The following is a 230,686-nucleotide window of genomic DNA, read 5'->3' on the forward strand; positions in this document are numbered from 1 at the left end:
AGTCCAACGCCATTTGCCCGGCAGCCTGGCCCTGGGCCGATGGAGTGAAGTGCGCCTGGACATCCGCCACGACCTGCCCCAGCCATTGGAAATCGAGATTTTCGATCACGTGCCCAATGGCCTGGACTTCGAACAACTGCCTGTTTCAGCACAACTACAACCCGGCCAGCTCACCCAGCTCGGCTACCGCGTCCGCCCGCTCAAGCGCGGGCACTTCACCTTCGAACATTGCGAAATCAACCTGCCCAGCCCAATGGGCCTGTGGAGCGATAAACGCCTGATCGACGCGCTCGACAGCACCCGCGTCTACCCGGACTTCGCCCGTCTGTACGACGGCGAACTGCTGGCGGTGGACAACTGGCTCAGCCAGCTCGGCATCCGCCAGCGGCAACGCCGCGGCCAAGGCCAGGAGTTCCATCAATTGCGCGAATTCCGCGAAGGCGACAGCCTGCGCCAGATCGACTGGAAAGCCACCGCCCGCCACCGCACGCCCATCGCCCGGGAATACGAAGACGAACGCGATCAGCAAATCATCTTCATGCTCGACTGCGGCCGGCGCATGCGCAGCCAGGACGGCGAGTTGTCGCATTTCGACCACGCCCTCAACGCCTGCCTGCTGCTCAGCTACACCGCCCTGCGCCAGGGCGATGCGGTGGGCCTGAGCACTTTTGCCAGCGAACAGCCGCGCTACCTCGCCCCGGTCAAGGGCACCGATCAACTCAACGTGTTGCTCAACAGCGTCTACGACCTGGACAGCAGCCAACACCCCGCCGACTACCAGGCCGCCGTCACCCAACTGCTCGCCCGGCAGAAACGCCGGGCTCTGGTAGTGCTGGTGACCAACCTGCGGGACGAGGACGACGAAGAACTGCTGGCCGCCGTCAAACGCCTGGGCCAACGCCATCGCGTGCTGGTGGCAAGCCTGCGCGAAGAAGCCCTCGACCGCCTGCGCCAAGCGCCGGTGCACACCGTGTCTGACGCGCTGGCTTATTGCGGGACGGTGGAATATTTGAGTGCGCGGGCGACGTTGCATGAACGGTTGAGTGCCCATGGGATGGCGGTGTTGCAAGCTCGGCCCGGGGAGTTGGGGGCCGAGCTGGTGACGTTGTATCTGGGGTGGAAGAAGGGTGGGAATTTATAGGCAACAGACGGTTCAGTCGCCATAAAAAACAAAGCACTGTCCCGGTAGCCGTTGCCCAAAGCCAATGGAAGTGATCGAACATAACGTCAGATCTTACTCAAGACACTGCCAGAAATTGGGGGAGACGGGGAAATCTCTCTGAATAAGGGCATCAAGAATTGCAACGCAAACGAATAGTCTCGCACCGTGTTGGTTGAAACAGTCCACCTCAACGGACTGCTCCCCCGCTCCATTACCAAAAGTTCTCCCAACGGCGGATCAAACACCAGGTTCTCGGACTCACTCCCCCGCACGTATTTAAGACAGACCTGGGCATCCGGAGCACCCGCTAAAAAACTGTCGCCGTATTCCAGCTCTATCGTGATCTCGACGGGAGCGGATAGAGTGAGATGCGCATGGGGCCATTCTACAAAATGCCCCCCCACCAAAAGATTGAAGTGCCGAGGCCAAAAATTTTCGCTATTGACCGTTATCACCAGACTGGCTGATTCCCAACCAAACTCCCCTCGCACAGACGCACTGAGCGTGCAATCGCCGCTCCTTGGCGGTATCACAAAGGTAATCTGAGCCTTGCCCTGCGCATCCGTAACAACCGGTTCCAGCACGACACCTTTGAAAAACCAGTGCACCCGCACCCCTTCGACCAATTCACCGGTAGTGGCACTGACCACCACGGCCTCGGCGGTGATCTCTTCTCCCGGCTCACCTTCAAGCCTATCGCTGGTCAGGCTTTCAATCACACAGGGCTCGTTCACATAGTAATCGAACGTCACAACTTCGCTGCCCCCGGCGGAGCGGGCCGTCACACTGCCCGACCCGGCTGCCGTTGCGATGAAACTGATACGAGCCACGCCATAAAAGTTCGTCGTTGTGGCGGCAGACTCCATCGTTTCATCGGTGCCTTCCCATGACACCGGGACCCTTCTGGCCGGCTGTCCCGTCAAAGCACTGATCAAGGTAACTTCAAACGACAAGGTTTCGCCCCAGTCGGCGACCTTTCCTTCCTGACTGCTGCTCGCCAGGACCTCCGTCGGCTCTTGGCTCCCCAGGGAAAAAGCATTCAACGGCGAACGCGCCAACAAGCGCGAGGCCGATAGCTGCAAGTAGAACGCGGCGTCGGTCTGCCCACTGGAGAGGAAAACTGACAGCTCATCCTTGTCGTCCCAAGACCGCTCTATCCCCAAGCCCACCGGCTCGAACATCAATCCCGTCTCCAACTCGTGGGCGCCGCTCATCCCCAGCACCAGCCTTTGGTCGAGCAACGGACTGCCTTCAGGAACGCTGAGCGTCAATTCCGTTCTGTCCGGCAGACGAGGGAAGAATGTCTGATCCCCCCAAGGCCGTTCGCTTTTCGAAAAACTTCGCACCTTCAGGTCAAGCCAAGGATCTTCCTCATGGGCGTAAACGTTAAACGTGTGCTTGATCTCGCTCCCGTCATAAGGATTGCGCACCAACGCCTCGACCTCATGGTCTCCCCCCGACGATGGCTGATAGTTGTGTTGGGCAATGCCGTCCGCCGCGCTCAGGGAGGATTCGCCATCGTCCCAAACCACGCTGACACCGCTCGCTGGTTTGCCAGTGAATCCCGATACGTAGCGCAGGGCCAACCGCGCGCTTTCGTCGTTACTCAACACTGGATCAAACGCGACCTCATAAGGCGTATCGAGCCTGACCAGGTTGTGGCCCAGGTTCATCTCCAGAGCCGAGGGTTGGGCTAGCTCGCCAACGCCCAGGAGATTGATCGTCCAGCGATGCTGCGCGGCAATGCTCGCGCTGGTGAAATCGCAGTGAAAGCGCACGCCGCCAGCTGTCATGGCGGCAGGCTCCGACAACGGTGGGTTGATGATCCAGTCCGAGGGCAAGCTGGGCTCCACGGTGGTTTCGAGCAATAACCCATGCAAACCGCCTAGGTTATTCAGGGGTACGACCGTCAGGTCGTGGGTCGTGCCGATGCAGGGGTACAACGTGACATCGGCGTCCCAGTTTTGGGGCACCTGGTCGAAGAACAACTGGACCTCGGCACTCAAGTCGTCCGGAAGCAAACGAAACGCCAGGTCCAGCGCCTCCATATCGTCCGATATCACATGCAAATCAAACACGCCGCTGGTTTCTGCCACCGAAGCTTCGACGCTCCATTGCGCGCCAGCTTCGGTAATGGGAATCGGAATTTCCATATCGGCAATGACTATCGACTCTGCACTGGCCAAATCTTGCCAACGCAGGGAAACCTCTTTGCCGATCAGAGAACTATCGGCCTCGACCTTCAGATGCAATTGATACGTCTGCCCCATCCGGCAAACCACACCCGCGCCCACCCGCTCGACCGCAACTTCATCGAGCATGAAACTCGCCGTGCTCCATGCACTGGTCGGCAATGTCTCGATCGCAAACTCCTGCTCCAGCGCTGACTCGCCCTCTTTGGGATTGACCCGTGCCACCAGGGTGTAATCACCGTCTGTCGTAGGTCGATCGACCACGCTGGCCCAGCCGCTCGCGCCGGTATAGGTGCGCTGTATTCCTACAGAGGTTTCCCACTCCACCGGCACATCCGCGAGGGGCTCTTCACTTCGGTCCACCACTTGCAACATGCACCAGACGTAGTCTTGCTCATCCACCACCGGCACCCGGTTGGCTTCGCGGACGTCACCGATCTGGAGTTCAAGACCGTGGCGGGCCAACAACATGTGGTTTCGTACCGAAGGCTCCTCCAAGTCGGCGCTGACAAGGCGCAATTGGAACTCCTCGTTCTTCCCTTCTGCGGAAACCAGAGTCCAGAATAATGAAGTTTCGATAGGCACTTCATGTTTAAAGTCAGGCGAGACCGTGACGCCCATCAACGCAGGGTCGCTACCGTCATACTCCAGCCAGACATCGCCCCCGAGCAAAGGGCTGTCGTGGGGAAATATCACCTCGATTTCATACGTTGCGCCACGCTCAGGTCGGCCAGGCTCTTTACCCCAAGGAAGTGGGGTGTCCCTATCGGGGAACTTGACCAGCACAGCCTTCAAGGGATCTTCGTCATGGGCTCGCACCGTGAATGCGTGCGCTGCATGACCTCCGGCATGGAAGAGACTGTCAACGCGGGCCTCTATCTCATGCGTGCCCCCGATAGTGGGAGCGAACACGAATTCGGCGTAGCCGGCGGCATTGGTTTGGCTGATACCAAGCTCCTCCTCACCCAACATCCAGGACACCGGATGATTTTGCATGGCCCCGCCGAGGTAATACGATTTCACATAAACGCCAATCGTGACCGACTGATCATGCTCGATCACTGGTTGGTGGGCCGGTTCCCTAGCACTTTCTACCAGTAACCGATGGTGCCCCAGCGACACGGCAATCTCATAACGATCAGCGTGGTATTTGCTGTAAATCGATAGGTTGAACTGCAGCGTGTCATTACTGGTGGGCGTCGGACAGTCGGCCAGCCACACCTCGTCGATCGATTGGGTTTCATCCCAGTCTGGGTCCAAGACCACCATTTCCTCAGGGTTGTCCAGGCTCCACAGCAACACTTCGGTTCCAGCCCATGGGCTATCCGCCGCGAGCTCGAAGGATATTGGGTGGCTTCTATCGCCCGTCGCACCGTGACAAAGGTAAAGGGTGGGGTTGCCATTGACAGCGTGCACCTCGCCATCGTTGACGATGTGTGTGAGTTCAAGCGGTTCAAGTTCAAGGTGGAAATCGATCCGGGCGATGATGAGATCCGTGCTTTGTGTGGCCGTGGTATCACTCTTTATTTCAAATTCGAACTGGTCGCCTTGATCGACATCAAACTGTACCAGCGAGGTGCAGCGTGTCAGCTCCAGTGCCAGAGGTTCGCTATCGCCCACACGGCTGCCCGTCGGCGGCAGGGAGATTTCCAGGCAGTCCTCTGTGTCGATCCGACGTAGAGAAAAAGTACCGGCGGCATCGCCACGGTTTCCGTAGAGAAAGCTCAGTGTGTATTGCGCACCCGTCGCTTGCGTTGCAGGGGCACATACCTGTTGACGCAATGATGTCCCTTTCCAGAGAGAACAATAATAGATGCTCTGCCCCTCCCATTGGCCCAATTTCCTAGCAGGGGGATTGCCGAAGTTCCAATGCGCAGACGTCTCAAAATGCCCATTGAGGCAAATATTGGTCCGGGTGTTGATGGGTTCCTGGCTCATTTTTCACCTCTTGCGCGGGCGGTGTAGTCTTTCACGTACGTTTGGACTCGGCTGGAAAAGGCCGGCCCGCCCGTTTTGGCGGTGTACCGGATCTTCACGATGACATCAGTGAGGGCCTGCAACTGTTGTTCCGCCCGTGGTTGGTCTGCCCATGGGAAGGCCAGCGTCCATCGAGACACGGCCCCGGTGTTTTCAAAGGGGTTGCGCAACCCCTCCTCGGGTCTCAACGCAGCCATGCCGAAATCATCCACTCCGATGGAAATGGCCATGTGTTCACCGCTGCTAACGTTCAACAGTACGTCGGGGGGGGCAATCACGACGTCGTCTTCATAGAAATATTGCAACGACTGAAGCGAGGGATTGATGGCCGTCGCGCTGCTGACCTGTGTCAGCGTTGCACAGACATTTTCATGGGGACCGAGCAACGTCGGCAGGGTGACGTCCACCGCGCTGATCTGGCGGCAATAGTGGTTGTGATAATCACGGTCATACAGCAACTGAGACAGGCTGAAATTCAACACGCCGCTTTCGCGCAACTGTGCCAGTGCGCCGGCCCAATCATCAGCGTCGTCTTGATCGTAATCGTCGAACAATTGGCGCAGAGACACGGTTTTGACCAATTCGAGGCGTCGCTCGTAGCGCAACAGATAATCGGCTTCCATACGGAGCAAATCGAGCCGTAGCGCATCCCCGGCGGTCAAGCCGTAATGATTGTCCAGCCAGGCATCGGTGCGTATGTGGGAAAGGCCAAACTCCGCCGTCTCCAGCTGCAAGGCTGTTTGCGCGCTGAGGCACAAACTGACGACTTGATCATAGGCCTGATAATGGAACGTCTTGCATCGCCCCAGGTACCAGCGATACAACTCGACACTTGTAGTCCGGGTAAGCAGGAAGTCATAGAGCACCTGGGTCTGGGTATTGGTTTTTAGGATGTACTCCAGATTGGCTTGCGCCGCCGCGACCGCATGTTCCTGGGCGATGATATTGTCATCGATCATCACCAGCTCAGAGGCCGCCTGATCTCGCGCCAGGGCCCATTCTTCACGTCGCCGCCGGTAGCTTTCCGAGGTTGCATCCTTCTCGGCGTCGCTGCGCACCACGTCGGCCCCGATTTGAAACCCAAAAGCTACGGCTCTGGGAAGGCTGCCAAGCTGATGCCCGCCGTTGGCCAGGCCGAACACGTTGGGAAAAGCATCGATGACTGCCGCAGCCATGTGGAAACCCGTGCTTACCGCCGATAATGCCTTGGCGGAATCGAGGTCCGACATAACCTTGTATTCCGCACTGGAAATATTATCCAGATGCAGCTTCGCGTAGTGGGCGCGGCGCTGTTCCGTGATCGCGCGGCTGCTGTGCAACGCCGCCAGGCTGGCCCTTAGCTGAGCGAGGTTTTCCTCTTGCATGGCTACGGTGAAATCGCCCAGTTCGGTCAGGTGGCGTTGCTGCAACAATTCCAGGTCAACGCGGTCTTGCTGTTCCAACAAGCGCATCACTTGATTACCGCACTCTTGCAGATATTGCGTGGCCCGCATGGCCGCATCGAACAACACCCGCCAACGGAATGCTGCCACACGCAAAGGCCCGCCAATGGGCCTGACCGGACCAACACCTCCTGCCGCAAGATGACCGAGCAGATCGGAAGGATTGATCGTGCTGAACAGCTCGACAGACATCGGCCGGCCATCGATGGTCAGGTTATTGCGCAGGTTGTACATGCGTTGGGCCGGCAGGTCATAAAGCTGCAAGACTCGCTGGCTCACCGGCAAGCGGAAGCGCTCCGTACCGATCAAACCGTAGTCCTCGAAGAAGCGGGTCTTGACCGGTAGCCACCCTCGCTCCACCGTCACCTCGCGTTCAAACGCCTTGAGCGCGGCACTGTCTTGCAGCTCCTCGACCAGTTCATCCAAAGTGGCCGGCGTCCATTGGCTGAGAATGCGTGCATGCGGTGGTTCGCCCATCAGATTTTTCGCACGCAAATACTGCAGCTTCGCCGCAACCAGGCTGTCACGCGTCAACTGCCGGTACAGCCAGTCCCCCCAGGCCAGCAGGTTATCGACGTAGTCCAGATAGATCAGCATCTGATAATGCCGCGGAGTGGAATAGGCAATCGCATCCGGATCAGTCGGGCCGTTCGCTTCGCATCCCACCCCGGTTTCGTCGCTGTCCACACTCAATGGTCGGCAACGCCAATAGCGCCGTTTCGGGTCCGCCAAGCGACCGCCCGAAGCAGCGGGGGCCTGGGGATCGAATATGAAATGCAACCATTGCTGGCCTTCGACGAAACGGTCCTCATCCTTGAGCCGTGTCGCCACCAGATGAGGCAAATGAAAGAACAGTTCCCAGAAAAACAACCCATTGGCACCGTCGAACGGCCCGTTGGGCTCGTCTCCTCCGGGTATGGGCGGCTCATCCGGGAACTGGGTGTCCCAATCCAGCACTGCATCGATGGAGACATTGGAACGGGTCACCAACTCTGCGCCGATCAGCGTGTTCAGGCGTACATACTCAAGCGTCAGTTCCGGATCGGTGAGATGCAGGAACTGCGCGCCCCTAAGGTTAGTCTTGAGCACCTCAGGAAGAGGGGGCTCAGCGGGAGCGCCGTTCATGCTCAGCTCAAAGGTCTTTGAGCCCTCGCCCTCCGCTTCCACGGTAATGGTTGCCTTCACATTATCGAAATTGGTGTGTTGCACACAAAGCCAATCAAAAGACCAACCGCCATTCGTGGAGGCGTTCTTTTTTTGCGGAAGCGGGTCGTCTGCTGAGGTATCGCACACCGTTAACGTGAAGTCCTTGGATCCTCCCGTCCCACCCAAGGCCAGCAAAGGGAAGTGCCCTTGTATATAGAGGTGCTGATTGTTATCCGGCATCTGTTTCACAAACGCTTTAAGCGTCATTTTTTGCATCAGGGGGGTCGCATCCGATGAAACGCTTTCGGTCAGGCTGGGAAAGTCCGCCGGCGCGATCCGTTGCTGAAGTGTCTGAGGCTTCAAAAAGCGGACCATGGCCAGATAGTCCATGATCGGATTCTCATCGGGCACTTTTCGAAACAGCGCATCGCGGGTCTCATAGATTTCCACCGGATTAGCTTGTGATTCCTCCAAGCCTTCCATCGCATTGGTCAAATGCACCGCCAGCCGGCCCTTGGGGTACAGCGGGTCGTCGTCATCTCGCAACATCACCGCAATCAGCCGAAAGTTGACGCTGATGTCTTTATCCCATTGCGAAAGATGCAACTGGATGGGCGGCGACCATTGCCCGCCCAAGTTGATGAAGGACACCTTCAGTTCCAACTCATAGGGTTTTTGCAGCTGGTTACCGTCGAACAACGCCGGTCGCCACTCGGCCCAGACCAGGCACAAGCGCCCCCCCCAAAAGACCAGACGGCTGTCGAGGACTTGCACATCGGACTGAATGTCTACCGGTTTCCACTCACTCCAGGCAGCCGGGTTTATTGCCTTGGTGTCCTCCTCCAGCTGGACATCGGCCTTACGCCATAGGTAGCGATACGGGGCTATTCGCTCCCGGCCGACAAAGTAATAATCGGCACTGCGAGCATCGTGTCCATCGACATAACCATTGAGCACGTCGATATTGCATACGTCTTCGAAGGCGCGCAGGTACTGCTGAATGCCCAGTTGCACCGAGTCGGTGGTCAGGCGCGTCTGGTTGAGGTTGTTCTCAAGGGCCTTGAACAAGCTGGTCTTGCGAATACGCGCATAAGGGGTGATGTAATCCTCGGGCATACACTTGAGCAGCTGGCTCGCGGCCCATAGCGGGTATTGGCTGGCGATGTCCCAGTCTTTTAGGTCTTTGCGGTCGAATTCCCGGTTGATGTAGCCCGGTTCGAGCTTTTGATACACCGCATGTATGTATTGTTGAAAACAACTGGCCGCTTCGGCGACCTTGGAGGTCTTGACCTGATGGTTGTCCAAGGGGTCGGTACGCAGCCACTCCAGCAAGTCGTCTGCTGTTGTAATTCCCCCCGGAATATCTTTATTGGCTTCCTTGTCATCAATAGCCTTGATGCCTAAAGCAAATTCGATCAACGCGTCGCGACGCAACGCGGTAGCCCGGGTGACATTTTGCGTTGCCATATTCGTCTCCTAATAGATCGGCGTCGCTATTGTCGGGACGCCCACCGCAGTCGTTGATCGAACGTTGGTTCACTCTTTGAAATCGATGGGCAGGAACGGCAACCCAGCACCCCCGAGTTCGTAGTGAACCGTGGGGGCAACTGTCGCCGCTTCCAAGCTGGTAAACGTCACCTCTGTCAGCCCTTGCGCATTGGTTGAAACGTAGATGGGCAGCCCAGTCACTGGGGGGAGTCGCCACGTTACTGGTGCATTGACAATCGGGTTGCCCCGTCTATCGAGCAGTTGCGCTCGCAACGTCACGTCATTGCCGATTTTTTCTTCGGTGATGAGGAAGTCAGTTTCCACAATGTGAAATTCGATGCTGGCCGAGTCGTGCACCAAATTGATAATGACCCCCGGCTGTGGCTCGCGAGCATCGAGTCGATAGCTGATGACATCGCGCCCCATCGCAGTACCGGCACGCACGGTGACCCTGACTAGACCGTGCTCATTGGTCGTGGCGATCGGGGGCTCGACGGAGCACAGCTTGGCGCTAAAGTAGACATTGACGTTGCGCTGCGCCTCTCCTCCCTTGGTCACCGTGACGGTCAATTCCGTCGTTTGTCCGCTGTTGGCAACCAGCTCGGTGGGGCCTTCGATTGAACAGTCGACCGTCACCTCGTCGTTCACGGCGTCGATACCGTACAACGGCGATGACCGTTTTGGATCAGCCAGGACGGCCGCGACTTGCTCGGCCACGGTTTGATACGCCTCGAACCTTGCATCGGGGACCAGTGTGCCGAGCTTCAGCGTGGTCAAGGCATCGAGCGTGCTCTCAAGGCTGAACGCTCGTAGGCGCGTAAACAGATCGAAGTGCTCAAGATTGCGAATGTAGCCTTGCTTGGGGTTGACCCGAGCAGCGCAGGCGCGCACCTCTTCGACGCTCCAATCAAACAACTCGGCGAGTAATTGGGCGGTATGCTCCTGTACCAAACTGAGCCCGTGATTCGCCAAGTTATCAGGCAACTTGTTGACGAGCTCCAGATAGCTGAGCAACTGCGATTCGTCGGTCTGACTGAGCGCCACGGCTCGGTTGTAAACCGTCAAGTAATACAGCGCACTTGGCAGGAAGGGGCTGGTCCCGGGAACGTTTCCAACACCGTCGCCGATGTTCAGGTACAAGGCCAGAAACTCGGGACTCAACTTCAGCCTTTTCGCAACTTCACTGCGTTGTGCGAAGCCATCGAGCATACCGAGGAACGGATCGCCCGGCACATCCTCCTCTCGCGTAAATATCGCCGACGGATCGACTGTCGTGGTGCGACCCCAAATGTATGAAAGTACCCTGTGCACCGTTCCGCCCGACCAACTGAGTACCTGCAGGACCAAGGCCGATGCTAAACCGCTAAAGACGGCCAGGCCTTCCCGAACCACTGCCTGTTGGCCGGCACGACTGCTCAGTAACACGCCCAGGATTTTCTCGACGGTCTGCTGATTGCCCTGGCCGATCAGTTGACCGACAACCAACTCAACCTGCTCCCGCGCATAGGCTTCGTACGGCGACTCGTCGGTTTCGACCCTGTGGATAACCAGTCCATCCAGATCAGCCAGCCCCAGCAGGTAATTTGTCCATTGCCGCCCGTTGGACAACGGCACAACACCGGCCATGTGCAGCGCCGCCTCGGTAAACAGGGACGCCGAAAGCTGCGCACGGACCTGTTCGAAGAGGCGGCTCTGCACCTGCGAAGGCTCGGACGGATGGGGCACCGGCCTGACATGCTCTAGCGCCCAGGCTTCGTCCAGCTCACTGTCGGCACACCAACGGATCCATCCCTCCAAACGCTGGATCTGCGTCAGCGTATCCGGTGACTGCGACTGGGCATCTGTGTTGATGTATGGCTGTCCAGCCAGCGCACCATGCCAACTGTCGCCGCCCAGCAGATCCAGTACTTGCGCCGCCAAACTCGGAGCGACGCCCAATATCTGCGGCAGCCTCGCCATGCGGTAGAAGCTTGAAATTACAGCGAGGCTACGCTTGAGCCCGCCATGGGCGTGTTCAATCAACGGCGCCAGCGTGAGATAGGTCGCCAGGTCGATATTCAAGCCGCTGCAAATACGCACGACCGTGAAGGCGTCAGCTTCGTCGACCGGTACCAACTCGAACGTACTGTCGTCCAACACCAAGGGAGGGATCGCCAAGGTGTCCGGGTTGAACACCCGGTCAAATTGCGACAGCTCGGAACCGCGTCCGTAAATCGAAACGGCGTCCAGGACGGCTGCAAACTCTTCAGCCGTGCAGTGATAGCGTTCCCGTAACCGCTGAAACAGCCCCATGGCCAGAACCGTGTTGGATGTCATCCAATAGCTGGGCGCCGAGGTGTCTCTAGACGTAGGGTCTATCTCCGCGCGGATAATCGCACTGAGCAATGCATCGGTTTCGTGGCTGGGCAACTGCGTTGCGTTGTCCAAGCGGATTTTGCGATTGAGGCGATCGACCCTGTCCTCCGAGTAGTTGTGAATAAAATTGAATGGCTCGCTTGCGCCGTAGTTAATGCTCATTGTGTTCGCCGGCCCGTCATTGACGAACACCGAGCCTGCATGTCCAGGCGTCACCAGGTCATCTTCCCGTATCACATGCTCAGATACGGTTGTGGCGAACAACTCAACCGATAACAGAGCTTCCAATGCCGATTGATTGAGTTTGGTCCTTTGGTTGAAAAAATAAGCCTGGTTCAGATTCAGCGGTTCAAGACCCAGCAGCCCGAAATTGGCTTTATAGAACGCCTCCTTTTCATCGTTGGTGTCGTTGTCGTTTGGGAAATGGCGATCTTCCGTCAGGATCTCTCGCAAGCCAGGATTAAGTCGGGCAGATTGAATCAGCGCATTATCGGCTGTCGCTCCCCAAGGCAACTCTTCCCGCAGGAAATAAGGTGACACCGGATCACACATCTCCACGACCGTCCCCACGGACATGCCCAGATCCCGGGCAAACTCGTCCAGTGATGTCCAGGGGTGGTGATAGGGCAGTCCGTTAGGGTAGCGACGCTCGCTCAGCGCCCTGTCGATATCAGTGCTCTGCCCCAGGGAGTCCTTGATCGATGCTTCCAGCACCCCGCTGACCACTTCCACGGATGACACAACACCATGGACGGCCACCGGATCGATGCTCATACGGCCGAGGTCGACCCGTCGGGTGTAGAGGGGGTAAGCCTTTTCGGTAGGCCTAAAGCGTTGTTCAGACCAGTGTTTGAGCCATACCGTATAAGCCACCGGAGAATGGATGGCTTCGATCGCATCCCACGGGCACCTGGCGCCAAATTTTGGCTTGAAGACATCCGCATAGGTCGGCCCGTCGACCAATGCCAAGAGCCCCTGGCGCAAGTGCGCGGGTAGTGGTTCGTCAAGAACCAATTGGCTTTCGATGAAGCGGCGCAGCACCCAAGTAGCCAAACCGTTGAGACGCAGTGAGATGGCTTGGGCGTCTTCAATGTCAAGCTCATACTCGCTCACGAGCCCCATGATGCCTTTACGCGCCAGCGCACAAATTGATCCGCCGTCGTCAAGATACTGGTCAAGCGCAGCCAATTGTCGAGTGTTCTGCTCATCGGCCAGCGGTGCATAAAAACTCTTGGCAATGTCTACCGGTGAAGCCTTCATCGTAGTGCTTCCTTTCGATGGGGTACGAAAACCCTCCAGACCTTTTTCGGTGGTCTTGTAAGGGCTATTTGAAGGTCAAAGAGACGGCGCATCTACTGTCAGGTCTGACAGTAGATGCGCCTTATCACGACTAACCGATGTCCGGCGCGTCCTTGGCCTTCTCGACACGTAAGCTATCGCCCCAATCCGAATCGTCCTGCCGGGCCTTGAACCAATGAGGGCCGATGTTCAGCGTCACGGTAGGCGAAGCTGTCCATCGACTGTCGGTAACGGGAAGGTCTGCGACGACAATCTCATGGCTGTCATACCAGTGGGACAACTCAATGGTCTTGCCGGAGTCCCCCTCGCCTTCGAACAGCGGCGCACCCGCAAACCAGTGCCCGGCCGGCGGTGCCGTAAAGAGGGGTGCTTGGGAAAGCAACCGCACCGAATGCCCCTCGCTCCAACCGGAGTCATACCCGTCGCACTCCTGCCTTACGACCCAGCTATGCTGGCCGGCCGGTTTGTCGGCTTGCACCTGGAGCGACCAGGTGCGGTTCGCTTGCACCTGTGTGCGACCCAGCGGAGGATCGAGCGCATCGCTCCATGCCACCACGACCCAGTCGCCGGTAAAACCGAACCCGGAAATCGTCACCGTCGCGCCGGTGTGTTGTTGCAACGCTGGCGACTCGATCACAGGGATTGCCGGCACGGTGATGAACTCTCGGTCGAGGAAATCTGATTCCACCTCGCTGGCGCCAAAAATTTGCTTGGCGCGTAGGACATGCTTGCCCACTGGCAATGGGGACTTCACGTTGTACGCCCAGTAGCCGTTGTGACTCGCGGCGCTTGCCATCCCCAAATAGCAGCCGTCGAGCCACAACTCGACCTTTGCCGTATCGAGTTCGGATGCCTTTCGGGCATACCCATCGATAACAGAGCCTCGCGGCGCGTTGCCGCCGGGCTCGGGATGTTCGATGGTGGGTGGAAACAGGATCACCGTAAAGCCAACTTGCTGACTGCGAGGGGGGGACGGTAATAGGTTGTATTCCTGAACGGCTATCACCTGGCACGTACCAAATGGAAGATCCTGCGAGATAGTGACTGACCATTCGTTCGCTTCTACGGATGCCTGGCCTAGTTGCACCTCCGACACCGCGTCAAGCACGCGCATGATCGCCCCGGGCACCCCGCCGGTGCCGTGAACGACAGGGTTGTGGTCCACCTCCACATCGATGGGAGCCGTGATGACCGGCGTCAAGACGGCTACGTTGAAGCGCCTCTCGACCGGAACGGAGGTTTGCAGGTTAATGGTCTGCGTCACGCTGACCAGATAAGCGCCGGGCATGAAGGCCTCTGGCCGGGTGAAGGTCCAGTCTGTACCGTCAACGATCGCCGGATAGGGCGAATCGGGATCATCTTCAAAGCTGAGATTCACTTGCGCACCGGCCAGGCACGTACCGGAGAAGTTCGGTTCCAGACCGTTATCTCCCACATTTACCACGGGTGGCGGAGCAGGAAGGACCAAGGTAACTTCGACAGTCGGGAGCGATGGCACGCCCTTGAACACTTGACGGGCTTCAATTCCATAGCTCCCCGGAGGCCACGCAGCCGTTGGCGTATAGCTCCAGTTGACTCCATTGACACGGATTTCAGGGATCTCAGGCGTCACAGGTCCCGCGACGTGCAGCTCGATGTACGTAATATTGCTGTCCCAAGTTCTGCCGGTGCCGGAAAACACCGGCTTGCGATCCTGGCCGGGTTGAACATATAGCGTCGGTATCGGAACGGGGATCGTGACCGGCACGATGTCAGCCCAATCAGAATAAATCCGGCCGCCCGCCCCATCGGTAATACTTTGCCGGATGTGCATCCGGTAACTTTCGGGGGGTTGGTCGCGCCAATCGATCTGCCACGCACCCGAGGCTACGTCAGTATTATCCTGCGGTGTACCGTTACCCTGAATATGTAGGTCTACTCTGGCACCGTTGTACCCGGTGCCCGAAAAGCTAACCGTATTTTCGCTGGAGTAGTCCACTTGTATATCGGTCAGTTTTGGTGGCTTTATCTTGAATGCGACTGGATTGCTACGGTCCGATATATCAACTGAATCTTTTTTTAAGCTGACTACCAGTGACTCGCCTCCAGGCGTCACCCTAACCTCACAGCTCCATGCATCTGCTGTTACTCGGCCGTTCCCGACCTCCGTACTTTCATCACCCAGGTAACGATAAGCATGGATAAAGGTGCCTGGGACTCCACCGGTGCCTGACAAAGTAAAAGTCGTATTCTGGGGAACATCCCGATCTGGGCCTGTGATTACAGGAGTCCTGGCCCGAACATTCACAATGTGCCTTGGATGTAATTGCGACCCCACAGAGCCCATTTTTTGCTGAGCGCTGAGTTCATTGGTGCCCCAATTTAATGGCTGATTCAACTCACCAGACCAAGCTCCGCCTTGTACGTTTAAACCACCGCTGATCTCACCCCCGTCGGTGTAGCGCCTAATATAGACTTGCGCGCCGTCTGCACCACTACCGGAGAAACGGGGCGTTAAGGTGTTCACTATCGAACCATTGGCTGGGACGTCGATCACTGGTGGGGCAAAGCGGACTGCTACTACTGTATCCACCGACCAATCGGACCAGCGTCCAGCAATGTATTGGCTGCAAGTAATCCTGAACGAATCATTTAACGCAATCGGCTGGATCAGAGTCGTATCCCACCATCCATCACCCTTAACTGTTGCCTCATGGGCAATCGCACCTCCATTCGCCTGATGAATCCGGACCCTCTTCCCTATCACGCCCTGACCTTCAAGAGTAAAGCACGGTAAGACTTCTTGACCCTTTTGCGGCTTATGTATGGATGGTATTGGGCGAACATAATTTACTGTCGATTCGTTGTAAGCTGACGGATCGCCGCCCGCAGTATCGAAAGTATATCCAAACCCAATGACAACCGACGTAGACGTTGCCGCAATGCGCCCACCTCCATAGATGTTGTGCCATAAACCATCTTGCCGTGCATTGTCATTGGTAATTTCTGTCGGCCCCCAAGAGCCTTGGGCCTCGAAATACAACCTAATATTACCCTCGTGCCGGCCATTATTGCTAACCTTGTACGCTTCTGAGTAGCACTCCACAAAAAGACCTTCAGGGTCCCATATATACCGGACCCTAAGTTCAGCCGTCATACCACCATATCCCACCCCTATCACAACCGTATCCGATAAGGAGTTCGGCTCATCAGCGCCTTCCGACTCACTACGCACATTCGAATCGTTGAAAACTCCCTCGCCAACAACTGCGGGCCCATCGTCGTTAGAGAATGCCTCTGAAGTTTTCTCAGGGTCATGTTGTTCGGTATCGTCATCAATAACCATTTTTCATGCCTCTAGAAGCCTTATCGGATGGCGTATTCACTTCAGGAACAAATGAGAATTATCTAAGTGCTATGGAACGGTGGGCCTCGTTTTTTAACACCTGTCAAACCTGACAGTGCGGATGAACGGTCGCATCGCGCCATCCTTCTCATCGACTACACCACCTTGCGCAACGGACTACACATCCGCCAGAATCCGCCGGCTTGTGCGCCTTGGCCTTGCCCCGTAACGTGATTCGCGTCGCTGACCTCTCAGCGATCGGGTTTAGTCGCTCGGCTATGAAAAACGGTGTGCACAAGCGTCATCCAGTCGGGCCAAAGTCCTGCACTTGATGGTGGCTGTTCGCAGGGCGCCCTCGGGCGCGCCGGGCTTCGTTTTTCCACCGGTCGACTAACCTGCGTCCAGCCGCCACCCCTCGTTTAGTCGCGAAACGGGTGGCAGCCCCAATTACGGAAAAACGTTCATGATCAAACCGACCCCAAATCCCCCAAAATCCGCTCCCCGCAAAACCGTCGACGAGCAAAAACTCGACAAAGCCGCGAAAAAAGCCCTCGATCACTACCTGAAACCCAACCCCACCCAACCAGCCAAAAATCAACGACAACTGGACTGTTTCATCGTCGCCCCCGACGCCGACCCGGAAGGCTTGCTGGTACACAGCTACGAAACCTTCTGCTCGGTGAGCACGCTGATTCTGGATTTATCGGAAGAACTGGAAGGCGCCCCGCGCAACCTGGCGTTGGCGATTCATCAGATGGGCGAGATGGGAGTGTTGTTGCTGGAGAAGTTGTTGGATGGCGAGGCGAAGGTGCTGCGCTGATAGCAACGCGATACATCGGGCGATGAAGTCCCCGTGGCGAGGGAGCTTGCTCCCGCTGGACGCGAAGCGTCCCATGCGGTGTGTCAGTTGATAACCAGGGGGCTGCTACGCACCCCAGCGGGAGCAAGCTCCCTCGCCACGGGGTTATCGCAACGCGGTAGGGCTCACGCCGATTCTGGTAGCTGATAGAAGCTGAAGTACTGCCGCAATGCGCTCACCAGTTGTCCGTATTCAGGCGGTGCCCACTGCAGGCTGAAGCCCGCGTCGAAATGTTGCGGTGTCACGTCCTCGCGGCACCACAGGCAATGGGCTTTCAAACGGATCTGCTGCTGCGGTCCTTCCTCGGCGGGCAGTTTCAGGCGCAGGTCGAAATCCGCACCGACCATCAAGGGCAAATGGCTGATGAGCATCAGGCCGTTTTCCGAAACGTTGCCCAAAAAACCAATGGGTTTGCCGTTTATGCCGTTGAACACCTCAAGGAAATACGCCAGCTGATGTCGTGCAATCTGCCGCTCTTTGTACATGTCTTGTATCACTTTTTGAGTAGCCGATAACCCGGCCAATCCAGTGCTTCGGAACGGGCTCATCCCTGCCCGCTCTCCCCGACCCCGATGCCAGACACCCTCATACTGGCTGGCCAAATGCTACCGGTGACAGGTGACGCTTCGAAATTAGAGTTCTGGCTCTAGCCACGTTTTGTACAACTATAGTCCAAGCGCGAGCATCGGCCAGCCGGATTCGATACCAGTCATCGGTCGACAACTGGCTCGCGGAAGGGTTTCGAATAAATCAAATTCAGAACGACGTGGGACGGATCGCCGAGGCGCTGCGGGTGGGGTAATGACCGAGGCTCTGCAGGGTTTCGAGCCGTGCGCGGGCGCGGTAGGCGTACTCGCTGTTGGGGTATTGGGTGAGGATGAACTGGTAGGTTTGCGCCGCGTCGACGTAGAGCTTCTGCCGCTCCAGGCACTGGCCGCGCATCATCGAGACTTCCGGCTGCATGTAGCGACGGGCACGGCTGGCGCGGTCGACTTTGGACAGCTCGAGCATCACCTGCTCGCAGTTGCCCCGCTCATAGGCCTTGTAGGCCAGGTTCATGTGGTGGTTCATCGACCAACGGGTGCAGCCCGTGATACTCAGGGCCAGGGCAATAAAAAGCACGAATCGCATGGGGAGGTTCTCCTGTCTTGAGCTCTGTATCGACCTGGCGGGGAAAATCTTCAGCACGAAAAACCTCCACGGTGAACACGTGTGTGGCGAGGGAGCTTGCTCCCGCTGGGCTGCAGAGCAGCCCCGGATTTTTGCGGTCGCTACGCAACCGAGCGGGAGCAAGCTCCCTCGCCACAAGAGCGATGTTCGGCTTAAGCAGTTAAAGGCGCAAAAATTTTCAGGAATGTTCATTTCGAAAAAGAAACGAATAAGTAGTGCATATGAACAATGACTACACCCAAAGACCATAGTAGCCTTCGCTGGCGCTTGAACTTGAGGAGTCTTGCATGTCCGTCCGTCGCACCAAAATCGTCGCTACCCTTGGCCCGGCCAGTAACTCGCCGGAAGTTCTCGAACAGCTGATTCTGGCTGGCCTGGACGTTGCCCGTCTGAACTTCTCCCACGGCACCCCCGACGAGCACAAGGCTCGCGCCAAGCTGGTGCGTGACCTGGCCGCCAAGCACGGCCGTTTCGTTGCCCTGCTGGGCGACTTGCAAGGCCCGAAGATCCGTATCGCCAAATTCGCCAACAAGCGCATCGAGCTGAAGATCGGTGACAAATTCACCTTCTCCACCAGCCACCCGCTGACCGAAGGCAACCAGCAGGTAGTCGGCATCGACTACCCGGACCTGGTCAAGGATTGCGGCGTGGGCGACGAACTGCTGCTCGACGACGGTCGCGTGGTGATGCGCGTCGAAACCGCCACCGCCACTGAACTGAACTGCGTCGTGACCATCGGTGGCCCGCTGTCGGACCACAAAGGCATCAACCGTCGCGGCGGCGGCCTGACGGCACCGGCCCTGACCGATAAAGACAAGGCCGACATCAAGCTGGCCGCGGAAATGGAAGTCGACTACCTCGCCGTGTCCTTCCCCCGTGACGCAGCAGACATGGAATACGCCCGTCAACTGCGCGACGAAGCCGGCGGCACCGCCTGGCTGGTGGCCAAGATCGAACGCGCCGAAGCCGTGGCCGACGACGAGACGCTGGACGGCCTGATCAAGGCGTCCGACGCCGTGATGGTGGCCCGTGGCGACCTGGGCGTGGAGATCGGCGACGCCGAGCTGGTGGGCATCCAGAAGAAGATCATCCTGCACGCACGCCGCCACAACAAAGCGGTGATCGTCGCGACCCAGATGATGGAGTCGATGATCCAGAACCCGATGCCGACCCGCGCCGAAGTGTCCGACGTAGCCAACGCCGTGCTGGACTACACCGACGCGGTGATGCTGTCGGCCGAAAGCGCCGCCGGCCTCTACCCGCTCGAAGCGGTGCAGGCCATGGCGCGTATCTGCATCGGCGCCGAGAAGCACCCGACCGGCAAGACCTCCAGCCACCGCATCGGCAAGGAATTCACCCGCTGCGACGAAAGCATCGCCCTGGCGACCATGTACACGGCCAACCACTTCCCGGGCGTCAAGGCGATCATCGCCCTCACCGAGAGTGGCTACACGCCGCTGATCATGTCGCGTATCCGCTCCTCGGTGCCGATATACGCCTTCACCCCGCACCGCGAAGCCCAGGCGCGCGCCGCGATGTTCCGTGGTGTGTACACCATTCCGTTCGACCCGGCTTCGCTGGAGCCGCACGAAGTCAGCCAGAAAGCCATCGACGAACTGACCAAACGCGGCGTCGTGGAAAAAGGCGACTGGGTCATCCTGACCAAGGGCGACAGCTACCACACCACCGGCGGCACCAACGGGATGAAGATCCTGCACGTTGGCGACCCGATGGTTTGATGATCGGTTGCTGAACACAAAAAGCCCCGCCATGTGAATGGCGGGGCTTTTTTGGTTTTTGCTTTTGGACATTGGGTGTCTGGACGGGCGCTATCGCGAGCAGGCTCGCTCCCACAGGGGTTCTGTGCGCGCCGCGAATCCTATGTGGGAGCGAGCTTGCTCGCGATGGCGATCGGTCAGACGCCGCCATCGTCACGGGTAAGAAACACATCCGCCAACAACTGATTCCTCGGCAAACCCGCCAGGTACAAGCGCTTGGCAAACGCCTCGACCCAGCCAGGATGGCCGCAAACCAGCGCCTGGGTCTGGCGCGACGCCAGGCGCATCTTCGCGAGCGCCGCTGGCGCCTCGGCTGCGGTCAACAGTTCAATGCTCAGGTTTGAGTGCTTGGCCGCCAATGCCGCCAGGGGTTTGTCCAGATAATGCCCGGCGGCATCACGGGCCACATGAATAAGCCGAATCGTACCCTGATGCTGCTGGCGCAACGCTTCGCGCAAGATGCCGAACAGCGGCCCCAGGCCGGTGCCGGACGCCAGCAGCCACAGCGGTTTTTCATGCCAGTCGGGATCGTAATGCAACGCGCCGCCACGCAGTTCACCGAGGCGGATCGGGTCGCCGCTGATCAGGCGCCGAGCGGCGCCGATGAATTGACCGGGGACGTGGCAATCGAGGTGAAATTCCAGGAAGCGATCCTCTTCGGGCAGGCTCGCCAATGAGTAGGGTCGTGCGATGTCGCCAGCCCACAGCACCAGGTGTTGTCCGGCGCGATAGCGCAGCGGTCGCTCCGGGGTAATGCGCAGGCGCAGCACGTCGGAGCCCAGCCAATCCACCGCCGCCACTTTGGCGGCTTGGCCGTCGCTTTGTGGGTCGAAGGTGTGGATTTGCACGTCCTCCACCACCTGGCATTGGCACGCCAGTCGCCAGCCTTGATCACGCTGCGCCGGGGCCAGGGCATCGGGGCGACTGTCGCGCACGTCGCCGCTCAGGCATTGCACCAGGCACGCATGGCAACTGCCGGCGCGGCAACTGTAGGGCACGGCCACGCCTGCCTGGTTCAACGCATCCAGCAGGTTACTGCCCGCCGCCACCGACCATTGCCGGCCGGCGACTTTCAACTCAGGCATCGACGTTCTCCCAGGCGGCGGCACAACGGTTGCGGCCGTCTCGCTTGGCACGGTACAAGGCCTGGTCGGCGCGCTGCAAGGCGCTGTCCAGGTCATCGCCCATTTCCAGCATCGTCATGCCCACAGACAGGCTGAGAGTGCCCACCCGCAGGTCGGTCAATTCCACTTGGGTGAACGCCAGCCGCAAGCGCTCGCAACAGGCCGTCAGGCGCGCGGGGTCGCAGGCGGGCAGCAACATTACGAATTCTTCGCCACCGTAGCGGGCCAATACGTCGCCTTCACGCAGGCACGCCGTGGCGACACCGGCAAACGCCTGGAGCACCTGGTCGCCCGCCGCATGGCCGTGTAAATCGTTGATGCGCTTGAAATGGTCCAGGTCGATCAAGGCCAGGCCATGGGCGACGCCGGGCCTGAGGGTATTGAGTTCGCGACTCGCCAGGCGCAGGAAATGCCGGCGATTGAACAGGCCGGTCAGTTCGTCGGTGGCGACCAGGTCTTCGAGCTGGCGCATCATCCCGCGCAGGGTGTCCTGGTGCGCCTGCAAGGCAAACCGGCGCTGGCGCATGCGTTGGCGCGAGGTCTGGACATAGCGGGCATACAACACCAGCCACACCAGCACGATGAACAGCACGGACACTTGCAGACCGGCCAGCGTTGGATCGGGCAGCCGAAAGAAGTAACCGTCCCACAGCGTGATGCCGGTAAAGCTGATGAACACCAGCGTGGCGCAGCGCACAAAGGCCCGCCGCGTCAGGTGGAACAGCCCGAACAAGAGGATCAGCACATAGAACACCAGGAACACGCCGCGGGCCTGGTCCAGGTGCGCCATCATCCAGGTCTGCCAGCCCAGGCCGATCCAGACCTGTATTTCCGTCAGGCTGGGGTCGGCGAAGCGCAGGTTGCGATCGGTGATGAACAGCGCGAACAAACCAGCCTGGCACAGCACCACCAACAGCGTGCCGATGATGGCGCCACGCAACGAGTCGAGGTAATGGCCACTGAAAAACGCCAACCACAGCAACACCAGTGCCAGCGCATAAGTCGTGGCGGCCAGGGCGAAGCGTTTGAGCAAAAGACGTTGAATGGCGTTATGGGTCAATCGGTGACTCACCATGGAAAAGAGGAACTGATAGAGCTGTCCTACGCTACAGGCCAGACGCCACTTTAGTGGCGTGTTCGACAAATGACCATTCAATTCTGGCTCAGAAAAATGGCGTCAAAGCAATGGCCCAGATTGACGCATCGCCAGGCTTCGCCGATGCCCCCGTGGCGAGGGAGCTTGCTCCCGCTCGGTTGCGCAGCAACCGCAAAATCCGTGGCCGCTTCGCAGCCCTGCGGGAGCAAGCTCCCTCACACAGGTTTTCACTTTCCAACGGTTCAATCCGTCGTGATCACGAGCAACCTCGCCCCCACAGGCTTCCCTGCCTGCGATATACTGCCGCGCCTTTTTAGCGTCGCGCCAGCATGCCCGGCGTGCCTTAAGAGGTGCCGTCCGTCGACCGATGCACCCAAGCGGACGGCACCTTATTGAATGTTCCCGTCTTAGAGAGGAGCGCGACTCATGACCGTGATCAAGCAAGACGACCTGATTCAGAGCGTTGCCGACGCCCTGCAGTTCATTTCCTATTACCACCCCGTGGATTTCATCCAGGCGATGCACGAGGCCTACCTGCGCGAAGAATCGCCGGCGGCCCGTGACTCCATGGCGCAGATCCTGATCAACTCGCGCATGTGCGCCACCGGCCATCGGCCGATCTGCCAGGACACCGGCATCGTGACCGTGTTCGTGCGCGTGGGCATGGACGTGCGTTGGGATGGCGCGACCATGAGCCTGGACGACATGATCAACGAGGGCGTGCGTCGCGCCTACAACCTGCCGGAAAACGTCCTGCGCGCATCGATCCTCGCCGACCCGGCAGGCGCGCGCAAAAACACCAAGGACAACACCCCGGCGGTCATTCACTACTCCATCGTCCCGGGCAACACCGTGGAAGTGGACGTGGCGGCCAAAGGCGGCGGTTCCGAGAACAAGTCGAAGATGGCCATGCTCAACCCGTCCGACTCCATCGTCGACTGGGTCCTGAAGACCGTTCCGACCATGGGGGCCGGCTGGTGCCCACCGGGCATGCTCGGCATCGGCATCGGCGGCACCGCCGAGAAAGCCGCGGTGATGGCCAAGGAAGTGTTGATGGAATCCATCGACATCCACGAGCTCAAGGCCCGCGGCCCGCAAAACCGCATCGAAGAGATGCGCCTGGAGCTGTTCGAGAAGGTCAACCAGTTGGGCATCGGCGCCCAGGGCCTCGGCGGCCTGACCACCGTGCTTGACGTGAAGATCATGGACTACCCGACCCACGCCGCCTCCCTGCCGGTGTGCATGATCCCCAACTGCGCCGCCACCCGTCACGCCCACTTCGTGCTGGACGGCACTGGCCCGGCCTCGCTGGAAGCGCCACCGTTGGACGCCTACCCGGAAATCGTCTGGGAAGCCGGCCCGTCGGCACGTCGCGTGAACCTCGACACCCTGACCCCGGAAGACGTGCAAAGCTGGAAACCGGGCGAAACCGTGCTGCTCAACGGCAAGATGCTCACCGGTCGCGACGCGGCGCACAAGCGCATGGTCGAGATGCTGAACAAGGGTGAAACCCTGCCGGTGGACCTCAAGGGTCGCTTCATCTACTACGTCGGCCCGGTTGATCCGGTGGGCGACGAAGTGGTTGGCCCGGCCGGCCCGACCACGGCCACGCGGATGGACAAGTTCACCCGCCAGATCCTCGAACAAACCGGCCTGCTGGGCATGATCGGCAAATCCGAGCGCGGCCCGACCGCCATCGAAGCGATCAAGGACAACAAGGCCGTCTACCTGATGGCCGTTGGCGGTGCCGCTTATCTGGTGGCCCAGGCGATCAAGAAATCCAAAGTCCTGGCCTTCGCCGAACTGGGGATGGAAGCGATCTACGAGTTCGAGGTCAAGGACATGCCGGTGACTGTCGCCGTGGACAGCAAAGGCGAGTCGGTACACATCACAGGCCCGGCGATCTGGCAGCAGAAGATCAGCGAAAGCCTGGCGGTGGAAGTGCAGTAACACGCATTTTCTCGCGCTGAAGAAGGCCGGTGAGCGACACGCTCATCGGCCTTTTTTATAGCGCACAACAACCCCCTGTGGGAGCGAACCTGCTCGCGATGGCGGTGGGTCAGTTGGTGAAGATGTTGGCTGTGCCGCCGCTTTCGCGAGCAGGCTCGCTTCCACAAAGTCATTGAGCACACCATTCATCGGGTAAACCCACCGACCTGTCAGATCTGACAGGTTACACCCCTGCTCTCCCTTGGCATCCTCACCCTGGCCGGAAACAACCCCGGCCAGGGTCCAAGGGAATAACGACAAATGGCCGAACAAGCCCCCCTTCAAATCATCACGCCCACGATCGCCGGCAGTGCGTCAATCGCCACCTTCGGCAACAGCCTCGGCCCGGTCGGCACGCGGGGCGCCGCCTCCATCGAGTTGCCCCTGCCGATATCGAGCGCCCGTCACCTGACGCCGACGTTGGCCCTGCAGTACAACAGCCAGGGCGGCAACGGTGTATTCGGCATCGGCATGCAGCTGTCGATCCCCAACATCTGGCGCAAGACCAGCATAGGCGTCCCCCGTTACGGTGACGAGGATGTCATGGTCGGCCCCGACGGCGTGGACCGTTGGCCTGATCTCGAAAGTCAGACCAGCCGCAGAATCGGCGACGAGACCTTCGCGGTGACGCGGTATTTTCCGAGGATCGAGGGCACGTTCGATATCTACGAACTCTGGACATCCATCGAAAGCCAGCCGTTCTGGCGGGTGCAAGGCAGCAACGGCCACGTGTATTGCTATGGGAAAAGCCCGAACTCGCGCATTGCCGACCCGCAAGTCCCCTCGCGTATCGCCGAGTGGCTGCTGCTGGAAGAGGTCAGCCCCCTAGGCGAACACATCTATTACGAGTACCAGGCCGACCCCTGCCCCTCGCAAGGCCCTCACGACTACCGTGCCCAGCGTTACCTGCGGCGGGTGTGCTACGGCAACGCCACGGCCAGCGAAACCTTGTATTGCTTCGAAGATGAAGACCCGGCGAACCTCCCCTGGCACTTCCACTTGCTGTTCGATTATGGCCAACGCGCCCTCGGTCTGGATGAAAAACCCGCTTGGTCGGCCCTGGACGAAAACGCCTGGCAACTGCGCAGCGACCCGTTGCACGTGTATCGATATGGTTTCGAGGTGGGCACGCGGCGCCTCTGCCAGCAGGTGTTGATGTTCCATCAGTTCCCCGCCGAAACCCACAACGAACCCGCGCTGGTGCGCCGGCTGTTGTTGGAATACACCAGCACCCCCCTGTGCTACAGCCTGTTGACCGCCGCTCATTACCAGCACTGGGACGCCAGGGATCGGGTGGAATACACGCCCCCCGTAGAACTCCAATACAACGCGTTCGAGCCGAACCTGATACCCAAGGTTTTTTTTGCCCTGGAGAACATGCCCGCCCTGGAGGACAGCCGACGCTACCAGTGCGTCGATCTCTACGGCGAAGGCATTCCCGGCTTTTTATGCCGCTACAGCAACGGTTGGTACTACCGCGAGCCCGAGCGCGCCCCGGGTGAGGATCCAGACGAAGTCGGTTACACCCCGTGGACACTTCTGCCAAACATTCCAATCGCCGCCGACAACACGCCGGTGATGCAACTGCTGACTGATCTATGCGGCGATGGCCGCCTCAATTGGGTCATCGCCCAACCCGGCATGAATGGTTTCTACACGCTCAACCCGGACCGCAGTTGGTCGACGTTCAACGACTTCAAGCGCTTCCCCACGGAGTTCCTGCACCCTGCCGCGCAATTGGGCGATCTGACGGGCGACGGCCTGCGCTCCCTGGCGATGGTCGGCCCCAAAAGCGTGCGGCTGTACGCCAACCTCCGTCACCTCGGGTTCGCCTCCGGCGTGGACGTTCCCCACGAACCGGACAGCACCCTGCCATTGTTCAGCGATGATCGCAGCGAACTGGTGCTGTTCGCCAATATGCTTGGGAGCGACAGCACCGAGCTGTGCCGTATCCGCTGCAACGAAATCAAGTGCTGGCCAAACCTGGGCCATGGGCGTTTCGGCAAGGGCTTTGTGATGAGCGCGCTGCCCTTCACCTACACCGAGTTCAACGCCGAACGGGTGCGGATCGCCGACCTGGACGGTTCCGGCGCGCCGGCGCTGATCTACCTGCGCAGCGACTGTTTCGAAATCTACTTGAACCATGGCGGCAATTGCCTTGAACAGACACCCGTGCGGGTGCCCTGGCCGGAAGGAATGCGCTACGACAACCTCTGCCAGGTCACCCTGGCCGATCTGCAAGGTTTGGGCTGCGCCAGCCTGCTCCTGAGTATTCCCCATCACAGCGCGGACATGAAACCGCACCATTGGCGCTACGATTTCGTCGCGGCACGGCCCTACTTGCTCAACGCCACGAACAACAACATGGGCATGAGCAGCACCGTCGTCCACCGCAGCAGCGCGCAGTTCTGGCTGGACGAAAAAGCCCAGCGCGCGACGCGGGGCGAAGCGCTGGACTGCTATTTGCCCATGGCCTTGCCGCTGGTGGCCCGGCAACAACAGCTGGATGAAATAACCGGAAACTGCCTGACCCAGGGATTTACTTACTACGAAGGCGACTACGACAGCTATCACCGCGAATTCAGAGGGTTCGGCCGGTTGTATCAGCTCGACAGCGAGGTGCCTTCGGGTAATCGGGAAAGGGATTTCACCGCACCGGTACTGGTCAAGACCTGGTTCCACACCGGGCGTACCGTCGACCAGCTCCTCAGGGATTGTTTCGATGCCGACACCGACGCGCCGCCCCTGGGCCCCACGCTGCTGACCCGGCTTCATGAACAGGACAAAGCCGACGAAATCATCGTCCCCGACCCGGACACCGCTAGGGAAATGGCCTACGCCCTGGGCGGTCATGTACTGCGCAGCGAGACCCACCACGGCGAGTCGTCCGACTCCACCAAGCCCTACACCGTGTCCCAGCACCGCTATTTGTTGCGCCACCCCCATGACCACCATAAAAGTCTGCTGATACTGGCGCTGGAAACGGTCCTCCATCATTACGACGGTTTCATCAACGACCCCCAAGCCCTGCATACCGTCAACCTCGGATGGGACCTCTACGGCCAACTGGAACACGGTTTCGTTGTCCATTACGCCCGGCGCCTGAGCGCAGCGGACGAGCCGCCCTTTGAGGACGAGGACGAGAACAATTGGTGGCGTGACGCCCACGACGATCAGCAGCAGGTGTATCACCTGACCGAAAGCCTGGCCGCTTATAAACACCTTTTCGATGAAAATGGACCCCGGCAACGGCTCGGCCTACCCTGGCGCGCACGGACCAACGGGCTTCAGCTACCAAAAGGCCCGCTTCCAAACGGACTGAACCCGCAGCAGGTCAGCTACGAATGCTTGCTTGAACATTGCGATTCCGAGGAATGGAAAAGCGCCCGCGTGCTGATCGCCCTGGAAGAGCAAAGCTACCTGAGTGACGCACCGTTCCAAGCCTTGCGCGGTCCGTTGGAAGTGGCCGAATTCGACAAGCAGGCGCTGGAGGCCTACGACGTCGTGCCCGAACCGTTCGATATCCGCGAGCAACTGGAACTGGTCGGCTACGAGCCGATGAAACTGTTCCTGCCTGAAGACCCGGAGGAGGACGCAGCGCGGAACCTGTGGTCGAAAAAAGTCGGTTTCGCCACCTACCTGCCACTCGAAGGCTTTTTCCATATCAGCGCGTTACAGGAAACCCTGAGCCACGGCATCACGACGAGCGAATACGACGCCTATCAGTTGATGCCCATCGCCGTCACACTCCCGGACGGCTGCGCGACCCATATCGGGTACGACTACCATTCGCTGTTGCCCTGCCGGATCATCGACGCCAACGACAACGTTCACGAGGCGCTTTACGGTCCCGCCGGCCTGCCCTTGGGCGTCAGTTTCCATGGGACCGAGAACGGCATTCCCGCAGGTTTTTATCCCATCGATGACTATGAGCCACCCGATGATTTGTCGCCCGGCCACGCCATCGAGGACCCCGAAGCCACCCTGGGTGATATCGCCAGCGCAGCGCGCATCGACAACCTGAGCTGGATGGGCGAGCTCGATTTGTCGCTGGTCCTGCCGGCGCAGCGCGACGAATGGATCAATGCCCGATATGTGCTGCCCAGCGGCCATATCCGCGCTTCGGCGCGGGTGCGCCTGGCCCGGTTGAAAACCCGCACCGCCGGCGAAGCGCTGCTATGGGCGCTCATGCAGGCCACCGCCCGGGAGCCGGCCCACCGTGTCGTACTGAGTGCCGATCGCTACCCGGACGACCCCTTGCAGCAGATCCGCATCGCCCTGGGCGCCGTCGATGGATTCGGACGCGCTTTGCAAACCAAGCAACTGGTGGAGCCCGGCGTCGCCTACGCCGTCGCCGAGAACGGCTCGCTGCTGTTGGGCCCCGATGACAAACCGATACAGTACGAGGCCGACCCGCGCTGGCGCGTCAGCGAACGGGTCGAGTACAACAACAAGGGGCTGGTGACCCGTGTCTATCGCCCCTATTTCGCCGATGCCTGGCGCTACATCAACGACGCCTCGCTGCGCGAGCATGGCTATCATGACCAGCAGTTCTATGACCCACCCGGACGCCTGGTCAAGGTCATCAATGCCAAGGGGCACGAGGCCTGGCACGTTCATCATCCGTGGTACCAGTGTGATCACGATTACAACGACACGGAGCCGGGGGCCTGAGCAATGGGCCCAGTTCAGGTGTTCAACCGCCGAGGTGGGCCTGTCTGCAGAGAAGTCATGTATTGCAGTCATCCGTGACAAGTGAACCGCGAAACCAGACGACGTCCTCCATCCGAACCAGCCGAAACCAGTTTCCTGGCACGACGACCGGGCCTGTTTGGCGCACGCAAGCAACATGGTATGGTTCGGCCCCGACTTCTACCGGTTCGCGCCTGCATGCTGCCGACTCCCCGTACCTTGCGCCTGTTCCTTGCCATCGCCCTGATCCTCGTCGGCGCCGCCCTGGCCGCCACTCTGGCCGTGCGCCACGCTGAACGTGAGGCCCTGGAAGAAGACGCCAGCCGCGCGAGCCAGCAATTGGCGCTGTACGCCAACTCATTGCACACCTTGATCGAACGCTACCGCGCCCTGCCCGCCGTGCTGGCGCTGGACCCGCAGTTGCGTGACGCCCTCAAGGGGCCGGTCAGCGCGGCGCAACAGGATGCCTTGAACCGCAAGCTGGAAAAAATCAACGGTGCCGCGCAGTCCTCGACCCTGGAGCTGCTGGACCACACCGGCCTGGCGATCGCCGCCAGCAACTGGCAGTTGCCCAGCAGCTACGTCGGCCACAACTATGGCTTTCGTCCCTATTTCCTCCAGACCCGCACCCAAGGCACCGGGCGCTTCTATGCGGTGGGCGTGACCAGCGGCATCCCCGGCTATTTTCTGTCCAGCGCGGTCACTGGCGATAGCGGCGAGTTCCTCGGCGCGATGGTGGTGAAGCTCGAGTTTCCCGAGCTTGAGCGCGAATGGCGCCAGGGCAGCGACACCCTGTTGGTCAGTGATGCGCGCGGGGTCATTTTCATCGCCAATCGCCCCGGTTGGCGTTATCGCCATTTGCAACCCTTGACCGACAGCGACCGCGCCGAGCTCAAGGCCACGCGCCAGTACGACAAGCAACCGTTGCAACCCCTGGCCTTCGATCCGCTGCGACGCTTCGACGACAACAGCCACCTGACCCGCGTCGAGGCGCCCGAGGGTACGGCGCAGTACCTCTGGGAATCCCTGCCGTTGGCCGGCGAAGGCTGGACCCTGCATTTGCTGCGTCGACCACAGATCGCCTTCGAAGACCTGCGCAACGCCGGGCTCGCCGCCGCCGGGTTGTGGCTGGCGCTGGTGTTTCTGTTGCTGTTTCTGAACCAGCGTTGGCGCCTGGCGAAACTGCGCCAGCGCAGCCGCCAGGAACTCGAACGACTGGTGGACGAACGCACCCGAGAATTGCGCACCGCCCAGGACGGCCTGGTGCAATCGGCCAAGCTGGCGGCGCTGGGGCAGATGTCGGCGGCGCTGGCCCACGAGATCAACCAGCCGTTGACCGCCCAGCGCATGCAACTGGCAACCCTGCGCCTGCTGCTGGAGCACGGCCGCGTCGACGATGCCTATAAAGCCCTCAAGCCGGTGGACGACATGCTGACCCGCATGGCGGCCCTGACCGGCCACCTGAAGACCTTCGCCCGCAAGAGCCCCAGCGGCCTTCGCGAACGCCTTGACCTGGCGGCGGTAGTCGACCAGGCCCTGCAATTGCTCGACACGCGCCTGCGGGACGAAAACGTCAGTACCGTCTTGCACCTGACGCGTCCGGCGTGGGTGCGCGGCGATGCCATCCGTCTCGAACAGGTGTTGATCAACCTGCTGCGCAACGCCGTCGACGCCATGGTCGAACAGCCCCTCAAGCGCCTTGAAGTGCGCCTGCAAGCCGATGAACAACTGTGGCGCCTGACCGTCAGCGACAGCGGCACCGGGATCGCCGAAGAACATCTGGCCCAGGTGTTCGACCCGTTCTTCACCACCAAGGCGGTGGGGGATGGCCTCGGGCTGGGGCTCGCGGTTTCATTTGCGATCATCCACGAATCCGGCGGGCGGCTGATAGCGGACAATCATGACAACGGCGCGGTATTCTGCGTGACCTTGCCCATCGATCAGGAGGCGCAGCTGCATGCTTGATTCGGTCATAGTCGTCGATGACGAAAACAGCATCCGCACGGCCGTGGAGCAATGGCTGAGCCTGTCGGGGTTCCAAGTGCAGTTGTTCAGCCGTGCCGAAGACTGCCTGGCGCGGTTGCCGGACAACTTCGCTGGCGTGATCCTCAGCGACGTACGCATGCCCGGTCTCAGTGGTCTCCAGCTGCTTGCGCAAGTGCGCAAGCGCGACGCGGACCTGCCAGTGATCCTGTTGACCGGCCACGGCGACGTGCCGATGGCCGTGGAAGCCATGCGCGACGGCGCCTATGACTTTCTCGAAAAACCGTTCAGCCCCGAAGCGCTGCTAAGCAGCCTGCGTCGGGCCTTGGACAAGCGCTTCCTGGTATTGGAAAACCGTCGCCTGCACGAGCAGGCCGACGCTCGGGTCAGGCTCGACACCACGCTCCTGGGCGTCTCCCGCGCCTTGCAGAACCTGCGGCGCCAGGTGCTGGACCTGGCTACATTGCCGGTCAACGTGTTGATCCGTGGCGAAACCGGCAGTGGCAAGGAATTGGTCGCCCGCTGCCTGCACGACTTCGGCCCGAGAGCGAGCAAACCCTTCGTTGCGCTGAACTGCGCGGCGATCCCCGAACCGCTGTTCGAGGCTGAACTGTTCGGTCATGAAAGCGGCGCCTTTACCGGCGCCCAGGGCAAACGCATCGGCAAGCTCGAATACGCCGACGGCGGCACGCTGTTTCTCGATGAAATCGAAAGCATGCCGCTGGCCCAGCAGGCCAAGTTGCTGAGAGTCCTGCAAGAGAAGAAACTCGAACGCCTGGGTTCCAACCAGAGCATCCACGTGGACTTGCGCATCATCGCCGCGACCAAGCCGGACTTGCTGGACGAAGCCCGGGCCGGGCGATTTCGCGAGGACCTTGCCTACCGCTTGAACATCGCCGAACTGCGCCTGCCGCCCTTGCGTGAACGGCGCGAAGACATTCCATTGCTGTTCGAGCATTTCACACACGGCGCCGCCGAACGCCTCGGCCGTCCCGCCGTGCCCTTGAATGGCCCGCAACTGAGCCATCTGCTCAGCCACGATTGGCCGGGCAACGTGCGCGAACTGGCCAACGTCGCCGAACGCCAAGTGCTGGGACTCGACCAGCCGCCTGCCCTGGACACCGAACCGGGCCAGTCCCTCGCGGCTCAGCAGGAAGCGTTCGAAGCCCAATGCCTGCGCGCCGCGCTGACGCGGCATAAAGGCGACGTAAAAGCCGTGCTCGAGGAACTGCAACTGCCGCGCCGCACCTTCAATGAAAAGATGCAGCGGCATGGGTTGAGTCGGGAAATGTTCGTGCGGGACATCTAAGGAGGCGTGGCGGCTGGCCGCGAAGCCATCGCCAAGCCTTGCACGAACCTCCAGCGCCGTCGGCTAACCCGAGATCAGACGGGCAATCATGCGCTTGCGCCCCGCCACATCCAGCGCGCGATAGCTTTCCAACAACAGCTCTTCATCAGGCGCCAGTGCCGGCGCGGCCTGGACGCGCTCGCCCGTCAGGACGTATTGGACATCCACTCCGATAGCCGCCAGTTTTGCCACCAGATCGGCTGGACATTTCTGCCGCCCGGAGACGACTTCCTTCAAGCGCTGCGGGCTCGCTTCGCCCGCCCCACGGGAGGCGGCAGCCAGCGAAACACCACAGCGATCAATCTCTTCGCGCAGCCGAGCGTGGATATATTCCACCAAAACTATTGACATGGTGTGTATACCCCCCAAAATCGCCGACATAAACAACGGCCATCATTGCCTCACAGAGAATCGGCACCATGGCCGTGCTGAGACTGCGCGCACTCGGAATCCTGTCCATTTCGCAGTAACACGCACGCTGGGTGCATTGAGCATGAATCTACTCCGGAAATTTCCTACAGAAAATAGCGGAGAGTGAAAGTGACAAAAAAAACGAAAAAAAAGGGGCCCGAGGGTCGTTGTCCAGAGGCTGGCTTTGCTTGCCTGGCGCCGGTCCGGTCGAAGCAGGCCACCCGCACTCGGTGCATAAAAACAGTGACGGTCCATCTTCCTTGTTTGAGGTTTGAAATGCATTCGAATCAAACGTTTATCCATCGCTGGGCTGTCATGGGCAAGCTGGCGCTCATGGCGCTCGCCGTCACCCTGTCGTTTCCGGCAGCCGCGAACATGGTGGTCTACCCGATGAACAGCACCATCGGCGCCGAGCAGGACGGCATTGGCCAGATCCAGCTGCACTCCAAGTCCGACAAAGTGCAATACATCAAGGTCAGCGTCACCCAGATCCAACGTCCCGGCACGCCGGACGAACATGAAAGCCCGCTGTCGCCGGCCGATGCGCTGGGTATCGTCGTATCGCCGCAGCGCACGGTACTGGCCCCCGGCGCCAGCCGCACGGTGCGGATCATCGCCCAGTCGATGCCCACTGAGGAAACCGTCTACCGGGTCTATTTCGAACCGGTGGGAGCACCCGACCTGATAGATGAAGACGTCCTCGAACAATCCGGTGTGCAGCCCAGGGTCGGCGTAAACCTGATCTGGGGCGCCTTGGTGCGCCTGCTGCCCGATGAGCGCCGTACCAGCATCAAACTGCAACCCAAAGGCAACGAATTGCGCAACGACGGCACCCTGCGCGTCGGCGTATTGCAAGTGGGTCGGTGTACCGACGCAGCGGGCGAGAAGGACTGCATCTGGAATGACGTCAACCGCAGCCTGTATCCCGGCAGCACCCTGCCCGTCTCCGCCCCCGGCGCGAACGGTAACGTAATCGTACGTTTCGTGACCAGCGACGACAGGCGTCCGCGCACCCTCGCCATTCAGCCGTAACCCCAATTTTATTGATCCGAGCTACGTGCACCGCACGTGGTTGGGCCCCCGTTCACCCACAGCAAAAGAGGAACACCCATGAAACTGTTGAAATTCGCCCCATTGGCACTGGTCGCCCTGACCTCGCTGCCCGCCATGGCGGTGGAAAAAAACATCACCATCTACGCCAATGTCGACCCGACCCTGGAAATCCTCCAGTCGGACGGCCGCCCGCTCCCGGGCTCCATGGAGATGGCCTACCTGCCAGGTTCCGGACTCCAGCCGACTCGGTTGGGTACGCGGATCTACAGCAATGACACCGACAAGGACATGACCCTGCGACTGATCGCCAGTCCGGTCCTGGCCAACACGACCAACCCCGCCGCCACCGGCGTGCCCCTGAGTGTCAGGTACGGCGGACGCCCACTGAACACCACCGGTGTCACGCTGCCCGCCGTCGAACTGTTCCCTGGTGGTGACTCCTCTGGCGGTTCGGTCGAGCAACTCCTGGAAATCCAGCAGACCAACGCGGGTGCAATCACCAACGCGGGTCGCTACGAAGGCGTCGTCGCCCTGCTGTTGACCCAGCAACCTTAAGCACCGCCGGTTTTTCCTCCAAAGGGAGGTACGGCGTCGTCGTACTTCCCTTTTCCTTCGTCAAGGCCCTGTATGAAACGCCACTTCACCGCACTTTCCATCTCCCTGACCTGGGCGCTGGCCGATGCCGTATCGGTCGCGTCCACCGATCTGCCCCAGGTGCCGGCCGGTTTCGAGGCCCTGGTTGAAGGTCAGGTGGAACAACTTGAACTTCAATTGCTCAACCGTAATCTCGGCCTGCACCCTGTCGTGGTGCGACCTGGCCGTATCGAATTCCAACAGCCCGAACGAATCGCGGCCCTGCTGATCGAGGCAGGGGCTTCGGCGTCATCCGAAGAGTTGCTGCCGCTGCTGTCCGAACCGTTGCCCAGCAACAGCCAGTTGGCGTGCTCCTACGGCCTGGCCAGCGAAGCGAGCTGCGGTTACCTGGACACCGACGCGGTGGCAGTGATTCTCGACGAGGCCGGCGCGCGCCTGCAGATACTCATGCGCAAGGATTGGCTGCCGGCCAGCGATACGGCGGCGCTGCGCCTGCACACTCCGACCGAGGCCGCGAACGCCTTGGTCCATCGACAGAACATCAATATCGCCCAGGCCGACAGTTACCGCGCTCTGGGCGCCAGCGGCCTGGGCGCGGTAGGCCTGGGTGAAAGCAGCCATTTTGGCTTTACGTGGAACTACCAGGCCTATCAGAACAAGCGCGGCAGCGACAGCAGCCTGGAATTCAACAACGCCTATTACCGCCAGGATTTCGAGCGCGAACACTACGCCCAGGCCGGACGCATGGACATGAGCAACCTGTCCAGCGCCGAGGGCGGCAACTTCAGCTTCAGCCTGTTGCCCCTGGGGCGAATCGACGGTGCCCGAGTCGGCACCACCCTGGCCTACCTCAACCGCGAGGTGGTCGGCCAAGGCACGCCAATTTCGCTGATCCTGACCCAGCGCTCGCGCGTCGATGCGTTCCGTGGCGAAGAGCTGTTGTCGACGTCCTACCTGGATGCCGGCGTGCAGAATGTCGACACCCGGACCTTCCCCAACGGCAGCTATCCGGTGACCTTGCGGGTGATCGAAAACGGCCAGGTGACCCGCACCGAAACCGTGCCTTTCAGCCGTACCGACGGTAATGGCCTGGGTGACGACACCGTGCAATGGTTCCTGCAGGGCGGGCGCACGGCGGAAGATTCGCTTTATGAGCAGGATCCCTCCGCGGTGGCCCAGACCGGCCTGCGCATTCCGTTGCGCGATGACCTGGCGCTCACCAGCGCGATTACCTGGCTGGACACGACGTTCTACAACGAAAGCCGCCTGGATTGGGCCGGCACGCTGGGCGCCAGCAGCTGGTCGTTGTCAGGCGCCGTGCTGCGCGGCAACAACGGCGCGACCGGCAACAGCCAGCAGATGACCTTCACCCACGGAATCTCCTGGAGCGTGTACCGCTACTCGCTGAAGAGCCCGTCGTGCGAACACGATACCCGTGCCTACCAGCAGAGCGGCTGCAACGAATCATTGACCGCCAACGCCTCGTTGCCGCTGGCCGGTGGCACCCTCAGTGCCGGCTACAACTACAACCGCTACGCCCAGGTGAATCCGTTTTCCTACTGGAACGACTTTCCCGAAGAAGACGACCCCATCCGCGACCTGACCACCTCCACCTGGGCCAGGACTTTCCAGGTGGGCTTTTCTCGTGGACATGCCCTGGGCCCGTTCCAGCTCATCCATCGCGTCGGCGCGTTCCGCAATGCCAGCGGCAACCGCGAGAACGATCATGGCCTGTACCTGAGCCTGAGCCTGTCACATAACGAGCGCTCGCCCACCAGCGGCTATCGCCAGAGCAACGTCGGCCTGGATGCGCGCCGCGAGCAGAATGCCCCGGATAGCCTGCGCACCAGCCTGGGCCATACCCGTGCTTGGGACGGCGAACAGGGCAGGAACGAAGTGAGCACAGGGGTTGGTTACGACGACCTGGGCCGCTGGGACGCTGAACTGGCCGGACGGATCGAGCGCAACTGGGGCGAAAGCAGCCTGGCGGTGGCCCAGCGTGGCGGCGACCGACAAGACTCGCGACCTGGGTTCAGCGGCAACCACTCTTCGTCCCTGGCCCTGGGCCGCGAGGGCTTTTTCTGGGGCCAGGGCCAGGGCGGCACAGGCCCTGGCGCAGCGGTGGGAATCATCGCGGCGCCGGTGGAAAACGCCACGGGCGCGGCGGCCAAGGTCAGCGGCGGCTACGGTGCCCAGACCAGCATCGGCTTTGGTGAGAAGCGGCTGATCCCGGTCAACGGTTTCGAGGCCACGCACACCCGGATCAGCGACGCCGACGCCTCGCGCCAGAACCTCAGTTCGGTGAACGTCGGCAACGGCAACCGCGAGTGGTTCCTGCAACCGGGCAAGCTGGCGGTGCAACGGATCGAGTCCACTGTGAGCTACACCTACGTCGGCCGCTTGGTGGATACACAGGGAGAGCCACTGGTGCAGGCCGCCATTCTCAATGCATCGATGATGGAAACCGGCGAGGACGGCAGCTTCGTCGTCGACCTCAACCATCACCCCGACCCCTTGTTCGCCCTGGACCTCAACGGCGTACACGCCTGCACGGTACAAAGCCGCACCGCCCACAGCAGCCTGCGCCGGGTCGGCACTCTCACCTGTGAAAGCACCACCCTGGACGCCTTGCCCAAGGATCTGAACGATCCCGATCGCCTGGGTCGCTGGACCGCGCGCCGCAGCGCCGCGCTCTCGCCAGACAAAAGGAACCAGCCATGAGCGAAACCTTCATCCGTTGGAGCCGTCGCCTGTTAGCGCTGGTTTGCTCGGTTGCAACGCCACCGGTGCTTGCCGATGTTCATCCCAGCGATCATTACCAGATGGTGGCGCTCAATTACGACCGGGCGGCGCCACCTGGGGATCATTACCTCTGGAATAAGATGCTGCATGGCTGGCACGAGCAACCAGTCTCAGGAGTTGGTTATAAGACTATGCATTTGGTCTGCTTGTCCAATTCCGACCCTGCGACGGGTCAATGCCGCACAAGCAGTTACGGACAAACCGGTATTACCAACGTAGCGCTACGGTTTACCGAGCGCCGCAGTCGCTTGTCCACGGTACTGCATGTCAGAGGCTACCTCTCGCGCAGGACGAAACTTAACAACACCTGTGGCGGAGACTGGTTACCTTTCGATTACCTGATCACTTCAACGACAACATCGGACTGTCATGGCGTCAACGTCTCCAGCGGCACCGCCTCAACGCTTTGGATCCCCCAAACAGAGCTTGCCAAATTGCCCTCTGGAGGCATCTGGACCGCTCAGTTGGTCATGAAGCTCAAAACGTTCCACTCGCAACCCATCGGTAACGCCAAGACGTTTACGGTGGACTTCAAGCTCGACGTCACCGACCAGAACAACATGCAGATCTACCTGCCCGCCTACGGCATCAGCACGCCGCAGGTGGACCTCAACCTGCGCACTCGCCCGTTGAGCACTGCCCCGGGCGGTATCGTCTCCGGCCGGTCCGTGGTCGATGCCTGCCTCTACGACGGCTACAACGCCAACAGCCAAAGCTATGAAATCCGTGTCACCGGCACCAACCCCGTGCCCGGCATGGAGGGCCGCTTCTTCGTCCGCCATACGTCCGGCGGCAGCGGCGAGCGTGACCGCATCGAATACAAGGTGCGCACCCGCACCGCCAACCTCGGCGAGACGCAGCATGTGTCCGGGCAACCAGTGAGTTTCAACGGCATCAACAATGCGGAAATCCGCGCCGTGAAGCTGCCCAATGTGCCGTATCCAGTGGTGTGTACGCCCTGGCCCATCACCTTGGACACGCCGCCGTTCAATCAGATCGACAAGAACACCGGGCAGTACCGGGGGGAGCTGAAGTTGGAGTTTACGCCCTCAACCTCTTCGCCCTGAGGCATCAGTGGTGTCTGGACTGGCCTCATCGCGAGCAGGCTCGCTCCCACACTGGATTTGTGGATACCGGGCAAATGTGGGAGCGAGCTTGCTCGCGATGGGGCCGGTGGAGCCGCCGATTATTTCCATTCAACAATGCAGCCATAAGAGCCCGCAATGAACACATTTTTTACCCGTTGGGCCCGCCGGCTGAGCGCGCTCATCGTCGCAGTCACTCCGTTACCCGCCTTAGCGGGCGTGGTACCCAGCGACCACTACCAATCCGTTGTGCTCAACTTCGACCGTTCGGCGCCACCCGCCGATCACTACCTCTGGAATCGGATGGTCCACGGCTGGAGCGAACAGCACATACCGGGCGCCGGTTATACGAACATGCATTTTGTCTGCCTCTCCAGCACGGACCCGGCAACGGGCCAATGCCATACGTCGTCCTTTGGCAGGCTGGGCACCACCGAGATCCCGTTACGCTTCACCGAGCGGCGCAGCCGTCTTACCCATGTCCTTGTGGTCAAAGGCTATCTCCAGCGCAGGTATCCGCTCAATCTCTGCGGTGGGGTATGGGATGGCCGTCAATTCGTCCTGACCACCACATCACCCGTCTACTGCAATGAAGACGAAGATGACCTTACCCAGCGATCGGAGGGGACGGCCACGACGATGTGGGTGCCCCAGTCAGAATTCGCCAAACTGCCCACCGGAGGCATCTGGACCGCCAAGATGATCCTGAAACTCAAGCGGTACAATTCGCAACCGATCAGCGCGGCCAATACCTTTACGGTGGACTTCAAGCTTGACGTCACCGACCAGAACAACATGCAGATCTACCTGCCCGCCTACGGCATCAGCACGCCGCAGGTGGACCTCAACTTGCGTACTCGCCCGTTGAGCACCGCCCCGGGCGGCATCGTCTCCGGTCGGTCCGTGGTCGATGCCTGCCTCTACGACGGCTACAACGCCAACAGCCAGAGTTATGAAATCCGTGTCACCGGCACCAACCCCGTGCCCGGCATGGAGGGCCGCTTCTTCGTCCGCCACGCGTCCGGCGGCAGCGGCGAGCGTGACCGCATCGAATACAAGGTGCGCACCCGCACCGCCAACCTCGGCGAGACGCAGCATGTGTCCGGGCAACCAGTGAGTTTCAACGGCATCAACAATGCGGAAATCCGCGCCGTGAAGCTGCCCAATGTGCCGTATCCAGTGGTGTGTACGCCCTGGCCCATCACCTTGGACACGCCGCCGTTCAATCAGATCGACAAGAACACCGGGCAGTACCGGGGGGAGCTGAAGTTGGAATTTACGCCTTCGACTTCGTCGCCCTGATTTTTTGGTGCCAGGACTGGCCTCATCGCGAGCAGGCTCGCTCCCCACACTGGATTTGTGGATACCGGGCGAATGTGGGAGCGAGCCTGCTCGCGATGAGGCCAACCCATTTCTTGTTGATAAGCGGATCCCCGCGCACACCCCTGGCTGCAATAAGCGGATTTCCGCTCACTAAACAGCCACATCCCCTCTAGACCGGCCTTCTTCCACCTGGCACAGCTCCTGCTATAGCCCTGGCAGGCTGCGTTCCTACGCGCTCCACAAAAACAATTAAACGAAGGATCCTTCAATGGATAACTCAAACGCCCTTCCCATTGGGTCGGCTGCCGCGCCCGCCCGTGAAAGAACCACCGCCAGCCGGATCAAGTCGATCTTCAGTGGCTCGGTCGGCAACATGGTCGAGTGGTACGACTGGTACGTCTACGCCGCGTTCTCCTTGTACTTCGCCAAAGCCTTCTTCCCCAAGGGCGACACCACCGCCCAATTGCTCAACACCGCCGCGATCTTCGCCGTCGGCTTCCTGATGCGTCCCATCGGTGGCTGGCTGATGGGCCTGTACGCTGACCGCGCCGGTCGCAAACGCGCGTTGATGGCCTCGGTGTACTTGATGTGCTTTGGCTCGCTGATCATCGCCCTGAGCCCCGGTTACGAAACCATCGGCGTCGGCGCGCCGATCCTGCTGGTGTTCGCCCGCTTGCTCCAGGGCCTGTCGGTGGGTGGCGAGTACGGCACCTCGGCAACGTACCTGAGCGAGATGGCGACCAAGGAACGTCGCGGTTTCTTCTCCAGCTTCCAATACGTGACGCTGATTTCCGGACAGCTCATCGCCCTCGGCGTGCTGATCGTGCTGCAACAATTGCTGACCACCGAGCAGCTGTACGCCTGGGGCTGGCGCATCCCGTTCGCCATCGGCGCGCTGTGTGCAATCGTTGCGCTGTACCTGCGTCGCGGCATGGAAGAAACCGAGTCGTTCACCAAGAAGGAAAAGGCCAAGGAAAGCGCCATGCGCACCCTGATGCGCCACCCCAAGGAATTGTTGACCGTGGTCGGCCTGACCATGGGCGGCACCCTGGCCTTCTACACCTACACCACTTACATGCAGAAATACCTGGTGAACACGGTGGGCATGAGCATCTCCGACTCCACCACCATTTCCGCCGCCACGCTGTTCCTGTTCATGTGCCTGCAACCCGTCATCGGCGGGCTCTCGGACAAGATCGGTCGTCGGCCGATCCTGATTGCCTTCGGCATCCTCGGCACGCTGTTCACCGTGCCGATCCTCACCACCCTGCACACCATCGAGACCTGGTGGGGCGCGTTCTTCCTGATCATGGCCGCGCTGATCATCGTCAGCGGCTACACCTCGATCAACGCGGTGGTGAAAGCCGAGCTGTTCCCTACCGAAATCCGCGCCCTGGGCGTCGGCCTGCCCTACGCACTGACCGTGTCGATCTTCGGCGGCACCGCTGAATACATCGCGCTGTGGTTCAAGAGCATCGGCATGGAGACCGGCTACTACTGGTACGTGACGGCGTGCATCGCGGTTTCGCTGCTGGTGTACATCACCATGAAGGACACCCGCAAACACTCGCGGATCGTGACTGACTGACAGGCCAGTCGTACAAAAAAAGGGGCGAACCTGCACGGGTTCGCCCCTTTCGTCGTTCCGGGACGGCGTCATTTCCTACATTAATTTCCACTTAATGGCTGCACTCCACCCTCGCGCTTATCAACTATCGATGCTTGGAGTATGACCATGAAAACCAAACTGATCTTCGCCCTGACCCTCACCGCACTGGCCAGTAGCGCGTTCGCCGACGACGGCTTCGAGCGTACCGGCACGGCCGCTTTCATCGCCAGCAGCCATGAGCGCGCCGGTTCCGCCGTCGTTGCCAAGAAAGACGAGAACCACGCCATCGAGCCCACCGTGGCTGCCGACGGCTCCGACCCTAGCGATGCGGCGTCGACCAACTGATTCCAACCGGCAACACCAAGACCTGTGGGAGCGAGCAACCTCCCACAGGTTTTTTTGTGGTGCTGACAAAAGGGTCAGGGCGCTGCACTATCGTCGGATCCTTCTGACACGCACCGGACCTACATCCTTCATGCCCGACGACATTCACTACTACGAACCCGCCCAAGGCCATGGCCTGCCCCACGACCCGTTCAATGCCATTGTCGGCCCCCGGCCGATTGGCTGGATCTCTTCACAAGATGGCGAAGGCCGCCTGAACCTGGCGCCCTACAGTTTTTTCAACGCTTTCAACTACGTTCCGCCGATCATCGGCTTCTCCAGTGTCGGTCGCAAAGACAGCCTCAACAACATCGAACAGACCGGTGAATTTGCCTGGAACCTGGCCACGCGCCCACTGGCCGAGCAGATGAACCAGAGCTGCGCGATGGTCGCGCCGCAGGTCAACGAATTCGAGCTGGCGGGCCTGACGCCGGCGGCATCGCGGATCATCCAGGTGCCGCGCGTCGCCGAGAGCCCGGTGTCCTTCGAATGCAAGGTCACGCAGATCATCCAGTTGCAGCGAGCGGACAAGGCGCCTGTGCCGAGCTGGTTGATTCTGGGCGAAGTGGTCGCCGTTCACATCGCCAAGTGGCTGTTGAAGGACGGCGTCTACGACACCGCCGCCGCCGAGCCGATCTTGCGCGGCGGCGGGCCGGCGGATTACTTCCAGCTGGGGCCGGAGGCGTTGTTCAAGATGCATCGCCCGCGATAAGGATGGGCGGTGAGATCACTTGTGGCAATCCTTGAAATGCTGCTTACCAGACCAATCCGCCTTCGTCGTCGACACCCTTGAGGTGAGTCAACTGCTGGGCAGCCGCTTCATCGGCTTTGAAAGCGGTCTCGAAGGTCTGCTCTTCGAGCACTTTATTGAAACGCGGCTTCTCGGCACTGCCGATGGCCTTGGTGGCGATGGCTGCGTAGTAGCCGCCACCTTCCTTGGGAACAACAGCGGAAACAGCTTCAAAAGTTTCAAAGGCTTTGCGTGCCATACTTCGCATCCTGGCGGTGGGAAATGCCTGTCATTAAACCTTCAACCGGCCAGTTTGTGTACCTTCGCCATGCACCCTTCGGTCGCCTGGGCGGCGGACACTTCCCGAAAGGTGTGGAAGTCCAGGCTGCTGACCACCAGGTCTTGCACCAATTGGGCGAAGATCGCCATGGCCGGTGAGTTGAAATAAGCGTCCATCGCCTGTTGGTTGACCCACAGCCCGGACACCAGCCACAAATCGGCGTCGCATTGCGATTGTTGCAAGGCAAAGTGCAGGCAACCGGGCGCCTGGCGCGAAGGTACGATCAAGCTGCTGAGGCGTGCGCCCAATGGCTTGGAGCAACCGGCGCGGGCCCGGACAAAAGCCATGTGACTGACGGGGATCTGTGTAGTCATGTTCAACCCTCCCAGGTCATCCGTTGGCAGCCGGGGACAGGCTGCGACAGGATCAAAGGTTAAGCGCGCTGCCGCCAGCTTCGTTAGTCGATTCCTGCCGACTCATTGCACGATTCTGCGCCTGGGAATTCGCCCATCCGTGCCTGATGGGTGGGAATTGCCGGGAGTTGAAACAAAAGGTTTCAAGCAAGTTTCAGCCAGGCTGAACAGCCCTTCACGCCGCCGCCTTGCAGAATCAGGCAAGCTTTCAACAGGATGTGACTACCGCCATGCCTTGCACAAACATAAGCTTTGTCCTATCGCTCCCTTCGCCATGAGGATCCCGGCATGTCGCCACTCGATCACGCCCACGCCCCGCTGGACACGTACCTGGAACAGCAGCGCGCCGAGCTGGCGTCGATCATCGACCGCAACACCAGCGAGGACGGCAGCTACGCCACGGCCATCGGCTCGCTGAACCTGTCGCGCCACAGCCAGCCACACAAGTTTGCCCCGGTGCTGGCGCAACCGGCGCTGTGCATCATGGCCCAGGGCAGCAAGCAGGTGCGCCTGGCGGACGAATTTTTCAACTATGACCCGCTGCATTACCTGGTGGTCTCGGTCTCGATGCCATTGAGCGGTTGCATCGCCGACGTCTCGCCCGAGCAGCCGATCCTGGCGCTGCGCCTGGACATCGACCCGGCGGAAATCACCGCGCTGATCGCCGATGCCGGCCCCCTGGGCGTGCCGACTCGCCCGGCCGGCCGTGGCCTGTATGTGGAACGCCTGGACACGCCGATGCTCGACGCGGTGCTACGCCTGACGCGCCTGCTCGATACGCCAAAAGACATCGCCATGCTCGCGCCCCTGGTGCGCCGGGAAATCCTTTACCGCCTGCTACGCAGCCCGCAAGGCTATCGGTTGTATGAAATCGCCATTGCCAATAGCCAGAGCCATCGCATCAGCCAGGCGATCAAATGGCTCAACGGCCATTTCGAACAACCGTTGCGCATCGATGACCTCGCTCGGGAGGTCAACCTCAGCGTTTCGACCTTGCATCATCGGTTCAAGGCCATGACGGCCATGAGCCCATTGCAATACCAAAAACAATTGCGCTTGCAGGAGGCTCGACGGTTGATGCTGGCCGAAGGGCTGGAAGCGTCGGCGGCGGGGTATCGAGTGGGGTATGAAAGCCCGTCGCAGTTCAGCCGGGAGTACAGCCGCTTGTTTGGCGCGCCGCCGTTGCGGGATCTGGCGCGGTTGCGGATGACCGTCTGATCCTGGACTCGCACAGCATTCGCCGCCTCGGCTTCGCAGCCTTCAGACCGCCCGGATCACGTGTTTGATTTCCTGGAACGCGGCCAGTCCCCAAGGTCCCAATTCACGACCCAGGCTGCTCTGCTTGTAGCCGCCCCAAGCGGCCTGGGGGAAAATCACTTGCGGTGCGTTGATCCACACCAGCCCTGCCTGCAAGGCGTCGGCGACCTTCCCGGCCGCCTCGGCATCGCGGCTGACCACGCTCGCCACCAGGCCGAAACGGCTGTCATTGGCCAGGGCAATCGCCTCTTCCGGGTGGCCGAAACGACGCACGCACAACACCGGCCCGAAGATCTCCTCGCACCACAGCGAACTGTCGAGGGGCACATCGGTGAAGATCGTTGGCTGTAAAAAAAAGCCGCGTTGCAGATGCGCAGGTCGTTGACCGCCGCATACCAACGTTGCGCCGTCGCTCACGCCTCGATCGATGTGCCCGAGCACCCGTTGGTATTGCGCCTGGTTGACCAGCGCACCCATCTCCACGTCCGGGTCGAATGGATCGGCCACGCGGATCGCCTCGGCCCGCGCCTTGAGCCGTCGCACGAATACATCGGCCAGCTCATCGGCGACCAACACCCGAGTGGTGGCCGAACACATCTGCCCCGCGTTGAAGAAACCGCCGCCACAGGCCAGCTCCACCGCCAGGTCCAGGTCGGCGTCGGCCAGCACCAGCAAGGACGATTTGCCGCCCAGCTCCAGGCTCACGCCCTTCACGGTTTCCGCCGCCCGTTGCATCACTTGCACCCCCACCGCGTTGCTGCCGGTGAAGGAAATCTTCGCCACGCGCGGGTCGGACGCCAGCGGCGCCCCGACCGCCAACCCCGTGCCGCAGACCAGGTTGAACACGCCATCGGGCAAGCCGCATTCGGCGATAATCGAGGCCAGCGCCAGCTCCGGCAGCGGCGTGACTTCCGAAGGCTTGAGCACCACGCAGCAGCCGGCCAAGGCCGGGGCAAGTTTCCAGGCGGTGGTGACCATCGGGAAATTCCACGGCACGATCAAGCCGACCACCCCACAAGGTTCGCGGCGTAGACGTGCGCAGAAATCATCGCTGGGCAACGCCAGCGGACCGTCCTGACGAGCGTCCAGTTCTTCGGCCAAACCGGCGTAGTACTCGAAGGTCGCGACCACATCGTCGACGTCGATGGCCGCTTCGAACAACGGTTTGCCGTTGTTGCTCGATTGCAAATGCATCAGCCGCTCACGAGCATCCCGCACGCCGGCAGCAATACGCCGAAGCACCGCGCCGCGCTCGGCACCCGAGGTGTTTGACCATGGGCCAAAAGCCTGGGTAGCGGCCTCCAAGGCTTGATCCACGGCGGGTTTCTCGCCGCCGTAAACAGTGGTCAGCAGCGCCTCGGTCGCGGGGTTGATCACCCGCAGCGGTTGATCGCCCGCCAACCACTCGCCGTTGATGTACAGGCCGTCTTGCGTCGTCGGGAAATTCATTCCGCCACCTCCGCCATCCAGCGCGCCTGGTCAATCTCGAGCAACGTCGGCCCCTGGCGGTGACTGGCGGCCAGCAATGCGCTGCGCAGGGAATGCACGCCGTCGATCGTCTCGGCGCCGCACCCCAGGGCTTTGGCAACGCCGATGAAATCCGGCGTGTAGATGTCCACGCCCACCGGTTCGATGGCGCGGTTGACCATGTATTTCTTGATCTCTTCGTAGCCCTGGTTATTCCACAGCAGCACGATCACCGGCGTGCGCGCTTCCACCGCGCTGGCCAGTTCCGGCAGGGTGAACTGCAACCCACCGTCGCCGATCAGGCACACCACGGGCGGGCGGCCATGGCCGTTGTCGACACCACCCAGCCAGGCACCAATGGCCGCCGGCAACGCGTAGCCGAGGGTGCCGTAGCCGGTGGACGAATTGAACCAGCGGCGCGGGCGTTCGGGATTGAAGGTGAGGTTGCCGGTGTAGACCGGCTGGGTGGAATCGCCAACGAAAACCGCGTCGGGCAAGGCCTGCAATACCGTATCGAGGAACACCGTCTGGGCGCGGGTCGGGACGTCCCATTGCTGATCGAGTTCGGTCCGCAGCCGTTCGACACGAATCGCTCCCCAACTGTCGTCTCTCGCGCCGGGCACGCCGCGCTTCAACGCATCGAGCAATGCCCGCGCGGCACTTTGTGCGTCGGCCACCAGCGCCAGTCTTGGCGCGTAGTTGCGCACGGTCTGGTCGGGGTCGATGTCGATGCGCAACAACGCACCGGGAATCTCGAAGCCACCGGCAAAGGTGACGTCGTAATCGGTCTCGGCCAGCTCGGTGCCGATCGCCAGTACTACATCCGCTTCGGCCACCAGGGCACGGGTGGCCACCAGGCTCTGGGTGGAACCTATCAGCAACGGATGACGGGACGGCAGCAGGCCCTTGGCATTGATGGTCAGCGCCACGGGGGCGCCGAGGCGTTCGGCCAGTTCGGTCAATTCAGTCCCGGCGTCCAGCGCCCCCCCTCCGGCAAGCACCAACGGCCGCCGGGCCGTCGCCAGCAAGGCTGCCATTTGCTCCACAGCACTGGGCGCGGCCCCGGCGCGATTGATGCTCACTGGCGTGCTGGCGAGCAGGTCATCGGCTTGTTCAACGAGCACATCCAACGGAATCTCGATGTGCACCGGCCGCGGACGCCCGGCCTGGAACAAGGCAAAGGCCCGGGCCAGCACACCCGGCAATTCGGCGGCCGACATCAGCGTGTGGGAAAACGCCGCGACCCCGCCCACCAGCGCGCTCTGGTTCGGCAGCTCATGCAGCTTGCCGCGCCCACCGCCCAGCTGGCTGCGTGACTGTACGCTGGAGATCACCAGCATCGGAATCGAATCGGCATAGGCCAGGCCCATGGCAGTGGTGATGTTGGTCATGCCCGGGCCGGTGATGATGAAGCACACGCCCGGCTTGCCGCTGACACGGGCGTAGCCGTCGGCCATGAAACCGGCGCCCTGTTCATGGCGCGGCGTCACATGGCGGATGCTTGAACGGGCCAGCCCGCGATACAACTCCACGGTGTGTACGCCAGGAATGCCGAACACCTGCTCCACGCCATAGCCTTCCAGTAACTTGACCAATACTTCGCCGCACGTCGCCATTGCCATTGCCATTGCCTTTTTGTTGTCTTGAAAAGGACCCCGCACGACACCTGCGGGCCGCTTTTGCTCTGAGGGAATGGCGTTATTGGACGGCCAGCCCGTAGCGGCAACAATGGATAAAAAGTCATACTAGCCATGTCCTCACGTCATGGCTTGGATCCAGATGAAACGACTCCCACCGCTGCCGACGTTGCACACTTTCTTGATCACGGCCCAGTGCTGCAACTTCACTCGCGCCGCCGAACAGCTGCACATCACCCAGGGCGCGGTGAGCCGGCAGATCGCAGGGCTGGAGGATCATCTGGGTTATGCGTTGTTCCAGCGCCAGGCACGCGGGTTGAGCCTGACCGCCGAGGGCCAGGCGTGGCTGCCCCGGGTGCAGCAGGTGTTCGGCCTGATCGGCGAGGCGGTCGAGCAGATCGGCGAGAAGCGCCAGACCCTGAAGCTCAAGGCCCCGACCTGTGTGATGCGCTGGCTGCTGCCGCGCCTGTTGCAATGGCAGAAAGAGCGCCCGGACGTGCCGGTGGAGCTGACCACCACGGTCCGGCACGGCGTGGATTTCCAGCGTGAGGCATTCGACGCGGCGGTGGTTTACGGCCCGCCGCCCGACGCCTCGCTTGACTGCCTGCACTTGTTCGACGAGCAGCTTACACCGGTGTGCTCGCGCCCCTTGCTGGAAGGTCCGGTCCCGTTGAATTCACCCCTCGATCTGCAACAACACCTGCTGCTGCATCCCACCACCGACGAGCGCGACTGGAACGCCTGGCTGGCCGCGGCCGACGTGCGTTTGAGCAACGTCAGCAAAGGCCAGCATTTCGAAACCCTGGACCTGGCGATGTCCATGGCCTCCCAAGGCACCGGCGTGGCGATTGGCGACTGGTCGCTGATCGGCGAAGACCTCAGCGCCGGCCGGCTGGTGATGCCGTTCGAACTGAAGGTCAGGACCGGGCTGGGTTATCACTTGGTCTATCCGCGCCGGCCGCAGGTGTCGGGCCAGTTGCAGGAGCTAATGGACTGGTTGGTGGAGCAGGCCCAAGCACGGTAGTAGCGCCACAAAAGCCCCCCCCGGTGTCAGTTAGAGCACATTCGGCGCCTGCGCCGGCTCGATCTGCGCCCAGTGCGAGGTGTCTTCGCGGTGTTGCTGCAAATAGGGCAGCACCGCCCCCAGCAATGGTTCCTTGAAGGCCTCTTGAAAGCGATGGGCGAGGCCCGGGATCAGCTTCAACCGGCTGCCGCGAATATGCGCCGCGAGATGCACCCCATGCATTACGGGCAACAAGGGATCAGCGGTGCCGTGGACCACCAAGGTCGGCACCTGCAGCTGATTGAGCAGCGCCACCCGGCTTGGCTCGGCCATGATCGCCATGATCTGGCGCTTCACACCCTCGGGGTTGAAGGCCCGGTCGTAGGCCACCGCAGCCTGGTGCAGCAGAGCCTGTCGATCGTCGACCACCATCGGGCTGCCCAGCGCGGCCAGCAGGTCGGCCTGCTGTTCGAGCGCCACTTCACGATTCGGCGCACTGCGACGCGACAACAATTGCACCAGCGTTTCACTGGGCGCCGGCAAGCCCGCGGCGCCGGAGCTGGTCATGAGCAATGTCAGGCTCTCGACCCGCTGAGGCGCCATGGCGGCCATGTGCTGGGCGATCATCCCACCCATGCTGACGCCCAACACATGGAAGCTTTGCACCTGCAAGGCGTCCATCAAGCCCAGGCCATCGGCGGCCATGTCCGTCAACGAATAAGGCGCCGCCACGGGCAGGCCGAGCTTGTAGCGCAACGCCTCGAATGTCAGGTTGGCGCTGCCGGGCGCCTGGCGCCAGGTGGATAAACCGACGTCCCGGTTGTCGTAGCGGATCACCCGAAAACCCTGTTCGCACAGCGCCACCACCACTTCATCCGGCCAGTGAATCAACTGCCCACCCAAGCCCATCACCAGCAGCAACGCAGGGTCGGACGCCCGCCCGATGCTCTGGTACGCCAGGCTTACCTGATCCAAGTCGACCCGCTGGGTCGCGACATTGACATCACAACGAGAAGCCGCCAACGACGGCAAGCCGCACAACAAGGCGGCCAGGAAAATGAATACACGCATGAACAAACACCAAAACGCAGAACCCCAGTAGAGCGCGAGTCTGATGAAGTTCGTTCAAGCGCGCTGCCACAGTTGCGTGACAGTTTGATGAAGATTGCCGAGTGGTTGTGTGAAGCCATAGGCCGGCGATGGTTCAAGCCCATTGGCGACGCTGACCCAAAGGTTGTCGCCGAACCGTTCCTGGGCCGGGCGCAACTGCGCCAGCGCCTGCTCGAATTCGCAACGCCAGGCATCGCGGTCATTGACCAGGCCCACCGAGAGGATCTTGTAGGTCGGCAGGCGATCCAGCACCCGGCCCAGTTGGTCTGGGGCGGGCACGGCGTCGATGTGCAGGCCATCCACCGGCAGGCTAACCGCCAGGCCGAGGTTGTCGTCCAGGCCATTGAAGCAGGTCGCCACCAACTTTTTCAGCGGCGAGTACTGAAGGATGTGATAGGCCCGCTCGAAGGCGCTTCGCCAGGCCAGGGGCAGGTCGAGCGTGAGGATCGGTTCATCGATCTGCACCCACTCCACACCTTGGGCCTTGAGACGATTGAGGACGTCACCGTAGACCGGCAGCAGGCGCTCCAGCAGGTCGAGCTTGTCAATGTCGCCGTCATTGGCCTTGCCCTGCCAGAGGTACGTCAGCGGGCCGATGACTGCAGGCTTGACCCGATGGCCCTGGGCGTGGGCTTCGTCGATTTCGTCGAACAGCCGCTCCCAGCCCAGCGTACCTTTCCAATCAGCTTCCAGGTCGTTCAATTCGCGGTCGGCGCCGATGCGGGGAAAACCTTGGGTATGGGCCGGGGCCATGGGAATGTCCTCCTTGTAAAAGATGACGCCATTGTCGACAGCCAGCCCCACATGAGACAAACTCAATCTTTTCGTGTTGATCACAAGTTTTACTCATGGAGCAAATCCGGTGCTTGAACTCCGTCACCTCAAGACGCTGCACGCTCTGCGCGAAGCCGACAGCCTGGTCGAAGCCGCCGAACGCCTGCACCTGACCCAGTCCGCCCTCTCCCACCAGTTCAAGGAATTGGAAGAACGCCTGGGTATGCAGTTGTTCGTGCGCAAGACCAAACCGGTCCGTTTCACCAGCGCCGGCCTGCGCTTGCTGCAACTGGCCGACGCCACCCTGCCGTTGCTGCGCTGCGCCGAACGGGACATCGCGCGGCTCGCGGGCGGCACCGCCGGGCGTTTGCACATGGCCATCGAGTGTCACAGCTGCTTCCAGTGGTTGATGCCCACCATCGACCAGTTCCGCGATGCCTGGCCGGAAGTCGAGCTGGACCTGGCCTCGGGCTTCGCCTTCGCCCCACTGCCGGCCCTGGCCCGTGGCGACCTGGACCTGGTCGTCACCTCCGATCCCCTTGAACTGGCGGGCATCACCTACGTGCCGCTGTTCACCTACGAGGCGATGCTGGCGGTGGCCAACCAGCATCGGCTGGCGGGCAAGGCCTACATCGTGCCCGAAGACCTCATCAGCGAAACCCTGATCACGTATCCGGTGGAACGCGATCGCCTGGACATCTTCACCCGCTTCCTCGAACCGGCCGACATCGAACCGGCCCAGGTGCGCACGTCCGAGCTGACGGTGATGATGATGCAACTGGTCGCCAGTGGCCGTGGCGTCTGCGGCATGCCCCATTGGGCGCTGCATGAATACAGCTCACGGGGCTACGTGAAGGCCAAGCGGCTGGGGGAAAAAGGTTTGTTCGCCACGCTCTACGCGGCGGTGCGCACCGACATGCTCGACGCGCCGTATATGCGCGACTTTCTGCTGACGGCAAAAGACACGTCGTTTTCCACACTCGACGGTGTCAGCGCGGTGCGGTAATTGCCACAACGCTCCATCACTCAAATTTGCGGTGAGATCAGAGTTCAAGCCACATATGGATCTTGTCGAGGTACTCGTCCCCCACGCGAATCGCCATCGGCTCTAGGCCATACAACAGAAAGCCGCAGCGCTGGTAAAGCTCGATGGCCGGGTCGTTGCCGGCGGTGACGGTCAATTGCACAAGGCGCAGGAAGGGATGGCGACGGGCTTCGTCGAGGGCGGCCCGCATCAACTGTTCGCCGAGCCCGGCGTGACGATGGGCCTCGACGACGTACATGCCGAACAGCGTCGCCTTGTGCCGCGCCTTCAGCCGAGGCTCCAGGGCCAGGCCGACGATACCCACCAGCTCGTGCGCGATGAACGCGCCGAGGATCACTTCGAGCCGGCTGGTCAGGCGCGACTCCCACCAATTGATGGGCAGCGTCGCCCGTTCGCTGGCGCTGGAAGTGAAGGCCTGTGGATGGAATTCATAGGCCTGGAGCATCAGCTCCCGATAGCTCTGGGCGTCACCCGCCTTCAGCCGTCGGATGCTCACGCCGAACGCCGTTGCTCAAGCATCAACCGCAGGGCCAGCGCACCGAGCACGAAGCCCATGAAATACCGTTGCGCCGCCAGCCAGGTCGGGTTGTGGACGAACCATGAGGCGATGCCGGCGGCGAACAGTGCGATCAGCAGATTGACACTGAAACTGACGCTGATCTGGGTCAGCCCGAGGATGATGCTCTGGGTGAACAGTGAACCGTGCTCCGGGCTGATGAACTGCGGGAACACCGAGAGGTAGAACACCGCGATCTTCGGGTTCAGGGCGCTGGTGAGAAAGCCCATGGTGATCAGCTTGCGGGTCGAGTCCGCTGGCAATTGCTGGGCCTGGAACGGCGAGCGGGCGCCGGGTTTCACCGCTTGCCAGGCCAGCCACAGCAGGTACAGCGCACCGGCCCACTTGAGGACTTCATAGGCCATGGGCACCGCGAGGAACACCGCCGTCAGCCCCGCCGCCGCCGCGAACATGTGCACGAAGAACCCCGCCACCACGCCCAACAAAGAAGTGACGCCGGCCTTGCGCCCCTGACAGATCGAGCGGGAAATCAGGTAGATCATGTTCGGGCCGGGCGTGAGCACCATCAGCAACGCGGCGGCGGCGAAAATCAGCAGGTCCGGCAAGGGGATCATGAAGGCGTCGCTCCTTGAATCAGCAGGTCGAGAGGCAGTGGGTTCGATAAAACGGCAGGATCACTTCGCCTGTCAACGGCGCCAGCAGTAATTCGCTGTCGCGGCAAGGGTCGATCCAATGCACTTCTTCAATTTCGGCAGCCGGGGAAACCGCTGCATCGGTTTCCAGCAAAAACACCTCGGCCTGCACGATAAACCCCGGCTCATTGGCGGCCGGCGCGCTGAATTGCCCCAGATGACGGGCCTGGGCCGGATCGATCCTGAGCCCGAGTTCCTCGCCCAATTCCCGAGCCAGGGCCTGGATCGGTTGCTCATGGGCTTCGATCTTGCCGCCGGGTTGCATGAAGGCCTGGGTGCCGCGCTTGCGCACCAGCAGGGTCCGGCCGTCCGGGCCGATGAGCAGGGCGGCGGCGATGCGGATCAGAGGGGTGGTCATGTACAAAGGCCTCGGGCGGAAAATGCCGGGCAGGTTACAGATCAAAGCGGCGGGAGCAAAGCCTGGCGCCGGACTGAAAATCGACGCAGTCCCTCTGTGGGAGCGAGCTTGCTCGCGATTGCGGTATGTCGGTCGAGAAATATCCGACTGATACTCAGCTATCGCGAGCAAGCTCGCTTCCACAAGGGATAGCGGGTCTGTCAGACCCCGGTCACCCCAAAATAGGCTTCGGCGCCGAAGGATCCGCCTCCTCCTCTGGGATCTTGACGAACACGCTGTACCGCGCCCCTTCCATTGCTTCGAAGGCGATGAGCTTTTCGATCAGCGGGCCGCTCATGACTTTTCCGGCGTTGAGCAGCAGCATGCCATTGTCGGCATTGAGGTTGCGCGCCAGAACCATGCCTGCCTCCAGTTCACGAGTGCTGGTGACTTTCACGGTCGGGTCGGACAGCGTCACGTCTTCCAGGTATTCGCCACAGGCCTTGATGAAGTCTTCGACCATGTTCGGGTCGTACAGCTTGCCGGCGTATTTGCGGATGTAGACCAGCGCTTCGTCGCTGTTCATCTGCCGCTCCAGGATCAACCCGCGCTGCAACTCGATGAAATCCACCGCCAGTTTCAACAGGCGCGAGCCGAACGGAATCGCCTCGCCCTTCAAGTGATCGGGGAATCCGCTGCCGTCCCAACGTTCCTGGTGATGAAGGATGATCCGCGCCGCGTCCTTCATCGGGTCCAGGGTCATCAGCAGCGATTCGCTCTGCTTCGGATAGGCGCGGTACAGCTCCAGTTCGCTGTGATGCAGCATGTCCGCCGGCGTGACCATCATGTTATCGGTCCAGCTCAGCTTGCCGATGTTGTAGAGCGCGGCGGCCATGGTCAGGTCGCGGTCGGTGGACTCGTCGAGGAAATTGAGCCGGCTATAGACCCGGATGAGTTCGATGATCTGCCGGTTGGTCTGCTTGGCCTTGGGCAGGCGCAGGTTGGCGATCAGCGAAAACACCTCGGTGCCGGTCACGTAGCTGCGCTTGAGCTCTTCATAGGCCAGGTCGAGCATGTCGGCGGTCTGCTGCAGCTCGGCGGTCCGCGACGCCACGCGTTTTTCCAGGGTGGCGTTGAGGGTCTTGAGTTGCTGGTTCTGCTCACGATTCAGGGCTTCGAGGCGCTGACGCTCGCTCTCCGAATGCTGGTGGGCCAGGGCTTGGCGCAGGGCCTGCACCAACTCCTCGTCATTCCAGGGCTTGCTGAGGTAGCGGTAGAGCTGCCCCTCATTGATAGCCTTGGTCATCATGTCCACGTCGGCATAACCGGTGAGCAGGATGCGCAATGTCGAAGGATAAAGCTTGCGAATTTCCGCCAGCAGCGTGGCGCCGTCCATGTTGGGCATGCGCGCATCGGTCATCACCAGATCGACCGGCCGCTCCTTGAGAATTTCCAGGGCCTTGGCGCCACTGTCGGCCACCAGGATTTCGTACGGCTGGCTGCGCAACAGCCGACGCAGGCTGTTGAGGATCGATTCTTCGTCATCTACCAACAACACCGTCGGCTTTGTTGCCGGAACGCCCGGCGCTTGATCTTCCATTGGAACCCCCTCCTGTCATCGACAACCGTTCTACCTTAGCCCCAAAAAACAGGCTAGTAGATTGCGAAAATTTAGACACAATTCGCCATCACTCACCTCGCGCTTCCGACGAGCCGACTATGCTGTACCCCATGAAGGGCCAAGTACAGGCCGAATACTCATGCCAGCGAAAGGGATATCAGATGTACCCACGGTTCCGTAGTCAGCATCTCGACGGTGCACGGCCATGAGCCTGCCGATGGAAAGATCCAATCGGCGGATACTGATCGTTGATGACACGCCGACAATCCATGAGGATTTTCGAAAGATTCTCAGCCCCCACGCAGCGCCCGAAGACAGCCTGAGCAATGCTGAAGAAGCCTTGTTCGGCGCCCCCGTGGTGGTTTGCGCCCAGAGCTTCGAGCTCGAATCGGCGTTCCAGGGCATGGAAGCCCTGAACAAGGTCGAAACCGCCCTTGCCCAGGGCAAACCGTTCGCCATGGCTTTCATCGACATGCGCATGCCGCCGGGTTGGGACGGCCTGGAAACCATCGAGCGGCTGTGGCGCGCCGACCCCAAGTTGCAGGTGGCGTTGTGCACGGCCTACTCGGATTATTCCTGGGAGGACATCGCCGACCGTCTCGAGCTGGGCGACCGCCTGCTGATCCTGAAGAAACCTTTCGATGCGATCGAGATTCGCCAGATGGCGAGCACCTTGACCGTCAAATGGCAGATGACCGAAGACGCCGCGTTGAAAATGGACATGCTCGAACGGGCAGTGGAAGAACGCACCCGGGAGCTGGCCGACGCCAACATCATCGTGCAGAACAGCCCGACCATCCTTTATCGCCTGCGCGGCGAGCCGCCTTTTCCATTGATGTACATCTCCCACAACATCACCAAGTTCGGCCATGTCGCGGCGCGCCTGATCAGCTCGCCGGACTGGGCGCAAACCTTGATCCACCCCGACGACCAGGCCAAGGTCGACGAAGCCATGGTGCGCGTCCTGGACCGCGACACCGCGGGTGCCTCCATCGAATTTCGCATGCGCACTGGCGACGACACGTTCCGCTGGGTAGAGAACCGCTACATCCCGGTGCGCAACGAGCAAGGCCTGCTGCTGGAAGTCGAAGGCATCATCCTCGACATTACCGAGCGCAAGCTGGCCGAGGAAAAGATCGCCTTGCTGGCCCGCACCGATGGCCTGACCGGGCTCGCCAACCGCGCCACCATGATCGAGCGGCTGCACCAGGCCTTTGCGGCCGCCCGTCGGGGGGCGGCGCCCTTCGCAATGTTTTACCTGGACCTGGACCACTTCAAGCGGATCAACGACACCCTCGGGCACCCCATCGGTGACCTGCTGTTGCAACAAGTCGCAGCGCGGCTCAAGGGCTGCACCCGGGAAAACGACGTGGTGGCGCGCCTGGGTGGCGACGAATTCGCCATCCTGCAACTGGACGTCCACGAAGCGACCCACTGCGCCGCGCTGGCGGCCAAGATTCGCGACACGCTGATGGCGCCCTATTCCCTGGATGGCAACGACGTACGCATTTCCGTGAGCATCGGCATCAGCCTCTATTCCCCGCAGAGCCCAAGCGCCGACAGCCTGATGGCCCAATCCGACATGGCCCTGTACCGCTCCAAGGAAAAGGGCCGCAACCAGTATCACTTCCACAACGAGGAAATTAACCAGGAGGTCACGGATCGGGTCGCCCTCGCCAATGACCTGCGCCTGGCCATCGAAAACAACGAGTTGCACTTGCACTACCTGCCGGAAGTCGACCTTGGCACCGGCCGGATTCTCGGCATGGGCGTGCAGGTGCGCTGGAACCATCCCGCGCGCGGCTGGCTGGAACCGGCCGCCTTCATGCCGGCCGCGGAAAAAACCGGAATCATCATCGGCCTGGGCCATTGGGTCCTGGACCAGGCCTGCCAGCAGATGCGCCAATGGCGAGACCAGGGCATGGCGCCACCGGTGATCGCCATCGACCTGTCCCTGACCCAGCTCAAGACCGGCCCGGAACTGATCTACGACGTGCTGCGTACCACCGCGCGCTGGGAGCTGGCGCCCTGGGACCTGCGTTTCGACGTCACCGAAGCGACCCTGGCCCAGACCAAATGGACCCATAACGACGTGCTGCCACGCCTGTGCGAGTTGGGCGTGCAGGTCGCCATCGACGATTTCGGCACCGAGTACTCATCCTTCGATTACCTCAAGACTTACCGCGTGAACCACCTCAAGCTCGCCCAGCGCTTCCTCGACAGCGCCAACGCCGATCCGGAGAACGCCACGACCCTGCGGGCCATCATCAACTTCGCCCGGGACGTGGGCATCGGCATCATCGCCGAAGGGGTCGAGACCCAGGAGCAACGCACGACGCTGATGTCCAGCGGCGGGTCGATACAAGCCCAGGGGCACTATTTCAGCACTGTGGTGGACAGTGAGCAGGCCGCCGCCCTGCTCAAGGCGGGCGCCATCGTTCCGGTGGCGGACCACTGGACCCGGCCGGCGAGCCAGCTATCGGAGAGCAGCCCATGAACCCCATGTCCGTTCCGGCAAACAGGCGCATCCTGGTGGTGGACGACACGCCCGCCATTCACCACGACTTTCGAAAGATCCTCAGCCCCAGTGCAGGCAACGATGACTCGCTGGACGACACCGAGAGCCTGTTGTTCGGCACGCCGCAGGTGAACCGGGTGCAATTCCAGATCGACTCGGCCTACCAGGGCGAGGAAGCGCTGGAACTGGTCAAGCGCGCCCAGGCCGAAGGCCAGCCCTATGCCCTGGTGTTCGCCGACATGCGCATGCCGCCCGGCTGGGACGGCCTGCAGACCATCGAACAACTGTGGAAAGCCGACCCGCGCCTGCAGATCGCCCTGTGCACCGCGCATTCGGATTACTCCTGGGAGACCATGTCGGAACGCATCGAATTCGACGATCAGTTGTTGATCCTCAAGAAGCCGTTCGACACCCTGGAAATCCGCCAGATGGCCAGCGCCATGACCTGGAAATGGCAATTGGCCCAGGACGCCGCACGCAAGATGCGCAGCCTGGAACGCACCATCGAAGAGCGGGTCCAGGAGCTGCTCAAGGTCTCCCACCTGCTGCAATATGACGTGCTCACCGAGCTGCCCAACAGCATGCTGCTCGGCGACCGCCTGACCCAGGCCTTGGCCCAGTGCCGCCGGCATGACCGACAGTTGGCGGTGATGTTCATCGGCCTGGACCGCTTCAAGCGCATCAACAATGCGCTGGGGCACCCGGTGGGCGACGAGATGCTCAAGCGCGTGGCGCGGGCGTTGGCGGCGGTGGTGCGCGAGTCCGACTCGGTGTTTCGCTACGGCTCCGATGAGTTCGTGGTGATCCTCGGCGACATCGCCGACCCACAATTGACCAAGGGCGTGGCGGAAAAGCTGCTGGGGGCCATCAACTCCCCGCACCCCATCGACGGTCACGACCTGACGGTGACAGCGAGCCTGGGCATCAGCGTGTATCCGGCCGATGGTTTCGATGCCGTGGCGCTGATCAAAAAGGCCGAGACGGCAATGCGCAACGTCAAGGAAAACGGCCCCAACGATTTCCGTTTTTTCACCGAGGACATGAATCGCCGCGCCCGTCAGCAGCAGACCATCGAATCTGGCTTGCGCCTGGCCTTGCAGCGTAAGGAGTTCGTGCTGCATTACCAGCCCAAGCTCGATCTGACGAGCGGTAAAGTGGTCGGTGCCGAGGCGTTGGTGCGCTGGAATCGCCCCGACCAGGGGCTCGTCTATCCGTCGGATTTCATCCCCGTGGCCGAGGACAGCGGCCTGATCGTCCCGCTGAGCCAGTGGGTACTCCAAGAGGCCTGCCAGCAGGCCTGTCGCTGGCAGGCCGAGGGCATGCGGCCGCTGTACCTGTCGGTCAATGTCTCGGCGATCGATTTCCGCCAGCGCGGTTTCGTCGATGGCATCGCACGCACCCTAAAGGAAACCGGTCTGGACCCGACACAGTTAGAACTGGAGATCACTGAAAGCGTGCTCATGCAGAACATCGACACCACCGTCGCCACGCTCAATGCCATCAAGCATCTGGGCATACGGCTGGCCATCGATGACTTCGGCACCGGCTATTCGAGCCTGAGCTACCTGCAGAAATTTCCGGTGGATGTGTTGAAGATCGACCAGTCGTTCGTCGGTGACCTGAGCATCGACAGCAACGACGCGAAACTGGTGAGCACCATCATCAGCCTGGGCAAGAGTTTGAACCTGCACATCATTGCCGAAGGCGTGGAAACCCGGGAGCAGCTGGAATTCCTCAAGATCCACCAGTGCGAGGAAGCCCAGGGCTACTACTTCAGCAAGGCCGTGGCACCGCAAGCCTTCAGCCAATGGATGGCTGAATGGGAACAACGCCCGAACCCGTTTTCGTGAGCGCCAGCGTCATAACCCCCTTGTTTCAAGGGACAGCATTTCAAAGGAAAGCACCCCATGGCGTCACACGGACTGATTCTGGCTCTCGGCCTGCTGGTGGGACTGAGCGTGACCGCTCGCGCCGAGCCATTGGACGAACCGCTCAAACCCCTGCCTCCCGCTCCCGCCCTGGACCCCAAGCGAGTCCAGTTGGGCCAGCGGCTGTTCAATGACCCACGGCTGTCGGTCAACAACACCCTGTCCTGCGCCAGTTGCCATCGCCTGGACAAGGGCGGCGCCGACGACAAAGCCTTATCCCTGGGTTTCGACGGCAAGCCAGTGGAGGTCAATACGCCCACGGTGTTCAATGCCAGCCTGAATTTCCACCAGTTCTGGGACGGTCGCGTCGACACCCTGGAAGAACAGGTGCATATCGTCGTCACCAGCCCCGGTGAAATGGGCAGTAACTGGGAAACGGTGGTCAAGCGCATCGCGGGCGATACGGGCTATGCCAGGGATTTTGCCGACGCGTACCCAGACGGCGTGACCCAACCCAATATCCAGGGGGCGCTTGCCGACTACGAGCGCACCCTGCGGACACCCAACTCGCGCTTCGATAAATACCTGCTAGGCGATACCGACATCCTCACGCCTCGGGAAAAGTTCGGCTACCAGCGCTTCAAGGAGTACGGCTGCATCGCTTGCCATCAAGGCGTGAACATCGGCGGCAATATGTTCCAGAAATTCGGCGTGATGGGCGACTACATTCAGGACCGGGGCAATCCGACCCGAGCCGACGAAGGACGCTTCAACGTCACCGGCGACGAAGCCGACCGCCAGGTCTTCAAGGTGCCGAGCCTGCGCAACGTGGCCGTCACCGCGCCGTATTTCCATGGAGGGTCGGCACAGACTCTGGAGCAGGCAGTAAAAGTGATGTTCAAGTATCAATTGGGCCGCGAACCCCTGAAGAACGATACCGAACTGATCGTCGAATTCCTCAAGACCCTCACCGGCGAATGGGAGGGCAAGCCGCTATGACACTCGCACGCCGCCTCGGCCTGGTTTTCATTGGTGTATTGCTGGCCTCGATCCTCCTGTTCATGTACATCCAATCGGGTGCCCAGCAAGCCGCCTCGCACATTGAATCCCGGGACCTGATCCGCCTGCTCAAGCAGCAGGACGGTATCTGGGACAACGAAGTGCTCAAGTCCCGGATCGCCCTGAGCCACAATTACGACCCGCTGGTCTCGCCATTGAGTGAAATGACGCGCCTGTGGCAGCGTCTCGATGCCATCGAGTCGGAGCCCGGCCGGCACGCGCCTACGCTCTGGTCATCCCAGCGCGACGAATACCTGAAGGCGATCAAGGAAAAAACCCGCCTGGTGGAACAGTTCAAGTCCCATAACGCGGTACTGCGCAACTCCCTGGCATTCCTGCCCACCGCCGAGGACGACATCCAGCGCCAGTTCACCCAACTGTCCGACGGTGAAAAACTGGAACTGCAAAACGTTGCCATCGACACCTACGACCTGCTGCTCAGCACGATGGAGTTCGCCCAGATCACCACCCGCGAGCAGGCCGCCGAAGTCTTGCTGGGCCTCAATCAACTGGACGTCAACAAAGAGCGGCTGCCGGCGGGGATCGTCAGCTCCGTCGACATCCTGGGCAGGCACATCGCGTTGATCTTGCGCGAGCAACCGTTGGTCAATCAGCTGTTGCACGACTTCGAGGCGGTCCCCCTGGCCGCACGCCTGGACACCATCACCAGCCTGCTGGAAAAAGATCAGGAAAAAGCGGCTGCCAAACATCAGCGCAACCACATTCTCTTGCTCTTGTTCGCCACCTTCCTGACGTTGATATTGATTTGGCTGGCGGTTCGGCTGGTGCGCAGTTTCGGCGAGATCAAGCGGGTCAACAGCGCCCTGCAAACCGCCAACGACGAGCTCGAACAACGGGTCGAGGAACGCACCCGCCAGCTCAAGGACACCCAGAGTGAACTGATGGACACTGCCCGCCAGGCCGGCATGGCGGAGATCGCCACCAACGTGCTGCACAACGTCGGCAACGTGCTCAACAGCGTGAACATTTCCGCCGACCTGGTCAGCCGAAAATTGCGCAGCAGCAAGGCCCTGGGCCTGGGCAAGGCGATGAACCTCATCAACGAGCACAGCCACGACCTGGGGCACTTCCTCACCGAGGACGAAAAAGGCAAGCTGCTACCCGGTTATCTCAACCAATTGGTGGAAGCCATCGCGACGGAACAACAAAGCCTGACCGACGAGCTTGCGCAACTGAGCAAGAGCGTCGACCACATCAAGGACATCGTTTCGACGCAGCAGTCCTACGCCGGCGCCAATAGCCTGATGGAGCCGCTGGTGGTCAGCGAACTGCTCGAGGACGCCCTGCGCATGAACTCAGGGGCCCTGACCCGCCACCATGTGACGGTGATCAAAGAGTACGGCGAAGTGCCACGGATCATGGGCGACAAACACCGCATGCTGCTGATCCTGATCAACCTGATCAGCAATGCCAAATACGCCATGGCGGGGGTTTCCAACCATGCGCGGAACATGACGCTCAAAGCCTGGGTCGTAGATCAAGAGCTGCAAATCAGCGTGAAGGACGAAGGCGAAGGAATCCCGGAGGAAAACATGACGCGCATCTTCGCCCACGGTTTTACCACCCGTAAGGACGGTCACGGGTTCGGCCTGCACAGTTGCGCACTGGCGGCCATTGAAATGAACGGCCACCTCACCGCGCACAGCGAGGGGCCAGGGACCGGGGCGACATTCGTATTGCAACTGCCCTTGAAACTCGCAGAAGGTGAGCCATGAATAGCCTGAGTAACCGGCGCATCCTCTTGATCGACGATACGCCAGCCATCCATGACGACTTCCGAAAGATCCTGACGCCCGAGGACGAGAGCAACGCTGATCTACAGGATATGGAAAGCGCGCTGTTCGGCGAAGCGCCGAAAGTGGCCGCCACCGTTTTCGAACTTGACTCCGCCTACGGTGGCCAGGAAGGCCTGGCCAAATTGCAGCAGGCGCTGGCCAAGGAGCATCCCTATGCCCTGGCCTTCGTCGACATGCGCATGCCCGAAGGCTGGGACGGCGCCAAGACCATCGAGGAACTGTGGAAAGTCGATCCGCAACTGCAAGTGGTGGTCTGCACCGCGTACTCGGATTATTCCTGGGATGAGCTGCTCGACCGTCTCAACGGCCACGATCGTCTGCTGATCCTGAAAAAGCCCTTCGACAACATCGAAGTTCAGCAGATGGCCAACACCTTGACCACCAAATGGGAAATGACCTCCCGCGCCCGTTTGAAAATGAACAAGCTCGAAGACCTGGTGGAACAACGCACCCTGGCGTTCAAACAGGCCAGCGAGTTGCTACAGATGGAAATCGACGAACGCAAGATGCTCGAGAGCCAGCTGGTGCAATCGGAAAAACTCGCCTCCCTGGGCCAACTGGCCGCCGGCGTGGCCCACGAGATCAACAACCCGATCGGCTTCATTTCCTCCAACCTCGGCGCCCTCGGCGGCTACTTCAGCAAACTGGAGGAAATGCTCCAGGCCTACGGCAGTGCCGAGCAAGCCATCGCCTCGCCGGAATTGGTGCTGAATTTGAAAAGCCTGCGCGAGCAGGTGGAGTTGGACTTCTTGGTGGAAGACATCCCGGTGCTGATCAAGGAATCCAAGGACGGCATCGCCCGCGTCGGGCAGATCGTCAAGGACCTCAAGGACTTTTCCCGCGTCGACTCCAGCCAGGAATGGCAGATGGCCAATTTGCAGCAAGGCATGGACTCGACCTTGAACATCGTCGCCAACGAGATCAAGTACAAGGCCGACGTGGTCAAGCAATACAGCCCGTTGCCGGAGGTCGAGTGCCTGCCGTCGCAAATCAACCAGGTGATCATGAACCTGATCGTCAATGCCGCCCAGGCCATCGGCCCGGAACGCGGCACCATCACCCTGCGCAACGGGGTGGAAGGCGACAACGTCTGGATCGAAGTCGCCGACAACGGCTCCGGCATCCCGCCGGAAACCCTGCAGAAAATCTTCGACCCGTTTTTCACCACCAAGCCCATCGGCCAAGGCACGGGACTTGGATTGTCGCTGTCCTACGGCATCGTGAAAAAACACAACGGCGACATCACGGTGAGCAGTGAAGTGGGGGTGGGAACGACCTTTCGGGTGGAGTTGCCGGTGCGGCAGATGAAATTGGCGGGGTGAGCGACCGCAGTTTCCAATTTCAGCGAGAGGGCTCTGTGGCGAGGGGATTTAGCGAAACGTCGCACCGCCCCGCTGGGCTGCGCAGCGGCCCCAAGAATTTCAGGGCCGCTTCGCGCCCCAGCGGGGATAAATCCCCTCGCCACAGGGTTCTTGTTGCCTGCCGTTTCACAGCAAGCGCAGAATCTCTGCTTCGCCCCACCCATCGCTCGCCCCCAAGGAACCCGCATGAGCCTGTCTTTGCTGAGCCGCTACGCCTTCTTCGCTGGCTGCGTGATCTTCACCCTCGCCAGCTTGCCGTTCCTGCAACATGACTGGCTCTGGCCGATTGCGCTGGTGACGGGGCTGCTGAGCCTGCTGGGGTTGTTCGACCTGCTGCAAACCCGCCATGCCGTGCGCCGCAACTATCCGATCCTGGGCAATATCCGTTACCTGGTCGAAGGCATCCGCCCGGAGATCCGCCAGTACCTGCTCGAATCCGACAGCGATGCCCTGCCCTTCTCCCGTGCCCAGCGCTCGCTGGTGTATTCACGGGCCAAGAACGAAAGCGCCGACAAACCGTTCGGCACCTTGATCGACGTCTACCAGGCCGGCTTCGAATTCATCGGCCACTCCATGCGCCCGGCGCCGTTGAGCGACCCCAGCGGCTTTCGCGTCACGGTCGGCGGCCCGCAATGCACCCAGCCCTATTCGGCCTCGGTGTTCAACATCTCGGCCATGAGCTTCGGCTCCTTGAGCGCGAATGCGATCCGGGCGTTGAACCAGGGCGCCAAGCTCGGCAACTTCGCCCATGACACCGGCGAAGGCAGCATCAGCCCCTACCACCGCGAACACGGCGGCGACCTGACCTGGGAATTGGGCAGCGGCTATTTCGGTTGCCGCACCAGCGACGGGCGCTTCGACCCGGAACGCTTCGCTGCCCAGGCCCGGAACCCGCAGGTGCGGATGATCGAAATCAAGATGAGCCAAGGCGCCAAGCCCGGCCACGGCGGGATCCTGCCCAAGCACAAGGTCACCCGGGAAATCGCCGAGACCCGTGGCATCCTCATGGGCGAGGACTGTGTTTCGCCGTCCCGCCACAGCGCGTTCTCCACGCCAATCGAGCTGATGCAGTTCGTCCAGCAATTGCGCGAGCTGTCTGGCGGCAAGCCGGTGGGCTTCAAGTTCTGCCTGGGGCATCCGTGGGAATTCATGGGCATCGCCAAGGCCATGCTGGAAACCGGCATCCTGCCCGACTTCATCGTAGTGGACGGCAAGGAAGGCGGCACCGGCGCGGCACCGGTTGAGTTCACCGACCACATCGGCGTGCCGCTGCGCGAAGGCCTGTTGTTCGTGCACAACACCCTGGTGGGGCTGAACCTGCGGGACAAGATCAAGCTCGGCGCCAGCGGCAAGATCGTCAGCGCCTTCGACATCGCCAGCGTCCTGGCCATCGGCGCCGACTGGGCCAACGCCGCTCGCGGCTTCATGTTCGCCATCGGTTGCATTCAGTCCCAAAGCTGCCACACCAACAAATGCCCCACCGGCGTCGCCACCCAGGACACCCTGCGCCAACGCGCCCTGGTCGTCCCGGACAAGGCCCAGCGGGTCTACAACTTCCACCGCAACACCCTCAAGGCCCTCGCCGAAATGCTCGCCGCCGCCGGCCTCGACCACCCCTCGCAATTGCAGCCCAAGCATCTGGTGCGGCGCATGTCGGCGACCGAGATCAAACTGTTTTCACAGCTGCATGTGTTCTTGAAACCGGGGGAATTGCTGACCGGTGAAGTGAACGGACAGTTCTATTCGCGGATGTGGCAACTGGCGCGGGCGGACAGTTTTGAGCCGCTGGAGGTGGTGGCTGCCTAGCTGAAGCGTTAAGACCCCCTTCCTCTGGGAGGGGTGAGGTTTTAAGGGTGTACAAAGAAGCCACCATTTCTCCCTCGAGAAAGGTACGGGTTTGCTTCCAATCATTTTCCAGTAGCGCCCTGAAAACTGTTGCAGTTTTAGGTCCTATCCACCAGACATTGCCTGTGCTGCATTTAAGTACATGCAAATTAGTGAAATAGTTCAATCGATCGCCTTCGGGAAACAAGGCGTATCCGCCACGGCCAGCAACGTTAAAGAACATACCGAGAGATGAGTCAATATAAAATTTTGGCCAAATTCCCGTCTCGTTGTAATAGGTGAACGGCAGGTACCAGATTAAGGATTCAAAGACTATTTCGTCGTTTGGCATCGCCTCTTTTTTGATTGCAGCCGCCAGCACGTCGAGCCTATAGCTCTTACGCAAATCGGTTCCGTTCATGCCATCGGTTTGTCGATATACCGACTGTAATCCTTGAACCTCAACTGCCACCATAATTATCACGACCAAGACTAGTATGGCAGTTCGTCGATTCGATATATCCAGAGCTGCAGCAACAATCAAAGGTAGCCCAACCGCTGCAAATGTCAGATATCGAGGAGCGAACACGGGGACAACCAGCGTTGCGATAGTCAAAAAAGTTGCTGGAATAAAAAAATAACCGACCATTAGACCGCTGATACGATGCAGGTGGTGTTCTTTCCAAATCAACATTCCCGCGCATGCAACAACAAACACCAATGGCATCGCACGCAACAGCAAGGACTGCGCTCCCCATGCATTCATAGAAGTGAACTGCCAAACAAGACTTAACACTGCCTCTCCTGTGACAGACGTGAGCCATACGCCCCCTGCCGACAGATGATCAACAAAATGAGGCAACCAAGGCACAAACAACACAACGATTGCACTGTTAACCAAAAGCCATGGCTGCATCGGCAACGCGGTTCCCGTCCCCGCACGGCCCGACCACCAGTAAAACCAATGAACAAGCACGCACAGTGCTGCGAAATAATGCGTATAGAACGCTGCTGTCATCAGCAACACATAAATAATCGGGAAGCGCTTCTTTTCCGGCTCTTTAACCCAGCACACCAATGCCACGGTTGCGCCCATCAGCCAGAATCCAAGCAGGGTGTACATGCGCGCTTCCTGGCTGTAACGAACCGAGATCGGCAGCAACGCCAATAACAACCCAGCCATCCAGGTTGCTCTTCGCGTGGCAACCAGGCTCATCAGCTTTATGCTCAGCAAAACCGTGCCTACGTCGGCTAGCACACTGAGCGACCTAACGGCCAAGACCCCGTCACCAAACAGAATCATCCAGCAGTGCAGCGCGAGGTAATAAAGCGGCGGGTGAATATCTCGTGCTGTAATAGACCAGATCTGCCACGGCTCATGCCTGGCAAGCAGAATGCTGAACGCTTCGTCGTACCAGATCGCCGGTGTTGTGATTCCGTAAAAACGTACGCACAGCGCAAGGACCACTACTGCTGCCAAGGTCGAGCCATCGGCGAATCGACTGGAAGGTCTACCTGAACGTACATGAAAGTCCGTCATCATTGATCATCCTCCAACTCGTGAACCCGCTCACGATTTTCTTGCACGCCCGACTCTCCCCGAACTATTTCGCTGATGACATACCTCGGCCGATGCTTGGTCTCAAGATAAATCCGCCCGATGTATTCCCCCAACACACCAATACCAATCAATTGCACCCCACCCAAAAACAAAATCGCCGTCATCAACGATGGATAACCGGGCACATCGTTTCCAAAGAGCAGCTTGTCCAGCACCATGTATACGGCATACACCAGCGATAAAAACGAGATACAACCACCCACATAAGTCCACAACCGCAACGGCACGGTACTGAACGACGTGATGCCTTCCAATGCCAGGTTCCACAACTTCCAACCATTGAATTTGCTGCTACCAGCGGCGCGGCCGGCGCGGTCGTATTCGACGATAACGGTGGTAAACCCCGCCCACGACAACACGCCTTTCATGAACAGTTGGTATTCGGGAAGGGTCTTGATGACGTCCACGACCTTGCGATCCATCAGCCGAAAATCGCCGACGTTCCGCTCGATATGGGGATAGGCGATTTGATCGAGCAAGCGATAGAACAGCGCAGCACATCCACGCTTCAGGTAACTGTCGGATGAACGATCACGACGCTTGGCCAGCACCACTTCGGCGCCCTTTTCCCATTCGGCAACAAGCTTGGGAATCACCTCGATGGGGTCTTGCAGGTCTACGTCGATGGGAATGACCACGTCCCCGCCGGCGTGTTCGATCCCGGCAAACAAGGCGGGCTCCTTGCCGAAGTTTCGGGAAAAATTGATCAACACGACCAGGTTATCGACCAGCGCGATGTCACGTGCAAGCGCATCCGTCTGGTCAGCGCTGCCATCGTTGATGAAGATGATCTCTACGCTGTAACCGGCCAACGCCGGGTGCTGACGGACACTCTTGTAGAACAGTCCCAGGGTCTGCTCTTCATTGAACACCGGAACAATCAGCGAGATCTTCATGGACGTTGCCCACGAAACACCACGAACCGGGAGAGGAGAAATCCGAACACCAGACTCAGCAGCGAAAATACCGCCACCGTCAGCAATCCATGGAGCCGCCAGCGGTCTCCCAGATAACCCACGGCATAACTGAGCGCTCCAATAACGCACAGGAAAGTGACATACCCCGTTACCGAGAGTTTGGCCTCGAAGGTATAGAGCGCATTGAGGTAATAGGAGAACGAAGCCGCCACGCAAAACGCAGCCAAATTACTGATCGACTGATCGAGACCGACCGCCACGCGCAGCACAAAGAATATTTGCCAATGAAGCAATGTATTGGCGAGGCCGACCAGTGAATAAGTAAAAAAAGTGCTCCATCTTGCTTTTCGGAATTCGTTCATGGCTGCTGAGAGGCACGAAGCGATTTGAACCGGAACAAGCTGTACCCCATCGCCAGGTTCAACAGGCAATAGAAAGCCACCGTCACCCATCCAGGTGAACCCAGGACATCTCCCATCGAGCCGACCGCGTAACTCAATGTCCCCATCAAACCATTGCACAGCAGATAGCTGCGCCACGACTCCCCGGGCCGGAAGATGTAAAGCCCACTCACATAAAACGAAAACACCGCAGCCACGCCGAACGCAGCCAAGTTGCTAGTTGCCTGGACCAGTCCAACGGCGTCATGCAACAGAAAAAAAACCTGGCCATGGATCAGTCCATTGACCAGTGCGATAACCATCAACGCAGAAGACCCGTTCATCTTGGTACCTTGCCACTCCCCTATTGGCGTGCGTCCAAGCTAGGCGACGGTTCTGCGGCGGTCTACTGTCAGATCTTACAGGTCGAGCACCGATTCCGACGGACGGTCAGGCTCACGCACAAAAAAACCCCGGTCGTCTGACCGGGGCTCTCGTTTATACCGTGCCTTATCTTACGACACCGAACGCACCGAACCCGGTGCCTCTGCTGTCGGCTGCAACTTGAAGGTATAGAACAGCACCGTCAGCAGCGCCAGGAACGCCGGGCCGATATACAGCGCCACGCGCGTATCGGGGAAGTACGCCATCAGGCCCACCACCAGCACCAGGAATGCCAGCGCAAGATAGGAGCTGACCGGGTAGAGCCACATGCGATATTTCAGCGTGGCACGCTCGGAAGCGCTCAGGCCTTTGCGGAACTTGAGCTGGGCCAGCAGGATCATGACCCAGGTCCAGATCGCGCCGAAAGTGGCGATGGAGGTCACCCAGACGAAGACCTTTTCCGGCACCAGGTAGTTGAGCAGCACCCCCAGCAGCAAGGCGACGATGGACAGCAGCAGTGCGCGGCGTGGCACGCCGTTGCTGGAGGTCTTGGCGAAACCGGCCGGGGCCTGGCCGTTTTGCGCCAGGCTGTAGAGCATGCGACCCGTGCTGAAGATTCCACCATTGCAGGACGACAGCGCGGCGGTGATCACCACGAAGTTGATGATGCCGGCGGCGGTCTTGATGCCCAGGCGCTCGAAGGTCATCACGAACGGGCTGCCCTGGGTGCCGATTTCGTTCCACGGGTAGATCGACAGGATCACGAACAACGCGCCGACGTAGAACAGCAGGATCCGCCAGAACACCGAGCCGATGGCGTTGGGGATGGTTTTCTGTGGGTTGCGTGCTTCACCGGCGGTCAGGCCGATCATTTCCACGCCCAGGTAGGCGAACATGACCATTTGCAGGGACATCAACACGCCGGACACGCCGTTGGGCATGAAACCGCCGTGGGTCCACAGATTGGAAATACCCAGTGCCACGCCGTCGTTGCCGAAACCGAAGGCGATGATGCCGACGCCGCCGATGACCATGGCGATGATGGTCACGATCTTGATCAGGGCGAACCAGAATTCGAATTCACCGAAGGCCTTGACGGCGATCAGGTTGATCGAGCCCATGCTGACCAATGCGGCCAGGGCCCAGATCCAGCGGGGCACGTCGGGGAACCAGATGCCCATGTACACCGCCACCGCGGTGATCTCGGCCACGCAGGTCACCAGCCACAGGAACCAGTAGTTCCAACCGGTCAGGAAACCGGCGAGCGGGCCGAGGTAATCCTGGGCGTAGCGGCTGAACGAACCGGCCACCGGGTTGTGCACGGCCATTTCGCCGAGGGCGCGCATGATCACCAGGATCGCCAGGCCACCGATGATGTAGGACAGCATGATCGCCGGCCCGGCCATCTCGATCGCCTTGGCCGAACCTAGGAACAGCCCGACACCGATGCAGGCGCCAAGCGCCATCAAGCGGATATGCCGCTCGCCGAGCTCACGTTTGAGCGGACCACCCTGCGCGGTCTCGCCATGGGGCAGAGGATTGCCGACTGGCATAGGGATACAACCTCGTCTTGTTATTGGATTGACCACCGAGTCTCCAAAGCCGCGGGCGGATGGGCCTGCGGGCATTGCCGAAACCGGGCCTCCCTTGTGGGCAGACCGTCCTGTAGGAAAATTCCTCAAGATCAGCGGGTCGTGCAGTATAAAAAGCTCGGAACAGAAAGTTTCACTATAAAAGCAGGTTAATTCAGGTAGTTCCTCAGCCAAAAATGACTTTCTGGAGAGGCATTATCTGGGCTGACGATCTTTGAGAAGCTGCGCCGAGTATTGCACAGTGATGGTGCAGCGTCATGCGCTGGCATGGGTCGATGGCTCTGGTTCAAGGCTTTCAGACCCAACCAGCCCGTGGCGAGGGAGCTTGCTCCCGCTGGGGGGCGAAGCCGCCCTCGCTTTTCAGCTTTCAACTGCAGGCGGCCGCTGCGCGACCGAGCGGGAGCAAGCTCCCTCGCCACGATGACTACGTTGTTTTCGGAAAAGTCGTTCAACCATCAACGCGCCGGGTCGGAACAAGCACGGCTACCGTTATGGTTAACTCAGCCAAAGGAAGCACGGAATGCATCCTCTACGTCCAAACTCTCATCGGCTACGTCATGGACGTTCATCAGAACCGGGGCGAGGTTATCTTGTCACCACGGTAATCCACCGACGCGTACCTATCTTCAAAGATTTTCAGCTAGGCCGTTTGCTGGTTGCAGAAATGCGTCTGGCTCATGAGCGATATCAGGTCAACTCGCTTGCCTGGGTTGTGATGCCGGACCACCTTCATTGGTTGGTGCAGCTGGAACAACCTCGACTGTCTGAAGTGATGCAAGAGGTCAAGTCTCGCAGCACCCTTGCGATCAATCGAGCCATGGGCCGGACGGGCGCCATCTGGCAAAACGGGTTCCACGACAGGGCAATCCGCGACAATCAGGATTTGCGGCCCTGCGCTCGCTACATTATCGCCAACCCCCTTCGCGCTGGCCTGGTAGATCGCATTGGCGATTACCCGCTCTGGGATGTCATTTGGCTCTGAGTGCTTTTGTGGCGAGGGAGCAAGCTCCCTCGCCACAGGAACCTCAGCGCTCATGATTTCGGTGTCCACAATTTCCCCTCCCCCCACGCCAACCACCGTCTAAGCTTCAAGCAAGTCCGATCAATCTGCGTGAATGGATCAGTCGACTATGGGCGCTTTGTGGCAAACCGATTCGAATAAACCTGTGGTCCCGACTGAACGTATGGAAGAAGCGCCTTTACCCAAAAAAACTCGCCGCGCCCGGCATGGCTGGCGGGCGTTCTGGTTGTTGTTGCTGATTATCGTGGTGGTGGTCGGCCTGGCCGTGGCCAAGGAGATGCGCACGTCCCGGTTCCAGGCCCAGGAGCTCAGCAAATACGCGGCGTCCCTGACCTATGCGGTGCAACCCGGCCCCAGCGACGCCATCGTCTACCCCGGTGCGGGCCCGTTCGATCAGCGATTGGGCTACAGCTCCCTGGGGGAATTCCTGCCTCGTTTGCTCAAGCGTGACTACGTGATCGAGGCCCAGGCGCGTTTTTCTCCGGCCTTGATGGATTATGTCGACAAAGGCCTGTTCGTGCCCTACGCGGAAAAGATCCAGGCTGGCTTGACCATTACCGATTGCCGCGCCGCGCCGGTCTATCAGTTCAAGTATCCGCAACAGCTTTACGCCAGTTTCGATGACATTCCTCCGGTCGTGGTGCAAAGCCTTTTGTTCATCGAGAACCGCTTCCTGCTCGACCCCAAGCAACCATTGGCCAACCCCGCGGTGGACTGGCCACGCTTCGGCATGGCGGCGTGGTCCCAGGTCGCCAAATTGTTGAGCCTGCCAGGGCAATCCGCCGGCGGCAGCACGCTCGCGACGCAGTTGGAGAAATACCGGCATTCCCCCGAGGGCCTGACCGTGTCGGGCGCGGAGAAGATCCGTCAGATGATTTCCGCTAGCGTGCGCGCCTATCAGGCCGGCCCGCAAACCCTCGAGGCCCGCCAACGGGTCATTCGTGACTACCTCAACAGCGTGCCGCTTTCCGCCGTGCCGGGGCATGGCGAGGTCCACGGCATGGCGGAAGGGCTGAGGGTCTGGTATGGCGCGGATTTCAGACGGGCCAACGAACGATTGTCCAGCACCGCCACCGACCCCAAGAGCCTTGCGGAAAAAGGCCTGGCCCTGCGGGAAATGTTGTCGTTGATGATCGCCCAGCGACGCCCGTCGCACTATCTCTCGAAGGGGCACGACGAACTCGCCCGTCTCACCGACAGCCACATCCGGCTGCTGGCCCAGAACGGCGTGATCGATGCCGCGCTGGCAGATGCCGCACTGGCCAGTAAGGTCAGCTACCGCGATTGGGTCCAGGACCCGACCGTCCAGCCTATCGAAACCAACAAGGGCATCAGTGCCGCCCGCAGTCGCATCGCCGCGCTGCTCAATCGTCCGCTGTACGACCTCGATCGCCTCGACCTCTCCGCCACCAGCACGTTGCAAAGCGATTTGCAGGCCCAGGCCACCGAGTACCTCAAGCGATTGGCCGACCCGGCATTCGCCGCCGAGATCGGCCTGATGGGAGAACGCCTGTTGACCCCCACCAGCACCACGCAGGTGCGCTACAGCTTCACCTTGCTGGAACTGACCCCGGACGGCTCGCGAGTGCGCATCCAGACCGACAGCACCGACCAACCCTTCGACATCAATGAGGGCAGCAAACTGGAACTGGGCTCCACCGCCAAGTTGCGGGTGCTGACCACGTACTTGCAGATCATCGCCGAACTCCACGAGCGTTATGCGCAACAGGCCCCGGCTGCCCTGAAAAAAACCGAGGTCGCCGACCAGGACCGCCTGTCCCGCTGGGCCGTGGACTACCTGATCGAAAACACCGACCGCAGCCTGCCGAAAATGCTCGAAGCGGCGCTGGATCGCACGTATTCAGCCAGCCCCGGCGAGGCGTTTTTCACCGGCGGCGGGCTGCACACTTTTCATAACTTTCGCAAGGAGGACGACGGTCGCAACCCCACGCTGCGCGACGCCTTGCGTGAATCCATCAACCTGCCTTTCATTCGCCTGATGCGCGACCTGGTGCGCTACGCCACCTACGCCGGCCCGAATAACAGTTCCGAACTGCTCAAGGACGACAAAGACCCGCGTCGCCAGGAATACCTCGCCCAGTTCGCCGATCGCGAAGGCACCTCATTCCTGCTCAGGTTCTGGAAGAAGTACCAGAAAAAGGACACCGGCCAGCGCCTCGAGACCTTCCTCGACGGCATGCGCCCCACCGCCATCCGCCTGGCCGCCGTGCACCGCTATTTCTTTCCCAGCGACAGCCAGGAAAGCTTCAACCGCTTCGTGCGCGCTCATCTGAAGTCGGCTAAGAGCGCTGAAAAACTCACCGATGAACGCCTGGAACGGCTCTACCAGAGCTACGGCCCCGGCGCCTATGACCTGCCGGACCAAGGCTTCATCGCCAAGGTCCATCCGTTGGACCTGTGGCTGATGGGCTATCTGTTGAACAACCCCGACGCTAAGTTCAGCCAGATCGTCAAGGCCAGCCGGTTCGAGCGCCAGGAAGTCTATAGCTGGTTATTCAAAAGCCGGCACAAGAGCGCTCGGGACAGCCGTATCCGCACCATGCTCGAAATCGAAGCGTTCCTGGATATTCACCAACGCTGGCAGAAGGTCGGCTACCCGTTCGACCATCTCGTGCCGTCCCTTGCCACCGCGATCGGCAGCTCTGGGGATCGCCCCGCCGCGCTTGCGGAGCTGGTGGGGACGATTCTCAACGACGGTGTCCGCCAGCCTGCGCTGCGGGTCGACAGCCTGCAGTTCGCCGTCGACACGCCTTATGAAACGCGAGTGGTCAGCGATCCGGACAACGGCAAGCGCGTAATGCCGGTCGAAGTGGCCCGTGCGTTGCGCGGTGCATTGTCCCAAGTGGTGGATGCCGGCACCGCGAAACGGGTGGCCGGCAGCTTCAAACTGGCCGATGGCACGCCACTGGCCATGGGCGGCAAGACGGGCACCGGCGACAACCGTATCGAAGCCGTCGGCTCCGGTGGACGGGTCATCAGCTCCAAGTCCATCAACCGCACCGCGACGTTCGTGTTCTACATCGGTGACAGCCATTTCGGCACGCTCACCGCTTACGTACCCGGCGTGTCGGCGCAGAACTTCAAGTTCACCTCCGCCTTGCCGGTCCAGGTGCTCAAAGGCATGGCGCCGTTTCTCTCTCCCTACCTGCAACCGGGCACGCATACCCAGTGCCAGCCGTTGGTGACGAGCCGTTAAGGGACGAGCGATACGCGACGTCCCGATCCCACACATTCCCGTCTCCATTCCCACACTCAACGCGTGCTCGTCACGCCGTTGGACAATCGGCTGCTCGTCGGATTTATCGAAAACAGGCGTGCACAAAAGAAAGATATATCTTAAGTTCTATCTTAAGAACCTTGGAGGACACACAAATGAGAGACCCGCATTTCCATCCCCACCGCGAACACGCCGCCCACGACGGCTTCGACAAACGCCCGCCAGGCCGCGAACGCGGCGGCCGGGGACCCAGGGTATTCGCCCCTGGGGACTTGAAGTTGCTGTTATTGGCGCTGATTGCCGAACAACCCTGCCATGGCTATGACCTGATCCGCCGGATCGAAAGCATGTTCGACGGCGCCTACAGCCCCAGCCCCGGCGTGATCTACCCAACGCTGACGTTCCTTGAAGAAAGCGAAATGATCAGCGGCGACGCCGATGGTGGGAAAAAACGCTACAGCGTGACCGATGCCGGACGTCTATCCCTTGAAGAGCAAGCCGTGGCGCTCGACGGCGTAAGGATGCGCATCGAAGTGAGCAAGCGTTCGCTGCGCGGCCAGGATCGGCCCGCTGAAATCCACGAAGCGGTCCATAACCTGCGCCACGCCCTGCAAATGCACCATGGCCGCTGGAGCCCGGATGAAATCCTGCGGGTACGCGACCTGCTCAACGACACCGCCAAAGCCATTGTCGACGGCCCTGGCCGTCCAACCGTTTCGGAGTAAAAGCATGACTGGAGTCGATCCAAACACCATCCACCGCGTCAGCCACGAGATCAAACGCCGCCGCCTGCAAGTGCTGCGGGTGGTCGACCTGACACCGCGCATGCGCCGCATTACCGTCGGCGGGCCGGAACTGGCCGGGTTCGTCAGCCTGGGCACCGACGATCACATAAAACTGTTGTTCCCCCAGAACGCCGAGGAACACGCAGCCCTGGAAAACTTCGCGCCCGGCGCGGGCAAGGCACAGGGTCCGATGCCAGAAATGCGCGACTACACCCCGCGCCGCTATGACCTGGACGCCCTGGAGCTGGACATCGATTTCGTGCTCCATGGCGACGGCCCCGCTTCGACCTGGGCGGCCCAGGCCGCGCCCGGCCAATACCTCAACATCGCCGGGCCACGGGGGTCGATGATTGTGCCGGACGTCTTCGACAGCTACCTGTTGATCGGCGACGAAACCGCCTTGCCCGCCATCGCTCGCCGTCTCGAAGGCCTTGCCCCCAACCGGAAGGCCTTGGTGGTAGTGGAAGTGGAAAATGGCGCCGAACAGCAGGTGCTCCACAGCCCCGCGCAGGTGCATGTGATCTGGGTATTGCGTGAGGGGCGCGAGGACAGCCTGCTACGTACCGTGCAGCAGTTGGAAATGCCCGGCGGCAAGCTGTACGCCTGGGTCGCGACCGAGAGCAAGGTGTCCCGGCAGATCCGTAAGGTATTGCTGGAAGAGAAAGGCCTGGACCAGGATTTTGTGAAGGCCGTGGGGTATTGGAATCTGGATGACAGTGAGGAAGATTGAGGGATGGCTTGCTGCTGAAGTAACCTTCTGACACTAATGGCCCTTGTGGCGAGGGAGCTTGCTCCCGCTGGCTGCGCAGCAGCCCCCCAAAAAACAGTCACCTCGATCTATCTGATCCACCGAGTTGTCAGGTTTTGGGTCTGCTTCGCAGCCCAGCGGGAGCAAGCTCCCTCGCCACAGGGGGCTTCGTTGTCCTTGAGGGTTCACCCGACATTCCATCCCCACCAGGTACCCGGTCCCATGCTTTTCCTGATCGCCTACATCGGCAGCGTCGTGCTGATCAACTTCGCATTTTCAGCCGCGCCGCACCTGGACATCATCTGGTCGGCCTGGGGGGGCCTGGTGTTTATCTTGCGGGACATGGTGCAGACCCGCTTCGGCCATGGCGCCATCGTGGCGATGCTGGTGGCGCTGGTGCTGTCCTACGTCACCTCCGACCCAACCATCGCCCTGGCCAGCGCCACGGCGTTTGCCGTCTCCGAGTGCATCGACTGGCTGGTGTTCACGGTCACCAAGCGTCCGCTGCATGACCGGTTGTGGATCAGTTCGGCACTGAGCATCCCTCTCGACACATTCATTTTCTTCGGCCTGATCGACGCCCTGACGCCCGCCGTGATAATCACCGCCCTGCTCTCGAAATTCGCCGGGGTCACGGCCGTCTGGCTGATCATGGCCTGGCGTTTGCGCAAACAGGCCGTCGCCGGCTGACGCGGTTCATGTAAAATGCCGCGCTTTCTCCCCATGGGAAGCTCGCCCGGCGCGCGCCCCCGATGATCCGCTCCTGTTTTGAGGACCTTCAGATGACCCGTATCGGAACTCCATTGTCGCCCACCGCGACCCGCGTTTTGTTGTGTGGCAGCGGTGAGCTGGGCAAGGAAGTGGTAATCGAACTGCAGCGACTGGGCGTTGAAGTGATTGCGGTGGATCGCTACGCCAACGCGCCGGCGATGCAAGTGGCCCATCGCAGCCACGTGATCAACATGCTCGACGGCGCCGCCCTGCGTGCGGTGATCGAGGCCGAGAAGCCGCACTACATCGTGCCGGAGATCGAAGCCATCGCCACCGCCACCCTGGTGGAGCTGGAAGCCGAAGGTTTCACGGTGATTCCTACGGCCCGCGCCGCGCAACTGACCATGAACCGTGAAGGCATCCGTCGCCTGGCCGCCGAAGAGCTGGGCCTGCCGACTTCCCCGTATTTCTTCGCCGACACCGTGGAAGACTACCGGAAGGCCGTCGAGACCCTGGGTTTCCCCTGCGTGGTCAAGCCGGTGATGAGTTCCTCGGGCAAGGGCCAGAGCCTGCTGCGCGGCGTTGAAGACGTGCAGAAAGCCTGGGACTACGCTCAGGAAGGCGGCCGCGCTGGCAAGGGCCGGGTGATCATCGAAGGCTTCATCGATTTCGATTACGAAATCACCCTGCTAACCGTGCGCCATGTTGGCGGTACCACGTTCTGCGCACCGGTCGGCCACCGTCAGGAAAAGGGCGACTACCAGGAATCCTGGCAGCCACAGGCCATGAGCCCGGCGGCGCTGGCCGAATCCGAGCGCGTCGCCAAGGCAGTGACCGAGGCCCTGGGTGGCCGCGGCCTGTTTGGCGTCGAGCTGTTCATCAAGGGCGACCAAGTGTGGTTCAGCGAAGTCTCCCCGCGCCCCCACGATACCGGCCTGGTCACGCTGATCTCCCAGGACCTGTCTCAGTTCGCCCTGCACGCCCGGGCCATCCTCGGCCTGCCGATTCCGTTGATCCGCCAGTTCGGCCCATCGGCTTCGGCGGTGATCCTCGTGGAAGGCCAATCGACCCAGACCGCGTTTGCCAACCTCGGCGCCGCCCTGAGCGAGCCGGACACGGCGCTGCGTCTGTTCGGCAAGCCGGAAGTCAACGGTCAGCGCCGCCTGGGCGTGGCCCTGGCCCGCGACGAATCCATCGAAGCCGCCCGCGCCAAGGCGACCCGGGCTTCCCAGGCCGTCAAGATCGAGTTGTAAAGGTCATACACAATACCCCTGTGGCGAGGGAGCTTGCTCCCGCTGGGACGGTCCGACGCCTCGGGCGAAGCGGCCCCCTGCTTTGCCGGCCATCACACCGTAGGGGGATGCTGACGCATCCAGCGGGAGCAAGCTCCCTCGCCACAAAAGCCGCTTATGTTCAGATTCCGGCAAAAAAAAAGGCGACACCCGCAAGGGTGTCGCCTTTTTCATGAGCGCCGGTAGGGCTTAATCCGGCAATTTGTAGGCGATCACATAGTCACCCTGCTTGGTGCCCAGGGAACCGTGCCCCCCTGCAACGACCAGCACGTATTGCTTACCGTCCTTGCCGGTGTAGGTCATCGGCGTGGTCTGAGCGCCAGCAGGCAGGCGGCCTTCCCACAGTTGCTTGCCGTTCTTCACGTCATAAGCGCGCAGGTACTGGTCAAGCGTGCCGCTGAGGAATGCCAGGCCACTGGCGGTGGTGAATGTGCCGCCCAGGCTTGGAACACCCATGCTCAGCGGGATCGGAACCGGCGAGCTGTCGCGCACCGTGCCGTTCTTGTGCATCCACAGGGTCTTGTTGTTGGTCAGGTCCACGGCCGCGACATAACCCCACGCAGGCGCCTGGCACGGCAGCCCCATGGGCGAGAGCAGGGCTTCGAGGATCACGCCATATGGCGCGCCTTTGTTTGGCTGCACGCCTTCGGTCTCGCTCTTGCGACCCGGGCCACCGGCCACTTCCGCCGCCGGTACCAACTTCGATTTAAACGCCATGTAGCTCGGGTTGACGAAGGCGATCTGGCGCACCGGATCGACAGAAATGCCGCCCCAGTCGAACACACCGAAGTTGCCGGGATAAACAATCGAGCCCTGCAACGAAGGCGGTGTGAACATACCGTCATAGCGCAGCGACTTGAAGTCGATCCGGCACAGCATCTGGTCGAACGGCGTGACGCCCCACATGTCCCGCTCCTTGAGGACCGGCGGCACGAAGTTCAGGTCGGACATCGGCTGGGTCGGCGAGGTGAAGTCGCCTTCCACCGCGCCTTGGGGCACTGGGACCTCCTTGATCGGCACGATCGGCTGGCCGTTGCTGCGGTCCAGCACGTAGATGCTGCCCTGCTTGGTCGATGCCAGCACAGCCGGCTTCACGCCTTCGGCGGTTTTCATGTCCATCAGGGTCGGTTGACCACCAACGTCCATGTCCCACAGATCGTGGTGAGTGAACTGGAAGTACCAGCGCACCTTGCCGGTGGCGATGTCCAGGGCGGTCAGGCCAGCGGCGTATTTTTCCGATTCAGGGGTACGGAAACCACCAAACTGGTCGGGGGTCTGGTTGCCCATCGGCAGGTAAAGCATGCCGAGTTTTTCATCGACGCTGAACATGGACCACATGTTCGGCGAGTTGCGGGTGTAGGTCTGGCCTTCGGCAATCGGCGTGGTGTCGTCCGGGTTGCCGCTGTCCCAGTTCCACACCAGCTTGCCGGTGTGCACGTCATAGGCGCGGATCACGCCGCTTGGCTCGTCGGTGGAGACGTTATCGGTGACATGGCCGCCGATAACGACCAAATTCTGGGTGACCGCCGGTGGCGAAGTGGAGTAGTAACCGCCGGCCGTGAAACCACCGATGTTGGCGCTCAAGTCGACCTGGCCTTTGTCGCCGAAGTCTTCGCACATCTTGCCGGTGTCGGCGTTGAGGGCGATCAGGCGGGTGTCGGCCGTCGGCAGGAAGATCCGCCGTGGGCAAACGGTGCTGGCCGGCGTAGTGCTGGCGGCGCCGGTCGGGCTCTGCTCGGCCGAGGCGTAGACGGCGTCATCGTGATAGCTCACGCCACGGCAGGTCATGTGGGCCCAGCCCTTGAAGTTTTCCGCGTTCTGCGTAGAAAGCTTCGGATCGAAGCGCCAGATTTCCTTGCCGGTTTCTGGCTCCAGAGCGATGACCTGGCTGTGGGGCGTGCACACATAAAGCATGCCGTTGACCTTCAGCGGGGTATTTTCCGCGGTGGTCTCGCCTGGGTCGTTCGGCCCTGGCAGGTCACCGGTGCGGAACGTCCAGGCTTCCTTCAGCTTGCTGACGTTTTCAGGGGTGATCTGCGCCAGTGGCGAATAACGGTCGCCATGGGCGCTGCGGCCGTAGGAGTTCCAATCCCCGTCCGGCATGGCTGGTGCGGTGTTGGTCACGCCCGGCACGCTGTCGCGGTCCAGTTGGCCCTTGATCTCACCAGGGTTGGTGAATTGGCTGGCGAGGGCGGCGATACCCGCGATGACAACGGCCGCACCCAGCGCTCGGGTGCCCATCGGCGATGCATCGGCGGTCAGCAACGGGCGCCGGAACCACGGCAGCAGCATGACGATGCCCAAGGCGAACAGCATGGCCAGGCGCGGCACCAATTGCCACCAATCCAGGCCCACTTCCCATAACGCCCACACCGTACTGGCGAATAAAACCAGCGCGTACATCCCCAGCGCTGCACGGCGCGCCAGAATCAGCAGTACACCAGTAATCGCCAGGCCGATGCCCGCCAGCAGATAATACAGCGAGCCGCCGAGCGTGCTCAGTTTGATCCCACCAGCCAACAAGGCCAGCCCCATCAATAGAAGCAGAATGCCGAGCAAGCTCGGTAGCAGACGGCTTCGACTCAAAGCACCCTCAGCGCTCATAGTGTGTATCTCCGTGACGTTTTAAAGAGTCCCGCGCAAGTAGTCACTTTAGATGACGATCTTGAGGGGGCATGGTTCAGTTGGAAAAAGGCAAATTCGATGACGCGGTCGCTGTGGGAACGGACTTGCTCGCGATCAAGGCGTGTCAGTCGACTCGAATGTTGAATGTGCAATCGCTATGGTGAGTAAGCTCGTTCCCACAGGAATTTACCAAGACAGCGCTGTCTCTCAGGATCGCGACATTCGGCATTCTTTAGACCTTTCAACAGGAGTAGCTGGACGCAGAGGCTCTGGTACGCCAGAAGAAGCGTTTCAGCAAGCGGCGCAAGGATAATGTCCTGTTACAAATAGCGAAAGCGCTTTTGTTGACATGGATCATCTCGAATTCGGTAACAGTGTGCCGGGGATACAAGCCCTGATAACGGCGGCACTTCCCCCCGCAGAGCGCCTCGGCTAAGGTGCGCGGCTTCACAGCTCATCATGCAAGGCTTGCCATGACCGAACCGAACAACAACCCACTGCACGGCGTGACCCTGGAGCAGATCCTCAATGCCCTGGTGCAGCACTACGAATGGTCAGGCCTGGCGGAACGCATCGACATCCGTTGCTTCAAGAGCGACCCGAGCATCAAGTCGAGCCTGACCTTCCTGCGCAAGACGCCATGGGCACGGGAGAAGGTCGAGCGCTTGTACGTCAAGTTGATGCGCACCAAGCGGCCTATCTGAACCATGAACGTGCGAACCGGTTTCGTGTCGATGCTGGCATTGCTCGGCTGGGTGGGATTGAGCATTCAGCTCTACCTGATCCTGCTGGGCCGATGGGAACTGGGCGCGAGCCTGTTGGGCGGCCTGGTCAACTTCTTCAGTTTCTTCACCGTATTGACCAATACCTTGGCCGCCGTGGTATTGACTTGGGAAGTGACCCGCCGTGAATCAGCGGTGAGGCGTTGGTTCCTGCGTCCAGCGGTACGCAGCGGCATCGCGGTGAGCATCGCCTTGGTCGGCCTGGCCTATAACGTATTGCTGCGCCATCTCTGGCAACCGGAAGGCTGGCAATTTATCGCCGACGAACTGCTGCACGACATCATGCCGGTGCTGTTCATCATCTATTGGGGGCTCTGGGTGCCCAAAGGCACGTTGCGCCTGGGCCACGTCGGGCTGTGGATGATTTACCCGCTGGTGTACTTCGCCTACATCCTGCTACGGGGTGATCTGCTGGCGGCCTATCCCTACCCTTTCATCGACGTGACGAGCCTGGGTTATCCACAGGTGTTCATCAATGCCGGGGGCGTGTTGGCCGGGTTTGTCGGGATTGCGCTGGGGGTGGTGGGGTTGGATCGGTGGTTGGGACGACGATCGATTAAAGCCTTGTGAGACGCCCCTGCGGAGAGGGAGCTTGCTCCCTCTCCGCAGGGATTTTGTATTCACAAGTGGACATCAACGCCTTGCCGGCAGCATCCACACCAATCCATTGGCCTTGGCCCGTTCATGACACAACGCCAGGACGCTGCGCCGTTCATCGTTGCTCATCTTGCGCCATTGAGTGATCTCGGAGACGGTGCGCTGGCAACCGGTGCAGACGTCGTCATCGTCCAGCGAGCAGATGTTTACGCAGGGCGACGGAATCGGGCGTTCAGGTGTGTTCATTGTTCCTGCTCGATCAGGTCGCGTGCGTAGCGCTGCGAGTTGTGAACGTAGTGCGCCGCACTGGCTTCGAGCATTTTTTTCTGGGCCTCGGTCAGTTCTCGCACGACCTTGCCCGGAGAGCCCATGACCAGCGAACCATCGGGTATTTCCTTGCCTTCGCCGATCAGCGAGTTGGCGCCGATGATGCAGTTCTTGCCGATCTTCGCGCCGTTGAGGATTACCGCGTTGATGCCGATCAGGCTGTAGTCCCCGACTGTGCAGCCGTGAAGCATGGCGTTGTGGCCGATGGTCACGCCAGTGCCGATGGTCAGCGGATAACCCATGTCGGTGTGCATCACCGTGCCGTCCTGTACGTTGCTGTCCTTGCCAATCAGGATCAATTCGTTGTCGCCACGCAACACCGCGTTGAACCAGACGTTGGCGCCCTCTTCGAGGCGGACCTTGCCCACCAGCGTGGCGTTGGGCGCGACCCAGCTCTGTGGGTGGGTTTCGACACGGGCATCGCCCAAGCGGTATTTCATGGGAATCCTCGGGGCATCAGGTGTTGATGAAAGTCTTGGGCGGCGTGTGCAGGTCGATGCCGGCGTCGTACAGCAGGTTGACCAACTCCACGATCATGATCGCCGTCAGCCCCCAGATCTTGTAGCCCTCGAAACGGTAGCTGGGCACGTACCAACTGCGGCCCTGGTAGTCGATGCGGTGGGTGTGCTCGCGCGGGTCCTTGCGGAAAAATTCCAACGGCACGCTGAACACGGCGGCGATCTCGGCGTCGTTGGCCTGGTATTCGACGTAATCCGGAATCACGCCGACGTAAGGCGTGACCTTGATACCGTGCAACGAGATCAGTGGACTGAGGGGACCAATCACCTCCACCAGGCCGGGGGGCAGGCCAATTTCCTCTTCGGCTTCGCGCAGGGCGGTGAAGATCAGGTCGGGGTCTTCCGGGTCTCGACGTCCACCGGGGAACGCCACTTCGCCGCCGTGGGTCGAGAGACCGCTGGCGCGCAGGGTCAGCACCAGCTCCGGTTCATCACTGCGCGTGATCGGCACCAGCACCGCCGCTTCAGGAAAACGCCGATCGGTCTCCAGATCGCGCGGCGTATGGTTGCTTACTCGATGCAGTAGCTCGTCCAGCATGAGACTTCTCGATTTATTCGCTGCCTAGCATCATGCACCAATCAGGCAAGCGGCCCAAGCCCCGGACCGCGTCATGTCGCGAAACGACAACTTGCCGATACCGGCCCGCACACGCCAAGATAGGCGCAGCCTTCAGGAATCCAAGCATGAAATTCTGCAGCCAGTGCGGTAACCCGGTGACCCAGCGCATACCCGAGGGCGACTCGCGCCTGCGTTTTGTCTGCGACACCTGCCACACCATTCATTACCAGAACCCCAATATCGTTGCCGGATGTGTACCGACCTGGGGCAGTAAAGTCCTGTTGTGCCGGCGCGCCATCGAGCCACGGCGTGGTTACTGGACCTTGCCGGCGGGCTTCATGGAAAACGGCGAAACCGTCGAGCAAGCCGCCGTGCGCGAAACCGCCGAGGAAGCCTGCGCCCGGGTGCGAAACCTGAGCATCTATACGCTGATCGACGTTCCGCACATCAGCCAAGTGCATGTGTTCTTCCGCGCCGAGCTGGTGGACGAGGATTTCGCCGCGGGCCCCGAAAGCCTGGAAGTGAAACTGTTCGAAGAAGCTGACATCCCGTGGGACGAGCTGGCTTTCCGCACCGTGGGCCGTACCCTAGAATACTTCTACGCTGACCGGCGGGCCGAGCAATACCCGGTGCGATCCGAGTCGATTCCGCCGCTGACTCAGCCTGCCAATACGTAGGTTCTGTACGAAATGTGTTCGCGCGAAGGCCAGACAAGGCGAAACGGGGCGAGGAAGCGCAGTGTACTGGAGTACATGAGCATTCCGAGCCTCGTTTCAACGCAGTATGGGCGAGTGCGGATACATTTCGTACAGAGCCCAGAAAATCCAATATAGCCGCGACACCTCTAGGGATATCGTTTCAATGCGCTGGTTGCTTGTGCTGTTCTGCTTGTCGTTCACCGCCATGTCCCAGGCCGCCGCCGTGGGAACCTACAACGGCAAAGTCATCGAAAAAGTCCTGGTGCTCAAGTCCGCCCATCAATTGCAATTGATCAACGACGGCAAGCCCCTCAAGACCTATCGCATCTCCTTGGGCAAGGGCGCCAAGAAAGGCCCCAAGTTGATCGAGGGCGACAAGCGCACCCCCGAAGGCTTTTACTGGATCGACTGGCGCAAGGTCAGCGACCGGTTCTACCTGTCCATGCACATTTCCTACCCCAACATCAGCGACGCCGCCCGCGCCCGCCGCGAAGGCGTGGAGCCGGGAGGCATGATCATGATTCATGGCACGCCGGACTCGGAGGAGAACCCTGAGCAGTTGTTCCACACCCTGGACTGGACCGACGGCTGCATCGCCATGCGCAATGTGGACATGCGTGAGGTGTGGAACCTTGTGCCGGATGGGACGATGATCGAGATTCGGCCGTAGCCCATTTTCTTGCGGCAAGAAGTTCCTGTGGATAAGCGCTCTTGTGGCGAGGGAGCTTGCTCCCGCTGGGACGGTCCGACGCCTCGGGCGCAGCAACCCCAAAGTAGTCAACTCGATCTGCCTGACACACCGCGCTGTCAGGTTTCAGGGCCGCTTCGCAGCCCAGCGGGAGCAAGCTCCCTCGCCACAGGGTTCGATGTCGATTGGCATATTTGTCAACGACACGAAACCACTGTGGGAGCTTGCTCGCGATGAAGATCAAGGCTCGTCCCGAGGCGGCCTGGTTCTGGGTGTTCGCGTTTCCCCTGTGGGAGCGAGCCTGCTCGCGATAGCGGTGGCTCAGTCAATGAGAATGTTGGATGTGCCGGCGGATATACACACAAAACGCACTACCACCGGTCGCCAGAAAAATAAATATCAAACTCCACAACCCGCCCTCCGTGCATACCACTGACCTTCAAAAACCCCATCCCAACGCTGTAATTCCACGCCCCACAAAAACCACCCTAATACCACTTAAATAACACCCGAATGAATACCCAGAAAACACAGGCCAGCCCTAGAAAAGCAGCGTTGACATGGTATTCAAGTGGTATTAGCTTCCACCCCAAGCCACCGAGCGACAACGCCCACAAAAAACCGCATCGGACACCCAGATGAACATCCAGACCCTGCGCCCCGACGACACCCAACCCACCCCGCTCTACCTGCAACTGGCCCGCAATCTGGAAGCCGCCATCCACGCTGGCCAGTGGAAAGCCGAACAAGCGATGCCGTCCGAGCGCAGCTTGAGCGAGCAATTGGGGATATCCCGGGTCACCGCGCGCAAGGCGCTGGAAGTGCTGTTCGAACAAGGCCTGATCCGCCGCAACCAAGGCTCGGGTACGTTCATCACCCCACGCCTGGAACAACCGCTCTCACGCCTTAGCGGTTTCAGCGAAATGCTCCGGCTCAAAGGCTTTGTGCCCGGCTCCCAATGGCTGGAGCGGGAGATCACCCCGCCAACCCATGAGGAATTGATACGCCTGGGCCTCTCGCCCACCGACAAAGTCGCCCGGCTCAAACGGCTGCGCAAGGCCGACGACACGGTCATGGCCATCGAGATGAGCACCCTGCCCGCATCGATCATTGCCAAGCCGCAGGCGGTGGGCGATTCGCTTTATGAATTCCTCGACAGCATCGGCAAACCGGTAGTGCGCGCCCTGCAACACATCCAGGCCATCAACGCCTCGGACGAATTCGCCGCCCTGGTGGGCATCGCCCCCGGCACCGCGATGCTGTTGATGACGCGGGTCGGCTACCTGGAAGACAACACGCCCATCGAAGTCACCGACACCTATTGCCGCAACGACTATTACGACTTCGTCGCAGAGTTGCGGCGCTAGACGACCCGAGAATCCCATGTCCGAAAACAACATCCTCACCGCCGACGGCTGGATACGCGGCCGCCTGATCCATGAACGCGGCAGGGTCGTGTCCATCGAAGGCCAGCCCTGCGACCCGACGAGCAACGACCTGCCCTACCTGCTGCCCGGCTTCATCGACCTGCATGTGCACGGCGGTGGCGGCAAGGACATCATGGAAGGCGCGGCGGCGTTCGAAACCATTGCCCGCACCCATGTGCGATTCGGCACAACGGCGTTGCTCGCCACGACGATGACGGCGCCGAGCGAAGAAATCTTCCGCGTACTCAAGGCCCTCGGTGAATTCTGCGAACAGCGGCCCAGCGGCAGCGCACGGGTGCTCGGTGTTCACCTGGAAGGCCCTTACATCAACCCCGGCAAACTCGGCGCCCAACCGAATTTCGCCCACACCGCCTTGATGGCCGAGGTGGAAACGTACCTGGCCCTGGCGCCGATCCGCGTGATCACCATTGCGCCGGAAATCGCCGGTCACGATGCCTTGATTCGCGCCCTCAGCGCTCGCGGCGTGCGCATGCAGATCGGCCATACCCTCGGCAGCTATGAAGAAGGCGTCGCGGCACTCGCGGCCGGGGCCAGCAGTTTTACCCATTTGTATAACGCCATGAGCCCACTGCATCACCGCGAGCCCGGCATCGTCGGTGCGGCGCTGGCCCATGCGCAATACGCCGAACTGATCCCGGATTTGCTTCACGTGCACCCCGGTGCGATGCGCGTGGCGTTGCGTTCGATCCCGTGCCTGTATTGCGTCACCGACTCCACCGCCGCCGCTGGCATGCCCGACGGCGAATACAAGCTGGGCAGCCACACCGTGACCAAATGCCTGGGCGGCGTGCGCCTGGCCGATGGCACCCTGGCCGGCAGCACCCTGACCATGGACCAGGCCCTGCGCAACCTGGTGAAAATCGGCCTGCCGATCGACGAAGCTTCCCGACGCCTGTCGCAATTTCCCGCCGACTACCTCGGCCTGCCCGAGCGCGGACGCCTGCAACCCGGCGCCTGGGCCGACTGTGTGCGTCTCGACCGAAACTTGAACCTGATCGACGTGATGGTCGAAGGAGAAGCCATTGACTTGCAAAATGCTTGAAGAGGCCCAGGCCTCAGCCGAAGCCGTCGAGCGCCAACTGCAGCGGCTGGACCCAACGCTGGAGGAAATCGCCGGACGCCTGCGTCGTCAACCGCCGCAAGTGGCGATGACCATCGCTCGGGGCAGTTCCGACCACGCCGCCAGTTATTTCGCCTACCTGACCATGCAGCAATTGGGCTTGCCGGTGGCGTCGCTGCCGATGTCGGTGGTGACCCTGCAACAGGCGCCTTTGAAGGTCAGTGGCCAGGTGGCGTTCGCGTTCTCCCAGTCGGGGCAGAGCCCGGACCTGGTCAACAGCCTGCGCCTGTTGCGCAAACGCGGCGCGTTGAGCGTTGCGATGGTCAACGCAGAGGATTCTCCGCTGGAGGCGGCGTGTGAATTCAGCGTGCCGTTGTGCGCCGGCGTCGAAAGCAGCGTTGCCGCCACCAAGAGTTTCATCGCTACCCTCAGCGCCAGCGCGCGTTTGGTGGCGCACTGGAAGGACGACGCCGAGTTGCTCGATGCCGGCGCTGCGCTGCCTGAAGGTTTGCGCGAGGCCGCAGGCCAGGACTGGGGCGCCGCCGTCGAAACGCTCCGTGATTGCCAGCGGCTCATGGTGATCGGCCGTGGCGCCGGGTTCGCCATCGCCCAGGAAGCGGCGCTCAAATTCAAGGAAACCTCGGCGATCCAGGCCGAGGCCTTCAGCAGCGCCGAGGTCCGCCACGGCCCGATGGCGCTGATCGATGAAAACTACCCGCTGTTGGTGTTCGCCCCGCGCGGTGCCGAGCAGGCCGGCGTGTTGGGTCTGGCCGCCGATATGCGTCAGCGCGGCGCCCGGGTTCTGCTGGCGGCTCCCGATGACATCGTCGAGCGCGACTTGACCTTGTCCCGCGCCGATCACCCGGCCCTGGACCCGATCCTGGCGATCCAGAGCTTTTATGGCATGGCTGCCCGGCTGGCCCTCGCCCGGGGCCTGGATCCGGACAAACCACGGCATTTGAGCAAGGTCACCCGGACCCATTGACCCGACGGCGTTCATGCAAGGCCTATGAAATTACACAGAGAGCGAGCCCATGCCCAACAACAATAAAGAGCTGACCCTCAGCGCCCCGCTCAGCGGCCCGGTGCTCACCCTCACCAACGTTCCGGACGCGGTATTCGCCAGCGGCGCCATGGGCGACGGGATCGCCATCGACCCGCTGAACGACACCCTCTACGCCCCCTGCGACGGCGAGGTGATCCACGTCGCTCGCACCGGCCACGCCGTGACCCTGCGGGCCGACAACGGCGCCGAATTGCTGCTGCACCTGGGGCTGGACACCGTCGAGTTGCAGGGCGACGGCTTTTTCATGCTGGTCAAGGAAGGCACGCGCGTCAGCAACGGGCAAGCGCTGCTGCGCTACGACCTGGACAAAGTGGCCCAGCGCTGCAAAAGCCTGGTCAGCCTGTTGGTCATCACCAATGGCGAACATTTCCAGGCACGGCCTATCACCCTGAAAGGGGTCAAGGTCGGCGAACCTCTGTTGCACGTCGTCGCCAGGGCGCCCGGTGCAGGACAGCTTGACGACCTGGACGTCGGCATCGAAGTGTCCGGCCAGATTCGCATCGCCCATCGAGGCGGCTTGCATGCGCGGCCGGCGGCCTTGGTTCGCCAGACCGCACGGGGATTCAAAAGCCGCTCGCAGTTAGACTTTGGGGGGCGGTCGGCGTCCTGTGACAGCGTCATGGGCATGATGGGCCTGGCGATCACCGAACAGGCCGAAGTGCATGTCAGCTGTCGCGGCAGCGATGCCGAAGCGGCGCTGCAAGCGCTGCTGGCGAGCTTGTCCACCGCTCTGGCCGAAGAGGCTCACAGCAGGGCGCCGCAGGTCCAGACAACCCGGCACGCCGCCGAAGAAGGCGTATTGCATGGCGTCTGCGCCGCGCCCGGCCTGGCGAGCGGACCGCTGGTTCGATTGGATGGCATTCAATTACCCAAAGATCCCGGCGGCCACAATGTCGAAGAACAACGCCAACGACTGCTCGATGCCCTGGCTCAAGTCAGTCAGGATATCCAGCTGACACTCGAAAACGCCAAGGCCCGGCGCCACGTCGATGAGCAAGCGATCTTCAGCGCTCATTTGGCGTTGCTGGAAGATCCGGCCCTGTTGGATGCCGCGTACCTGTCTATCGAGCAAGGGAGCGCGGCGGCCCACGCCTGGAGCCGGTCGATCGACGTACAGTGCCAAGTGCTGCGGCAATTGCAAAGCACGCTGCTGGCCGAGCGCGCCAATGATTTGCATGACCTGCGCCAGCGAGTCCTACGGGCGCTGCTGGGTGAGGCCTGGCAATTCGAGGTGCCGGCGGGCGCCATTGTCATCGCGCAGGAACTGACCCCGTCGGACCTGTTGCAACTCTGCGCCCAGGGCGTGGCAGGCGTATGCATGGCCGAGGGCGGCGCGACGTCCCACGTGGCGATCCTGGCTCGCGGCAAAGGCCTGCCCTGCCTGGTTGCGTTGGGCGATGCACTGCTTGAGCAGTTGCCCGGTCAACCGGTGGTGCTGGACGCCGACGGTGGCCGCCTCGAACTCACACCAAGCGCCGAGCGCCTGGCCCAGGTGCGGCAAGCACAAAGCCAACGCGCAGCGCTGCGGGCCCAGCAGCAAACCCTCGCCCACGCCCCGGCGCGAACCCTCGATGGCGTAGATGTCGAAGTCGCTGCCAACGTGGCCTCCAGCGCCGAAGCCGGCCAGGCCTCTGCCAACGGCGCCGATGGCGTTGGCCTGCTGCGCACTGAATTCCTTTTCGTCGACCGTCACACCGCCCCCGACGAACAAGAGCAGCGCCAGGCTTATCAAGCCGTGCTCGATGCCATGGGCGACAAGCCGGTGATCATCCGCACCATCGACGTCGGCGGCGACAAGCAATTGGACTACCTGCCGCTTCCGGCCGAAGCCAATCCGGTGCTCGGCCTGCGAGGCATTCGCCTGGGCCAGGTGCGCCCGGAACTGCTGGATCAACAATTGCGCGCGCTGTTGCAAATCCGTCCGTTGCATCGCTGCCGGATCCTGTTGCCGATGGTCACCGAGGTCGCCGAGCTGCTGCACATTCGCCAGCGCATTGACGTCCTGGGTGCGCAAATGGGCCTGGAGGAGCGTCCGCAGGTGGGCGTGATGATCGAAGTGCCAGCCGCCGCATTGCTCGCCGAGCAACTGGCCGAGCATGCGGACTTCTTGTCCATCGGCACCAACGACCTTTCCCAGTACACCCTCGCCATGGACCGCGACCACGCCGGTCTCGCCGCCCGCGTCGACGCCTTGCACCCCGCGCTGTTGCGGCTGATCGCCCAGACCTGTGCCGGCGCCGCCCGCCATGGGCGTTGGGCTGGCGTGTGCGGGGCCCTGGCCTCCGATCCCCTGGCGACACCGGTGCTGATCGGGCTGGGTGTACGGGAGCTGTCGGTCAGCCCGCCGCAGGTAGGCGAAATCAAGGACCGCGTGCGCCGCCTCGACACAGCGCAGTGCCGCCGCGTCAGTACCGATTTGCTGAACCTGCCCAGCGCCGCCGCCGTGCGCCAGGCCTGTCATCAACATTGGCCCCTGGGCTGAAACCGTCGCAGAACAATAAAAGGAGAGACGCCATGTACCAGCATTTCATCGAAGGGCTGCAGCGCCTCGGCAGGGCGCTGATGCTGCCGATCGCGATTTTGCCGATTGCCGGCCTGCTGCTGCGCCTGGGTGACACGGACCTGTTGAACATCGCGATCATCCACGATGCCGGCCAGGCGATCTTCGCCAACCTGGCGCTGATCTTCGCCATCGGCATCGCCGTGGGCTTCGCCCGGGACAATAACGGTACGGCCGGACTGGCCGGGGCCATCGGCTACCTGGTAATGGTCGCGACATTGAAAGTGCTCGACGCGACGATCAACATGGGCATGCTCGCCGGGATCGTCAGTGGGTTGTTGGCCGGCGGGCTGTACAACCGCTTCAAGGACATCAAGCTGCCGGAGTACCTGGCGTTTTTTGGGGGCCGGCGCTTCGTGCCGATTGTGACCGGTTTCAGCGCGGTGGGCCTTGGCGTGATGTTCGGCCTGATCTGGCCGCCGATCCAGCACGGCATCAACAGCTTCGGCGAGCTGTTGATGGCCAGCGGCAGCTTCGGCGCGTTCGTCTTCGGTGTGTTCAATCGACTGCTGATCGTCACTGGCCTGCACCACATCCTCAACAACATGGCGTGGTTCATTTTCGGCAGCTTCACTGACCCCGCCACCGGCGCCGTGGTTACCGGTGACCTGACCCGTTATTTCGCCGGCGACCCCAAGGGCGGCCAGTTCATGACCGGCATGTTCCCGGTGATGCTTTTCGGCCTACCCGCTGCGTGCCTGGCGATGTACCGCAATGCCCTGCCCCAGCGGCGCAAGGTCATGGGCGGGATTCTGTTGTCCATGGCGTTGACCTCGTTCCTGACCGGCGTCACCGAGCCGATCGAATTCGCTTTCATGTTCCTCGCGCCGTTGCTGTATCTGGTCCATGCGTTGCTCACCGGCCTGTCGATGGCGGTGACCAATCTGTTGGATATTCACCTGGGCTTTACCTTCTCGGGCGGTTTCATCGACATGGTCCTGGGCTGGGGCAAATCCACCAATGGGTGGCTGGTCGTACCGGTGGGCCTGGTCTATGGGGCGGTCTATTTCCTGGTGTTCGACTTCTGCATCCGCCGCTTCGACCTGAAGACGCCGGGACGTGAAGACGTGGCGATGGGCGAAAAGCCGATCATCGCCGAGAACCAACGTGCCGCCGCCTACATCCAGGCCCTGGGTGGCGCCGACAACTTGATTACCGTCGGCGCCTGCACCACGCGCTTGCGCCTGGACATGGTGGATCGCAACAAGGCCTGCGACACCCAGCTCAAGGCCCTTGGCGCCATGGCGGTGGTCCGCCCCGGCAATGGCGGCAGCTTGCAGGTGGTGGTGGGGCCGATGGCCGATAGCATTGCCGATGAGATTCGCTTGGCGTTGCCCTCTTCCGATCAGGCCGTCAGTACGCCCGCGAACGCCGTGGTCGAGCCGGCCTTAACGACAACTGTCCCGGAGGCCGAAGCACAGCAATGGCTCGATGCCCTGGGCGGTGGCAGGAATGTGTTGCAGCTCGATTGCGTGGCGATGAGCCGTTTGCGCGTGCGGTTGGCCGATGGCAAGGGGTTGTCGGAAAGCCAGCTCAAGGCGCTGGGTTGCCAGGGGGTCAGTTCGCTGGAGGATGGCGTTTGGCATTTGCTGCTGGGGGAGAAAGCACCGGGGTTGTGGCGGGCGTTGGAGGCGGTGGTGCCGAGTCGTCAGGCGGGTGTCAAAGCCTAGGCCTTCGCCGACTGTCTGGCCCCTGTGGCGAGGGGATTTATCCCCGCTGGGCTGCGCAGCAGCCCCCTAAGCAGCAACCCCATCTGCCTGACACACCGGGGAATCAGTATTTGGGGCTGCTGCGCAGCCCAGCGGGGATAAATCCCCTCGCCACAATAAAAAACCCGCTGATCCAATCAGCGGGTTTTTCATTTAAACGGGGAGGATCAGAAATCCTCCAACCGCCACACCTCATACGCCGGTGTCTCGTAGGGATGGCTCTGTCTCAATGCCTCCACCACGGGGCGAATCAGATCGTCGGCGACAACAAGCTCAACCTTCCATTCCTCGACCTGCTCGACCTGCCCCGCCTCGCCAATGAACGGCTGGCTGCCGTCCAACGGGCGAAACTGGCCCAGGCCCAGCACTTGCCAGGCGCAGTGGTCATAGTCGCCGATTCGCCCACCACCGGCAGCGAATACGGCGCTTTTGACCTCGTCCACGTGGCTGGCCGGGACGAAGAAACAGAGCTTGTACACCGCCTCAGTTCACCCAGACGCGCGCGTTGCGGAACATGCGCATCCATGGCGCGTCTTCGTTCCAGTCGTCCGAACGCCACGAGTTCTGCACCGCGCGGAACACCCGCTCCGGGTGCGGCATCATGATCGTGACGCGGCCGTCGCGGCTGGTCAGGCCGGTGATCCCGCGCGGCGAGCCGTTCGGGTTGGCCGGGTAGGTTTCGGTGACCTTGCCGTGGTTGTCGACAAAACGCAGCGACACACAACCGGACAGGTCGGCTTCAAGCAACGCTTCCTCGCTCTGGAACTCCGCATGGCCTTCACCGTGGGCGATGGCGATCGGCATGCGCGAACCGGCCATGCCCTGCAGGAAGATCGAGTTCGACTCCTGCACCTGGACCATCGCGACGCGGGCTTCGAACTGCTCGGAACGGTTACGCACGAAGTGCGGCCAGAACTCGCTGCCCGGGATCAGCTCGTGCAGGTTGGACATCATCTGGCAACCGTTGCACACACCGAGGGTGAAGCTGTCGTTGCGCTCGAAGAAGCCCTGGAACGCATCGCGGGCGCGGCTGTTGAACAGCGCCGACTTGGCCCAGCCTTCACCGGCGCCCAGCACGTCGCCGTAGGAGAAGCCGCCGCAGGCAACCATGCCTTTGAAATCGTTCAGGTCGACACGTCCGGCGAGGATGTCGCTCATGTGCACGTCGATCGCGCTGAAACCGGCGCGGTCGAACGCCGCCGCCATCTCCACCTGGCCGTTGACGCCCTGCTCGCGCAGGACCGCCACTTGCGGGCGAATGCCTTTCTTGATGTAAGGCGCGGCCACGTTTTCGTTGACGTCGAAGCTGAGCTTGGCGCTGAGGCCCGGATTGTCTTCTTCCAGCAGCGCGTCGAATTCCTGCTCGGCGCATTCGGCGTTGTCGCGCAGGCGCTGGATCTGGTAGCTGGTCTCGGCCCACTGGCGCTGCAACAAGCGACGCTGGCCTTCGAAGACGGTGTCGCCGTTGAAGGTGATATTGATGTGGGCGTTGTTGATCGGCTGGCCGATGACCGAGACGCACTCGGCCAGGCCGGCGGCGCTGAACTGGGCGAGGATGTCCGGGGTGGCGTCCTGGCGAACCTGGATCACCGCACCCAACTCTTCGTTGAACAGGATCGCCGGGATCTCACTGGCCGACTCGGCCACGCTGTCCAGGGTCAGGTTCAAGCCGCAGTGACCGGCGAAAGCCATTTCCATCACGGTGGTCAGCAAGCCGCCATCGGAACGGTCGTGGTAGGCCAACAGGTGACCGTCGGCGTTCAGGCCCTGGATCACGGCGAAGAACGCCTTCAGGTCTTCGGCATCGTCGACGTCCGGTGCTTGGGAGCCGAGCTTGCCGTGCACCTGGGCCAGGATCGAGGCGCCCATGCGGTTCTGGCCACGGCCCAGGTCGATCAGGATCAGATCGGTGGTGCCCTTGTCCATGCGCAGTTGCGGGGTCAGGGTCTGGCGGATGTCGGTGACCGGGGCGAAACCGGTCACGATCAGCGACAGTGGCGAGGTCACGCTCTTGTCCACGCCTTCGTCGTTCCAGCGCGTGGCCATGGACATGGAGTCCTTGCCCACCGGAATGGTGATGCCCAGTTCAGGGCACAGTTCCATGCCGACGGCCTTGACGGTGTCGTACAAGCGCGCGTCTTCACCGGGGTGACCGGCGGCGGACATCCAGTTGGCCGACAGCTTGATGTCGGAAATCTTGCCGATGCGCGAGGCCGCGATGTTGGTCAGGGTCTCACCGATCGCCATGCGGCCCGACGCCGGGGCGTCCAGCAGCGCCAGCGGCGTGCGCTCGCCCATGGCCATGGCTTCGCCAGTGTAGACGTCGAAGCTGGTGGCGGTCACGGCCACGTCGGCCACCGGCACCTGCCATGGGCCGACCATCTGATCACGTGCCACGAGGCCGGTGATGGTGCGGTCGCCGATGGTGATCAGGAAGCTCTTGCTCGCCACGGCCGGGTGATGCAGCACGCGCTCGATGGAATCGGCGATGTCGAGGGTGGACGGATCGAAATCGTCGCCCAGCTCGGTTTCGCGAACCGCCGAACGGTGCATGCGCGGGGCTTTGCCCAGCAGCACTTCCAGCGGCATGTCCACCGGACTGTTGCCAAAGTGGCTGTCGGTCACGGTCAGTTGCGGCTCGGCGGTGGCTTCACCCACCACGGCGAACGGGCAACGCTCGCGCTCGCAAATGGCCTGGAAGCGCTCGAAGTCAGCCGGGCCGACCGCCAGGACGTAACGCTCCTGGGATTCGTTGCTCCAGATTTCGTGCGGGGCCATGCCCGGCTCGTCGTTCGGAATGTTGCGCAATTCGAAGCGGCCACCACGGCCACCGTCGTTGACCAGTTCCGGGAAGGCGTTGGACAGGCCGCCCGCGCCGACGTCATGGATGAAGCTGATGGGGTTGCTCTCACCCAACTGCCAGCAACGGTCGATGACTTCCTGGCAACGGCGTTCCATCTCCGGGTTTTCCCGCTGGACCGACGCGAAATCCAGGTCGGCCGAGCTGGTGCCGGTGGCCATGGAGGAAGCCGCGCCGCCGCCCAGGCCGATCAGCATGGCCGGGCCGCCGAGGACGATCAGCTTGGAGCCGACCACGATCTCGCCTTTCTGCACGTGTTCGGCGCGGATGTTGCCCATGCCGCCAGCGAGCATGATCGGCTTGTGATAACCGCGAACCTCTTCACCGCGAGGGGTGGTGATGGACTGTTCGAAGGTACGGAAATAACCGGTCAGGGCCGGACGGCCGAATTCGTTGTTGAACGCCGCGCCGCCCAGTGGGCCTTCGATCATGATGTCGAGGGCGTTGACGATGCGCTCAGGCTTGCCGTACGGCTTTTCCCACGGCTGTTCGAAGCCAGGAATCTGCAGGTTCGACACGGTGAAGCCGGTCAGGCCGGCCTTGGGCTTGGCACCGCGACCGGTGGCGCCTTCGTCGCGGATCTCGCCACCGGAACCGGTGGACGCGCCCGGGAACGGGGCGATGGCGGTCGGGTGGTTGTGGGTCTCGACTTTCATCAGGATGTGCACCGGCTCCTGGACCGCACCGTACTGGCGGGTCTCGGGGTTCGGGTAGAAGCGACCGGCAACATTGCCGACGATCACCGCGGCGTTGTCCTTGTAGGCCGACAGCACACCTTCGTTGTGCATCTGGTAGGTGTTCTTGATCATGCCGAACAGGCTTTTTTCCTGGCTCTGGCCGTCAATGTCCCAACTGGCGTTGAAGATCTTGTGGCGGCAATGCTCGGAGTTGGCCTGGGCGAACATCATCAGTTCGATGTCGTGGGGGTTGCGCTTCAAGCCCTGGAACGCGTTGACCAGGTAATCGATCTCGTCTTCGGCCAGGGCCAGGCCCAGCTCGGCGTTGGCTTTTTCCAGCGCGGCGCGGCCACCGCCCAATACGTCGATGGCGGTCAGCGGCTTGGGTTCGGCGTGGCTGAACAGGCCGGCGGCCTGCTCCAGGTTGCCCAGTACGACCTGGGTCATGCGGTCATGCAGGCCTTCGGCGATCAGTTGGGCCTCGGCCTCGCTGAACTCACCGGCGACATAAAAAGCAATGCCGCGCTCCAGGCGCTGGATCTTCGACAGGCCGCAGTTGCGGGCAATGTCACTGGCCTTGCTCGACCACGGCGAAATGGTGCCGAAACGCGGCAACACCAGGAACAGGCGGCCGGTTGGCTCCTGGACTGGAACACTTGGGCCGTACTTCAGGAGGCGCGCGAGCACCTGCTGTTCGTCGCCAGTCAAACCGCCGGTAACTTCGGCGAAGTGAGCGAATTCAGCATACAAGCCACTGACAGCCGGTACTTTCTGGCTCAGTTGCTCAAGAAGTTTGCTGTGGCGAAAGGCAGAAAGGGCAGGAGCGCCGCGCAGGATCAACATCTTCGGGACAGCCTCGGGAAGGGGTGTGCTTTGAGGCCGTGCATTCTAGCCTAAACCGCTGCCAACGGCACCCGAAACGCTACGTCAGGTGCGAGCCGAACGTCGGTCGTGGCGCGGATAGCTTGATTACCCGGCCATCCGGCCCGCGCCACAGAGATATTTTTTATCCCTGCGGGGCCCTGCCGCGCGCCGGCCCGCTTGGCTTGCGGACACGTTTTGCAACCTCTATCAGACTGGCCTTTTGCTGTCGATATATGGCGGTCGAGGCCGTTTGCGTATACTGCGCAGATGTTTTCCCCAACGGCTTTGCGTCCGCGGTACGCCAGATGGCTGATCGCAACCGGACTCTTCCTGGTGCTTAGTGGCTGTGTTGAGAAACCCAACACACTGGAGCGCGTAAAGGAGGATGGCGTGCTGCGGGTCGTTACCCGGAACAGCCCCGCCACCTACTTCCAGGATCGCAGTGGTGAAACCGGCTTCGAATACGAGCTGGTGAAGCGTTTCGCCGAGGATTTGGGGGTCGAGCTGAAAATCGAGACCGCCGACAACCTCGACGACCTGTTCAGCCAGATCGGCAAGCCCAACGGCCCGGTGCTGGCCGCGGCAGGCCTGGTCAGCAGCGAACAGCGCAAAAAACAGGTTCGCTTTTCCAGCCCTTACCTGGAAGTCACCCCGCAGATCATCTATCGCAACGGTCAGTCGCGCCCCACCGACGCGGCGGCCCTGGCCGGCAAGAAGATCATGGTGCTCAAGGGCAGCTCCCATGCCGAACAATTGGCACAGCTGAAGCAGCAATATCCTGGGATCGAATACGAAGAATCCGACGCCGTTGAAGTCGTCGACCTGCTGCGCATGGTCGACGAGGGCCAGATCGACCTGACGCTGGTGGACTCCAACGAAGTGGCGATGAACCAGGTCTACTTCCCCAACGTGCGCGTGGCGTTCGACCTGGGCGACACCCGCAGCCAGAGCTGGGCAGTGGGCCCCGGCGAAGACAACAGCCTGCTCAATGAAATCAACGCCTACCTGAACAAGGTGCAGAAGAATGGCACGTTGCAGCGGTTGAAGGATCGCTACTACGGCCACGTTGACGTCCTCGGCTATATGGGCGCAACGACGTTTGCCCAGCACCTGCAGCAGCGGCTGCCCAAATACGAACAGCATTTCAAGACCTACGCCAAGAAGGAAAAAGTCGATTGGCGGTTGCTGGCTGCCATCGGCTATCAGGAATCGCTCTGGCAACCGACGGTGACCTCCAAGACCGGTGTGCGCGGCCTGATGATGCTGACCCAGAACACCGCCCAGGCCATGGGTGTATCCAACCGCCTCGATCCGAAGCAGAGCATCATGGGCGGCGCCAAGTACCTGGCCTATATGAAGGAACAACTGGATGAAAGCATCGAGGAACCGGACCGCACCTGGTTCGCCCTCGCCGCCTATAACGTGGGCAGTGGTCATCTGGACGACGCGCGCAAGCTCGCCGCCAAGGAAGGGCTGAACCCGAACAAGTGGCTGGATGTGAAAAAAATCCTGCCGCGCCTGTCCCAGAAGCAGTGGTACAGCAAGACCCGCTACGGCTACGCCCGGGGCGGGGAGCCGGTGCATTTCGTGGCGAACATCCGTCGCTACTACGACATCTTGACCTGGGTGACGCAGCCACAGCTCGAAGGCAACCAGGTGGCCGAGGGCAACCTGCACGTGCCGGGTGTCGACAAGAGCAAGCCGAGCCAGGAATCCCCGCAACTTTAAGGCATACCCCCTGTGGGAGCGAGCTTGCTCGCGATAGCAGACTGACAGTCAATATCGATGTTGGCTGTCAGGCCGTCATCGCGAGCAAGCTCGCTCCCACAGGGCTCGTAGTGATTTTAAGGCTTAGCGGCCGCCAGGATCAGCGCCTTCATTTCCGACACCGCTGACTTGAACCCGACAAACAACGCATGGGCCACCAGCGCATGGCCGATGTTCAGCTCGTTGATGCCCTTGATGGCGGCGACAGCTTCGACGTTGTGATAATGCAGGCCGTGGCCGGCGTTGACGATCAGGCCCTGGGCCAGGCCAAAGGTGACGCCGTCTGCCACCCGTTGCAGCTCATCGGCCACGTCCGTGGGGGTCTGGGCATCGGCGTAGCGCCCGGTGTGCAGCTCGATGGCCGGCGCGCCGACCCGCTTGGAGGCTTCGATCTGCCGCTCGTCGGCGTCGATGAACAGCGATACCTCGGTGCCCATCTTCGACAGCCGCTCCACCGCGGCCTTGATCCGCGCCTCCTGCCCCGCCACGTCCAGGCCGCCTTCGGTGGTCAGCTCCTGACGGGTTTCCGGGACCAGGCAGATGTGCGCAGGGCGGATGCGCTCGGCAAAGGCCATCATTTCTTCGGTCACGCCCATTTCGAAGTTCATGCGGGTTTGCAGCACATCCTTGAGCAGCAGCACATCGCGCTCCTGGATGTGGCGACGGTCCTCGCGCAGGTGCACGGTAATGCCATCGGCGCCCGCCTCTTCGGCATCCAGTGCGGCCTTGACCGGATCCGGGTAGCGAGTACCTCGGGCCTGGCGCAGGGTGGCGACATGGTCGATGTTCACGCCGAGAAGAATGCGATTGCTGGTGCTCACGAAAAGCGCTCCTGAATGGACAGAGATTCGGCCCACAGCATACGGGTAGATCAGGGCTTGCGAAACAGCTCGCGACTGACCAGCGGCCGGCCGCCCAAATGAACCGCCAGGGCTTGGCGCATCAAACGCTTGGCCGCCGCCAATGCACCGGGCGCGGTCCAGTCGGCCTCGGCCATGGCAAGAAGCTCAACGCCATTGAACAACCCGGGTTGCAACTGGTAGACCTGCTCCAGGCCCGCGTCCACCTGTAAGCGGTAGAGGCCGTCCGCCGCGATGGGTTGTCCGTGCAGGTCGGTGTCGAGGGAAAAACCGTAGCCCAGATCGTCCAGCAGGCGCCATTCGAAAGAGCGCAGCAATGGCTCCAGAGGGCGACCTTCGGCCAGGGCCAGCAGCGTGGCGGCATAGTGGTCGAAGACTTCAGGATGAGGATCCTCGGCGGGGAGCAGGCGGATCAGCAGTTCATTGAGGTACAAACCACTGAACAGCGCTTCGCCGTTGAGCCAGGCCGCGACGCCGTTGCTTTCCATGCGCCCGACATTCTTCAATTCGCCCCTGCCGCGAAACTCGACGTCCAATGGGACGAACGGCCGCGCCAGCGTCCCGGCCTTGCCCCGAGCCCCACGCAACACCGCTCTCAGCCGCCCTTGGGGCGTGAGGAAGTCCACCAGGGCGCTGCTTTCGCGGTAGGCGCGGCTGTGGAGGACATAGGCGGGTTGGGCGGTGGGTGTGTTGGGGGACATCGGGGGCCTGAATATCAACAAGACATCAATGGTTGAAGAAATCCTGTGGCGAGGGAGCTTGCTCCCGCTCGGCTGCGAAGCAGCCGTGAAACCAGGCCATACGATGGGTTTGGCTAGATGAGATCGCAGATCCGGGGGCTGCTTCGCAGCCCAGCGGGAGCAAGCTCCCTCGCCACAGAAGCTCGCTCCCACAGTGGCATTCATGTACTCACATTAACGATTACAGGTCGCCGTAACCCAGCGAACGCAACGCGCGCTCGTCATCGGACCAGCCGCCTTTCACCTTGACCCACAGGTTGAGCATGATCTTGGAGTCGAACAGCAGCTCCATGTCCTTGCGCGCCTCGGTGCCGATGCGCTTGATGCGCTCGCCCTTGTCGCCAATGATGATCTTCTTCTGGCCATCACGTTCGACGAGGATCAAGGCATGGATGTGCAGGGTCTTGCCCTGTTGCTTGAATTCCTCGATCTCCACCGTGATCTGGTACGGCAGCTCGGCGCCCATCTGGCGCATGATTTTCTCGCGCACCAGCTCGGCGGCGAGGAAACGGCTGCTGCGGTCGGTGATCTGGTCTTCAGGAAAGAAATGATCGTTTTCCGGCAGGTGCTCGGCGATCACCCGCTCCAGCGCGTCGAGGTTGTGACCGTGTTGGGCGGAGATCGGGATGATTTGCGCGTTCGGCAACTGTTCCTGCAACCAGGTCAGGTGCGGCATCAGCTCTGCCTTGTCTTCGATGCGGTCGGTCTTGTTCAGCGCCACGATCAAGGGACCGGTCACGTATTGGACGCGCTCGAGGACCATCTGGTCTTCTTCGGTCCACTTGGTGCGGTCGACCACGAAGATCACCACGTCAACGTCTTTCAACGCTGCCGAGGCAGTCTTGTTCATGTAGCGGTTCAGGGCCTTCTCACCGCCCTTGTGCATCCCCGGAGTATCGACGTAGATCGCCTGCACATCGCCTTCGGTCTTGATGCCCAGCATGTTGTGGCGCGTGGTCTGAGGCTTGCGCGAGGTGATCGCCAGCTTCTGGCCCAGGATGTGGTTCAGCAACGTGGACTTGCCCACGTTCGGCCGACCGACAATGGCGACATAGCCGCATCGGGTGACGGTTGTATCAGTCATTGCCATTCTCCACGCCCAAGGCGATCAGTGCTGCGGCGGCCGCTACCTGTTCGGCGATACGACGGCTCACGCCCTGGCCACGGCTTTTTTCATTCAATAAGACCACTTCGCATTCGACGAAAAAGGTTCGGCAATGCGGTTCCCCCTGGATATCCACCACTTCGTAGCGTGGCAGTTCGCAACTGCGCGATTGCAAAAATTCCTGCAAGCGGGTCTTGGGGTCCTTGTTGGTGTCCACCAGCGTCAGGCTGTCGATCTCGGAAGTCAGCCAGGCCAGCACGCGCTCGCGCGCCATTTCCATGCCCGAGTCCAGGTAGATCGCGCCAATCAATGCCTCCAGGGCGTCGGCGAGGATCGATTCGCGGCGGAAACCACCGCTTTTCAGTTCGCCGGAACCCAGGCGCAGGTACTCGCCCAAGTCGAAACCCCGGGCCAATACGGCCAGGGTCTCACCTTTCACGAGCCTTGCGCGCAAACGCGACAACTGGCCTTCGCGAGCCAGGGGAAAGCGTTCGAACAACGCCTCGCCGGCGACGAAATTGAGGATGGCATCGCCGAGGAATTCCAGGCGCTCGTTGTTGCGCCCGGCAAAACTGCGGTGAGTGAGGGCCAGGAGCATCAGCTCCTGATCCTTGAAGGTGTAGCCGAGCTGACGCTCGAGGCGGCTTAGAGAAACGCTCACGGTTTACCCACGCTGAGTTCGTGGCTGGATTCCACCGCCACGGCGGCAAAGCGCCGTTGGCTTGGGACAATTAACGCTGTGTTCAAAAATGACGTCCTGACTATCGTTGGCTTCATGCCTTCGGGCAGCCTTGTGGAGGCTCCAGAAATGCATTCGGCGCTGTGTTCAACAGCGCCGTGTGTGATTACTTGATCAACCCTACCCGCGAGAAGTTCGGCAGGTGGCTGAGTTTGGGTTCCGGCCAGCTCATCCAGACCGCAAAGGCCTTGCCGACAATATTGCGGTCGGGGACCATGCCCAACATGTCCTTGGGTATGTTCGGATCATCCCAGTAACGGCTGTCGTTGGAGTTGTCGCGGTTGTCGCCCATCATGAAATAGTGCCCGGCCGGCACGGTCCATGAATGGTCCGGCGTGGCGCGGTAGCGGCTCATTTCCTTGCGGATCTGGTGTTCTGCCTCGCCAAGTTTTTCCTTGTAGAGCTCGGCACTGCCCAGCGTGCCCGGTTCGGAACCGATCAACTGCTCGGCAACCAGCTCGCCATTGACGAACAAGCGCTTGTCGGCCGTATAGCGGATCTTGTCGCCCGGCAGACCCACCACACGCTTGATGTAGTTGACGTTCGGGTCGCTTGGGAAGCGGAACACCATCACGTCGCCGCGTTGCGGGTCGCCGATCTCGATGACCTTCTTGTCGATCACTGGCAGCCGGATCCCATAGGAAAACTTGTTCACCAGGATGAAGTCGCCCACATCCAGGGTGGGCTTCATCGAACCGGACGGAATCTGGAACGGCTCCACCAGGAACGAGCGCAGCACCAGCACGATGAACAGCACCGGGAAGAACGACTTGCCGTACTCGACAAGCAGCGGTTCCTTGTTGAGCTTTTCAATGACCACGCCGTCAGGCTGGCTGACACTGCCCTGATAAGAGGCAATGGCGGCCCGGCGCCGAGGCGCCAGGAACAACAGATCAAGCAACGCCAACAGGCCGCAGACAAACACGGCGATAACCAGCAACAGCGGGAAATTTAGCGACATAGGACCTAACTATCCAACCTGAGCACCGCGAGGAAGGCTTCCTGTGGAATTTCCACGTTGCCGACCTGCTTCATGCGTTTTTTACCGGCCTTCTGCTTTTCCAACAGCTTGCGCTTACGGCTGACGTCGCCGCCGTAGCATTTGGCCAATACGTTCTTTCTGAGTGCCTTGACGGTTGTACGCGCCACAATCTGCCCGCCAATGGCGGCCTGGATTGCCACATCGAACATCTGCCGCGGAATCAGTTCCTTCATCTTCTCGGTCAACGCACGACCTTTGTAGTGCGCGTTGTCGCGGTGCACGATCAATGCCAGGGCATCGACTTTTTCGCCGTTGATCAGCACATCCAGTTTCACCAGATTAGCCGATTGGTAACGATCGAAATGATAGTCCAGCGAAGCATAGCCGCGGCTGGTGGATTTCAGGCGATCGAAGAAGTCCAGCACCACTTCGTTCATCGGCAGGTCGTAGGTCACCTGGACCTGCGAGCCGAGGAACAGCATGTCGTGCTGCACGCCGCGCTTCTCGATGCACAGGGTAATGACGTTGCCCAGGTGCTCCTGAGGCACAAGGATGTTGGCCCTCACGATCGGCTCGCGCATGTCTTCGATGGCCGACAGGTCCGGCAGCTTGGACGGGTTGTCGACGTAGATAGTCTCGCCGTTCTTGAGCAGCAGCTCGAAGATTACCGTCGGCGCCGTGGTGATCAGGTCCAGGTCGTACTCGCGCTCCAGGCGCTCCTGGATGATTTCCATGTGCAGCATGCCGAGGAACCCGCAACGGAAGCCGAAGCCCAGGGCGTCGGAACTTTCCGGGGTGTACTGCAGGGACGAGTCGTTCAGGGTCAGCTTTTGCAGGGCTTCGCGGAAGTCTTCGAAGTCGTCGGAACTGACCGGGAACAGGCCGGCGTAGACCTGTGGCTGGATGCGTTTGAAGCCTGGCAGCACATCGACGTCGGGGGTGGAGCTCAAGGTCAGGGTATCGCCCACCGGCGCCCCATGAATGTCCTTGATGCCCGCGATGATGAAGCCCACTTCACCGGCCTTCAGGTCGGTGGTAGCGGTGTGTTTCGGGTTGAAGACACCGACGCTGTCCACCAGGTGGATCTTGCCGGTGGACTTGACCAGGATCTTGTCGCCCTTCTTCACGCGGCCATGGCGCACGCGAACCAGGGAAACCACGCCCAGGTAGTTGTCGAACCAGGAGTCGATGATCAACGCTTGCAGCGGATCTTCGATATTGCCGGTCGGCGCGGGAATGGTGGTGACGAGGCGCTCGAGCACTTCATCCACGCCCAGGCCGGTCTTGGCGCTGCACGTGACCGCGTCGGTGGCATCGATGCCGATGATTTTTTCGATTTCTTCTTTCACGCGGTCCGGATCGGCCTGTGGCAGGTCGATCTTGTTCAGCACCGGCATGACTTCCAGGCCCTGCTCGATGGCCGTGTAGCAGTTGGCGACCGACTGGGCCTCGACGCCCTGGCCGGCATCGACCACCAGCAACGCACCTTCACAGGCCGCCAGCGACCGGCTGACTTCATAGGTGAAGTCGACGTGGCCCGGGGTATCGATGAAGTTGAGCTGGTAGGTAATGCCGTCGCGAGCCTTGTAGTAAAGGGTAACGCTGTGGGCCTTGATGGTGATCCCGCGTTCACGCTCGAGGTCCATGGAGTCCAGGACCTGGGCTTCCATTTCACGCTCGGCCAGGCCGCCGCACATCTGGATGAAGCGATCAGCCAGCGTCGACTTGCCATGGTCAATGTGGGCGATGATGGAGAAATTGCGGATATGACTCAAATCACTCACGGATCAACACTCAAAAAGGCTGCAGGCATGGCCCGCCGAAAAATAGCCGGGAATTGTACCCGATACACCGCGCAAGCGTCACGCTCGCCTGTCGATGAGCATGTGTGGCGAGGATGCTTGCTCGCCACATCGAGCGTTGAATCAACCTGCCCGGCGCAACAGCCAGAGCCCGGCCAACGCGCAGACGCCGGCCGGCACCAGCACCGCGAACAATGGCGAGAAGCCGAACACCAGGCTCGATGGCCCGAGCAGATCCTGGGCAATGCGGAAAGTAAAGCCCACTAGCACACCGGTGAATACCCGTTGGCCAAGGGTCACGGAGCGCAGCGGACCGAAGATGAAGGAGATGGCCATCAACACCAGCGCAGCGGTCACCAGGGGTTGCAACACCTTGACCCAAAAAGCCAGCCAGTAGCGACCGTTGTTCAGGCCCTGGTCCGCCAGGTAATGGATGTACCCCCACAATCCGGTGATGGACAACGAGTCCGGCGCCATGACCACGGTGCTGAGCAGCTGCGGGCTGAGCGCCACGTCCCAGCGTTCCTGCGGTGCGGCGACGACTTCGGTGCGCTTGTCATGGAACAGCGTGGTGGTGACATCACTCAGTTGCCAGTGATCGTCGGCGAATTGGGCCCGCTTGGCGAAGCTGGAGGACAACATATGCCGCTGATCGTCGAAACGGTAGCGGGTCACGCCATACAAGGTTCCGTTGGGTTGGACCGAGTTGATATGGATGAACTCTTCGCCCTGGCGGTGCCACAGACCGTGCTTGGCGCTTTGCGCGTCACCGCCGCCCTGGGCCAGGGAGCGGTTGGCCTGGGCGGTATTCTCGGTGGCCGGGGCGACGTACTCGCCGATCAGCACACCTACCAGCATCAGCACCAGCATGGGTTTCATCACCGCCCAGACGATCCGACCGATGGACACGCCAGCGGCGCGCATGATGGTCAGTTCGCTGTTGCTCGCCAGGCTGCCCAGGCCGATCAGGCAGCCGATCAATGCGGCCATCGGCAGCATGTCGTACAAGCGGCGCGGCGCGGTCAGCAATACGTAGCTCGCCACGTCCAGCAGCGTATAGGTATCGCTGACATCGCCCATTTCATCAATGAACGCGAACAAGGTCGCCAGGCCAAGAATGATCCCCAATACGGCGAGGATCGCCATGAATACGCTGCTGCCGATGTAGCGATCGAGCTTAACCACGGGCCACCTCCAGCGCGCTGCGACGACTTGCGAGCTTCAGGCGCAGTGGCTCCCAGTACAGCAGCCCCAGGCCAATGGCCAGGAATATCGAATGCACCCACCACAGGCCCAGCGTCGGCGGGATCTTGCCTTTCTCCAGGGCGCTGCGGGCGGAAATCAGGATGGTCAGGTAAGCCATATACAAAAGAATCGCCGGCAACAACTTGAGGAAACGGCCTTGGCGCGGATTGACCCGCGACAGCGGAACCGCCATGAGCGTCACGATAAATACCAGCAGCGGCAGCGACAGGCGCCATTGCAGCTCGGTGCGGGCGCGGATGTCGTCGTTGCCCAGCAGGCTGGCCGTGGACATGGCGTCACGATCGGTGACTTCGTCGCTGGCCTCCGGCTTGGGTAGCAATACGCCGTAGGTGTCGTACTTGATCGCCCGGTAGTTGGCCTGGCCTGGCGTGCCATCGTAGCGATAGCCATTTTCAAGGATCAGGTAGCGGTTGCCGTCGGGGTTGATTTCCTGGCGACCTTTCTCAGCCACCAGCACGGAAATGCCCCGATCCTTCTTGGTGTCCGAAGACACATTCTTCTGGGTAATGAAGACGCCGCCCAGGTCGATGCGATCGTCCGAGAGTTGTTCGGTATAAGTGACCCGCGTCCCGTCCCGCAGGGCCTGGAAGCGCCCCGGTACCAAGGTGTCGAATTCGGTCATGGCGTCCTGCTGGTTGATCAACAGCTGGAACTGGTTGGCCCCCTGGGGCGACAGGCTCAGGCTCAGCCACGCGACCACCAGCGCCACGAGTGTTGCCGGGAACAAGGTGATGCGGAACAGCCGTTGCTGGCTCATGCCGGTGGCCGACAGCACGGTCATTTCGCTGTCCAGATACAAGCGCCCATAGGCCAGCAGGATGCCGAGGAACAGCCCCAGCGGCAGAATCAATTGCAGGAAGCCCGGCAGGCGGAACCCCATGATCAGGAACAGGGAGCCCGGGTCCAAGGCACCGGAGGCCGCCTGGGCGAGGTATTTGATGAAGCGCCCGCTCATGATGATGACCAGCAGCACGGCGCTGACGGCGCTCAGGGTCAACAGGACTTCGCGGGATAGGTAACGGAAGACGATCAAACCAGACACTCCAGGATTGTCAGGCTGGGCCTTGTACGAGAAGCGCCTGCGCGACTTTTCATACAAACCCTAAGGCGGCCAAACTAGCAAACGTATCGAGCCGGCCCACAACGCGAGCCGCCGAAAAAAGAGCCGCATTATCCTGTGATTGGAGGCGCCTGTCACTGCGCACGCTTTAAGCAGACGCTTCATGGCCAAAAAGTTAACGATTGCCAGGGTTGTCAGGCTCGGGCGCCGAGGTTCAAACTGCCGCCTTTGTCGCCGGTAAGCCCCGGCGCTTCTTTTTATAGAAGACAGCTGTTCAGCGCGCCAATGTCGTCGTGGCGCCTGGCCTCTTGACCATTGACTCAAGGATCCGGACATGGAACTGGTTGTAAAAAGCGTCAGCCCAGAAACGTTGAAGACCGCCACCCTGGTGGTTGCCGTGGGTGAAAACCGCAAGCTCGGTGTAGTTGCCAGCCAGCTCGACGCCCTGAGCGGCGGTGCAATCAACGCCGTGCTCAAGCGCGGCGACCTGGCCGGCAAGGTCGGCCAGAGCCTGTTGCTGCACAACCTGCCCAACCTCAAGGCCGACCGTGTGCTGCTGGTGGGCGTGGGCAAGGACGCCGAACTGGGCGACCGTCCGTTGCGCAAGATCATCGCCGGCGTGCTGGCCACCCTGAAAAACCTCGGTGGCGGCGACGCTGCACTGGCGCTGGACGAACTGATAGTCAAAGGCCGCGACAGCTACGGCAAGAATCGCCTGCTGGCCGAAACCCTGATTGACGGCGAGTACCAGTTCGACCGCTTCAAGAGCCAGAAAGCCGAACCGCGCGCCCTGAAGAAAATCACCCTGCTGACCATCAAGGCCGCCCAGGCCGAAGTCCAGCGCGCCGTGACCCATGCCACCGCGATTGCCAACGGCATGGCTTTCACCCGTGACCTGGGAAACCTGCCGCCGAACATCTGCCACCCGACTTTCATGGGCGAACAGGCCAAGGCGCTTGGCAAGGAATTCAAGGGTCTCAAGGTCGAGGTCTTCGACGAGAAGAAGATCAAGGACCTGGGCATGGGCTCGTTCTATGCCGTCGGCCAGGGCAGCGCCCAGCCGCCGCGCCTGATCGTCATGCAATACAACGGTGGCAAGAAATCCGAGAAGCCGTACGCGCTGGTCGGCAAGGGCATCACCTTCGACACCGGCGGCATCAGCCTCAAGCCCGGCGCCGGCATGGACGAAATGAAATATGACATGGGCGGTGCCGCCAGCGTGTTCGGCACCCTGCGCGCCGTGCTCGAACTGCAATTGCCGATCAACCTGGTGTGCATCCTCGCCTGCGCCGAGAACATGCCCAGCGGCACGGCGTCGCGCCCTGGCGACATCGTCACCACCATGAGCGGCCAGACTGTCGAAATCCTCAACACCGACGCTGAAGGCCGCTTGGTGCTGTGCGACGCCCTCACCTACTCCGAACGCTTCAAGCCGCAAGCGGTGATCGACATCGCCACTCTGACCGGCGCCTGCGTGGTTGCCTTGGGCGCCCATACCTCCGGCCTGCTGGGCAACAATGACGAGCTGATCGCCCAATTGCTGAGCGCCGGCCAGCAAGCCGACGACCGCGCCTGGCAACTGCCGTTGTTCGACGAGTACCAGGAACAGCTGGACAGCCCATTCGCCGACATCGCCAACATCGGCGGCCCGAAAGCCGGGACCATCACGGCGGCGTGCTTCCTGTCGCGCTTCACCAAGAACTTGAATTGGGCGCACCTGGACATCGCCGGCACGGCCTGGACCAGCGGCGGCAAGGACAAGGGCGCCACCGGCCGTCCGGTCCCCCTGTTGACCCAGTACCTGCTGGACCGCGCCAAAGCCTGACACTGATGATAGCCGGTACGTCGCCTTCGGGCGGCGCATCGGCGATCCAGGAACCGCAATGACCAAAGTCGATTTCTATATCCTGCCCAGCGCCGATCCCTCGGCGCGGCTGGATTTCGCCTGCAAACTCACCGAAAAGGCCTGGCGCATGGGCCATCGCATCTACCTGCATTGCAGCGATGCCGCCCAGCGTGACGACCTCGATGCGCGCTTGTGGGCGTTCAAGGGCGAGAGCTTCGTGCCCCATGGCCCTGCCGAAAACGAACCCGAGGGCTTGATCGTACTCGGGCTTGGGAATGACTGCGGGCAACACCACGACCTGCTAGTCAACCTCGACCTGAAAGTGCCGGCCTTCGCCCAGCGCTTCGCCCGCGTGGCGGAAGTGGTGGTGGAAGACCCGGCCATCCGGCAAGCCGCTCGGGAGAGTTTCCGTTTCTACCGTGAACAGGGCTATCCTCTGCAAGACCACCGTTTACAGCGACTCTGAGCCTACGATGGATACTCCAAAACCTTCGCAAAAACCCGCGCAACTGCTGGATGACCTCGAGTCGATCCGCCAACTGCTCGGCGATGACAACCTGCAACCGCCGCTGCTGACCGATACGGTGGAGCACGAGCCGGTGCATGACGAACAGATCCCGCTGCTGTTCGACCCGATCAACGGCCAGCCTGAACCCCAGCCAGCCATCAAGGCAGAACCGAAAGGCCCCGACGCCCTGCTACACCTGGACCGGGAACTTCGTGCCGCCGCGCAACTGATCATGCAAGACGTCATCGACGACTTCGCACCGCATATCGAGACCGAGATCAAGCGCCGGTTGGATGCGCGGATGGAGCGGTTGTTGAGCCAGTACGAATAGCGTCCTCCGCCTCATTGTGAACATCCTGTGGGAGCGAGCCTGCTCGCGATAGCGGGCTGTCAGTCACCATCGATGTTGAATGTGATGGCCTTATCGCGAGCAAGCTCGCGCCCACAGGGGTCAACTGTCTCCGCATTCATCGCAGCTTGTGGCTTGCACCAGCCCTGCCCGCTATACTTCCCGGCTTTTCCTGAATAAATGCCTATAGGGTCCCGCCGCGCATGGATAAGACCTACCAGCCGCACGCCATTGAAACTTCCTGGTACAACACCTGGGAGTCCGAGAATTATTTCGCTCCGCAAGGCGCGGGCGATTCCTACACCATCATGATCCCGCCGCCGAATGTCACCGGCAGCCTGCACATGGGCCACGGTTTCAACAACGCGATCATGGACGCCCTGATCCGTTTCCGTCGCATGCAAGGTCGTAATACGTTGTGGCAACCGGGCACCGACCACGCCGGTATCGCCACCCAGATGTTGGTGGAGCGCCGCCTCGAAGCCCAGGGCCAGAACCGTCATGACCTGGGTCGCGAAAAATTCCTGGAGAAAGTCTGGGAATGGAAAGAGGAGTCCGGCGGTAACATCACCCGCCAGATCCGCCGCCTCGGTTCGTCCGTGGACTGGAGCCGCGAGCGCTTCACCATGGACGACGGCCTCTCGGAAGCGGTGAAGGAAGCCTTCGTGCGCCTGCATGAAGACGGTCTGATTTACCGCGGCAAGCGCCTGGTCAACTGGGACACCAAGCTGCACACGGCGATTTCCGACCTCGAAGTGGAGAACCACGACGAGAAGGGTTTCCTGTGGAACCTGAAGTACCCGCTGGCCGACGGCGCCAAAACCGCCGAAGGCAAGGATTACCTGATCGTTGCCACTACCCGTCCGGAAACCATGCTCGGCGACGCTGCCGTGGCGGTGAACCCGAACGACGAGCGCTATAAGGCATTGATCGGCAAGTTTGTCGAGCTGCCGTTGGTGGGCCGTCGTATTCCGATCATCGGCGACGATTATTGCGACCCTGAATTCGGCACCGGTTGCGTGAAAATCACCCCGGCCCACGATTTCAACGACTACGAAGTCGGCAAGCGCCACAACCTGCCGCTGCTGAACATCTTCGACAAGAACGCCAATGTCTTGCCAGCAGCCCAGGTATTCAACCTCGATGGCACGCTGAACGAGAACGTCGACGGCCAGATTCCGGCCGAATACGCCGGCCTTGACCGCTTCGAGGCACGCAAACAGATCGTCGCAGCGTTCGATGCCGCCGGCCTGCTGGTGAGCGTCGATGATCACGCCCTGAAAGTCCCGAAAGGCGACCGTTCCGGCACCATCATCGAGCCGTGGCTGACCGATCAATGGTACGTGTCCACCAAGCCATTGGCCGAGCCGGCGATTGCCGCCGTGGAAGACGGCCGCATCCAGTTCGTGCCCAAGCAATACGAAAACATGTACTTCTCGTGGATGCGCGACATCCAGGATTGGTGCATCAGTCGTCAGCTGTGGTGGGGGCATCGCATCCCGGCCTGGTACGACGAGTCGGGCAAGGTCTACGTTGGCCGTGATGAAGCCGAAGTCCGCGCCAAGCACAACCTCGGCCCGGACGTTGCCCTGCAACAGGACAACGACGTGCTCGATACCTGGTTCAGCTCCGGCCTGTGGACCTTCTCCACCCTAGGCTGGCCGCAGCAGACCGAATTCCTGAAGAAATTCCACTCCACCGACGTGCTGGTCACCGGCTTCGACATCATTTTCTTCTGGGTCGCCCGGATGATCATGATGACCATGCACTTGATGAAAAACGAAGACGGTACCCCGCAGGTGCCGTTCAAGACCGTTTACGTCCATGGCCTGGTGCGCGACGGCCAGGGCCAGAAGATGTCCAAGTCCAAGGGCAACGTCCTGGATCCGCTGGACATCATCGACGGCATCGACTTGGAAACCCTGGTGCAGAAACGCACCTCCGGCCTGATGCAGCCAAAACTGGCGAAGAAGATCGAGAAAGCCACCCGCGAAGAGTTCGCGGACGGCATCGCCAGCTACGGCACCGATGCCCTGCGTTTCACTTTCTGTTCGCTGGCATCCACCGGCCGCGACATCAAGTTCGACATGGGCCGCGTCGAAGGCTATCGCAACTTCTGCAACAAGATCTGGAACGCCGCGCGTTACGTGTTGGATAAAGGCGAAGATTGCGGCCAGAACGGCGAAGCCTACGAGCTGACCCTGGCGGATCGCTGGATCATTTCCCAGCTGCAACGCACCGAAGCCGAAGTAACCCGCCAGCTCGACCAGTTCCGTTTCGACCTGGCGGCGCAAGCGCTGTACGAGTTCATCTGGAACCAGTATTGCGACTGGTACCTGGAACTGTCCAAGCCGGTTTTGTGGGACGAAAACGCTCCGGTCGAGCGCCAGCGCGGCACCCGTCGCACCTTGGTTCGGGTATTGGAAGTGGCCTTGCGCCTGGCGCATCCGTTCATGCCGTTCATCACCGAGGAAATCTGGCAGCGCGTCGCGCCGCTGGCTGGTGCACAGGGCAAGACGATCATGCTGCAACCGTGGCCGGTGGCCAACGAGAGCCGCATCGATCCGGCGGCCGAAGACGACATCGAGTGGCTGAAGACCTTCATGCTCGGCCTGCGCAACATCCGCGCCGAAATGAACATCGGCCCGGGCAAGCCGCTGACCCTGTTCCTCAAAAACGCCAGCGCCGAAGACCTGCGCCGCCTCAACGAGAACGAAGCGCTGCTCAAGAAGCTGGCGAAGCTTGAATCGGTGACCGTGCTGGCTGCCGGCGAAGAGGCGCCGCTGTCGGCCACCGCGTTGGTTGGCGAGATGGAAGTGCTGGTGCCGATGGCCGGGCTGATCGATAAGGCCGCCGAACTGGCGCGCCTGGACAAGGAAATCCTGCGCCTGAAGGGTGAAGTCCAGCGCGTTGGCGGCAAGCTGTCGAACGCCGGCTTTGTCGACAAGGCGCCGGCCGAAGTCATCGAGAAGGAACGGGCCAAGTTGGCCGAGGCTGAGCTGGCCCTGGGCAAGCTGGCCGAGCAACACGCGCGGATTTCCAGTCTGTAACGGTTGTTCGCAATGAAAAGGGAGGTCCAGCTGGACCTCCTTTTTTATGCCTGCCACTTTTCTTTCAGGATCGCCCCCTGTGGGAGCGAGCTTGCTCGCGATGGCGGCGGGTCAGCTTGCATCAGCGCTGGATGTGCCGCTGTCATCGCGAGCAAGCTCGCTCCCACATTTAACCCGCGCAGTCATCAAGAACGGACCAGATGTGGGACAATGCTCGCCACTTTTTGACCAGCCCCGAATCGACCCGCCCATGACCGCCCCTCGCACACCCAAGCCTGCCCGCCAGAAGCCCAAGCCTGCCACCGAGGCCAAGGCGCCACGGGAGAAAGCCAGCCTGCACCCGCGCAACCGCCACCAGGGCCGTTATGACTTTGCAGCGCTGATCAAGAGCACGCCCGAACTGGCGAGGTTCGTAATCATCAACCCCTACGGCAAGGAAAGCATCGATTTCGCCAGCCCTGAAGCCGTGCGGGTGTTCAACCGGGCGCTGCTCAAATCGTTTTACGGCATCGCGCATTGGGACATTCCCGCTGACTACCTGTGCCCGCCGGTGCCAGGGCGTGCGGACTATGTGCATTTTCTCGCCGATCTGCTCGCCAGCCACAACGAAGGTGAAATCCCCCGCGGGGCTGCGGTAAAGGTGCTGGATATCGGCACCGGCGCCAATTGCGTCTATCCGCTGATCGGCTACAGCGATTACCGCTGGCATTTCCTCGGCTCGGAGATCGATCCGACGGCGATTGCCTCGGCCAAGACGATCGTGCAGTCCAACGGGCTGACCAAGGCCATCCAGTTGCGCCAGCAAACCAACCGCAAGCAGATTCTGCTGGGCCTTCTGGAAAGCGCCGAACGCTTCGACCTGACGATGTGCAACCCACCGTTTCACGCCTCCCTGGAAGAAGCGACCAAGGGCAGCCAGCGCAAATGGCGCGCGCTGGGCAAAGCGGATCCGAAGCGCAAGTTACCGGTGCTGAACTTCGGCGGCCAGGCGGCGGAGTTGTGGTGCGAGGGCGGCGAGGCGCGGTTTGTCACGCAACTGATCAGCGAAAGCGCACAGGTGGCGGGCCAAGTGTTGTGGTTCAGCACCCTGGTATCGAAGGCGTCGAACCTGCCGGCCATCGAGACAGCGCTGAAAAAGGCGGGGGCCTTGCATAGTCAGGTGGTGGAAATGTCCCAGGGACAAAAACAGAGCCGCTTCGTGGCCTGGACCTTCCAGACCGAGGCACAGCAACAGGCTTGGGGCCAGTCGCGTTGGGTTCGCAAGGGCTGAGTGGAGCCACCCAATACAAAGTACTCGCAGTTGGGGCTGCTGCGCAGCCCAGCGGGAGCAAGCTCCCTCGCCACGGGTTGACTGCGACAGCATTGCCGTCTCACTGGTTTTTCCAAGGCAATAAAAAACCGTGCCCGGATCGCTCCGCGGCACGGTTTTTATCGGGCGGTCTTACTTGTTGACCGCGTCGGTCAGGCCTTTGGCCACAACCAGCTTGATCACTTTCTTGGCCGGGATTTCGATGGCTGCGCCAGTCGAAGGGTTGCGACCGGTACGGGCAGGACGCTCGGTGACTTTCAGCTTGCCAACGCCTGGCAAGGTCAGTTCGCCGCCGTTTTCCAGCTGATCGGCAACGACTTGGCCCAGTTGGTCCAGCAGAGCACGCACGGTAGCTTTAGGTGCGTCTACAGATTCAGCCAAATCAGCGATCAGTTGGTCTTTAGTAAGAGCCATGTAGTGTTCCTTCCCTATCAAATTCATATGGATTGCAGAGTGCAGTGTCAGCCATCGAGCCCGATCTGTCTGATCAGCCGCCCTCGGTCATCACCACGACGGATCGGGGTAATAGATGCCGAAATCCGGGTTTGGTTCGACCTGACAAATGCTGAATGCACGCTTAACGCAGTGACATCGCGTAAGACCGGGCAAAACTAGCACAACGCCTGTGAAATATCCGCCTCTACCTACCCATTTGGTCAGCTTTATTGCGCTAAATCGGTAAAAAAATGCTCGCAGGGTGTCGGAAGGGTCTGAAAGGGCCTTCGACGCGTTGCAAAACCAGTGATTGCGGTACACTGAGCCCTTTTTCGGGGAGCGCGCCCTCCTCTCTTTCACCAGCCGAGAAATCCATGCCGATCCGTCATTGCATCGTCCACCTGATCGACAAAAAACCCGACGGCACGCCTGCTGTGCTTCATGCCCGCGACTCTGAACTCGCCGAATCCACGGCCATCGAGAACATGCTCGCCGATCTCAACGAGAGCTATAACGCCAAGCAAGGCAAGGCCTGGGGATTTTTCCATGCCGAGTCCGGCGCGCATCCGTTCAGCGGCTGGCTGAAGGAGTACCTGGACGGCGGTAAGGACTTCACCGCCTTCAGTCGTGTGGCGGTGGAACACCTGCAAAAACTGATGGAAGAGTCCAACCTGTCGGTAGGCGGCCACGTGCTGTTTGCCCACTACCAACAGGGCATGACCGATTACCTGGCCATCGCCCTGCTGCACCACAGCGAAGGCGTGGCAGTCACCGACGAGCTGGACGTGACCCCGTCCCGCCACCTGGACCTGGGCCAGTTGCACCTGGCGGCGCGGATCAACGTGTCGGAATGGCAGAACAATAAGCAATCCAAACAGTACATCTCGTTCATCAAGGGCAAGAATGGCAAGAAAGTCTCGGAGTACTTCCGCGACTTCATCGGCTGCCAGGAAGGCGTCGACGGCCCCGGCGAGACCCGTACCCTGCTCAAGGCCTTCAGTGACTTCGTCGAAAGCGAGGACCTGCCGGAAGACGATGCCCGGGAAAAGACCAAGACCCTGGTGGACTACGCCAGCAGCCAGGCCAAGCTCGGTGAGCCGATGGGCCTGGAAGAACTGTCCGAACTGATCGATGAAGAGCGTCCGAAAGCCTTCTACGATCACATCCGAAACAAGGACTATGGCCTGTCGCCGGAGATCCCCGCCGATAAACGCACCCTCAACCAGTTCCGCCGCTTCACCGGGCGCGCCGAAGGCTTGTCCATCAGCTTCGAAGCGCACTTGCTGGGCTCGAAGATTGAGTATGACGAAGAGGCTGGGACGTTGATCATCAAGGGGTTGCCGACTTCGTTGACTGATCAGCTCAAGCGTCGTAATTGATATTCAGCACAGCCACTGAGTATCGCCTCAACAGCACGCCATCGATGCCCCGCGATGGCGTTGTTTAAATCCCCGTGAGCTGGAAAACGGTCGCCCAGAATACATGGACGCCGTTGGTCGGCACTGTCAAGTTCTACAGTATTATTACCTTTGATGCACCAGATAAGTTTATATGCGTCCAGCTGCCGCGCGGCTGGATGACCCCATGACCGAATAGTACGTGGAGCATATAAAAATGAAATCGAATCATCGTCGTCCAATCTTCCGTATGCAACAGGTAGCCCGTCTTGGCCTGTTAAGTTTAATGGTATCAATCTATGCCGAGTCAGCTTTTGCCGCCCCCTATACTTGTGTATACCTTACGATTCAAGGCGTACAACAAGGACCCCCTATTCAAATCAACGCAACTACGTACCCAGACGCCGTGAACCAAGCGAGAAATTTTTTTAGGACGCAGCCTTTTTTCAATGCTACGAGCAATTGGATTAGCTGCAGCCCTTGACCCACTCCCAACCAACGCCCAAAGCAACCGCTTTGGGCGTTTGGATAAACCTTATCTTCCCCTCGAACATCAAATCGGATTACAACCTGCCGCCACTGCCGCGTCATGGGAAACGTTGGATCTGAAGGGTTCCATATTCCACTCCGATTTATTGCGTGAGATAGTGAAGTGACAAGCCAGTTGGCGACGCATTCCACCGCCATCATTATTTACCCAGCGCGGATCGTCACCGTATCTTTTTACCAATTCTGCATACACCGCGTCTGTGCTTTGCGACGTGGCCATGCGGCCCCTGTCGGTAGGAACGACAGACAGGCTCCACTCGTCTTTCCGTGTGCCAGGGTCATAGCGCTTTATCCATTTGGCGTAGTTGATGTATCCGTCCATTGGATCGGCCATCTTGATGGCTTGGTCTGCCGCTTTGAAAACAAAACTGGCATCTTGGGCCCGGGTACCAGGCAACGTCATTGCAATAACAGGCACTAGAACTCTTGTTGTCGAATAATAATCCCTTTGATCATACTGGGCATCTGCCAACCCCCCCGGCAGGTAAAAGAAGGCTTTTATTGGCAACGTCTCAGGCCGGCTGACGTCCCACGCAGCCGTAGCCAACCTCATTTCATTTTGTTGATGAATGGTTCCGTTGTCACCCAGGCTCATTGCTTTGATGGCCTCGTTGAAAGAGACGGTCGCCTTTTCATTGGCATCGTCTTTTACATTGAAGCCGCACTGACTGAAATTACTGTGACCATCGGCCACTCTCTTTTCGTACCATTGCTGTGCTGTATAGATGCCCTGCCGATGGCAGAGGTCGCTGTTTGATTTGGCGCCTCGAGCGACGCCGCAGCCATTTTCAGCCCGAACGTCAGTTACACCGTCCACCGGAAACATGCATAAGACGGCAACTCTTTGCCTTCCCACAGGCGCAAACAACGGAGGAAATATAATAAAACCGTTATTCTCGTCGCGAACCAATCTTCTGAATTCCGCATCAGCTCTTAGGTAGGAAAATGAAAACCCTCCACTCGCGACAGCTGGGGGGCTAGGCGCCCAGGACTTATAGGCAGTAGAAGGAATTGTCGCCCGAAAAATAATACCGCTGCATAAGAAACCCGGCATAGAAGCTGTGCCGCAATTAACAGGCGTGTCGTTATAGAGCGTCTTCAATTCATAAGCGACCTGTGCCCCAGAAGTCTCCAATGCTTGGACCACTGAGGCAAATGACAGCGACAACCCAAAACCAGTTGATATCAGAGCTTGCGCTAAATATCTCATGTCAACCTCTCTTACTAAAGATTAAAACAAGAGCACCGCCAACTCTCTCAATAACGCGGCGCCACACGGGACGAATTCGCTAGGTATTATTGCAACCTGCTGCCACGGCTTTTTCATGGGTGGTATAAGGGCGAAATGGCTCAAGATTCCATACATCCTTTGTACGCACGGTAGAAATCAAACACACCAGTTGCCGGCGCATCCCTCCACCGTCCCGTTCTTTCCACTCGGCACTGTTGCCATAATTACGCAACATTTCACTGTAGAACGCCTCGGTTTGTCCGGCCCCGATTGATCTCCCGCAGTCCGTCGGAATGACCGATAGCGTCCAAGCCTGCGCATTCAAACCCGGGTCAAAACGTTTCTCCCAAGAAGCCGAATCGATATATCGTTTACAAACGACATCTCCCAGCGAGGCCTGGTCAGCACTACTGTATGTAAACGTTGCGTCTTGCCCCGGGGTGGCGGGGAAGGCCAGTTTAATAACGGGCACAAATCTCCCGCCATCGGCATAAAATGCTCGCTGGTCTTTTTTAGCGAATTCCACCCCCCCAGTCAAATAAAAAAACGCTTGTATTGGAAGTTGCTCAGCTAGCCCAGAAGGCCATGCTGCGATCCGTAGTTCGTTATTACTGCGACCAGCGTTGCCGAAGTTTTCGTCCTCTGTATATTTCATGGAACGAAGCGTCGCTTTAAATGCCTCGGCACCTTTTCCCTGTGGATTTGCCGCTACGTTAAATCCGCAGGCACGATAATGGGAGCTCCCATTATTTCGGTAATGCGTATTCCATTGCTCAGCGGTAGTTATGCCAAGGTTCTGACAGTAGTCTTCAACCTGAGGTGTTGACGTAAAGTCACCACAGCCGGCCGAAAGCCGGAGATGACTCCCGGCATCAACAGGAAACGCGCAAAGCACGCTGGCCCTGGTCATCGTGCTGACCGGCTTCAGGAACTCCGGATAAAGGATATAACCATTTTTATGGTTAGACGCCAGGGAGTTGAACTTCGCATCTTTCCGTAAGAATGAAAAAGACGTGCCGCCCTGAGCAGTTGATTGGGGGCTCGGATCCCAAGCCCTGTAGTTGTCGGAATATATCGTACCTCGCAGGATGACGCCCGAACATAAAAAGGAAGGTCTGCTGACTGCTCCGCAATCGGTCGTCAGATCGTTATAATTTCGCCTCAACTGATCTGCGACTTCAACGCCACGTTGCTCCGGAGTCGCGTAGGGCAATAGCGTTGCGCCGCATAACGTCAACCATGCGGAAGCCGCTGACACGATATATATATATTTCATAGCGCACCCGTTCTTTAACTTTCCACCCACAGTGAAACGCAGCGCTCAAGCGCCGCCCACTGTCGAAACTGACAGTTTTTAGAACTGATCCGCTATAAACGATGGGGGAAATCAAACAGAAAACGCTAGACGCGGCCCGTCCGTTGCGCTGGCCAATTAGGATTTTCTTCGACCGGCAGGCAATAACGGAATCCTGGAAACCGCTATTGCCTGGTCATGGAGTGGATTGAAGCTTCAAGCTGGATGGGAGGTGCTTCAGTTATGTGGACGAAAGACTGAAACCCATCCGCGGAAAATGCACATGCACTGCTCCGGCGCGCTCATCTTCGCGACGCAAGATCAGCTCCTCACTGCCTGCAAACAACAACTCCCCGGCCACCGGATCGACCCCATAGTCAGTCGCGGCGACCACTACCTGCTGCCCCACCACAAAGCCATTTGGCTCATTGAACAATTCATCCGGCAACGCTGCCGGCGTCGCGTTCCGGGCCACGTCCAACGCCTCTTCGGAGCTCATCTCTTTCGGCGCGCCATGACCGAAAACCCGACAGCCAAGCCGATACCGCAGGGTATTCGTCCACCAACGGCGAAGTGACGGGCGTGCCCTTGAGGAACCACAGCGGATGAGCCATGGCAAAGTCGGCAATCGAAGGATCACCCAGCAGGAAATCCCCCTCTTCGCGCTGCAACTGCTGCTCAAGCCGCGCCATGATCGCCGGCCATTGGTGCTTGGCCTGCTCGGCGGACAAGCGCGTGGCCGTGCCGCCACTGAACAGGCCAGCGCGGTCGCTGATGAACGCCTTGATCGCTTCAGGCGGCAACTTGGCAAAACGCACCGCCACCGACTCCGGCTGAAACACCAGACTCACCGCATGCTGGAATACCACCGAATCGGCCCACGCCGCAAAGGACGCCGCGATCATTTCACGACCTTCAGGGAACAGCGCCGGCGAGGCTTTTTCCTGCTCCAACCGACGGGCCATCAAGGCGGTGTCGCAATAGATATCCGCGCCGATTTGCAGGACCGGTGTCTTGCGGTAGCCGCCGGTGAGCGCGGTCAGGTCGGGCTTGGGCATCATCGGCGGGATGTTCACCGAGCGCCAGGCCAAGCCTTTATAACCCAGCAGCAGGCGGGCTTTTTCCGCGAAAGGAGATGTCGGGTAATGGTGAAGAATCAGCTCTGACATGAGATTCGCCAATGCAGGTAGGAAGTCCCGCACTTTAGCGCGCCAAGGAACAACAGCCTACCGGCGTGATGAAGGACTATCAGCGCGGTTGATCAAGAGCCGTTGCGCTGGCTACCAGGCATTCCTTGGCGCTCTTCCTGAGCTTCTTGATCAGCCGTTCCTGGCGCAGGGCCTCGCCCTGGTCGCGGCAGGCTTCGGTGTACACCAGCGCCACGGCCGGGCTGGAAAGAAAAAAGCGCGCGCCCTTGCCGCTTTGATGCTTGGCGAAGCGCCGCACCGGGTCATCGCTGATGCCGCAGTACAACGAGCCATTGGCGGCCCGCACCAGGTAGACGAACCAGGGCTTGCCCGGCTCGGTCGCCTCGGGCACGCACAGTTCGGAAGATTCGTTGGCGGTCGTCACGGATGTTCAACAAGCAGGTAGGAAACAAGCCGCGATCTTATCAGCGACTGGCCTGGAACGCCCGCAGCCCCTTGAGGGCCTGCGCCCTGACAGCGTTGCGCACCAGCGGCGTCCAGCCCAGCAAGAGACCCTTGGCGCCCAAAGCCTGGCGAGACCAGCGCCACAGATCGAAATTGTCGTGGTGCTCGCAGATCTTGTCATCGCGAAACACAAAGCGCGCCTGGATATCGTTGACCACGATATTGCCGGTCTGGCTGAACAGGTACGTTGCCACCCAATGGGCGCCGCCGCTGCGCTCGTCGCTGCGCACATTGTCGAACGTCAGGGAAAAATCCTTGGCCCGAGTGGTCAACATGCGCCACATGTCACCGGCATCGCGCCCGCGCAGTTCGCCGAACGCCGGATCGCTGAACACCACGTCATCGGTATAACAAGCGCTCATGGCCTCGGCATCCAAGCGTTGGAAGGCCTGGTAGAAACGGGAGATCAGGGCGTTATGGGCATCACTCATGGACAGGCTCCGGGAAACGGTTCGACAGGCCTGCACGATAATCCCCCGCCGCCGGGAAGACCATCGTCATTCGCCATGAAAATGATATCAATGAGGCTCGGTGACTCTTTCGCTGACCACGCCGACGTACAGAGCCCGACCGGCACCGATTCCCGCGATGATCGCCCCCAGGCCAATCACGCCGAAGATCCAGCCCAGAGCACTCCAGCCGCCAGTCCAGTCATGTACCACGCCCACCGCGAACGGCCCCAGGGACGCCAGCGTGTAACCAAAACCCTGGGCCATGCTCGAAAGGTTCGCGGCCACGTGGGCGTCGCGCGAGCGCAATACGATCAGGGTAAGGGCCAGGCTGAACGTCGCGCCCTGCCCCAACCCCAACAAGATCGCCCAGCCCCACAGGCCCTCGATAGGGGCATAGAGGCAACCGAACAGACCGCCGAGGGCCATGACCATCACAATCACGATGGCGAGCCGTTGGTCCTTGCCGCGCGTTGCCAGCCATGGCGCCGCCAGCGAGCTGATCAATTGCACGATCACCGAACCGGACAGCACCAGCCCGGCCTGGGTTGGCGTCAGGCCCCGGCCGATGAGAATCGACGGCAGCCAACCGAATACGATGTAGGCCAGGGAAGACTGCAACCCCATGTACAACGTCACCTGCCAGGCCAATGGATCACGCAGCAGACCGCGGACACGATAGGCCACGTTGTGAGCGCCGTGCTTGTGCCCCACTTGCGGTAACCAGAACACCGCGGCCAATAGCGCAGGCAGCATCCAGAAACCCAGGCCAAGCGACCAGCTATCGCCCATTCGTTCGCTCAAAGGCACCGTAGCCCCGGCCGCCATCGCGGCGCCCAGGCACAGCGCCATGGTGTAGACACCGGTCATGGCCCCAGCCTGTTTGGCGAAGTCGCGCTTGACGATGCCCGGCAGCAGCACGCCGATCACGCCAATGCTGGCACCTGCCAGGATGCTACCGGCGAACAGCCCGAACTGGCCGAACGAACTGCGCAGAATGATCCCGCCAGCCAACGTGAGCAAAATCCCCAACACGACGCGCTCTGCGCCAAAACGCCGAGCCAGAACCGGAGCCAGCGGTGCAAACAACCCCAGGCAAAGCACGGGCAGCGTAGTCAGCAGGCCCGCTTGGGCAGCCGACAGTCCAAGGCTTTTTGATACATCACTGAGCAGCGGCGCCATACTCGACAGAGCCGGACGCAGGTTCAGCGCCACCAAAATCAGCCCGAGCAACAACAGCCAGGGCCGGCGCACCAATGGATGGTTCTGCTGGGCTTGCTCATCGTCGGCTTCGGCGTCGATCAGCAGTTCTTCGAGTTCGGCGGCACGTTTGTGCGTCGTCGCGGTGGCGTGGTCAAGCGGGTCGCGGGACATGGAAAGCTCTGGTTCAGGGTTCATTGATCAACTGCCGGCAAAGGGCCTTGGCCCGCTCCGGCTCCTGTCGTTCGACGGCGTCGAGGATTTCGACATGCAGGTCGAACACGTGTTGATGGCGAGGAATGACGTTGAGGCTCTGGCGCAACTGCGCGCCGATCACGCTGGAAAAATAACGATAGAGCTCGCTGAGGGCCGGGTTATGCGCGGCATCCACCAGAAGCCGATGGAAAATCAGGTCGCAGGCGATGTAGTGCTCCAGGTCGCCGTGGTAATGCTCTGCGCTGGTTTTCAGCGCCTGGCGCAAGGCAGCCAAATCCGCCTCGGTGCGCCGCAGCGCCGCCAGGCCAATGGCCTCCACTTCCAGGATGTGCCGGGTTTCCCTCGCCTGCTCCAGTGAGCAGCGCGACAACGCCTTGAGCGTGTCCAGCGGATCGACCACCGCCCGCACATAGCTGCCGTCGCCCTGACGGATTTCGATCAACCCGGAAAACGCCAGCACGCGCATGGCTTCGCGCACGGTGTTGCGGCTGATGCCCAACTCGGCAACCAGCTCCGGCTCGGTGGGCAGGCGCTGGCCGACGACCCACACGCCGTCGCTGATGCGTTGGCGCAATTGCTCCAGGGCCTGATCGACCAACGAGCGCTTTATCAATGGAGAAATGTCGGACATGGGCTTCGCCTTTTCATCCAATCATGGGATGAATTTTCTGACATGTTAGTCAGCTTCGTGTAGGACAGCAACCGCCTACGTTTTATTGGAGGTAAAAGATCCTGAAATTTCGATTGGACATAATTACCCAATATGGGTAATTTCAGAAACAGGGCAAATGACTTCTTATGGAAAAGAGCACACCCCATTACGACCTGGCGGTGGTCAAGGTCGAGACTCGAAGGTTGGGAAGCAAGGCCTTCACGCTAAGTGCGCGGGAGGGCGGCAGAAGGATGTCGCTGAGTCTTCCCCAAATGCTGCGAATCGTTAAATTGCTCGCATACAGAATGCTGCACAAATCAATGACGACCTACGCCGATCACCGAATCTGGCAAGACGTCTATCACACATCATTTCAGGATCGGGAGATCTACATCAAAGTGTCCTATCGCCCCGGCGGTGGGCATCCGGTGATCTCCTTCAAGGAGAAAAACCAATGAAAACCCAGCAATGCGTCAGCTGCGGCACTCTCGAAGCGATGCATCACTTCCAAGGCCGTACATTTGCGGTCGACTATAAGCAGGTTACCCGGCAAGTATCCGACACCGCCGGATGGGAATGCCGGGTCTGCGGGGAAATCGAATTCGATCACGACACTGACAGTGCCGAGCGTTACTCCAAGGCCAGCGACCTGTTGCTCGAAGATTATGCGCTGGCCATAGGTGCGGAAATCAAACGCATCCGGCGCAAACTGCACCTCACGCAGAAAGACGCAGTGAAGCTGTTGTCGGGAGGCGGACACAACGCCTTCTCCCGCTATGAGCGCGGCGAAGTCGCCCCGGCTCAATCGCTGTTCGTGCTGATGCGGCTGCTTGATCGCCATCCGCATCTGATGGCTGAGGTCGTTGCGCTGAGTGACGGAGCCGATTTGCAGCGACTGCTGTCGAGTCGCCATGGGGAACGCGACACGGCGGATCTCTGACCTGCGGACAAAAATAAACCCGGACAAGTCCGGGTCTATTTCGCCGCCTGATCAGATCAATGCAGGATCTGGCTCAGGAACAGCTTGGTGCGGTCGTTCTGCGGGTTGTCGAAGAAGTCGTTCGGCGCGGCCTGTTCGACGATTTCACCCTTGTCCATGAAGATCACACGGTTCGCCACGGTACGGGCGAAGCCCATTTCGTGGGTTACGCAGAGCATGGTCATGCCGTCTTCGGCCAGGCCGATCATGGTGTCCAGAACCTCTTTCACCATTTCCGGGTCGAGGGCCGAAGTCGGCTCGTCGAACAACATGATTTTCGGCTTCATGCATAGGGCGCGGGCAATCGCCACGCGCTGTTGCTGACCACCGGAGAGCTGACCCGGGTATTTGTGCGCCTGCTCTGGAATGCGAACGCGCTCCAGATAGTGCATGGCGATTTCCTCGGCCTTGCGCTTGGGCATCTTGCGCACCCACATGGGCGCCAGGGTGCAATTCTGCAGAATGGTCAGGTGCGGGAACAGGTTAAAGTGCTGGAACACCATGCCGACTTCACGACGGATCGCTTCGATCTGCTTGAGGTCGTTGGTCAGCTCGACGCCGTCGACCACGATGCGACCCTGCTGGTGCTCTTCCAGGCGGTTGAGGCAGCGGATAGTCGTGGACTTGCCGGAACCCGACGGGCCGCACAGCACGATGCGCTCGCCCTGCTTGACGTTCAGGTTGATATCTTTCAACACGTGGAACTGGCCGTACCACTTGTTCACGCCCTGCATCTGAATAATGCCTTCAGGGCTCACAGGCTGTTTGATCGCTTCACTCATGAGTCAACTCCTAACGCTTGTGGCCAGTGTCCAGCTTGCGTTCCAAATGCATGGAATAGCGGGACATACCAAAACAGAAAATCCAGAACACCAGGGCGGCGAACACATAGCCTTCAGTGGCCATGCCCAGCCATTTCGGGTCGGCGGCAGCTTGTTTCACGCTGTTGAGCAGGTCGAACAGGCCGATGATGATCACCAGGCTCGTGTCCTTGAACAACGCGATAAACGTGTTGACGATCCCCGGGATCACCATTTTCAGGGCTTGCGGCAGAATCACCAGGCCCATGCTGCGCCAGTACCCCAGGCCCATCGCCGCGGCCGCTTCGTACTGCCCCTTGGGAATCGCTTGCAGGCCACCGCGAACCACTTCGGCCACGTAGGCCGACTGGAACAGGATCACGCCGATCAGCGCCCGCAGCAGCTTGTCGAAGTTCATGCCTTCAGGCAGGAACAACGGCAGCATGACCGAGGACATGAACAGCACTGTGATCAACGGCACGCCGCGCCAGAACTCGATGAACGTCACGCAGACCACGCGGATCGCCGGCAGGTTGGAGCGACGGCCAAGCGCAAGGACGATACCCAGCGGCAAGGCTCCGGCGATGCCGACGGTGGCAATCACCAGAGTCAGCATCAGGCCGCCCCACTGGCTGGTCGCCACGGTATCCAGGCCCAGCACGCCGCCGTGCAACAGGCACCAGGCGATGATCGGGTACAGCACGAGGAAGCTCAGGCCGTAGATCGCCTTGCGCGGGAAGCGCGAGATGAACAGTGGCGCCACGCCGATCACGGCCAGCCACACGGTCAGGTCCACGCGCCAGCGCAGGCCCGTCGGGTAATAGCCGTACATGAACTGGCCGAAACGCTGCTGGATGAACACCCAGCAAGCGCCTTCCTTGGTGCAGTCGGCCTGGGTGGTGCCGACCCAGTTGGCATCCAGGATCGTCCATTGCAGGATAGGCGGAATGATCAGGTAGATCAGGTAGAACGCAAACAACGTCAACAGCGTGTTGAGCCAGCTGGAGAACATGTTGGCGCGCATCCATGCCACCACGCCGATACTGCTGCTCGGCGGTGGCATGTCGGGTTTGAAAGTATGAGATGTCATGCGCGTTTCCTCACCGCTCGATCAGCGCAATGCGCTTGTTGTACCAGTTCATCAGCAAGGAAATGCTGATACTGATCGCCAGGTACACGCTCATGGTGATCGCAATCACCTCGATGGCCTGGCCGGTCTGGTTCAACACCGTGCCGGCAAACAGCGAAACCATTTCCGGGTAACCGATACCAGCCGCCAGGGAAGAGTTCTTCGCCAGGTTCAGGTATTGGCTGGTCAAGGGCGGAATGATTACACGCAGGGCTTGCGGGATGATGACTTTGCGCAAGGTCGGACCGTTGCGCAGCCCCAGGGAACGGGCCGCCTCGGTCTGGCCATGGCTGACCGACTTGATGCCCGAGCGCACGATCTCGGCGATGAACGCCGCGGTGTACACGGTCAAGGCCAGGGTCAACGCAAGCAGCTCCGGGATCAACACCCAGCCGCCGACGAAGTTGAAGCCCTTGAGCTGTGGCATTTCCCAATGCACAGGCGCCCCGAAGACCAAAGCGCAGATTGCCGGGATCACCAGGAACAGCGCCAGGCCGACCCAGAATTTGTGAAACGGCTCGCCCGTCGCTTCGAAGCGCTTGTTGGCCCAGCGCGTCATCAGCACGATCGCGACAATCGCCAGCACGATGCTGATCACGAACGGCCAGAACCCATCGGCCACCAGCGCCGCCGGCATGTTCAGGCCCCGGCTGCTGACGAAGAACGTGTCACCGAAATTGTGGGCAGCCCGTGGTCCCGGCATGGTCAGGAATACGGCGAAGTACCAGAACAGGATTTGCAACAGCGGTGGGATGTTACGGAAAACCTCCACATAGACGGTCGCCAGCTTGGAGATGATCCAGTTCTGCGACAAGCGTGCGACGCCGATGATGAACCCCAGGATGGTCGCCAGGATCACGCCAATGAAGGTCACCAGGAGGGTGTTGAGCAGACCGATGACAAAGACGCGGGCATAACTGTCCGCTTCGGTGTAGTCGATCAGATGTTGGGCGATGCCGAACCCGGCACTGCGCTCCAGAAAACCGAAACCGGACGTGATGCCCCGGTGTTCCAGGTTGGTTTGTGTGTTATCGAACAGAAACCAGCCCAGCGAGATGACCGCCACGATGGTGACGATCTGAAATACCCACGCACGCACTCGTGGATCGCTGAGGCTGAACCTCTGCTTAGGTGCGCCGATTGAATTTTGCATGAAGTGCCCCGCAAAGAATGGAACAGAACATCACCCGGTGGTTGGCCCACCGGGTGATAGAACCATCAGCGCACTGGTGGTGCGTATTGGATGCCGCCTGCGTTCCACAGAGCGTTCAGACCGCGATCGATTTGCAGCGGGGTGTCTTTGCCGAGGTTGCGCTCGAACATTTCGCCGTAGTTGCCGACTTGCTTGACGATCTGCACGACCCAGTCCTTAGGCAGCTTCAGGTCTTTACCGTATTCACCGTCAGCGCCCAGCATACGAGCGACGTCAGGGTTCTTGGTGGACTTGGCTTCGGCTTCGACGTTCTTCGAAGTCACGCCTGCTTCTTCGGCATTGAGCATGGCGAAGCCAGTCCAACGCACGATAGCCAGCCACTCGTCGTCGCCGTTACGCACGACCGGGCCCAGAGGCTCCTTGGAAATGGTTTCCGGCAGAACCACGTAGTCCTTTGGCGAGGCCAGCTTGCTGCGCTGGGCGAACAGCTGGGACTTGTCGGAGGTCAGCACGTCGCAACGACCGGATTCCAGCGACTTGGCGCTTTCATCGGAGGTGTCGAAGGTGATCGGGGTGTACTTCAGGCCGTTGGCGCGGAAGTAGTCGGATACGTTCAGTTCGGTGGTGGTACCGGCCTGGATGCAGATGGTTGCACCGTCCAGTTCTTTGGCGCTCTTGACGCCCAGTTTGCTGTTGGCCAGGAAACCGATGCCGTCATAGTAGGTGATGAAGCCAGGAAACTTCAGGCCCATGCCCGCATCACGGGAGCTGGTCATGGTGGAGTTGCGCGACAGCACGTCGATTTCGCCCGATTGCAGCGCGGTGAAGCGCTCCTTGGCGTTCAACTGGCTGAACTTGACCTTGGTCGCATCGCCAAATACCGCAGCGGCAACGGCACGGCAGAAGTCAGCGTCGATACCGACGATCTTGCCGGTGGAATCTGGCACCGAGAAGCCCGGCAAGCCATCACTTACACCACATTGCACAAAACCTTTCTTCTGCACGGCATCCAGGGTTGCACCCGCCTGAGCGAACCCGCTGACGCCGAGGACTGCTGCTGCAGTCACGACTGCCAGGGTGGATTTCAGTAACTTCATTCAAACCTCCAGTTTTGCTCTTGTTGTGTCGGAGCTTGAGCCCTGTCGCACCCTTTTGAGGCATTGCCGACCCCTGTTGGCTTTTTTTAGGGTCGACCGACGTCTGGGCCTTCGCTATGAGTCTATTAATGAGAGCGCCCATCAACAGCGGCCTGCTCACTTCTCACCAATCGGCCGAACGGGCTGTAGCCCTTCACGTTCGCGAAGCCCGTAGCGGCTATTGGCGAACATCCATCACCGGATTTCTGATATCCCATGCGTCGCGTCTAGCTGATAGTGTTACCGCGCAGCGTGAGAATCATCACTCAGCTACCCCATAGCAAAGCCCGTACCATACCGCTGCGCTTACCCCATACCGGGTACGTCAAGACAAAAAGTTGTAGCATTGCGACATGTAATTAACTGAGGCACCAAGCGCGCACCGTAACCATGCACTGATCGAGCGCGCCCGCACATTTTTGGAGCACACCATGACCGACCCCTTGATTCTCGAGCCTTCTGGCACCGCCGATGCCTGCATTATCTGGCTCCACGGCCTGGGCGCCGATCGCTACGACTTCATGCCGGTAGCCGAAATGTTGCAGCAAAGCCTGCTCACCACACGTTTCGTCCTGCCTCAAGCACCCACTCAGCCCGTCACCATCAATGGTGGCTATGCCATGCCAAGCTGGTACGACATCCGCGCCCTGAGCCCGGCTCGAGCCATTGACGAAGATCAACTCGAAACCTCGGCCCAGCGGGTCATCGACCTGATGGAAGCCCAGCGATCCAGCGGAATAGACGCTTCGCGAATCTTCCTCGCGGGTTTTTCCCAAGGTGGCGCGGTGGTCTATCACACCGCATTCGTCAAATGGCAGGGGCCCCTGGGGGGCGTTATCGCGCTGTCCACATATGCGCCAACTTTCAGCGAGGAATTGCAACTCTCTGCCAGCCAGCAGCGCATCCCGGTACTGGCGTTGCACGGACAATACGACGAGGTGGTGCTCAACCCGATGGGCCGGACGGCGAAAGAGTATCTGAAGCAGCATGGTGTCACCGTGACATGGCAGGAATACCCAATGGGCCACGAAGTGTTACCCGAGGAGATCCGCGACATCGGCGCCTGGCTGGATAAGCAGTTGCGCTAAGAGGCCTATCGCACGCCAGCGCTTTGATGAACACACTACGCCGCGCCCGTTTCTTGCATTACACTGGCCGGCGTACATTCCTTAACCAATCGATGAGATGACCGTGCTCAAAGCACTCAAGAAGATGTTCGGTAAAAGCGAGGCCGAGCAGCTCGCGCCTGTCGCCAGCGCGCCCCAGGCCCCGAACCGCGCCGATGCGCAGCAGTCGCGCCGGACCGCACCGCCGGTTGCGGAGGCGAAAACAACGCCGCCAACCGCCACCGCAGCCCAGCCTGTCGCGGCCCCCGCCCAGGAAAAGCCACGCAGCGAAGCGCCAAGGCCGCGCCGCGAACGCGCACCAAAACCGCCCGTCGTCGCCTGGAAGCTCGAGGACTTTGTCGTAGAGCCCCAGGAAGGCAAGACCCGCTTCCACGATTTCAAGCTCGCCCCTGAATTGATGCATGCCATCCAGGACCTGGGCTTCCCCTATTGCACGCCGATCCAGGCGCAGGTGCTCGGTTACACCCTCGCTGGCAAAGACGCCATCGGCCGTGCCCAGACCGGCACCGGCAAGACCGCCGCATTCCTGATTTCCATCATTACCCAATTGCTTCAGACCCCACCGCCCAAGGAACGCTATATGGGCGAACCGCGCGCGCTGATCATTGCGCCGACCCGCGAACTGGTGGTGCAAATCGCCAAGGACGCCGCCGACCTGACCAAGTACACCGGTCTGAACGTGATGACGTTCGTGGGCGGCATGGATTTCGACAAGCAGCTCAAGCACCTCGAAGCCCGCCACTGCGACATCCTCGTGGCCACGCCGGGCCGCCTGCTGGATTTCAACCAGCGCGGCGACGTGCACCTGGACATGGTCGAAGTGATGGTGCTGGACGAAGCCGACCGCATGCTCGACATGGGCTTCATTCCCCAGGTCCGCCAGATCATTCGCCAGACCCCGCCGAAAAGCGAACGCCAGACCCTGCTGTTCTCCGCCACCTTCACCGACGATGTGATGAACCTCGCCAAACAGTGGACGACTGACCCGGCCATCGTCGAGATCGAAGCCGAGAACGTCGCCAGTGAAAATGTGGAGCAGCACATCTACGCCGTCGCCGGTGCCGACAAGTACAAGCTGCTCTACAACCTGGTCAACGACAATGGCTGGGAGCGGGTGATGGTATTTGCCAACCGCAAGGACGAAGTGCGCCGCATCGAGGAACGCCTGGTGCGCGACGGCGTCAACGCCGCCCAGCTCTCGGGCGACGTGCCGCAGCACAAGCGGATCAAGACACTGGAAGGTTTCCGCGAAGGCAAAATCCGCGTGCTGGTCGCCACCGATGTGGCGGGTCGGGGCATTCACATCGACGGCATCAGCCATGTGATCAACTTCACCTTGCCTGAAGTACCGGACGACTATGTGCACCGCATTGGTCGCACGGGTCGTGCCGGGGCAGCAGGTGTATCGATCAGCTTTGCCGGCGAAGACGACTCTTACCAGTTGCCGTCGATCGAAGCGCTGCTGGGTCGCAAGATCAGTTGCGAGATGCCACCGACTCATCTGTTGCGGCCGGTTGAGCGCAAGCGGCCCTAACGTCGAGACGGACGCAACGCGTCCATTGAGGCATTCCCACGCAGCGCGTGGGAACGATCAGCGCAGCCAACACAGGCTGCGTTTTTTTTTGCCCGGGGATATTGCTCGTATAAACTAAAAGTCCATAATGGACAAATTAGTTTACTCGAGACACCCGGAGTCTACGATGTCCAATACGCCTCATGTCATGACCCAAGCCCAGGCCCGAGAACTGCTCGGGCACGTCGATGTGCTGGCAGTCCTGCGCAAGCTGTTCCGCGATCTTGCGGCCGGGCAAGCGGTGCAGCCGCCCCAGCAAAGGGTGGTGTTTCCCGAGGGCGCCGGGGACTTCATCAACTTCCTCGGTGTGCTGGCTCAAGACCAGGTCTATGGGGTCAAGACCTCGCCCTACATCGTGCGCGAGCAAGGGCCACTCATCACCGCCTGGACCTTGCTGATGTCGATGCAGAACGGCCAGCCGTTGATGCTGTGCGATGCCGCCGAGCTGACGACCGTCCGCACCGCCGCCGCCACCGCCGTCGCCATCGATGCCCTCGCCCCGCACAACGCCAGGCGCCTGGCGGTGATCGGCAGTGGCGCGGTGGCGCGCGCCCATGTGCAGTACGTCAAGGGACTGCGGGATTGGCAAGCCATCAGTCTCTATTCGCCAAGCCTGAAGGCCAAGTCGGCAGAACAACTTGCCTCGATAACAGGCCTGGACCCGCGCCTGCAAATCGCCGACACCCTTGAAGCGGCACTGCACGACGCCGATGTGGTGATGCTCTGCACCTCCTCCGCCCGGGCAGTGCTAGACCCGCAGACCCTCGGCAAACCGACGTTGATCACATCCATCAGCACCAATGCCCCGCGCGCGCATGAAGTACCGCCCCAGAGCCTCAACGACATGGATGTGTTCTGCGACTATCGTCAGACCACTCCGGGCTCGGCTGGCGAGATGTTGATCGCCGCTGAACAGCATGGCTGGGAGCCTTCAAGCATTGTGGGTGACTTGCCCGATCTGCTGAGCGAACGTGCGGCGCGACCAAACTATGAGCGCCATGTGTTTTTCCGTTCCATTGGGTTGGGGCTGGAGGATGTTGCGCTGGCGAATGCGCTTTACCAACTTCTCGACTGACACACCCATTTTCCCTTGTGGGAGCGAGCCTGCTCGCGAAAGCGGTTTATCAGATAAATACGCGTGACTGACACACCGCTTTCGCGAGCAGGCTCGCTCCCACAGGTTCACGGAAACTCCCGGCAATGTGCTCGACAGGAGAACTTTATGATCTCAGCAGACTTCATCATCATCGGCGGTGGCATCGCCGGTGCTTCCACCGGCTACTGGCTCGCACCCCACGGCCGGGTCATTGTGCTTGAACGCGAATCCCATCCGGCCTATCACTCCACCGGACGCTCGGCGGCGTTGTACACCGCAGCCTACGGCACCCCTCAGGTACGGGCATTGACCCAGGCCAGCCGGGATTTCTTCGACGCACCACCAGCCGGGTTCTGCGAACACCCGTTGCTCACCCCGCGCGGCGAAATGACGGTGGACTTCATCGGCGACCCGGCCGAGCTTGGTAACCAATACCTCAGCGCCAAGGCCACGGTGCCGCAAATGCAATTGCTCAGCGCCGAAGAGGCCTGCCTGCGCCTGCCGATCCTGCGACGGGAAAAAGTCCACGGCGCGATCTACGACCCCACGGCTTGCGATATCGATACCGATGCGCTGCACCAAGGCTATCTGCGCGGTATCCGTCGCAGCGGCGGTGAGGTACACACCGACAGCGAAGTGCTGGACTTGATCCGCGACGACCAAGGGCGATGGCAGGTCAGGACCGCCAGCCAGACGTTCTACGCGCCGGTGCTGATCAACGCGGCCGGCGCCTGGGCCGATCAAGTGGCCGAAATGGCCGGCGCGCGCAAGCTGGGCCTGCAACCCAAGCGGCGGGCGGCGTTCATTTTCGCCGGCCCCGAGGGGGTGGATATCCACGACTGGCCGATGCTGGTGAGCCTCGACGAATCCTTCTACATGAAGCCCGACGCTGGCATGTTTCTCGGCTCTCCGGCCAATGCCGACCCGGTCGAACCACACGACGTACAGCCCGAAGAGCTGGACATCGCCATGGGCATCTACCAGATCGAAGAGGCCACCACCCTGACCATTCGCCGTCCGACCCGCACCTGGGCCGGATTGCGTAGCTTCGTGCCTGACGGTGATCTGCTGGCCGGCTTCGACCCACAAGTACCCGGCCTTTTCTGGGTCGCGGCCCAGGGGGGCTATGGCATCCAGACCTCCCCTGCCATGGGCCAGGCAAGCGCGGCACTGGCGCGCGGTGAACCACTGCCTGAGCCTTTGACCCGTTTCGGCCTGAACGCCGCGATGCTATCGCCCACTCGCCTGGGTTGACCTTCGGTGAGGTGACGCATCGCCACGATTGCGGCACACTCCCCCGCGCCCCTGTTCCACGGGGCGCTGACCGTCTGGAGTCCTGTCATGAATGCCCCGCAAGCCAATCCGACACTCGATAACTTCCGCACTATCGCCGATGCCATCGCCACACTGTTCTACCCCCACGCGGAAGTGGTGTTGCATGACCTGCGCACCCAGAAGGTCGACTACATCGCCAATAACCTGTCCAAGCGCGAAATCGGCGATGACTCGTCCCTTGAAGACATGCTCAGTGAGGACGTCAGCGAACGTAACATCGGGCCGTACGAAAAACTGAACTGGGACGGACAGAAGATTCGCAGCCTCAGCAGCGTCCTGCGCGATGCAAACGGTCATCCGCTGGCGGTGCTGTGCATCAACCTGAATATTTCGCTGTTCGAGAATGCCAAGGCCGCGCTGGATCTGTTCCTGTCGCCAGGCAAATTGATTCCCCAGCCGGATTCACTGTTTCGTGATGACTGGCAGGAGCGGATCAACACTTTCCTGCACGCCTGGATGCGCGAGCGCCAACTGAGCCTGAACCTGCTGACCCGCGACCACAAACGCGAGCTGGTGTTGGCGCTGCATGCCGAAGGCGCGTTCAAGGGCAAGAGCGCGTCCAACTATGTGGCCAATGTGCTGAACATGGGGCGGGCGACGGTGTACAAGCATCTGAAGGAATTGAAGGGCTGAGGTTTTGAGTTGCCTGGCCTGACGCCATCGCGAGCAAGCTCGCTCCCCCATTGAATCGCATTGCACACATATCTCGTGCACGACACAAATCCTCTGTGGGAGCGAGCCTGCTCGCGAAGGCTATCGATCAATCGCCGTAGATATCCGACTTGAAATACTTGGCCTGGATTTTCTGATACTCGCCATTGGCCCGAATCCCATCGATGGCCTTGTTCAAATCCGCCACCAATTGGGTGTTGCCCTTGCGCACCGCAATCCCGGCGCCCTCGCCGACGTATTTCGGGTCCTTGAGCTCCGGCCCGACGAAGGCATAGCCCTTGCCACGAGGCATCGACAGGAAGTCTTCCAAAGGAATGGTGTCGGCAAAAATCGCATCCAGGCGACCCGACGCCAGGTCCATGTAGATTTCTTCGTTATTGCTGTAGCGCTTGACCGTAATGCCCTTGGGCTCAAAGACCTCCGTGGCGAAACGGTCCGTGGTGGTGGCGCGCTGCACGCCGACGGTCTTGCCCTTGAGGCTGGCGTACTGGTCATCGACCGACGCCCCTTCCTTCATGACCAGGCGCGATGAGGTGAAGTAATACTTGTGGGTAAAATCCACCGACTTCTTGCGCTCTTCGGTGATGGTCATGGACGACAGGGCCAAGTCGATCTTTTTCACTTTGAGCGACGGGATCAGCCCATCGAACTCACCCTCGACCCACTCGCACTTCACCTGCATCTGTGCGCACAAGGCATTGCCGATGTCGTAGTCAAACCCCTCGATTTTCCCCTCCGAGGTTTTCGAAGCAAAAGGCGGATAAGCCGCCTCGATACCGATGCGCAAGGTTTTATCGGCGGCGAACAGGCTACTGGAGGCCAACAGACTCAAGGCCAGACCAGTGATGAGGGGGAGCTTCTTCATAATCGTTCTCTCGCGGGTTGTTGTTGGTTTGGCAGAGAAAGGCAGGCGCGACTTATTTTGTACTTATAAATCCATACTGGACTTTAATGTACACATCGTCAATTGGGCAAACAGGCGAAAGTGATGGGAGGCTGCCGACCTCATCGCGAACAGGCTCGCTCCCACAGGGGGATCTGTGTCAGACACAAACATTGTGTGCAACGAAGCGCCACTGTGGGAGCGAGCTTGCTCGCGATGCGGGCATAAGTATTGCGAAGAAACGACGTGAACTACTGCTTCCAGCGATCCGCCGCCGCATGATCACTGTCCCGCCCTTCGACCCAGCGCGGGCCATCGACGGTGTTTTCTTTTTTCCAGAACGGCGCGCGGGTCTTGAGGTAGTCCATGACAAAGGCGCAGGCGTCGAACGCCGCCTGGCGGTGGGCGCTGGCGGCGCCGACAAAAACGATCGGCTCACCCGGCTCCAAGGCGCCGATGCGGTGCAGCACTTCAAGCTTGAGCAATGGCCAGCGCTGCTCGGCCTCGATGGCGATCTTGCCCAGCGCTTTCTCGGTCATGCCCGGATAATGCTCCAGGAACATCCCGGACACATCGAGGCCGTCATTGAAGTCGCGCACGTAGCCGACAAAACTGACCACAGCACCCACGCCGACATTGGCCGCGTGCATCGCGTTGACTTCGCTGCCCGGGTCGAACGGTTCCACCTGTACCCGAATCGCCATGGCTCAGCCTCCGGTCACGGTGGGAAAAAACGCCACCTCATCGCCGTCCGCCACTGGCTCGTCGAGTTGACAGAGATCCTCGTTGCGGGCACACATCAGGTTTTGCTCTTTCAGCACTTCGGCGCCGTCACGCTGCGCGAGCAAGGCGCGCACGTCGTCAATCGTGGCGAAACCGCCTTCCACCTTAACCGAGTCCACGCCGAGCGCTTCGCGGTAGCGAGCAAAAAACTTCACAGTGATTTTCATGATGCATCCGCCTGGAAATGACCACTCTTGCCGCCAAGCTTTTCCAGCACCCGCACGCCTTCGATGGTCATGCCCCGGTCCACGGCCTTGCACATGTCATAAATAGTCAGCGCGGCGACGCTGGCGGCGGTGAGCGCTTCCATTTCCACGCCGGTCTGCCCCGACAGTTTGCAACGGGCAACGATACGTACCCGGTCCTCGCCTTCGGCATTGAGCTCGACCTTGACGCCGGTGAGCATCAGCGGGTGGCAGAGCGGAATCAGGTCGCTGGTTTTCTTCGCAGCCTGGATGCCGGCGATGCGGGCAACGGCAAACACGTCGCCCTTGGGATGGCCGCCACTGACGATCATCCGCAGGGTATCGGGCAGCATTCGCACAAAGGCTTCAGCCGTGGCTTCACGGAACGTCACGGCCTTGTCGGTCACGTCGACCATATTGGCGCGACCTTGGGAATCGAGATGAGTCAGCACAGGGTTACTCCTGATCAGGAGCGTCGATTGTAAACCCGTGGGTCAGATTCTGGCAGGGCTGATTGTCGTGCCCGTAATTAGCAGACCACTGAAGATCCTTGGTGGGAGCGAGCCTGCTCGCGAAAGCGGTGCTTCAGATAAAAATATTTGGCTGGCACACCGCATTCGCGAGCAGGCTCGCTCCCACAGGGTTATGTGGTGCATGGAAGAACCGGGCGACGGTGAGGTCGCCCGGTTCGGCTGGTGTTACAGATGAGACTCAGCGTATTCGGCCAGGATCGAGCGCGGTACGCCTTGCAGGGTGATGTGGACCCCGTTGGGGAAGTCCTTGAAGCGTTCGGTCAGGTAGGTCAGCCCGGAGCTGGTCGCGGACAGGTATGGGGTGTCGATCTGTGCCAGGTTACCCAGGCACACCACTTTGGAACCGGCGCCGGCACGGGTGATGATGGTTTTCATCTGGTGCGGGGTCAGGTTCTGGCATTCGTCGATCAAGATCAGGCTTTGCTGGAAGCTGCGGCCTCGGATGTAGTTGAGGGATTTGAACTGTAACGGCACTTTGCTGAGGATGTAGTCGACGCTGCCATGGGTGCTTTCGTCATCCATGTGCAAGGCTTCGAGGTTGTCGGTAATCGCGCCCAGCCACGGCTCCATTTTTTCCGCTTCGGTGCCGGGCAAAAAGCCAATCTCCTGGTCCAGGCCCTGCACGCTGCGGGTAGCGATGATGCGCCGGTAACGCTTGCTGACCATGGTCTGCTCGATAGCAGCGGCCAGGGCCAGGATGGTCTTGCCGGAACCAGCCGCACCGGACAGGTTGACCAGGTGGATATCCGGATCGAGCAAGGCGAACAGCGCCAGGCTCTGGTAGATGTCACGAGGCTTGAGGCCCCACGCCTCCTGATGCAACAAGGGTTCCTGATGCAAGTCGAGGATCAGCAGTTTGTCGACCTGGATTTCCTTGATCCAGCCGACGAAGCCTTGTTCGTCGATGATGAATTCGTTGATGTGCACCGCCGGCAGATTGTCGATCAATTGCACCTGGTGCCACGTGCGGCCATGGTCCTGGCGGGTCTCGACCTTGCTCACGCGGTCCCAGAAAGAGCCGGTCATCGTGTGGTAGCCGTTGGGCAGCAGCGACACGTCGTCGACCAGCTGGTCGGTGCTGTAGTCCTCGGCCGCGATCCCGCAGGCGCGGGCCTTGAGGCGCATGTTGATGTCTTTGGTCACCAGCACCACGGCCTGATCCTTGTTGCGCGCGTGCAGGTCGATCAATTGGTTGATGATGATGTTGTCGTTAAGGTGTTCAGGCAGCACCAGGTTGGGTTCGGTGCGCTTGCTCATCAGGATCGAGAGCAGGCCCTTGGGGCCGCTTTTGCCACGTTGGATCGGTACGCCGAGTTCGACGTCCTCGGGAGAGGCGTCCCCCAGGGTCTTGTCGATCAGGCGGATCGCCTGGCGACATTCGGCCGCCACGCTGTGATGCCCACTCTTGAGCTTGTCCAGCTCTTCAAGGACGGTCATCGGGAGGGCTACGTGGTGTTCTTCGAAGTTCAGGAGCGCGTTTGGATCGTGGATCAATACGTTGGTATCGAGTACATAGAGGATTGGCTGGTTGGAGGAAGGGCTACGTCCGTGGTCATCCATACTCGGTCACCTATGTGGGGGCCATTCGACGCAATACCGTGACAGTGCTGCGCCTCGAGGTAGCCACCGAATTCACCCGCGAGGATTCAGGTGAACTGCACACAATCTGGGTCTTGGAAGACGCCACCTGTGTTGCAGGTTTCGGCGGTCTGACTTCTTGATACTCCAAAACACATGACAGGAAAAAGCACTTTGACGCTTTTTTGAAGTTTATTTTTCAGAGTGACGAATAACCCTTGGCGTACCGCTGTCGCACCGTTAAAGTCGGAAGTCGGGTCGCACCGAATGCGTGCCAAAAAACCCACCCCGCCCAATGTTTCCGGGCCTTTCCCATCTTTCAGCGAAACGCGTCCTGACATTCCTCCCAGCCGATCCCGCTCTGCGCCGTTTGCGCTACGAGCCAGGGCAGTGCGATTTTCACCGCATCCTGCTTGGCGTTGAAGTTGATCACGCCATGGCGCCACAACAGCATCAAGGTCAGCGCCCGCTGGGCACTCTGTTCGGGCTTGAGGCGGTTGGTGCTGTCCTGAGGATCGATATCCCACAGCGCCACTTGCAGGCCCTGTGCCTGGAAGAATGATTGCGCATCGCCCCGGCGTTGGCCTTGGGGCGGGCGGAACAGCGGCACGAAATTCTCCGGCAGCTTGCCCTTGACCAGGTCGACACTGCGCCGCACCGAGTCTTGCCAATCCTGCCAATAGCTGTGAGAGCGAAACTCCCAGCCCTGCACACCGACGCATTGCCTGGAATAGAGGCTCTGCAGATCATTGACCGAGCGATCCGCCAGCCGCGCCTGGATATCCTTGCCGAGTACGAAGAACGTACCGTTCATGTTCGATTTTCGCAGGTATTCGGTCAGCCACGGGGTGTTATCCGGCGCGATATTGGCCCCGCTGTCGAAGGTCAGCAAGAACAGCCGGTCGTTCATCTGCTCGCCGTTGCGCTCGTAATCGCCGAAAAGCTCGATTTCACTGCTGACCTGGGGAAACAGCGCCGCCTTGCGCAACAGTTCGTCCCGATAGTGGGTATGGAAGGTCCGGCTCGGCTCGGCCCACTTGATGTAGTAGGAATTATCATCGAGTTGGAACCTGCCCGCTTCTTCTCGCAGGGTCGCCATGTTTTCCACCAGATAGCAGAAGGAGGCATCCAATTCACAGCTTCGCTGGGCAAAGTTGTAACTCGATAGCAGACGCTGCCACAGCCGTGTGCGCAGCGCGTCGACCGCCGCCATATTGACCGAGCGCAGCCCAAGGTACTGCTTGAGCGCCACTTCATCCATGGCATCGACGTCCAGCAATACCCGGGCGAACATCAGGATCTCGGCGCGCGAGGCAACATCGAACAGCGTCGGATTGGTGAGTTGCTCAGGCCAGGTGCTGCGGTCCAAGGTGGCGACGTCGTTGGGCGCGGCGATCGCAGCGAAACTCAACAACCAGGCCGACAATAGAAGGGCGATACGCAAAGGGGATGTCTCCATAACGAAACCCGCGCGGCATGATAGCTGATCCTTCTTGGAGAACCTGCCTTTGTGGCGAGGGAGCTTGCTTGCTCGCCACAAAGGCACCACCACCATCCATCCCCTATCACCCCAATAGCTGGAGTCCACCCGGACAACCCCCTAGAATCGCCGCACCCTCAAAGGAGACGTCTGCATGCTGATGGTGATTTCCCCCGCCAAGACCCTCGATTTCGAAACACCGCCGGCCATCGAGCGCTTCACCCTGCCGCAATACCTTGACCACTCCCAGGAGCTGGTCGAGCAACTACGCGAACTTTCGCCGGCCCAGATCAGCGAACTGATGCACGTTTCCGACAAGATCGGCGGCCTCAACGCAGCACGATTCGGCAGTTGGAACCCGGCGTTCACCCCCGCCAACGCCAAACAGGCATTGCTGGCCTTCAAAGGCGACGTCTATACCGGCCTCGATGCGCAAAGCCTCGGTGACGCCGATTTCGATTTCGCCCAACAGCACCTGCGCATGCTGTCCGGTTTATATGGCCTGCTGCGCCCCCTGGACCTGATGCAACCTTATCGCTTGGAGATGGGCACGAAACTGGCCAATGCCCGGGGCAAGGATCTTTACGCCTTCTGGGGCACCCGCATCAGCGAATGGTTGAACGAAGCCTTGGCCGAACAGGGTGACGACGTGTTGTTGAACCTGGCCTCCAATGAATACTTCTCGGCGGTTAAACGCAGTGCCCTGAAGGCACGGGTGATCGATACCGAATTCAAGGACCTCAAGAACGGCCAGTACAAGATCATCAGCTTCTACGCGAAAAAAGCCCGGGGCCTGATGAGCCGATTTGTCATCGAACAACGCATTAATAATCCCACTGCACTAAGGGAGTTTGATGTGCAGGGTTATCGCTACAACCCCGAACAATCCACCCCGGAAAAACTGGTCTTCTTGCGCGACCACGCCCCGCAATAACGCAATACCTCTTTCAGGCCCCGATAAGGGGCCTCGATCACTTCGCTAGATGTCATCCCGATTCCCCTCCCTACTTGCCACTTTCTTGGCGCCAATAAAACAAACACACACCGCGCTAACTTTTCTTTCACTCGACAAATGTCAGATTTTTCCGTAGTGGCACGGAAATTTTTCATCAGTAGTGGCACAAAACTATCTACCCCCCTCAACTCCCCGAAACTAAAGGCTAAAAACGCGAGTGCTATCACTATGAGGGCAGTGCCATCTAGGCAGATATTTCGAAAAATTTCGAAAATGGCGATGAGCGGATCGGAACTATGTCAAAACGCACGGCTCATACCACCCGTAACGATTCTCGCCGAGGATGTACGAGATAACTTACGTGGCACGTCGTCCGGAGTAACAGAGTTGTAACGACAACTTAGCGAAACGGTCGTCTAATTGGATCCACCCTGAAGGACGGGAGATAATGCACCATTAGTATCCCCTACAAGGCCAAGGCTGCGCCCCTATTAACGTGCTCCCCCGAGCGCACAAGCTTCTGATTTTGTGGGCTTTTTGCCAGGAGTCTGAAGTGAAGGATCTTTTGCACCGACGTCCCGCCAACGAGGACTGGCTGCATAACAGGGCAGGTCATAACAACTAGGCCGCTTTGCGCACAACTTGAGTGCAATTATTTAGACACTCGGAACTTTGTATGCCTGCACACGGCACTGTGGCGCCTGCATTCCACACTTCCGAGTGCACGATGACCGCTGAACACTATTAACTCCGGCCATTTAATGGCGTGAAAACAGAGGTAAATGCGATGCGCATTAGCATATTTGGTTTGGGTTACGTCGGTGCAGTATGTGCCGGTTGCCTGTCTGCACGGGGCCATGACGTAGTTGGCGTAGATGTCGCCAAAGACAAAATCGACATGATCAACGCGGGTAAATCCCCGATCGTTGAACCGGGTCTTGGCGAGCTGTTGGCGCAAGGCATTCAAACAGGTCGGTTGCGTGGTACTACCAACTTCGCCGAAGCAATTCGTGATACCGATCTGTCGATGATTTGCGTCGGCACGCCAAGTAAGAAGAATGGCGACCTGGAACTGAACTACATCGAAGCAGTGTGCCGTGAAATCGGTTTTGTACTGCGCGAGAAAACCACCCGCCATACCATCGTGGTCCGCAGTACCGTACTGCCAGGCACCGTGGCCAACGTCGTTATCCCGATCCTCGAAGATTGCTCCGGCAAGAAAGCCGGCGTTGATTTCGGCGTTGCGGTAAACCCTGAGTTCCTGCGCGAAAGCACCGCGATCAAGGATTACGACCAGCCGCCAATGACCGTCATCGGCGAGTTCGACAAAGCCTCGGGCGACGTCCTGCAATCGCTGTACGAAGAACTCGATGCGCCGATCATCCGCAAGGACATCGCCGTCGCCGAGATGATCAAGTACACCTGCAACGTGTGGCACGCCACCAAGGTCACCTTCGCCAACGAGATCGGCAACATCGCCAAGGCTGTCGGCGTCGATGGCCGTGAAGTAATGGACGTGGTCTGCCAGGACAAGGCCCTGAACCTGTCCCAGTACTACATGCGCCCAGGCTTCGCCTTCGGCGGCTCGTGCCTGCCCAAGGACGTGCGCGCCCTGACCTACCGTGCAGGCTCCCTGGACGTGGAAGCACCGCTGCTGAACTCGCTGATGCGCAGCAACGAATCCCAGGTGCAGAACGCATTCAACATCGTATCCAGCCATGACAAGCGCAAAGTCGCCCTGCTGGGCCTGAGCTTCAAGGCCGGCACCGATGACCTGCGTGAGAGCCCGCTGGTAGAGCTGGCGGAAATGCTGATCGGCAAGGGCTATGACCTGCGCATCTACGACAGCAACGTCGAATACGCCCGTGTCCACGGTGCGAACAAGGATTACATCGAGTCGAAGATCCCTCACGTCTCGTCCTTGCTCAACTCCGACTTCGACGCGGTGATCGACAGCTCCGACATCATCATCCTCGGCAACCGCGACGAGAAGTTCCGCGCGCTGACCGAGAACGTACCGGAAGGCAAGCAGGTCATCGACCTGGTTGGGTTCATGTCCAAGGCCACCTCTGCGAATGGCCGGACCGAAGGCATCTGCTGGTAAGTCTGTTAGCCGGCCGGGGCTCGCCCCGGCCGGCCTTTCGCCTGCCTTAACCCATCGGGCCGCCCCCAGGGCCCGCCCGAGATAGAGACGGATGCAGATTATGCACAGGCTAAAGCACGGCCTGCTTCAGGCCGCCGGTTGGCTGTTTTACTTGAGTTTACTGATGGGCATCGCCACGGCGTTGCCCACGTCCACGTTCGACGCCGAATCCAAGGACTTCATCTTCCTGATCGGCGCCGTGGGCATTTGGCGTTACTCCATGGGAGCAACGCATTTCGTGCGCGGCATGATCTTCCTGTACATCGTCTACCCACACCTGCGCCGCAAGGTTCGCAAGTTGGGCAAGGCGGCGGACCCGTCCCATGTGTACCTGATGGTGACCAGCTTTCGCATCGATGCGCTGACCACCGCCCAGGTCTATGGCTCGGTAATTCGCGAAGCCATCGAGTGCGGGCTGCCCACCACCGTGGTCTGCTCCATCGTGGAAATGTCCGACGAGTTGCTGGTCAAGAGCCTCTGGGCCCGCATGAACCCGCCCGAGCACGTCAAGCTGGACTTCGTGCGCATCCCTGGCACCGGCAAGCGTGACGGCCTGGCCTACGGCTTTCGCGCCATCTCCCGCCACCTGCCAGACGATCGCGCGGTGGTCGCGGTGATCGATGGCGACACCGTCCTCGCCGAGGGCGTGGTGCGCAAGACCGTACCGTGGTTCCAACTGTTCGGCAATGTCGGCGGCCTGACCACCAACGAATATTGCGAAGTACGCGGCGGCTACATCATGAGCGAGTGGCACAAGCTGCGTTTCGCCCAGCGTCACATCAACATGTGCTCCATGGCCCTGTCCAAGCGCGTGTTGACCATGACCGGACGCATGTCCGTATTCCGCGCGACCGTGGTCACCAACCCGGACTTCATCGCCGACGTGGAAAGCGACTCGCTGCAACACTGGCGCCTGGGCCGCTTCAAGTTCCTCACCGGCGATGACAAATCGAGTTGGTTCAGCCTGATGCGCCTGGGCTACGACACGTTCTACGTGCCAGACGCGGCCATCAACACGGTTGAGCATCCGCCGGAAAAAAGCTTCATCAAGGCGAGTCGCAAGTTGATGTTCCGTTGGTACGGCAACAACCTGCGGCAGAACTCCCGGGCCCTGGGCCTGGGTCTGCGGCGTCTGGGCCTGTTCACGTCGGTGGTGCTGTTCGACCAGCGCGTCTCGATGTGGACTTCGCTGCTGGGCTTGACCGTGGCGATCATCGCCAGCATCAAGTACGGCACCGCGTTCATTCTGGTGTACCTGCTGTGGATCGGCATCACGCGGCTGCTACTGACCCTGTTGCTGTCGTGCTCCGGACACCGGATCGGCCCGGCCTACCCGGCGATTCTCTATTACAACCAGATCGTCGGCGCGATGGTGAAGATCTATGTGTTCTTCCGCCTCGATCAACAGTCCTGGACCCGCCAGCCCACCCACCTGACCCGTGATCTCGCCAGCTTTCAACGTTGGTTCAACACCTGGTCGTCTCGGACCATGACCTTCTCCGCCGGCAGCATCTTTGTCGCCGTGCTGCTGACGATGGTCTGACCGAACTTGCCTGAATTAACTAGGAAATCGCCCCTATGAACACCGCCGTGAATGTCAACGTAGTGCATGAATCCGAAGCCCAACGCCAACACGCCCGGGTCAAAATCCCGGCCAAGTTGCGCTTCTTCGGCCCAGACCGTACGCCCATGGAAGTCAAGGTCCTGGACCTGTCGGCCGGTGGGCTGTGCTTCAACGCCGGCCAGATGCCGCTCAAGGTTGGCGAGACGTACAAGGCCCGCCTGCAGTTCGTGATCGACAACCTTGGCCTGGCCATGGACGTGGAGCTGCAAATCCGTTCCCACGACCGCCAGACCGGCCGCACCGGTTGCCAGTTCCAGAACCTGGAGCCGCGTGACATCTCGACACTGCGCCATATCATCACCTCGCACCTGGCCGGCGACATCGTGGGCGTCGGCGACGTGCTGGCGACGTTGCAACGCGACAACTTCACCAAGGCCCGCAAACAGAAAGATGACAACGGTGGCATGAGCGCCTTCGGCCGCCTGCGCGCCGTGACCTTCAGCCTGGGCATCTTCATTGTCGGCCTGGCGGCGTTCGGTTTCATCTTCAAGTCGGTATACGGCATGTACTTCGTCAGCCACGCCCAGGCCGGCATCGTCAACGTACCGGGCATGGCCATCACCATGCCGCGCGACGGCACCGTGCAGAGCCTGGTCAAGGCCGACGGCCTGGCCGCCAAAGGCGCTCCGCTGGCGACTTTCAGCACCAGCATGCTGGACGTACTCAAGGGTCACCTGGACGACAACCAGCTGCAGCCGGCCAAGGTTGAAGAGCTGTTCGGCAAGCAAATGACCGGCACCCTCACCTCGCCATGCGACTGCATCGTGGCCCAGCAACTGGTTTCCAACGGCCAGTACGCCAGCAAGGGCGACGTGATATTCCAACTGGTTCCACGTGGCGCCGAAGCCAACGTTGAAGCGCGTTTCTCCTATCGCCAGTTCGGCGATGTGCGCCCAGGTACACCGGTCAGCTTCCAGGTGGCCGGCGAAGACACCACCCGTACCGGCAAGATCGTCAGCAGCACCAGCCTGAAAAGCGCCGACCTGTCTTCCGATATCCGCGTGCTGATCCAGCCCGACGAAGCCCTCGACAGCGCGCTGGCCGGCCGTCCGGTAGAAGTCGTCAGCGATCGTGGCCCAAGCCTGAACTGGCTGATCGACAAAGCCATGGCCGTTGGTCTTTAAGTCGAGGATATGCCCGTGATCACTCCACAAAACAACAATGCGCCGCGTTCCCTGTGGGAGCGAGCTTGCTCGCGATGGGATCGACGCGGTCTGTCTGAGACTCCGAGCAGCCTGCATCGCGAGCAGGCTCGCTCCCACACAGGCTATGCGTTGTGTGCCTTGGCACTGGCCGTCAGCCTGGCCGGTTGCGCCGGCCTGCCCGACCAGCGCCTGGCCAACGAAGCCCTCAAGCGCGGCGACACGGCGTTGGCGCAGCAGAACTATCAGCAACTGGCGGACCTGGGCTACAGCGAGGCCCAGGTGGGCCTGGCCGATATCCAGGTGGACAGCCGCGACCCCGAGCAGATGAGAAAGGCCGAGGCGACCTACCGCGCCGCCGCCGATATCTCGCCGCGCGCCCAGGCTCGCCTGGGTCGCCTGCTGGTGGCCAAGCCCGGGTCCACCGAGGCTGAAAGACACGAAGCCGAAGGCCTGTTGAAAAAAGCCTTCGCCAACGGTGAAGGCAATACCTTGATCCCGCTGGCGATGCTGTACCTGCAATACCCCCACAGCTTCCCGAACGTCAACGCCCAGCAGCAGATCAGCCAATGGCGCAGCGCCGGCTACCCGGAAGCCGGCCTGGCGCAGATCCTGCTCTACCGCACCCAGGGCACGTACGACCAGCACCTGGACGAAGTGGAAAAGGTCTGCAAGGCCGCCCTGGCGACCACCGATATCTGCTACGTCGAATTGGCCACGGTCTACCAGAAACGCGGCCAGCCGGAACAACAGGCCGAGCTGATCAAGCAGATGCAAGCCGGTCACGCCCGCGGTGTGGTCTCGGCCCAGCGTGTAGACAGCGTCGCCCGCGTCCTGGCCGATCAGAGCCTGGGCAAGACCGACGAGAAAACCGCCCAGTCGTTGCTCGAAGGCATCGCCCCCGGCTACCCCGCTTCCTGGGTCAGCCTGGCGCAGCTGCTTTACGATTTCCCCGAGTTGGGTGACGTCGACAAGATGATGCAGTACCTGGAAAACGGCCGCGCCGCCGACCAGTCGCGCGCCGAGCTGTTGCTGGGCAAGCTGTATTACGAAGGCAAGTGGGTGCCCGCCGACGCCAAGGTCGCCGAGGCGCACTTCCAGAAAGCCGTGGGCCGTGAAGTGGCGGCCGATTATTACCTCGGCCAGATCTATCGCCGTGGTTATCTGGGCCAGGTGTACTCGCAAAAGGCTCTGGATCACCTGCTCAAGGCCGCCCGCAACGGCCAGAACAGCGCCGACTACGCCATTGCCCAGCTGTTCTCCCAAGGCAAGGGCACCAAGCCCAACCCGGTCAACGCTTACGTGTTCAGCCAGTTGGCCAAGGCACAAAACACCCCGCAGGCCACCGAGCTTGCCCAGACCCTCGAAGCACAATTACCGCCGGAACAACTTGCACAAGCGCAACGCCTGCTACAACAAGAGCAGGCCATTCGCGGCGCCATGAGCCCCGATACGCTGGAACTGCAAGCCCTAAAAGAAGATGACGGCGAGGAACCTCTATGAAGCTTTTGAAGCTCAACCCTTTTGTACAGGCTGGTATTGGCCTGTCGTTTGCCCTGCTGTGGTCCTGCCCGACCCTGGCGGCGCTGACCGAAAGCAAGAATTTCGGCCTGGAAGTGAAGATCACCGGCCAGTCCGAAGATGACCGCGACCTCGGCACCCAGAGCGGTGGCGACGTCAACGGTATCGGCCTGGACCTGCGCCCTTGGATCTATGGCGAAAGCGGTAACTGGAGCGGCTACGCCATGGCCCAGGCCGTGACATCCACCGACATCATTGAGACCGACACGCTGCAGCAGTCGGATGACGCGACCCAGCAAACCGACAGCGGTGATCGCGAAGCCAAAAAAAGCTACCTGGCAATGCGCGAATTCTGGATTGGCTACAGCGGCCTCACGCCTTATCCGGGCGAACTGTTGAAGTTCGGTCGCCAGCGCCTGCGCAACGACGACGGGCAATGGCGCGACACCAACATCGAGGCCCTGAACTGGACCTTCGACACCACCCTGCTGCGCGCCAACCTGGGCGTGGCCGAGCGTTTCAGCGAATACCGCACCGACCTCAAGGAACTGTCGCCCCAGGACGAGGATCGCCTGCACGTCTACGGTGACGTGGCGTACCAATGGATGCCAGGCCAATGGGCCGGGATCCGCGCGCACCACACCCATGACAACGGCAGCCTGGACTACCCGACCCCGGGCGAAGCCACCGACACCCTGGACAAGACCCAGAATGGTGACCTGACCTGGCTCGGCCTGGAAGCCAACAGCGATGCCTACAACTGGCGCAACACCAACACCGTCAATTACTGGGCAAGCATCACCGGCATGACCGGCGACCGCGACACCGTCAACCCGCTCGACGCCGACGGCACCCGCCCCGCGCAGCTCAAGCGCAGCGACGACGTTGACGGCTGGGCCACCGACCTGGGTATCCGCCTGCGTCTGGATCCGCAATGGCAAGTCGGTGCGGCCTACGCCCGCGCCAGCGAGGACTACGAGCAGAACGGCCTGCAGAGTAACCGCTCGAACTTCACCGGCACCCGCTCGCGCGTCCACCGTTTCGGCGAGGCCTTCCGTGGCGAAATGGCCAACACCCAGAGCGCCAGCCTGTTCGGCTCCTGGCAACTGCGCGACGAATACGACGCCAGCCTCGTGTACCACAAGTTCTGGCGCGTGGACGGCAACAAGGCGGTGGGCAGCAACGGCATCAATGCCGTGCAGAACAACACTGACGACGTGACCGGCGCCATCTTGTCCACCTCGACCCTGCCCCTGCGCGACGGCGAGAAGGACCTGGGCCAGGAAGTCGATCTGGTGGTCACCAAGTACTTCAAGCAAGGCCTGTTGCCGGCTGCGCTGAGTCAATCCATAGATGAGCCGTCGGCGCTGGTGCGCTTGCGTGGCGGCGTGTTCAAGCCAGGCGACGCCTACGGCAAAGAGGTCGATTCGTACATGCATCGTGCCTTTGTCGACGTGATCTGGCGCTTCTGATGCGAACGGCCATGGGAGTGCCCGATATGAACCGCTACCTCAGGAACAGCCAGGCGATGAAGGGTTCGATCAGCCTGTTGGCCGCAGCGATGCTGCTGGCCGGCTCATCGGCGTTCGCCAACGTTGAACCGGCGGTCAAGCCGGGCAACGTGGTCAAGGAGCTGCAACGAGCCAAGACCTACACCGTCAGCAGCGCGCCGACCGCGCCGCTGGAACTGGCCGCGCCAACCCTGCCCGACCTCAAGGGTTATACCGCCGAAGCGGTCGCGGCGAAGATCGTGCGCAGCAAGCCCGGCAAAGTCAGCGTGCGCCGGATGATGCAGGAAAACGCCTTGAAGGACTTCATCGGCGGCGACAACAAGATGGCCGAGTGGGTGGTGCGTCAGCACGGCATCCCGCAGGCCATCTTCATCGACGACGGTTACATGAACCTCAAGGACCTGGTCAAGAAAGTGCCCAAGCAGTACCTCAAGGAAACGTCGCCAGGGGTGTTCCTGGCGCGAATTCCGATTGTCGTGGGCGAAAAAGGCATCCTGGAAATCGACAAGCAGACCCAGGAACTACGCCTGTCCCAGGAGGGCGGCTCGTTCCTGGTCAACGATGGGCACATGTTCATCCGCGACACCAAGGTCACCGGCTGGCGCGAAAAGGACAACGGCCCCGCCACGTTCCGTTCGCCCAACGAGTTCCGTCCGTTCCTGCTGTCCTGGGGTGGTACCGAGACCTACATCGTCAACACCAAGATGGCCAGCTTCGGCTACGCCAACAGTAAGTCGTACGGCGTGAGTATTTCCCAGTACACGCCGAACATGGCCAAGGTCCTCAAGCGCCCGGAACCGACCGGCTGGATCATCGGTTCCGAGTTCTCGGACATGTGGTACGGCTTCTACTGCTACGAAACGGAAGACTTTGTGATCAAGGGCAACACCTACAAAGACAACATCGTCTACGGCATCGACCCCCACGACCGTTCCCATCGGCTGATCATTGCCGACAACACCGTTTACGGAACCAAGAAGAAGCACGGGATCATTATTTCCCGTGAGGTCAATGACAGCTTCATCTTCAACAACCGCAGCTACGACAACAAGCTCTCGGGCGTGGTGATCGACCGCAACAGTGTGAACAACGTGATCGCCTACAACGAGATCTACAAGAACCACACCGACGGCATCACGCTTTATGAGAGTGGTGACAACCTGTTGTGGGGCAACAAGGTGATCAGCAACCAGCGCCACGGCATCCGGATTCGTAACAGCGTAAACATCCGACTGTACGAAAACCTGTCCATGGCCAACGGCCTGACGGGTCTGTATGGCCACATCAAAGACCTGTCCGACACCGACCGGGACATCAAGCTCGACCCGTTCGACACCGAGGTGTCGCTGATCGTGGTCGGCGGCGAACTGGCCGGCAACGGCAGCGGCCCGCTGTCCATCGACTCGCCGTTGAGCGTCGAGCTGTACCGCGTGTCCATGCTTGCGCCGACCAAATCCAGCGGCATCAGCTTCACGGGGATCCTGGGCGAACGCCAGGACGAAATCCTCGACCTGCTGGTGCGCCAGCAAAAAGCCGTGCTGATCGACCCTGTTGAAAGCCAGACCGAATTGCGGGACTGAGGAATGACCTTTATGAACCCACGCATGATCAAACTTCTGGGCCTGTCCGCCCTGACCGCCGGCATTCTCGCCGCCGCAAGCGGCGCGCGCGCCGATGAAGTCAAAGCACCGACCTTTACCGCCGAACCTTGCTGCAACCTGTGCCCGGCCGCCCATGACGCGAAGAACTACACCACGCGCTACCAGCAGAACTTCACCACGCTGGTCCAGGCCCAGGGCGATTGGCTGTTCCGTACCCAGGAAGACCTGCGCACGGAGTTCAACACCACGCCGGCCGGCTACAAGCGCATGCAGCAGTTGCACGATGCGTTCAAGAAAAAAGGCGTAGAACTGGTGCTTGTCTACCAGCCGACCCGGGGCCTGGTGAACCGCAACAAGCTCAACCCGCAGGAAAAGGCCGCCTTCGACTACGAGAAGGCGCTGACCAACTACAAAAACATGCTCGGCCGTTTCGCCCAGATGGGTTACGTGGTGCCGGACCTGTCGCCGCTGACCAACGAAAACCTGCCCGAAACCCTGCCGGCCCATGATTTCTACTTCCGTGGCGACCAGCACTGGACCCCGTACGGCGCCCAGCGCACGGCGAAGATCGTGGCCGAGAAGGTCAAGCAGATCCCGGCATTCGCCGACATTCCCAAGCGTGAATTCGAGACCAAGAAGTCCGGCCGCATGGGCAAGACCGGCACCCTGCACAACATGGCCGGGCAACTGTGTGGCACCAGCTATGCGATCCAGTACATGGACCAGTTCACCACCGAGCCCAAGGGCGAGGCGGGCGATGGCGACCTGTTCGGCGATGCGGGCGACCCGCAAATCACGCTGGTGGGCACCAGTCACAGCGGCAAGAACTACAACTTCGCCGGGTTCCTGCAAGAAGCCATCGGCGCCGACATCCTCAACGTAGCCTTCCCGGGCGGCGGTTTCGAGGGTGCGATGATCCAGTACCTGGGCAGCGAAGAGTTCCAGAAGAACCCACCGAAGATCCTCATCTGGGAATTCTCGCCGCTGTATCGCCTGGACCAGGAAACCATCTACCGCCAGATGATGGCGCTGCTGGACAACAACGGTTGCGAAGGCAAGCCGGCATTGATGAGCAGCAAAGCCAAGCTCAAGCCGGGCAAGAACGAATTGATGGTCAACAGCAAGAATATGGACCTGCGTAACGGCAGTCACCAGATCGATATCCGCTTCGCCGACACCTCGGTGAAAACCTTGCAAGCCACCCTTTGGTACATGAATGGGCGCCACGAGGACATCAAGATCGAAAAACCGAACACCTCCGAAACCGACGGACGTTTCGCCTTCCAATTGCGCACCGACGAAGACTGGGCCTCGCAGAACCTGCTGGCTGTCGAAGTCCAGGGACCCGAAGCCGGTAAAGAACCACTGCAAATCGAAGCGAAAGTCTGCAAACGCAATGCATCTCCGCAAGCCGAGCAACAAACGGCTCAAATCGGACAATGAGGTCTCGTCTCATGACCAGAACCATGCGCACCCGAACGTTGAAAACGCTGCTGGCTCCGTCCCTGCTGACCCTGGCGATGTTCGCCGGGGCCACGCAGGCCGCGGCGCCACTGCGCCCGCCACAGGGCTACTTCGCACCGATTGAAAAGGTCAAGGAAGGCGACGGCGGCAAGGGCTGCGAGGCAGTGCCGACGCCATACACGGGCTCGCTGCAGTTTCGCAGCAAATACGAGGGCTCCGACAAAGCTCGCGCAACGCTGAACCTGCAATCGGAAAAAGCCTTCCGCGACAGCACCGCCGACATCACCAGGATCGAGCGCGGCGTGAGCAAACAAGTCATGCAGTTCATGCGCGACGGTCGTCCCGAGCAGCTTGAATGCACGCTGAACTGGCTGACCGCCTGGGCCAAGGCCGATGCGCTGATGTCCAAGGACTTCAACCACACCGGCAAGTCCATGCGCAAATGGGCCTTGGGCAGCATGGCTTCGGCCTATGTGCGCCTGAAGTTCTCCGAGTCGCGCCCGCTGGCGAACCATCAAGAACAGGCGCAACTGATCGAAGCCTGGTTCAGCAAGATGGCCGACCAGGTGGTCAGCGATTGGGACAACCTGCCGCTGGAGAAAATCAACAACCATTCGTACTGGGCCGCCTGGTCGGTCATGGCCACGTCCGTGGCGACCAACCGTCGCGACCTGTTCGACTGGGCCGTCAAGGAATACAAGGTCGGCGCCAACCAGGTTGATGCCGAGGGCTATCTGCCCAACGAACTCAAGCGCAAGCAACGCGCCCTGTCCTACCACAACTACGCCCTGCCACCGCTGGCGATGATCGCCAGCTTCGCCCAGGTCAACGGCGTGGACCTGCGCCAGGAAAACAACGGTGCCCTCAAGCGACTGGGTGAACGAGTGCTCGCCGGGGTGAAAGACCCGGACATCTTCGAAGAGAAAAACGGCGAAGAACAGGACATGAAGGATCTGAAGATCGATTCGAAATTCGCCTGGCTCGAACCGTTCTGCAGCCTCTACACCTGCTCCGAGGACGTGCTGGAACGCAAGCACGAAATGCAACCGTTCAAGACCTTCCGCCTCGGCGGGGACCTGACCCGGGTGTATGACCCTTCGCGGGAGAAAGGCGAGAAAGGAAGCTGACACTGGTCTCCCTGCCTGAAAGGGAACCCTGTGGGAGCGAGCTTGCTCGCGATGACGGCGGCACATGCGACTGCGATGCAAGCTGAACCACTGCTATCGCGAGCAAGCTCGCTCCCACAAGGGAAAGTGGTCTGTTTCAAATGCAATAACCCCCCGGTTTTCATGGGGGGGTTTGGGGGGGCTCTGGCCCTTGACTGTTGATTCAACAAGGAGAGATCGGGATGGTATTTTCATCCAATGTGTTCCTGTTCCTGTTCCTGCCGATCTTTCTCGGCTTGTACTACCTGAGCGGGCAACGCTATCGCAACCTGCTGCTGCTCATCGCCAGCTATGTGTTCTATGCCTGGTGGCGCGTGGACTTCCTGGCCCTTTTCGCCGGTGTCACCCTGTGGAACTACTGGATCGGCCTGAAAGTCGGTGCCGCCGGCGTGCGCACCAAGCCGGCCCAGCGCTGGCTGCTGCTCGGCGTGGGCGTGGACTTGGCCATCCTGGGCTACTTCAAGTACGCCAACTTCGGCGTGGACAGCCTCAACGCGATCATCACCAGCTTCGGGCTCAACCCGTTCATCCTGACCCACGTGCTGCTGCCGATCGGCATCTCGTTCTACATTTTCGAGTCCATCAGCTACATCATCGACGTGTATCGCGGTGATACGCCGGCCACGCGCAACCTGATCGACTTCGCGGCATTCGTGGCGATCTTTCCGCACTTGATCGCAGGCCCCGTGCTGCGTTTCCGTGACCTGGCCGATCAGTTCAACAACCGCACCCATACGCTGGACAAATTCTCCGAAGGCTGCACGCGCTTCATGCAGGGCTTCATCAAGAAAGTCTTCATCGCCGATACCCTGGCGGTGGTGGCGGACCACTGCTTCGCTCTGCAGAACCCGACCACGGGCGATGCCTGGCTTGGCGCCCTGGCGTACACGGCGCAGCTGTACTTCGACTTCTCCGGCTACAGCGACATGGCCATCGGTCTAGGCCTGATGATGGGTTTCCGCTTCATGGAAAACTTCAAGCAGCCCTACATCAGCCAATCGATCACCGAGTTCTGGCGTCGCTGGCACATCAGCCTGTCGACCTGGCTGCGCGATTACCTCTACATCACCCTGGGCGGTAACCGCAAAGGCACGCTGATGACCTATCGCAACCTGTTCCTGACCATGCTGCTCGGTGGTCTGTGGCACGGCGCGAACATCACCTACGTGATCTGGGGCGCGTGGCACGGGATCTGGCTGGCGATCGAAAAAGCCGTGGGCATCGACACCAACCCGCGCAGCATCAACCCGATCCGCTGGGCACTGACGTTCCTGCTGGTGGTGATGGGCTGGGTGATCTTCCGCGCCGAGAACCTGCACGTCGCCGGCCGCATGTACGGCGCGATGTTCAGCTTCAACGACTGGTCGCTGTCGGAACTGACCCGCGCCAACCTCACCGGTTTGCAGATCGCCACGCTGGCGGTGGCCTACATCACCCTCGCCTTCTTCGGCCTGCGGGACTTCTACACCAACCGTCCGCCGGTCAAGGCCAAGCCTGAGGTGAGCGCCGAAGCCAATGGCCCGGCCACCGCGCAACCGGGGCTGATCAAAGCCGTACCGGGCGACAACCCGTCGACCATCCATGAACCCGGCTACACCGTGGGCGTCGAAGCCCAGGTGCAACCGGCCTACTGGACCGTGGACTGGTCACGCTATGTGATGCGCGCCCTGGTACTGCTGTTGTTCATCGCCTCGATTCTCAAACTGTCGGCGCAAAGCTTCTCGCCGTTCCTTTACTTCCAGTTCTGAGGGATCCGGACATGACCCGCTCATTACGCATCTTCTACGTCGCGCTGTTTATGTTGATCCTGACGGCGCTGGGTATCTGGTCGATGCGCAGCTTCCTAGGCTTCAGCACCAACCCCGATGCGACCGTGCTCAACGGTCGCTGGGCCAAGGCCGTGGAAACGCACTACGACGATGAATTCCCGATCAAGCGCCTGGGCACCAACATCTGGGCCGCGCTGGACTACAAACTGTTCAACGAAGGCCGCAAGGGCGTGGTCCTGGGCCGCGACCAGTGGCTGTTCAGCGACGAAGAGTTCAACCCGATCGTCAACGAAGAGCAGAACCTGCAAGGCAACTACGCGCTGATCGAAGGCGTGCGCCAGAAGCTCAAGGAACAAGGCATCACCCTGGTCATGGCGATCGTGCCCGCCAAGGCGCGGCTGTATCCCGAGCACCTGGGTGAAGTGAAGCCGTCGAGCATCCACGCCAACCTGTACCAGGACTTCCACGCCCGCGTGGCGACGGACAAGATCCTCGCTCCTGATCTGCTCGGCCCGCTGCAACAGGCCAAGCAGAGCGGCCAGCAAGTGTTCCTGCGCACCGACACTCACTGGACGCCGGAAGGCGCGCAAATTGCCGCGGAACATCTGGCCAAAGCCATTGCCGAACGCACACCACTGAATGGCGAACCACAGCGTTTTGTCACCGAGCCTGCGGAGAAGATCATCCACAAGGGCGACCTGCGTCAGTTCCTGCCGCTCGATCCCCTGTTCGAAAACCTGATGCCGGCCCAGGAGCCGCTAGTCAAGCGCAACACCCGCGAAGCCGACGACCAGCCGGCCAGCGGTGACGCGTTGTTCGCCGATGCCCAGGTGCCCGTGGCGCTGATCGGCACCAGCTACAGCGCCAACCCCAACTGGAACTTCGTCGGTGCTCTCAAGCAAGCGCTGCACAGCGACGTCGTCAACTACGCCGAAGACGGCCATGGCCCGATTCTACCGATGCTCAGCTACCTCAAGAGCGACGCCTTCAAGAACAGCCCGCCACAGGTGCTGATCTGGGAGTTTCCTGAACGTTATCTGCCCGTGAACAACGAGATCGGCGACGCCGATCCGCAATGGGTCGCCGAACTCAAGCAAGCCGGCACCCGCCAACAGAACGTAGCTGCTAACACACAATCCGAGACGCCCGACCGGGCGCAAAACTGAAAGAGAGGTCCATCATGACTTTCAACACTACTCCTCGTCGTCTCGCTGCTCGCTCCTTCAAGGCCGTTGCCCTGGTCGCCAGCATGAGCGCCCTTTCCTTCTCAGCCTTCGCCGGTGACTCGGCCCTGTATGGCCCTGTCGCGCCGAAAGGCTCGAGCTTCGTGCGGGTCTACAACGCCAGCAACGCCGAAGTCAGCGCCACCGTCGGCAGCACTAACATCAGCGACGTCGCCCCCTTGGCCAGCAGTGACTTCAGCTTCATGCCTGGCGGCGACTACAGCGCCAAGGTAGGCAGCCAGACCGTACCGGTTAAACTGGCCTCCGATCACTATTACACCCTGGTCAACAACGCCAGCGGCCAGCCACAACTGATCGAAGAACCACCGTTCAAGAACAAGCAGAAATCCCTGGTCCGCGTACAGAACCTCAGCGACAAGAAGCTGACCCTCAAGACCGCCGACGGCAAGACCGACGTGGTTAAGGAGGTAGCGGCCAAGGGCCGTGGCGAACGTGAAATCAACCCGGTGAAAGTGTCCCTGGCTCTGTACGAAGGCGACAAGAAAGTCGGCGATGTGAAGCCAGTAGCCCTTGAGCGCGGCGAAGCGGCCGTACTGTACGTGACTGGTTCTGGCAGCAGCCTGTCGCCTGTCTGGGTCAAGCGCCCGGTGTCCACCCGCTGATGAGTTTTTCTGACTGACGCTTCACCTGTGGGAACGAGCAAGCTCGCTCCCACAGGACACAGGTGTCATTCGGATACGGAACAAAAACAAGAGAGTGAAACGACAGAACGCAGTAGCTCTAAAACCATTTTTGCTTCAAAGGAGTAACAAACATGATTCCGGTGATCTTGTCAGGTGGTAGTGGCTCACGTCTTTGGCCGCTTTCGCGCAAGCAATTCCCTAAACAGTTCCTGGCCCTGACCGGCGAACACACCCTGTTCCAACAGACCCTCGAGCGCCTGGTGTTCGAAGGCATGGACACGCCGATCGTGGTCTGCAACAAAGAGCACCGTTTCATCGTCAACGAGCAGCTGTCCGCCCAGAATCTGGAAGCCCAGCGCATCCTGATGGAACCGTTCGGTCGCAACACCGCGCCGGCCGTGGCTCTGACCGCGATGATGCTGGTCAACGAAGGCCGCGACGAACTGATGCTGGTACTGCCGGCGGACCACGTCATCGAGGATCAGAAAGCCCTGCAACGCGCATTGGCCCTGGCCACCGTGGCGGCCGAGCGTGGCGAAATGGTGCTGTTCGGCGTCCCGGCCACCAAGCCGGAAACCGGCTACGGCTACATCAAGTCGACCAACGACGCCTTGCTGCCTGAAGGCGTGAGCCGCGTGTCCCACTTCGTCGAAAAACCCGACGTCAAGCGCGCTACCGAGTTCGTCCAAGCCGGCGGTTACTTCTGGAACAGCGGCATGTTCCTGTTCCGCGCCAGTCGCTTCCTCGAAGAGCTGAAAAAACACGATCCGGACATCTACGACACCTGCCTGCTGACCCTTGAGCGCAGCGAGCAGACCGCCGACACCATCACCTTCGACGACGCCACCTTCGCCTGCTGCCCGGACAACTCCATCGACTACGCGGTAATGGAAAAAACCCAGCGCGCCTGCGTAGTGCCACTGTCGGCGGGCTGGAGCGACGTCGGTTGCTGGGCATCGCTGTGGGAAGTCAATGCCAAAGACACCAACGGCAACGTCACCAAGGGCGACGTCGTGGTCCAGGACAGCCGCAACTGCATGATCCACGGCAACGGCAAGCTGGTGTCGGTGATCGGCCTGGACAACATCGTTGTGGTCGAGACCAAGGACGCCATGATGATCGCCCACAAGGACAAGGTCCAAGGCGTCAAGCAGCTGGTCAACACCCTCAATGCCCAGGGCCGCACCGAAACCCAGAACCACTGCGAGGTCTATCGTCCGTGGGGTTCCTATGACTCGGTGGACATGGGCGGTCGCTTCCAGGTCAAGCACATCTCGGTCAAGCCGGGCGCGTGCCTGTCGCTGCAAATGCACCACCATCGCGCCGAACACTGGATCGTGGTCAGCGGCACCGCTGAAGTGACCTGCGACGAGAACGTGTTCCTGCTCACCGAAAACCAGTCGACCTACATCCCGATCGCGTCGGTTCACCGCCTGCGCAACCCGGGCAAGATCCCGCTGGAAATCATTGAAGTGCAGTCTGGTAGCTACCTGGGCGAAGACGACATCGAGCGCTTCGAAGATATCTACGGTCGTTCCACCCCACTGGAGCGCGGCGTGTCGGTGAAGACTATCGCCCAATAAGATCAGCAACGATCAGCCAGACAAGAAGCCCTCATCCAGCCCGCTGCGTCCCCTATCCGCAGTGGGTTGGGTGGGGGCTTTTTTTGCCTGGTCACATTCTCAGAGGTCTTCGATTCTGCTTGGCAAAGCCTTGCCATTTTGACATTGATGAAGCTGACAGTTTTTTCAGCTTCCCTGTTCGAAAGTACGCATTTTCCAGGTCGGTACGCGTTATATGGCCGGAGTCAATCATATATTTAGACATATTGCCGCCCCATTGCTGGTATTGATTGTTCACCCTTGTAAAATACTGGGTCTTGTAGACTCTACCGGGAAACATTTCAGTAAAAATTTCGTTGGCGAAATAGTCCGTTACGTACTCATCATAATTACCATAGTCCACATTCGTATCAGTTTCCGCCTGAAGACCTACATGTTCAAAGGAGGAAAAATGCAGACTTTCGTGAATAATGGTCGAAATAATTTTATCCGCATCAATCTGACCGTTATTCGAATAATCCGGTGCGTCCTCCACCATATAAATCCGCCCTTCGGGTGCCGTCCATGCGGGAGATCCAAATTCAAGATATTTTCCGTCTGGATTCATACGCCTATCCGCACTCATCAGTGTATTAAGTTGATGCTGTGAAACTTGCTCTAAGGCAATTACCTGTATTGGCAGCTTGAATCTATCGCTTATCCTCCTGGAAAGCTCAGTAAGATCCACATAATTTTCTACGTTCCACGAAGCTGTGGGCTCATAATCCCGCACCTCAGGAGGCGCTAAGTTAATGGGCGAAAATATCTCGCCCTGCTCCGGTGGACGAGCCATCGATAAAGCGGAGGACGCGCCTGCCCCAGGTGGGGGCGGAGGGCCCGGCGCTAAAGGCGGTGGCGGAGGAGGCCCCGGCGCAGAAGGCGGTTGGGAAATAAATGGCAGCAGATTGAACGCCGGAGGACCGGGTATGAACGACGCTTTACTTCCTTTATCACTCGCCGCCTCTTCCTTTATGCGCCCATCCGTATCCACAAATGTCAGCGGATTGTTTCCCACCATCGCGTATAGATTCAAACCGTCCACCGCCCCCGCCGGATCCGGATTAACCCAACGCTGCAACCACGGGACGTAATAACGAAAGCCATAGTAATAAAGCCCCGTCGCATCCCGCTCCTTGCCCGAATAACGAACCGTCTTGTACCCCACCTCGATCGCATTTTCACCAGCCGAATAGGCCGTCTCGCCAAAAGGATAATAATGCTCACGGCTGATGATCCGCCCATCAAGGGCGACCTCCAGGCCGACCGAGCCCAGATGATCGGCAACGCTGAACCGGTAAGCGTCGTTCTCTCCGGTCGGCGGCGTACTTTCCCAATGCAGGACCCGAACCTCGCTGAGCCCGCCCTGGGCGACGATCACTTGCAATGCCTCGCCCGTGCCGCTGTCGGCACGCAGTTCCAGCCCCGGCAGATATCGCACCTCGGCAGCCAGCGTGCGGGTGCCGGTCTGCAAGGTGCGAAGTTTGCGCGCCCGTTGTCCGCCGCCGTCGTAGACATACGCTTCGCTGTCGTTGAGCCCCGAGTCGCGCTCGATGGGCGTGACCGACCTCAACTGGTTGCGCAGATCCCAGGCCAGGAACCGACCGGCGTCCAGCTCCAGGCAATTGCCCTGTGCATCGAACGCGGCGGCGATTTCATCCTCGGTGGGCGGCACGCCGTTGCGGTAAGGCAGGCAGCGATTGCTGTGGCGAGCCGCTTTGATTTCCCGGCCATGGCTTTGGGCGCCGACGTGAGTCAGCTCCAAAAGGTTGCCGGCCTCGTCGTAGCGGTAGGCCTGTCGGTAATTGCTGACCGCCGCCGGGTCGTTGCGTCCTAGCGAGTCGGGGCCCTGGTTGACCGTTCCCGCCTCCCACCCCGTGGCTTCGATCAGTTGATAAAGACTGTCGTACGTGAAGCGGCTGATCGGATCGATGCGTTGGTTGGCGAAGTAGCGGATCGGCTGGGCCTGGTCTTCGATGCTCAGCACATTGCCCATCGGGTCGTAGTCGTAGCGCAAATGTTGCAGCACATGGTCGGCACGCATGGCTTGGCGTTCCGACAAGCGTCCGTCCTCTGGGTCATACGTGAGTGAAGTCAGCAAGCCGTTGCCGGCTGTTTCCTGCTCGATTTGTCCTTGGGCGTCGTAGCGAATGTCGCTCACCAACGCCTGCCAATCGTCTTGCCCCTCCAACAGCAATTGGCTGCCTGACAGCCGGCCATCGAGCGTAAGGCCTTGCCGTTGTCGATTGCCTCTGGCGTCGACCCGCTCCAGCACATCACCCAACGGCCCAACGCGCCACGTCGAAACGGCGCCGTCTCCCGGCTCCAGCAGGTGCTCGCGATCGCCCTCGGCTTCCGGCCAATCGGGCAGAGCCGCATCGAGGATGAAGCGGCGATCCTGCATGAGGTTTTGCCCGGTCAAGGCAAAGGATGCCAGTGACAAGGTGCCCGCCGTGTCGTCGTGGCGGATCAATTGCCCATACTGGTTGTGGGCTTGATCGCCCTGGCCCGGATAGCCATACGTCAGGCGTTCGGTACACCGGCGCGGCTGCCCGTCGCCTTGCTCGAATACGGCCACGGGACGCAACAGGTTGTCATGTATGACCTCACGCTGCGTGCCTCGTCCATCCCAACCCAGCAAGCCTTCGCCGGCGAGACCGGGCAGACCCGTCTGGATGCCCGCGTCGACGCTGTCTGCCTGCAGCGTAGTGCCGGACAGCGAATAAACCGCTGAAAGATTGGCGGGCGTCGATTCGCCCGTTTCCTGCAAGGCCCACAAGCGTGGATCCCACTGTTTCAACGTGTGCCCAGCCACGTCAAAGAGGCTGCGGTTGATGCGCCGCTGCGCGGGGCTATCCGCACGGCTGCGGCAATAGCCAATCGAACGAACCGGCAAGCTACGCGAGTCGACAGCGATTAACGTCGGCGTTCGATAATCCATGCCCATCAGCAGCAGCTCCGTAAAGTGCCAGGTAACCCGGCACATCTAACCAACGGTCGCGCAAGGCTGCCTACTGTCATGTATGACAGTGACGACGGACGGTGCAGGGCTGATGAATATCCATCGCCCGCGCCCTTCGGTAGGATGTGGCGATAGGAACGGAGGCTTCAACATGCTTATCGGCGTCGCGCTGGTCATCACCTGGCTCATCCTGCTATTGCGCTACCCGGCCAAGGCCTTGCCGGTTTCCCTGGCGGCGTTCGTCGGGCTGGGGCTGGTCGCGGCGTGGGTGCTTTGGCAGGAAAACCGCGAAACCCGGCAACTGGATCGCCTGGATGTGCGCATTGCCTATGCGCCTGAGCGCTGCCCTGCTAATCGTCCGCTGTCGTTGAGCCTGAAAAATGGCAACGACGTGCCGTTGACCGAGCTGCACTGGCGTATAGCGGCCTACGCGCCCGGCGACACCATCAACCTGGCCGAAAACGTCTACAGCTCACCCCGCTATCGCGGCCCTGGCGAACTGCAACCAGGCGCCGACTGGCAAGACTGCCTGCCGTTGCCGCCGTTGCGCCCCGGCTATCGCCCGCAAACCTTGGAGTTTCGTGCCGAGCGGTTGCAGGGTAGTTTTTCCAACTGATTCCATCACAACGTTACCCAAGGAAAGCGCCATGCCCGTTGCGTTGATCACCGGATGTTCCAGCGGCATCGGCCGCGCCCTCGCCGACGCGTTCAAGGCCGCCGGCTATCAGGTCTGGGCGAGTGCGCGCAAGGCCGAAGACGTGGCGCAGCTAAGCGCTGCCGGCTTCACAGCGGTGCAACTGGACGTCAACGACGGCCAGGCATTGGAGCAGTTGAGCGAGCGGATCAACCAGCAACACGGCGGCCTCGACGTGCTGGTGAACAATGCCGGCTATGGCGCCATGGGCCCGCTGCTGGACGGCGGCGTGCCGGCCATGCAGCGCCAGTTCGAAACCAACGTGTTCGCCATCGTCGGCGTGACCCGCGCATTGTTCCCCGTGCTGCGCCAGGCCAAGGGGTTGGTGGTCAATATCGGCAGCGTGTCCGGTGTGCTGGTCACTCCGTTCGCCGGCGCCTACTGCGCCTCCAAGGCAGCGGTACACGCCCTGAGCGATGCGTTGCGCATGGAACTGGCGCCGTTCGGCATCCGCGTGATGGAAGTCCAGCCCGGCGCCATCGCATCCAGCTTCGCCAAGAACGCCGGGCACGAGGCCGAACAGTTGATCAGTGAGCAATCGCCCTGGTGGCCGCTGCGCGACGGCATTCGTGCCCGCGCCAAGGCATCCCAGGACAACCCGACCCCGGCCAGCGAATTCGCCGCCGCGCTGCTCAAGGCTATCCAACAGCCCAAGCCACCCCGCCTGCTGCGCCTGGGCAATGGCAGTCGTGCATTGCCGCTGATGGCCGGCCTGCTGCCCAAGGGGTTGCTGGAGAAAGGCTTGATGAAGCGGTTCGGTTTGGGTCGGTTACTGTAATCGTTCCGGTCTTATTTGCCGTTGTGGCGAGGGAACTAGCGGTGACTGTATGGCTCCACCACCACGGTGCAGGTCATCCCCGCCGCCAGCAGCACGTCATCCGGCACTTCGTCCAGATGAATGCGCACCGGCACCCGTTGGGCCAGCCGTACCCAGTTGAACGTGGGGTTCACGTCGGCGATCAACTCACGGCTCTGGGGATTGTCGCGGTCGTAGATCCCCCGGGAAATACTTTCCACGTGGCCCTTGAGCACCTCGCCACTCATCAACTGCAATTGCGCGGAATCCCCGACCCGCACCTTGGGCAGCTTGGTCTCTTCGAAAAAGCCATAGACCCAGAACGAATTCATATCCACCACGGCCATTTTTGCCTCGCCGATGCGCGCGTAGTCGCCACGGTGCACGTTGAGGTTGGTGACGTATCCGTCCACCGCCGCGCGAACCTCGGTGCGGGCCAGGTTCAGCTCGGCCGCCTCCAGCTGCGCCTGGGCGTGCTGGTAGTCAGCCTGGGCTGAATCGGCGATGTTGCTGGCGTCGTCACGGTTCTCCCTTGAGATCACCAGGCTGTCCAGATCGGCGCGCCGATGGGCATTGACCTTGCGCATCTCCCAGGTGGCCTTGCGTGACGCCACCAGGGAGCGCGCCTGCTTCACCGCGATGCGGTAGTGCTCGGGGTCGATGCGCATCAACAGGTCGCCTTTTTTCACCAACTGATTGTCGCGCACCGGCACCTCGACCACCTCCCCGCTGACATCGGCAGCGACATTGATGATGTCGGCCCGTACCCGGCCGTCGCGGGTCCAGGGCGTGTTCATGTAATGCACCCACAATGTCCGGCCGATCCACAGCGCCAGGGCCACGATCAACAACGTCGCCAGCAGGCTGAAAAACTTTTTCATCGCATCGATCTCAACGGTAGACCGTCAGCGCCAGCGCGCCGAACAGACAAGTAAACAGACTCAGGCGCAGCAGCGCCGGGTGCCAGAAAAACCGGTACAGGTCCAACCCCGACAGGAACCGATCCAACGCCCAGGCCAGGCCGGCGGCGATAAAGAACATCAAGGTCATGGTGGGCATGTAGACGCCGTGGAAGGCGATTTCACGGGGCATGTTCAGGTTCCTGGGAAAGCGGCATGGCATGGCCGGCCAATGGCGATTGCGGGTCGAGCAAAGAGGTACGGATGAAGTGCAGGTAGCTTTTCACCCGGCGCAGGGCCGAGGTGTCGAAATGCGGGGCGAACGGTTCGTCGGTGGCCTGCACGCGGCTGATGGCGTGGTCCACCGCCACCAGGGCACGCTCCAGATTGTTCTGGCCGGGCTGGCGGAACAGCCGCACCAGCGCACGCCCCATCCCCCGAATCGCCTGGCGCCATGGCTGGCTCTCGGCGTAGGCCGGATGCACCGGTAGCGTCGCCTGCTCCTTGCGCAACTCGATGATGGCGTGGCCGATTTCCAGCACTACGAACATCCAGCGCAGCAAATCCCGTTGCACCCGGGGTTGCCCCGCCGCCAGTCCGTAGGCTTGGTGCAGCAAGTCCCGGCTGCGGCTCTCGAAACCCGAGGCCAAGCCCTTGAGCTTGCCGCTGATGGCGAACACCACCTGTTCGCGCAGGTCCTGTTCAAGCCGACGCCACAGCCAGCGGCTGTTGGGCGGCAGGATAATCGCGCCGGCGGCGGCACATACGAGCATGCCGAGGATCATCGCAATGTAATCGTTGATGAAGGTGTACGGGTTGTAGACCGTCAGGTTGTCCGGCACCGAGCCGGTGCAGAAAAAGATCAGCAACCCCAGCCCGACTCCGGCGTATTGCGGGCGGGAACTGAGGAACGAGCCCACGACGATCACCGGCGTCAGCATCACGCAGAGCAAGGGAAAACCGTCGATCAATGGAAAGACGAAAAACATTTCGACGAAGCCGATCAGCGCCCCTAACAACGTGCCGCAGGCCATCTGGAACGCCATGCGCTTGGGGTTCGGCGTGGCGGCGGACAGCCCGACGGTGGCAGCGGCAATCATCGTCATGGTCGCGCCGCTCGGCCAGGCGGTGGCGACCCAATAGCTGCCCAGCACCAAGAGGATGAACGCAGCGCGAAAACCGGAAGCGGCTGCCGCCAGCCCGTTGGTCTGCGACACGAAGGGCTCGTCCCAGCGTTCGCGTTCGTGGCGGTGGTCGGCCAGGGATGCGTGGGTCTGGGCGTAGCCGTGCAGGTCTTCGACAAACCGATATAACAGCTCGTAGGCGGTATGAAAATCCAACTGCTGCGCGTCACTGGGATCCGTCTCCAAAAACTGCGCGCGCAATCGACGGACCTGGGCCGGCAAGTCGGCCTTGTAGTCTGCCAACGCGGCCGCCAAGCGCGCCGCATCAGCATCAATCAAGGGCCGTGCGCTGAAACCGTCGAGCAGTTCGGCGAGGGTTTGCAATCCGGGCTCGATGGCGCTCGCCACCGAGTCCGCCGTGCCAGTGCGCAATCTTTCGAGCAATTGGTGCAAGGCGTTGAATCGGGTAGTGATGCCCATGAATTCGCTGTTCAAGCGACTGAGCCGGCCGTTGCGCCGGCGCATGTGCGGGTCTTCGAACACCGTCACGCTGCGCAGGCCCTCCAGGCCCACCGCTTCGGCGATGAAACCGACGTTACGCGCCTCGAATGCCTCGGGTTGGCTGCGCCCGCGCAAGCCGTCGGTGACGAACAGGGCGAACACACCAAAGCGCTGGTAAAGCGCGTTGCGCATGGCGGCACTGGCGGTTTGCGGCAGGATCGCGGCGCTGACCGCGGTGGAACAGAGGATCCCCAGGGAAATTTCCAACACCCGCCAGACCGCCGCCATGAAGGCACCCTCGGGATGGGCCAGGGCCGGCAGGCCGATCATCGCCGCGGTGTAGCCGGCCAGCACGAAACCATAGGCGCGAAAGTTGCGATAACGCGCCGCCCCCGCCGAACAGATGCCCACCCAGATCGCCAGGCACCCGAGGAACAGCTCGGTGTCCTGGGCGAACAAGGCGATCAACGCAACCATCACCGCCGAGCCGGCCAACGTGCCGAGCAAGCGATAGAAACTTTTGGCGAACACCTGCCCGCTCTGCGGTTGCATGACGATGAACACCGTGATCATCGCCGTGCGCGGCTGCGGCAGCTCCAGGCGCATCGCCAGCCACAACGTGAGGAACGCGGCCAGCAAGACCTTGAAGATGTAGACCCAGGTCACGCCGTCGCTGCGGGCCCAGTCGAAGAAACCACGGCGCCATTCGAGGCGATACAGCATGAGTAAATACGTCACGGAAGGAGCACTCAGCATCGTGGCGAGGGAGCTTGCTCGCGCTTGGGTGTGCAACACCCATGGGCGGAAACCGGGGCCGCTTCGCAGCCCAGCGGGAGCAAGCTCCCTCGCCATGGGCCATTGCTTGCAACAGGCATGTCACTGCCAGCCTCCAGCCCGCCGCCCAACGCGGTGACCAGATCGGCATGGGCACTCAGGCGCGCCGCCTCCACCCGTTGTTGCACCTGTTGTCGCTTGAACAACAGGCTTTGGGCATTGAGCACGTTGAGGTAATCGGTGAGCCCACGCTGGAACGCGATCAGCGCAATGTCATAGGTGCGCTGTGCCGCGGCAACGGACTCGGCGGCGAAAGCCTGTTGTTTGTCCATCGACTCGCGGCGGATCAACTGGTCGGAAATGCTCTTGAGTGCGTTCACCAACGTCTGGTTGTAGTGCGCCACGGCAATATCGTAGCCGGCGGTCGCCTCGCCCAATTGCGAACGCAGGCGACCGCCGTCGAAGATTGGCAACGAGATCGCCGGGCCGACGTTGTAGGTGAGTTTCTTGCCGGTCAGGAACTCCAGCGCCCCGCCGCCGGTGGCCATGTAGCCCAGGCTGCCTACCAGATCGACGTTGGGGTAAAAGCCGGCCCGGGCCACATCGATACCCCGTGCCTGGGCTGCCACTTGCCAGCGTCCGGCAACCACATCCGGGCGTTGACCGAGCAGTTCGGCGGGCAACGTGGACGGCAGCTTCAAGGCAGCACCCAAGGCCAGGGTCGGACGGTGCAAGCGCGCACCGTCTCCCGGTCCCTTTCCCGCCAGCGCGGCCAGTTGATTGCGGCTCAAGACGATAGCTTCGTCGAGGGCGTCGAGTTGACGATGGGTTTCGGGCAATGGCCCTTGGGCTTGGCTGACTTCGAAGTGCGTGCCGATGCCACCATCCAGGCGTTTCTGTGCGAGTTCGAGGATCTGCTCTTGCTGACCTAGGGTCGCAGCGACGATGTCGCGCTGGGCATAGTGCAGCGATAACTGGATATAGGCGCGCACGATGTTGTTCTGCAATTCCAACTGCGCCTGGCGCGCCTCGGCGACGCTGACATGGGCCAGGTCGACGGCCCGCTCGCTGGCATTGCGCTCGCGACCCCACAAGTCCAGGGCGTAGCTCAACCCCAGGGCGGCGTTATTGTCCCAAGTAGTGGTATCGGCCAGTTCGCCAGGGCCGTAGAACTGGTCGGTGGGCCAGTTGTGGCGCTTGAGTGTGGACTCGCCATTGATCTGCAGTGACTCGGCGGCCTCGGCGATTCCGGCCATGGCCCTGGCCTGGCGGACCCGCGCGGCGGCCATGGCCAGGCTCGGGTTGTCTGGCACGGCCAAATCGATCCAACGATCGAGTTGCGGGTCGCCATAGGCTTTCCACCACTGGCGGTTGGGCCAATGAGCGTCGTGGGCAGCCTCGCGAATCGCCTCGTCGGTCGCCAATTGGTCGGGCGACAACGCCTTGCCTTGCGGCGCAATTGCTCCCGTGCCGATGCAACCACTGATGGTTAACGTCAAAACCCAAACACTGAGAGTCTTCAGCTCTCTGCTGATGCAACGCGGCACAGGCGCAATATTCCTAAAGAAGGGGCTGACGACGGTCTGCGGATGACTGCAAGGCCTGTGGGAGCGAGCTTGCTCGCGATGGGGTCCTCGCATACAACACTGAAGTGAATGCACAGACGCCATCGCGAGCAAGCTCGCTCCCACAGGTCCTTGACACCAGATCGCTCTGCATTGGCAGCAATTCTAGGGACCGCCCCCGATAGCGATAAGCCGACCTTTCTGTGAATCTTTGTTACCGTAAACGCGATAATCAATAAGTAGGGTCCCGTCACGCTGTAACTTCATGTCACAATTTGACACCTCCCAAGAGAGCCCTCCATGGACACCTTGCAAAACATGCGTGCGTTCAGCTGTGTTGCCGAAGCCGGCAGCTTCACCGCCGCCGCCGCGCAGCTCGACACCACCACGGCCAATGTCTCGCGTGCGGTTTCCAACCTGGAAGCCCATCTGCAAACCCGCCTGCTCAATCGCACCACCCGACGCATCGCCCTGACCGAGGCCGGCAAGCGCTACTTGCTGCGTTGCGAGCAGATCCTGGCGTACGTCGAAGAAGCGGAAGCGGAGGCCAGCGACGCCCATGCGCGTCCGGCCGGGCAATTGAAAGTGCACACCATGACCGGCATCGGCCAGCATTTCGTGATCGACGCCATCGCCCGGTATCGCAAGACCCATCCGGATGTCACCTTCGACCTGACCCTGGCCAACCGCGTGCCGGACATCCTCGACGAGGGTTACGACGTCTCGATCGTGCTCGCCAGCGAACTGCCCGATTCAGGCTTCGTCTCCCAGCGCCTGGGAATCACCTACAGCATCGTCTGCGCATCGCCCGCCTACGTGAAGGCCAGCGGCTGCCCGCAGAAACCCGCCGACCTGCTCAACCATGCCTGCCTGCGCCTGGTCAGTCCGGTCATTCCGCTGGAGAAATGGGTGTTCGACGGCCCGGAAGGCCAGGAAATGGTCACCGTCAACAATTCACCGTTCCTGGTGAATTCCGCCGATGCCATGAAAACCGCCATCACCAGCGGCATGGGCGTGGGTGTACTGCCGGTGTATGCCGCCATCGAGGGTCTGCGCAACGGCACGCTGGTGCGGGTCATGCCCAACTACCGTTCCCAGGAACTGAACCTCTACGCCATCTACCCATCGCGCCAGTACCTGGATGCGAAGATCAAGACGTGGGTCGAGTACCTGAGGGGATCGTTGCCGGAGATTCTGGCGGCGCACCAGGCCGAATTGACGGCTTATGAATTGAGTGGAAGCCTGACGGGGCCACGGGTCGCGAACTGAATCCGCGACCGGCGCCGGGGGACAATATCAGCGTTTGCCCATCGAGCGACGCGTACCGGGAGGCGCGGCGCCGGGGGTCTTGGTATGGCCGTTCTTTGCGCCATTCTTGTACCAAGGCTGTTGCCCGGCCCCCTTGGCGGCCGCCAGTTCGCCGGGCTTGAAGGGAAACTTGAACGCCGGGATCGCCGGTTTTTCTTCAGCGCTGGAAACATCGCTGTCCGTCTGGGCAGACGGCTCGCCTTGCAAGCGTTCGTCCGCGGACGATGGTGTCGGGGAAGTCATGTAAGGCTCCGGGCGGGTATGCCGGGCTCGCTAGGTGAGCCGCGAAACGCAGCAGTATACCCGCCCGGAATCGCGGTGCCACGAAGCAGATTCCATGGCGGCGCTCCGTCCGACGGAAAACCGGGACGAAACTGACAGCCCTGACAGCTAGCCGTCACCTTCCTGACCGCCTCGCAACGCTATATAAGACAGATAGAAATCCCACCGTCCCGAACCGGCTCTTCGCATCCATGCACATTCAGAAAAAAACCGTCCTGCTCGTCGCGCTGTTGGTCGCCTTGGGCGCACTGGTCCTGTGGTTCTCGATGAAACCCGCCGCCACCAAACCTAGTGCTGCCAGCGCCGTACCGGTAAAGGTCGTGAGCGTGGTGGAAAAGGACGTGCCGCGCTTTGCCAGTGGGATCGGCACGGTGTTGTCGCTGCACAGCGTGGTGATCCGTCCGCAGGTCGACGGCATCCTTACCAGGCTGCTGGTCAAGGAAGGACAATTGGTCAAGAAAGGCGATCTGCTGGCAACCATCGACGACCGCTCCATCCGCGCCAGCCTCGACCAGGCCCGCGCCCAACTCGGCGAAAGCCAGGCACAACTGGCGGTGGCCCAGGTCAACCTCAAGCGCTACAAAGTGCTGAGTGTCGATGATGGCGTATCCAGGCAGACCTACGACCAGCAACAGGCGCTGGTCAACCAACTTAAGGCCACCGCCCAGGGTAACCAGGCGGCCATCGACTCGGCGCAGGTGCAACTGTCCTACACCCAAATCCGCTCGCCGGTGACTGGCCGTGTCGGCATTCGCAATGTGGATGAAGGCAATTTCCTGCGCACCAGCGACACCGAAGGGTTGTTCACCGTGACCCAGATCGACCCGATCGCCGTGGAGTTTTCCCTCCCGCAACAGATGCTTCCGACGCTGCAGCGACTGATCGCTGCCCCGGACCAGGCATTGGTCAAGGCCTACATCGGCGCCGACGGGGCCACCGGGCAATTGCTCGGCGAAGGCCGACTCAGCCTCATCGACAACCAGGTCAATACCAGCACCGGAACCCTGCGGGCCAAGGCCGAATTCAATAACGCCGCACAACGGTTGTGGCCGGGGCAGTTGGTCACGCTGAAAATCCAGACCGCCGTCGACAAGGGTGCGCTGGTGGTGCCGCCGACCGTCGTCCAGCGTGGGCTGGAGCAACCTTTCGTCTACCGGGTCAACGGCGACAAGGTGGAGAGCGTGCCGGTTGAAATGGTTTACCAGGACAGCGACATGCACATCATCAACGGCGTGAACGCGGGTGACCAACTGGTGAGCGACGGCCAGTCACGGCTCAAGCCAGGCGCCAGCGTCCAGGTGATCGGGGACCCGCCCGCCGTGGCGAAGACCGGGCAGGCGCAACCATGAAGGGGCGTGGTTCGGTATCGGCGTGGTGCATCGACCATCCCATCGCCACGGTGCTGTTGACGTTCGCCCTGGTGCTGCTGGGGCTCATCGCCTTTCCTCGCTTGCCTGTCGCGCCCTTGCCCGAAGCGGAATTCCCGACCATCCAGGTCAATGCGCAACTGCCCGGTGCCAGCCCCGAGACCATGGCTTCGTCGGTGGCGACCCCGCTGGAGGTGCAATTCAGCGCCATCCCCGGCATTACCCAAATGACCTCCAGCAGCGCGTTGGGCTCGACCAACCTGACCCTGCAATTCAGTCTCGACAAGAGCATCGACACCGCCGCCCAGGAAGTCCAGGCCGCCATCAACACCGCCGCTGGCAAGCTGCCCAACGACATGCCGAACCTGCCGACCTGGCGCAAGGTCAACCCGGCGGACAGCCCGGTGCTGATTTACAGCATCAGCTCCAACCTGATGCCCGGCACCGAACTGAGTGACTACGTCGAGACCCTGCTCGCCCGCCAGATCAGCCAGATCGATGGCGTCGGGCAAATCTACATCACCGGCCAGCAGCGCCCGGCGATCCGGGTCCAGGCCTCGGCCGACCGACTCGCGGCCATCGGCCTGACCTTGGCCGATGTTCGCCTATCCCTCCAGCAGGCCAGCCTCAACCTGGCCAAGGGTGCGCTGTACGGCGAGTCGAGCATCTCTACGCTGTCCACGAACGATCAGTTGTTCAAGCCCGAGGAATACGGTGAGCTGATCGTGGCCTACCGGGACGGGGCGCCGGTTCATCTCAACGACATCGCCAAAGTCGTCAACGGTTCGGAAAATGCCTACGTCCAGGCCTGGTCCGAGGATCAGCCCGGGGTCAACCTGGTCATCTTCCGCCAACCGGGGGCGAACATCGTCGAGACCGTCGACCGCATCCAGGCGGCGCTACCCACCCTGGAGGCCATGCTCCCCGCCGCAGTGCAGGTCAAGGTCATGATCGATCGCACCCAGACCATCCGCGCCTCGTTGCATGAAGTGGAAATCACCCTGCTGATCGCGGTGCTGCTGGTGGTGGCGGTGATGGCGCTGTTCCTGCGCCAGCTCTCGGCGACCCTGATCGTCTCGGCGGTGCTCGGGGTGTCGTTGATCGCCAGTTTCGCCCTGATGTACGTGATGGGCTTCAGCCTGAATAACCTGACCCTGGTGGCGATTGTCATCTCGGTGGGATTCGTGGTGGACGATGCCATCGTGGTGGTGGAGAACATCCACCGGCACCTGGAAGCCGGCGAGGGCATGCGCGAGGCGGCCATCAAGGGCGCCGGGGAAATCGGCTTCACCGTGGTGTCCATCAGCTTCTCGCTGGTGGCGGCATTCATTCCGCTCTTGTTCATGGGCGGCGTGGTCGGGCGCCTGTTCAAGGAGTTTGCCTTGACGGCTACCTCGACCATCCTGATTTCGGTGGTGGTGTCCTTGACCCTGGCGCCGACCCTGGCCGCCTTGTTCATGCGCGCGCCAAAGCACCCCGCTCACGCCCAACCGGGCTTCGGCGAACGCCTGCTGGGCTGGTATGAACGAGGCCTGCGCCGGGCCCTGGCTCACCAGAAGCTGATGATCGGTGTGTTCGGCCTGACCCTGGCGCTGGCGGTGGTGGGCTACGTGTTCATCCCCAAGGGCTTCTTTCCGGTACAGGACACGGGCCTGGTGCTCGGCACCAGCGAAGCCGCCGCCGACATCTCATTCCCGGACATGGTGGCCAAGCACAAGGCCCTGGCCGAGATCGTTGCCGCCGACCCGGCGGTGCAGACCTTCTCTCACTCCGTCGGTGTCTCGGGCAACAACCAGACCATCGCCAACGGCCGTTTCTGGATCGCCCTGAAGCCTCGGGGCGAGCGCGATGTATCAGCCAGCGGCTTCATCGATCGTATCCGACCCAAGTTGCTGAAGATTCCCGGCGTGGTGCTGTACCTGCGGGCCGGGCAGGACATCAACCTCAGTTCCGGCCCCAGTCGCGCCCAGTATCAGTACGTGCTCAAGAGCAACGACGGGCCGACCCTCAACGCCTGGACGCAGAAACTCACCGACAAGCTACGCAGCATTCCGGCGTTCCGCGACATCTCCAATGACCTGCAACTGGGCGGCAGCATCACCCACATCAACATCGACCGCAGTGCAGCGGCGCGCTTCGGCCTCACCGCCACGGATGTCGACCAGGCGCTGTATGACGCGTTCGGCCAGCGGCAGATCAACGAGTTCCAGACCGAGACCAACCAGTACAACGTGATTCTCGAACTCGACACACAACAGCGTGGCAAGGCCGAAAGCCTGGCGTATTTCTACCTGCGCTCGCCCCTGACCGGGGAGATGGTGCCGCTCTCCGCCCTCGCCCGCTTCGACGCTCCCACCAACGGCCCGTTGTCGATTGCCCACGATGGCATGTTCCCGGCCGCCAACCTGTCGTTCAACCTGGCACCAGGCGTGGCATTGGGGGATGCGGTGCGGCTGCTCGACCAGGCCAAGAACGAAATCGGCATGCCTGCGGCCATCACCGGCAATTTCCAGGGTGCGGCCCAAGCCTTCCAGAGTTCGCTGAAAAGCCAGCCATGGCTGATCCTCGCCGCCCTGGTGGCCGTCTATATCATCCTCGGCGTGCTCTACGAGAGTTTCGTGCATCCGTTGACCATTATCTCCACGCTGCCCTCGGCCGGCCTTGGCGCGCTGATCATGCTGTGGCTGCTGGGTCAGGATTTCTCGATCATGGCGTTGATTGGGCTGGTGCTGCTGATCGGGATCGTCAAGAAGAACGGGATCCTGATGATCGACTTCGCCATCGACGCCCAGCGAAACGGCGGGATGACGCCCCAGGATGCGATCTTCCAGGCCTGTATGACACGGTTCCGCCCCATCATCATGACCACCCTCGCCGCGCTGCTCGGTGCGCTGCCGCTGATGCTCGGCTATGGCGCCGGCGCAGAGCTGCGCCAGCCGTTGGGCATTGCCGTGGTCGGTGGCTTGCTGGTGAGCCAGGCGCTGACGTTGTTCACCACACCGGTCATATACTTGTGGCTTGAACGACTGTTACATCGACCCGCCCCTCGAAACGGCCCTGCGCCGACGGCGGCGCTGGCGAATACAGACTGAGGCCGGGCCATGCGCGTTCTGATCATCGAAGACGAAGAAAAAACCGCCGACTATTTGCACCGCGGCCTGACCGAACAAGGCTACATCGTGGACGTGGCGCGCGATGGCGTCGAAGGGCTGCACCTGGCCCTGGAAAGCGATTACGCAGTGATCGTGCTCGACGTCATGCTGCCAGGCCTGGACGGTTTTGGCGTGCTGCGTGCGCTGCGCGCCCGCAAGCAGACACCGGTCATCATGCTCACCGCCCGCGAACGGGTCGAGGACCGTATCAAGGGCCTGCGCGACGGGGCCGACGATTACTTGGGCAAACCGTTTTCCTTCCTCGAACTGGTGGCGCGCCTGCAAGCGCTGACCCGCCGCAGCAGCGCCCACGAGCCGGTGCAGGTGAGCATCGCCGATTTGTGGATCGACCTGATCAGCCGCAAGGCTACCCGCGCCGGGCAGCGCCTGGACCTCACCGCCAAGGAGTTTTCGCTGCTCAGCGTCCTCGCCCGTCGCCAGGGCGAAATCCTCTCGAAGACCGCCATTGCCGAGATGGTCTGGGACATCAACTTCGACAGCGACGCCAACGTCGTGGAAGTTGCGATCAAGCGCCTGCGGGCCAAGCTGGACGGTCCTTTCGAGCACAAGCTTCTGCACACCATCCGTGGGATGGGGTATGTGCTGGAGAATCGAGGTGAGTAACAGCATCGCGCTGCGCCTGAGCGGCCTCTTCACGCTGGTGGCGGCGTTGGTGTTCCTGTTGATTGGCGGTGCCCTGTACCAGCAGGTCGACAAAGGCCTGGGCCTGCTGCCGGAAGCGGAGCTCGACGCCCGCTACAGCGTGCTTGAATCCACCGTGGGTCGTTATGGCACGCCCGAGCATTGGGTGAAGATCAACAACAAGCTGCGGTTACTGGGGGAGGAAGACAAGCGCATCCATTTCTGGATCGTCAGCGGCGACCCGCGCTTTGAATATGGCAGCCCCGATTCTCGGATTCGCGCCGTCGCCCAGGGCCCCTTGGGCAAGCATGACCTGATGTTGCCCGACCGGCACTATCCAATGAAAGTCCTGGTGAGCCAGTTCCCCGCCAAGGACCAGCGCCCTCCCCTGCGATTCATGATCGGCATCGATACCGAGACGTTCTACCAGACCCAACACCACCTGCTGGTGGCCCTGGTGAGCCTGGCCTGTATCGGTGTGCTGCTGGCCTCGTTGCTGGGTTATTGGGTGGCGCGCATCGGGCTCAAGCCGCTCATCAAGTTATCGGACGAAGCCCAACGCCTGGCGCCACCCCGCCTTTGCGGGCGGCTGCGATTGTCTCCATTGCCACCGGAGCTCGGCCAGTTCGTCAGCTCGTTCAACGCCACTCTCGACCGGGTCGAGCAGGCTTACTCCCGGCTGGAATCATTCAACGCCGATGTTGCCCATGAACTGCGTTCGCCGTTGACCAACCTGATCGGCCAGACGCAAGTGGCGCTGACCCGAGGGCGCTCGGCGGAGCATTACTTCGAAGTGCTGCAATCGAACCTCGAAGAGCTGGAACGCTTGCGCTCCATCATCAACGACATGCTGTTCCTGGCCAGTGCTGACCAGGGCAGCAAGGCCACCAAGCTGATCACGACCTCCCTGGCCGACGAAGTGGCAACCACCCTCGACTACCTGGACTTCATCCTGGAAGACGCCCAGGTCGAGGTTCACGTCAGTGGCGACGCCCAGGCCACCATCGAAGTCGCCCACCTGCGAAGGGCCTTGATCAACCTGCTCAGCAACGCCGTCCAGCACACCGCGCCCGGCCAGGTTATCGCCGTGCGCATCGAAGCCATCGGCGATCAGATCACCCTCGCCGTCACCAACCCCGGCGCGCCCATCGATGGAGAGCACTTGCCGCGCCTGTTCGAGCGCTTCTATCGCGTCGACGCCTCCCGCAGCAACAGCGGCGCCAACCATGGATTGGGCCTGGCCATCGTCAAGGCCATTGCGCTGATGCATGGCGGCGACGTTTTCGTACACAGCGAGCGGGGCGCAAACACCTTCGGGATCCGTTTGCCGGCTTGAAATAAGCCACGATGTGGATTGCTCAATTCCGGTGTCACAAGCACAATCTTGCAAAAGGCCAGCATTGTTTGATGCCAGTCATCCGCGACTGTGGATGAGCAGCCTATGGGAAGGATCCCAGCCATATGACAATGCAGATCGGAATCATGAGCGCGAGCACTGCAACACCCGCCAATATCCCACTTCCAATACGTTCGGAACGGGTACTCGTCTTGGCCAGCTCGCTGGCTGTGATTGCCATCCTGAGTATCGTGACGTTCCTGCTGATCCGTGAACACGCCAGCGCCCAGCAGGCCGCGATCCGTGCGGCGAGCAACATCGTGCAACTGATCGACGCCGACGTGCTGCGCAATGTCGAACTCTATGACTTGTCATTGCAAGGTCTTGTCGCTGCCGCAAAGCGCGACGACCTGAATGATGTATCACCCACGATCCGTCATCTCGCTCTCTTCGACCGCGCCACCGCCGCGCCTTATAAAGGCGACATATTGCTGCTCGACAAGCGTGGTGATGTGATCGCCGATTCCGCCTCGATCCAGCCACGCAAAGGTAATTACGCCGACCGGGAGTATTTCCAGTCTCATCTCCAGGATCCACGCCCGGGCATGATGATCAGCCGGCCCTTCCGCGCCCGTAGCGAACCCCACGACTGGCGGATCAGCTTCAGTTATCGCTTGAACGACGAACGTGGCGAGTTCATGGGCGTGGCCGAAGCCGCGATGCGCTTGAATTACTTCAACCAACTGTTCAAGAGCCTGAACATCGGTCACGGCGGGACGGTCAACCTGGTCAGCCGCGACGGTATCCTGCTGGCGCAAGAACCGCAGTTGGCCGAAGACGTGATCGGCAAGGATTTCAGCAAACGGCCAAACTTCGTACGCATCCTGCGCGAAGGCGACGGCAGCTTCACAGGCCTATCCAGCGTTGACCAGACCCAGCGTCTGTATACCTTTTCCCAGGTGGGTGACTTGCCGCTGATCGTGGTGGTCGCGCTCTCTTCCCAAGAAGTCTTCGCCTCGTGGCAACGCACGGCGCTTCTGGTCAGTGGCGCCACTGGCGCGCTGTGCATCAGCCTGCTCTGGCTCACCTGGCTGCTGCGCCGGGAATTGAAACGCCGCCGCAACGCCGAATGGGAGTTGGCCAAGTTGGCGTCTGTCGATCCGCTGACCGGCCTGGCCAATCGTCGAACCCTGGACCACATGCTGCAACTGGAATGGCTGCGCGCCCAACGCTCCGGCCAGCCGTTGTCAGTCCTGATGATCGACGCGGACCACTTCAAGACATTCAACGATCGCCTCGGCCATCAACGCGGTGACGAGGCGTTGCGAAGCCTGGCTCAGTTGATTGGCGAGCATGTCCGTCGCCCCGCCGACCTGGCGGCGCGTTACGGTGGCGAGGAATTCTCGGTGGTACTGCCGGAAACCACGACGGCCGGGGCATTCACGACGGCGCAGAACATTCGCGAGGCCGTGGAACAGATGCCTGGCGAGATGCCCATGACCGTCAGTATCGGCATCGCCACCTGGGTCCAGGGGCCTTACAGCGAGTTGGAAGAATTGCTGTTCGCCGCCGACAAGGCGCTTTACCAGGCCAAGGCCAGCGGACGCAATCGGGTCGTCTGCGCGATGTAGATCTATCCTTCCGCCGCCCCGCGCCCATCCAAAAATATCCGCCCCGGCAGCGTAAACCCTCGCAACTTCAAAAGCGCCATCGGTCCGGCATCCAGTTCGGTGCGCAGGTGCCACGTCAGGCCCAGGCCATCGGGCGCCTTGAGCACCATGCGGTAGCGGCTGTCGCCATCGTCCAGCGCGGTGAACGTGGCCTGTTCCAGCAATCGGATCAGCCCCCAGGCGCCGGCGTAGTCGGCGAACAACCGTTCGCCGGTGTGGACGCTGGTCCACGTCAGGCTGACGCCGGGGTAGTCGCTGCGTCCCGGCCAGCCGAAGCGCTGCCAACGCTCCTTCTGGTTGAAGTAGTGGTGTTTCTCTCCGTTGAGGATGAAGGTGGTTTGCACCACATCGCGCACGCCTTTGCCGCTCAGTTCAAAACTCAAGCCCAGGCCGCCGTCGGTGTAGAGCACGTCGGCCAGATCGCTCAGTTGATTGACCGCCTCCAGGAATTGGGGATTGACGCGCAAACCGCGACCGTGGCGGGGATCGGCCACCCAGCGGTTGCCCTCCTTGCGCAACACGCCGCTCAACTGGCTGTGGAGAAAACGTTCGATGCGCCCCGTGTCGGCGCGGATCATTTGCCCCAGCATCGGCAACGAAGCATCGCTGGCCGTCGCGGCGAAGGGATAACGCCCGGTAAAGGCCGCGTTCCAATGCTCGACGATCGAACGCCGCCATTGGCTGTTGAGGCCCGCCGCCGACGGTTGCAGCACTCGCTGCCAAGCCTGTTCCAGCGGTTGCACGAACAGCGTTTCGCCCACGCCGGCCCATTGCGCACCGAGGCTGGCGGCCATCAGACGGCCATAGGACTGGGTATCGGTGAGGTCGATGCCCCTGCCCTGGAACACCGTCTGCGCCAGGGCCTGGGTCATTTCCATGGGGTCGCTGGCCGTGTTGATCTGTTGCAGTTTCAGGCGCACGCGGGTCACTTGGGTGAGGTAGGCCTGGAGGCTCAAATGGTCAGCGCCACCCTTGCCCAGCAAGGCCAACAACGGGCCGAACGTCGGATCCAGCGGGCCGCTCGGCAGGTCGGCCAGCGGGTCTATGGGCGGGGCCTTGTCCGGGCCGATGAGCTTGTGCGCGGACCTCATCAGCGAGTCGCCCAGGGCCGGGACGCGGGTGCCCGCTTGCCCTTGATAGGCCAGGGTATTGATCAACGCGAGCAACGGCGATTGGCGCACGTCGCTCATCAGCGTCAACTGGTCGATGACCTGTTCCAGGCTTTTGGGTTGATTGCCCCGCAGGCTGTTGAGAAACACCAGCCAGGCGCCCGCGTAGTCCTTGAAATAACGTTCGGTCAGGCGCGCCTTGAGCTCGCCGGGCGTCAAGCGCACATCGATGTCACCGGGGCGATCACTGAGCACCCAATCGATTTCTTCGCGGCGCGCCTGGGTGATGTCATCGATGGCCTGGCGCACCTGGCCCTCCCAGGCCTGGCGCGTGAACACTCCCGGCACGCTGGCCTTGCTGGAAAACAACCCGGCGGCTTCGGTGTCGCCCACCATCTGTTGCAGGCCCAGGGCTGGATAGTGCGGGGTGGCGTCGTCCAGCACCCGTTGATACAGGCTGGCCTCGGCGTTGCGTTGGCCCAATTGGTCGAGTAGCACCTGGCGCACCTGCGCCACCAACCGCGGGTCGGCCTCGATGCGCCAGTCCGGGTGCGCGGCCAGTTGCTCGGCGTAGAACTGCCACAGGTTCGGTGCGAGGGTCTGCCAGAGCCCTGGCGAAATTCCGTCACGCGTGGGTTCGGCGTGGCCCAGGGTCTTGACCAACAGGGGCGCCTCGGCTTTGTCCGGGCGCGCCATCATCAGGTAAGCCTTGAGCTGATCGTAGGCCATACGCGTGCGCTCAACGCGCTCGGGGCTGCCCGGCGCCAGCCTGACCAGCGCCTCCAGTTGCCCGCGCAACCTCGCCGCCGCCGGGTCGCGCACCAGGCGGTTATTGGCCTCGACATACCGGGGCCACAACAGTTCGAGCAAGGTTTCATTGCGGTTCAAGCCAAAGCGCTGGTACCACGGCGCACCGGACACGACACGGTGATCCAGGCGAGCCAGCACGTGGACGAGCGCTTCGAGCGCCAACAGTTGCTCCTCTTGGGTGGATGACTGTTGTAACGCCGTCGACAAGGCCTGCGCCTCGACGATCTGCGCCCGATTGCTCACAAAGGACAGCGCCATCCCCGCGCCCCACACCAGCGCCAGGCCCATGAACAGCCCATAGACGACTCGCGGCGCGCCCCACCCCAACCGCGCGCCGACGGCCTTGTCGCGCTGCACGCCGTGCCACGCCGGGTCCGGCCACCAGAAGTGCTCGCCGTCAGCGCTTTGCGTCACGCGCAGTGGCAGGCTGAACCACAACCCTCGCAGCATCACCCCCGGGTTGAACCCACTCAACGACGGCGCCAGCGCCTGCCGCCAACGGGCAATGCCCTCGGCCTGCAAATCCCGGGACAGGCGCAGCAGGAAATCGTGGTGCATCCGCTTCTTGATCTTCATCTGGGCAAAGCCCTGGCAACGCAACGGCCCGACCAGATCCTCCAGGCACGCCTCCAGCAGCGACGGCGTCACCTTGGCCGGCAACAGACAACCCACCGGCTGGCTCTCGCGCCCGTCCTGGGACCAGCCGCTCTCGCACACCTGCCACAAGTGCAACGGCAACCGTCGGCGTAGCCGCCGAGCCAGCCCCTGCAAGTGCCGCATGCCCTTGGCCAGCGCCACCGCATCGGTGCTTTGCGGTTTGTCCAGCGCCCAGACCACCCCGTCCAGCGCCCGCCAACGGCGCAAGGTGAGCCATGGGTTCAACAGTGGGGTTTGCAATTCTTCCTGGACGCTGCCGCCCCATAGCAGCACGGTTCGTTCGCCTTCGAGCCATTTCTTTTTCGCCAGCTCCGGGGCGATGGCGGCGATCTGGGTGGGCTCGCCGACGATGAGCAGCAGGCGGACCTTGTGGCGCCAGAGGGGGCCGTATTGGAAGTGGAGGTTTTCGCGTAGCCTGGCCAGCTTCTCTTCGTCGTCTTTCAAATTCGGCTGTGGATTCAATCGGGACGCAGCGACGCTGCCAATGCCTCCCGGCGTGGACCGCTGCGCCTGGCGTACCGTCAAACGATCCCAGGCCAATAAAATCATCGGGCAGAACCAAAAGAGCGCAACCCATGTCCCCAGCCCCCACAACATCAATTGCTGGAACGCGACTGGCGGCAATTCCAGGTGATGGCCCGCCAAGCGATACAGCAGGCAACCGAGCAGCACCATGAATGTCATGACCAGCAGGTAGCCTGACCCCAACCCTATCAATGAGCCCTTGGGCTCGCCGTTATCCCTTGCCATGAGGTTTTGCCACTCCAATTGCCAATCGTTTGTCCGCATCCTGGCTCAGCCAGCCACAGGGCTGTCCGGCCTCCTTTGCATGCAACAACGCCAACGACATGCCGATAAACGGCGCCAGATGCGCCAACTCACCCCAGTGCGCTTCCAATTGATGCTCGATCGCCGACCAGCCGCCGGCCATGAAGGCTTGCTGGCTGGCCTGGTCCATGGCCAGACAGGTCGGAGGGGCTTGCAGCCCGGCATAACGCTGCATCTGTGCGCTGAGCTCAGCGGGGGGGTCGTCAGTCTCGCCCGATAGGTATTCACCACGATGCAACAGCTGCCGCCCTTGACGACTCACCACCCACAAAAAACCACCTTCGCCAGGTGGCGTTGCTGCTTCGGCGCCCTGCACCGAAACCACCCCGGCGCACAGCAGCCAGTCCTCGGCGTGACGGCATTCTTGATTGAATATGTCGATCAGTTCGTCCAGGTCCGCCAGGTCTTGCAACGGCAAGCACACCTTTGGCAGCTCGGTGCCGTGGCTGCCCAGCACCTTCTCGAAGGCAGCCAGTTCGATTTCGTCGCCCGCCCAGACAATCGCCCGCAACCTCGGCCACCGTTCCAATATTCCGGTTTGCTCAAAAACCAACCGAGCCAGGTGTTGCGCCAGCGCCGGAGCACGCTCGGCGGACTGGCTGAGTATCACCGGGCAATTCAATGACGGCACCGCAGCCTTGGATCGCGCCATGGGCGTCGGCAGCGGCGTGTCGTTCATCAGGCCCCGATAGTGGATTTGATCATCACCGGCCGGCCCCAACACCAGCACCTCTTCCACCGGCAACCCCAGGCTTCGCCAGCGCCACCAGCGCTGTGTGTCGTCGTCCTGGGTGCGGCGAAATACGTCGCGCCTGAACAAGCCGATCTGCCATGGCAACACCCGCAACGACAACGCCAGCGCCCAGCTCAAGGGCAACACAACGCTCCACAACCACAACGTCAGGCGTGGCTGATCTTCGGGCCAGAACGGCACCAGGATTGCCAGCTGGACAACCCACAGTAGCGGCAACGCCAGCCACCAGCGGCCCCAGCGCGGTTCCCTTGGCTGGGCGAACGGCGGATAACGCGGCGGGCGATTCATGGCTTCAACGATATAAACGACAGCGCCAAGGAGCTGACCAACGTACAACCGCAATCGCAGCGGTACCCGTCCAAGGCCAACAACTGCCCGTTGAAGCTGAACCCTCCCGCGCCTTGGGCGATGCGATTCTCGCCGTGCTTTTCGCAGCGGACCTTGTCCCCTACGCAGGACAGCGGCCGGCCGATCGCCAGGAAACGACCTTCGAGCACTTTGCCGCCGAAGGGGTGTAGAGAGTCGCCTAGGCGGATCACGGGCATCATGGCGCCACCTCCCCATCAAACTCCACCAGCACGCCGGCGAGCCGCAGCATCTCGTCGGTCCGATCGAGGCGCTGCAGATAGTCGTCCTGGGCGATCTGTTTCTTCTGCTCGATAACCACTTCACCGATATGGCGCGTCGGCTGCAAAATCTTTTCCGCCCCCGGCAGAAACGGCACTACCGCCCCGCTGACCTGGTCGATCACCTGATAACCAATGGTCGCCGCGCCCATACCGGCCGCCACGCCACCCACCCCGCCCAGCGTGCCGCTGCGCTTGATGCCATACACCGTGGCGCCCGCCAGCACCGCCACCCCCAGCATCCGCCCGGCCACCACCACCGGAGACAGGTCACGACTGTTCTCATTGCCGAAATAGGTCATGCGATAAAAGAAGTAGCCGGCCCATAGCTCACGGGATGCCAACTTGTCGTGCATGAACCAGGCCCGTGAGTCGTGGATGTGGTCATCGAACAACGCCACCAGCAGCGCCAGGCCAGGGTCCCGGCTGGGCCTGCCGAACCTGTCATCGAACAGTTGCTCGTAACGCAGCTCGCCTGCCGCCTTGATGCTGGCGTGGTCGCGCACCTCATCGTTCTCGTTGAGCAAATAGATCGTGTCGCGCATGACCACGTCCAGGACCGTACCGTACTTGCTGGTTTGTTTGCGTTCGATATCCAGATAGTCGTGCTTGAACTCAGTGGCGGCCTGGCTCAGTTGGGTCTGGTCGATCTGCGGTTCGTAGATCGGCGGGCCGGGATGATTCATCGCCGCCACGGGTTCTTTCTGGCGGTTCTTCAGCACGGTCCGTTTCTGGTCTTCATACTCGCTACGCTGTTGGTCCGTATCGTAGGCCGTGGCTTCCTGGGCCTCGGTGAAGAAAGGTTGATGCTTGTAGCTGTCGTCGTATCGATAGTGATCTTCAACCTGCTCGCGGTCATTGGCATAGCGGCCGATGCGCCAGCCGGTGATCCAGCCCAGTTGCTCGGCCAGGGTGTCTTCGACGGTGGTCGTGAGCAGCAAGGGGTGGTAGCCGTCAGTGGAAATGCTGCCCTGGTCCTCGGGCGAGGTCGTTTGCAGGGTCTGGTGGTGCCAGGCGTTGAAGCGTTCGATGACTTGAGGGCTTATATCGAATTCCTCTGCCACATCCAGCCCCAGCGCTCGCCAATGTTTCTGACTCCTCAGGCTGTCCGGCAGCACTGTTCCCGGTACCTGCAATGGCGCCCCGGCGGCGAAGGCCGCGGCATACAAATCGTGCAGGACGATCTGCGACACCAACTCATCCGTACCACCACGCGCCTTGCCCTGGTCGTTTTTCGGGTACCCACCGCCCACATCGGAGTGCACGCCGGGGTACACCACTTCATAGGTATTGGATGGGTAATTGCCATCCTCGTTACGAACCGAGTCCAGTGGGAAACAGGCACGTTGTTCGAAGGCCGCCACAAAGTGCCGGCAGCATTTGACGAAATCGGGAAATGTCTTCGCGTCCGGCAAGAGCTGGGTGTCATCGGCCCAGTCCATGTGCCCGGCAAAAAAAGGCGTGACATGGGCGATACCCACCGACGCCACGGTATCCAGCAGGCCGAGGAACTCGATGCTCACCGGCAGGCCCAGTAAAGTCTGTTCCGGTTTCTCGGCCTCATCCGGCGTGTCGAACAGCTGGCTCAGCCAGCTCACGAAAGTGCGCGCTTGCGCCGCGCCGCGGGAAAATCCATAGACGAAGAGCTTGACGCCCAGGACTTCGGGCCTGGCTTGACGGACATGGGTTTTCAGAGGTTCCAGCAGGCCCTGCATGACTTGGCGCCGCCGACCAGCGCCGAAGATGCTCATCATCGGGGCTTTGAAAGTGCTCATGGACTTGACCTTGGCCTTGGCGACGCTACGGTCGATCTCCTTCTTATTATCCAGCGCGAAAGACAATGCACTTGCGACTTGCACCAGGGCCCAGTTGATTCTGTCTTCGCCACCCGTGGCGTATCTCAGTCCATCCTCGCTGTAATCCAGTTCGCCAATCTCCGGAAAAGGGGTGCCTACGCCGGGCATGTAATAGGAGAAATAGCCACGCTCTTTCGCCGGAGTGCCTCTGAGTGACGCATGAAACAGCTTGGCAATATTACTGGGATGTCCTTCCTTGGTATCGTTGTCCTCGTTGTTGTTGGTCCCGTCAAAAAACAAGCTGATGTGCAAACTGTAGCAGCAGGCGGAGTGCCGCTTTTGCCCTCGGGCATTGCTCGTCCGACGAAAAGCATTTTTCTCTGCAGTCTGCTTATTGTAATTCTCGACCACGTTTCGCATCTCTACGGGTAGCCGCCCACCGACTGGAAAGATGGGGGGCGCCCAGGCCTTGGCTTGTGAATTATTATTTTTTTCTAGGGACATATAGCAGGCTCCTTCATTTGCTTTGGCTCTTTGATTGGGTTGTTCGGTGAACCGTACCCCCAGCAGGAAGTAGTGACCTTGATTTGATTACAAACTAGAAAATGAACCTTTAAGCCGCAGGAGTCCGTTCCCGACCATTCAGGGATCTCTACCGCAGCGCTATGCCGCTGATAATTAACTTTATGTTTCACCATAAAAGCTCGGAACTCATCGGTTCCTAAAGACGGCGCATTCGCAAAAGGATCCGGATCCACTTCCCACTCGATATAAGCCTTCAACCCTGGACGCCATTTGGTCGGCATAACGATGCAGCACGAGCTGCCCCCACCGCCGTGAGCTCTATAACCATTAACTGAAAACCAATTAATTGCGCCCAGGGTGTGGTTGACGGCAGCCAAGTTCCCTCCCGCCATCTCGTTATCCGCAGAAGAACACCCCAGCAGCATCAACCCCAGCAAGGCATAGAGCCCCTGCAACGCCCACCTCCTGGGCATCGACAACGGCAGCACTTCGTATGCCTTCGAATTAGTTTCTATTTCGGGCATACGGCAGGCTCCTTCATCCCAAGCGGTTCTTTAATAGGATTTTGGGGTGAACCGTACCCCCAGCAGGAAGTAGTGACCTTGATTTGATTGCAAACAAGAAAATGGACCTTCAAGCCGCAGGAGTCCGTTCCTGACCACTCCGGGATTTCTACCGTAGCGCTATGCCGCCGGTAGTTAGCCGAATGCTTGGCATATGCTTCGCGAAACACAATTGAGGTGACCGAAGGTAATTTTGCGTGTCGATTAGGATCCACCTCCCATTCAATATAAGCCTTCAACCCTGGACGCCATTTGGTCGGCATAATGATGCAACACGAACTGCCTCCTCCCCCGTCCGCCCTATATCCGTTAACCGATAACCAATTGATCGCATTCAACGTATGGTTAACGGCTTCTATATTCCCTCCCGCCATCTCGTTGTCCCCTGAAGAACACCCATGTAGCATCAATCCCAGCGAGGCATAGAGCCCCTGCGACGCCCACCTTCTGAGCACCGACAACGGCAGCACTTTGTAAGCCCTCGAATTAGTTTTTATTTCGGGCATACGGCAGGCTCCTTCATTTCAAGCGGTTCTTTAATAGGATTTTTGGGTGAGCCGTAGCCCCAACAGGAAGTAGTGACCTTAATTTGATTGCAAACTAAAAAATGGACCTTTAAGCCACAGGATTCCGTTCCCGGCCATTCCGGAATTTCTACCGTTGCGCTATGCCGTTGATAATTAATCTTGTGCTTTACCATAAAAACTCGAAATTCATCGGTTCCTAAAGGCGGTGCATCCGCAAAAGGATCAGGATCCACCTCCCATTCAATATAAGCCTTCAAACCTGGACGCCATTTGGTCGGCATAATGATGCAACACGAACTGCCTCCTCCCCCGTCCGCCCTATATCCGTTAACCGACAACCAATTGATCGCATTCAACGTATGGTTAACGGCTTCTATATTCCCTCCCGCCATCTCATTATCCGCAGAAGAACACCCATGCAACATCAACCCCAGCAGGGCACAAGAACCTCGCACTATCGATTTGCGGAACATCAACTGCCTCATGGAAAAGTCCTTTTTATCAACTTCCTAAAATCACGCAAAAAACCGCTTCGTCCGGAAGATTTTTTTGCATGCGATCCGTTATGCAGCAATAGCCACCGCGACCATTGCCGGTCCTCCTTGGAACTAAAAAGCGCAGTTGCGCACATACTCGCTGAGATCGTTGAAGTAATTCTCTTTGCCTGCCTTTACGACCAGCCGATATAACAACGCGAAACGCTGCTCCTGGCTTTCCTCAAGCTGATCAAATTGGCCGCTATCAAAAAGCTGCTGCGCATCGGAGATGCATCCGATCAGGTCGCATTGCTCATCACTCAGTTCGACGGTGGGCGGTATGTCGATGCGCCCCCGTGTCTGGCTGGCGCCCCGTCGCCATTGCGGCTGGCCGTCCCGATCCAGCCAGCTCCAGTAACTGACAGGGAGCAGGAATTGGAGGCGCTGTTGGTCGCTCAAGATGGAGGAGATCAACAGAGGGAAGATTCGCGGGTCGTAGTACCGCAACAAGCCTGGCTGCCCACCCCAGTTCATTTGGGACAAGGTTTGCAGGGCCAGGCTGAGCGCGTCGAAGGGCAACGGGGAGATCGCGACCAACAGCCGGGCATCGGCTGCACAGTGAGTCATGAGTTCTTCCAGCCAGGCTCGATGTTGCCAATGCGCCAGATCCAGCCGCATCAACAGCGGCGCTTGCTCCAGCAGGTTTTCCTCCGGTGTACCGGTAAACAACGAATGCCATGCTATCTCTGGCGTTATTTGTTTCAGGGCCGGGATAGCGCAGCTGTCCCAGTCGGACTGGTCCAGCAAAAGGTCCACTCGCTGTATGTCCGCAGTCACGCAGACGTGTTCTATCTGCTGTTGCCATTCGCTTGGCGCTGCCATGTATGTATTCCTTATTTCAGCTTTCACGCGGAAGAATTCCCACGGCGTTTTCGCGGGCCATCTCCAGGCATTCCTTGCACACCGATTGCGGCAAATCCGCCAGTGCAAAAGATTGCCCGGCAGGCAGTTCCCAGACGTGCTGCCCCTTGAGGTTCAGCTTGCCGGGGCTATGGATATCGATTGCGCCGGTCGGGGTAATCCGAATGAACCCACCCCCACACGCCAGGGTGAGGCCATTCTTCGCCGTCACCTGCACATGCCCCTGCACCGACTGCACGGTGATGTCCAGCTGGGCTTTCATGCCCAGCCCATCGCCGTGGGATTCGATGTCCAGGGGTCCTTTGCCGGAGACCAGGCGCAGGCCTTCCTGTTGGGCCAGCAGCGAGATGCCCTGGTTGGCGTGGGCCGACAGCCGCTTGGCGGCGGCGAGGTTGATTTCGTTGTGGCTTTGCAGGTACAGCGCGTCGCCGCTCTTGAGCAGCAGGCTGGCCGGGGTGACGGCGCCGATGCCCTGGGGGGCGCTGAGCAGGATGGCGGCAGCCGAAAGGTCTTTTGCGTCGGCCTGGAGTTGTTCCAAGCCGCGCAGGTCGGGTTCGCGGCTGTGGTGGGCCTGTGCGATGTCCTGCCATTCGGCCATCTGCTGTCTGGCACCTTCGACCTGGGCGGTGGCCGGGTCCATGGTGAGGACGTCGCCCTTGGCCTGGGTTTGCTCATCAGCACTGATAAACACCCCCTTGCCCGCACGAAGGGCGCCATGTCCATCGGTGCGCAACTCAAACCCTTCCCCCCGCTTCGTCTGCTCGGCATCCACCAGATGCCCCAGGTTCAACTGGCTCTTGCCGCTGTGCTCGGTGCTGAGCTTGATGTGCTCCTGCCCGCGGGTGTCGTCCATGCGTAGTTTGTTGTTGGTCGGGGTGCGCAGCACGTTGCGGCGCTCGTTGCGGGCGGTGACGGGGTCCGGGTGCCGGTCGTCGTGCAGGGCGTGGGCGATGTAGGGGCGGTCGGGGTCGCCGTGCTCGAAAGCCACCGCCACTTCGGTGCCGGCCTGCAGCGGGAAATGCAGGCCGTGGGTGTCGCCGCCGTAGGGTCGGGCCAGGCGCAGCCAGGCGCTTTCGCGGCCGGCTTGCCAGGTGTCGCGGTCGAACAGGAAGCGCACCTTGTAGCGGCCCTCGAAGTCGAGGTCAGCGTACGGCGGGTTGACTTCCGGGTGACTGACGCGGGCGGGAATGGTGCCGCTGATGCGCGGCTTGGGCGGCAGCGGTGGGCGAAAGCACACGGTTTCCGAGTAAGGAATCGCTTGGAAGGTGGCGATGAAGCTGCGGTCCCGGGCCGCTTCGGTGCGCAGGCTGACGATCACCGCGCCGAACTCGAAGGCCTGGGGCGCGCCGCCGGTGATTTCGAGCATCTGGGCCGGGGCCAGGGTAGCGCTGCTGGTGGTGCCGCTGAGGCGGGTCTGGTCGTTGAGGTAAAGTTCATGGCGCAGGCGCGCGTAGAAAAAACCACTTTCGCTTTGCAGGTCCTCGTCCAGGGCGTAGCGCTCGCCCAGCACCGTGTAAGGTTCGCCGTAGTGATAGGCCTCGCCGTAGGTGCCCTTGGCGCGGCGGGTATGGTCGACCTCGCCGTCGAGGAATGCGTAGGCCTCGCGATGGTGGTAGGCGCGAAAGTTGATGTTTTTTTCCACCACCTGGTGGGCGGTTTGCAGGTGCCAGACCGCGTCCTGCTCGCTGGCGCACAAGCCGGACGGCGGGCGACACGGCAATTTGACGCCGCGCTGGTAGTGCCGCTGGTCGTCGTGAAACTCCACCACGTCGATGCTCAGGCGGTCATCGCTGACCACCCGGTACCAGATGCCGACATCAGCCAGCAGGCGCTCGATGAAGGCCAGATCGCTTTCGTCGTATTGCATGACCTGTTCACGCCGGGGGTAGTCGCGCACCACATTGAAATAGAAATGCTGGCCCCGGAAATCATGGCGCGTACGCAGGATGTGTTCGACGATCTGCGGCACCGACTGGTGCTGGTAGATCCGAAACTGCTTGCCCCGCGCCAACAGCGCGAAACGCGGTTGCAACGTGATTTCGTAGCGGGCTTCGTCGTTGGAGCCGGACAGGCGCTTGAACGCCGTGATCGCGCCATTGAACGTGCGCAGCGGCTTGATCTCCGGCGGCGCGAAGCCCTTGGGCGTCGGCGGTGGCGGCAGCGGGTAAAGACTGAAGTAAGCATCCCGGTTGAGCAGGTCGGTGGCCACCAGGTCGCGCTCGGTGCAGGTGAATTCGATGCGGTAGTGGTAGGGCCGGCTCAGGTGCTCCTCGCCGGTGAAGGCCAGGACGTCGAGATGGGCTGTGAGGTCGCAGACGCTCAGGGTGTGGCGGCTGTGGTCGAAGAAGGTGGGCCGTTGATCAAGCATGTTGCCGATCCCCCCAGGCGTTTGCCGCCGCTTGTTCCAGGAGGGAACGTGACGGGGCAAAAACCGTGTCGGCGTCGCTTTGATTGAAATCGAGTTGGTGCTGTTCAGATCGGTCTGCTGGCATGACTTCCCTTGGTGCCCGCGTCTTGCGCGGGATTGGTTTTCAAGGGCATTCAGCGTGACTTACTTCAGAGGGTTGTTCCATCGAGTAACAACGGGTTCGGCGACGTTTGGGAAGCGTCCTATAGGGGAATATCGCAATCCCTTAGGAAATGACCCACACGGGCTTCATTGCCGCCATAAAAAAGGGCCACCCGAAGGCAGCCCTTAAAAAACTAGAGAGGTTTTTTGCTTACACGGCCGCGACAGGACGCATGTAAGAGATGGGTGCGGTGCTGGCGTCTTCGAACGTCACGACTTCCCAAGCATCTTTCTGCTCAATCAACTTGCGCAGCAGCTGGTTGTTCAGTGCGTGGCCGGACTTGAAGCCCTTGAACTCACCAATCAGGCTATTGCCCAGCAGGTAGAGGTCGCCGATTGCATCGAGGATCTTGTGCTTGACGAATTCGTCTTCATAACGAAGGCCGTCTTCGTTCAACACGCCATCGGAGTCGACCACGATCGCATTTTCAACGCTGCCGCCGAGTGCGAGGTTGTGCTTGCGCAGGTACTCGATGTCACTCATGAAACCGAAGGTACGGGCGCGGCTGACTTCTTTTACGAACGAAGTGCTGGAAAAGTCCACGCTTGCACTCTGGGTGCGGTCACGGAAAACCGGGTGATCGAAATCGATCTCGAAGCTCACCTTGAACCCTTCGAAAGGGACGAAAGTGGCGCGCTTGTCGCCGTCTTCCACTGTCACTTCCCGCAGGATGCGGATGAATTTTTTGGCCGCGTCCTGCTCTTCCAGGCCAGCCGATTGAATCAGGAATACGAAGGGTCCGGCACTGCCATCCATGATCGGGACTTCGGACGCGGAGAGCTCGACGTAGGCGTTATCGATGCCCAGGCCAGCCATGGCCGAGAGCAAATGCTCCACCGTGTCCACTTTGACGTCACCGTTGACCAGTGTGGTCGACATAGTGGTTTCACCGACGTTTTCCGCGCGAGCAGGAATCTGCACCACAGGGTCGAGGTCGGCACGACAAAACACGATGCCGGTGTCGACAGGCGCGGGCTTGAGGGTCAGGTAGACCTTCTCGCCGGAGTGCAGGCCGACACCTGTGGCACGGATAATATTCTTCAGGGTGCGTTGTTTAATCATGGCATGGGCCGCTTCAGCGCAAATTGCGAACTGGTATCAACAAAGGCTGGCGATGATAGCAGACCAGACCTTTGCTGAACACCAATCACCCGTATACCCCTGATACATTCCATCAATCGGCCTGACGACGCAGGAAAGCCGGGATGTCCAGGTAATCCAGATCATCTTGCGGATTCATCTTCGCGGCAGTCGCAGCACCGGCCTGGGCCTGGTTGCGCATGACGGTCGGACGGTCCAGGTCACGGTAGTTCACCGCAGGCGTTTCCTGACGAGCGGCAGCTGGCTGCTGTGGCTGCGAAGCCATGGCAGTCTGCACGGTGTTGTCGATCACCTTCATCGGCTTCTCGATTTTCGCGCCCAGGCCAGTGGCAACCACGGTCACGTGCAGCTCGTCCCGCATGTCCGGATCGATCACGGTGCCGACCTTGACCATCGCGTGGTCGGAAGCGAATGCCTCGATGATGCTACCCACGTCGGAGTACTCGCCCAAAGACAAGTCCGGACCGGCGGTGATGTTCACCAGGATGCCGCGGGCGCCCTGCAGGTTTACATCTTCCAGCAGCGGGTTGCGGATGGCCGCTTCGGTGGCTTCGCGAGCACGGTTCGGACCGCTGGCGCAGCCAGTGCCCATCATTGCCATGCCCATTTCGGACATCACGGTGCGCACGTCGGCAAAGTCGACGTTGATCATGCCTGGACGCTTGATGATGTCGGAGATACCGCGAACGGCACCGGCCAGTACATCGTCAGCCTTGGCGAAAGCCGACAGCAGGCTTGCGTCTTTACCCAGGATGGTCAGCAGCTTCTCGTTGGGGATGGTGATCAACGAGTCGACGCTTTCGCTCAGCGCGCGGATGCCTTCATCGGCGATCTGCATGCGCTTGCGGCCTTCGAACGGGAACGGACGGGTCACCACCGCAACGGTGAGGATGCCCATTTCCTTGGCCACTTCGGCAATGATCGGCGCTGCACCGGTACCGGTACCACCGCCCATGCCCGTGGTGATGAACACCATGTTGGTGCCGGCCAGGACTTCAGCGATGCGCTCGCGGTCTTCCAGGGCAGCCTGACGGCCAACCTCGGGATTCGCGCCGGCACCCAGGCCCTTGGTCACGCCGGTGCCCAGTTGAAGGATGGTCCGCGCGCCGATGTTTTTCAGCGCTTGAGCATCGGTGTTGGCGCAGATGAATTCGACGCCTTCGATGTTGCTCTTGACCATGTGGTTGACAGCGTTGCCGCCGCCACCGCCGACACCGATTACTTTGATAACCGGGCTAGCGGGGATGTTGTCTACGAGTTCGAACATGTTCCCTCTCCTTTCATTCTCTAGTTTTTTCGCCTACTGCGTTTTATTGCCGTCTTGCAACGCCGAGCCTGAAACCCGGCGCCTGAAGCTTGAATCTTTAGAAATTGCCTTTCACCCAGGCCTGGAGCCGCTCGAACAGCGGAGCCTTGGGCTCGTCGCTGCTGTAGCTATCGCGGCTGCCAATTCCCGAGAACGAGATCCCGTCGGATTGCTTCTGCAGGCCGTACATCAACAGGCCCACGCCGGTGGAATAGATCGGGTTGCGGACCACGTCGTCCAGCCCCTTGACGCCATGCGGCACGCCCAGGCGCACCGGCATGTGGAAAATCTCTTCGGCCAGCTCGACCGCGCCTTCCATCTTCGACGTACCGCCGGTCAGCACGATGCCGGCCGGGATCAGGTCTTCGTAGCCACTGCGACGCAGTTCGGCCTGGATCAGCGTGAACAACTCGTCGTAACGCGGCTCGACCACTTCGGCCAGGGCCTGGCGCGACAGTTCGCGCGGCGGACGGTCGCCGACGCTCGGCACCTTGATGGTTTCACCGGCACCGGCCAGTTTCGCCAGGGCGCAGGCGTAGCGGATCTTGATTTCCTCGGCGTACTGGGTCGGGGTGCGCAGCGCCATCGCGATGTCGTTGGTCACCTGATCGCCTGCAATCGGGATCACGGCCGTGTGGCGAATCGCGCCTTCGGTGAAGATCGCGATGTCGGTGGTGCCGCCGCCGATGTCCACCAGGCATACGCCCAGCTCTTTCTCGTCGTCGGTCAGCACCGAGTACGCCGAGGCCAGCTGCTCGAGGATGATGTCGTCGATTTCCAGGCCGCAGCGGCGCACGCATTTCTCGATGTTCTGCGCGGCGTTCACCGCACAGGTCACCACGTGGACCTTGGCTTCCAGGCGCACGCCCGACATGCCCAGGGGCTCGCGCACGCCTTCCTGGTTATCGATCACGTAGTCCTGCGGCAGGGTGTGCAGCACGCGCTGGTCGGCCGGAATCGCTACGGCCTGGGCCGCGTCGAGTACGCGCTCGAGGTCGGCGGAGCTGACTTCGCGATCACGAATCGCCACGATGCCGTGGGAGTTCAGGCTGCGGATGTGATTGCCCGCCACGCCGACGAACGCCGAGTGGATCCGGCAACCGGCCATCAGCTGCGCTTCTTCGATGGCGCGCTGGATCGATTGCACGGTGGACTCGATGTTCACCACCACGCCTTTTTTCAAGCCGCGGGACGGGTGTGTACCGATTCCGACGATGACCAGCGTGCCGTCGTCCGCGACCTCGCCTACCAGCGCAACCACCTTGGAAGTGCCGATATCCAGACCGACGATCATTTTCCCGCTTTGCACGTTTGCCATGGGTCCTGCCTCTTCTTAATTCTTCGCGACGGCGGGTTCGGCCGTCGTCGGCGCTACAGGTTCCCGCCAGCCAACAGCGAGGCCGTTGGCGTAGCGCAGATCGATGCGCGCAATGTTCGTAATCTGTTCTTTGAGCGTCTTGTCATAGATGGCGATGAAGCGGCGCATCTTTTCCACCAGGTTGCCGCGCCCGAGCAGCAGCTCGATGCCCGGCCCCGAGCTGCCCGCGCCAGTGGTCAGGAACCAGCTGCCGCGTTCACGCAATTCCAGGCGCGCGATGGAGAAGCCCAATGGCCGCAACATCTGGCTCAACACCTGGTATTGCTGCATCACTTGTTGCTGGGCCCGCTGTGGACCGAACAGTTGGGGCAAATGTTCATAATTGGCCAGTTCCCGTGGCGTAAACGCCTGGCCCTGGTTGTTCAACAGCGACTCGTCGCCCCAACGGGCCACCGGCAATTGCTCTTCCAGGCGGATCGACACCTGGTCCGGCCACACTCGCCGGACTTCGGCGTGGGCGATCCAGGGCATCTGCTCCAGTTCCGTGCGCATCCCCGCCAGGTCGATGGTGAAGAAGCTCGACGCGACGAACGGGGCAATCCGCTGCTGCACCGCCTGCTGGCTGATGTAGCTCAGGTCGCCCTGGACGTTGATCCGGGCAATCGGCCGGTCGGCATAAGGCAGCAACCGTTGCGCGCCTTCATACGTGCCGAACCCCAACGCCACCAGCAGCACCGGCCAGAACAGGCTCTTGAGAAAACCAAAATTGGCTTTCGGCAAGCGCGCCGACATCGGCTCTTTGGCCACCATTCGGCTGGCACCCCGCGGCACCGGCTTGCGACCGGGTGCGGATGGCTGATGACGAAGCGATGCGCCTTGCATGGCTTAACCTCTTGGCTCTTGATGGCCGACACTGGCAGCCAGGATCGCCAGCACCAGTTGCTGGAAATCCAGGCCGGCGGCACGCGCCGCCATCGGCACCAGGCTGTGATCGGTCATGCCGGGGGCGGTGTTGACTTCCAGGAACCAGAACTGCCCATCGGCGTCCTGCATCACGTCCGCTCGGCCCCAACCGGCGATGCCCAGCGCCTCACAAGCCTTGGCCGTGAGGTCCATCAGTTCTTTTTCCTTGGCGGCATCCAGCCCGCAGGGAATGCGGTACTGGGTGTCATTGGCGATGTATTTGGCGTCGTAGTCGTAGAACGTGTGGGGCGTGCCCAGGGCAATCGGGGGCAACACCTGATCACGCAGGGTGGCGATGGTGAACTCCGGACCGGTGATCCATTGCTCGACCAACACTTGCGAATCGTAGGAACTGGCGTCCTTCCAGGCTGCGGTCAACTCAGGCAGCGAATTCACTTTCGCCATGCCAATACTGGAACCTTCATGGGCCGGTTTGACGATCAAAGGAAAGCCCAGTTCCGTGGCCGCCGAAATACAATCGGCCTCGCTGGCGAGCACGGCGTGACGCGGCGTCGGAATGCCGAGGCTGTGCCAGACCTGCTTGGTGCGCAGCTTGTCCATCGCCAGGGCCGACGCGAGGATGCCGCTGCCGGTGTAGGGAATGCCCAGGCATTCGAGCAGCCCTTGCATGCTGCCGTCTTCGCCGCCGCGACCGTGGAGAATGATGAACGCACGGTCGATTTTTTCGCTCAGCAGGCGCTGCAGGAAATCGTCGCCCACGTCGATGCCGAAGGCGTCGACGCCAGCGCTCTGCAAGGCTTGCAACACGGCGTTACCGGACTTGAGGGACACCTCGCGCTCGGCACTCTTGCCGCCGAACAGCACGGCGACGCGGCCGAAGGCTTTCGGGTCAAGGGTCGAGGCCAGGTTGGCGTATGCAGCAGTCATTTCAGTTTCCCCTCGCTGGAGGCCACGATGGCTCCGGCGAATAACGGACTATTCAACAATTTCGGGGCCAGGCCACCGATGTCACCCGCGCCCTGGCACAGCAGGATGTCCCCAGCGCGCAGCAATGGCTTGACCAGCGGCGCGAGGTCCACGCCACGGTCGATGTAGATCGGGTCCAACTGGCCACGCTGGCGGATGCTGTGGCACAGCTGGCGGCTGTCGGCGCCGGGGATCGGCTCTTCGCCCGCCGGATAGACTTCCATCAACAGCAGCACGTTGGCATCGGCCAGGACCTGGACAAAATCGTCGTACAGGTCGCGGGTGCGGCTGTACCGGTGCGGTTGATAGACCATCACCAGACGCCGCTCCGGCCAGCCACCGCGCACGGCCTTGATCACCGCCGCGACTTCGGTCGGGTGGTGGCCGTAATCGTCCACCAGCATCACGTTACCGCCGTCCACCGGCAGCTCGCCGTAGACCTGAAAACGTCGGCCCACGCCCTGGAAGCCCGACAAGCCCTGGACGATGGCTTCGTCGCTGACGCCTTCGTCGCTGGCTATGCAGATGGTGGCCAAGGCATTGAGCACGTTGTGGTTGCCGGGCATGTTCACCGAGACGTCCAACGGCTCGCGGTCAGGACGCAACACGGTGAAGAAGGTCTGCATGCCCTTCTGGCGCACATTGATGGCGCGCACATCGGCTTCTTCCCCAAAGCCGTAGGTCACGGTTGGGCGCTTGATCAGTGGCAGGATTTCACGAACCACCGGGTCGTCCAGGCACACCACGGCCAAACCATAGAACGGCAGGTTGTGGAGGAACTCGACGAAGGTTTTCTTCAGCTTGTTGAAGTCGCCGTCGTAGGTCGCCATGTGGTCGGCGTCGATGTTGGTCACCACGGCCACCAGCGGTTGCAGGTGCAGGAAACTCGCATCGCTCTCGTCGGCTTCGGCGATCAGGTAGCGGCTGGTGCCCAGCTGGGCATTAGTGCCCGCGGCATTCAGGCGACCACCGATCACAAAGGTCGGGTCCAGGCCACCGGCGGCGAACACCGAGGCGATCAGGCTGGTGGTGGTGGTCTTGCCGTGGGTGCCGGCGACGGCGATGCCGTGGCGATAACGCATCAGCTCGGCCAGCATCTCGGCCCGTGGCACCACGGGAATACGACGTTCCAGGGCAGTGGCAACCTCCGGGTTGGAGGTGTTCACGGCGCTGGACACCACCAGCACGTCGGCATTGGCGGCGTTCTCGGCACGGTGGCCGATAAAGATCTGCGCACCGAACGATTCCAGGCGTTCGGTGACCGGGGAAGCCTTCAGGTCGGAACCCGAAACCTGGTAACCCAGGTTCAGCAACACCTCGGCGATCCCGCACATGCCCACGCCGCCGATACCGACGAAGTGGATGCGACGGATGCGGCGCATTTCCGGTTGTGGCATGGCTTTGCGATTCTCAACCATGGGCCACCTCCAGGCAGGTGTCGACCACTTGGGCCGTGGCATCAGGTTTGGCCAGGCGGCGCGCGGCGCGAGCCATGTCTTCGAGTGTTTGCGGCTGCATCAAGACCTCTGTCAGGCGCGCGGCAAGATCCGCGGCGCCAGTCGTTCTTTGCGGCATCAGGAAGGCAGCGCCTTCACGGGCCAAATAATCGGCGTTGCGAGTCTGGTGATCGTCGATGGCATGGGGCAAAGGCACCAGCATCGAGGGCAGACCGGCGGCAGCCAGTTCACTGATGGTCAGCGCGCCTGCGCGACAGACCACCAGGTCGGCCCAGCCATAGGCCTGGGCCATGTCTTTGATGAAGGGCTGCACTTGCGCCTCGACGCCAGCGGCGCGATAGCGTTCGGCAGTCACTTCATCGTGGTTTTTGCCGGCCTGGTGAAACACTTCCGGCCGCAGTTCGGGGGCAACCTGCGACAGGGCTTCGGGCAGCAGCTTGTTCAACGGTTCGGCCCCCAGGCTTCCGCCCAGGACCAGCAAACGCGCCTTGCGTCCGGCCAGGGCCGGGCGCGGTGCAGCGAGGAACAGCTCCGTACGCACGGGATTACCCGTGGTGCGACGGCTGCCCGACAGGGTAAAGGTGTCCGGGAAGGCTTCACATACCCGGGCGGCCAACGGCACCAATAACCGATTGGCGGTACCGGCCACGGCATTCTGCTCGTGGACGATCACCGGCACACCGGCCAGTTTTGCCGCAACACCGCCGGGGCCGGTCACATAGCCACCAAAACCGACCACGCACACCGGCCGCAGCCGACGAATGATCGCCCGCGCCTGCCAGACCGACTTGAGCAGCATCAGCGGCGCCTTGAGCAGCGATAGCTTGCCTTTGCCCCGCAGGCCGCTGGCATTGATCCGGTGCAGCTCCAGGCCGGCAGCGGGCACCAACTCATTCTCGATGCCCCGTGGCGTACCCAGCCAATGCACGGTGTAGCCGCGCGCCTGGAACTCCCGGGCACAGGCCAGCGCCGGGAACACATGCCCGCCGGTACCGCCCGCCATAATCAGCACGTTAGCGCCCATGAGTCGGCTCCTCGGCGAAGTCGCTCTCCTGGAATTCCATCTCTTCGCTGCCCAAGTGGGTTCGGCTCTCCCATTCGATGCGCAGCAACAGGCCAAGACAGGCACAGCAGATCACCAGGGAGCTGCCGCCATAACTGAGGAACGGCAGCGTCAGGCCCTTGGTCGGCAACAGGCCGACGTTCACGCCGATGTTGATCAGGAACTGGCCGATCCACAGGAACGACAGGCCATACGCCACATACGCGGCGAAGAACTGCTTGGCCTTCTCGGCCCACAAGCCGATGTACATGCCGCGCACGCAGACGAACACGAACAGTGCAACGGTGCACAAGGAGCCCACGACGCCGAGTTCTTCGGCCAGTACCGAAAACACGAAGTCGGTATGCGCTTCCGGCAGATAGAACTGCTTCTGCACACTGTTGCCCAAGCCCACGCCCAGCCACTCGCCACGGCCGAAGGCGATCAAGGCCTGGGTCAATTGATAGCCGGAACCGAACTGGTCGGCCCACGGATCGGTAAACGTGATCAGGCGCGCCATTCGATACGGTTGTGCCTGCACCAGCACGGTCACCGCCGCCACGGCCAGCGCAACCATCAGGATGAAGCGGAACAGCCCGACCCCACCGAGAAACAGCATCGCCGCAGCCGCGCCCATCATCACTACCGTGGCGCCGAAGTCCGGCTCCATCAGCAACAGGCCCGCCATGGGCAGCAACACGATGAATGGCTTGAAGAAGCCCATCCAGCTTTCGCGCACTTCCTTCTGGCGACGCACCAGGTAACCGGCAAGGAAAATCACCACGAAGACCTTGGCGATTTCCGAAGGCTGGACGTTGAAAAAACTGAAGCCGATCCAGCGCATCGAGCCGTTGACCTCGCGGCCGATGCCCGGCACCAACACCATGACCAGCAGGCCGAAGGCCCCCAACAGCATCATCCAGCCCAAGCGTTGCCAAGTGGCGATCGGCACCATCATGGTCACGATGCAGGCACCCAGGCCGATCACCAGGTAAATCAGATGGCGGATCATGTGGTAAAGCGTGTTGCCCGACTGAACGGCAGCCACTTCCGACGACGCAGAGGTGATCATCACCAGGCCCAGGCCGAGCAATGCCAGGCAACCGGCGAGCATCGGGAAATCGAGGTCGATGCCACGGCCGGTGATCAGCGGCGACGGGTACGGCTTGATGATGTTCAGCAAGCTCATGCCAAGTCCTCCACGGCCTGGGCGAACTGGCGCCCGCGCTCTTCGTAGTTCTTGAACATGTCGAAACTGGCGCAGGCCGGCGACAACAGGACGGCATCGCCCGCTTGCGCGAGGGCGCGGCATTGCTGCACCGCCTCATCCAGCGAAGCGACACGAACCAGCGGCACCGCATCGCCCAACGCCTGGGCGATCAGTTCGCGGTCGCGGCCCATTAGCACCACGGCACGGCAATTGGCGGCCACGGGGCCGCGCAGGTCCTTGAAGTCGGCGCCCTTGCCGTCACCACCGGCGATCAGCACGAGCTTGCCGTCGATGTCCGCGCCCAGGCCTTCGATGGCCGCCAGCGCGGCACCGACATTGGTGGCCTTGGAATCGTTGTACCAGGCCACGCCATCCAGATCGCGCACCCATTGGCAGCGGTGTTCCAGCCCTGCGAACTGGCGCAAGGCCGAGAGCATTGCGTCGAACGGCAGACCGACCGCGTGGCCCAGGGCCAGCGCCGCAAGGGCATTGGCCTGGTTGTGGGCGCCGCGGATTTTCAACTCACGCACTGGCATCAGGTTCTGGAATTGGAAAGCGAGGTATTTTTCGCCGTTCTCTTCACGCAAGCCGAAGCCTTTGAAATCCGGAACACCCAAGCCGAAGGTCCAGCACGGCAGCCCTTCACCCATCAGCGGACGGGTCAACGCGTCCTGGCGGTTGAACACGACCTGGCGGGCGCCACGGAAAACCCGGTGCTTGGCCAGGTGATACGCCGGCAGGCCGCTGTAGCGGTCCATGTGGTCTTCGCTGATGTTGAGCACCGTCGCCACTTCGGCGCCGAGATGGTCGGTGGTCTCAAGCTGGAAGCTCGACAGTTCCATGACATACAGCTCGATGTCATCGCCGAGCAGGTCCAGGGCAGGGGTCCCCAGGTTGCCGCCCACGGCGACGCGCTTGCCGGCCGCCGCGGCCATTTCACCGACCAGAGTGGTCACGGTGCTTTTCGCGTTGGAGCCGGTGATGGCGACAATCGGCGCCTTCGCGTTGCGGGCGAACAGCTCGATGTCGCCGGACAGTTTCACGCCTCGGGCAGCCGCAGCCTGCAGCGCCGGAGTCGCCAGGGCCAGGCCGGGGCTCACGTAGAGCTCATCGGCGCGGCACAGGAACTCGACGTCCAGCTCGCCACAACGCACGTCCACCTGCGGATAGTCACGGCGCAGCGTGGCCAGCTCAGGCGGATTTTCCCGCGTATCGGCCACGGCAAACGACACGCCCCGGTTCGCCAGGAAGCGAACCAGGGACATGCCGCTCTTGCCGAGGCCGACAACGATGCGGAAGTGGTCAGAAGCGATCAGGGACACTCGTTCTACCTCAGCTTCAGGGTGGCAAGGCCGATCAGCACCAGAATCACGGTGATGATCCAGAAACGGACGATCACGCGCGGCTCGGGCCAGCCCTTGAGTTCAAAGTGGTGGTGGATCGGCGCCATGCGGAATACGCGGCGGCCGGTCAATTTAAAGGAAGCAACCTGAATGACGACTGACAGGGTCTCCATCACGAACACACCGCCCATGATGAACAGGACGATTTCCTGGCGAACGATGACGGCAATGGTGCCCAGGGCCGCGCCCAGCGCCAACGCGCCGACGTCACCCATGAAGACTTGCGCCGGGTAGGTGTTGAACCAAAGGAAACCGAGGCCGGCACCGATCAGCGCGCCGCAGAACACGATCAACTCGCCCGCGCCCGGTACATAAGGGATCAGCAGGTATTCGGCGAATTTCACGTTGCCCGACAGGTAGCAGAAGATCCCCAGCGCGCCGCCAACCATGACCGTCGGCATGATCGCCAGGCCGTCGAGGCCATCGGTGAGGTTGACCGCGTTGCTCGATCCAACGATGACCAGGTAGGTCAGCACGATGAAGCCAGCGCCCAGCGGGATGCTGTAGTCCTTGAGCATTGGCAGGATCAGGGTGGTTTCCACCGGCGAAGCGGCAGTCATATAAAGGAAGATCGCCGCGCCGAGGCCGAACACCGACTGCCAGAAATATTTCCAGCGGCTTGGCAGCCCACGGGAATTCTTCTCGATGACCTTGCGGTAGTCGTCTACCCAGCCGATGGCGCCGAAGAACAGGGTCACCAGCAACACGACCCAGACATAGCGGTTCGCCAGGTCGGCCCAGAGCAAGGTGCTGATGCCGATGGACGAGAGAATCAACGCGCCGCCCATGGTCGGGGTACCGGACTTGGACAGGTGCGATTGCGGACCGTCGTTGCGGACCGACTGGCCGATCTGCAGGTTCTGCAAGGTGCGGATCATCCACGGGCCCAGGAACAGCGACAACGACAGCGCGGTCAGCACACCCAGGATCCCGCGCAGGGTCAGGTACTGGAAGACCGCGAAGCCTTTGTGGAACTGTTGCAGGTACTCCGCTAGCAGCAGCAGCATTAATGTTTCTCCATACGGGTGCCGCACAAAGCCGCAACGATGTTTTCCATCGCCGCACTGCGTGAGCCCTTGATCAATAAGGTGGTGTTCGGGTCTTGCTCGGCACCCAGGGCCTGGATCAACTCGGCCTGGGTGGTGAAATGCTGTGCATGCTCGCCAAACGCCGATACCGCATGGGCCATCATCGGGCCAACGGCGTACAACGCATCGACCCTGCCGCGGGCATACGCGCCGACATCATGGTGGCCTTGCTGCGCCCACACACCCAATTCGCCGATATCGCCGAGCACCAGCACGGTGCGGCCGGAGAAACCGGCAAGGATGTCCACGGCCGCGCACATCGACGTCGGGTTAGCGTTGTAGGTGTCATCGATGACGCGCATGCCGTTGCTCGCCAGTTGGGCGACGGTGCGTCCCTTGACCGGTTGCACCGCGTTCAATCCCGCGGCGATGCCTGGCAACGAAACACCCAGGGCATGGGCGGCGGCGGCGGCGGCCAGGGCGTTGGCAACGTTATGGGTGCCGAGCAGGTTCAACTGCACGCGCTCGGCCCCGTCGGGGCTGTGGAGGTTGAAGGCCGGGCATCCGCGAGCATCGCGGTCCAGGTCGCTGGCGTAGAAGTTCGCGGCAAGGTTGCTCAAGGCAAAGGTCAGCACCTTGCGCTCGCCCGCCCGGGTTTTCCAGATTTCGAAGGCCTTGTCGTCGAGATTCAGCACGGCGACGCCATCGGCAGCCAACCCCTCGATGATCTCGCCCTTGGCCTCGACGATCTTTTCCGGGCCGCCGAACTCACCCACGTGGGCGGTCCCGGCGTTGTTGAGCACCGCCACGTGGGGCTTGGTCATGCCGACGGTGTAGGCAATCTCGCCGAGCCGCGAAGCACCGAGTTCGATGACGGCGGCGCTGTGCTCCGGCGCCAGCTCAAGCAGCGTCAGCGGTACACCGAGGTCGTTGTTCAGGTTGCCACGGGTCGCCAATACCGGGCCGCGCGTGCGCAGGATGCTGGCGAGCATTTCCTTGACCGTGGTCTTGCCGCTGGAGCCGGTGATGGCTGCGACCGGGTTGGTGAACGCCGCGCGATTCAACGCGCCGAGCTGGCCCAGGGCCTGGCGGGTGTCGCTGACCAGCAGTTGCGGCAGTGTGCTGTTGGTGACTTCGCGCTCGACCAACGCCGCGACCGCGCCTTTGCCAGCCACTTCGTTCAGATAATCGTGGCCGTCGAAACGCGGCCCGGCCAGGGCGACGAACAGTTGGCCCGGCGCAATCGCCCGGCTGTCGATGCTGACGCCGTTGAACGTGGCGTCCGCCGCGATCAGGCGCGCATTCAGGGCGTTGGTCAGCTCGCTGAGTTTCAAGGCCTTAAGCATGGGCCACCTCCCATGCGGTCAGGGCGTGATCGGCTTCCACCAAGTCGGAGAACGCATGGCGTTCGCCGTTGATTTCCTGATAGTCCTCGTGGCCCTTGCCGGCCAGGACGATGACGTCATCCGCCGAAGCACTGGCAATCAATTGCGCAATGGCCTGGCCGCGTCCGGCCACGAAAGTGACGTTATCCTGCCCCGAGAAACCGGCGCGAATATCGTCGAAGATCCGCGAGGGGTCTTCGCTGCGCGGGTTATCGTCAGTGACGAGTACTCCATCGGCCAGCCGCTCCACGACTTGCGCCATCAGCGGACGTTTGCCACGGTCACGGTCGCCGCCACAGCCGAACAGGCACAGCAGCCGACCCTTGGCGTGAGGACGCAGCGCCGTGAGGACTTTCTCCAGCGCGTCTGGCGTATGGGCGTAATCGACCACCACCAGCGGCTGGGTGCCTCCGCCCAAGCGCTGCATGCGCCCGGCCGGGCCCTCGAGTTTTGGCAATACCTTGAGAATTTCATCCAGCGCGTAGTCCAGCCCGAGCAAGGCCCCGATGGCGGCCAATACATTGCTCAGGTTGAAGCGGCCCAGCAACGTGCTGCGCAGATGGTGTTCGCCCTGGGGCGTGACCAACGTGGCACGAACGCCTTCGTCGTCGAACTGTGCGTGGCGTACATAAAGGTAGGCACCGGAATCTTCGAGGCTGTAGGTGATCAACCGCGACTCGCGACTCTCGGCGGCCAGCTGGCGGCCGAATTCGTCATCGACATTGATAACCCGGCATTTCAGGTTGTTCCAGGCAAACAGCTTGGCCTTGGCCTCGCCGTAGGCCTGCATCGTGCCGTGGTAGTCCAAGTGATCGCGGGACAGGTTGGTGAGCACGGCAACGTCGAAGGCCAACGCGGTGACGCGACCTTGATCGAGGCCATGGGAGGAAACCTCCATCGCGACGGCCTTGGCGCCAGCCTTCTTCAGGTCGGCCAGGGTCGCCTGCACGGCGATCGGGTTTGGCGTGGTGTGCAGCCCGCTCTTCAGCGCCCCGTGGAAACCGTTGCCCAGCGTCCCCACGATGCCACAATGCTGCCCGAGCAAGTCGAGCGCCTGTGCCACCAGTTGCGTCACGCTGGTCTTGCCGTTGGTGCCGGTCACGCCGATCAGGTTCAGGTGACGGCTCGGCTCGCCATAAAAACGCCCGGCGATATCCGACAACTGCGCCACCAGGCCCTTGACCGGAATCAGCGGGACATCGGTGATCGGCAGCACGGTCGCGCCGTTCACTTCATAGGCCACGGCAGCCGCACCGCGTTTCAAGGCATCAGCGATATGGTCGCGGCCATCAACTCGGGCGCCCGGCACCGCCAGGAACAGGTCCCCGGCACGCACGTCGCGACTGTCCAGCGCCAGCTCGCGAATCAGCAGGTCATGACCGGCATGGGCAAAAATCTTGTTCAGGCTCAGGGACATCAGCCACGCCCTCCGTCGGCTTTCAAGGGAACGACCGGGGCGGTACTCGCCTGCTGGGTCGGCGGCAGATTATCCGGAGTAATGTTCATCAGGCGCAGGGTGCCGGACATCACTTTGCTGAACACCGGCGCAGAGACCAGGCCACCGAAGTAGCCTGCCTTGCTCGGTTCGTCGATAACCACCACGATGGCGTAGCGCGGGTCGCTCATCGGACCGAAGCCGGCGAACAGCGAACGGTAGGAATTCTCGGCATAGCCCTTGGTACCCACGGACGTCTTGCGCGCCGTACCCGACTTGCCGGCAACATGGTAGGCGGGCACTTGGGCACGATAGACACCACGCGGCGCCTCGATCACCTGTTGCAGCATGCCTTGCATCGTCTTGGCGACGTCTTCCGGAATCACTTGGGTGGTTTGCGGCGCCTTGTCGGTCTTGACCAGGGTCAGCGGTGCGATCCGCCCATTGTTGGCCAGCGCCGAGAAGGCGTGGACAAGCTGGATCGCCGTCACCGAAACACCATAGCCATAGGACAACGTGGCGGTTTCGGCCTTGCGCCATTCACGGTAGTTGGGCAGGTTGCCGACGCGCTCGCCCGGGAAGCCCAGGCCGGTGTCCTGGCCGAGGCCGATTTTCTGGGCCAGGCGATAGATCGCTTCGCCACCGATATCGAAGGCGATCTTGCTCATGCCCACGTTACTGGAATTGATCAGGATGCCGGTCAGGTCGAGCACCGGGCCTTCAGTCTTGGACACGTCGCGAATGGTGTATTTGCCGATCTGCAACGTCCCCGGATACACCTCGACGGTGTCACCCGGTTTCCAGCGCCCGGTTTCCAGGGCGGCGGCCATGGACACGGCCTTCATGGTCGAACCCGGCTCGAAGACGTCGATCATTGCGCGGTTACGCATCATCGCCGGTTGCAGGTTACGGCGGTTGTTCGGGTTGTAGGTCGGCTGGTTGACCATGGCGAGGATCTCGCCGGTCTTGACGTCCATGATCACCAGGCTGCCGGCCTTGGCGCCGTTCTCGACGATGGCATTGCGCAGCTCGCGGTTGGCCAGGTATTGCAGGCGCAGGTCAATGGACAACGCCAAGGGCTTACCGGCCTTGGCGTTTTTAGTGACTTGGACATCCTTGATCAGCCTGCCGCGCCGATCCTTGATGACCTGGCGCTTGCCGGCAACCCCGGCCAGCCATTCGTCATAGGCCAGTTCGACACCTTCTCGGCCCCGGTCATCGATGTCGGTAAACCCGACCATGTGGGCGGTGACTTCTCCGGCCGGGTAGAAACGCCGGAACTCTTCGATGCCATAGACACCAGGTACTTTCAGGTCGAGCACACTCTGGCCTTGCTCGGGCGTCAACCCGCGCACCAGGTAGATGAATTCTTTATTGGCCTGGGCTTCAAGGCGCTCAGCCAAAGCCTTGGGATCCTGGCCGAGGGCGGCGGCCAACGCCGGCCACTTTTCCTTGGCCTGCTGCATTTCCTTGGCGTTGGCCCACAGAGTGGTCACCGGGGTGCTCACGGCCAGGGGTTCACCGTTGCGGTCAGTGATCAGGCCACGGTGGGCCGGGATCGGAATATGACGCACGCTGCGGGCATCGCCCTGCTCCTTGAGGAAGTCGCGGTCGACGACTTGCAGGTCGATGATGCGCCACGCGATCGCTGCGACCATGATCCCGAGCAAGCCCAGGACCAGACGGAACCGCCACGGGAACAGTGCCCCTTCGAGCTTCATCATGGCGCCACCATCTGCACTTCGGCGGCGCCGGGGATGCGCATCTTCAATTGTTCGGTGGCCAATACCTCGATACGGCTATGGGCGGTCCAGGTGCTCTGCTCCAGGATCAGCCGGCCCCACTCAGCCTGCGCCTTGTCGCGCACGCTCAGTTCGTTATAAAGGGTGTTGAGCAACTGGCGGTTCCAGTGCGCGCTGTAAGACACGGCGATGGCCGAGACGAGCACGCCGATGAACAGCAGCAGCATGAAAAAGCTGCCGCCCGGCAGGGGCTTGGCGAAGAGCTTGCTCACCGCAGCTTCTCCGCGACACGCATGACAGCACTACGGGCACGTGGGTTGGCCTTGAGTTCGGCCTCGGAGGCGAACTGCGCTTTGCCATGGATCTTGATTTTCGGTACGAAAGCCTCGAAACGCACCGGCAGGTTGCGCGGCAGGTTGTCGGCTTCGCCTTTGGTGAGTTTGCGCATGAACAACTTGACGATGCGGTCTTCCAGGGAGTGGAAGCTGATCACCACCAACCGGCCACCGATCTCCAGCGCCTCAAGGGCGGCCTCGAGGCCAGCCTCAAGATCACCCAACTCATTATTGACATGGATACGCAGGCCCTGGAAGGCGCGAGTCGCTGGGTTCTTGCCCTTCTCCCACGCAGGGTTGGCAACCTTCAGCACTTCGGCCAGGTCACCGGTGCGTTCGAATGGCTTGGTCTCGCGGCGCTCGACCACGGCTCGCGCCATGCGGCCGGAAAAGCGTTCCTCGCCGTATTCCTTGAAGACACGGGCGATTTCTTCGACGGGCGCGGTGTTGACGAACTCAGCGGCACTGATGCCGCGGGACGGATCCATGCGCATGTCCAGCGGGCCGTCATTGAGGAAACTGAAGCCACGTTCCGGGTCGTCCAGTTGCGGCGAGGACACGCCGAGGTCCAGCAGCACGCCGCTGATCTTGCCAGCCAAACCACGCTGCGCGACTTCCGAACCCAACTCGGCAAAGCTGCGCTGCACAACGACAAAGCGGCCGTCTTCGGCCGCCAGCGCTTGCCCGGTGGCAATCGCTTGAGGATCCTTGTCGAACCCCAGCAACCGGCCATCAGGTCCCAACTGGCTGAGGATCAATCGGCTGTGCCCGCCACGCCCGAACGTGCCATCCAGATAGCACCCATCAGGACGTACGGCGAGAGCCTCGACGGCTTCGTCAAGCAGTACGGTGATGTGGTTAAAGCCGCTATCAATAGTCACAGGATCAAATCACGCAGTTCATCAGGCATGGCGCCCGGTTGTTGAATAGCAGCAAGGTCGGCGGCAGAAACCGCATTCCAGGCATCTTCGTCCCACAGTTGGAACTTGTTCAGCTGGCCCACCAGCATCGCGCGCTTGTCCAGCTTGGCGTATTCGCGCAGGCGCGGCGGGACCAGAAAACGACCACTGCCGTCGAGCTCAAGATCAACGGCATTACCGATCAACAAGCGCTGCAAACGACGGTTTTCTTCACGTAGCGAAGGCAGTGCGCGCAGTTTGGTTTCGATGATTTCCCACTCATCCAGCGGGTAGACGCACAAACATGGGTCAACGGCGTCGATCGTGACGATCAACTGCCCCGAACTTCGCGAAACGAGCTCGTCACGATACCGGCTGGGCATGGCGAGCCGGCCTTTTGCATCGAGACTGATTGCGTTAGCTCCGCGAAACACGTCAGCGTTTCTCCACTTTTTGGCGTTTTACCTTCAAAAAAACCCACTTCATGCCACTTTCCGCCACTTGCGCACACTATAGGAATGCGCCCACCGCACCGTCAAGGCGCTGAATGAAGGAAAAGCCTTATAGATCGGAGATTTAGGAGCGTTTCAGGAGGGGCAACAAGAATCTGACGTAGGAAATTTCGCTCCAACCTGAGGCGGTACAGGGGACTGCGCGCACAAGTTAAAGTGATTTGTTAAGAGTAAGATTTTTTTGGTATTAGGAACTGCGTCTGCCAGCGATTCCGGCAGGGAGGGAAAAAGGTGGAGAGTCGATCTGTAAGCCGGGTTCTGTCTTGAACAGTCATTCGTCTACGATGGCCATCACTGGACATCTTTAGCAACCTACCCGGTCCCAGCGCGGGCCACGCCTTGGGACCCTATTTGGTCTTGCTCCAAGTGGGGTTTACCTAGCCACGAACTGTTGCCAGCCGTGCGGTGCGCTCTTACCGCACCTTTTCACCCTTACCGGCGCCGAAACGCTTAGGCGGTTATTTTCTGTGGCACTTTCCGTAGGCTCACGCCTCCCAGGCATTACCTGGCACTTCGCCCTATGGAGCCCGGACTTTCCTCCCCCCCCTAATTTTCATAGAGGGCAGCGACTGTCCGATCGACTCTCCGCCGCGAAGGTTAACGGTACAGCGCCTCAAGAACAAGCGCTAAAAGCCCGCAGCCAGCCGGGCATGGCGGTTTCATTGGTCCTTCTGCTTTTGCAGCGCGACCTGATACAGCACATTCTTGCGTTCGCCAGTGATCTGCGCGGCGAGGGCCGCCGCACGTTTCAATGGCATTTCCTCCAACAACAGATCCAGGACGCGCATCGCTTCGCCACTCACGGCGTCTTCGCTTTCCGGCGGCGTCCACCCGGCCACCAGTACAACGCATTCACCGCGCTGTTGGTTGCTGTCGCTTTCGACGAAACCTCGCAATTGCGCCAAGGGCAGCCCCTTGAGCGTCTCGAAGGTTTTCGTCAGTTCCCGCGCCAGCAACGCCTGGCGCTCGGGACCAAACACCAGCTCCATATCCTGGAGGCATTCAAGGATACGGTGCGGCGCTTCATAAAAGATCAATGTGCGCGGCTCTTCCTTTATAGCTTCCAGGCGCGCTCGTCGCCCCACCGCCTTGGCTGGCAGAAAGCCCTCGAAGATAAATCGATCCGACGGCAAGCCGGCCGCCGACAGCGCCGCGATCAACGCACAAGCCCCGGGTACTGGCACCACATTGATGCCGGCAGCACGAGCCTGGCGCACCAGGTGATAACCCGGATCGGAAATCAGCGGCGTGCCGGCATCGGAAATCAGCGCCACGTTATCGCCCGCCAGCAGCCGGGTGATAAAACGACTGCCCTCGTCCCGCTCGTTATGTTCATGACACGCCGCCAGCGGCGTGGAAATGCCGAAATGCTGCAGCAAGCGCTGGGAGTGACGGGTATCTTCAGCGGCAATAAGGGCGACGTCCTTCAGGATCTTCAGCGCACGGGCGCTGATATCGTCCAGGTTGCCAATAGGCGTCGCCACCACGAAAAGCGAGCCAGCAGCGGAATTCGAAGCACCTGGAGCAGTCAAAACGCACACCTCATGAGGGTAAAAACCGCCATTGTAGCGTGTGCCGCCATTCTCGGCCGGTCACATTAGCACTTGTGGCGAGGGAGCTTGCTCCCGCTCGGCTGCGCAGCAGCCGTAAAAATCTGACAGCCACATTCTGATGTACCGTGTTGAATGGTTTTGGGGCCGCTGCGCGGCCCAGCGGGAGCAAGCTCCCTCGCCACGGGGAATCGACACCCTCGGATTTATGCTGCGCCGCACTCTTTGAAATACCTAAATTGATCGATTCACACCACTAACATCGCGCCCCAGCCGCTGCTTGGGTACAATTCGACGCTAATTTGATCTCGTATCAGGAACACTTACATGATCGCTTGCCTGCGGCTGCTCTCCGCCCTCTGCCTCGCTGCCCTCCTGGCGGCTTGCGCCAGTTCGCCTTCGTCCAGCCTTGGCGAACTCCCACGGACCCCGGATGCCAGTATCGAGCAATTGCTCGAACAGGCCACCCAAAGCAAAAACCCGGAAAAAGCCGCCCTGCTGCGCCTGAGCGCCGCGGACCTGGCCTACCGCCAGGGCAATGCCGGCCAGTCCGCACAGATCCTGCAACAAGTGCCGCTGGAGCAACTCAAGCCCGGCCAGCAGATTTTCGCCAGCACGCTGTCAGCCGAACTGGCGATGACCCGCAACCAGCCCAAGGCAGCGCTGACGTCCCTGGGCCATCCAAGCCTGCAGCACCTGGGCGAAATGCCGGTGGAACAGCAAGTGCGCACCGGCACCGTGCGTGCTCGGGCCCTTGAAGCCGATGGCCAGACCCTGGCGGCCGCCAAGGAGCGGATCTTTATCGCGCCGTTGCTGGAAGGCGAAGCCGCGGCTAAAAACCACGAGGCGATCTGGTCGCTGATCGCTTCGCTGCCTACCGATCAACTGCAACCGACCACCACCGACGACCTCGGTGGCTGGTTGAGCCTGGCCAAGGCGGTGAAAACCGCCGGCACCCTGGAGCAACAACAGGCCGCCATCGACAGCTGGCGCGAACAAAACCCGAAACACCCAGCCGCGCTTCAATTGCCGACGCCACTGGTCAAGCTCAAGGAGCTGGCAAGCCAGCCGCTGAGCAAGATCGCCTTGCTGCTGCCGCAGAACGGCCCGCTGGCCTCGGTTGCCAAAGCCCTGCGCGAAGGGTTCATGGCTGCGCACTACCAGGCCCAACAGGCTGGACAGAAGCCGCCAAGCATTCAGGTCTATGACAGCGCCAGCCTGACTTCCATGGACGAGTTCTACCGCAAGGCCCAGGCCGACGGCGTACAACTGGTGGTCGGCCCGCTGGAAAAACCACTGGTCAAGCAGATCAGCCTTCGCCCGCAATTGCCGATTACCACCCTGGCATTGAACTACAGCGAGGGCGAACAGGGCCCACCCCAACTCTTCCAGTTCGGCTTGGCCCCGGAAGATGAAGCCCGCGAAGTATCCCGTCGTGCTCGCGCCGACGGCCTGCATCGCGCCGCCGCCATGGTGCCGAAAGGCGAATGGGGCGATCGGGTATTGAAAGCCTTCAGCCAGGACTGGCAGGCCAATGGCGGCACCATCGTTGCGATCGAGCGTGTCGACCAGCCTGTGCAACTGGCCCAGCAGATCGCCGACATGTTCCAGTTGCGCCAGAGCGAAGGTCGCGCCAAAAGCCTGCAAAGCACGGTGGGCACCGCAGTAGCGGCCCAGCCTTCGCGTCGCCAGGACATCGAGTTCATTTTCCTGGCATCGACTCCGCAGCAGGCCCAGCAGATCAAGCCGACCCTGAACTTCCAGTACGCCGGCGACGTGCCGGTCTATGCGACGTCTTCGGTATTCAGCGTCAGCGGCGACCAGAACCAATACAACGACATGAATGGCGTGCGTTTCTGTGAAACGCCATGGCTGCTCGACGCTAACGACCCACTGCGTCAGCAGGTCACTGCACAATGGCCGCAGGCCGGTGGCAGCCTGGGCCGACTGTATGCGATGGGTGCCGACGCCTATCGCCTCGCTCCACGCCTGGGCCAGCTCAAGGCACTTCCGGACAGCCGCATCGAAGGCCTGTCAGGCAGCCTGGCGATCTCGCCAACCCAACGCGTGCAACGTCAATTGCCGTGGGCCCAGTTCATCAATGGCCAGGTGCAGCGCCTGCCGGACACCCAGCGCTGATGCTTGACCGATCACACTTGCAAAGCGGAAAGAATGCCGAGGGCCAAGCCCTCGCGCATCTGCAACAACAAGGTCTGCGCCTGCTGGCACAGAACTGGTTGTGTAAACGCGGCGAGCTGGATCTGGTCATGCTTGACGGCGATACAGTAGTATTCGTCGAAGTCCGCTACAGAAAAAATACCCAATGGGGCGGCGCGATCGAGAGCATCGACGAGCGCAAGCGCCAGAAGCTGATTTTCGCCGCGCAGTACTTTCTGCAACGCGAGTCTCGCTGGGCCGATTACCCCTGCCGCTTCGACGTGGTCGCCATCGACAGCAACGCCGACCAGTTGAACTGGCTGCAGAACGCCTTCGACAGTTGAACGCCCAGCCTGGCCGGACACCTTCATTCAACTTTTTTGCTCTTTGCTTTGCGCGCCGCACATGCTTGTGCCGATAAGTCGCGCTACTTAAGGTCACACAGATGGACATGCAATCGCGAATCCGCCAGCTTTTTCAGGCCAGTATCGACACCAAGCAACAGGCGATGGACGTACTTGCACCGCACATCGAGCAAGCCAGCCAAGTGATGGTCAACGCCTTGCTCAACGAAGGCAAGATGCTCTCGTGTGGCAACGGCGGTTCGGCCGGCGATGCCCAGCACTTCTCATCGGAGCTGCTCAACCGCTTCGAACGCGAACGCCCGAGCCTGCCGGCCATCGCATTAACGACCGACAGCTCGACGATCACCTCGATCGCCAACGATTACAGCTACAACGAAGTGTTCTCCAAGCAGATCCGCGCCCTCGGCCAACCCGGCGATGTGCTTCTGGCGATCTCCACCAGCGGTAACTCGGCCAATATTATTCAAGCGATCCAGGCCGCACATGATCGCGAAATGATTGTCGTAGCATTGACCGGTCGCGACGGCGGCGGCATGGCATCCTTGCTCTTGCCCGAAGACGTCGAGATTCGCGTACCGGCCAATGTCACCGCACGTATTCAGGAAGTCCACCTGCTGGCGATCCATTGCCTTTGCGACTTGATCGACAGCCAACTGTTCGGGAGTGAAGAATGACCCCTAATCGCCTAGGCCTTCTGGCCCTGACCCTGTGCCTCGGCATCAGCGGCTGCACATCGGTGGTTAACGCCAGCCGGGAAAAGCCGATCGAAGATGACCGCGGCACCCGCACCTTCGGCAGCAAGATCGATGACTCCCTGATCGAAACCAAAGTCGGCGTGAACATCGCCAAGGCCGACCCGGACTTGGACAACAATTCGCACATCGTCGTCACCAGCTTCAACGGCGTCGTGCTGCTGGCCGGCCAGACGCCACGGGCCGACCTCAAGGCCAAGGCCGAGCAGGAGGCCAGCGCCGTGCAGCGGGTCAAGACCGTGCATAACGAATTGCAGGTCTTGCAGCCCTCTTCCCTGCTGGCGCGCCAGAACGATGCCTGGCTGACGACCAAGATCAAGACGCAGATGCTGACCGACGCCAGCATTCCAGGGTCGCGCATCAAGGTCGTGACCGAGAACGGGATTGTCTATCTGCTGGGGCTGCTGACCAAGCAGGAGGCTGCGCAGGCAACCAATTTGGTTCAGGGTGTCTCTGGGGTACAAAAGATTGTGAAGTTGTTTGAGTACATCGACTGATATAAATGCTCGCACAAGAACGGCGCTTTTCCTGGAAAGGAAAGCGCCGTTTTTTTATGCATCGTTGGGGGGGGGTGGGTCAGCGCGCCCGCTCGCTCTCGCTCTTGCTCTTGCTCTTGCTCTTGCTCTTGCTTTTGCTTTGGACTTTGATCTTCGACGCCCCGTTAACCACGATGGCCGAACGCAGGCATTGCGCAGTGGGCATCCCGGCATGGATGCCGGGATAGCCGCGCTGGGCCAGGGACGGCCCTTCGCGGCGGGCCCACGGAGCAAGGCCGGAGTGAGGGAACACCTCGCCTGGGCGAGGTGCCGAGTGGTGGGGCAAAGCCTTTTTGGTTACTTTTTTGGCGTCTGAAAAAAGTGACCCGCCGTAAGGGCGGAACCATAAGCAGCCGTTACCAAAGAAACGGATACACACACCACACTCAACCAAAAAAACGCCCGCATCTCGCGACACGGGCACTCTTCTCAACTAGCCGGCAAACTGCTAAACCCGCCAGTTATTTCACCACCTTCAAGCTCGGCCGCCCGCTAGGCCGCGGCGGTTCGTCATCCGGTGGCGGCATATCATCGTCCGCCTCGAATTCTTCTTCGCCCTCCAGCGGCACCTCCAGCTCGAATACCATGCCCTGGCCATTTTCCCGGGCATAAATCCCCAGTATCGAAGCAATCGGCACGTACAGCGTGTGCGGCACGCCGCCAAAACGCCCTTCGAAGCTGACCGCATCATTATCCATGTGCAGATGACGCACAGCGGCCGGCGATACGTTCAATACAATCTGCCCGTCATTGGCAAAACCCTGCGGCACCTGGACCGAGGGATACTCGGCATTGACCAGCATGTGCGGGGTGCAATCGTTGTCCACAATCCACTCATAGAGCGCGCGGACCAAATAAGGTCGACTGGAGTTCATAGCGGCTCCCTAAGCCTTAGCGCATGTCACGTTCGGCAGCAGACAGACTCGCCTGGAAAGCCTCACGCGCAAATTGGCGCTCCATATAATCAAGCAGCGGCTTGGCGGGCCGCGGCAGTTCGATACCCAGGATCGGCAAACGCCAGAGTATGGGCAATAGGCAGCAATCCACCAGACTTTGTTCCTCACTGAGGAAAAACGGCTTGTCGACAAACAGCGGCGACACGCCCGTCAGGCTTTCGCGCAATTCTTTACGCGCCACGACCCGTGCCGGTTCCTTGGTTCGCTGATCCAGGATCAGATCCACCAACCCGCACCAGTCACGCTGGATGCGATGGATGAGCAAGCGACTGTTGGCACGCGCGACGGGGTATACCGGCAGCAAAGGCGGATGCGGATAACGCTCATCCAGGTATTCCATCACCACGGTCGACTCCCACAAGGCCAGGTCACGATCGACCAGCGTTGGCAGGCTGCCGTAAGGGTTTACCTCGATCAGCTTCGGCGGCTGACGGCCCGCTTCAACGTAAATGATCTCGGCGCTGACACCCTTCTCGGCCAGTACGATGCGTACCCGGTGGGAATAGTGGTCGGCGGGGTCGGAGTAACAGGCCAACCGATTGGTCACGCCCATGGCGATCCTCCTCGCTTGTTGAAATTATCGAAAAACGGAAAAACGAGCGCGCCCAGAGGACGTCTCCCGTAACCACCTGGCCGACCAGGCTCGTTACACCTTCAGAGACGCCCTTGGGCGCGCACGATTAACAGCAACGGCTTACAGCTTTATCAATGCACGTCTTTCCAGTATTCACGCTTGAGCAGATAAGCGAATACGAAGAAGAACGCCAGGTACAGCAATACATACGTACCGATGCGCTGATGCTCCAGCTTCACCGGGTTGGCCGAGTAGGCCAGGAAGGTCACCAGGTTCTTGACCTTCTCATCAAACTGCTCAGGCGTCAGAGTGCCAGAGTTTGGCACGATGGTCAGCTGGTCGCAGGCCTCATGAGTCAAAGCCGTGCCGGTCAGCGGATCATATTGCTTCTTGCCGTCCTCGACGATCTGGACCTGCTTGCAGCCTACCACTTGGCGACCTTGCAAGCCGACCAGTACGTTCGGCATCCCGACGTTCGGGAAGACCTTGTTGTTCCAACCCAATGGGCGCGCAGGATCTTCGTAGAACGAGCGCAGGTAGCCGTAGAGCCAATCGGTACCCCGCACGCGGGCCACCAGGGTCAAGTCCGGCGGCGCGGCGCCAAACCATGACTTGGCGTCCGCAGGCTGCATGCCGATATTCATGTGATCGCCCAGCTTGGCGCCAGTGAACACAAGCTTTTCGAGCATCAGCTCGTGGGGGATGCCCAAGTCATCGGCCACGCGCTCGTAACGCTGGAATTTGGCGCTGTGGCAGCCCATGCAATAGTTGGCGAACGTACGAGCGCCGTCCTGCATGGCCGCCTTGTCGGAAACGTCGATGTCGACTTTTTCCAGTTCCGGACCACCGTGTTCAGCCGCAAAGGACAGTGCTGGCATGGCAGCAAGAATCAGTACAGCAAATAGTTTTTTCATCAGCCAGTCACCCTTTCCGGAACCGGTTTGGTCTTCTCGAGCCTGGTGTAGAAAGGCATCAGAATGAAGTAGGCGAAGTACAGGAATGTGCAGACCTGCGACAACAGCGTCCGGCCCGGTGTCGGCGCCAGTACGCCCAGCACGCCCAGGATCACGAACGAAATGCAGAACACCCAGAGCCAGATCTTGCTCAGCCAGCCTTTGTAACGCATCGACTTGACGGGGCTGCGGTCCAGCCACGGCAGGACGAACAGCACGGCAATGGCGGCGCCCATGGCGATGACGCCCAGCAGCTTGTCAGGAACAGCCCGCAAAATTGCGTAGAACGGCGTGAAGTACCAGACCGGAGCAATGTGCTCGGGGGTCTTGAAGGCGTTGGCCTGTTCGAAGTTCGGCTTCTCGAGGAAGTAACCGCCCATTTCCGGGAAGAAGAACACGATGGAGCAGAAGATGAACAGGAAGACCACCACGCCGACGATGTCTTTCACGGTGTAGTACGGGTGGAAGGCGATGCCATCCAGCGGTACGCCGTTTTCGTCCTTGTGCTTCTTGATGTCCACGCCGTCCGGGTTGTTCGAGCCCACTTCGTGCAGCGCCAGGATGTGCAGCACTACCAGGCCGAGGATCACGATCGGCAGGGCAACCACATGCAAAGCGAAGAAGCGGTTCAAGGTGATGCCCGAGATCAGGTAGTCACCGCGGATCCACTGGGTCAGGTCATCGCCGATGACCGGGATCGCACCGAACAGCGAGATGATCACCTGGGCACCCCAGTAGGACATCTGGCCCCACGGCAGCAGGTAGCCCATGAAGGCTTCAGCCATCAGCGCCAGGTAGATCAGCATGCCGAAGACCCACACCAGTTCGCGCGGCTTCTGGTATGAACCGTAAAGCAGGCCACGGAACATATGCAGGTAGACGACGATAAAGAACGCCGAAGCGCCGGTGGAGTGCAGCAGGCGCAGGATCGAGCCGTACTCGACGTCGCGCATGATGTATTCAACGGAGGCGAACGCCTCTTCTGCCGAGGGGGTGTAGCTCATCGTCAGCCAGACGCCGGTGACGATCTGGTTGACCAGGACGAGCAACGCCAAGGAGCCAAAGAAGTAGAAGAAGTTGAAGTTCTTCGGAGCGTAATACTTGCTGAGATGGTCTTCCCACATTTTGGTCGCGGGAAAGCGCGCATCAAACCAGTCCATTAATTTGCTCATCACGCTTTCTCCGTATCGACGCCAACGACAATGATGTCGTCCGACTCATAGGAATGCGGGGGAACTGGCAGGTTCAGGGGTGCGGGCTGCGATTTGTAGACGCGACCGGCCAGGTCATAGTGGGAGCCGTGGCATGGGCAGAAATAACCACCGACCCAGTCTTTACCCAGGTCGGCAGGGGCCACTTCGGGACGGAACGTTGGCGAGCAACCCAGGTGCGTGCAGATCCCGATCAGCAGCAGGACTTCCGGCTTGATCGAGCGCGTTTCAGGGTTGACGTATTCCGGTTGGACCGAGTTCTTGGAGGAGGGATCGGAGAGCTGGCCCTCGATCTTTTTCAGATTCCCCAGGATTTCCTCTGTACGGCGGACGATGAACACCGGCTGACCGCGCCATTCAGCAATCATCTGCTGGCCTGGCTCGATCTTGCTGACATTCACTTTCACCGGTGCACCTGCGGCTTTCGCCTTGGCGCTGGGAAACCATGACCCCACGAACGGGACCGCAGCCCCCACCGCTCCTGCAGCACCCACCACGGATGTGGCTGCTACCAGGAAGCGACGCCGGCCTGCATTCACGCCGTCATTGCTCATTCAGTCCTCTCCCATCAGCTTTGTGGCCTGTTAAATCAGGCGTCTACTAAGTAAAAATCTGAACTTATAAAAATTTTGCCGAATGGTAATGAAAACCCCCAATTCTGACAAGGTAATTACCAAGCGGCTAAACCGCCAAGCCTTGTAGTATAGGGGCTCTACGAATGTGGCAAGTTGTCACAGAGCATTTATTTCGCACATAAAAAAACGCCCAGCTCCGTGAGGAACTGGGCGCCTTTTGAACGCGGAAGCGAAATTAACGCTTCGAGTACTGCGGACGCTTACGCGCTTTACGCAGACCGACTTTCTTACGTTCAACTTCGCGAGCATCGCGAGTTACGAAGCCAGCTTTACGCAGGGCGCTGCGCAGAGTTTCGTCGTAATCCATCAGGGCGCGAGTGATGCCGTGGCGGATTGCGCCAGCCTGGCCACTTACACCACCACCGATAACGGTGACGTAGATGTCGAATTTTTCGACGGTCTCGGTCAGTTCCAGCGGCTGACGAACTACCATGCGGGCAGTTTCGCGGCCGAAGAAGTTATCCAGGGAGCGGTTGTTGATGGAGATGTTACCAGTGCCCGGACGCAGGAAAACGCGTGCGGTTGCAGTCTTGCGACGGCCAGTGCCGTAATTTTGAGTCGCCGACATAATGAACTATTCCGTTAAAACTTCAGTTCTTGGGGCTGCTGAGCAGTATGAGGGTGAGCAGCGCCCGCATAAACCTTCAGCTTACGATACATGTCGCGACCCAGCGGGTTCTTAGGCAGCATGCCTTTAACCGCGGTCTCGATCACGCGCTCAGGGGCTTTGGCGATCAGCTTTTCAAAGTTGATCGACTTGATGCCGCCAGGAAAACCGGAGTGGGAGTAGTACATTTTGTCAGTGGTTTTAGCGCCAGTAACACGTACTTGCTCGGCGTTGATTACGACGATGTAGTCGCCGGTGTCAACGTGAGGGGTGTACTCAGGCTTGTGCTTGCCACGCAGACGGCTCGCGATTTCGGTGGCCAGACGACCCAGGGTCTGACCAGCAGCGTCGACGACAAACCAGTCGCGCTTTACTGTTTCCGGTTTAGCAGTAAAAGTTTTCATTCTTTATAGCCTCAGGGGCCGCCCTGTAAATTAGACGGCGGATCTTACTGAATAGTGCGTACTTTGACAAGTCAAAGGCAGCCGGATACAGACGCTTTCGGGGGCTCGGGTCGGCGCGTCCGTTCAACGGCAAGATTCTTCGGCGGCGGCGCATCACTTCCACTGCAGAAAGAGGTGCGCAATTATGCAGATTGCGAAAAATATTTCAACCTGCTTTTATGATTGTTTTGCCCAAGGAGTCCCCGATGGACTATCGCAAGCTAGGCCGTACCGATCTGAATGTCAGCGCCCTGTGCCTCGGCACCATGACCTGGGGTGAGCAGAACAGCGAGGCCGAGGCATTCGCCCAAATCGAACGCGCCAAGGGTGCCGGCATCAATTTCATCGACACTGCCGAAATGTACCCCGTGCCGCCCAAGGCCGACACCTACGCGACTACCGAGCGCTACATCGGCAACTACTTCAAGAGCCGTGGCGACCGCGCCGACTGGATCCTGGCGAGCAAGATCGCCGGCCCAGGCAACACCATCGACTACATTCGCGACAAGAACCTCAAGCACAACCGCCGCCACATCGTCGAAGCACTGGACGCCAGCCTCAAGCGCCTGCAGACCGACTGGATCGACCTTTACCAACTCCACTGGCCGGAACGCAGCACCAATTTCTTTGGCCAACTGGGCTACACCCACAAGGCCGACGAAGATTTCACGCCCCTGGAGGAAACCCTCGAAGCCCTCGACGAGCAGGTCCGGGCCGGCAAGATCCGCCACATCGGCCTGTCCAACGAGACGCCGTGGGGCACCATGAAATTCCTCGCTTTGGCCGAGGCCCGTGGCTGGCCGCGCGCCGTGTCGATCCAGAACCCCTACAACCTGCTCAACCGCAGCTTTGAAATCGGCCTGGCCGAGGTTGCCATCCGCGAACAGTGCGGCCTGCTCGCTTATTCACCGCTGGCGTTCGGCTTCCTGTCGGGGAAATATGAAAACGGCGCGCGCCCCGCCAAAGGCCGCCTGACGCTGTACAGCCGCTTCATGCGCTACTTCAATCCGCAGTCGGAAGCCGCGTGCAGCCGCTATGTGGCCCTGGCCCGTGAGCACGGCCTGGACCCGGCGCAGATGGCGCTGGCGTTCGTCACCCAACAGCCATTCGTCACCAGCAACATCATTGGCGCCACCACGCTGGAGCAACTGGACAGCAACATCGCCAGCTTCGACTTGAAGCTGTCGGATGAAGTGCTGGCGGGGATCGAGGCGATTCACAAGGATCAGCCGAACCCGGCGCCTTGATTGACTCACAGGCCCAATCGCGAGCAGGCTCGCTCCCACACTGGCTTTAAGTTCGACCGCTAGATTGCGATCGACACAAACACCTGTGGGAGCGAGCCTGCTCGCGATAGCGGACTCAAGGCCACCCCCTTATCAAAGCGACCGCGCAATGATCTCCTTCATGATCTCATTGGTCCCGGCATAGATCCGCTGCACTCGCGCATCCGCCCATGCCCGGGCAACCGGGTATTCCCACATGAAACCGTAACCGCCATGCAGCTGTACGCATTCGTCCAGCACTTTGCATTGCAGATCGGTGCCCCAGTACTTGGCCATCGCCGCCGTCGGCACGTCGAGCTTGCCTTGCAGGTGAAGCTCCAGGCAACGGTCGACAAAGACCCGGCCAATCTGGATTTCGGTGGCCATTTCGGCGAGTTTGAAGCGGGTGTTCTGAAACTCGGCAATGGACTTGCCGAATGCCTTGCGGTCGCGGGTGTAGTCCAGTGTCCATTGCAGCGCCGCTTCGGCCGAAGCGAGGCCACCAATGGCGACGGTCAGGCGCTCCTGTGGCAGTTCCTGCATCAGGTAGGCGAACCCCATACCCGCCTGCCCCAACAGGTTCTCCTTCGGCACCCGCACGTCCTGGAAGAATAATTCGGACGTGTCCTGGGCTTTCATTCCGACTTTTTCCAGGCGCTTGCCTTTCTCGAAGCCGGGCGTCCCCGCTTCCACCAGGAACAGGCTGGTGCCCTTGGCGCCAGCCTTCGGGTCGGTCTTGGCGACTACGATGACCAGGTCCGCAAGGAAGCCGTTGGTGATGAATGTCTTGGAGCCGTTGATGACGTATTCATCGCCGTCCAACACCGCGGTGGTCTTCACCCCTTGCAAGTCGGAGCCCGCGCCCGGCTCGGTCATGGCAATGGCGGTCACCATTTCGCCGGATACCAGTTTCGGCAGATATTTATGTTTCAACGCCTCGCTGCCGTAATGAAGGATGTACGGCGCAACGATATCGGAGTGCAACGAGAAACCGATCCCGGTCAGCCCCAGGCGACCGATTTCCTCGATCACCACCGCGCTGTAGAGAAAATCCGCTTCCAGCCCACCGTAGGCCTCCGGAAGGTGCGAGCACAACATCCCCGCCTCCCCTGCCTTGTTCCAGAGTTCACGATCGATATGCCCCTGTTTTTCCCACTGGCTGTGGTACGGCACGGCTTCTTTTTCTAGGAAAGTTCGTACGCTGTCGCGAAACAATTCGTGCTCGGGACTGAACAGGGTTCTGGGGATCATGGCGCACCTTTGGTTATTGTTGGATGGCTTATCCGACAGAGCCTAAGCCTGCCGTGCACAACGGGACACTGGACACTTGCGCCAAAAAATAAGACGATCCAGCCGTTTGATGACCACTATCCCCTATAAAAATAAAGATGAATTATGTCCATGCACGTCTCCACGCCCTTGCGGCGCGTCAGCATCCTGGCCATCGACCGGGTTTTCGCTTCCACCCTCATGCAAGCCAAGGATTTTTTCCACCTGGCCAGCCTGCGCTATGGCAAACAATTGGGCCACGGCCTGACGCCGGCGTTTGAAACCCGCCTGGTCAGCCCCGATGGCCAACCGGTGAACAGCTTCAGCGATGTGATCATGCCGGTGGACGGCGGCCTGGAAAACACCGACGTCATCATCCTGCCGGCCTTCTGGGATGATTTCGCAACCCTCAGCCAACGTTACCCACAAGTCCTGCCGTGGCTGCGCGAACAACACGCGCGCGGCGCGGTGCTCTGCGGCGAAGCCACCGGGGTCTTCTGGCTGGCCGAGGCTGGGCTTCTCGACGGTAAGGAGGCCACCACTTATTGGCGCTTTTTCAATGCCTTCAAGGAACGTTTCCCCCAGGTCCACTTGAACCAGGACAAGCATTTGACCGACGCGGACAACTTGTTCTGCGCAGGTGGCACCACGTCGGCATGTGATCTGTATATCTATTTGATTGAGCGCTTCTGCGGCGCCAACGTCGCCCAAGCCGTGGCGCGGGACATTCTCTATGAAGTGCAACGTAGCTATTCACCAGGACGGATCGGCTTCGGCGGGCAGAAGCTGCATCAGGATGTGATCATCCTGCAGATCCAGCAGTGGCTCGAAGAGCACTTCGCCGACAAGTTCCGCTTCGAGGACGTCGCCCGCGAGCACGGCATGAGCATCCGCAATTTCATGCGTCGCTTCCAGACCGCCACGGGCGACAAGCCCCTGCATTACCTGCAACGGTTGCGGATCGAAACCGCCAAGGGCCTGCTGTCCGGCAGTCGAAAGAGCATCAAGACCATCAGTTATGAAGTGGGTTACGACGACGCGAGCTTTTTTGCGCGACTGTTCCGGCAACACACCGACCTGTCGCCGAACCAGTATCGGCAGCAGTTTCAGCAGGCGGCGTAGGCCGAGGCATTGGCGCCGATCCACTGTGGGAGCGAGCTTGCTCGCGATGGCGGTGGTTCAGCGACATGGATGTTGGCTGGAGCAAGCCCGTCCCACAGGGGCCGGTGGACAACAAGCAAATAAAAAGGCCTGCAATCGCAGGCCTTTTTTTATTTTCCGATCTCTTAAGGCTTATGCGCCCGCGACAGGAATTCGTGGGACTGCATTTCCAGCAAGCGACTCAGGGTCCGCTGGAACTCGAACGTCAGGCGCCCGCCCGTGTACAGGTCCTTGAGTTCGACTTCGGCCGAGATGATCAGCTTCACGTTGCGGTCGTAGAACTCATCAACCATGTTGATGAAACGCCGAGCGATGTCATCAGTGGTGACGCTCATCTGCTCGACGCCGCTGAGCAACACAGCGTGGAAGATCTTGCCCAGCTCGATGTAATCGTTCTGGCTACGAGGCCCGTCGCACAATTCGCGGAAGTCGAACCAGGCCACATCGTCACAGGTGCGGATGGCGCGGATTTCGCGATTCTCGATGATCAGCACATCGTTCTCGACCGCCTGGGTGCATTCCGGCGTGAGGGCGCGGAAGCTCTTGCGCAGGCTCTCTTCGGCGGCGGCATCCAGCGGGAAATGGAATAGCTCCGCTTGCTCGAGGTGACGCAGGCGATAGTCCACGCCGCTGTCGACGTTGACAACTTCGGTGTGTTCTTTGATCAGCTTGATGGCCGGCAGGAAACGCGCCCGTTGCAGGCCGTCCTTGTAGAGGCCATCGGGCACGATGTTCGAGGTGGCGACCAGGGTCACGCCGTTCTTGAACAGCTCTTCCATCAGCGTGCCCAGGATCATGGCATCGGTGATGTCGGAGACGAAGAATTCATCGAAGCAGATCACCCGGGTTTCGGCGGCGAAGCGCTTGGCGATGATGGTCAGCGGGTTCTTTTCGCCGCCCAGGGTTTTCATTTCTTCGTGCACGCGCTTCATGAAGCGGTGGAAGTGCGTCCGCGTCTTTTCCTTGAACGGCAGCGCTTCGAAGAAGGTGTCCACCAGGTAAGTCTTGCCACGGCCGACGCCGCCCCAGAAATACAGGCCCTTGACCGGCGCCTGGTCTTTCTTGCCGAACAGTTTGCCCAACAAGCCCGGCTTGTTGTTCGACGCGGCGATTAGGTCGTCGTACAGGCGCTGCAAGTGCCGCACGGCCGTTTCCTGGGCTGCGTCGTGAAAGAATTCCGGGCGTTTCAGATCAGCTTGATATCGTTCTAGGGGCGTCATATTCGTTAGCAAGGCAACAAAAACGGGCCGTCACTGTAGCGATGGCCCAGAAGAATGGCAATCGGCCCTTATTCGGGCCGATGGTCGGGTGACGTCTTCGCTTAGTCCTGGGCAGGCGTCAGGGCCACGCGCAACGCGTCGATGGCCGCATCCCGAGCGGTGCTGTCGGCGAACGCCGGGCTCTGGGCCACGCATGCACCGTCGAGCCAGACACCGAAACCCAAGTCGTCACTGCGTACGTCCAAGGGTTGGCCGGACTGCAACTGCTTGGTCACCTGCCCCGCTGTCTTGCCGTCGGCAAAGTTGTTGGAGAGCAACAGTTGCTCGCCATCGGCGGAAAGCAGGCGGAAGCGGAAACTCCCGTCCTCGTCGCGGAAGCTGACGAAACGCGCTGCCTTGGCTGCTTTCTTTTTGGTCTGGGTCGCCACTTGGACCTGGCTGACGAAGGAGCGCAGGCCGACGGCCTCCCGCAGCTCGTTGAGGAACGGTGTCGCCACGGCCCGGGCCTTGCTCGCGCCCAGTTGCAGGATGTCTTCGAGGTCCGATGGGCGCTCGATGAACTGGTGATAACGCTCGCGCGCTTCGCCCAGCTCGCTGTCGAGCAACTGGAACAGACGATTCTTGGCTTCGCCCCAACCCAGGCCCTGCAGCAGCTCGCTACGGAACTCGGCGGACTGTTCGGCAGTGGCGAACGCTTGGAACAAGGTGAACAAATGCGAGTTGTCCGGATCCTTGGCTTCGCCTGGCGCGCGGGAGTCAGTGACGATCCGCGAGATCGCATCCTTCATGTCCTTGGCGCTGCTGAACAACGGGATGGTGTTGTCATAGCTCTTGGACATCTTGCGGCCATCGAGCCCCGGCAACGTGGCGACGCTTTCCTCGATCAGTGCCTCGGGCATGGTGAAGAACTCCCTGCCCTTGCCGAACAGGTGGTTGAAGCGCTGGCCGATGTCGCGGGCCATTTCCACGTGCTGGATCTGGTCGCGACCGACCGGCACCTTGTGGGCGTTGAACATCAGGATGTCAGCCGCCATCAACACCGGGTAGCTGTACAGCCCCATGGTGATGCCGGCGTCCGGGTCTTCGCCGGCCTCGACGTTCTTGTCCACCGACGCCTTATAGGCGTGGGCACGGTTAAGCAGGCCCTTGGCGGCGACGCAGGTCAGCAGCCAGGTCAGCTCCGGAATTTCGGGAATGTCAGACTGGCGATAAAACGTCACGCGGTCCACATCCAGGCCACCGGCCAGCCAGGTGGCGGCGATTTCCAGGCGCGAGCGCTGGATGCGCATCGGGTCATCGCACTTGATCAGGGCGTGATAGTCAGCCAGGAAGTAGAACGAATCGGCATTGCTGTCGCGGCTGGCGAGGATCGCCGGACGGATGGCGCCGGCATAGTTGCCCAGATGCGGGGTGCCAGTAGTGGTGATGCCAGTCAGGATACGGGTACGCGTCGTCATGGATTATCGCTTGTCAGACTGCTGTCAATTCGAGAGGCGCGGCAAGAGCAGATCCTTGAGATCGGTCAGCTTGCCATGGAAAAAGTGTCCGCATTCTGCCACTTTCAGCAGCTCATGGGGGCGTTCGAGCGCCTCGGACCAGGTGTAAACCAGTTGCGGATCCACCACTTCGTCGGTTTCCGGCTGGATCACGGTCAACTCTCCCCCCTTCGGCAAAGGCGATTGCTCGTTCAGGCGCATCACCGCCGGGGCAACCATGAACAGGTGCTTGAGGGATTGACCCTGGGCTTCCAGGCGCCCGCCGAGGGTCGCGGCAACGAAGCCGCCGAAAGAGAAACCGAACAGGGTCAGCGGCAGGCCGGGGTGTTTTTCCAGCAGCCAGGCGGCTGCGGCCTGGGCGTCATCCACTTCGCCGGTACCCATGTCATGACTGCCGGCACTGGCGCCGACGCCACGATAATTGAAACGCAACGTAACCAGGCCGGCATCCCGAGCGGTGCGTTGCAGGGTCGACACCACTTTGTTGAGCATGGTCCCGCCCTGTACCGGGTTCGGGTGGCAGATCAGCGCCAGGCCGCGGGGAGCCTCGCTGTCCAGGTACAAGGCTTCCAGTTGGCCCACCGGGCCATCGATGACTACAGGGGTTTCGCGCATAAGCAAGGAAAGAACTCCGTGACCCCGAATAGGGTCGACTCGTCTAGCTAAAAGTCTGTGCCTGGCATGATTGCGATGTTCTTCGCGGTATACAGCGCAGGTCCGAGCCGTTAACGTAAAGCAAAGCCGTTTATAGAGGAAGGACTCGTGGAACACTCGCTCTTAGTTTGGCTGTTGCCGACTCTTGCCCTGGTTGCCGGTGTCGCCATTGGTTTCCTGATTGCCCGCCTGCTGCCCAACGCGGTGCCCAACAGCACCCAACGTCAGCTGGACGACATCCAGGAACGTTTCGACAGTTATCAGAATGAAGTGGTCACTCACTTCAACAGCACCGCCTCCCTGGTGAAAAAACTCACCCAGAGCTACCAGGAAGTCCAGGATCATCTGTCCGAGGGCGCCAACCGCCTGGCCCTTGACGAACAGACCCGCCAGCGCCTGCTCGCCGCCCTGCAAGCCGATGCGACGCAGAGCCCACGGGAACGCCTGACCCCACCGAAAGGGATCCAGGAACCGCCACGGGACTACGCCCCAAAGGCCCCGAATTCGCCCGGGATGCTCGATGAGCATTACGGTTTGAAGAAGTAATTTCCAAGCGACACCAAAAAGCCCGCCCGATCACAGATCGGGCGGGCTTTTTTTGGGTTCTATCTCCTCACTGCCATTTGATTCCCCTGTGGCGAGGGAGCTTGCTCCCGCTGTGTCGCGAAGCGGCCCCAAACCAGGCAACTCGGTGTGCCAGGAAAATCGAGTTCGCTGCTATAGGGCTGCCGCGCAGCCCAGCGGGAGCAAGCTCCCTCGCCACGGGGATTGGTGCCCTGAGGCATCTCAGTTAAGGCAACACTTCTTCCGCCACCTGATCGATAGCCGCTTTGGTGATGTCGACGATCAGGTCCGCATCCTCGCGAGTCAGGATCAATGGCGGGGCGAAACCCAGGATGTCGCCGTGGGGCATGGCGCGGGCGATCATGCCGCGCTCCAGGCAGGCCGCCGATACCTTGGGGCCTACCTTGAGGGCCGGGTCGAACGCCGTGCGCTGTTCGCGGTCGGCCATGAACTCCACCGCGGCCAGCATGCCGTCGCCGCGAACCTCCCCCACCAGCGGATGACCTTCCAGCGTTTCACGCAACCGACGGTTCAAGTAGCCGCCAACATTCTCGGCGTTGGCCGTGAGGTTTTCCCGCTCGAGGATGTCGAGGTTGGCCAACGCCGCCGCCGCGCAGATCGGATGCCCGGAATACGTCCAGCCATGGCCCATGGCGCCTTCGGCCTGGGAGGCTTTTTCAATCACGCTCCAGACCTTATCGCCGATGATCACCGCCGACAACGGTGCATAAGCACTGGTCAGCCCCTTGGCCGTAGTGATCAGGTCCGGCTTCATGCCGTAGCGCTGGCTGCCCATCTTCGAACCCAGGCGACCGAACGCGCAAACCACCTCGTCGGCAATCAACAGCACGTCGTATTTTTTCAGTACGGCCTGGATCGCCTCCCAGTAACCGGCGGGCGGGACAATGATGCCGCCAGTGCCCATCAGCGGTTCGCCGATGAGTGCCGCCACGGTGTCGGGGCCTTCGGCGAGGATCATTTTTTCCAGTTCATCGGCGCAATAACGCACGAACGTCGCTTCGTCCATCCCCGCCGGGGCCTTGCGATACCAATGCGGGCAAACGGTGTGCTTGATGCCCTCCGCCGGCAGGTCGAAATGTTGGTGAAAGGCGGGCAACCCGGTCAGGCTGCCGGTCATGATGCCCGAGCCATGGTAGCCACGGTCGCGGGAAATGATTTTCTTCTTTTGGGGCCGGCCCAGCACGTTGTTGTAATAACGCACCAGTTTGATCTGGGTTTCATTGGCATCGGAGCCGGACAAGCCGTAATAAACCTTCTTCATCCCCTCCGGCGCCCAGTCCATGATGCGGCTGGACAGCTCGATGATCGCCTCGCTCGAATGGCCGACATAGGTGTGGTAATAGGCCAGTTCCTTGGCCTGCTTGTAGATGGCATCGGCCACTTCGGTACGCCCGTAGCCGATATTCACGCAGTAGAGGCCGGCAAAGGCATCGATGAACTCGCGGCCTTCATGATCGCGAATGCGGATGCCCGACGCGCTCTTGATGATCCGCCCCTTGAGCGCGCCGCTGGCATGGTCATGGGCGTGGGTTGACGGGTGCATGAAATGCGCACGGTCTTGTTCGAACAGCGTGTTGAGTTCTTGGCTCATGCGGACTCTCCTGGGAACTGGCCTTGATGGTGCAGGCAAAAGTATTTGGTTTCGACAAAGGGCTCGAAGCCCTCGCTGCCACCCTCGCGACCGAGGCCCGAGGCTTTCATGCCACCGAAGGGGATCGGGTGGCCGGTGAACTTGACGCCGTTGACCGCAACCATGGCGTGGTCGAGACGGCGGATCAGTGGGTAAATGACATCCAGGCGGTTGGAGCAAATATAGGCGGCCAGTCCGTACTCGGTGTCGTTGGCCATTTCGATGGCTTCGTCCAAGGTGTCGAACGGCAGCACCCCGGCGATCGGCGCGAAGTTTTCTTCACGGTAGATGCGCATCTGCGGCGTGACATCGGCCAGCACGGTGGGTTGGTAGAACAACCCGCCCAAGGCATGGGCCTCGCCACCCACCAGGCGTTGAGCGCCCAACGCCAGGGCGTCGGCCACACGATCGGAGGTCGCATCGAACGCGGCCTGATGCATCAGCGGACCGACGTCCACTTCCTGTTCCTGCTGATCGACCATGGCCGGCCCGACCCGCAAGGCGCGCACCGCTGCGGCGAAGCGAGTGAGAAATGCCTGGTAGACCGGGCGCTGCACCATGATCCGGTTGGCCGCGCAACAATCCTGGCCCGACGTCTGGAATTTCGCCTCGACGGCAACTTTCACCGCCAGCGTCAGGTCGGCATCGGCGCAGACAATGAACGGCGCGTTGCCGCCCAGCTCCAACGCGACTTTCTTCACATCATGGGCCGCCGCTTGCAGCACCAGTTTGCCGACCCGGGTCGAGCCGGTAAAACTCACCGAGCGTACGCGGCGGTCCTTGACCAAGGTCTCCATGACCATTTGCGGCTCGCCCAACACCACGTTGAAAACTCCGGCGGGAAAGCCGGCCTCTTCGGCCAGTTGGGCCAGGGCCAGGGCTGAATACGGGGTTTCGTGGGCCGGTTTGATCACCACGGTGCAACCGGCAGCCAGCGCGGCGGCGGCCTTGCGGGTGATCATTGCCGAGGGGAAGTTCCACGGCGTGAGCAGCGCGCAGACGCCCACCGGTTCCTTGATCGTGCCCAGGTGCGCGTTGGGGATATGGCTGGGGATGTTCTGGCCGTAGAGGCGTCGGGCTTCTTCGGCGAACCAAGGGATAAAGCTGGCGGCATAGGCGATTTCGCCGCGGGACTCGGCCAACGGCTTGCCCTGCTCCAGGCTCAGGATGCGCGCCAGATCCTCGCGGTGCTCGGTGATCAACTGCGCCCAGCGCCGCAGCAACGCGCCACGGCTATCCAGGCCCTGTTCGCGCCACGCTGGGAATGCGCGATGCGCCGCGTCCACCGCCGCGACGATCTGCGGCGGGTCGAGCATCGGCACATGGCCGACGACCGTGCGGTTGGCCGGGTTGTGGACGGCGACGCTGTGGCCGCTGTCGCTGTGGACCCAATGGCCGTCGACGTAGCAAAGCGCTTTGAACAACAGCGGATGTTGGTAAGGCATGGCGTTCACTCCAGAGCGTGTGCGTGAACCCATGCTAGGGCAGCGACGCTTGGGTTTTCGGGTGTTTGAGCAGCGTCAGACCTTGGTTTTTTTCTGGAAAGAACCGGGCGTAAAGTGGTTTCTGCGGTGCTCAGGAGGACGATGCCAGCTCCGCCGGCAACGCACCGGCGGTCTTGATGGTCTTGGTGACGATGTAGGTGAAGTAGCGTTCGATGCCAAGGTCTTCGAGCAGCAATTGGTCGACGAAACGTTGATAGGCATCGACGTCGGGCGCCTGGATCATTGCCAGGTAATCCACCCCGCCGCCGGTGGCATAACAGAACGCAACTTCGGGCGCGGCGACCATGCGCTGTTCGAAACGACGCATGTCCTGGGCGGTGTGCCGGGCCAGGGAAATCTCCACCAACACTTGTTGACGCTTGAACACCGCGCCCCAATCGATCTGCGCCCGATAGCCAACGATCAGGCCCGCCGCTTCCAACTTGCGCACCCGCTCCCAGGCCGGCGTCACCGACAGGTTGATGGCTTCGGCCAGGCTCGACTTGGTGATCCGTCCGTCGTCGGCGAGGATTTGCAGGATCTTCAAGTCGTAGCGATCGAGCTTGTGCATGGGGCAGGGCTCTCCAGACAATTCAAATTTCACACCGTCCCTGTGGCGAGGGAGCTTGCTCCCGCTGGGCCGCGCAGCGGCCCCAATAGCAGCTTCGTAATCGCTCAGATCAAAAAGCGACGACTGCTTCGCAGCCGAGCGGGAGCAAGCTCCCTCGCCACAGTGTGTGTGTCAGTTGAGGTGCATTACGCCAATACATCCGCAATCACCACCAACGTATCGCCACACTGCACCAGCCCGGGAAAATGCCGGGCCGCGAGCAGGCCGCTGCGGGCGGCGCGGTATTCGACCGGGGCGACGCCGCTGCGGGTGGTGTCATGGATGCGCGCCACCACCTCGCCTCTGCTCACGTTTTCACCGAGGTCGCGGCACATCTCCAGCAAACCGTTGTGCTCGCTGGCGATGAAACAACTGGCGTCCGGCATGTCGAGCACCAACGACGGCTGTAACTCGATAGAGCCCCGCAGGATGCCGGCGTGGATCAGCACGTTGCGCACCCCACGCTCGGCAATCGCCACGCTGCGGGCGGTGGACGAACCGCCGCCGCCCAGCTCGGTGGTGACGAACACCTTGCCCTGAGACTCGGCGGCGGTGTCGTACATCGACCCTGCGTCCAGCTCCAGCATGCGCATGCAATACGGCGCGTTGAAGGCCAGCATCCCGGCCTCGCAGCGGGCCTGTTGCTGTTTGTCCGGCAAAACGTGGCAGGCGGCGAATGGCAGGAAATCCAGGGTCCGGCCACCGGAATGAATGTCCAGGACAATGTCGGCCAGGGGCAGCAAGGTGCGGTTGAAGTAGTCGGCGATTTTCTCCGTGACGGTGCCGTCTGGCCTACCGGGAAAGCTGCGGTTGAGGTTGCCCTTGTCGATGGGCGAAGTCCGGCGCCCGGCATGGAACGCCGGGGTGTTCATGAACGGCACGATGATCACGCGTCCGCTGATTTCATCGGCGGTCAATTGCTGGGCCAGTTTGCTCAGGGCCACCGGGCCTTCGTATTCATCGCCGTGGTTGCCACCACTGAGCAGCGCGGTCGGGCCGCTGCCGCGCTGGATCACGGTGATGGGAATCATCACCGCGCCCCAGGCCGAATCGTCCCGGGAATACGGCAGCTTGAGGAAGCCGTGTTGCACGCCTTCGCGGGTGAAATCCACCGTGGCGCTAATGGGGTTGATCGGCAATTCAGTCATGGGTCAGTCCTTCACGAACAATTGACGAGGCACATTGCACAGCGTCTCGACGCCAGTCTCGGTGATCAGGATGCTCTCGGTGATCTCCAGGCCCCAATCGTCCATCCACAGCCCGGGCATGAAG

General features: G+C 60.9%; 183 protein-coding genes, 1 other RNA gene and 2 pseudogenes (2 of these 186 running past the window's edge). 81 read left to right on the forward strand and 105 right to left on the reverse strand.

The window, feature by feature from the left end:
• Positions 1–1,141, forward strand: the 3' portion of a protein-coding gene (locus M1D68_RS19865) for a DUF58 domain-containing protein (protein WP_457968081.1). 191 nt of this gene lie to the left of the window's left edge; the window shows 1,141 of its 1,332 coding nt (coding positions 192–1,332); its start codon lies off the left edge, out of view; it ends in the stop codon at positions 1,139–1,141.
• Positions 1,142–1,227: 86 nt separating this feature from the next.
• Here the strand turns inward: M1D68_RS19865 and M1D68_RS19870 are convergent, their stop codons facing one another.
• The 4 genes from M1D68_RS19870 to M1D68_RS19885 all read right to left on the reverse strand — a co-directional run bounded on the left by M1D68_RS19870 (position 1,228) and on the right by M1D68_RS19885 (position 16,386).
• The gene (locus M1D68_RS19870) at positions 1,228–5,292 is read right to left on the reverse strand and encodes an Ig-like domain-containing protein (protein ID WP_457968082.1); all 4,065 of its coding nucleotides are present in this window, start codon (positions 5,290–5,292) and stop codon (positions 1,228–1,230) included.
• Entirely contained in the window at positions 5,289–9,386 is a 4,098-nt protein-coding gene (locus tag M1D68_RS19875; protein ID WP_457968083.1) for a Tc toxin subunit A-related protein, read from the reverse strand. Before M1D68_RS19875 ends, M1D68_RS19870 begins: the two co-directional genes overlap by 4 nt.
• Positions 9,387–9,455: 69 nt before the next feature.
• Complete coding sequence (locus M1D68_RS19880) at positions 9,456–13,022, reverse strand: Tc toxin subunit A (RefSeq protein WP_457968084.1); 3,567 nt, start codon at positions 13,020–13,022, stop codon at positions 9,456–9,458.
• Between the two features lie 130 nt (positions 13,023–13,152).
• Positions 13,153–16,386 carry a hypothetical protein gene (locus tag M1D68_RS19885; protein WP_457968085.1) on the reverse strand — a complete coding sequence of 1,078 codons (3,234 nt, stop codon included), beginning with the start codon at positions 16,384–16,386 and terminating at the stop codon, positions 13,153–13,155.
• Between the two features lie 463 nt (positions 16,387–16,849).
• Between M1D68_RS19885 and M1D68_RS19890 the strand changes: the two genes are divergently transcribed.
• Complete coding sequence (locus tag M1D68_RS19890; protein WP_457968086.1) at positions 16,850–17,206, forward strand: DUF6124 family protein; 357 nt, start codon at positions 16,850–16,852, stop codon at positions 17,204–17,206.
• 164 nt (positions 17,207–17,370) lie between these two features.
• Here M1D68_RS19890 and M1D68_RS19895 read toward each other — a convergent pair whose 3' ends face one another.
• Together M1D68_RS19895 and M1D68_RS19900 are read right to left on the reverse strand one after the other, a co-directional pair.
• Positions 17,371–17,730: a PilZ domain-containing protein gene (locus M1D68_RS19895; protein WP_457968087.1), complete on the reverse strand. Its 360-nt coding sequence runs from the start codon at positions 17,728–17,730 to the stop codon at positions 17,371–17,373.
• 271 nt (positions 17,731–18,001) lie between these two features.
• The gene (locus M1D68_RS19900) at positions 18,002–18,376 is read right to left on the reverse strand and encodes a tetratricopeptide repeat protein (RefSeq protein ID WP_420765293.1); all 375 of its coding nucleotides are present in this window, start codon (positions 18,374–18,376) and stop codon (positions 18,002–18,004) included.
• 326 nt (positions 18,377–18,702) lie between these two features.
• Between M1D68_RS19900 and pyk the strand changes: the two genes are divergently transcribed.
• Positions 18,703–20,154 carry a pyruvate kinase gene (pyk, locus tag M1D68_RS19905; protein WP_039591415.1) on the forward strand — a complete coding sequence of 484 codons (1,452 nt, stop codon included), beginning with the start codon at positions 18,703–18,705 and terminating at the stop codon, positions 20,152–20,154.
• Positions 20,155–20,330: 176 nt separating this feature from the next.
• On the opposite strand, the gene M1D68_RS19910 is transcribed toward pyk, so the two are convergent.
• Both M1D68_RS19910 and M1D68_RS19915 read right to left on the reverse strand, forming a co-directional pair.
• Positions 20,331–21,278, reverse strand: coding sequence for an iron-sulfur-binding ferredoxin reductase (locus M1D68_RS19910; RefSeq protein ID WP_457968088.1), 948 nt, complete (start codon positions 21,276–21,278; stop codon positions 20,331–20,333).
• The gene (locus M1D68_RS19915; protein WP_420765296.1) at positions 21,271–22,377 is read right to left on the reverse strand and encodes a GGDEF domain-containing protein; all 1,107 of its coding nucleotides are present in this window, start codon (positions 22,375–22,377) and stop codon (positions 21,271–21,273) included. The genes M1D68_RS19910 and M1D68_RS19915 overlap by 8 nt, the downstream gene beginning before the upstream one ends.
• 462 nt (positions 22,378–22,839) lie before the next feature.
• Between M1D68_RS19915 and M1D68_RS19920 the strand changes: the two genes are divergently transcribed.
• From M1D68_RS19920 to M1D68_RS19935, 4 genes are all read left to right on the forward strand, one after another.
• Positions 22,840–24,363: a fumarate hydratase gene (locus M1D68_RS19920; RefSeq protein WP_039591419.1), complete on the forward strand. Its 1,524-nt coding sequence runs from the start codon at positions 22,840–22,842 to the stop codon at positions 24,361–24,363.
• A gap of 300 nt (positions 24,364–24,663) precedes the next feature.
• Positions 24,664–29,076, forward strand: coding sequence for a SpvB/TcaC N-terminal domain-containing protein (locus M1D68_RS19925; protein WP_457968089.1), 4,413 nt, complete (start codon positions 24,664–24,666; stop codon positions 29,074–29,076).
• 216 nt (positions 29,077–29,292) lie between these two features.
• A complete protein-coding gene (locus M1D68_RS19930; RefSeq protein ID WP_457968090.1) occupies positions 29,293–31,059 on the forward strand; it encodes a sensor histidine kinase in 1,767 nt (588 codons plus the stop codon).
• Positions 31,052–32,386, forward strand: a complete 1,335-nt coding sequence (locus M1D68_RS19935; RefSeq protein WP_434648772.1) for a sigma-54-dependent transcriptional regulator — start codon at positions 31,052–31,054, stop codon at positions 32,384–32,386. The genes M1D68_RS19930 and M1D68_RS19935 overlap by 8 nt, the downstream gene beginning before the upstream one ends.
• A 63-nt stretch (positions 32,387–32,449) precedes the next feature.
• On the opposite strand, the gene M1D68_RS19940 is transcribed toward M1D68_RS19935, so the two are convergent.
• On the reverse strand, positions 32,450–32,776 hold the full coding sequence (locus M1D68_RS19940) for a hypothetical protein (RefSeq protein ID WP_457968091.1): 327 nt from the start codon (positions 32,774–32,776) through the stop codon (positions 32,450–32,452).
• A gap of 336 nt (positions 32,777–33,112) precedes the next feature.
• Here M1D68_RS19940 and M1D68_RS19945 point away from each other — a divergent pair, with 336 nt between their 5' ends.
• The 8 genes from M1D68_RS19945 to M1D68_RS19980 all read left to right on the forward strand — a co-directional run bounded on the left by M1D68_RS19945 (position 33,113) and on the right by M1D68_RS19980 (position 42,398).
• Positions 33,113–33,868 carry a hypothetical protein gene (locus M1D68_RS19945; protein WP_434560373.1) on the forward strand — a complete coding sequence of 252 codons (756 nt, stop codon included), beginning with the start codon at positions 33,113–33,115 and terminating at the stop codon, positions 33,866–33,868.
• A 78-nt stretch (positions 33,869–33,946) separates the two neighbouring features.
• The gene (locus M1D68_RS19950; protein ID WP_434560375.1) at positions 33,947–34,444 is read left to right on the forward strand and encodes a CS1 type fimbrial major subunit; all 498 of its coding nucleotides are present in this window, start codon (positions 33,947–33,949) and stop codon (positions 34,442–34,444) included.
• A gap of 72 nt (positions 34,445–34,516) precedes the next feature.
• Positions 34,517–37,204: a TcfC E-set like domain-containing protein gene (locus M1D68_RS19955; RefSeq protein ID WP_457968092.1), complete on the forward strand. Its 2,688-nt coding sequence runs from the start codon at positions 34,517–34,519 to the stop codon at positions 37,202–37,204.
• A complete protein-coding gene (locus M1D68_RS19960) occupies positions 37,201–38,352 on the forward strand; it encodes a CfaE/CblD family pilus tip adhesin (protein ID WP_457968093.1) in 1,152 nt (383 codons plus the stop codon). Before M1D68_RS19955 ends, M1D68_RS19960 begins: the two co-directional genes overlap by 4 nt.
• A gap of 156 nt (positions 38,353–38,508) precedes the next feature.
• Positions 38,509–39,672, forward strand: coding sequence for a CfaE/CblD family pilus tip adhesin (locus M1D68_RS19965; RefSeq protein WP_434675933.1), 1,164 nt, complete (start codon positions 38,509–38,511; stop codon positions 39,670–39,672).
• Between the two features lie 289 nt (positions 39,673–39,961).
• Positions 39,962–41,281 (forward strand): MFS transporter, encoded by a 1,320-nt coding sequence (locus tag M1D68_RS19970; protein WP_420765310.1) that lies wholly within the window; start codon positions 39,962–39,964, stop codon positions 41,279–41,281.
• Positions 41,282–41,428: 147 nt separating this feature from the next.
• Positions 41,429–41,647: a hypothetical protein gene (locus M1D68_RS19975; protein WP_420765311.1), complete on the forward strand. Its 219-nt coding sequence runs from the start codon at positions 41,429–41,431 to the stop codon at positions 41,645–41,647.
• A gap of 130 nt (positions 41,648–41,777) precedes the next feature.
• Positions 41,778–42,398: a flavin reductase family protein gene (locus tag M1D68_RS19980; RefSeq protein ID WP_420765312.1), complete on the forward strand. Its 621-nt coding sequence runs from the start codon at positions 41,778–41,780 to the stop codon at positions 42,396–42,398.
• A gap of 43 nt (positions 42,399–42,441) precedes the next feature.
• Here the strand turns inward: M1D68_RS19980 and M1D68_RS19985 are convergent, their stop codons facing one another.
• A complete protein-coding gene (locus M1D68_RS19985; RefSeq protein ID WP_434560385.1) occupies positions 42,442–42,675 on the reverse strand; it encodes a hypothetical protein in 234 nt (77 codons plus the stop codon).
• 41 nt (positions 42,676–42,716) lie between these two features.
• Positions 42,717–43,070 (reverse strand): putative quinol monooxygenase, encoded by a 354-nt coding sequence (locus M1D68_RS19990; protein ID WP_420765314.1) that lies wholly within the window; start codon positions 43,068–43,070, stop codon positions 42,717–42,719.
• A 327-nt stretch (positions 43,071–43,397) separates the two neighbouring features.
• Here M1D68_RS19990 and M1D68_RS19995 point away from each other — a divergent pair, with 327 nt between their 5' ends.
• Positions 43,398–44,327 carry an AraC family transcriptional regulator gene (locus M1D68_RS19995; RefSeq protein ID WP_420765315.1) on the forward strand — a complete coding sequence of 310 codons (930 nt, stop codon included), beginning with the start codon at positions 43,398–43,400 and terminating at the stop codon, positions 44,325–44,327.
• Between the two features lie 42 nt (positions 44,328–44,369).
• Here the strand turns inward: M1D68_RS19995 and M1D68_RS20000 are convergent, their stop codons facing one another.
• On the reverse strand, positions 44,370–45,815 hold the full coding sequence (locus tag M1D68_RS20000) for an aldehyde dehydrogenase family protein (protein WP_457968094.1): 1,446 nt from the start codon (positions 45,813–45,815) through the stop codon (positions 44,370–44,372).
• On the reverse strand, positions 45,812–47,449 hold the full coding sequence (locus M1D68_RS20005; RefSeq protein ID WP_457970767.1) for a 5-guanidino-2-oxopentanoate decarboxylase: 1,638 nt from the start codon (positions 47,447–47,449) through the stop codon (positions 45,812–45,814). Before M1D68_RS20005 ends, M1D68_RS20000 begins: the two co-directional genes overlap by 4 nt.
• A 163-nt stretch (positions 47,450–47,612) precedes the next feature.
• On the opposite strand from M1D68_RS20005, the gene M1D68_RS20010 reads away from it, so the two are divergent.
• Positions 47,613–48,494 (forward strand): LysR substrate-binding domain-containing protein, encoded by an 882-nt coding sequence (locus tag M1D68_RS20010; RefSeq protein ID WP_434560393.1) that lies wholly within the window; start codon positions 47,613–47,615, stop codon positions 48,492–48,494.
• Positions 48,495–48,524: 30 nt separating this feature from the next.
• Here the strand turns inward: M1D68_RS20010 and M1D68_RS20015 are convergent, their stop codons facing one another.
• Positions 48,525–49,544 carry an alpha/beta fold hydrolase gene (locus M1D68_RS20015; protein WP_420765319.1) on the reverse strand — a complete coding sequence of 340 codons (1,020 nt, stop codon included), beginning with the start codon at positions 49,542–49,544 and terminating at the stop codon, positions 48,525–48,527.
• A 123-nt stretch (positions 49,545–49,667) separates the two neighbouring features.
• Positions 49,668–50,252: pseudogene (locus M1D68_RS20020) on the reverse strand (5-methyltetrahydropteroyltriglutamate--homocysteine S-methyltransferase); the annotation flags it as partial.
• A gap of 193 nt (positions 50,253–50,445) precedes the next feature.
• Between M1D68_RS20020 and metR the strand changes: the two are divergent.
• Positions 50,446–51,363: a transcriptional regulator MetR gene (gene metR / locus M1D68_RS20025; protein WP_457968095.1), complete on the forward strand. Its 918-nt coding sequence runs from the start codon at positions 50,446–50,448 to the stop codon at positions 51,361–51,363.
• 37 nt (positions 51,364–51,400) lie between these two features.
• On the opposite strand, the gene M1D68_RS20030 is transcribed toward metR, so the two are convergent.
• The 4 genes from M1D68_RS20030 to M1D68_RS20045 form a co-directional block, all read right to left on the reverse strand.
• Complete coding sequence (locus M1D68_RS20030) at positions 51,401–51,898, reverse strand: GNAT family N-acetyltransferase (RefSeq protein WP_420765321.1); 498 nt, start codon at positions 51,896–51,898, stop codon at positions 51,401–51,403.
• Entirely contained in the window at positions 51,895–52,533 is a 639-nt protein-coding gene (locus tag M1D68_RS20035) for a LysE family translocator (RefSeq protein WP_047230397.1), read from the reverse strand. The genes M1D68_RS20030 and M1D68_RS20035 overlap by 4 nt, the downstream gene beginning before the upstream one ends.
• Before the next feature lie 19 nt (positions 52,534–52,552).
• Complete coding sequence (locus M1D68_RS20040) at positions 52,553–52,969, reverse strand: NUDIX hydrolase (protein WP_457968096.1); 417 nt, start codon at positions 52,967–52,969, stop codon at positions 52,553–52,555.
• A 211-nt stretch (positions 52,970–53,180) separates the two neighbouring features.
• A complete protein-coding gene (locus M1D68_RS20045; protein WP_434560399.1) occupies positions 53,181–54,548 on the reverse strand; it encodes an HD domain-containing phosphohydrolase in 1,368 nt (455 codons plus the stop codon).
• Between the two features lie 226 nt (positions 54,549–54,774).
• Between M1D68_RS20045 and M1D68_RS20050 the strand changes: the two genes are divergently transcribed.
• The 6 genes from M1D68_RS20050 to M1D68_RS20075 all read left to right on the forward strand — a co-directional run bounded on the left by M1D68_RS20050 (position 54,775) and on the right by M1D68_RS20075 (position 64,998).
• Positions 54,775–57,066, forward strand: a complete 2,292-nt coding sequence (locus M1D68_RS20050) for a GGDEF/EAL domain-containing response regulator (RefSeq protein ID WP_457968097.1) — start codon at positions 54,775–54,777, stop codon at positions 57,064–57,066.
• On the forward strand, positions 57,063–58,937 hold the full coding sequence (locus M1D68_RS20055) for an EAL domain-containing protein (protein ID WP_420765326.1): 1,875 nt from the start codon (positions 57,063–57,065) through the stop codon (positions 58,935–58,937). The genes M1D68_RS20050 and M1D68_RS20055 overlap by 4 nt, the downstream gene beginning before the upstream one ends.
• A 57-nt stretch (positions 58,938–58,994) precedes the next feature.
• Positions 58,995–59,954 carry a cytochrome-c peroxidase gene (locus M1D68_RS20060; RefSeq protein ID WP_434560403.1) on the forward strand — a complete coding sequence of 320 codons (960 nt, stop codon included), beginning with the start codon at positions 58,995–58,997 and terminating at the stop codon, positions 59,952–59,954.
• Positions 59,951–61,750: a DAHL domain-containing protein gene (locus M1D68_RS20065; protein WP_457968098.1), complete on the forward strand. Its 1,800-nt coding sequence runs from the start codon at positions 59,951–59,953 to the stop codon at positions 61,748–61,750. The genes M1D68_RS20060 and M1D68_RS20065 overlap by 4 nt, the downstream gene beginning before the upstream one ends.
• A complete protein-coding gene (locus M1D68_RS20070) occupies positions 61,747–63,153 on the forward strand; it encodes an ATP-binding protein (protein ID WP_457968099.1) in 1,407 nt (468 codons plus the stop codon). Before M1D68_RS20065 ends, M1D68_RS20070 begins: the two co-directional genes overlap by 4 nt.
• A gap of 225 nt (positions 63,154–63,378) precedes the next feature.
• Entirely contained in the window at positions 63,379–64,998 is a 1,620-nt protein-coding gene (locus M1D68_RS20075) for an FMN-binding glutamate synthase family protein (protein WP_457968100.1), read from the forward strand.
• 1,557 nt (positions 64,999–66,555) lie between these two features.
• Here M1D68_RS20075 and M1D68_RS20080 read toward each other — a convergent pair.
• The 4 genes from M1D68_RS20080 to M1D68_RS20095 all read right to left on the reverse strand — a co-directional run bounded on the left by M1D68_RS20080 (position 66,556) and on the right by M1D68_RS20095 (position 69,871).
• Complete coding sequence (locus M1D68_RS20080; protein ID WP_457968101.1) at positions 66,556–67,533, reverse strand: glycosyltransferase family 2 protein; 978 nt, start codon at positions 67,531–67,533, stop codon at positions 66,556–66,558.
• Positions 67,530–67,916 (reverse strand): GtrA family protein, encoded by a 387-nt coding sequence (locus M1D68_RS20085; protein WP_457968102.1) that lies wholly within the window; start codon positions 67,914–67,916, stop codon positions 67,530–67,532. The genes M1D68_RS20080 and M1D68_RS20085 overlap by 4 nt, the downstream gene beginning before the upstream one ends.
• A complete protein-coding gene (locus M1D68_RS20090; protein WP_434560413.1) occupies positions 67,913–68,278 on the reverse strand; it encodes a GtrA family protein in 366 nt (121 codons plus the stop codon). Before M1D68_RS20090 ends, M1D68_RS20085 begins: the two co-directional genes overlap by 4 nt.
• A 171-nt stretch (positions 68,279–68,449) precedes the next feature.
• Positions 68,450–69,871 (reverse strand): amino acid permease, encoded by a 1,422-nt coding sequence (locus M1D68_RS20095; protein ID WP_457968103.1) that lies wholly within the window; start codon positions 69,869–69,871, stop codon positions 68,450–68,452.
• A 559-nt stretch (positions 69,872–70,430) separates the two neighbouring features.
• Between M1D68_RS20095 and M1D68_RS20100 the strand changes: the two genes are divergently transcribed.
• The 6 genes from M1D68_RS20100 to purT all read left to right on the forward strand — a co-directional run bounded on the left by M1D68_RS20100 (position 70,431) and on the right by purT (position 77,666).
• A complete protein-coding gene (locus M1D68_RS20100; protein ID WP_457968104.1) occupies positions 70,431–70,892 on the forward strand; it encodes an REP-associated tyrosine transposase in 462 nt (153 codons plus the stop codon).
• 148 nt (positions 70,893–71,040) lie between these two features.
• On the forward strand, positions 71,041–74,148 hold the full coding sequence (locus tag M1D68_RS20105; protein ID WP_445570831.1) for a transglycosylase domain-containing protein: 3,108 nt from the start codon (positions 71,041–71,043) through the stop codon (positions 74,146–74,148).
• Positions 74,149–74,324: 176 nt separating this feature from the next.
• Positions 74,325–74,894, forward strand: coding sequence for a PadR family transcriptional regulator (locus tag M1D68_RS20110; protein WP_434560417.1), 570 nt, complete (start codon positions 74,325–74,327; stop codon positions 74,892–74,894).
• A gap of 4 nt (positions 74,895–74,898) precedes the next feature.
• Positions 74,899–75,684, forward strand: a complete 786-nt coding sequence (locus tag M1D68_RS20115; protein WP_457968105.1) for a siderophore-interacting protein — start codon at positions 74,899–74,901, stop codon at positions 75,682–75,684.
• Positions 75,685–75,924: 240 nt separating this feature from the next.
• On the forward strand, positions 75,925–76,392 hold the full coding sequence (locus tag M1D68_RS20120; RefSeq protein ID WP_420765341.1) for a VUT family protein: 468 nt from the start codon (positions 75,925–75,927) through the stop codon (positions 76,390–76,392).
• 92 nt (positions 76,393–76,484) lie between these two features.
• A complete protein-coding gene (gene purT, locus M1D68_RS20125; RefSeq protein WP_434560421.1) occupies positions 76,485–77,666 on the forward strand; it encodes a formate-dependent phosphoribosylglycinamide formyltransferase in 1,182 nt (393 codons plus the stop codon).
• A 228-nt stretch (positions 77,667–77,894) separates the two neighbouring features.
• Here purT and M1D68_RS20130 read toward each other — a convergent pair whose 3' ends face one another.
• Positions 77,895–80,309 (reverse strand): glucose/quinate/shikimate family membrane-bound PQQ-dependent dehydrogenase, encoded by a 2,415-nt coding sequence (locus tag M1D68_RS20130; RefSeq protein WP_457968106.1) that lies wholly within the window; start codon positions 80,307–80,309, stop codon positions 77,895–77,897.
• Between the two features lie 494 nt (positions 80,310–80,803).
• Between M1D68_RS20130 and M1D68_RS20135 the strand changes: the two genes are divergently transcribed.
• Together M1D68_RS20135 and M1D68_RS20140 are read left to right on the forward strand one after the other, a co-directional pair.
• Complete coding sequence (locus M1D68_RS20135) at positions 80,804–81,034, forward strand: VF530 family protein (protein ID WP_420765344.1); 231 nt, start codon at positions 80,804–80,806, stop codon at positions 81,032–81,034.
• Positions 81,035–81,037: 3 nt separating this feature from the next.
• Complete coding sequence (locus tag M1D68_RS20140; RefSeq protein ID WP_434560425.1) at positions 81,038–81,682, forward strand: Pr6Pr family membrane protein; 645 nt, start codon at positions 81,038–81,040, stop codon at positions 81,680–81,682.
• Positions 81,683–81,745: 63 nt separating this feature from the next.
• On the opposite strand, the gene M1D68_RS20145 is transcribed toward M1D68_RS20140, so the two are convergent.
• From M1D68_RS20145 to M1D68_RS20155, 3 genes are read right to left on the reverse strand one after another with little or no spacing between them, the layout of a single operon-like run.
• Entirely contained in the window at positions 81,746–81,955 is a 210-nt protein-coding gene (locus M1D68_RS20145) for a DUF1289 domain-containing protein (RefSeq protein ID WP_420765346.1), read from the reverse strand.
• Positions 81,952–82,476 carry a gamma carbonic anhydrase family protein gene (locus tag M1D68_RS20150; protein WP_420765347.1) on the reverse strand — a complete coding sequence of 175 codons (525 nt, stop codon included), beginning with the start codon at positions 82,474–82,476 and terminating at the stop codon, positions 81,952–81,954. Before M1D68_RS20150 ends, M1D68_RS20145 begins: the two co-directional genes overlap by 4 nt.
• 16 nt (positions 82,477–82,492) lie before the next feature.
• Complete coding sequence (locus tag M1D68_RS20155; RefSeq protein WP_420765348.1) at positions 82,493–83,092, reverse strand: CoA pyrophosphatase; 600 nt, start codon at positions 83,090–83,092, stop codon at positions 82,493–82,495.
• A gap of 146 nt (positions 83,093–83,238) precedes the next feature.
• Between M1D68_RS20155 and M1D68_RS20160 the strand changes: the two genes are divergently transcribed.
• The 7 genes from M1D68_RS20160 to nagE all read left to right on the forward strand — a co-directional run bounded on the left by M1D68_RS20160 (position 83,239) and on the right by nagE (position 92,303).
• Positions 83,239–83,790 (forward strand): NUDIX hydrolase, encoded by a 552-nt coding sequence (locus M1D68_RS20160; RefSeq protein WP_434560427.1) that lies wholly within the window; start codon positions 83,239–83,241, stop codon positions 83,788–83,790.
• Positions 83,791–83,974: 184 nt separating this feature from the next.
• Complete coding sequence (locus M1D68_RS20165) at positions 83,975–84,481, forward strand: L,D-transpeptidase family protein (protein ID WP_434560429.1); 507 nt, start codon at positions 83,975–83,977, stop codon at positions 84,479–84,481.
• Between the two features lie 656 nt (positions 84,482–85,137).
• The gene (locus M1D68_RS20170) at positions 85,138–85,866 is read left to right on the forward strand and encodes a GntR family transcriptional regulator (protein ID WP_420765351.1); all 729 of its coding nucleotides are present in this window, start codon (positions 85,138–85,140) and stop codon (positions 85,864–85,866) included.
• Between the two features lie 16 nt (positions 85,867–85,882).
• Positions 85,883–86,989, forward strand: coding sequence for an N-acetylglucosamine-6-phosphate deacetylase (gene nagA / locus M1D68_RS20175; protein WP_457968107.1), 1,107 nt, complete (start codon positions 85,883–85,885; stop codon positions 86,987–86,989).
• Entirely contained in the window at positions 86,970–87,992 is a 1,023-nt protein-coding gene (locus M1D68_RS20180) for an SIS domain-containing protein (protein WP_420765353.1), read from the forward strand. The genes nagA and M1D68_RS20180 overlap by 20 nt, the downstream gene beginning before the upstream one ends.
• A 49-nt stretch (positions 87,993–88,041) precedes the next feature.
• On the forward strand, positions 88,042–90,555 hold the full coding sequence (gene ptsP, locus M1D68_RS20185) for a phosphoenolpyruvate--protein phosphotransferase (protein ID WP_457968108.1): 2,514 nt from the start codon (positions 88,042–88,044) through the stop codon (positions 90,553–90,555).
• A gap of 32 nt (positions 90,556–90,587) precedes the next feature.
• Positions 90,588–92,303, forward strand: a complete 1,716-nt coding sequence (nagE, locus tag M1D68_RS20190; RefSeq protein ID WP_457968109.1) for an N-acetylglucosamine-specific PTS transporter subunit IIBC — start codon at positions 90,588–90,590, stop codon at positions 92,301–92,303.
• 206 nt (positions 92,304–92,509) lie between these two features.
• Here the strand turns inward: nagE and M1D68_RS20195 are convergent, their stop codons facing one another.
• Both M1D68_RS20195 and purL read right to left on the reverse strand, forming a co-directional pair.
• Positions 92,510–92,821, reverse strand: a complete 312-nt coding sequence (locus tag M1D68_RS20195; protein WP_434560437.1) for a YqfO family protein — start codon at positions 92,819–92,821, stop codon at positions 92,510–92,512.
• Between the two features lie 4 nt (positions 92,822–92,825).
• The gene (gene purL, locus M1D68_RS20200) at positions 92,826–96,722 is read right to left on the reverse strand and encodes a phosphoribosylformylglycinamidine synthase (RefSeq protein WP_457968110.1); all 3,897 of its coding nucleotides are present in this window, start codon (positions 96,720–96,722) and stop codon (positions 92,826–92,828) included.
• 288 nt (positions 96,723–97,010) lie between these two features.
• Between purL and mltF the strand changes: the two genes are divergently transcribed.
• Complete coding sequence (gene mltF / locus M1D68_RS20205; RefSeq protein WP_420765358.1) at positions 97,011–98,471, forward strand: membrane-bound lytic murein transglycosylase MltF; 1,461 nt, start codon at positions 97,011–97,013, stop codon at positions 98,469–98,471.
• 116 nt (positions 98,472–98,587) lie between these two features.
• Here the strand turns inward: mltF and pdxJ are convergent, their stop codons facing one another.
• The 8 genes from pdxJ to lptF form a co-directional block, all read right to left on the reverse strand.
• Positions 98,588–99,331, reverse strand: coding sequence for a pyridoxine 5'-phosphate synthase (pdxJ, locus tag M1D68_RS20210; RefSeq protein WP_457968111.1), 744 nt, complete (start codon positions 99,329–99,331; stop codon positions 98,588–98,590).
• Between the two features lie 50 nt (positions 99,332–99,381).
• Positions 99,382–100,071 (reverse strand): DNA repair protein RecO, encoded by a 690-nt coding sequence (gene recO, locus M1D68_RS20215; RefSeq protein WP_457968112.1) that lies wholly within the window; start codon positions 100,069–100,071, stop codon positions 99,382–99,384.
• Positions 100,072–100,291: 220 nt separating this feature from the next.
• Entirely contained in the window at positions 100,292–101,194 is a 903-nt protein-coding gene (era, locus tag M1D68_RS20220; protein ID WP_039591481.1) for a GTPase Era, read from the reverse strand.
• Positions 101,187–101,876 carry a ribonuclease III gene (gene rnc, locus M1D68_RS20225; RefSeq protein WP_245142433.1) on the reverse strand — a complete coding sequence of 230 codons (690 nt, stop codon included), beginning with the start codon at positions 101,874–101,876 and terminating at the stop codon, positions 101,187–101,189. The genes era and rnc overlap by 8 nt, the downstream gene beginning before the upstream one ends.
• Positions 101,877–102,060: 184 nt before the next feature.
• Positions 102,061–102,915 (reverse strand): signal peptidase I, encoded by an 855-nt coding sequence (lepB, locus tag M1D68_RS20230; protein WP_420765361.1) that lies wholly within the window; start codon positions 102,913–102,915, stop codon positions 102,061–102,063.
• Positions 102,916–102,920: 5 nt separating this feature from the next.
• On the reverse strand, positions 102,921–104,720 hold the full coding sequence (lepA, locus tag M1D68_RS20235; RefSeq protein WP_245142437.1) for a translation elongation factor 4: 1,800 nt from the start codon (positions 104,718–104,720) through the stop codon (positions 102,921–102,923).
• Positions 104,721–104,861: 141 nt separating this feature from the next.
• Positions 104,862–105,923 carry an LPS export ABC transporter permease LptG gene (lptG, locus tag M1D68_RS20240; protein WP_420765362.1) on the reverse strand — a complete coding sequence of 354 codons (1,062 nt, stop codon included), beginning with the start codon at positions 105,921–105,923 and terminating at the stop codon, positions 104,862–104,864.
• A complete protein-coding gene (gene lptF / locus M1D68_RS20245; protein WP_434560445.1) occupies positions 105,916–107,037 on the reverse strand; it encodes an LPS export ABC transporter permease LptF in 1,122 nt (373 codons plus the stop codon). The genes lptG and lptF overlap by 8 nt, the downstream gene beginning before the upstream one ends.
• Before the next feature lie 361 nt (positions 107,038–107,398).
• Between lptF and M1D68_RS20250 the strand changes: the two genes are divergently transcribed.
• From M1D68_RS20250 to rlmF, 5 genes are all read left to right on the forward strand, one after another.
• Positions 107,399–108,889, forward strand: a complete 1,491-nt coding sequence (locus tag M1D68_RS20250; RefSeq protein ID WP_457968113.1) for a leucyl aminopeptidase — start codon at positions 107,399–107,401, stop codon at positions 108,887–108,889.
• Positions 108,890–108,947: 58 nt separating this feature from the next.
• Positions 108,948–109,376 (forward strand): DNA polymerase III subunit chi, encoded by a 429-nt coding sequence (locus tag M1D68_RS20255; protein ID WP_420765365.1) that lies wholly within the window; start codon positions 108,948–108,950, stop codon positions 109,374–109,376.
• 7 nt (positions 109,377–109,383) lie between these two features.
• The gene (locus M1D68_RS20260; RefSeq protein WP_434648826.1) at positions 109,384–109,749 is read left to right on the forward strand and encodes a DNA polymerase III subunit chi; all 366 of its coding nucleotides are present in this window, start codon (positions 109,384–109,386) and stop codon (positions 109,747–109,749) included.
• Between the two features lie 221 nt (positions 109,750–109,970).
• Positions 109,971–112,817 (forward strand): valine--tRNA ligase, encoded by a 2,847-nt coding sequence (locus tag M1D68_RS20265; RefSeq protein ID WP_457968114.1) that lies wholly within the window; start codon positions 109,971–109,973, stop codon positions 112,815–112,817.
• Positions 112,818–113,067: 250 nt separating this feature from the next.
• The gene (rlmF, locus tag M1D68_RS20270; RefSeq protein WP_420765368.1) at positions 113,068–114,087 is read left to right on the forward strand and encodes a 23S rRNA (adenine(1618)-N(6))-methyltransferase RlmF; all 1,020 of its coding nucleotides are present in this window, start codon (positions 113,068–113,070) and stop codon (positions 114,085–114,087) included.
• A 171-nt stretch (positions 114,088–114,258) separates the two neighbouring features.
• Here the strand turns inward: rlmF and M1D68_RS20275 are convergent, their stop codons facing one another.
• Positions 114,259–114,540 (reverse strand): HU family DNA-binding protein, encoded by a 282-nt coding sequence (locus tag M1D68_RS20275; protein ID WP_030139622.1) that lies wholly within the window; start codon positions 114,538–114,540, stop codon positions 114,259–114,261.
• 395 nt (positions 114,541–114,935) lie between these two features.
• Between M1D68_RS20275 and yejK the strand changes: the two genes are divergently transcribed.
• On the forward strand, positions 114,936–115,940 hold the full coding sequence (gene yejK / locus M1D68_RS20280; RefSeq protein WP_030139623.1) for a nucleoid-associated protein YejK: 1,005 nt from the start codon (positions 114,936–114,938) through the stop codon (positions 115,938–115,940).
• Positions 115,941–116,511: 571 nt separating this feature from the next.
• Here the strand turns inward: yejK and M1D68_RS20285 are convergent.
• From M1D68_RS20285 to M1D68_RS20315, 7 genes and pseudogenes are all read right to left on the reverse strand, one after another.
• Positions 116,512–117,717, reverse strand: coding sequence for a DUF2599 domain-containing protein (locus M1D68_RS20285; RefSeq protein ID WP_457968115.1), 1,206 nt, complete (start codon positions 117,715–117,717; stop codon positions 116,512–116,514).
• 79 nt (positions 117,718–117,796) lie between these two features.
• Positions 117,797–119,014: a DUF2599 domain-containing protein gene (locus tag M1D68_RS20290; RefSeq protein WP_434560465.1), complete on the reverse strand. Its 1,218-nt coding sequence runs from the start codon at positions 119,012–119,014 to the stop codon at positions 117,797–117,799.
• A 259-nt stretch (positions 119,015–119,273) separates the two neighbouring features.
• Positions 119,274–120,201: pseudogene (locus M1D68_RS20295) on the reverse strand (glutathione S-transferase family protein).
• Between the two features lie 79 nt (positions 120,202–120,280).
• The gene (locus M1D68_RS20300; protein WP_457968116.1) at positions 120,281–120,604 is read right to left on the reverse strand and encodes a GIY-YIG nuclease family protein; all 324 of its coding nucleotides are present in this window, start codon (positions 120,602–120,604) and stop codon (positions 120,281–120,283) included.
• A 40-nt stretch (positions 120,605–120,644) separates the two neighbouring features.
• Positions 120,645–121,115: a nuclear transport factor 2 family protein gene (locus M1D68_RS20305; protein ID WP_457968117.1), complete on the reverse strand. Its 471-nt coding sequence runs from the start codon at positions 121,113–121,115 to the stop codon at positions 120,645–120,647.
• 87 nt (positions 121,116–121,202) lie between these two features.
• Entirely contained in the window at positions 121,203–122,531 is a 1,329-nt protein-coding gene (locus M1D68_RS20310) for a CynX/NimT family MFS transporter (protein ID WP_420765373.1), read from the reverse strand.
• Positions 122,521–123,180 carry a FadR/GntR family transcriptional regulator gene (locus M1D68_RS20315; RefSeq protein ID WP_457968118.1) on the reverse strand — a complete coding sequence of 220 codons (660 nt, stop codon included), beginning with the start codon at positions 123,178–123,180 and terminating at the stop codon, positions 122,521–122,523. The genes M1D68_RS20310 and M1D68_RS20315 overlap by 11 nt, the downstream gene beginning before the upstream one ends.
• A gap of 167 nt (positions 123,181–123,347) precedes the next feature.
• Between M1D68_RS20315 and M1D68_RS20320 the strand changes: the two genes are divergently transcribed.
• Together M1D68_RS20320 and M1D68_RS20325 are read left to right on the forward strand one after the other, a co-directional pair.
• On the forward strand, positions 123,348–123,659 hold the full coding sequence (locus tag M1D68_RS20320; RefSeq protein ID WP_457968119.1) for a type II toxin-antitoxin system MqsR family toxin: 312 nt from the start codon (positions 123,348–123,350) through the stop codon (positions 123,657–123,659).
• On the forward strand, positions 123,656–124,141 hold the full coding sequence (locus M1D68_RS20325; protein ID WP_457968120.1) for a type II toxin-antitoxin system MqsA family antitoxin: 486 nt from the start codon (positions 123,656–123,658) through the stop codon (positions 124,139–124,141). The genes M1D68_RS20320 and M1D68_RS20325 overlap by 4 nt, the downstream gene beginning before the upstream one ends.
• Before the next feature lie 56 nt (positions 124,142–124,197).
• On the opposite strand, the gene M1D68_RS20330 is transcribed toward M1D68_RS20325, so the two are convergent.
• The 4 genes from M1D68_RS20330 to M1D68_RS20345 form a co-directional block, all read right to left on the reverse strand.
• Positions 124,198–124,962 carry an amino acid ABC transporter ATP-binding protein gene (locus tag M1D68_RS20330; RefSeq protein WP_003178331.1) on the reverse strand — a complete coding sequence of 255 codons (765 nt, stop codon included), beginning with the start codon at positions 124,960–124,962 and terminating at the stop codon, positions 124,198–124,200.
• A 10-nt stretch (positions 124,963–124,972) separates the two neighbouring features.
• Positions 124,973–126,070, reverse strand: a complete 1,098-nt coding sequence (locus M1D68_RS20335) for an amino acid ABC transporter permease (protein WP_457968121.1) — start codon at positions 126,068–126,070, stop codon at positions 124,973–124,975.
• Positions 126,071–126,080: 10 nt separating this feature from the next.
• Positions 126,081–127,262 (reverse strand): amino acid ABC transporter permease, encoded by a 1,182-nt coding sequence (locus M1D68_RS20340; RefSeq protein WP_420765378.1) that lies wholly within the window; start codon positions 127,260–127,262, stop codon positions 126,081–126,083.
• A gap of 65 nt (positions 127,263–127,327) precedes the next feature.
• On the reverse strand, positions 127,328–128,359 hold the full coding sequence (locus tag M1D68_RS20345) for an amino acid ABC transporter substrate-binding protein (protein ID WP_186610954.1): 1,032 nt from the start codon (positions 128,357–128,359) through the stop codon (positions 127,328–127,330).
• Between the two features lie 470 nt (positions 128,360–128,829).
• Here M1D68_RS20345 and M1D68_RS20350 point away from each other — a divergent pair, with 470 nt between their 5' ends.
• From M1D68_RS20350 to M1D68_RS20370, 5 genes are all read left to right on the forward strand, one after another.
• A complete protein-coding gene (locus M1D68_RS20350) occupies positions 128,830–129,486 on the forward strand; it encodes an alpha/beta hydrolase (RefSeq protein WP_445570842.1) in 657 nt (218 codons plus the stop codon).
• Positions 129,487–129,583: 97 nt separating this feature from the next.
• Positions 129,584–131,059 carry an ATP-dependent RNA helicase RhlB gene (gene rhlB, locus M1D68_RS20355; protein WP_434675909.1) on the forward strand — a complete coding sequence of 492 codons (1,476 nt, stop codon included), beginning with the start codon at positions 129,584–129,586 and terminating at the stop codon, positions 131,057–131,059.
• 166 nt (positions 131,060–131,225) lie between these two features.
• Positions 131,226–132,173, forward strand: a complete 948-nt coding sequence (locus M1D68_RS20360; RefSeq protein ID WP_457968122.1) for an ornithine cyclodeaminase family protein — start codon at positions 131,226–131,228, stop codon at positions 132,171–132,173.
• A 147-nt stretch (positions 132,174–132,320) separates the two neighbouring features.
• Entirely contained in the window at positions 132,321–133,448 is a 1,128-nt protein-coding gene (locus M1D68_RS20365; protein ID WP_434648845.1) for an NAD(P)/FAD-dependent oxidoreductase, read from the forward strand.
• Between the two features lie 87 nt (positions 133,449–133,535).
• The gene (locus M1D68_RS20370; protein ID WP_420765383.1) at positions 133,536–134,162 is read left to right on the forward strand and encodes a helix-turn-helix transcriptional regulator; all 627 of its coding nucleotides are present in this window, start codon (positions 133,536–133,538) and stop codon (positions 134,160–134,162) included.
• 127 nt (positions 134,163–134,289) lie between these two features.
• On the opposite strand, the gene M1D68_RS20375 is transcribed toward M1D68_RS20370, so the two are convergent.
• The 6 genes from M1D68_RS20375 to M1D68_RS20400 all read right to left on the reverse strand — a co-directional run bounded on the left by M1D68_RS20375 (position 134,290) and on the right by M1D68_RS20400 (position 139,607).
• Positions 134,290–135,066, reverse strand: a complete 777-nt coding sequence (locus M1D68_RS20375) for an ABC transporter substrate-binding protein (RefSeq protein ID WP_457968123.1) — start codon at positions 135,064–135,066, stop codon at positions 134,290–134,292.
• A gap of 269 nt (positions 135,067–135,335) precedes the next feature.
• Complete coding sequence (gene moaE, locus M1D68_RS20380; protein ID WP_420765385.1) at positions 135,336–135,788, reverse strand: molybdopterin synthase catalytic subunit MoaE; 453 nt, start codon at positions 135,786–135,788, stop codon at positions 135,336–135,338.
• Positions 135,789–135,791: 3 nt separating this feature from the next.
• Positions 135,792–136,034, reverse strand: a complete 243-nt coding sequence (locus M1D68_RS20385; protein ID WP_420765386.1) for a MoaD/ThiS family protein — start codon at positions 136,032–136,034, stop codon at positions 135,792–135,794.
• On the reverse strand, positions 136,031–136,504 hold the full coding sequence (moaC, locus tag M1D68_RS20390) for a cyclic pyranopterin monophosphate synthase MoaC (protein ID WP_434648847.1): 474 nt from the start codon (positions 136,502–136,504) through the stop codon (positions 136,031–136,033). Before moaC ends, M1D68_RS20385 begins: the two co-directional genes overlap by 4 nt.
• Positions 136,505–136,750: 246 nt before the next feature.
• Positions 136,751–138,145: a PhoH family protein gene (locus M1D68_RS20395; RefSeq protein ID WP_030139644.1), complete on the reverse strand. Its 1,395-nt coding sequence runs from the start codon at positions 138,143–138,145 to the stop codon at positions 136,751–136,753.
• 337 nt (positions 138,146–138,482) lie between these two features.
• Positions 138,483–139,607, reverse strand: a complete 1,125-nt coding sequence (locus tag M1D68_RS20400; protein WP_457970769.1) for a polysaccharide deacetylase family protein — start codon at positions 139,605–139,607, stop codon at positions 138,483–138,485.
• 190 nt (positions 139,608–139,797) lie between these two features.
• Between M1D68_RS20400 and yaaA the strand changes: the two genes are divergently transcribed.
• The 13 genes from yaaA (at position 139,798) to M1D68_RS20465 (ending at position 157,989) form a co-directional block, all read left to right on the forward strand.
• A complete protein-coding gene (gene yaaA, locus M1D68_RS20405; RefSeq protein WP_434675905.1) occupies positions 139,798–140,577 on the forward strand; it encodes a peroxide stress protein YaaA in 780 nt (259 codons plus the stop codon).
• Between the two features lie 808 nt (positions 140,578–141,385).
• The gene (locus tag M1D68_RS20410) at positions 141,386–142,702 is read left to right on the forward strand and encodes a nucleotide sugar dehydrogenase (protein WP_434607617.1); all 1,317 of its coding nucleotides are present in this window, start codon (positions 141,386–141,388) and stop codon (positions 142,700–142,702) included.
• A 100-nt stretch (positions 142,703–142,802) separates the two neighbouring features.
• Positions 142,803–144,284, forward strand: coding sequence for a mannuronan synthase (gene alg8, locus M1D68_RS20415; RefSeq protein WP_420765390.1), 1,482 nt, complete (start codon positions 142,803–142,805; stop codon positions 144,282–144,284).
• A 35-nt stretch (positions 144,285–144,319) separates the two neighbouring features.
• On the forward strand, positions 144,320–145,489 hold the full coding sequence (locus M1D68_RS20420) for a PilZ domain-containing protein (RefSeq protein WP_420765391.1): 1,170 nt from the start codon (positions 144,320–144,322) through the stop codon (positions 145,487–145,489).
• 15 nt (positions 145,490–145,504) lie between these two features.
• On the forward strand, positions 145,505–147,010 hold the full coding sequence (gene algK, locus M1D68_RS20425; protein WP_457968124.1) for an alginate biosynthesis TPR repeat lipoprotein AlgK: 1,506 nt from the start codon (positions 145,505–145,507) through the stop codon (positions 147,008–147,010).
• A 5-nt stretch (positions 147,011–147,015) separates the two neighbouring features.
• Positions 147,016–148,500, forward strand: a complete 1,485-nt coding sequence (locus M1D68_RS20430) for an alginate export family protein (protein WP_434564143.1) — start codon at positions 147,016–147,018, stop codon at positions 148,498–148,500.
• Positions 148,501–148,526: 26 nt separating this feature from the next.
• Entirely contained in the window at positions 148,527–150,119 is a 1,593-nt protein-coding gene (gene algG / locus M1D68_RS20435; RefSeq protein ID WP_420765393.1) for a mannuronan 5-epimerase AlgG, read from the forward strand.
• Positions 150,120–150,131: 12 nt separating this feature from the next.
• On the forward strand, positions 150,132–151,583 hold the full coding sequence (locus M1D68_RS20440) for an alginate O-acetyltransferase (protein ID WP_457968125.1): 1,452 nt from the start codon (positions 150,132–150,134) through the stop codon (positions 151,581–151,583).
• A 23-nt stretch (positions 151,584–151,606) separates the two neighbouring features.
• A complete protein-coding gene (locus tag M1D68_RS20445) occupies positions 151,607–152,731 on the forward strand; it encodes a mannuronate-specific alginate lyase (RefSeq protein ID WP_420765417.1) in 1,125 nt (374 codons plus the stop codon).
• 221 nt (positions 152,732–152,952) lie between these two features.
• The gene (locus M1D68_RS20450) at positions 152,953–154,518 is read left to right on the forward strand and encodes an MBOAT family O-acyltransferase (protein WP_420765395.1); all 1,566 of its coding nucleotides are present in this window, start codon (positions 152,953–152,955) and stop codon (positions 154,516–154,518) included.
• An 11-nt stretch (positions 154,519–154,529) separates the two neighbouring features.
• Positions 154,530–155,705 (forward strand): alginate O-acetyltransferase, encoded by a 1,176-nt coding sequence (locus M1D68_RS20455; RefSeq protein ID WP_457968126.1) that lies wholly within the window; start codon positions 154,530–154,532, stop codon positions 155,703–155,705.
• Positions 155,706–155,719: 14 nt separating this feature from the next.
• Positions 155,720–156,385: an alginate O-acetyltransferase AlgF gene (locus M1D68_RS20460; protein WP_420765397.1), complete on the forward strand. Its 666-nt coding sequence runs from the start codon at positions 155,720–155,722 to the stop codon at positions 156,383–156,385.
• A 152-nt stretch (positions 156,386–156,537) separates the two neighbouring features.
• Positions 156,538–157,989: a mannose-1-phosphate guanylyltransferase/mannose-6-phosphate isomerase gene (locus tag M1D68_RS20465; RefSeq protein ID WP_420765398.1), complete on the forward strand. Its 1,452-nt coding sequence runs from the start codon at positions 156,538–156,540 to the stop codon at positions 157,987–157,989.
• A gap of 91 nt (positions 157,990–158,080) precedes the next feature.
• Here the strand turns inward: M1D68_RS20465 and M1D68_RS20470 are convergent, their stop codons facing one another.
• On the reverse strand, positions 158,081–160,951 hold the full coding sequence (locus M1D68_RS20470; protein WP_457968127.1) for an RHS repeat domain-containing protein: 2,871 nt from the start codon (positions 160,949–160,951) through the stop codon (positions 158,081–158,083).
• Between the two features lie 166 nt (positions 160,952–161,117).
• Here M1D68_RS20470 and M1D68_RS20475 point away from each other — a divergent pair, with 166 nt between their 5' ends.
• Both M1D68_RS20475 and M1D68_RS20480 read left to right on the forward strand, forming a co-directional pair.
• A complete protein-coding gene (locus M1D68_RS20475) occupies positions 161,118–161,582 on the forward strand; it encodes a multidrug transporter (protein ID WP_457968128.1) in 465 nt (154 codons plus the stop codon).
• 31 nt (positions 161,583–161,613) lie between these two features.
• The gene (locus tag M1D68_RS20480; protein ID WP_457968129.1) at positions 161,614–162,438 is read left to right on the forward strand and encodes an SDR family oxidoreductase; all 825 of its coding nucleotides are present in this window, start codon (positions 161,614–161,616) and stop codon (positions 162,436–162,438) included.
• Between the two features lie 35 nt (positions 162,439–162,473).
• Here the strand turns inward: M1D68_RS20480 and M1D68_RS20485 are convergent, their stop codons facing one another.
• Genes M1D68_RS20485 through M1D68_RS20500 form a run of 4 tightly spaced genes read right to left on the reverse strand, consistent with a single transcriptional unit; the run spans position 162,474 to position 167,301 of the window.
• Complete coding sequence (locus tag M1D68_RS20485) at positions 162,474–163,337, reverse strand: efflux RND transporter periplasmic adaptor subunit (protein ID WP_434560497.1); 864 nt, start codon at positions 163,335–163,337, stop codon at positions 162,474–162,476.
• Between the two features lie 10 nt (positions 163,338–163,347).
• Positions 163,348–163,548 carry a DUF1656 domain-containing protein gene (locus M1D68_RS20490; protein ID WP_003205331.1) on the reverse strand — a complete coding sequence of 67 codons (201 nt, stop codon included), beginning with the start codon at positions 163,546–163,548 and terminating at the stop codon, positions 163,348–163,350.
• On the reverse strand, positions 163,538–165,736 hold the full coding sequence (locus tag M1D68_RS20495) for an FUSC family protein (protein ID WP_457968130.1): 2,199 nt from the start codon (positions 165,734–165,736) through the stop codon (positions 163,538–163,540). Before M1D68_RS20495 ends, M1D68_RS20490 begins: the two co-directional genes overlap by 11 nt.
• Complete coding sequence (locus M1D68_RS20500; protein ID WP_457968131.1) at positions 165,730–167,301, reverse strand: efflux transporter outer membrane subunit; 1,572 nt, start codon at positions 167,299–167,301, stop codon at positions 165,730–165,732. Before M1D68_RS20500 ends, M1D68_RS20495 begins: the two co-directional genes overlap by 7 nt.
• A gap of 318 nt (positions 167,302–167,619) precedes the next feature.
• Between M1D68_RS20500 and M1D68_RS20505 the strand changes: the two genes are divergently transcribed.
• On the forward strand, positions 167,620–168,588 hold the full coding sequence (locus tag M1D68_RS20505; RefSeq protein ID WP_420765406.1) for a LysR family transcriptional regulator: 969 nt from the start codon (positions 167,620–167,622) through the stop codon (positions 168,586–168,588).
• A gap of 27 nt (positions 168,589–168,615) precedes the next feature.
• Here M1D68_RS20505 and M1D68_RS20510 read toward each other — a convergent pair whose 3' ends face one another.
• Complete coding sequence (locus tag M1D68_RS20510) at positions 168,616–168,870, reverse strand: hypothetical protein (RefSeq protein WP_420765407.1); 255 nt, start codon at positions 168,868–168,870, stop codon at positions 168,616–168,618.
• A 230-nt stretch (positions 168,871–169,100) separates the two neighbouring features.
• Between M1D68_RS20510 and M1D68_RS20515 the strand changes: the two genes are divergently transcribed.
• The 5 genes from M1D68_RS20515 to M1D68_RS20535 all read left to right on the forward strand — a co-directional run bounded on the left by M1D68_RS20515 (position 169,101) and on the right by M1D68_RS20535 (position 177,037).
• Positions 169,101–170,258 (forward strand): efflux RND transporter periplasmic adaptor subunit, encoded by a 1,158-nt coding sequence (locus tag M1D68_RS20515; protein ID WP_457968132.1) that lies wholly within the window; start codon positions 169,101–169,103, stop codon positions 170,256–170,258.
• Positions 170,255–173,368, forward strand: coding sequence for a multidrug efflux RND transporter permease subunit (locus tag M1D68_RS20520; RefSeq protein ID WP_434560505.1), 3,114 nt, complete (start codon positions 170,255–170,257; stop codon positions 173,366–173,368). The genes M1D68_RS20515 and M1D68_RS20520 overlap by 4 nt, the downstream gene beginning before the upstream one ends.
• Before the next feature lie 9 nt (positions 173,369–173,377).
• Positions 173,378–174,052 (forward strand): heavy metal response regulator transcription factor, encoded by a 675-nt coding sequence (locus tag M1D68_RS20525; protein WP_420765410.1) that lies wholly within the window; start codon positions 173,378–173,380, stop codon positions 174,050–174,052.
• A complete protein-coding gene (locus M1D68_RS20530; RefSeq protein WP_457968133.1) occupies positions 174,027–175,406 on the forward strand; it encodes a heavy metal sensor histidine kinase in 1,380 nt (459 codons plus the stop codon). Before M1D68_RS20525 ends, M1D68_RS20530 begins: the two co-directional genes overlap by 26 nt.
• Positions 175,407–175,552: 146 nt before the next feature.
• A complete protein-coding gene (locus M1D68_RS20535) occupies positions 175,553–177,037 on the forward strand; it encodes a diguanylate cyclase (RefSeq protein WP_457970771.1) in 1,485 nt (494 codons plus the stop codon).
• Between the two features lie 2 nt (positions 177,038–177,039).
• Here the strand turns inward: M1D68_RS20535 and M1D68_RS20540 are convergent, their stop codons facing one another.
• From M1D68_RS20540 to rsmI, 27 genes are all read right to left on the reverse strand, one after another.
• The gene (locus tag M1D68_RS20540) at positions 177,040–180,402 is read right to left on the reverse strand and encodes an ImcF-related family protein (RefSeq protein WP_457968134.1); all 3,363 of its coding nucleotides are present in this window, start codon (positions 180,400–180,402) and stop codon (positions 177,040–177,042) included.
• On the reverse strand, positions 180,389–181,378 hold the full coding sequence (locus M1D68_RS20545) for a hypothetical protein (RefSeq protein ID WP_457970773.1): 990 nt from the start codon (positions 181,376–181,378) through the stop codon (positions 180,389–180,391). Before M1D68_RS20545 ends, M1D68_RS20540 begins: the two co-directional genes overlap by 14 nt.
• Positions 181,379–181,518: 140 nt before the next feature.
• Entirely contained in the window at positions 181,519–181,782 is a 264-nt protein-coding gene (locus M1D68_RS20550) for a PAAR domain-containing protein (RefSeq protein WP_457968135.1), read from the reverse strand.
• A complete protein-coding gene (locus tag M1D68_RS20555) occupies positions 181,779–184,160 on the reverse strand; it encodes a T6SS phospholipase effector Tle1-like catalytic domain-containing protein (protein WP_457968136.1) in 2,382 nt (793 codons plus the stop codon). Before M1D68_RS20555 ends, M1D68_RS20550 begins: the two co-directional genes overlap by 4 nt.
• Positions 184,151–184,654 carry a DUF3304 domain-containing protein gene (locus M1D68_RS20560; RefSeq protein ID WP_457970775.1) on the reverse strand — a complete coding sequence of 168 codons (504 nt, stop codon included), beginning with the start codon at positions 184,652–184,654 and terminating at the stop codon, positions 184,151–184,153. The genes M1D68_RS20555 and M1D68_RS20560 overlap by 10 nt, the downstream gene beginning before the upstream one ends.
• A 38-nt stretch (positions 184,655–184,692) precedes the next feature.
• Entirely contained in the window at positions 184,693–185,151 is a 459-nt protein-coding gene (locus M1D68_RS20565) for a DUF3304 domain-containing protein (RefSeq protein WP_457970777.1), read from the reverse strand.
• A gap of 86 nt (positions 185,152–185,237) precedes the next feature.
• Positions 185,238–185,744 carry a DUF3304 domain-containing protein gene (locus M1D68_RS20570; RefSeq protein ID WP_434611657.1) on the reverse strand — a complete coding sequence of 169 codons (507 nt, stop codon included), beginning with the start codon at positions 185,742–185,744 and terminating at the stop codon, positions 185,238–185,240.
• Positions 185,745–185,879: 135 nt separating this feature from the next.
• Entirely contained in the window at positions 185,880–186,629 is a 750-nt protein-coding gene (locus tag M1D68_RS20575) for a DUF4123 domain-containing protein (RefSeq protein ID WP_420767938.1), read from the reverse strand.
• 16 nt (positions 186,630–186,645) lie between these two features.
• Entirely contained in the window at positions 186,646–189,036 is a 2,391-nt protein-coding gene (locus tag M1D68_RS20580; protein ID WP_457968137.1) for a type VI secretion system Vgr family protein, read from the reverse strand.
• Between the two features lie 352 nt (positions 189,037–189,388).
• Positions 189,389–190,300, reverse strand: coding sequence for a UDP-3-O-acyl-N-acetylglucosamine deacetylase (lpxC, locus tag M1D68_RS20585; RefSeq protein ID WP_095106092.1), 912 nt, complete (start codon positions 190,298–190,300; stop codon positions 189,389–189,391).
• A gap of 112 nt (positions 190,301–190,412) precedes the next feature.
• The gene (gene ftsZ / locus M1D68_RS20590) at positions 190,413–191,606 is read right to left on the reverse strand and encodes a cell division protein FtsZ (protein ID WP_420765420.1); all 1,194 of its coding nucleotides are present in this window, start codon (positions 191,604–191,606) and stop codon (positions 190,413–190,415) included.
• Positions 191,607–191,703: 97 nt separating this feature from the next.
• Positions 191,704–192,963, reverse strand: a complete 1,260-nt coding sequence (ftsA, locus tag M1D68_RS20595; protein WP_003205342.1) for a cell division protein FtsA — start codon at positions 192,961–192,963, stop codon at positions 191,704–191,706.
• Positions 192,964–192,978: 15 nt separating this feature from the next.
• On the reverse strand, positions 192,979–193,845 hold the full coding sequence (locus tag M1D68_RS20600; RefSeq protein ID WP_042729561.1) for a cell division protein FtsQ/DivIB: 867 nt from the start codon (positions 193,843–193,845) through the stop codon (positions 192,979–192,981).
• A gap of 3 nt (positions 193,846–193,848) precedes the next feature.
• Positions 193,849–194,814 carry a D-alanine--D-alanine ligase gene (locus tag M1D68_RS20605; RefSeq protein WP_420765421.1) on the reverse strand — a complete coding sequence of 322 codons (966 nt, stop codon included), beginning with the start codon at positions 194,812–194,814 and terminating at the stop codon, positions 193,849–193,851.
• Positions 194,811–196,271, reverse strand: a complete 1,461-nt coding sequence (murC, locus tag M1D68_RS20610; protein WP_457968138.1) for a UDP-N-acetylmuramate--L-alanine ligase — start codon at positions 196,269–196,271, stop codon at positions 194,811–194,813. The genes M1D68_RS20605 and murC overlap by 4 nt, the downstream gene beginning before the upstream one ends.
• The gene (murG, locus tag M1D68_RS20615) at positions 196,264–197,334 is read right to left on the reverse strand and encodes an undecaprenyldiphospho-muramoylpentapeptide beta-N-acetylglucosaminyltransferase (protein WP_420765423.1); all 1,071 of its coding nucleotides are present in this window, start codon (positions 197,332–197,334) and stop codon (positions 196,264–196,266) included. The genes murC and murG overlap by 8 nt, the downstream gene beginning before the upstream one ends.
• Positions 197,324–198,541 carry a putative lipid II flippase FtsW gene (ftsW, locus tag M1D68_RS20620; RefSeq protein ID WP_420765424.1) on the reverse strand — a complete coding sequence of 406 codons (1,218 nt, stop codon included), beginning with the start codon at positions 198,539–198,541 and terminating at the stop codon, positions 197,324–197,326. Before ftsW ends, murG begins: the two co-directional genes overlap by 11 nt.
• Positions 198,538–199,884 (reverse strand): UDP-N-acetylmuramoyl-L-alanine--D-glutamate ligase, encoded by a 1,347-nt coding sequence (gene murD / locus M1D68_RS20625; protein ID WP_434701604.1) that lies wholly within the window; start codon positions 199,882–199,884, stop codon positions 198,538–198,540. The genes ftsW and murD overlap by 4 nt, the downstream gene beginning before the upstream one ends.
• Before the next feature lie 5 nt (positions 199,885–199,889).
• A complete protein-coding gene (gene mraY / locus M1D68_RS20630) occupies positions 199,890–200,972 on the reverse strand; it encodes a phospho-N-acetylmuramoyl-pentapeptide-transferase (RefSeq protein ID WP_053124966.1) in 1,083 nt (360 codons plus the stop codon).
• Positions 200,972–202,339 carry a UDP-N-acetylmuramoyl-tripeptide--D-alanyl-D-alanine ligase gene (locus M1D68_RS20635; RefSeq protein WP_457968142.1) on the reverse strand — a complete coding sequence of 456 codons (1,368 nt, stop codon included), beginning with the start codon at positions 202,337–202,339 and terminating at the stop codon, positions 200,972–200,974. Before M1D68_RS20635 ends, mraY begins: the two co-directional genes overlap by 1 nt.
• Positions 202,332–203,795 (reverse strand): UDP-N-acetylmuramoyl-L-alanyl-D-glutamate--2,6-diaminopimelate ligase, encoded by a 1,464-nt coding sequence (locus tag M1D68_RS20640; RefSeq protein WP_457968144.1) that lies wholly within the window; start codon positions 203,793–203,795, stop codon positions 202,332–202,334. The genes M1D68_RS20635 and M1D68_RS20640 overlap by 8 nt, the downstream gene beginning before the upstream one ends.
• A complete protein-coding gene (locus M1D68_RS20645; RefSeq protein WP_420765650.1) occupies positions 203,795–205,534 on the reverse strand; it encodes a peptidoglycan D,D-transpeptidase FtsI family protein in 1,740 nt (579 codons plus the stop codon). Before M1D68_RS20645 ends, M1D68_RS20640 begins: the two co-directional genes overlap by 1 nt.
• Positions 205,534–205,827, reverse strand: a complete 294-nt coding sequence (gene ftsL / locus M1D68_RS20650; protein WP_003178214.1) for a cell division protein FtsL — start codon at positions 205,825–205,827, stop codon at positions 205,534–205,536. Before ftsL ends, M1D68_RS20645 begins: the two co-directional genes overlap by 1 nt.
• Positions 205,824–206,771 carry a 16S rRNA (cytosine(1402)-N(4))-methyltransferase RsmH gene (gene rsmH, locus M1D68_RS20655; protein ID WP_420765428.1) on the reverse strand — a complete coding sequence of 316 codons (948 nt, stop codon included), beginning with the start codon at positions 206,769–206,771 and terminating at the stop codon, positions 205,824–205,826. The genes ftsL and rsmH overlap by 4 nt, the downstream gene beginning before the upstream one ends.
• Positions 206,768–207,223, reverse strand: coding sequence for a division/cell wall cluster transcriptional repressor MraZ (gene mraZ, locus M1D68_RS20660; protein WP_003205355.1), 456 nt, complete (start codon positions 207,221–207,223; stop codon positions 206,768–206,770). Before mraZ ends, rsmH begins: the two co-directional genes overlap by 4 nt.
• A gap of 309 nt (positions 207,224–207,532) precedes the next feature.
• An RNA gene (gene rnpB, locus M1D68_RS20665) (RNase P RNA component class A) lies at positions 207,533–207,886 on the reverse strand.
• Between the two features lie 74 nt (positions 207,887–207,960).
• On the reverse strand, positions 207,961–208,833 hold the full coding sequence (gene rsmI / locus M1D68_RS20670) for a 16S rRNA (cytidine(1402)-2'-O)-methyltransferase (protein WP_420765429.1): 873 nt from the start codon (positions 208,831–208,833) through the stop codon (positions 207,961–207,963).
• A gap of 345 nt (positions 208,834–209,178) precedes the next feature.
• Here rsmI and M1D68_RS20675 point away from each other — a divergent pair, with 345 nt between their 5' ends.
• The 4 genes from M1D68_RS20675 (at position 209,179) to M1D68_RS20690 (ending at position 212,622) form a co-directional block, all read left to right on the forward strand.
• Positions 209,179–210,990 (forward strand): penicillin-binding protein activator, encoded by a 1,812-nt coding sequence (locus M1D68_RS20675; RefSeq protein WP_434560529.1) that lies wholly within the window; start codon positions 209,179–209,181, stop codon positions 210,988–210,990.
• Complete coding sequence (locus M1D68_RS20680) at positions 210,990–211,352, forward strand: YraN family protein (RefSeq protein ID WP_434675891.1); 363 nt, start codon at positions 210,990–210,992, stop codon at positions 211,350–211,352. The genes M1D68_RS20675 and M1D68_RS20680 overlap by 1 nt, the downstream gene beginning before the upstream one ends.
• A gap of 101 nt (positions 211,353–211,453) precedes the next feature.
• Positions 211,454–212,047 carry a phosphoheptose isomerase gene (locus tag M1D68_RS20685; protein ID WP_007928463.1) on the forward strand — a complete coding sequence of 198 codons (594 nt, stop codon included), beginning with the start codon at positions 211,454–211,456 and terminating at the stop codon, positions 212,045–212,047.
• Positions 212,044–212,622 (forward strand): BON domain-containing protein, encoded by a 579-nt coding sequence (locus M1D68_RS20690; protein ID WP_030139689.1) that lies wholly within the window; start codon positions 212,044–212,046, stop codon positions 212,620–212,622. The genes M1D68_RS20685 and M1D68_RS20690 overlap by 4 nt, the downstream gene beginning before the upstream one ends.
• 79 nt (positions 212,623–212,701) lie before the next feature.
• Here M1D68_RS20690 and M1D68_RS20695 read toward each other — a convergent pair whose 3' ends face one another.
• From M1D68_RS20695 to rplM, 8 genes are all read right to left on the reverse strand, one after another.
• On the reverse strand, positions 212,702–212,914 hold the full coding sequence (locus tag M1D68_RS20695; protein ID WP_457970803.1) for a hypothetical protein: 213 nt from the start codon (positions 212,912–212,914) through the stop codon (positions 212,702–212,704).
• 208 nt (positions 212,915–213,122) lie between these two features.
• Positions 213,123–213,536, reverse strand: coding sequence for a ClpXP protease specificity-enhancing factor (locus M1D68_RS20700; RefSeq protein ID WP_434560531.1), 414 nt, complete (start codon positions 213,534–213,536; stop codon positions 213,123–213,125).
• Positions 213,537–213,552: 16 nt separating this feature from the next.
• Complete coding sequence (locus M1D68_RS20705) at positions 213,553–214,170, reverse strand: glutathione S-transferase N-terminal domain-containing protein (RefSeq protein WP_420765432.1); 618 nt, start codon at positions 214,168–214,170, stop codon at positions 213,553–213,555.
• Positions 214,171–214,322: 152 nt separating this feature from the next.
• A complete protein-coding gene (locus M1D68_RS20710) occupies positions 214,323–215,105 on the reverse strand; it encodes a cytochrome c1 (RefSeq protein ID WP_420765433.1) in 783 nt (260 codons plus the stop codon).
• A complete protein-coding gene (locus M1D68_RS20715) occupies positions 215,105–216,316 on the reverse strand; it encodes a cytochrome b (RefSeq protein ID WP_305496655.1) in 1,212 nt (403 codons plus the stop codon). Before M1D68_RS20715 ends, M1D68_RS20710 begins: the two co-directional genes overlap by 1 nt.
• Entirely contained in the window at positions 216,316–216,909 is a 594-nt protein-coding gene (petA, locus tag M1D68_RS20720; RefSeq protein WP_305496657.1) for a ubiquinol-cytochrome c reductase iron-sulfur subunit, read from the reverse strand. Before petA ends, M1D68_RS20715 begins: the two co-directional genes overlap by 1 nt.
• 256 nt (positions 216,910–217,165) lie before the next feature.
• Positions 217,166–217,558 carry a 30S ribosomal protein S9 gene (gene rpsI / locus M1D68_RS20725; RefSeq protein WP_003228056.1) on the reverse strand — a complete coding sequence of 131 codons (393 nt, stop codon included), beginning with the start codon at positions 217,556–217,558 and terminating at the stop codon, positions 217,166–217,168.
• Positions 217,559–217,572: 14 nt separating this feature from the next.
• Entirely contained in the window at positions 217,573–218,001 is a 429-nt protein-coding gene (gene rplM, locus M1D68_RS20730; protein ID WP_003205365.1) for a 50S ribosomal protein L13, read from the reverse strand.
• A 245-nt stretch (positions 218,002–218,246) separates the two neighbouring features.
• Between rplM and M1D68_RS20735 the strand changes: the two genes are divergently transcribed.
• Positions 218,247–219,287 carry an NADP(H)-dependent aldo-keto reductase gene (locus M1D68_RS20735; RefSeq protein WP_420765434.1) on the forward strand — a complete coding sequence of 347 codons (1,041 nt, stop codon included), beginning with the start codon at positions 218,247–218,249 and terminating at the stop codon, positions 219,285–219,287.
• A 132-nt stretch (positions 219,288–219,419) separates the two neighbouring features.
• Here the strand turns inward: M1D68_RS20735 and M1D68_RS20740 are convergent, their stop codons facing one another.
• Complete coding sequence (locus tag M1D68_RS20740) at positions 219,420–220,556, reverse strand: acyl-CoA dehydrogenase family protein (RefSeq protein WP_434648883.1); 1,137 nt, start codon at positions 220,554–220,556, stop codon at positions 219,420–219,422.
• Between the two features lie 243 nt (positions 220,557–220,799).
• Between M1D68_RS20740 and M1D68_RS20745 the strand changes: the two genes are divergently transcribed.
• Complete coding sequence (locus M1D68_RS20745) at positions 220,800–221,696, forward strand: GlxA family transcriptional regulator (protein WP_420765651.1); 897 nt, start codon at positions 220,800–220,802, stop codon at positions 221,694–221,696.
• A gap of 164 nt (positions 221,697–221,860) precedes the next feature.
• On the opposite strand, the gene zapE is transcribed toward M1D68_RS20745, so the two are convergent.
• From zapE to M1D68_RS20760, 3 genes are all read right to left on the reverse strand, one after another.
• Entirely contained in the window at positions 221,861–222,955 is a 1,095-nt protein-coding gene (zapE, locus tag M1D68_RS20750) for a cell division protein ZapE (protein WP_420765436.1), read from the reverse strand.
• A 101-nt stretch (positions 222,956–223,056) separates the two neighbouring features.
• The gene (locus tag M1D68_RS20755; RefSeq protein WP_457968159.1) at positions 223,057–224,412 is read right to left on the reverse strand and encodes a tryptophan--tRNA ligase; all 1,356 of its coding nucleotides are present in this window, start codon (positions 224,410–224,412) and stop codon (positions 223,057–223,059) included.
• Positions 224,413–224,436: 24 nt separating this feature from the next.
• Positions 224,437–225,066, reverse strand: coding sequence for an alpha/beta hydrolase (locus M1D68_RS20760; protein ID WP_434564148.1), 630 nt, complete (start codon positions 225,064–225,066; stop codon positions 224,437–224,439).
• 147 nt (positions 225,067–225,213) lie between these two features.
• Here M1D68_RS20760 and M1D68_RS20765 point away from each other — a divergent pair, with 147 nt between their 5' ends.
• Positions 225,214–225,651 carry a Z-ring associated ZapG family protein gene (locus tag M1D68_RS20765; protein WP_420765439.1) on the forward strand — a complete coding sequence of 146 codons (438 nt, stop codon included), beginning with the start codon at positions 225,214–225,216 and terminating at the stop codon, positions 225,649–225,651.
• A gap of 244 nt (positions 225,652–225,895) precedes the next feature.
• Here the strand turns inward: M1D68_RS20765 and M1D68_RS20770 are convergent, their stop codons facing one another.
• The 5 genes from M1D68_RS20770 to doeA form a co-directional block, all read right to left on the reverse strand.
• A complete protein-coding gene (locus M1D68_RS20770; protein ID WP_434560537.1) occupies positions 225,896–227,281 on the reverse strand; it encodes an aspartate aminotransferase family protein in 1,386 nt (461 codons plus the stop codon).
• Positions 227,278–228,765, reverse strand: a complete 1,488-nt coding sequence (locus tag M1D68_RS20775; RefSeq protein ID WP_420765441.1) for an NAD-dependent succinate-semialdehyde dehydrogenase — start codon at positions 228,763–228,765, stop codon at positions 227,278–227,280. The genes M1D68_RS20770 and M1D68_RS20775 overlap by 4 nt, the downstream gene beginning before the upstream one ends.
• 130 nt (positions 228,766–228,895) lie before the next feature.
• A complete protein-coding gene (locus M1D68_RS20780) occupies positions 228,896–229,375 on the reverse strand; it encodes an Lrp/AsnC family transcriptional regulator (RefSeq protein ID WP_420765442.1) in 480 nt (159 codons plus the stop codon).
• Positions 229,376–229,560: 185 nt separating this feature from the next.
• Positions 229,561–230,562 (reverse strand): N(2)-acetyl-L-2,4-diaminobutanoate deacetylase DoeB, encoded by a 1,002-nt coding sequence (gene doeB / locus M1D68_RS20785; RefSeq protein WP_434648888.1) that lies wholly within the window; start codon positions 230,560–230,562, stop codon positions 229,561–229,563.
• 3 nt (positions 230,563–230,565) lie between these two features.
• A protein-coding gene (doeA, locus tag M1D68_RS20790; protein WP_434560543.1) for an ectoine hydrolase DoeA crosses the window boundary here: on the reverse strand, positions 230,566–230,686 show its end. It continues 1,070 nt past the right edge of the window; only the last 121 of its 1,191 coding nucleotides appear in the window; its start codon lies beyond the right edge, outside the window; the stop codon is at positions 230,566–230,568.

It is taken from the genome of Pseudomonas sp. R4-84 (assembly GCF_054130985.1).

What these genes read in the sequence shown, in the direction of transcription:
- M1D68_RS19870 (WP_457968082.1), bottom strand. Translation starts at nt 5,292, where the DNA reads ATGAGCCAGGAACCCATCAACACCCGGACCAATATTTGCCTCAATGGG.
- M1D68_RS19875 (WP_457968083.1), bottom strand. Translation starts at nt 9,386, where the DNA reads ATGGCAACGCAAAATGTCACCCGGGCTACCGCGTTGCGTCGCGACGCG.
- M1D68_RS19880 (WP_457968084.1), bottom strand. Translation starts at nt 13,022, where the DNA reads ATGAAGGCTTCACCGGTAGACATTGCCAAGAGTTTTTATGCACCGCTG.
- M1D68_RS19885 (WP_457968085.1), bottom strand. Translation starts at nt 16,386, where the DNA reads ATGGTTATTGATGACGATACCGAACAACATGACCCTGAGAAAACTTCA.
- M1D68_RS19890 (WP_457968086.1), top strand. Translation starts at nt 16,850, where the DNA reads ATGATCAAACCGACCCCAAATCCCCCAAAATCCGCTCCCCGCAAAACC.
- M1D68_RS19895 (WP_457968087.1), bottom strand. Translation starts at nt 17,730, where the DNA reads ATGTACAAAGAGCGGCAGATTGCACGACATCAGCTGGCGTATTTCCTT.
- M1D68_RS19900 (WP_420765293.1), bottom strand. Translation starts at nt 18,376, where the DNA reads ATGCGATTCGTGCTTTTTATTGCCCTGGCCCTGAGTATCACGGGCTGC.
- pyk (WP_039591415.1), top strand. Translation starts at nt 18,703, where the DNA reads ATGTCCGTCCGTCGCACCAAAATCGTCGCTACCCTTGGCCCGGCCAGT.
- M1D68_RS19910 (WP_457968088.1), bottom strand. Translation starts at nt 21,278, where the DNA reads ATGCCTGAGTTGAAAGTCGCCGGCCGGCAATGGTCGGTGGCGGCGGGC.
- M1D68_RS19920 (WP_039591419.1), top strand. Translation starts at nt 22,840, where the DNA reads ATGACCGTGATCAAGCAAGACGACCTGATTCAGAGCGTTGCCGACGCC.
- M1D68_RS19925 (WP_457968089.1), top strand. Translation starts at nt 24,664, where the DNA reads ATGGCCGAACAAGCCCCCCTTCAAATCATCACGCCCACGATCGCCGGC.
- M1D68_RS19930 (WP_457968090.1), top strand. Translation starts at nt 29,293, where the DNA reads ATGCTGCCGACTCCCCGTACCTTGCGCCTGTTCCTTGCCATCGCCCTG.
- M1D68_RS19935 (WP_434648772.1), top strand. Translation starts at nt 31,052, where the DNA reads ATGCTTGATTCGGTCATAGTCGTCGATGACGAAAACAGCATCCGCACG.
- M1D68_RS19940 (WP_457968091.1), bottom strand. Translation starts at nt 32,776, where the DNA reads ATGTCAATAGTTTTGGTGGAATATATCCACGCTCGGCTGCGCGAAGAG.
- M1D68_RS19945 (WP_434560373.1), top strand. Translation starts at nt 33,113, where the DNA reads ATGCATTCGAATCAAACGTTTATCCATCGCTGGGCTGTCATGGGCAAG.
- M1D68_RS19950 (WP_434560375.1), top strand. Translation starts at nt 33,947, where the DNA reads ATGAAACTGTTGAAATTCGCCCCATTGGCACTGGTCGCCCTGACCTCG.
- M1D68_RS19955 (WP_457968092.1), top strand. Translation starts at nt 34,517, where the DNA reads ATGAAACGCCACTTCACCGCACTTTCCATCTCCCTGACCTGGGCGCTG.
- M1D68_RS19960 (WP_457968093.1), top strand. Translation starts at nt 37,201, where the DNA reads ATGAGCGAAACCTTCATCCGTTGGAGCCGTCGCCTGTTAGCGCTGGTT.
- M1D68_RS19965 (WP_434675933.1), top strand. Translation starts at nt 38,509, where the DNA reads ATGAACACATTTTTTACCCGTTGGGCCCGCCGGCTGAGCGCGCTCATC.
- M1D68_RS19970 (WP_420765310.1), top strand. Translation starts at nt 39,962, where the DNA reads ATGGATAACTCAAACGCCCTTCCCATTGGGTCGGCTGCCGCGCCCGCC.
- M1D68_RS19975 (WP_420765311.1), top strand. Translation starts at nt 41,429, where the DNA reads ATGAAAACCAAACTGATCTTCGCCCTGACCCTCACCGCACTGGCCAGT.
- M1D68_RS19980 (WP_420765312.1), top strand. Translation starts at nt 41,778, where the DNA reads ATGCCCGACGACATTCACTACTACGAACCCGCCCAAGGCCATGGCCTG.
- M1D68_RS19985 (WP_434560385.1), bottom strand. Translation starts at nt 42,675, where the DNA reads ATGGCACGCAAAGCCTTTGAAACTTTTGAAGCTGTTTCCGCTGTTGTT.
- M1D68_RS19990 (WP_420765314.1), bottom strand. Translation starts at nt 43,070, where the DNA reads ATGACTACACAGATCCCCGTCAGTCACATGGCTTTTGTCCGGGCCCGC.
- M1D68_RS19995 (WP_420765315.1), top strand. Translation starts at nt 43,398, where the DNA reads ATGTCGCCACTCGATCACGCCCACGCCCCGCTGGACACGTACCTGGAA.
- M1D68_RS20000 (WP_457968094.1), bottom strand. Translation starts at nt 45,815, where the DNA reads ATGAATTTCCCGACGACGCAAGACGGCCTGTACATCAACGGCGAGTGG.
- M1D68_RS20005 (WP_457970767.1), bottom strand. Translation starts at nt 47,449, where the DNA reads ATGGCGACGTGCGGCGAAGTATTGGTCAAGTTACTGGAAGGCTATGGC.
- M1D68_RS20010 (WP_434560393.1), top strand. Translation starts at nt 47,613, where the DNA reads ATGAAACGACTCCCACCGCTGCCGACGTTGCACACTTTCTTGATCACG.
- M1D68_RS20015 (WP_420765319.1), bottom strand. Translation starts at nt 49,544, where the DNA reads ATGCGTGTATTCATTTTCCTGGCCGCCTTGTTGTGCGGCTTGCCGTCG.
- M1D68_RS20035 (WP_047230397.1), bottom strand. Translation starts at nt 52,533, where the DNA reads ATGATCCCCTTGCCGGACCTGCTGATTTTCGCCGCCGCCGCGTTGCTG.
- M1D68_RS20040 (WP_457968096.1), bottom strand. Translation starts at nt 52,969, where the DNA reads ATGACCACCCCTCTGATCCGCATCGCCGCCGCCCTGCTCATCGGCCCG.
- M1D68_RS20045 (WP_434560399.1), bottom strand. Translation starts at nt 54,548, where the DNA reads ATGGAAGATCAAGCGCCGGGCGTTCCGGCAACAAAGCCGACGGTGTTG.
- M1D68_RS20050 (WP_457968097.1), top strand. Translation starts at nt 54,775, where the DNA reads ATGAGCCTGCCGATGGAAAGATCCAATCGGCGGATACTGATCGTTGAT.
- M1D68_RS20055 (WP_420765326.1), top strand. Translation starts at nt 57,063, where the DNA reads ATGAACCCCATGTCCGTTCCGGCAAACAGGCGCATCCTGGTGGTGGAC.
- M1D68_RS20060 (WP_434560403.1), top strand. Translation starts at nt 58,995, where the DNA reads ATGGCGTCACACGGACTGATTCTGGCTCTCGGCCTGCTGGTGGGACTG.
- M1D68_RS20065 (WP_457968098.1), top strand. Translation starts at nt 59,951, where the DNA reads ATGACACTCGCACGCCGCCTCGGCCTGGTTTTCATTGGTGTATTGCTG.
- M1D68_RS20070 (WP_457968099.1), top strand. Translation starts at nt 61,747, where the DNA reads ATGAATAGCCTGAGTAACCGGCGCATCCTCTTGATCGACGATACGCCA.
- M1D68_RS20075 (WP_457968100.1), top strand. Translation starts at nt 63,379, where the DNA reads ATGAGCCTGTCTTTGCTGAGCCGCTACGCCTTCTTCGCTGGCTGCGTG.
- M1D68_RS20080 (WP_457968101.1), bottom strand. Translation starts at nt 67,533, where the DNA reads ATGAAGATCTCGCTGATTGTTCCGGTGTTCAATGAAGAGCAGACCCTG.
- M1D68_RS20085 (WP_457968102.1), bottom strand. Translation starts at nt 67,916, where the DNA reads ATGAACGAATTCCGAAAAGCAAGATGGAGCACTTTTTTTACTTATTCA.
- M1D68_RS20090 (WP_434560413.1), bottom strand. Translation starts at nt 68,278, where the DNA reads ATGAACGGGTCTTCTGCGTTGATGGTTATCGCACTGGTCAATGGACTG.
- M1D68_RS20095 (WP_457968103.1), bottom strand. Translation starts at nt 69,871, where the DNA reads ATGCCAGTCGGCAATCCTCTGCCCCATGGCGAGACCGCGCAGGGTGGT.
- M1D68_RS20100 (WP_457968104.1), top strand. Translation starts at nt 70,431, where the DNA reads ATGCATCCTCTACGTCCAAACTCTCATCGGCTACGTCATGGACGTTCA.
- M1D68_RS20105 (WP_445570831.1), top strand. Translation starts at nt 71,041, where the DNA reads ATGGGCGCTTTGTGGCAAACCGATTCGAATAAACCTGTGGTCCCGACT.
- M1D68_RS20110 (WP_434560417.1), top strand. Translation starts at nt 74,325, where the DNA reads ATGAGAGACCCGCATTTCCATCCCCACCGCGAACACGCCGCCCACGAC.
- M1D68_RS20115 (WP_457968105.1), top strand. Translation starts at nt 74,899, where the DNA reads ATGACTGGAGTCGATCCAAACACCATCCACCGCGTCAGCCACGAGATC.
- M1D68_RS20120 (WP_420765341.1), top strand. Translation starts at nt 75,925, where the DNA reads ATGCTTTTCCTGATCGCCTACATCGGCAGCGTCGTGCTGATCAACTTC.
- purT (WP_434560421.1), top strand. Translation starts at nt 76,485, where the DNA reads ATGACCCGTATCGGAACTCCATTGTCGCCCACCGCGACCCGCGTTTTG.
- M1D68_RS20130 (WP_457968106.1), bottom strand. Translation starts at nt 80,309, where the DNA reads ATGAGCGCTGAGGGTGCTTTGAGTCGAAGCCGTCTGCTACCGAGCTTG.
- M1D68_RS20135 (WP_420765344.1), top strand. Translation starts at nt 80,804, where the DNA reads ATGACCGAACCGAACAACAACCCACTGCACGGCGTGACCCTGGAGCAG.
- M1D68_RS20140 (WP_434560425.1), top strand. Translation starts at nt 81,038, where the DNA reads ATGAACGTGCGAACCGGTTTCGTGTCGATGCTGGCATTGCTCGGCTGG.
- M1D68_RS20145 (WP_420765346.1), bottom strand. Translation starts at nt 81,955, where the DNA reads ATGAACACACCTGAACGCCCGATTCCGTCGCCCTGCGTAAACATCTGC.
- M1D68_RS20150 (WP_420765347.1), bottom strand. Translation starts at nt 82,476, where the DNA reads ATGAAATACCGCTTGGGCGATGCCCGTGTCGAAACCCACCCACAGAGC.
- M1D68_RS20155 (WP_420765348.1), bottom strand. Translation starts at nt 83,092, where the DNA reads ATGCTGGACGAGCTACTGCATCGAGTAAGCAACCATACGCCGCGCGAT.
- M1D68_RS20160 (WP_434560427.1), top strand. Translation starts at nt 83,239, where the DNA reads ATGAAATTCTGCAGCCAGTGCGGTAACCCGGTGACCCAGCGCATACCC.
- M1D68_RS20165 (WP_434560429.1), top strand. Translation starts at nt 83,975, where the DNA reads ATGCGCTGGTTGCTTGTGCTGTTCTGCTTGTCGTTCACCGCCATGTCC.
- M1D68_RS20170 (WP_420765351.1), top strand. Translation starts at nt 85,138, where the DNA reads ATGAACATCCAGACCCTGCGCCCCGACGACACCCAACCCACCCCGCTC.
- nagA (WP_457968107.1), top strand. Translation starts at nt 85,883, where the DNA reads ATGTCCGAAAACAACATCCTCACCGCCGACGGCTGGATACGCGGCCGC.
- ptsP (WP_457968108.1), top strand. Translation starts at nt 88,042, where the DNA reads ATGCCCAACAACAATAAAGAGCTGACCCTCAGCGCCCCGCTCAGCGGC.
- nagE (WP_457968109.1), top strand. Translation starts at nt 90,588, where the DNA reads ATGTACCAGCATTTCATCGAAGGGCTGCAGCGCCTCGGCAGGGCGCTG.
- purL (WP_457968110.1), bottom strand. Translation starts at nt 96,722, where the DNA reads ATGTTGATCCTGCGCGGCGCTCCTGCCCTTTCTGCCTTTCGCCACAGC.
- mltF (WP_420765358.1), top strand. Translation starts at nt 97,011, where the DNA reads ATGTTTTCCCCAACGGCTTTGCGTCCGCGGTACGCCAGATGGCTGATC.
- recO (WP_457968112.1), bottom strand. Translation starts at nt 100,071, where the DNA reads ATGTCCCCCAACACACCCACCGCCCAACCCGCCTATGTCCTCCACAGC.
- era (WP_039591481.1), bottom strand. Translation starts at nt 101,194, where the DNA reads ATGACTGATACAACCGTCACCCGATGCGGCTATGTCGCCATTGTCGGT.
- lepB (WP_420765361.1), bottom strand. Translation starts at nt 102,915, where the DNA reads ATGTCGCTAAATTTCCCGCTGTTGCTGGTTATCGCCGTGTTTGTCTGC.
- M1D68_RS20250 (WP_457968113.1), top strand. Translation starts at nt 107,399, where the DNA reads ATGGAACTGGTTGTAAAAAGCGTCAGCCCAGAAACGTTGAAGACCGCC.
- M1D68_RS20255 (WP_420765365.1), top strand. Translation starts at nt 108,948, where the DNA reads ATGACCAAAGTCGATTTCTATATCCTGCCCAGCGCCGATCCCTCGGCG.
- M1D68_RS20260 (WP_434648826.1), top strand. Translation starts at nt 109,384, where the DNA reads ATGGATACTCCAAAACCTTCGCAAAAACCCGCGCAACTGCTGGATGAC.
- M1D68_RS20265 (WP_457968114.1), top strand. Translation starts at nt 109,971, where the DNA reads ATGGATAAGACCTACCAGCCGCACGCCATTGAAACTTCCTGGTACAAC.
- rlmF (WP_420765368.1), top strand. Translation starts at nt 113,068, where the DNA reads ATGACCGCCCCTCGCACACCCAAGCCTGCCCGCCAGAAGCCCAAGCCT.
- M1D68_RS20275 (WP_030139622.1), bottom strand. Translation starts at nt 114,540, where the DNA reads ATGGCTCTTACTAAAGACCAACTGATCGCTGATTTGGCTGAATCTGTA.
- yejK (WP_030139623.1), top strand. Translation starts at nt 114,936, where the DNA reads ATGCCGATCCGTCATTGCATCGTCCACCTGATCGACAAAAAACCCGAC.
- M1D68_RS20285 (WP_457968115.1), bottom strand. Translation starts at nt 117,717, where the DNA reads ATGAGATATTTAGCGCAAGCTCTGATATCAACTGGTTTTGGGTTGTCG.
- M1D68_RS20290 (WP_434560465.1), bottom strand. Translation starts at nt 119,014, where the DNA reads ATGAAATATATATATATCGTGTCAGCGGCTTCCGCATGGTTGACGTTA.
- M1D68_RS20305 (WP_457968117.1), bottom strand. Translation starts at nt 121,115, where the DNA reads ATGAGTGATGCCCATAACGCCCTGATCTCCCGTTTCTACCAGGCCTTC.
- M1D68_RS20310 (WP_420765373.1), bottom strand. Translation starts at nt 122,531, where the DNA reads ATGAACCCTGAACCAGAGCTTTCCATGTCCCGCGACCCGCTTGACCAC.
- M1D68_RS20315 (WP_457968118.1), bottom strand. Translation starts at nt 123,180, where the DNA reads ATGTCCGACATTTCTCCATTGATAAAGCGCTCGTTGGTCGATCAGGCC.
- M1D68_RS20320 (WP_457968119.1), top strand. Translation starts at nt 123,348, where the DNA reads ATGGAAAAGAGCACACCCCATTACGACCTGGCGGTGGTCAAGGTCGAG.
- M1D68_RS20325 (WP_457968120.1), top strand. Translation starts at nt 123,656, where the DNA reads ATGAAAACCCAGCAATGCGTCAGCTGCGGCACTCTCGAAGCGATGCAT.
- M1D68_RS20330 (WP_003178331.1), bottom strand. Translation starts at nt 124,962, where the DNA reads ATGAGTGAAGCGATCAAACAGCCTGTGAGCCCTGAAGGCATTATTCAG.
- M1D68_RS20335 (WP_457968121.1), bottom strand. Translation starts at nt 126,070, where the DNA reads ATGACATCTCATACTTTCAAACCCGACATGCCACCGCCGAGCAGCAGT.
- M1D68_RS20340 (WP_420765378.1), bottom strand. Translation starts at nt 127,262, where the DNA reads ATGCAAAATTCAATCGGCGCACCTAAGCAGAGGTTCAGCCTCAGCGAT.
- M1D68_RS20345 (WP_186610954.1), bottom strand. Translation starts at nt 128,359, where the DNA reads ATGAAGTTACTGAAATCCACCCTGGCAGTCGTGACTGCAGCAGCAGTC.
- M1D68_RS20350 (WP_445570842.1), top strand. Translation starts at nt 128,830, where the DNA reads ATGACCGACCCCTTGATTCTCGAGCCTTCTGGCACCGCCGATGCCTGC.
- rhlB (WP_434675909.1), top strand. Translation starts at nt 129,584, where the DNA reads ATGACCGTGCTCAAAGCACTCAAGAAGATGTTCGGTAAAAGCGAGGCC.
- M1D68_RS20360 (WP_457968122.1), top strand. Translation starts at nt 131,226, where the DNA reads ATGTCCAATACGCCTCATGTCATGACCCAAGCCCAGGCCCGAGAACTG.
- M1D68_RS20365 (WP_434648845.1), top strand. Translation starts at nt 132,321, where the DNA reads ATGATCTCAGCAGACTTCATCATCATCGGCGGTGGCATCGCCGGTGCT.
- M1D68_RS20370 (WP_420765383.1), top strand. Translation starts at nt 133,536, where the DNA reads ATGAATGCCCCGCAAGCCAATCCGACACTCGATAACTTCCGCACTATC.
- M1D68_RS20375 (WP_457968123.1), bottom strand. Translation starts at nt 135,066, where the DNA reads ATGAAGAAGCTCCCCCTCATCACTGGTCTGGCCTTGAGTCTGTTGGCC.
- moaE (WP_420765385.1), bottom strand. Translation starts at nt 135,788, where the DNA reads ATGGCGATTCGGGTACAGGTGGAACCGTTCGACCCGGGCAGCGAAGTC.
- M1D68_RS20385 (WP_420765386.1), bottom strand. Translation starts at nt 136,034, where the DNA reads ATGAAAATCACTGTGAAGTTTTTTGCTCGCTACCGCGAAGCGCTCGGC.
- M1D68_RS20395 (WP_030139644.1), bottom strand. Translation starts at nt 138,145, where the DNA reads ATGGATGACCACGGACGTAGCCCTTCCTCCAACCAGCCAATCCTCTAT.
- yaaA (WP_434675905.1), top strand. Translation starts at nt 139,798, where the DNA reads ATGCTGATGGTGATTTCCCCCGCCAAGACCCTCGATTTCGAAACACCG.
- M1D68_RS20410 (WP_434607617.1), top strand. Translation starts at nt 141,386, where the DNA reads ATGCGCATTAGCATATTTGGTTTGGGTTACGTCGGTGCAGTATGTGCC.
- alg8 (WP_420765390.1), top strand. Translation starts at nt 142,803, where the DNA reads ATGCACAGGCTAAAGCACGGCCTGCTTCAGGCCGCCGGTTGGCTGTTT.
- M1D68_RS20420 (WP_420765391.1), top strand. Translation starts at nt 144,320, where the DNA reads ATGAACACCGCCGTGAATGTCAACGTAGTGCATGAATCCGAAGCCCAA.
- algG (WP_420765393.1), top strand. Translation starts at nt 148,527, where the DNA reads ATGAACCGCTACCTCAGGAACAGCCAGGCGATGAAGGGTTCGATCAGC.
- M1D68_RS20440 (WP_457968125.1), top strand. Translation starts at nt 150,132, where the DNA reads ATGAACCCACGCATGATCAAACTTCTGGGCCTGTCCGCCCTGACCGCC.
- M1D68_RS20445 (WP_420765417.1), top strand. Translation starts at nt 151,607, where the DNA reads ATGCGCACCCGAACGTTGAAAACGCTGCTGGCTCCGTCCCTGCTGACC.
- M1D68_RS20450 (WP_420765395.1), top strand. Translation starts at nt 152,953, where the DNA reads ATGGTATTTTCATCCAATGTGTTCCTGTTCCTGTTCCTGCCGATCTTT.
- M1D68_RS20455 (WP_457968126.1), top strand. Translation starts at nt 154,530, where the DNA reads ATGACCCGCTCATTACGCATCTTCTACGTCGCGCTGTTTATGTTGATC.
- M1D68_RS20460 (WP_420765397.1), top strand. Translation starts at nt 155,720, where the DNA reads ATGACTTTCAACACTACTCCTCGTCGTCTCGCTGCTCGCTCCTTCAAG.
- M1D68_RS20465 (WP_420765398.1), top strand. Translation starts at nt 156,538, where the DNA reads ATGATTCCGGTGATCTTGTCAGGTGGTAGTGGCTCACGTCTTTGGCCG.
- M1D68_RS20470 (WP_457968127.1), bottom strand. Translation starts at nt 160,951, where the DNA reads ATGGGCATGGATTATCGAACGCCGACGTTAATCGCTGTCGACTCGCGT.
- M1D68_RS20475 (WP_457968128.1), top strand. Translation starts at nt 161,118, where the DNA reads ATGCTTATCGGCGTCGCGCTGGTCATCACCTGGCTCATCCTGCTATTG.
- M1D68_RS20480 (WP_457968129.1), top strand. Translation starts at nt 161,614, where the DNA reads ATGCCCGTTGCGTTGATCACCGGATGTTCCAGCGGCATCGGCCGCGCC.
- M1D68_RS20485 (WP_434560497.1), bottom strand. Translation starts at nt 163,337, where the DNA reads ATGAAAAAGTTTTTCAGCCTGCTGGCGACGTTGTTGATCGTGGCCCTG.
- M1D68_RS20490 (WP_003205331.1), bottom strand. Translation starts at nt 163,548, where the DNA reads ATGCCCCGTGAAATCGCCTTCCACGGCGTCTACATGCCCACCATGACC.
- M1D68_RS20495 (WP_457968130.1), bottom strand. Translation starts at nt 165,736, where the DNA reads ATGCTGAGTGCTCCTTCCGTGACGTATTTACTCATGCTGTATCGCCTC.
- M1D68_RS20505 (WP_420765406.1), top strand. Translation starts at nt 167,620, where the DNA reads ATGGACACCTTGCAAAACATGCGTGCGTTCAGCTGTGTTGCCGAAGCC.
- M1D68_RS20510 (WP_420765407.1), bottom strand. Translation starts at nt 168,870, where the DNA reads ATGACTTCCCCGACACCATCGTCCGCGGACGAACGCTTGCAAGGCGAG.
- M1D68_RS20515 (WP_457968132.1), top strand. Translation starts at nt 169,101, where the DNA reads ATGCACATTCAGAAAAAAACCGTCCTGCTCGTCGCGCTGTTGGTCGCC.
- M1D68_RS20520 (WP_434560505.1), top strand. Translation starts at nt 170,255, where the DNA reads ATGAAGGGGCGTGGTTCGGTATCGGCGTGGTGCATCGACCATCCCATC.
- M1D68_RS20525 (WP_420765410.1), top strand. Translation starts at nt 173,378, where the DNA reads ATGCGCGTTCTGATCATCGAAGACGAAGAAAAAACCGCCGACTATTTG.
- M1D68_RS20530 (WP_457968133.1), top strand. Translation starts at nt 174,027, where the DNA reads ATGTGCTGGAGAATCGAGGTGAGTAACAGCATCGCGCTGCGCCTGAGC.
- M1D68_RS20535 (WP_457970771.1), top strand. Translation starts at nt 175,553, where the DNA reads ATGAGCGCGAGCACTGCAACACCCGCCAATATCCCACTTCCAATACGT.
- M1D68_RS20540 (WP_457968134.1), bottom strand. Translation starts at nt 180,402, where the DNA reads ATGGCAAGGGATAACGGCGAGCCCAAGGGCTCATTGATAGGGTTGGGG.
- M1D68_RS20550 (WP_457968135.1), bottom strand. Translation starts at nt 181,782, where the DNA reads ATGATGCCCGTGATCCGCCTAGGCGACTCTCTACACCCCTTCGGCGGC.
- M1D68_RS20555 (WP_457968136.1), bottom strand. Translation starts at nt 184,160, where the DNA reads ATGTCCCTAGAAAAAAATAATAATTCACAAGCCAAGGCCTGGGCGCCC.
- M1D68_RS20560 (WP_457970775.1), bottom strand. Translation starts at nt 184,654, where the DNA reads ATGCCCAGGAGGTGGGCGTTGCAGGGGCTCTATGCCTTGCTGGGGTTG.
- M1D68_RS20565 (WP_457970777.1), bottom strand. Translation starts at nt 185,151, where the DNA reads ATGCTACATGGGTGTTCTTCAGGGGACAACGAGATGGCGGGAGGGAAT.
- M1D68_RS20570 (WP_434611657.1), bottom strand. Translation starts at nt 185,744, where the DNA reads ATGTTCCGCAAATCGATAGTGCGAGGTTCTTGTGCCCTGCTGGGGTTG.
- M1D68_RS20575 (WP_420767938.1), bottom strand. Translation starts at nt 186,629, where the DNA reads ATGGCAGCGCCAAGCGAATGGCAACAGCAGATAGAACACGTCTGCGTG.
- M1D68_RS20580 (WP_457968137.1), bottom strand. Translation starts at nt 189,036, where the DNA reads ATGCTTGATCAACGGCCCACCTTCTTCGACCACAGCCGCCACACCCTG.
- lpxC (WP_095106092.1), bottom strand. Translation starts at nt 190,300, where the DNA reads ATGATTAAACAACGCACCCTGAAGAATATTATCCGTGCCACAGGTGTC.
- ftsZ (WP_420765420.1), bottom strand. Translation starts at nt 191,606, where the DNA reads ATGTTCGAACTCGTAGACAACATCCCCGCTAGCCCGGTTATCAAAGTA.
- ftsA (WP_003205342.1), bottom strand. Translation starts at nt 192,963, where the DNA reads ATGGCAAACGTGCAAAGCGGGAAAATGATCGTCGGTCTGGATATCGGC.
- M1D68_RS20600 (WP_042729561.1), bottom strand. Translation starts at nt 193,845, where the DNA reads ATGCAAGGCGCATCGCTTCGTCATCAGCCATCCGCACCCGGTCGCAAG.
- M1D68_RS20605 (WP_420765421.1), bottom strand. Translation starts at nt 194,814, where the DNA reads ATGACTGCTGCATACGCCAACCTGGCCTCGACCCTTGACCCGAAAGCC.
- murC (WP_457968138.1), bottom strand. Translation starts at nt 196,271, where the DNA reads ATGGTTGAGAATCGCAAAGCCATGCCACAACCGGAAATGCGCCGCATC.
- murG (WP_420765423.1), bottom strand. Translation starts at nt 197,334, where the DNA reads ATGGGCGCTAACGTGCTGATTATGGCGGGCGGTACCGGCGGGCATGTG.
- ftsW (WP_420765424.1), bottom strand. Translation starts at nt 198,541, where the DNA reads ATGAGCTTGCTGAACATCATCAAGCCGTACCCGTCGCCGCTGATCACC.
- mraY (WP_053124966.1), bottom strand. Translation starts at nt 200,972, where the DNA reads ATGCTGCTGCTGCTAGCGGAGTACCTGCAACAGTTCCACAAAGGCTTC.
- M1D68_RS20635 (WP_457968142.1), bottom strand. Translation starts at nt 202,339, where the DNA reads ATGCTTAAGGCCTTGAAACTCAGCGAGCTGACCAACGCCCTGAATGCG.
- M1D68_RS20640 (WP_457968144.1), bottom strand. Translation starts at nt 203,795, where the DNA reads ATGTCCCTGAGCCTGAACAAGATTTTTGCCCATGCCGGTCATGACCTG.
- M1D68_RS20645 (WP_420765650.1), bottom strand. Translation starts at nt 205,534, where the DNA reads ATGAAGCTCGAAGGGGCACTGTTCCCGTGGCGGTTCCGTCTGGTCCTG.
- M1D68_RS20675 (WP_434560529.1), top strand. Translation starts at nt 209,179, where the DNA reads ATGATCGCTTGCCTGCGGCTGCTCTCCGCCCTCTGCCTCGCTGCCCTC.
- M1D68_RS20680 (WP_434675891.1), top strand. Translation starts at nt 210,990, where the DNA reads ATGCTTGACCGATCACACTTGCAAAGCGGAAAGAATGCCGAGGGCCAA.
- M1D68_RS20685 (WP_007928463.1), top strand. Translation starts at nt 211,454, where the DNA reads ATGGACATGCAATCGCGAATCCGCCAGCTTTTTCAGGCCAGTATCGAC.
- M1D68_RS20690 (WP_030139689.1), top strand. Translation starts at nt 212,044, where the DNA reads ATGACCCCTAATCGCCTAGGCCTTCTGGCCCTGACCCTGTGCCTCGGC.
- M1D68_RS20700 (WP_434560531.1), bottom strand. Translation starts at nt 213,536, where the DNA reads ATGAACTCCAGTCGACCTTATTTGGTCCGCGCGCTCTATGAGTGGATT.
- M1D68_RS20705 (WP_420765432.1), bottom strand. Translation starts at nt 214,170, where the DNA reads ATGGGCGTGACCAATCGGTTGGCCTGTTACTCCGACCCCGCCGACCAC.
- M1D68_RS20710 (WP_420765433.1), bottom strand. Translation starts at nt 215,105, where the DNA reads ATGAAAAAACTATTTGCTGTACTGATTCTTGCTGCCATGCCAGCACTG.
- M1D68_RS20715 (WP_305496655.1), bottom strand. Translation starts at nt 216,316, where the DNA reads ATGAGCAAATTAATGGACTGGTTTGATGCGCGCTTTCCCGCGACCAAA.
- petA (WP_305496657.1), bottom strand. Translation starts at nt 216,909, where the DNA reads ATGAGCAATGACGGCGTGAATGCAGGCCGGCGTCGCTTCCTGGTAGCA.
- rpsI (WP_003228056.1), bottom strand. Translation starts at nt 217,558, where the DNA reads ATGTCGGCGACTCAAAATTACGGCACTGGCCGTCGCAAGACTGCAACC.
- rplM (WP_003205365.1), bottom strand. Translation starts at nt 218,001, where the DNA reads ATGAAAACTTTTACTGCTAAACCGGAAACAGTAAAGCGCGACTGGTTT.
- M1D68_RS20735 (WP_420765434.1), top strand. Translation starts at nt 218,247, where the DNA reads ATGGACTATCGCAAGCTAGGCCGTACCGATCTGAATGTCAGCGCCCTG.
- M1D68_RS20740 (WP_434648883.1), bottom strand. Translation starts at nt 220,556, where the DNA reads ATGATCCCCAGAACCCTGTTCAGTCCCGAGCACGAATTGTTTCGCGAC.
- zapE (WP_420765436.1), bottom strand. Translation starts at nt 222,955, where the DNA reads ATGACGCCCCTAGAACGATATCAAGCTGATCTGAAACGCCCGGAATTC.
- M1D68_RS20755 (WP_457968159.1), bottom strand. Translation starts at nt 224,412, where the DNA reads ATGACGACGCGTACCCGTATCCTGACTGGCATCACCACTACTGGCACC.
- M1D68_RS20760 (WP_434564148.1), bottom strand. Translation starts at nt 225,066, where the DNA reads ATGCGCGAAACCCCTGTAGTCATCGATGGCCCGGTGGGCCAACTGGAA.
- M1D68_RS20770 (WP_434560537.1), bottom strand. Translation starts at nt 227,281, where the DNA reads ATGAGCCAAGAACTCAACACGCTGTTCGAACAAGACCGTGCGCATTTC.
- M1D68_RS20775 (WP_420765441.1), bottom strand. Translation starts at nt 228,765, where the DNA reads ATGCCTTACCAACATCCGCTGTTGTTCAAAGCGCTTTGCTACGTCGAC.
- M1D68_RS20780 (WP_420765442.1), bottom strand. Translation starts at nt 229,375, where the DNA reads ATGCACAAGCTCGATCGCTACGACTTGAAGATCCTGCAAATCCTCGCC.
- doeB (WP_434648888.1), bottom strand. Translation starts at nt 230,562, where the DNA reads ATGACTGAATTGCCGATCAACCCCATTAGCGCCACGGTGGATTTCACC.